Annotated in this window: 166 protein-coding genes and 3 pseudogenes (1 of these 169 cut by a window edge); 94 read left to right on the top strand and 75 right to left on the bottom strand. The window is 72.4% G+C overall.

What is annotated here, in order from left to right:
• Positions 1 to 125 precede the first annotated feature (125 nt).
• Entirely contained in the window at positions 126 to 6,440 is a 6,315-nt protein-coding gene (locus tag WME76_RS22330; RefSeq protein WP_437954312.1) for a pentapeptide repeat-containing protein, read from the top strand.
• Between the two features lie 34 nt (positions 6,441 to 6,474).
• Here WME76_RS22330 and WME76_RS22325 read toward each other — a convergent pair whose 3' ends face one another.
• Positions 6,475 to 7,470, bottom strand: a complete 996-nt coding sequence (locus WME76_RS22325) for a saccharopine dehydrogenase NADP-binding domain-containing protein (RefSeq protein WP_437954311.1) — start codon at positions 7,468 to 7,470, stop codon at positions 6,475 to 6,477.
• A gap of 175 nt (positions 7,471 to 7,645) precedes the next feature.
• Here WME76_RS22325 and WME76_RS22320 point away from each other — a divergent pair, with 175 nt between their 5' ends.
• Both WME76_RS22320 and asnB read left to right on the top strand, forming a co-directional pair.
• A complete protein-coding gene (locus WME76_RS22320; RefSeq protein ID WP_437954310.1) occupies positions 7,646 to 8,236 on the top strand; it encodes a TetR/AcrR family transcriptional regulator in 591 nt (196 codons plus the stop codon).
• Between the two features lie 198 nt (positions 8,237 to 8,434).
• Complete coding sequence (asnB, locus tag WME76_RS22315; RefSeq protein WP_437954309.1) at positions 8,435 to 10,279, top strand: asparagine synthase (glutamine-hydrolyzing); 1,845 nt, start codon at positions 8,435 to 8,437, stop codon at positions 10,277 to 10,279.
• 14 nt (positions 10,280 to 10,293) lie between these two features.
• Here asnB and WME76_RS22310 read toward each other — a convergent pair whose 3' ends face one another.
• Positions 10,294 to 11,322, bottom strand: a complete 1,029-nt coding sequence (locus tag WME76_RS22310) for a sigma-70 family RNA polymerase sigma factor (RefSeq protein ID WP_437954308.1) — start codon at positions 11,320 to 11,322, stop codon at positions 10,294 to 10,296.
• 465 nt (positions 11,323 to 11,787) lie between these two features.
• Here WME76_RS22310 and WME76_RS22305 point away from each other — a divergent pair.
• A pseudogene (locus tag WME76_RS22305) lies at positions 11,788 to 12,288 on the top strand (pectate lyase); the annotation flags it as partial.
• Positions 12,268 to 12,948, top strand: coding sequence for a pectate lyase (locus tag WME76_RS22300; protein ID WP_437962140.1), 681 nt, complete (start codon positions 12,268 to 12,270; stop codon positions 12,946 to 12,948). The pseudogene WME76_RS22305 and the gene WME76_RS22300, both read left to right, overlap by 21 nt.
• Positions 12,949 to 12,997: 49 nt before the next feature.
• Here the strand turns inward: WME76_RS22300 and WME76_RS22295 are convergent, their stop codons facing one another.
• Positions 12,998 to 14,434, bottom strand: a complete 1,437-nt coding sequence (locus WME76_RS22295) for an amidase (protein ID WP_437954307.1) — start codon at positions 14,432 to 14,434, stop codon at positions 12,998 to 13,000.
• A gap of 204 nt (positions 14,435 to 14,638) precedes the next feature.
• Here WME76_RS22295 and WME76_RS22290 point away from each other — a divergent pair, with 204 nt between their 5' ends.
• The 4 genes from WME76_RS22290 to WME76_RS22275 all read left to right on the top strand — a co-directional run bounded on the left by WME76_RS22290 (position 14,639) and on the right by WME76_RS22275 (position 21,255).
• A complete protein-coding gene (locus WME76_RS22290; RefSeq protein ID WP_437954306.1) occupies positions 14,639 to 15,715 on the top strand; it encodes a hypothetical protein in 1,077 nt (358 codons plus the stop codon).
• Positions 15,716 to 15,722: 7 nt separating this feature from the next.
• Positions 15,723 to 17,096 (top strand): hypothetical protein, encoded by a 1,374-nt coding sequence (locus WME76_RS22285; RefSeq protein WP_437954305.1) that lies wholly within the window; start codon positions 15,723 to 15,725, stop codon positions 17,094 to 17,096.
• Entirely contained in the window at positions 17,093 to 17,695 is a 603-nt protein-coding gene (locus WME76_RS22280) for a glutathione S-transferase N-terminal domain-containing protein (protein WP_437954304.1), read from the top strand. The genes WME76_RS22285 and WME76_RS22280 overlap by 4 nt, the downstream gene beginning before the upstream one ends.
• Positions 17,696 to 18,054: 359 nt before the next feature.
• Positions 18,055 to 21,255 carry a hypothetical protein gene (locus tag WME76_RS22275; protein ID WP_437954303.1) on the top strand — a complete coding sequence of 1,067 codons (3,201 nt, stop codon included), beginning with the start codon at positions 18,055 to 18,057 and terminating at the stop codon, positions 21,253 to 21,255.
• Here WME76_RS22275 and WME76_RS22270 read toward each other — a convergent pair.
• The 4 genes from WME76_RS22270 to WME76_RS22255 all read right to left on the bottom strand — a co-directional run bounded on the left by WME76_RS22270 (position 21,212) and on the right by WME76_RS22255 (position 29,439).
• Positions 21,212 to 22,942 carry a CotH kinase family protein gene (locus tag WME76_RS22270; protein WP_437954302.1) on the bottom strand — a complete coding sequence of 577 codons (1,731 nt, stop codon included), beginning with the start codon at positions 22,940 to 22,942 and terminating at the stop codon, positions 21,212 to 21,214. The two genes, WME76_RS22275 and WME76_RS22270, sit on opposite strands and share 44 nt — an antisense overlap.
• Before the next feature lie 738 nt (positions 22,943 to 23,680).
• The gene (locus WME76_RS22265) at positions 23,681 to 24,466 is read right to left on the bottom strand and encodes a hypothetical protein (protein WP_437954301.1); all 786 of its coding nucleotides are present in this window, start codon (positions 24,464 to 24,466) and stop codon (positions 23,681 to 23,683) included.
• 173 nt (positions 24,467 to 24,639) lie between these two features.
• Positions 24,640 to 25,074, bottom strand: a complete 435-nt coding sequence (locus WME76_RS22260; protein ID WP_437954300.1) for a hypothetical protein — start codon at positions 25,072 to 25,074, stop codon at positions 24,640 to 24,642.
• A gap of 222 nt (positions 25,075 to 25,296) precedes the next feature.
• Positions 25,297 to 29,439, bottom strand: a complete 4,143-nt coding sequence (locus tag WME76_RS22255; RefSeq protein ID WP_437954299.1) for a hypothetical protein — start codon at positions 29,437 to 29,439, stop codon at positions 25,297 to 25,299.
• A 1,558-nt stretch (positions 29,440 to 30,997) separates the two neighbouring features.
• On the opposite strand from WME76_RS22255, the gene WME76_RS22250 reads away from it, so the two are divergent.
• Genes WME76_RS22250 through WME76_RS22240 form a run of 3 tightly spaced genes read left to right on the top strand, consistent with a single transcriptional unit; the run spans position 30,998 to position 36,389 of the window.
• The gene (locus WME76_RS22250; RefSeq protein ID WP_437954298.1) at positions 30,998 to 31,834 is read left to right on the top strand and encodes a hypothetical protein; all 837 of its coding nucleotides are present in this window, start codon (positions 30,998 to 31,000) and stop codon (positions 31,832 to 31,834) included.
• 8 nt (positions 31,835 to 31,842) lie between these two features.
• Positions 31,843 to 35,856: a serine/threonine-protein kinase gene (locus WME76_RS22245; RefSeq protein ID WP_437954297.1), complete on the top strand. Its 4,014-nt coding sequence runs from the start codon at positions 31,843 to 31,845 to the stop codon at positions 35,854 to 35,856.
• Between the two features lie 29 nt (positions 35,857 to 35,885).
• Positions 35,886 to 36,389, top strand: coding sequence for a DUF1801 domain-containing protein (locus tag WME76_RS22240; RefSeq protein ID WP_437954296.1), 504 nt, complete (start codon positions 35,886 to 35,888; stop codon positions 36,387 to 36,389).
• A 166-nt stretch (positions 36,390 to 36,555) separates the two neighbouring features.
• Here WME76_RS22240 and WME76_RS22235 read toward each other — a convergent pair whose 3' ends face one another.
• The 4 genes from WME76_RS22235 to WME76_RS22220 form a co-directional block, all read right to left on the bottom strand.
• Positions 36,556 to 36,924, bottom strand: a complete 369-nt coding sequence (locus tag WME76_RS22235; RefSeq protein WP_437954295.1) for a YciI family protein — start codon at positions 36,922 to 36,924, stop codon at positions 36,556 to 36,558.
• A 172-nt stretch (positions 36,925 to 37,096) separates the two neighbouring features.
• Entirely contained in the window at positions 37,097 to 41,056 is a 3,960-nt protein-coding gene (locus tag WME76_RS22230; RefSeq protein WP_437954294.1) for a protein kinase domain-containing protein, read from the bottom strand.
• A 181-nt stretch (positions 41,057 to 41,237) separates the two neighbouring features.
• On the bottom strand, positions 41,238 to 42,440 hold the full coding sequence (locus tag WME76_RS22225; protein WP_437954293.1) for a cytochrome P450 family protein: 1,203 nt from the start codon (positions 42,438 to 42,440) through the stop codon (positions 41,238 to 41,240).
• Positions 42,441 to 42,701: 261 nt separating this feature from the next.
• Positions 42,702 to 43,232, bottom strand: coding sequence for a hypothetical protein (locus WME76_RS22220; protein WP_437954292.1), 531 nt, complete (start codon positions 43,230 to 43,232; stop codon positions 42,702 to 42,704).
• A 177-nt stretch (positions 43,233 to 43,409) separates the two neighbouring features.
• Here WME76_RS22220 and WME76_RS22215 point away from each other — a divergent pair, with 177 nt between their 5' ends.
• The gene (locus WME76_RS22215; RefSeq protein ID WP_437954291.1) at positions 43,410 to 43,592 is read left to right on the top strand and encodes a hypothetical protein; all 183 of its coding nucleotides are present in this window, start codon (positions 43,410 to 43,412) and stop codon (positions 43,590 to 43,592) included.
• Positions 43,593 to 44,941: 1,349 nt separating this feature from the next.
• Here WME76_RS22215 and WME76_RS22210 read toward each other — a convergent pair.
• The 5 genes and pseudogenes from WME76_RS22210 to WME76_RS22190 form a co-directional block, all read right to left on the bottom strand.
• Positions 44,942 to 45,592, bottom strand: a complete 651-nt coding sequence (locus WME76_RS22210; RefSeq protein ID WP_437954290.1) for a response regulator transcription factor — start codon at positions 45,590 to 45,592, stop codon at positions 44,942 to 44,944.
• A gap of 174 nt (positions 45,593 to 45,766) precedes the next feature.
• Positions 45,767 to 46,936, bottom strand: a complete 1,170-nt coding sequence (locus WME76_RS22205) for an APC family permease (RefSeq protein WP_437954289.1) — start codon at positions 46,934 to 46,936, stop codon at positions 45,767 to 45,769.
• Positions 46,937 to 46,952: 16 nt separating this feature from the next.
• A pseudogene (locus tag WME76_RS22200) lies at positions 46,953 to 47,555 on the bottom strand (biotin carboxylase N-terminal domain-containing protein); the annotation flags it as partial.
• Positions 47,552 to 48,235 (bottom strand): urea amidolyase associated protein UAAP2, encoded by a 684-nt coding sequence (locus tag WME76_RS22195; protein ID WP_437954288.1) that lies wholly within the window; start codon positions 48,233 to 48,235, stop codon positions 47,552 to 47,554. The gene WME76_RS22195 and the pseudogene WME76_RS22200, both read right to left, overlap by 4 nt.
• Complete coding sequence (locus WME76_RS22190) at positions 48,232 to 48,609, bottom strand: DUF1989 domain-containing protein (protein ID WP_437954287.1); 378 nt, start codon at positions 48,607 to 48,609, stop codon at positions 48,232 to 48,234. The genes WME76_RS22195 and WME76_RS22190 overlap by 4 nt, the downstream gene beginning before the upstream one ends.
• A 364-nt stretch (positions 48,610 to 48,973) precedes the next feature.
• Between WME76_RS22190 and WME76_RS22185 the strand changes: the two genes are divergently transcribed.
• Entirely contained in the window at positions 48,974 to 49,777 is an 804-nt protein-coding gene (locus tag WME76_RS22185; RefSeq protein WP_437954286.1) for a TetR/AcrR family transcriptional regulator, read from the top strand.
• Positions 49,778 to 50,050: 273 nt separating this feature from the next.
• On the opposite strand, the gene WME76_RS22180 is transcribed toward WME76_RS22185, so the two are convergent.
• Positions 50,051 to 50,227, bottom strand: coding sequence for a hypothetical protein (locus WME76_RS22180; protein ID WP_437954285.1), 177 nt, complete (start codon positions 50,225 to 50,227; stop codon positions 50,051 to 50,053).
• Between WME76_RS22180 and WME76_RS22175 the strand changes: the two genes are divergently transcribed.
• Both WME76_RS22175 and WME76_RS22170 read left to right on the top strand, forming a co-directional pair.
• A complete protein-coding gene (locus WME76_RS22175; protein ID WP_437954284.1) occupies positions 50,202 to 51,248 on the top strand; it encodes a glycosyl hydrolase 53 family protein in 1,047 nt (348 codons plus the stop codon). The genes WME76_RS22180 and WME76_RS22175 overlap by 26 nt on opposite strands.
• Before the next feature lie 329 nt (positions 51,249 to 51,577).
• Positions 51,578 to 54,736: a hybrid sensor histidine kinase/response regulator gene (locus tag WME76_RS22170; protein ID WP_437954283.1), complete on the top strand. Its 3,159-nt coding sequence runs from the start codon at positions 51,578 to 51,580 to the stop codon at positions 54,734 to 54,736.
• A gap of 118 nt (positions 54,737 to 54,854) precedes the next feature.
• Here the strand turns inward: WME76_RS22170 and WME76_RS22165 are convergent, their stop codons facing one another.
• Entirely contained in the window at positions 54,855 to 55,466 is a 612-nt protein-coding gene (locus WME76_RS22165; RefSeq protein ID WP_437954282.1) for a peroxiredoxin-like family protein, read from the bottom strand.
• Positions 55,467 to 55,540: 74 nt separating this feature from the next.
• Here WME76_RS22165 and WME76_RS22160 point away from each other — a divergent pair, with 74 nt between their 5' ends.
• A complete protein-coding gene (locus WME76_RS22160; protein ID WP_437954281.1) occupies positions 55,541 to 56,173 on the top strand; it encodes a TetR/AcrR family transcriptional regulator in 633 nt (210 codons plus the stop codon).
• Positions 56,174 to 56,212: 39 nt separating this feature from the next.
• Here the strand turns inward: WME76_RS22160 and WME76_RS22155 are convergent, their stop codons facing one another.
• The gene (locus tag WME76_RS22155; protein WP_437954280.1) at positions 56,213 to 57,031 is read right to left on the bottom strand and encodes an aminoglycoside N(3)-acetyltransferase; all 819 of its coding nucleotides are present in this window, start codon (positions 57,029 to 57,031) and stop codon (positions 56,213 to 56,215) included.
• Between the two features lie 166 nt (positions 57,032 to 57,197).
• The gene (locus WME76_RS22150) at positions 57,198 to 58,499 is read right to left on the bottom strand and encodes a cation:proton antiporter (RefSeq protein ID WP_437954279.1); all 1,302 of its coding nucleotides are present in this window, start codon (positions 58,497 to 58,499) and stop codon (positions 57,198 to 57,200) included.
• 349 nt (positions 58,500 to 58,848) lie between these two features.
• Here WME76_RS22150 and WME76_RS22145 point away from each other — a divergent pair, with 349 nt between their 5' ends.
• The gene (locus WME76_RS22145; RefSeq protein WP_437954278.1) at positions 58,849 to 59,283 is read left to right on the top strand and encodes a YciI family protein; all 435 of its coding nucleotides are present in this window, start codon (positions 58,849 to 58,851) and stop codon (positions 59,281 to 59,283) included.
• Positions 59,284 to 59,329: 46 nt separating this feature from the next.
• Here the strand turns inward: WME76_RS22145 and WME76_RS22140 are convergent, their stop codons facing one another.
• The 3 genes from WME76_RS22140 to WME76_RS22130 form a co-directional block, all read right to left on the bottom strand.
• Positions 59,330 to 61,897, bottom strand: a complete 2,568-nt coding sequence (locus tag WME76_RS22140; protein ID WP_437954277.1) for an ADYC domain-containing protein — start codon at positions 61,895 to 61,897, stop codon at positions 59,330 to 59,332.
• 404 nt (positions 61,898 to 62,301) lie between these two features.
• On the bottom strand, positions 62,302 to 66,549 hold the full coding sequence (locus WME76_RS22135) for an nSTAND1 domain-containing NTPase (protein WP_437962064.1): 4,248 nt from the start codon (positions 66,547 to 66,549) through the stop codon (positions 62,302 to 62,304).
• Complete coding sequence (locus WME76_RS22130; RefSeq protein ID WP_437962063.1) at positions 66,546 to 68,384, bottom strand: sigma 54-interacting transcriptional regulator; 1,839 nt, start codon at positions 68,382 to 68,384, stop codon at positions 66,546 to 66,548. Before WME76_RS22130 ends, WME76_RS22135 begins: the two co-directional genes overlap by 4 nt.
• Positions 68,385 to 68,719: 335 nt before the next feature.
• Between WME76_RS22130 and WME76_RS22125 the strand changes: the two genes are divergently transcribed.
• Positions 68,720 to 70,450: a hypothetical protein gene (locus WME76_RS22125; RefSeq protein ID WP_437962062.1), complete on the top strand. Its 1,731-nt coding sequence runs from the start codon at positions 68,720 to 68,722 to the stop codon at positions 70,448 to 70,450.
• Between the two features lie 6 nt (positions 70,451 to 70,456).
• On the top strand, positions 70,457 to 71,533 hold the full coding sequence (locus WME76_RS22120; protein ID WP_437962061.1) for a hypothetical protein: 1,077 nt from the start codon (positions 70,457 to 70,459) through the stop codon (positions 71,531 to 71,533).
• Positions 71,534 to 71,544: 11 nt separating this feature from the next.
• Here WME76_RS22120 and WME76_RS22115 read toward each other — a convergent pair whose 3' ends face one another.
• The 5 genes from WME76_RS22115 to WME76_RS22095 all read right to left on the bottom strand — a co-directional run bounded on the left by WME76_RS22115 (position 71,545) and on the right by WME76_RS22095 (position 75,468).
• Positions 71,545 to 72,408 (bottom strand): DUF6209 family protein, encoded by an 864-nt coding sequence (locus WME76_RS22115; protein WP_437962060.1) that lies wholly within the window; start codon positions 72,406 to 72,408, stop codon positions 71,545 to 71,547.
• Positions 72,409 to 72,574: 166 nt separating this feature from the next.
• On the bottom strand, positions 72,575 to 72,775 hold the full coding sequence (locus WME76_RS22110) for a hypothetical protein (RefSeq protein ID WP_433926458.1): 201 nt from the start codon (positions 72,773 to 72,775) through the stop codon (positions 72,575 to 72,577).
• The gene (locus WME76_RS22105; protein ID WP_437962059.1) at positions 72,772 to 73,746 is read right to left on the bottom strand and encodes a GAF domain-containing protein; all 975 of its coding nucleotides are present in this window, start codon (positions 73,744 to 73,746) and stop codon (positions 72,772 to 72,774) included. The genes WME76_RS22110 and WME76_RS22105 overlap by 4 nt, the downstream gene beginning before the upstream one ends.
• Before the next feature lie 247 nt (positions 73,747 to 73,993).
• Positions 73,994 to 74,929 (bottom strand): phosphotransferase, encoded by a 936-nt coding sequence (locus tag WME76_RS22100; protein ID WP_437962058.1) that lies wholly within the window; start codon positions 74,927 to 74,929, stop codon positions 73,994 to 73,996.
• Positions 74,926 to 75,468, bottom strand: a complete 543-nt coding sequence (locus WME76_RS22095) for a hypothetical protein (protein ID WP_437962057.1) — start codon at positions 75,466 to 75,468, stop codon at positions 74,926 to 74,928. Before WME76_RS22095 ends, WME76_RS22100 begins: the two co-directional genes overlap by 4 nt.
• A gap of 447 nt (positions 75,469 to 75,915) precedes the next feature.
• Here WME76_RS22095 and WME76_RS22090 point away from each other — a divergent pair, with 447 nt between their 5' ends.
• The 6 genes from WME76_RS22090 to WME76_RS22065 all read left to right on the top strand — a co-directional run bounded on the left by WME76_RS22090 (position 75,916) and on the right by WME76_RS22065 (position 82,336).
• Positions 75,916 to 76,986 carry a hypothetical protein gene (locus WME76_RS22090; protein WP_437962056.1) on the top strand — a complete coding sequence of 357 codons (1,071 nt, stop codon included), beginning with the start codon at positions 75,916 to 75,918 and terminating at the stop codon, positions 76,984 to 76,986.
• A 341-nt stretch (positions 76,987 to 77,327) separates the two neighbouring features.
• The gene (locus WME76_RS22085; protein ID WP_437962055.1) at positions 77,328 to 78,725 is read left to right on the top strand and encodes an LLM class flavin-dependent oxidoreductase; all 1,398 of its coding nucleotides are present in this window, start codon (positions 77,328 to 77,330) and stop codon (positions 78,723 to 78,725) included.
• A 93-nt stretch (positions 78,726 to 78,818) separates the two neighbouring features.
• The gene (locus WME76_RS22080; RefSeq protein WP_437962054.1) at positions 78,819 to 80,078 is read left to right on the top strand and encodes a DUF2169 family type VI secretion system accessory protein; all 1,260 of its coding nucleotides are present in this window, start codon (positions 78,819 to 78,821) and stop codon (positions 80,076 to 80,078) included.
• Between the two features lie 20 nt (positions 80,079 to 80,098).
• Positions 80,099 to 80,452, top strand: coding sequence for a PAAR-like domain-containing protein (locus WME76_RS22075; RefSeq protein WP_437962053.1), 354 nt, complete (start codon positions 80,099 to 80,101; stop codon positions 80,450 to 80,452).
• Between the two features lie 4 nt (positions 80,453 to 80,456).
• The gene (locus WME76_RS22070; protein WP_437962052.1) at positions 80,457 to 81,314 is read left to right on the top strand and encodes a hypothetical protein; all 858 of its coding nucleotides are present in this window, start codon (positions 80,457 to 80,459) and stop codon (positions 81,312 to 81,314) included.
• A gap of 26 nt (positions 81,315 to 81,340) precedes the next feature.
• Complete coding sequence (locus WME76_RS22065; protein WP_437962051.1) at positions 81,341 to 82,336, top strand: hypothetical protein; 996 nt, start codon at positions 81,341 to 81,343, stop codon at positions 82,334 to 82,336.
• A gap of 91 nt (positions 82,337 to 82,427) precedes the next feature.
• Here the strand turns inward: WME76_RS22065 and WME76_RS22060 are convergent, their stop codons facing one another.
• From WME76_RS22060 to WME76_RS22050, 3 genes are all read right to left on the bottom strand, one after another.
• Positions 82,428 to 83,309 (bottom strand): RNA repair domain-containing protein, encoded by an 882-nt coding sequence (locus tag WME76_RS22060; protein WP_437962050.1) that lies wholly within the window; start codon positions 83,307 to 83,309, stop codon positions 82,428 to 82,430.
• Positions 83,310 to 83,441: 132 nt separating this feature from the next.
• The gene (locus tag WME76_RS22055) at positions 83,442 to 84,008 is read right to left on the bottom strand and encodes a hypothetical protein (protein ID WP_437962139.1); all 567 of its coding nucleotides are present in this window, start codon (positions 84,006 to 84,008) and stop codon (positions 83,442 to 83,444) included.
• 208 nt (positions 84,009 to 84,216) lie between these two features.
• On the bottom strand, positions 84,217 to 84,990 hold the full coding sequence (locus WME76_RS22050; protein WP_437962049.1) for a glutathione S-transferase family protein: 774 nt from the start codon (positions 84,988 to 84,990) through the stop codon (positions 84,217 to 84,219).
• A gap of 213 nt (positions 84,991 to 85,203) precedes the next feature.
• Between WME76_RS22050 and WME76_RS22045 the strand changes: the two genes are divergently transcribed.
• Together WME76_RS22045 and WME76_RS22040 are read left to right on the top strand one after the other, a co-directional pair.
• Positions 85,204 to 85,374 (top strand): hypothetical protein, encoded by a 171-nt coding sequence (locus tag WME76_RS22045; protein WP_437962048.1) that lies wholly within the window; start codon positions 85,204 to 85,206, stop codon positions 85,372 to 85,374.
• Positions 85,375 to 86,027: 653 nt separating this feature from the next.
• The gene (locus WME76_RS22040; protein ID WP_437962047.1) at positions 86,028 to 87,203 is read left to right on the top strand and encodes a glycoside hydrolase family 11 protein; all 1,176 of its coding nucleotides are present in this window, start codon (positions 86,028 to 86,030) and stop codon (positions 87,201 to 87,203) included.
• A 543-nt stretch (positions 87,204 to 87,746) separates the two neighbouring features.
• On the opposite strand, the gene WME76_RS22035 is transcribed toward WME76_RS22040, so the two are convergent.
• Both WME76_RS22035 and WME76_RS22030 read right to left on the bottom strand, forming a co-directional pair.
• The gene (locus WME76_RS22035; RefSeq protein WP_437962046.1) at positions 87,747 to 88,973 is read right to left on the bottom strand and encodes a hypothetical protein; all 1,227 of its coding nucleotides are present in this window, start codon (positions 88,971 to 88,973) and stop codon (positions 87,747 to 87,749) included.
• 714 nt (positions 88,974 to 89,687) lie between these two features.
• Positions 89,688 to 90,587, bottom strand: coding sequence for a glycoside hydrolase family 11 protein (locus WME76_RS22030; RefSeq protein ID WP_437962045.1), 900 nt, complete (start codon positions 90,585 to 90,587; stop codon positions 89,688 to 89,690).
• Positions 90,588 to 91,030: 443 nt separating this feature from the next.
• Here WME76_RS22030 and WME76_RS22025 point away from each other — a divergent pair, with 443 nt between their 5' ends.
• The 3 genes from WME76_RS22025 (at position 91,031) to smpB (ending at position 93,729) form a co-directional block, all read left to right on the top strand.
• On the top strand, positions 91,031 to 91,501 hold the full coding sequence (locus tag WME76_RS22025) for a glucuronyl esterase domain-containing protein (RefSeq protein ID WP_437962044.1): 471 nt from the start codon (positions 91,031 to 91,033) through the stop codon (positions 91,499 to 91,501).
• 807 nt (positions 91,502 to 92,308) lie between these two features.
• The gene (locus WME76_RS22020) at positions 92,309 to 93,082 is read left to right on the top strand and encodes a hypothetical protein (RefSeq protein WP_437962043.1); all 774 of its coding nucleotides are present in this window, start codon (positions 92,309 to 92,311) and stop codon (positions 93,080 to 93,082) included.
• A 158-nt stretch (positions 93,083 to 93,240) separates the two neighbouring features.
• Positions 93,241 to 93,729 carry an SsrA-binding protein SmpB gene (gene smpB, locus WME76_RS22015; protein WP_437962042.1) on the top strand — a complete coding sequence of 163 codons (489 nt, stop codon included), beginning with the start codon at positions 93,241 to 93,243 and terminating at the stop codon, positions 93,727 to 93,729.
• Between the two features lie 90 nt (positions 93,730 to 93,819).
• Here the strand turns inward: smpB and WME76_RS22010 are convergent, their stop codons facing one another.
• Positions 93,820 to 94,818, bottom strand: a complete 999-nt coding sequence (locus WME76_RS22010) for an SGNH/GDSL hydrolase family protein (protein WP_437962041.1) — start codon at positions 94,816 to 94,818, stop codon at positions 93,820 to 93,822.
• Positions 94,819 to 95,142: 324 nt separating this feature from the next.
• Here WME76_RS22010 and WME76_RS22005 point away from each other — a divergent pair, with 324 nt between their 5' ends.
• From WME76_RS22005 to WME76_RS21985, 5 genes are all read left to right on the top strand, one after another.
• Positions 95,143 to 96,018 carry a helix-turn-helix domain-containing protein gene (locus tag WME76_RS22005; RefSeq protein WP_437962040.1) on the top strand — a complete coding sequence of 292 codons (876 nt, stop codon included), beginning with the start codon at positions 95,143 to 95,145 and terminating at the stop codon, positions 96,016 to 96,018.
• Positions 96,019 to 96,344: 326 nt separating this feature from the next.
• Positions 96,345 to 98,168, top strand: coding sequence for a hypothetical protein (locus WME76_RS22000; protein WP_437962039.1), 1,824 nt, complete (start codon positions 96,345 to 96,347; stop codon positions 98,166 to 98,168).
• 26 nt (positions 98,169 to 98,194) lie between these two features.
• Positions 98,195 to 99,319: a hypothetical protein gene (locus WME76_RS21995; RefSeq protein WP_437962038.1), complete on the top strand. Its 1,125-nt coding sequence runs from the start codon at positions 98,195 to 98,197 to the stop codon at positions 99,317 to 99,319.
• Between the two features lie 29 nt (positions 99,320 to 99,348).
• On the top strand, positions 99,349 to 100,434 hold the full coding sequence (locus tag WME76_RS21990; protein ID WP_437962037.1) for a catalase family protein: 1,086 nt from the start codon (positions 99,349 to 99,351) through the stop codon (positions 100,432 to 100,434).
• A gap of 241 nt (positions 100,435 to 100,675) precedes the next feature.
• On the top strand, positions 100,676 to 102,196 hold the full coding sequence (locus WME76_RS21985; protein ID WP_437962036.1) for a sigma 54-interacting transcriptional regulator: 1,521 nt from the start codon (positions 100,676 to 100,678) through the stop codon (positions 102,194 to 102,196).
• Positions 102,197 to 102,230: 34 nt separating this feature from the next.
• On the opposite strand, the gene WME76_RS21980 is transcribed toward WME76_RS21985, so the two are convergent.
• On the bottom strand, positions 102,231 to 102,665 hold the full coding sequence (locus WME76_RS21980; RefSeq protein ID WP_437962035.1) for a globin domain-containing protein: 435 nt from the start codon (positions 102,663 to 102,665) through the stop codon (positions 102,231 to 102,233).
• A 424-nt stretch (positions 102,666 to 103,089) separates the two neighbouring features.
• Between WME76_RS21980 and WME76_RS21975 the strand changes: the two genes are divergently transcribed.
• The 3 genes from WME76_RS21975 to WME76_RS21965 are packed head-to-tail and all read left to right on the top strand — an operon-like array spanning position 103,090 to position 109,143.
• Positions 103,090 to 107,013, top strand: coding sequence for a serine/threonine-protein kinase (locus tag WME76_RS21975; RefSeq protein ID WP_437962034.1), 3,924 nt, complete (start codon positions 103,090 to 103,092; stop codon positions 107,011 to 107,013).
• Positions 107,014 to 107,067: 54 nt separating this feature from the next.
• The gene (locus WME76_RS21970; protein ID WP_437962033.1) at positions 107,068 to 107,787 is read left to right on the top strand and encodes a response regulator transcription factor; all 720 of its coding nucleotides are present in this window, start codon (positions 107,068 to 107,070) and stop codon (positions 107,785 to 107,787) included.
• A gap of 3 nt (positions 107,788 to 107,790) precedes the next feature.
• On the top strand, positions 107,791 to 109,143 hold the full coding sequence (locus WME76_RS21965; RefSeq protein ID WP_437962032.1) for a HAMP domain-containing sensor histidine kinase: 1,353 nt from the start codon (positions 107,791 to 107,793) through the stop codon (positions 109,141 to 109,143).
• A gap of 39 nt (positions 109,144 to 109,182) precedes the next feature.
• On the opposite strand, the gene WME76_RS21960 is transcribed toward WME76_RS21965, so the two are convergent.
• The 5 genes from WME76_RS21960 to WME76_RS21940 all read right to left on the bottom strand — a co-directional run bounded on the left by WME76_RS21960 (position 109,183) and on the right by WME76_RS21940 (position 115,990).
• Positions 109,183 to 110,190 carry an anion permease gene (locus WME76_RS21960; protein ID WP_437962031.1) on the bottom strand — a complete coding sequence of 336 codons (1,008 nt, stop codon included), beginning with the start codon at positions 110,188 to 110,190 and terminating at the stop codon, positions 109,183 to 109,185.
• The gene (locus WME76_RS21955) at positions 110,187 to 110,804 is read right to left on the bottom strand and encodes a DUF47 domain-containing protein (RefSeq protein ID WP_437962030.1); all 618 of its coding nucleotides are present in this window, start codon (positions 110,802 to 110,804) and stop codon (positions 110,187 to 110,189) included. The genes WME76_RS21960 and WME76_RS21955 overlap by 4 nt, the downstream gene beginning before the upstream one ends.
• A 347-nt stretch (positions 110,805 to 111,151) precedes the next feature.
• Positions 111,152 to 113,290: an HlyD family secretion protein gene (locus WME76_RS21950; RefSeq protein WP_437962029.1), complete on the bottom strand. Its 2,139-nt coding sequence runs from the start codon at positions 113,288 to 113,290 to the stop codon at positions 111,152 to 111,154.
• A gap of 332 nt (positions 113,291 to 113,622) precedes the next feature.
• A complete protein-coding gene (locus WME76_RS21945; protein WP_437962028.1) occupies positions 113,623 to 114,036 on the bottom strand; it encodes a hypothetical protein in 414 nt (137 codons plus the stop codon).
• Between the two features lie 313 nt (positions 114,037 to 114,349).
• Positions 114,350 to 115,990, bottom strand: coding sequence for a CotH kinase family protein (locus tag WME76_RS21940; RefSeq protein WP_437962027.1), 1,641 nt, complete (start codon positions 115,988 to 115,990; stop codon positions 114,350 to 114,352).
• A gap of 438 nt (positions 115,991 to 116,428) precedes the next feature.
• Between WME76_RS21940 and WME76_RS21935 the strand changes: the two genes are divergently transcribed.
• Together WME76_RS21935 and WME76_RS21930 are read left to right on the top strand one after the other, a co-directional pair.
• Positions 116,429 to 117,892, top strand: a complete 1,464-nt coding sequence (locus WME76_RS21935) for a glucose/sorbosone family PQQ-dependent dehydrogenase (RefSeq protein ID WP_437962026.1) — start codon at positions 116,429 to 116,431, stop codon at positions 117,890 to 117,892.
• A 381-nt stretch (positions 117,893 to 118,273) separates the two neighbouring features.
• Positions 118,274 to 119,296 carry a HEAT repeat domain-containing protein gene (locus WME76_RS21930; RefSeq protein ID WP_437962025.1) on the top strand — a complete coding sequence of 341 codons (1,023 nt, stop codon included), beginning with the start codon at positions 118,274 to 118,276 and terminating at the stop codon, positions 119,294 to 119,296.
• Between the two features lie 335 nt (positions 119,297 to 119,631).
• Here the strand turns inward: WME76_RS21930 and WME76_RS21925 are convergent, their stop codons facing one another.
• Complete coding sequence (locus WME76_RS21925) at positions 119,632 to 120,783, bottom strand: hypothetical protein (protein ID WP_437962024.1); 1,152 nt, start codon at positions 120,781 to 120,783, stop codon at positions 119,632 to 119,634.
• 187 nt (positions 120,784 to 120,970) lie between these two features.
• Here WME76_RS21925 and WME76_RS21920 point away from each other — a divergent pair, with 187 nt between their 5' ends.
• The 7 genes from WME76_RS21920 to WME76_RS21890 all read left to right on the top strand — a co-directional run bounded on the left by WME76_RS21920 (position 120,971) and on the right by WME76_RS21890 (position 130,461).
• On the top strand, positions 120,971 to 121,768 hold the full coding sequence (locus WME76_RS21920; RefSeq protein WP_437962023.1) for an N-formylglutamate amidohydrolase: 798 nt from the start codon (positions 120,971 to 120,973) through the stop codon (positions 121,766 to 121,768).
• A 207-nt stretch (positions 121,769 to 121,975) separates the two neighbouring features.
• Complete coding sequence (locus WME76_RS21915; RefSeq protein WP_437962022.1) at positions 121,976 to 124,414, top strand: type VI secretion system Vgr family protein; 2,439 nt, start codon at positions 121,976 to 121,978, stop codon at positions 124,412 to 124,414.
• Between the two features lie 6 nt (positions 124,415 to 124,420).
• Positions 124,421 to 127,090, top strand: coding sequence for a DUF2169 family type VI secretion system accessory protein (locus tag WME76_RS21910; protein ID WP_437962021.1), 2,670 nt, complete (start codon positions 124,421 to 124,423; stop codon positions 127,088 to 127,090).
• Positions 127,087 to 128,160, top strand: coding sequence for a pentapeptide repeat-containing protein (locus WME76_RS21905; RefSeq protein WP_437962020.1), 1,074 nt, complete (start codon positions 127,087 to 127,089; stop codon positions 128,158 to 128,160). Before WME76_RS21910 ends, WME76_RS21905 begins: the two co-directional genes overlap by 4 nt.
• 87 nt (positions 128,161 to 128,247) lie before the next feature.
• Complete coding sequence (locus WME76_RS21900) at positions 128,248 to 128,967, top strand: DUF3540 domain-containing protein (protein WP_437962019.1); 720 nt, start codon at positions 128,248 to 128,250, stop codon at positions 128,965 to 128,967.
• Between the two features lie 52 nt (positions 128,968 to 129,019).
• Complete coding sequence (locus WME76_RS21895) at positions 129,020 to 129,412, top strand: DUF4150 domain-containing protein (protein ID WP_437962018.1); 393 nt, start codon at positions 129,020 to 129,022, stop codon at positions 129,410 to 129,412.
• Positions 129,409 to 130,461, top strand: coding sequence for a hypothetical protein (locus tag WME76_RS21890; RefSeq protein WP_437962017.1), 1,053 nt, complete (start codon positions 129,409 to 129,411; stop codon positions 130,459 to 130,461). Before WME76_RS21895 ends, WME76_RS21890 begins: the two co-directional genes overlap by 4 nt.
• Before the next feature lie 79 nt (positions 130,462 to 130,540).
• Here WME76_RS21890 and WME76_RS21885 read toward each other — a convergent pair whose 3' ends face one another.
• The gene (locus tag WME76_RS21885) at positions 130,541 to 131,128 is read right to left on the bottom strand and encodes a superoxide dismutase (protein ID WP_437962016.1); all 588 of its coding nucleotides are present in this window, start codon (positions 131,126 to 131,128) and stop codon (positions 130,541 to 130,543) included.
• Between the two features lie 199 nt (positions 131,129 to 131,327).
• A complete protein-coding gene (locus WME76_RS21880) occupies positions 131,328 to 131,897 on the bottom strand; it encodes a MarR family winged helix-turn-helix transcriptional regulator (RefSeq protein ID WP_437962015.1) in 570 nt (189 codons plus the stop codon).
• A gap of 423 nt (positions 131,898 to 132,320) precedes the next feature.
• Between WME76_RS21880 and WME76_RS21875 the strand changes: the two genes are divergently transcribed.
• The 4 genes from WME76_RS21875 (at position 132,321) to WME76_RS21860 (ending at position 142,799) form a co-directional block, all read left to right on the top strand.
• Positions 132,321 to 139,181: an SDR family NAD(P)-dependent oxidoreductase gene (locus tag WME76_RS21875; protein WP_437962014.1), complete on the top strand. Its 6,861-nt coding sequence runs from the start codon at positions 132,321 to 132,323 to the stop codon at positions 139,179 to 139,181.
• On the top strand, positions 139,178 to 139,912 hold the full coding sequence (locus WME76_RS21870) for a 4'-phosphopantetheinyl transferase superfamily protein (protein WP_437962013.1): 735 nt from the start codon (positions 139,178 to 139,180) through the stop codon (positions 139,910 to 139,912). The genes WME76_RS21875 and WME76_RS21870 overlap by 4 nt, the downstream gene beginning before the upstream one ends.
• Positions 139,913 to 139,942: 30 nt before the next feature.
• Positions 139,943 to 141,238, top strand: coding sequence for an SDR family oxidoreductase (locus tag WME76_RS21865; protein ID WP_437962012.1), 1,296 nt, complete (start codon positions 139,943 to 139,945; stop codon positions 141,236 to 141,238).
• A 94-nt stretch (positions 141,239 to 141,332) separates the two neighbouring features.
• Positions 141,333 to 142,799, top strand: coding sequence for a cytochrome P450 (locus tag WME76_RS21860; RefSeq protein WP_437962011.1), 1,467 nt, complete (start codon positions 141,333 to 141,335; stop codon positions 142,797 to 142,799).
• 88 nt (positions 142,800 to 142,887) lie between these two features.
• On the opposite strand, the gene ggt is transcribed toward WME76_RS21860, so the two are convergent.
• The 4 genes from ggt to WME76_RS21840 form a co-directional block, all read right to left on the bottom strand.
• Positions 142,888 to 144,804: a gamma-glutamyltransferase gene (ggt, locus tag WME76_RS21855; protein WP_437962010.1), complete on the bottom strand. Its 1,917-nt coding sequence runs from the start codon at positions 144,802 to 144,804 to the stop codon at positions 142,888 to 142,890.
• Positions 144,805 to 145,011: 207 nt separating this feature from the next.
• Positions 145,012 to 145,455, bottom strand: coding sequence for a hypothetical protein (locus tag WME76_RS21850; RefSeq protein ID WP_437962009.1), 444 nt, complete (start codon positions 145,453 to 145,455; stop codon positions 145,012 to 145,014).
• A gap of 248 nt (positions 145,456 to 145,703) precedes the next feature.
• A complete protein-coding gene (locus tag WME76_RS21845) occupies positions 145,704 to 146,432 on the bottom strand; it encodes a 2OG-Fe dioxygenase family protein (RefSeq protein WP_437962008.1) in 729 nt (242 codons plus the stop codon).
• A 69-nt stretch (positions 146,433 to 146,501) separates the two neighbouring features.
• Complete coding sequence (locus tag WME76_RS21840; RefSeq protein WP_437962007.1) at positions 146,502 to 146,783, bottom strand: DUF427 domain-containing protein; 282 nt, start codon at positions 146,781 to 146,783, stop codon at positions 146,502 to 146,504.
• Between the two features lie 226 nt (positions 146,784 to 147,009).
• Here WME76_RS21840 and WME76_RS21835 point away from each other — a divergent pair, with 226 nt between their 5' ends.
• From WME76_RS21835 to WME76_RS21820, 4 genes are all read left to right on the top strand, one after another.
• Positions 147,010 to 147,849, top strand: a complete 840-nt coding sequence (locus WME76_RS21835) for a hypothetical protein (protein WP_437962006.1) — start codon at positions 147,010 to 147,012, stop codon at positions 147,847 to 147,849.
• A 12-nt stretch (positions 147,850 to 147,861) separates the two neighbouring features.
• On the top strand, positions 147,862 to 148,209 hold the full coding sequence (locus tag WME76_RS21830) for a hypothetical protein (protein WP_437962005.1): 348 nt from the start codon (positions 147,862 to 147,864) through the stop codon (positions 148,207 to 148,209).
• 96 nt (positions 148,210 to 148,305) lie between these two features.
• Positions 148,306 to 150,150: an ATP-binding protein gene (locus tag WME76_RS21825; RefSeq protein WP_437962004.1), complete on the top strand. Its 1,845-nt coding sequence runs from the start codon at positions 148,306 to 148,308 to the stop codon at positions 150,148 to 150,150.
• 39 nt (positions 150,151 to 150,189) lie between these two features.
• Positions 150,190 to 151,245: a LamG-like jellyroll fold domain-containing protein gene (locus tag WME76_RS21820; RefSeq protein ID WP_437962003.1), complete on the top strand. Its 1,056-nt coding sequence runs from the start codon at positions 150,190 to 150,192 to the stop codon at positions 151,243 to 151,245.
• Positions 151,246 to 151,295: 50 nt separating this feature from the next.
• On the opposite strand, the gene leuA is transcribed toward WME76_RS21820, so the two are convergent.
• Positions 151,296 to 152,987: a 2-isopropylmalate synthase gene (gene leuA / locus WME76_RS21815; RefSeq protein ID WP_437962002.1), complete on the bottom strand. Its 1,692-nt coding sequence runs from the start codon at positions 152,985 to 152,987 to the stop codon at positions 151,296 to 151,298.
• Between the two features lie 594 nt (positions 152,988 to 153,581).
• On the opposite strand from leuA, the gene WME76_RS21810 reads away from it, so the two are divergent.
• Positions 153,582 to 154,196 carry a hypothetical protein gene (locus tag WME76_RS21810; protein ID WP_437962001.1) on the top strand — a complete coding sequence of 205 codons (615 nt, stop codon included), beginning with the start codon at positions 153,582 to 153,584 and terminating at the stop codon, positions 154,194 to 154,196.
• Between the two features lie 286 nt (positions 154,197 to 154,482).
• Here the strand turns inward: WME76_RS21810 and WME76_RS21805 are convergent, their stop codons facing one another.
• Positions 154,483 to 156,423, bottom strand: coding sequence for an RICIN domain-containing protein (locus WME76_RS21805; RefSeq protein WP_437962000.1), 1,941 nt, complete (start codon positions 156,421 to 156,423; stop codon positions 154,483 to 154,485).
• 894 nt (positions 156,424 to 157,317) lie between these two features.
• On the opposite strand from WME76_RS21805, the gene WME76_RS21800 reads away from it, so the two are divergent.
• The 6 genes from WME76_RS21800 to WME76_RS21775 all read left to right on the top strand — a co-directional run bounded on the left by WME76_RS21800 (position 157,318) and on the right by WME76_RS21775 (position 165,442).
• Positions 157,318 to 157,833: a hypothetical protein gene (locus tag WME76_RS21800; protein ID WP_437961999.1), complete on the top strand. Its 516-nt coding sequence runs from the start codon at positions 157,318 to 157,320 to the stop codon at positions 157,831 to 157,833.
• 252 nt (positions 157,834 to 158,085) lie between these two features.
• Positions 158,086 to 159,960 carry an IgGFc-binding protein gene (locus WME76_RS21795; protein WP_437961998.1) on the top strand — a complete coding sequence of 625 codons (1,875 nt, stop codon included), beginning with the start codon at positions 158,086 to 158,088 and terminating at the stop codon, positions 159,958 to 159,960.
• Between the two features lie 679 nt (positions 159,961 to 160,639).
• Complete coding sequence (locus tag WME76_RS21790) at positions 160,640 to 161,812, top strand: sugar ABC transporter substrate-binding protein (protein WP_437961997.1); 1,173 nt, start codon at positions 160,640 to 160,642, stop codon at positions 161,810 to 161,812.
• Between the two features lie 35 nt (positions 161,813 to 161,847).
• Positions 161,848 to 163,416, top strand: coding sequence for a sugar ABC transporter ATP-binding protein (locus WME76_RS21785; RefSeq protein WP_437961996.1), 1,569 nt, complete (start codon positions 161,848 to 161,850; stop codon positions 163,414 to 163,416).
• Complete coding sequence (locus tag WME76_RS21780; protein ID WP_437961995.1) at positions 163,413 to 164,468, top strand: ABC transporter permease; 1,056 nt, start codon at positions 163,413 to 163,415, stop codon at positions 164,466 to 164,468. Before WME76_RS21785 ends, WME76_RS21780 begins: the two co-directional genes overlap by 4 nt.
• Positions 164,469 to 164,473: 5 nt before the next feature.
• A complete protein-coding gene (locus WME76_RS21775) occupies positions 164,474 to 165,442 on the top strand; it encodes an ABC transporter permease (RefSeq protein ID WP_437961994.1) in 969 nt (322 codons plus the stop codon).
• Positions 165,443 to 165,627: 185 nt separating this feature from the next.
• Here the strand turns inward: WME76_RS21775 and WME76_RS21770 are convergent, their stop codons facing one another.
• From WME76_RS21770 to WME76_RS21755, 4 genes are all read right to left on the bottom strand, one after another.
• Positions 165,628 to 167,061 carry a DUF1552 domain-containing protein gene (locus WME76_RS21770; RefSeq protein WP_437961993.1) on the bottom strand — a complete coding sequence of 478 codons (1,434 nt, stop codon included), beginning with the start codon at positions 167,059 to 167,061 and terminating at the stop codon, positions 165,628 to 165,630.
• Positions 167,058 to 168,689, bottom strand: a complete 1,632-nt coding sequence (locus WME76_RS21765) for a DUF1592 domain-containing protein (protein ID WP_437961992.1) — start codon at positions 168,687 to 168,689, stop codon at positions 167,058 to 167,060. Before WME76_RS21765 ends, WME76_RS21770 begins: the two co-directional genes overlap by 4 nt.
• A gap of 730 nt (positions 168,690 to 169,419) precedes the next feature.
• The gene (locus WME76_RS21760) at positions 169,420 to 172,728 is read right to left on the bottom strand and encodes a protein kinase domain-containing protein (protein WP_437961991.1); all 3,309 of its coding nucleotides are present in this window, start codon (positions 172,726 to 172,728) and stop codon (positions 169,420 to 169,422) included.
• Positions 172,729 to 172,880: 152 nt separating this feature from the next.
• Positions 172,881 to 173,468: a Uma2 family endonuclease gene (locus WME76_RS21755; RefSeq protein WP_437961990.1), complete on the bottom strand. Its 588-nt coding sequence runs from the start codon at positions 173,466 to 173,468 to the stop codon at positions 172,881 to 172,883.
• 80 nt (positions 173,469 to 173,548) lie between these two features.
• Between WME76_RS21755 and WME76_RS21750 the strand changes: the two genes are divergently transcribed.
• The 5 genes from WME76_RS21750 to WME76_RS21730 are packed head-to-tail and all read left to right on the top strand — an operon-like array spanning position 173,549 to position 178,193.
• Positions 173,549 to 174,448: a hypothetical protein gene (locus WME76_RS21750; RefSeq protein ID WP_437961989.1), complete on the top strand. Its 900-nt coding sequence runs from the start codon at positions 173,549 to 173,551 to the stop codon at positions 174,446 to 174,448.
• A complete protein-coding gene (locus WME76_RS21745) occupies positions 174,445 to 175,209 on the top strand; it encodes a hypothetical protein (protein WP_437961988.1) in 765 nt (254 codons plus the stop codon). The genes WME76_RS21750 and WME76_RS21745 overlap by 4 nt, the downstream gene beginning before the upstream one ends.
• Positions 175,206 to 175,892, top strand: a complete 687-nt coding sequence (locus WME76_RS21740; protein ID WP_437961987.1) for a hypothetical protein — start codon at positions 175,206 to 175,208, stop codon at positions 175,890 to 175,892. Before WME76_RS21745 ends, WME76_RS21740 begins: the two co-directional genes overlap by 4 nt.
• Positions 175,889 to 176,587, top strand: a complete 699-nt coding sequence (locus WME76_RS21735; RefSeq protein WP_437961986.1) for a response regulator — start codon at positions 175,889 to 175,891, stop codon at positions 176,585 to 176,587. The genes WME76_RS21740 and WME76_RS21735 overlap by 4 nt, the downstream gene beginning before the upstream one ends.
• 52 nt (positions 176,588 to 176,639) lie before the next feature.
• Positions 176,640 to 178,193 (top strand): sensor histidine kinase, encoded by a 1,554-nt coding sequence (locus tag WME76_RS21730; protein ID WP_437961985.1) that lies wholly within the window; start codon positions 176,640 to 176,642, stop codon positions 178,191 to 178,193.
• Positions 178,194 to 178,245: 52 nt separating this feature from the next.
• Here the strand turns inward: WME76_RS21730 and WME76_RS21725 are convergent, their stop codons facing one another.
• Positions 178,246 to 178,452: a hypothetical protein gene (locus tag WME76_RS21725; RefSeq protein WP_437961984.1), complete on the bottom strand. Its 207-nt coding sequence runs from the start codon at positions 178,450 to 178,452 to the stop codon at positions 178,246 to 178,248.
• On the opposite strand from WME76_RS21725, the gene WME76_RS21720 reads away from it, so the two are divergent.
• The gene (locus WME76_RS21720; protein WP_437961983.1) at positions 178,418 to 178,594 is read left to right on the top strand and encodes an ATP-binding protein; all 177 of its coding nucleotides are present in this window, start codon (positions 178,418 to 178,420) and stop codon (positions 178,592 to 178,594) included. The genes WME76_RS21725 and WME76_RS21720 overlap by 35 nt on opposite strands.
• A 52-nt stretch (positions 178,595 to 178,646) precedes the next feature.
• Here the strand turns inward: WME76_RS21720 and WME76_RS21715 are convergent, their stop codons facing one another.
• The 4 genes and pseudogenes from WME76_RS21715 to WME76_RS21700 form a co-directional block, all read right to left on the bottom strand.
• Positions 178,647 to 179,231, bottom strand: coding sequence for a hypothetical protein (locus tag WME76_RS21715; RefSeq protein ID WP_437961982.1), 585 nt, complete (start codon positions 179,229 to 179,231; stop codon positions 178,647 to 178,649).
• A complete protein-coding gene (locus tag WME76_RS21710) occupies positions 179,228 to 179,848 on the bottom strand; it encodes a PD-(D/E)XK nuclease family protein (protein WP_437961981.1) in 621 nt (206 codons plus the stop codon). The genes WME76_RS21715 and WME76_RS21710 overlap by 4 nt, the downstream gene beginning before the upstream one ends.
• A gap of 191 nt (positions 179,849 to 180,039) precedes the next feature.
• On the bottom strand, positions 180,040 to 180,171 hold the full coding sequence (locus WME76_RS21705; RefSeq protein WP_437961980.1) for a type I restriction enzyme endonuclease domain-containing protein: 132 nt from the start codon (positions 180,169 to 180,171) through the stop codon (positions 180,040 to 180,042).
• Positions 180,172 to 180,689: 518 nt separating this feature from the next.
• Positions 180,690 to 181,075: pseudogene (locus WME76_RS21700) on the bottom strand (GxxExxY protein).
• Between the two features lie 238 nt (positions 181,076 to 181,313).
• Here WME76_RS21700 and WME76_RS21695 point away from each other — a divergent pair.
• The 3 genes from WME76_RS21695 (at position 181,314) to WME76_RS21685 (ending at position 183,678) form a co-directional block, all read left to right on the top strand.
• Positions 181,314 to 181,484, top strand: coding sequence for a hypothetical protein (locus WME76_RS21695; RefSeq protein ID WP_437960447.1), 171 nt, complete (start codon positions 181,314 to 181,316; stop codon positions 181,482 to 181,484).
• A gap of 134 nt (positions 181,485 to 181,618) precedes the next feature.
• The gene (gene ltrA, locus WME76_RS21690; protein WP_437961979.1) at positions 181,619 to 182,974 is read left to right on the top strand and encodes a group II intron reverse transcriptase/maturase; all 1,356 of its coding nucleotides are present in this window, start codon (positions 181,619 to 181,621) and stop codon (positions 182,972 to 182,974) included.
• Positions 182,975 to 183,453: 479 nt separating this feature from the next.
• Positions 183,454 to 183,678, top strand: coding sequence for a transposase (locus tag WME76_RS21685; protein ID WP_437961978.1), 225 nt, complete (start codon positions 183,454 to 183,456; stop codon positions 183,676 to 183,678).
• 61 nt (positions 183,679 to 183,739) lie between these two features.
• On the opposite strand, the gene WME76_RS21680 is transcribed toward WME76_RS21685, so the two are convergent.
• The 3 genes from WME76_RS21680 to WME76_RS21670 are packed head-to-tail and all read right to left on the bottom strand — an operon-like array spanning position 183,740 to position 185,095.
• Complete coding sequence (locus WME76_RS21680) at positions 183,740 to 184,348, bottom strand: DUF2267 domain-containing protein (protein ID WP_437961977.1); 609 nt, start codon at positions 184,346 to 184,348, stop codon at positions 183,740 to 183,742.
• Positions 184,299 to 184,715, bottom strand: a complete 417-nt coding sequence (locus WME76_RS21675) for a hypothetical protein (RefSeq protein WP_437961976.1) — start codon at positions 184,713 to 184,715, stop codon at positions 184,299 to 184,301. The genes WME76_RS21680 and WME76_RS21675 overlap by 50 nt, the downstream gene beginning before the upstream one ends.
• A complete protein-coding gene (locus WME76_RS21670; protein WP_437961975.1) occupies positions 184,706 to 185,095 on the bottom strand; it encodes an AAA family ATPase in 390 nt (129 codons plus the stop codon). The genes WME76_RS21675 and WME76_RS21670 overlap by 10 nt, the downstream gene beginning before the upstream one ends.
• A 331-nt stretch (positions 185,096 to 185,426) precedes the next feature.
• Between WME76_RS21670 and WME76_RS21665 the strand changes: the two genes are divergently transcribed.
• Positions 185,427 to 186,260 carry a hypothetical protein gene (locus tag WME76_RS21665; protein WP_437961974.1) on the top strand — a complete coding sequence of 278 codons (834 nt, stop codon included), beginning with the start codon at positions 185,427 to 185,429 and terminating at the stop codon, positions 186,258 to 186,260.
• A gap of 568 nt (positions 186,261 to 186,828) precedes the next feature.
• Here WME76_RS21665 and WME76_RS21660 read toward each other — a convergent pair.
• Positions 186,829 to 189,258: a hypothetical protein gene (locus WME76_RS21660; RefSeq protein ID WP_437961973.1), complete on the bottom strand. Its 2,430-nt coding sequence runs from the start codon at positions 189,256 to 189,258 to the stop codon at positions 186,829 to 186,831.
• A 166-nt stretch (positions 189,259 to 189,424) separates the two neighbouring features.
• Between WME76_RS21660 and WME76_RS21655 the strand changes: the two genes are divergently transcribed.
• A complete protein-coding gene (locus WME76_RS21655; RefSeq protein ID WP_437961972.1) occupies positions 189,425 to 190,462 on the top strand; it encodes a hypothetical protein in 1,038 nt (345 codons plus the stop codon).
• Positions 190,463 to 190,671: 209 nt separating this feature from the next.
• Complete coding sequence (locus WME76_RS21650; protein WP_437961971.1) at positions 190,672 to 192,195, top strand: dockerin; 1,524 nt, start codon at positions 190,672 to 190,674, stop codon at positions 192,193 to 192,195.
• 43 nt (positions 192,196 to 192,238) lie between these two features.
• On the opposite strand, the gene WME76_RS21645 is transcribed toward WME76_RS21650, so the two are convergent.
• Both WME76_RS21645 and WME76_RS21640 read right to left on the bottom strand, forming a co-directional pair.
• Positions 192,239 to 193,174 (bottom strand): DUF2935 domain-containing protein, encoded by a 936-nt coding sequence (locus WME76_RS21645; protein ID WP_437961970.1) that lies wholly within the window; start codon positions 193,172 to 193,174, stop codon positions 192,239 to 192,241.
• Positions 193,175 to 193,671: 497 nt separating this feature from the next.
• Positions 193,672 to 195,033: a serine/threonine-protein kinase gene (locus WME76_RS21640; protein ID WP_437961969.1), complete on the bottom strand. Its 1,362-nt coding sequence runs from the start codon at positions 195,031 to 195,033 to the stop codon at positions 193,672 to 193,674.
• A gap of 449 nt (positions 195,034 to 195,482) precedes the next feature.
• Here WME76_RS21640 and WME76_RS21635 point away from each other — a divergent pair, with 449 nt between their 5' ends.
• The 9 genes from WME76_RS21635 to WME76_RS21595 all read left to right on the top strand — a co-directional run bounded on the left by WME76_RS21635 (position 195,483) and on the right by WME76_RS21595 (position 204,235).
• Positions 195,483 to 196,979: a serine hydrolase domain-containing protein gene (locus WME76_RS21635; protein WP_437961968.1), complete on the top strand. Its 1,497-nt coding sequence runs from the start codon at positions 195,483 to 195,485 to the stop codon at positions 196,977 to 196,979.
• 308 nt (positions 196,980 to 197,287) lie between these two features.
• Entirely contained in the window at positions 197,288 to 197,863 is a 576-nt protein-coding gene (locus WME76_RS21630) for a TetR/AcrR family transcriptional regulator (protein ID WP_437961967.1), read from the top strand.
• A 26-nt stretch (positions 197,864 to 197,889) separates the two neighbouring features.
• Positions 197,890 to 198,912 carry an MBL fold metallo-hydrolase gene (locus tag WME76_RS21625; RefSeq protein ID WP_437961966.1) on the top strand — a complete coding sequence of 341 codons (1,023 nt, stop codon included), beginning with the start codon at positions 197,890 to 197,892 and terminating at the stop codon, positions 198,910 to 198,912.
• A 106-nt stretch (positions 198,913 to 199,018) separates the two neighbouring features.
• Entirely contained in the window at positions 199,019 to 200,503 is a 1,485-nt protein-coding gene (locus tag WME76_RS21620) for a dipeptidase (protein WP_437961965.1), read from the top strand.
• Positions 200,504 to 200,770: 267 nt separating this feature from the next.
• Positions 200,771 to 201,253: a DUF1348 family protein gene (locus tag WME76_RS21615; RefSeq protein WP_437961964.1), complete on the top strand. Its 483-nt coding sequence runs from the start codon at positions 200,771 to 200,773 to the stop codon at positions 201,251 to 201,253.
• Between the two features lie 84 nt (positions 201,254 to 201,337).
• Positions 201,338 to 201,991, top strand: a complete 654-nt coding sequence (locus WME76_RS21610) for a class I SAM-dependent methyltransferase (protein WP_437961963.1) — start codon at positions 201,338 to 201,340, stop codon at positions 201,989 to 201,991.
• A 50-nt stretch (positions 201,992 to 202,041) separates the two neighbouring features.
• Positions 202,042 to 202,617: a glutathione S-transferase family protein gene (locus WME76_RS21605; RefSeq protein ID WP_437962138.1), complete on the top strand. Its 576-nt coding sequence runs from the start codon at positions 202,042 to 202,044 to the stop codon at positions 202,615 to 202,617.
• A gap of 108 nt (positions 202,618 to 202,725) precedes the next feature.
• A complete protein-coding gene (locus tag WME76_RS21600) occupies positions 202,726 to 203,238 on the top strand; it encodes a hypothetical protein (RefSeq protein ID WP_437961962.1) in 513 nt (170 codons plus the stop codon).
• A 25-nt stretch (positions 203,239 to 203,263) separates the two neighbouring features.
• Positions 203,264 to 204,235, top strand: coding sequence for a phosphotransferase enzyme family protein (locus WME76_RS21595; protein ID WP_437961961.1), 972 nt, complete (start codon positions 203,264 to 203,266; stop codon positions 204,233 to 204,235).
• Positions 204,236 to 204,285: 50 nt separating this feature from the next.
• On the opposite strand, the gene WME76_RS21590 is transcribed toward WME76_RS21595, so the two are convergent.
• On the bottom strand, positions 204,286 to 205,491 hold the full coding sequence (locus tag WME76_RS21590) for an acyl-CoA dehydrogenase family protein (RefSeq protein ID WP_437961960.1): 1,206 nt from the start codon (positions 205,489 to 205,491) through the stop codon (positions 204,286 to 204,288).
• Positions 205,492 to 205,697: 206 nt separating this feature from the next.
• Here WME76_RS21590 and WME76_RS21585 point away from each other — a divergent pair, with 206 nt between their 5' ends.
• From WME76_RS21585 to WME76_RS21575, 3 genes are all read left to right on the top strand, one after another.
• Entirely contained in the window at positions 205,698 to 206,417 is a 720-nt protein-coding gene (locus WME76_RS21585; protein WP_437961959.1) for a TetR/AcrR family transcriptional regulator, read from the top strand.
• A 68-nt stretch (positions 206,418 to 206,485) separates the two neighbouring features.
• Positions 206,486 to 207,343: a phosphatase PAP2 family protein gene (locus tag WME76_RS21580; RefSeq protein WP_437961958.1), complete on the top strand. Its 858-nt coding sequence runs from the start codon at positions 206,486 to 206,488 to the stop codon at positions 207,341 to 207,343.
• Between the two features lie 276 nt (positions 207,344 to 207,619).
• Complete coding sequence (locus tag WME76_RS21575; RefSeq protein WP_437961957.1) at positions 207,620 to 208,120, top strand: hypothetical protein; 501 nt, start codon at positions 207,620 to 207,622, stop codon at positions 208,118 to 208,120.
• A 63-nt stretch (positions 208,121 to 208,183) separates the two neighbouring features.
• On the opposite strand, the gene ribA is transcribed toward WME76_RS21575, so the two are convergent.
• Together ribA and WME76_RS21565 are read right to left on the bottom strand one after the other, a co-directional pair.
• Entirely contained in the window at positions 208,184 to 208,927 is a 744-nt protein-coding gene (ribA, locus tag WME76_RS21570; protein WP_437961956.1) for a GTP cyclohydrolase II, read from the bottom strand.
• Between the two features lie 167 nt (positions 208,928 to 209,094).
• Positions 209,095 to 210,549, bottom strand: coding sequence for an FAD-dependent oxidoreductase (locus WME76_RS21565; RefSeq protein ID WP_437961955.1), 1,455 nt, complete (start codon positions 210,547 to 210,549; stop codon positions 209,095 to 209,097).
• A gap of 502 nt (positions 210,550 to 211,051) precedes the next feature.
• On the opposite strand from WME76_RS21565, the gene WME76_RS21560 reads away from it, so the two are divergent.
• A complete protein-coding gene (locus WME76_RS21560; RefSeq protein WP_437961954.1) occupies positions 211,052 to 212,299 on the top strand; it encodes a hypothetical protein in 1,248 nt (415 codons plus the stop codon).
• A gap of 220 nt (positions 212,300 to 212,519) precedes the next feature.
• On the opposite strand, the gene WME76_RS21555 is transcribed toward WME76_RS21560, so the two are convergent.
• Positions 212,520 to 214,454, bottom strand: a complete 1,935-nt coding sequence (locus WME76_RS21555; RefSeq protein ID WP_437961953.1) for a type VI secretion system contractile sheath domain-containing protein — start codon at positions 214,452 to 214,454, stop codon at positions 212,520 to 212,522.
• A gap of 80 nt (positions 214,455 to 214,534) precedes the next feature.
• Between WME76_RS21555 and WME76_RS21550 the strand changes: the two genes are divergently transcribed.
• The 5 genes from WME76_RS21550 to WME76_RS21530 all read left to right on the top strand — a co-directional run bounded on the left by WME76_RS21550 (position 214,535) and on the right by WME76_RS21530 (position 220,498).
• Entirely contained in the window at positions 214,535 to 215,926 is a 1,392-nt protein-coding gene (locus tag WME76_RS21550) for a homoserine dehydrogenase (RefSeq protein WP_437961952.1), read from the top strand.
• The gene (murI, locus tag WME76_RS21545) at positions 215,923 to 216,882 is read left to right on the top strand and encodes a glutamate racemase (protein ID WP_437961951.1); all 960 of its coding nucleotides are present in this window, start codon (positions 215,923 to 215,925) and stop codon (positions 216,880 to 216,882) included. Before WME76_RS21550 ends, murI begins: the two co-directional genes overlap by 4 nt.
• A 52-nt stretch (positions 216,883 to 216,934) precedes the next feature.
• Complete coding sequence (aroC, locus tag WME76_RS21540) at positions 216,935 to 218,119, top strand: chorismate synthase (RefSeq protein ID WP_437961950.1); 1,185 nt, start codon at positions 216,935 to 216,937, stop codon at positions 218,117 to 218,119.
• A 5-nt stretch (positions 218,120 to 218,124) separates the two neighbouring features.
• A complete protein-coding gene (aroB, locus tag WME76_RS21535) occupies positions 218,125 to 219,735 on the top strand; it encodes a 3-dehydroquinate synthase (protein WP_437961949.1) in 1,611 nt (536 codons plus the stop codon).
• A gap of 409 nt (positions 219,736 to 220,144) precedes the next feature.
• Complete coding sequence (locus WME76_RS21530) at positions 220,145 to 220,498, top strand: response regulator transcription factor (RefSeq protein ID WP_061607907.1); 354 nt, start codon at positions 220,145 to 220,147, stop codon at positions 220,496 to 220,498.
• A gap of 124 nt (positions 220,499 to 220,622) precedes the next feature.
• Here the strand turns inward: WME76_RS21530 and WME76_RS21525 are convergent, their stop codons facing one another.
• Together WME76_RS21525 and WME76_RS21520 are read right to left on the bottom strand one after the other, a co-directional pair.
• On the bottom strand, positions 220,623 to 221,369 hold the full coding sequence (locus WME76_RS21525) for a TenA family transcriptional regulator (protein WP_437961948.1): 747 nt from the start codon (positions 221,367 to 221,369) through the stop codon (positions 220,623 to 220,625).
• Positions 221,370 to 221,636: 267 nt separating this feature from the next.
• Positions 221,637 to 222,242, bottom strand: coding sequence for a hypothetical protein (locus WME76_RS21520; RefSeq protein ID WP_061607905.1), 606 nt, complete (start codon positions 222,240 to 222,242; stop codon positions 221,637 to 221,639).
• Positions 222,243 to 222,739: 497 nt separating this feature from the next.
• Here WME76_RS21520 and WME76_RS21515 point away from each other — a divergent pair, with 497 nt between their 5' ends.
• Positions 222,740 to 223,516: a chlorite dismutase family protein gene (locus WME76_RS21515; protein ID WP_437961947.1), complete on the top strand. Its 777-nt coding sequence runs from the start codon at positions 222,740 to 222,742 to the stop codon at positions 223,514 to 223,516.
• Between the two features lie 8 nt (positions 223,517 to 223,524).
• Here the strand turns inward: WME76_RS21515 and WME76_RS21510 are convergent, their stop codons facing one another.
• From WME76_RS21510 to WME76_RS21490, 5 genes are all read right to left on the bottom strand, one after another.
• Positions 223,525 to 225,309: a phospho-sugar mutase gene (locus WME76_RS21510; RefSeq protein WP_437961946.1), complete on the bottom strand. Its 1,785-nt coding sequence runs from the start codon at positions 225,307 to 225,309 to the stop codon at positions 223,525 to 223,527.
• 71 nt (positions 225,310 to 225,380) lie between these two features.
• Positions 225,381 to 226,781 carry an acetyl-CoA carboxylase biotin carboxylase subunit gene (locus WME76_RS21505; RefSeq protein ID WP_437961945.1) on the bottom strand — a complete coding sequence of 467 codons (1,401 nt, stop codon included), beginning with the start codon at positions 226,779 to 226,781 and terminating at the stop codon, positions 225,381 to 225,383.
• Positions 226,782 to 226,918: 137 nt separating this feature from the next.
• Positions 226,919 to 228,052: a 23S rRNA (adenine(2503)-C(2))-methyltransferase RlmN gene (rlmN, locus tag WME76_RS21500; protein WP_437961944.1), complete on the bottom strand. Its 1,134-nt coding sequence runs from the start codon at positions 228,050 to 228,052 to the stop codon at positions 226,919 to 226,921.
• A 137-nt stretch (positions 228,053 to 228,189) separates the two neighbouring features.
• A complete protein-coding gene (locus WME76_RS21495; RefSeq protein WP_437961943.1) occupies positions 228,190 to 229,341 on the bottom strand; it encodes a CgeB family protein in 1,152 nt (383 codons plus the stop codon).
• A gap of 877 nt (positions 229,342 to 230,218) precedes the next feature.
• Positions 230,219 to 230,686, bottom strand: the 3' portion of a protein-coding gene (locus WME76_RS21490; RefSeq protein ID WP_437962137.1) for a serine/threonine-protein kinase. It continues 423 nt past the right edge of the window; the window shows 468 of its 891 coding nt (coding positions 424–891); the start codon falls outside the window, past its right edge; its stop codon occupies positions 230,219 to 230,221.

Genomic DNA, 230,686 nt, shown 5'->3' with positions numbered 1-230,686 from the left:
ACGAAGAGGATCGCTTCGAGGAGCTCCGCGATCACGTCGCGCCTCGACGCCGCCGCGGCGCGTCGCGCCGTGCGCGCGCTCTCTCCCCGCGCGCCCGAGCTGGCCGAGCCCCTCGCGGCCGCATCATGACCGCCTCCACCCCCCCGCTCCCCGCGTCGATGTCGCCGTTCCTCGGGAGCTTCCGCGAGGTGCTCCGGGTCCTCGAGCGCATCCCCGGCTTCGCCCTGCTCCCCGTCGAGATCCCCGGCCCCGACGTCGCCCGCGCGCTCGGCGACTTCCTGACCCGCGAGGGGCGCCGGGCGCTCGTGATCGCGCCGCGAGACCGCGACGCCGCCTGGGAGGACCTCATCGCCGCCCTCTACCGCGCCGAGCCCGAGCCGCGGGGCGTCGTCCTCCTCGTCGGCTCCGACCCCCCGCCCGCGGCCGCGCGCGAGGGCCTCCGGCGCCTCAACCAGCACCAGCGGCGCGACACGCTGTCGAGCCGCCTCGGCTGCCCGCTGCTCTGGTGCGGACCGCCGGGCTTCCTCGGCCTCTGCCGGGAAGAGGCGCCCGACCTCTGGGCCATCCGCGTCGCCGAGCTCCGCCTCGTCGAGGAGCCCGCCCCGGACGCGCTCCGCGCCGTCGCCGAGGCGCTCGACCCCGCCCACGGCGGCGCCGCGGCGGAGCCCCCGGCGGATCTGCTCCTGCGCCAGGCCGTGGCCGAGCGGCGCCGGGGCCACGCCGTCGCCGCGGCGGCGACCCTGGGCGCCCTGCTCGCGCGGCCAGCGGCCCCGCCCGCTGTGCGCGTGCGCGCCGAGCTCGAGATGGCCGGCCTGCTCGAGGACGGCGGCGACCTCGCGCGCGCCGAGGCGAGCTACCGCGAGGCGCTCGCGCTCGCGCGGCAGATCGTCGACCCGGAGCCCGAGGCGCGGGCGATCATCGGCGCCTTCGCGATCGCGGCGCGCACGGGCCGGGCCGCCGAGGCCGAGGGGCCGCTCGCCGAGGCGCGCGCCATCGCCGAGCGGCTCGGCGACCGCGCCCTCGAGGCCTCCGCCGCGGCGGCCCAGGCGCTCGCCGCGATCGGGCGGCACGACGCCCAGAAGGGCCGCGAGCGGATCTCCGAGGCCAAGGCGCTCCACGCCGCGAACGCGCGGCGAGACGCGGCCGCGGGCGTGGACGCGGGCCCTGAGCGCGAGGTCGGGCCCGTGGACGTGCTCGTCGTGACGGCGCACAAGGACGAGCTCGACGCCGTGCTCGCGCAGGGCGAGGGCGGCGAGAAGGGGTGGCGCGAGCTCCGCGACCTCGGCGGCCTGCGCTACCACCGGCGCACGCTCCCGAGCGCGCGCGGCGGCTCGCTCGTCGTCACCGCCGCGTGGATCGGCGAGGCGGGGCTGCGCACCGCCGCGATCCGGGGGCAGCACCTCGTCGCCGAGCTCGACCCGGCGTGCCTCGCGATGTGCGGCGTCTGCGCCGGCGATCCGAGGAAGGTCGCGCCGGGCGACGTGATCGTCGCCGACCAGCTCTACAGCTTCGAGCCGCGCAGGCGCGCCGCGCAGCCGGCGCCGGCGCCCGCGGGCATCGCGCCAGCGGGCGCCGCGCAGCCGGGCGACGAGGCCGAGCTCTTCCACGACCTCCGCACCTTCAACCTGCAGGCCGCGTGGAAGATGGACGCCGGCTACCTCGCGCGCGAGCTCGACCTCTCCGCGCTCTCCCGCGCGCGCCCTCCCTCCCGGGCGGCCGAGCGGCGGTGGCTCCTGCACGCGCTCCACGCGCACGAGGTCGACGGGGCGCCGAGCCCCGTGGCGCACCCGGAGCGGCGGCGCGCCTGCCCGGGGTGGACCGCGCGGGTCCAGGCGGCGCTCCACGAGGGCCTCGTCTCGATGAAGGGCGGCGCGCTCTGCCTCACCGAGGCGGGGCGCGAGAAGGTCCTGGAAGAGCGGCTCCTCTACCCGGACGCGCTGCCGGCCGATCCGCCGCTGCGCGTGCACGTCGGGGCGATCGCCAGCTTCACGGCGGCCGCGCGCGACCCGGGCGTCTGGGACCGGCTGCAGCGGGTCGTGCCGGGCACCCTCGGCCTCGAGGCAGAGGGCGCCGCGATCGGCGACCTCGCGGCGCGCTTCCAGAGGCGCTCGATCCTGATGCGCGCCGTCGGCGACCCCGCCGACCGCGGCGGCGACGACGGCCTGCGCGCGTTCGCCTGCCGCGCCTCGGCGGCGGCGCTGCTCGCGTTCCTGCAGCAGCACCTCGCGCCCGAGCCGCGGATCGAGCGCCCCTCGGTGCCCGATCTGCGCGAGCCGGCGCCGGCCGACGACGGCGAGCGCCACCCGAGCGGGCGGGACCTCGTCGCCGACGACCGGCACGACCGGCGCGACGCCTTCCTCGACCGCGTCGAGCGCGTGGCGCTCCTCCGCGACCCCGGGGCGACCGTGACGAAGCACCGCGCGCCCCCGCCGTTCGCGGGCGCGCTCGAGGTCGCCGTGCAGGACGGCCGGCGCGTCGACGTCCGCGTGATCGGCGTGCTCGACAGGTCGATCTCCGAGGAGCTCGTCACGCGGTACGTGACCGAGGTCGAGCACCGCTTCCGGCAGCAGGACCCGTACCTGCGCTCCACCCTGATCCACACCGACCCGCCCGCGCCGCCCGAGCTCGTCCGGAGCGCGGCGCGCCGCGGCGTCGTGCTGAAGAGCTTCTCCGAGGCGCAGGGGCTCATCGATTTCGGCCGGTACCTCGCGTGGCAGACCGATCGCATCGAGTCCGACCCGTCGTACCCGCCGTGGCTCTACGTCGAGCAGCCGGCCGTCGTGAGCCTCGGCGACCGCGAGAAGAGCGCGACCGAGAGCGCGCTCGACGCCCTCTTCCGGCTGCTCGACGCGCCCCACCGGCGCTTCGCGCTGGTGCTCGGCGACTTCGGCGCCGGCAAGACGTTCCTGCTGCGCGAGCTCGCCCGGCGGATGGCGCGGGAGCGGCACCCGCTCGTGCCGGTGCTCATCGAGCTCGGCCGCATCGAGAAGCAGCGCTCGCTCGACTCGCTCCTCGCGCAGCACTTCGCGCTCGCGAACGAGCCCGTCGACCTGCGGGCCTTCCGCTACATGCTCGCCGAGGGGCGCGTCGCGCTGCTCTTCGACGGCTTCGACGAGCTCGCCCTGCGGCTGACGTACGATCGCGCGCTCGAGCACTTCGACACGGTGGTCCAGGCGGCGGAGGGGATCGCGAAGGTCGTGGTGACCAGCCGCGCGCAGCACTTCCTCACCGATCCGCCGATCAAGCGCGAGCTCGCCCGGCGGGCCGAGCTGCTGCGGGGCTACCGGCTGGTGCAGCTCCAGGGGTTCGGGGAGAAGCAGATCCGGCGCTTCCTGGGCAACCTGAGCCCCGAGCCCGCGGAGGCCGAGGCGCGCTACCGGCTGCTCCACGAGGTCAAGGACCTGCTCGGGCTCTCGGAGAACCCGCGGATGCTCGGGTTCATCGCCAAGATCGAGCCGGACAAGCTCCGGCAGGCCAAGGCGCGGACCGGGACGATCACCGCGGCGAAGCTGTACGAGGTGCTCGTCGAGCAGTGGCTCGACCACGAGCACGCGCGCGCGAACCCGCGGGGCGCGCCGCGCGGGATCCCCCGCGAGGCGCTGCGGGCCGCGATGACCGGGCTGGCGCGGCTGCTCTGGGACCGGAGCGCGCGCGCGGTCGGCCTCGGCGAGCTGCCGGAGGGCCTGATCCGGGGCGCGCAGCCGCCCGACGCGCCGCCGATCGACCGCGCGATCATCGAGCACCTGATCGGCTCGGGCTCGCTGCTCGTGCGCGACGCGGAGGGGGCGTTCTCGTTCGTCCACCGGTCGGCGCTGGAGTGGCTCGTCGCCGACGCGGCCGCGCGCGAGGTGAAGGAGACGGGCGACAGCGCGGCGCTCGGCGCCGACGAGATGAGCGAGCTCATGGTCGACTTCTTCGTGTCGCTCGCGGGGCGCGGGGCGGCGGCGGCGTGGGCGCAGCGGGTGCTCCGCGGGGCGGCCGAGGGGAACGCGAAGGACAACGCCCTGCGCGTCGTGCGCTGGCTGGCCAGGGACGAGGAGGACACGGACACGGAGGAGGGGCGGGTCGCCTTCCTGGAAGAGCTCGACGCGCCCGGCGTCAACCTGGCCGGGCAGGACCTGAGCGGGTGCAACCTCGCGTGCGCCGACCTGCGGCGGGCCGATCTCACGCAGGCCAACCTCTGGGGCGCCACGCTCGTCGAGGCGCGGCTGGCCGGCGCGTCGCTGGGCGCGGCGCAGCTCGCGCGGGCGGACCTCACCGGCGCCGACCTCGAGGGCGCGGATCTCCGGGGCGCGGATCTCTCGTTCGCCCGCCTGGTAGGCGCGGATCTGACCGGCGCCAACCTCGCGGGCGCGCAGCTCCGCGGCGCCAAGCTCGTCGGCGCCCGGGGGGCGCCTGTCGCGTCGCTGGCCGCGGACGGCGCGGCGCCGCCCCGGCCGCGCGACGCCGCGCCGATGTGGGCGCCGGTCTCGCCGTGCAACGCGGTGGCGTGGAGCCCGCTGGGCGATCTCCTGGCGGCGAGCCACGAGGACGGCTCGGTCCGGATCTGGGACGCTGTCACCGGGCAGGCGATCCGGGCGATGCACGGGCACCTCGGCGCGGCGATGAGCGTGGCGTTCAGCCCGGATGGCCTCCTGCTCGCCTCGGGGTCGTCGGACCGGACGGTGCGCCTCTGGGAGGTCAGGACGGGCCGCGCGCTGCGCGCGTTCGAGGGGCACACCCACGCGGTCCGCAGCGTGGCGTGGAGCCCGGACGGGCAGGCGCTCGCCTCGGGGTCGTCGGACAAGACGGTGCGCGTCTGGGAGGTCGGCACGGGGCGCGCGCTGCGCACGTTCAAGGGCCACACGCTCGGGGTCCGCAGCGTGGCGTGGAGCCCGGACGGGCAGGCGCTCGCCTCGGGGTCGTCGGACAAGACGGTGCGCCTCTGGAGGGTCCGGAGCGGCCACGCCCTGCGCTGCCTCGAGGGGCACACCGACTGGGTCCTCGGCGTGGCGTGGAGCCCGGACGGGCAGGCGCTCGCGTCGGCGTCGTCGGACCGGACGGTGCGCCTGTGGGACGCCGGGAGCGGCCGCGCGCTGCGCGCGTTCGAGGGCCACACCGACTGGGTCTTCGGGGTCGCCTGGAGCGCCGACGGCCTCACGCTCGCGTCGGGGTCGCTGGACCGGTCGGCGCGCCTCTGGGAGGTCAGGACGGGCCGCGCGCTGCGCACGTTCGAGGGGCACACGCACGGGGTGTGCAGCGTGGCGTTCAGCCCGGGCGGGCAGACGCTCGCGTCGGGGTCGCGCGACAAGACGATCCGCCTCTGGGAGGTCGCGCGCGGGCACGCGCTGCGCAGCTTCGAGGGGCACACCGACTGGGTGCTCGGCGCGGCGTTCAGCCCGGATGGCCACGCGCTCGCGTCGGGCTCGGACGACCGGTCCGTGCGCCTCTGGGACGTGGGGAGCGGCCGCGCGATCCGGGCGTTCAAGGGCCACACGCTCGGGATCCGCAGCGTGGCGTTCAGCCCGGGGGGCGAGGTGCTCGCGTCGGGCTCGGACGACAAGACCATCCGGCTCTGGGAGGTCGCGCGCGGGCGGCTCCTGCGCTCGATCGAGGGCCACGCGCACGCGATCCGCGGCGTGGCGTTCAGCCCCGAGGGCGAGACGCTCGCGTCGGCCTCGGACGACAGGACGGTGCGCCTCTGGGAGGTGGAGAGCGGCCGCGCGCTGCGCACGTTCGAGGGGCACACGCACCGGGTGTGCACCGTCGCGTGGAGCCCGGTCGGGCTGACGCTCGCGTCGGGGTCGGACGACAGGACCATGCGCCTGTGGGAGGTCGCCCGGGGCCGCGTGATCCGCGCGTTCGAGGGGCACACCGACGGGATCCGCGGCGTCGCGTTCAGCCCCGACGGCCTGCTGCTCGCGTCGGGGTCGGACGACAGGGCGGTGCGCGTCTGGGAGGTCGGGAGCGGTCGCCTCCTGTTCTGCCTCGAGGGGCACACGCGCGGGGTCCGCGGCGTGGCGTTCAGCCCGGGAAGCCAGGTGCTCGCGTCGGGCTCGTCGGACAAGACGGTGCGCCTCTGGGACGTGGCCCGGGGCCGCGCCGTCCGCACCCTGGAGGGCCACAACGCCTCCGTGCAGGGCGTCGCCTTCAGCCCCGACGGCCTCCTCCTCGCCTCGGCCTCCGCGGACGGCACCCTCCGCCTCTGGGACGTGGCCCAGGGGAGCTGCCTTGCCATCCTCCTGCCCTGCCCCGAGGGGTGGGCCGCCTTCAGCCCCGACGGCCGGTACAAGCTCGGCGGCGACATCGGCGGCTCGTTCTGGCACGTTGTCGGCCTCTGCCGCTTCGAGCCCGGCGAGCTCGATCCCTACCTGCCGAACCCCCTGCGCATCCCCGGCGACGAGCCCCTTGTCGTGCGCCATCGCGGCGGGGAGCTGCCCGCGAGCGGCGCGATCCGGTAGGGCAGGGGGCGGGCGACCGGCGGGCGCGCCGGCGTCACGCGCTGCGGATCCGCGTGCCGAACGCGGCGAGGCGGTCGAGCATGTGCTCGGGGTCGATCAGCGTGTCCGGATGGTAGAGGCCGGGGGCCACGCGCTCGCCGCCGGTGAGCCCGAGCAGCCGCTCCACGGCCACGGCGACGCCGACGGCGGTCATCGGCGCCTGGCCCTCCGGGTGCACGAGCTCGTGGCGCGAGCGCCCTCGCGCGCCGTCCTTCTTCACCCCCTCGAGCTCGATCACGATCTCCGTCGAGAACGGCTCGCCCCGCCGGCGCGTCGCCGTCTCCCCGAGGACGAGATCGAACCGGATCGAATGCGCGTCGGTCGCCGCGGCGATGCTCATGGGATCGAGCACCGCGTAGGCCTGGCCCTTCACCTCGGTGCCGTCGACGGTCACGAACGACCGTGAGCCCTCCTCTCCGCCCACCCAGATCCACCGGCCGTCCTTCAGGAGCTGCGCCTTCAGCCCGGCCCTGGTCTGGCGCTCGAAGTCGGCGTACGCGGCGGGGCCGCCCACGTCCTGCTCGTCGAGGACCGCGCCGATCGCGACGCTCTCGAGGCGCGCGTAGGCCTTCGCGAAGTGGAGCGCCGGCAGCGTGGCCGAGCCGACGAGCCAGTGGCACGCGAGCAGGACGGGCGCGCTCCTCGGGCGCCGCGCGTGGAGCGCGACCTCGGGCGCGATCTCGAACGCCGCCGTCGAGATGTCGACGTAGGCGGCGCCGGTCTCCTGCGCGAAGCGGAGCGCGTTCAGCCGTTCGTCCTTCACGAACATGACCACCGCGCCGTACGCCTCGCCCGCCGGCTGCCCGAGATCGGGCCGCTCGAGATCGACGCGGACGGGGCGCGCGCGGCCGACCTGCTCCGCGACCGCCGCGGCCTTCGCGAGGTCTCTCCCGCCGATCGCGATCGGCAGGTCGGGGTACAGCGCGCGCAGCGTCTTCGCTGTCAGAGAGCCGACGACGCCGGACCCTCCGACGATGAGAACAGAGTGCATCGTGCCCTTCGTCATGATGGATGAGCTCCTCTCCGCCCGGCCTCGCCAGGCGTCACAACTTACCCTTGGTAAGTTACCAAAGGTAATGTCCACGAGGGCCGGCCCTGTCAAGCGTGGCCGCGGATCTTCGTCGGCATGGGCGCGCCGGGGGCGCTGGTCCTAAGATGAGGGCTGCATGAGCGAGGTACCCAGAGGGCGGCTCTCCAAGGCCGAGCGGCGCGAGCAGCTCCTCGAGACGGCGCTCGAGATCGTCCGGGAGGAGGGGACCGACGCCCTGACGCTCGGGCGCGTGGCGGAGCGCGCCGGCGTCACGAAGCCGATCGCCTACGAGCACTTCGGGACCCGCTCGGGGCTCCTCATCGCGCTGTGCGAGCGCATCGACGTGCGGCAGCGCGCGCTGCTGTTCGAGGCGCTCGAGCGCGCGCCCGCGCGGCTCGCGGACCTCGCGCGCGTCGCGAGCCGCGCGTACATGCACTGTTACACGACGGTCGGCCCCGAGTGGTACGCGATCACGGCGGCGCTGAAGGGCGACGAGGAGATGGAGGCGTTCCGGCAGCGCCTGCTCGACGAGTACGTCGCGATCTACCGGGACACCTTCGCCCCGCACGCGAAGCTGCCGAGGCGCGAGCTCCACCTCCGCTGCGTCGGGATCGTCGGCGCCGCCGAGTCGATCGCGGGCGAGATGCTCCGCGAGCGGACGAGCGAGTCCGCCGCTGCGGAGGCGCTCGCGGCCCTCATCGTCGCGTGGCTCCCGGCGAAGACGTGAGCGCGGCACCGCGGAAGGCGCGGTGATCTCCGCGAGATCCGGCGGATTTGCCGAATGCCGCGCCGGCCAGGCTGGTTGCGCGACGCCGCTTTGCTTCCTACGCTCGCGCACAACCACGAGCGGCTGCGAGCGCCGCGGCGAGGCGATCGCGCCCGCCGCCGGGTGACGGCAGCGCTGTTGCCAGGAGGCGATCGTCCCATGTGCGGCATTGCTGGATGGGTGGACTACGCGCGCGATCTGACGCGGGAGCGTCACGTGGCGCAGCAGATGACGGACACGATGAAGTACCGTGGGCCCGACGACGAGGGAATATGGCTCTCCCCGCGCGCGGCCCTCGGGCACCGCCGACTGGCCATCATCGATATCGAGGGGGGCCGACAGCCGATGATCGCCGACGAGAACGGCGATCCGCTGGTCGTCCTCATCTACACCGGCGAGGCCTACAATTTTCGTGAGCTACGCCGAGATCTGGGGTCCCGCGGCCACCAGTTCACGACGCACAGCGACACCGAGGTCGTCCTCCGCGCCTACCTGGAGTGGGGCGCGGGCTTCCCCGCGCGCCTCAACGGCATGTATGCCTTCGCCCTCTGGGACGTCCGCGCCGAGGAGCTCCTGCTCGTCCGGGACCGGATGGGCATCAAGCCGCTGTATTACCAGCCGACCGGATCGGGCGCGCTCTTCGGCTCGGAGCCCAAGGCCATCCTCGCGAACCCGCTCGCCCGGCCGGTCGTCGACGACGGCGGCCTGCGCGAGCTCCTCGCCTTCACGAAGACGCCGGGGCTCGCCGTGTTCCGCGACATGCGCGAGGTCCGCCCCGGCCACGTCGTCCACGTGCGCAGGGATGGTATCACCGAGCGCCGCTACTGGGCCCTCGAGTCGAGGCCTCACACCGACGATCTCCAGACGACGATCGGCGCCGTCCGCGGGCTGCTCGAGGACATCGTCGCTCGCCAGCTCATCTCCGACGTGCCGCTCTGCACGCTCCTGTCCGGAGGGCTGGACTCCAGCCTCGTGACATCGCTCGCGCAGCGGGCGCTCGCGGGCGCGGGGCCGGTGCGCTCGTTCTCCGTCGATTTCGACGGTCAGGCCGAGAACTTCAAGGCGGACGAGCTGCGGAGCACGCCGGACGCGCCGTACGTCGTCGACGTCCAGCAGTACGTCGGGTCCGACCACGCGAACATCGTCCTCTCCGCGGCCCAGCTCGCCGATCCCGCCGTCCGCGCGGTCGTGCTGCGCGCCCGGGATCTCCCCCTCAGCTTCGGGGACATGGATGCTTCGCTGCACCTGCTCTTCCGCGCCATCCGGGAGCGCTCCACGGTGGCGCTGTCCGGCGAGTCGGCCGACGAGGTCTTCGGCGGGTATCTCTGGTTCCACGACCCCGAGGCGGTGGCGGCCGACACGTTCCCGTGGACGGCCCTGCGCACGCGTCTGCGGGGATCGAGCTCCGTCTCGACGCTGCTCGCCCCCGCGCTCCTCGAGCGGCTCGACCTCGAGGGCTACATCGCCGAGCGCTACCGGGAGGCGATCGCCGAGGTCCCGCGCCTGCCGGGCGAGGCGGGGCAGGAGCGGCGCATGCGGGAGATCAGCTACCTGCACCTGACGCGCTTCCTGCAACTGCTGCTCGACCGCAAGGATCGCATGAGCATGGCGACCGGGCTCGAGGTCCGGGTCCCGTTCTGCGATCACCGGCTCGTGGAGTACGTGTTCAACGCGCCGTGGTCGATGAAGACCTTCGACGGGCGCGAGAAGAGCCTCTTGCGCGCCGCCGCCGGCGATCTCCTGCCGCGCTCGGTGCTCGAGCGGCGCAAGAGCCCGTATCCCGCGACGCAGGACCCCGCGTACGCGCGGGCGCTGCGCGCGCAGCTCGCGACGCTGCTCGCGTGGAAGGACGCGCCGGTGCTGCCGCTGCTCGACGTGGCCAGCGCCCGCGCCGTCGCCGCGGACACCGGAGGACCGGCCGACGAGGTGTCGCGGTCGAGCGTGGAGCAGATCCTCGTGCTCAACGACTGGCTCGCTCGCTACGAGATCGAGCTGGCGCTCTGATCCCGTCAGCCGCCCTACGGCGCCTCCGCGCCCCTCTGCGGGGCCGGCGGGAGCTCCGGGGGCAAGCCGAAGCGCGGGAAGAGCGTCTCCGTGTCGAGGAAGTAGTTCATCGCGACGATGTGCGCGTCCGAGAGCTCGAGCACGATGAGCGCCCACGGCTTGTAGCTCTCCCCGGGGCCGCCGGGCTTGTACTGCCCGAACGCGGGCGAGCCGCAGGCCGCGGTCGGCACCAGCCGGGACCCGCGGCAGGCCGCGCCAGGGCCCAGGAGCCAGGTGCAAATCGGCTCGTGACCGCGCAGCCACAGCGCGTACGGCGGCATCGACATCGTCGCGTCCTCGTGGAGGATCTTGGTGAGCGCGCTCACGTCGTACCGCTCGAACGCCTCGACGTAGCGGTCGACCAGCACGGACTGCGCGTCGGACAGCGGGGCGTGAGTGTCCGAGAGATCGCGGGTCGCGAGCGTCGCCCGGGCGCGCTGGAGGGCGCTGTTGACCGAGGCGACCGAGGTGTCGAGCGTCTCCGCCACCTCGGCGGCCCGCCAGCCGAGGACCTCCATCAGCAGCAGCACCGCGCGCTGGCGCGGCGGGAGGTGCTGGAGCGCGGTCACGAAGGCGAGCCGGATGCTCTGGCGCAGGGCCACGAGCTCGGCGGGGTCGGCGTCGGCGGGCAGCGCCAGCACGTCGGGGATCGGCTCGACCCACCGGTAGGAAGGCAGCGTGGTGAGCGGCCCGTCGATCCCGTTGGGAGGGCCGAGCTCCATCGGGCGCGCGCGGCGGGTGCGCTCGCTCAGCGCGTCGAGGCACACGTGGGTGGCGATGCGGTACAGCCAGGTGCGCAGGGCCGCGCGCCCCTCGAACTGGTCGAGGCTGCGCCAGGCGCGCAGCATCGTCTCCTGCACGGCGTCGTCGGCCTCGGCGGCCGACCCGAGCATGCGGTAGCAGTGGCCTGTCAGCGCGGCGCGGTGCTCGTCGAGGTGGCGGACGGTCGCGTGCGCGACGTCGTCGCTGGCGGCGTGCTTCCTCGGGGGCGGGAGGTCAGCCATCGCAGCCGTGTTTAACAGATCCGCTGCCCGCGAAAAAGGCAGGATCTGCGGCCGCTGGAGTGCAGCTCACCGTCACCGAGATTGCGCCGGCGGACCGCGCGCCTGACGTCGATTCACTCCGCTCGGGCTGGCAATCTGAACCTTGACTCCGGAATGCCCGCTTCGCCGCTGCGGATAGCGGCCGGGCCCGCCGGGCCCCTCGCGCCGCGGGCGGGCTCCTGGTGTCAACGCGCGGTTGACATTGTGTACACTCCCACGTGACAGCGACGCGCGCGGCGCTCGAGCTGGGACGACGGAGCGCGACGGAGCGCGGCTTCTCCACGGAATGATGCAGTGAGCTCGCGCGGTCCGCGCGTCGGCGACGGCGGCGCTCCGTGGCGCGAGCGTTGCAATGCTGCGCTTCGACCCGCGCGGCACGGCGCCGCATCGAGGTGGAGCGCGCTGTACGACGGTTGCCAACGAGGGATGGAATCAATGAGCTTGAAATGGACCTGTGCTCTGGGAACGCTGCTGTCGCTCGGCCTCGCCGGCTGCCTCGCGGCGGACGACGCCGTGGACGTGGACGCGGTGGACTCGCTGAGCGACGCGCTCAGCGCCGTCAAGATCCAGGCCGAGGACCAGTCGTGGTCGATCTCCTCGGGTGACAGGATCGAGGACAACGCGGACAACGTGAAGTTCCGCGCCAACCAGAGCGGCGATACATTCAAGTTCTCCACCTCGGTCGCGTCGGGCACGTACAAGATCGTCCTCCGGTACGCCAAGCGCAATGTGTACGGCAAGTACGAGCTGAGCGTGAAGGGCTCCTCGGTGAAGTCGTTCGACGCCTACACGTCCACCACCGGCGATAGCTGGACGACCGAGACGCTCGGGGAGAAATCGCTCTCGGGCAACGTGGAGTTCAAGTTCACGTGCAAGGGCAAGAGCTCCTCTGCGTCCGGCCACGATCTGAAGATCGACTACATCGAGCTCGTGCCGGTCGGCGGCGGCGACTCGGGCGGCGGCGACTCTGGCGGCGGCACGACGGTCGGGGACGGCGGCGTCGTGCGCTCGACCATCCTCGTGAAGGCCGGCGAGACGTTCGACGGCGGCGGCAAGCGGTTCATCGCCGACAGCGAGACGCTCGGGGACGGCAGCCAGGACGAGGGGCAGAAGCCGGTGTTCAAGCTCGAGGACGGCGCGAAGCTGAGGAACGTCGTGCTCGGCGCGCCGGCCGCCGACGGCATCCACACCTACGGCAACGTCACGCTCGAGAACATCGTCTGGGAGGACATCGGCGAGGACGCGTTGACGGTCAAGAAGTCCGGCACCGTGGTCCTGAACGGCGGCTCCGCGAAGAACGGCGCCGACAAGGTGTTCCAGATCAACGCGGCCAGCACGTTCAAGGTCTCGAACTTCAAGGCGGAGAACGCCGGCAAGTTCATCCGGCAGAACGGCGGCACCGACTTCAAGGTCGATGTCGTCATCGACCGGTGCGACATCTCGAAGATGAAGGAATCCATCTTCAGGACGGACAGCAGCTCCAGCACCGTGAAGATGACGAACACCCGCTACAGCGACATCGGCAAAGAGCTCTTCATGGGCGTGAGCTCATCGAACATCACCACCTCGGGCAACAGCGCGTACTGACCGGCCGGCGCGGCCGCGCTGCCAGGCGCGGCGCGCGCCGGGCCGCGGCTCACACGGCGCAGACGCGCGGCCGGCGCCGGTCCCACGGCGCCGCCTGCTCGAGCTGGCCCGCCAGCCGCAGCAGCGTGGCGTCGTCCGCGTAGCGGCCCGCGAACTGCACGCCCACCGGCAGGCCGTCGGCGCTCATGTGGAGCGGCACCGACATCGCCGGGCTCCCGGTCACGTTGAACAGGGGCGTGAACGCCGCGAAGGCGAAGATCTGATCGAGCCAGCCCTCGGCGCTCGTGGTGGGGTCGTCCGCGTCGAGCGTGCCCGGCGGGATCGGGAGCGTGGTCAAGGTCGGCGTCAGCAGGGCGTCGAACTGCAGGAAGAACTGCCCCACCTGCCGCGCGATCTGGTCGCGCGCCACGAGCACGTCGTGCAGGTCCACGGCGCTCATCCGCCGGCCGGCCTCGGCCATGGTCAGCGTGGTGGCCTCCAGCGTGTCGCGCCCCGGCGCGAGGCCGTACAGCGGGCAGACGCGATCGAACATGTGGGCGTGGTACGAGAGCAGCATCCGGAACGCGATGCGGACGCGCTCCCAGTCGATCTCCGGCCGCGCCGGCACGACCTCGTGCCCCAGCTCCTCGCACAGCGCCGCGGCCCGGCGCACCGCCTGCTTGCACTCGGGGTGCACCTGCACCCCGCTCCAGGCCGTGTCGGTGAACGCGATCCGGAGCCGCCCCGGCGGCGTGCGCGCCTCCTCCAGGAACGGCCGCGCGGCCGGCGGCGCGAAGTACGGCGTGCCCGGGTCGGGCCCGGCGATGGCGTCGAGCAGCGCGGCGCAGTCGCGCACCGATCGGGTGAGCGCGTGATCGGTGGCGAAGCCCATCAGGACCTCTCCCTCCACCGGCCCGGTCGGGATGCGGCCGCGGGTGGGCTTGAGCCCGAAGAGATTGCAGCACGACGACGGGATGCGGATCGACCCGGCGACGTCGTTGCCGTGGGCCATGGGCACCATCCGCGCCGCCACCGCCGCGGCGGCGCCGCCGCTCGAGCCGCCGGGGGTGCGATCGAGCCGCCACGGGTTGCGCGTCGGCCCGTGCGCGACCGGCTCCGTGACCACGTTGAGGCCGAGCTCCGGGGTGTTCGTCTTGCCGATCGCCACGAGCCCCGCGCGCCGGAAGCGCGTCATCAGCTCGTCGTCCGCGGGCGAGACGAGCCCCTGGAAGAGCCGAGAGCCCATGCCGGTGGGCGTGCCCGCGACGAGGATGCCGAGGTCCTTCACCAGGTACGGCACGCCCGTGAACGGCCCCGCCGGCAGCCCCGCGCGCAGCGCCCGCTCGGCGTCGTCGCGCAGCGAGCCGATCACCGCGTTGAGCGCAGGGTTGACCTGCTCGATGGCGGCCGAGGCCGTGTCCAGGAGCTCGGCGGGGGTGACCTCGCGTCGGCGGACCAGCTCCGCGAGGCCCATCGCATCGAACGCGGTGTACTCGGAGATCTTCATGGTGCAGGTCCCTTATACGAGCCCGCCGCGCGCCGCGGGGCGAAGAAAGGACCCACGCCTCGAACACGGACTCTGAGCTCCCCGCGGCGATGGACGGGTTGACTCGACCGGAGACCCCGGCGCCGGCAGGGGGCCTTGCTGGCCTGATCCCCGGTGTGTACCCTGGTTCAGGATCCGTCGCGCTCGCGCGCGCCGGCCAGGGGCATGACCACGCTGCCACACACCATCTCCGCGGGGCGCGGCTGGATCCACGGCGCCGCGCTGGACCTCGGGATCCTCCTTGGGCCGTGGCTCCTCGTGGCCGCGCTCTGGGCGGCGCGAGGCGGCGACGACGCGTCCACCGCGCTCTGGTGGTCGCAGTTCGTGCTCGGGAACACGACGCACGTCGTCCTCACGTTCCTGCTGCTGGCGGCCCGCGCGGACGTGCTGCGCGCGACCCCCTCGCAGGCGAGGATCGTGGTCGCCGGCTCGCTGCTCACGTTCGCGCTCTCGTGGGCGCTCTTCCGCGGCGTCAAGGCGGCGATCCCCGACTGGAGCGACTTCGCGCTCGCCGTGGCCGCGATCTTCGGGACGCACCACCGGCTGTCGCAGGCGAAGGGGATCTGGTCGCTCTACAACCTGCGCGGCGCGCAGCTCTCGCGCCCGGCGCCGTCGGGGCGGGAGCGCGCGCTCCAGCAGCACTGGGTCTCCGTCGGCCTGGTCGTCGTGATGGTGGCCTGGCTGTTCGTGCCCTCCGGGCCGGGCCGCATGTTTCCGCTCCTCCAGGCGATCCCGCGCGAGCCGGCGATGCTGCCGCACGCGGCCGCGTACCTGCTCGCCGCGGCGTGGCTCGCGTTCGTGGCCGCGCTGCTCGTCGAGCTCGGCCGGGCGAGCCCGCGCAGCGCGCCGAAGATGCTGCACGTCGGCGCGCACGGCGCCGCGGTGACGCTCGCCGTCGTCGCGCCGCTGTGGGGGAGCATCGTGTGGGGCGCGATCCACGGGCTCGAGTACTATTTCCTCTGCGCGAGGATGATGCGCCCCCGGGAGGGCGACGCCGCGCCGGGCCCGTCCGCGCGCTGGGTGTGGCCGCTCATGCTGCTGTCGATGACGCCGCTGTTCCTCGTCGGGCTCGCGCTCTCGCCGTTCGCGGCGCGCTCGCTGTTCCCGTCGCGCTGGACCGAGGAGGCGCTGATCGTCGTCAACGCGCTGGTCATGGCGCATTACTTCGCCGACGCGTTCATCTACCGCTTCCGCATCCCCGAGGTGCGCCGGGTGGCGCTCCGCCGCCTCGGCTTCGCCTGACGGCGCGATGCGGCGCCTGATCGCGTGGCTCGACGGCGCCCGGGCGCGCGCCGCCCCGGCGCTGCGCTCGCCCCGCGCGTTGCCCGTGCTCGCCGCGCTGGTCGGGCTCGTGGCGCTCGTGCCCCGCTGGGGCTTCGCGGTCGAGGAGCACCCGCCGCGGCTCTATGTCTTCGGCGACATGGCGCTCTACCTGGAGCGGGGCGTCGCGCTCGCCGAGCGCGCGCGGACGGCGTGGGACACGTTCACGCCCCCCGGCTATCCCGCGCTCCTCGCCCTGCTGCACGCCGCGGCGCCCGGGGATCTCGCGCTCGTTGGCGCTTGCCAGGCGGCGCTGGGCGCGCTCACGGCGGCGCTCACCGCGCTGTTCGCGTACCGCCTCGATCGCTCGCTCGCCGTCGCGGCGCTCGCGGGGCTCGCGACGGCGCTGTACTTCCCGCTCGTCTTCTACGCGGGCTTCGTCCTCACCGAGACGACCTTCGCCTTCCTGCTGCTGCTGTTCGCGTGGCTCGAGCTCCGCGCGCTCGAGCGCGGGCGCGGCCGCGGCCGCGCGGCGCTCGGGCTCGCCGCGGGCGGGGTCCTCGGGCTCGCCGTGCTCGTCCGCCCGAGCCTGCTCGCGTTCCTGCCGTGGGTGGCGTTCCGCGCGGCGACGGGCGCGGGCCCCGATCGCCGCGTCGCGGGCGCCACGTTGCTCGCGTGCGCGCTCGTGATCGCGCCCGTGTCGGCCCACACGAGCTGGCTCCTCGGGCGCCCGGCGCTGGTGGCGACGAACGGCGGCGTGAACTTCTACCTCGCGCACTCGGCGTGCCGCTCCGTGCGATCGGCCGCCGGCGGCGAGGTCGTCGAGGTGAGCACCCATTACAACCGGACGCATTTCGAGCGCCGGTGCGAGCTCCCGCGGCCGTTCCTCGACGAGGGCGCGTACTACCGGGCGGGGTTCGCGGAGATCGCCGAGCACCCGGGGCGGCTGCTGCGCGCGTGGACGGGCGTGGCCGAGGGCCTCGGCCTGGCGCCGCGCCGCGCGTGGCCGAACCAGCCGTTCTGGCCGGGCTCGGTGGAGCACGAGGCGGTGCTCGACGCGTCGTCGCGGCTCTTCGTGCCGGCGGTGCTGCTCCCGGCGGTCGCCCATGCGATCGCGCGGGCGGCGCGGCGCGGGCGTCGCGGCGCGGGCGCAGATCCGGAGGCTCGCGCGCGCGGGCTCGCGTGGGCGATCCTCGCGAGCGTGGGTGTCGTGCTCTATGTATATAACGGTAACCCGCGCGTCCGCGTCTCGAGCGATCCCCTCGCCCTCGCCCTCGCGGCGAGCGCCTGGGCGGCGGCGGCGCGGCGGCTCCTCCGGTCGTTTGCTCTTGCTCTCGCCTCCCGGCGCGCGGGACCTCCATGAAGCTCTACTACGCTCCCACTTCCCCCTTTGCCCGCAAGGTGCGCGTCACCGCCCACGAGCTGCAGCTCGGAGACCGGATCGACCTCGTGCTGGTCAATCCCTGGTCGGACGCGGAGCTGCGTTCGCTGAACCCGCTGGCCAAGGTCCCGACGCTGGTCCGGGACGATGGACAGGTGCTCTTCGAGTCCGCGCTCCTCTGCGAGTACCTGGACCACCTCGCGGCCGGGGGGCTCTATCCGGCGCCGGGAGAGGCGCGGTGGAGCGCGTTGCTCCAGCAGGGCATCGCGGACGGCATCAATGCTGCTGCCGGACGGCTCTTTGCCGATGAACATCGCCCGTCCAACGAACGATCGAGCAGCGTGATGCAGCGCCAGGCGGATGCCATCGAGGCCGGCCTCGACAGGCTGGAGCGCGACGCCGGAACGCTGTCGAGCGGACTCGCGGACATCGGCGCGATCTCGGCCGCCTGCGCGCTCGGCTACCTCGACTTCCGCTGGCCCGACCGAGGCTGGCGAGACGGCCGGAGCGGCCTCGCGCGCTGGTTCGACGTCGTCGGCCAACGGCCATCGATGATCGCCACGCAGCATCGCTTGCCGTGATGGGCCGCATCGCCCTCCCGGCCATGCGCGGCCGGATGTCGTCTGATGCTGCCCCTGTCAAGCGCGCAGCACCCTTCGGCTCTCGCTGACCCCACGATCTGCTCCGGTCACGACGCCGGGGACATCGCATGTTTTCATCGTGTCTCGCGGTCGACATGAGTGGACGCGCGCTGTTACCGTCCCGGCAACTCAGCCAACAGAGCGCGGCGCGCGGCGCGTCCGCTGCCATGGCTGTCGGGAGGTGCTTCGTGACGTCGTCGTCGAGTCGAGCGTTATTGTTGTTGCTGTTGGCTGGGGGCGCCTTGGCGTGCAGCGCCCCCGGATCGCAGGCGGTCGGGAGAGGTCCCGCCGAGCGTCCTGTGGAGAGCGCGCTCCGGCCGAGCGGCGCGGCGCCGATCGAGCTCGATCGGCTCGTGAGCCGGGCGCGGGCGCGCTTTCGATCCACGCCGCAGGGGCTCTCCGCCGAGGGCGTCGCCCATCGGATCGACCTCGAGGGCGTCGCGGCGCGGATCCGCGCGAGGCCCTCGGCGGCGGCCGCGCGCAAGGAGCGCGAGACGCAGCTCCAGGCGCTCCGCGAAGCGCGCTCCGCCGCCGAGGTCGAGGCGCGCCGCCGCGCGCTCCGCGGGTCCCTCCTCGAGGGCGCGTCCGGCGAGCCCCCGCCGGGGAGCGCGCTCACGCTGACGACGCTGTCGATCGCCCGCGCCGGCTACGAGTGCGTGAACGGCGAGGGCCGCGTGCGCATCGCCGAGGACGGCGGCGCGGTGCGCGCGTTCGAGACGTGCAGCGAGCTGTGGAAGAACCACGAGGCGAACGCCGAGCAGGCGTTCCGGTTCGCCGAGCGACCGGGCGGGCGCGGCGACCTCGTCGTGCGCGTGAGCGCCCGGCTCGGCGCCGCGGACGCCGCGCTCTCGATCCCGAGCGTCGCGAGCGACGCGCGCGGCCTCGTCCTCGGCGCGGCGCCCGGGCAGCGGTTCGTGTACGGCCACGGCACGTGGATCGACGCTTCGGGCCGCCGCGTGCCGGTGCCGGCCCGGTGGGCGGACGGCCACATCGAGCTGCGCGTGCCCGCCTCCGTCGTCGAGGAGAGCGGCTATCCGGCGCTGCTCGATCCGGAGGTCGGCCCCGAGATCGGGACGGAGCCGCCGGTGCCCGTCCAGCAGGACGTCGGGTTCGATCCGGAGATCGCGACCGACGGGACGGGCTACGTCGTCGCCTTCGAGGCCTTCGCGCGGATCCGCGCGGTCCGCGTCGACGCGAGCGGGAACGTGCTCGACCTCGACTGGCTGGATCTCGGCGAGGAGGGCGCCGGGCAGTTCGTGCCCAGCGTGGCGTACGGCGGCGGCCGTTACTTCTTCGCGTGGAGCCAGTACGGCGGCGAGGACGGGCGCACCATCGTCCACGGCCGCGTGATGCGGCCCGACGGCACGCTCGAAGGGTCGGCGAGCTTCCAGATCTCGTCGTCCGGCGACGGACTGGAGCCCTCGGTCGAGTGGAACGGGGAGCGCTTCGTGGCCGCCTGGCTCGCCATCGCCGACGACGGCGTGCGCGACGTCCACGCGACCCTCATCGATCCCGGCGGCAGCGTCGTTCCCGGCGCCGAGCGCGCCATCTCGACGAGCGGGGACGCGGGGCGCCCGGTGGTCACCTCCGGAGCGGGTGTCTCCCTCGTGGCCTGGGACGAAGGCGAGGTCCCCATGCGCGCCGTCCGCGCCGCGCGGGTGGCCGGCGACGGGGCGGTGCTCGACGTCGGCGGCCTCCCGATCTCGGAGGGCCCGGTCAACGCGCGGCTGCCCGCGCTCGCGTCCGGCGGGGCGAGCTTCCTGGTGACGTGGGTCCGGGACGATTGGCCGAGCGCGATCCGTGGCGCGGTGCTGGGCGCGGACGGCGCGATCACCGCGCGGGACTTCCCCGTCTCCCGGTCGAGCCCGGGCACCCAGGCCCCCGCCGCGGCGTTCGACGGAACGAGCTACCTCGTGGCCTGGGCCGACGAGCGGGACCGTCGCTCGATGGTCGGGGCCCGCGTCTCGGTCGAGGGCGTCGTGGAGGGGACCGATGACGTCCGGCTCGCGGACGGGTCGCCGCGCTCCGTCGTGGACTCCGATCGGAACTCGCTCGTGTGGAACGGCTCGCGCTTCCTGCTCGCGTTCCACGGTGAGGGCATCGAGGGTAGCCTGATCCGCCCGGATCTCGCGCTGGACCCGGGCCAGATCGTGCTCGGCCCCATGCCGAACAGGCAACGGAGCCCGCGCGTGGTCTGGACCGGCGAGAGCTACCTCGTGGCCTGGAGCGACGAGCGGGATCCGGACTGGGAGCGGGCCGAGGTGAGCGTGCGCGCGGTGCGCGTGAGCGCCGCGGGTGAGGTCATCGACCCGGTCGGGCTCGATCTCATGAGCCGCTCGTTCGGGCTCGATCTCGCCTCGAACGGCGAGGGCACCTCGGTGCTCACCTGGAGCGATCCGCGCGACAGGGAGTATCTGCGGCCGATCGCGAGCGACGGCACGCCCGGGGAGAGGATGGCTGTCTCGTCGCTCACCCTGGTTTCAGGGCCCTGGGTCGAGAGCAACGGCGATGGTTATCTGGTGACCTTCGTGGAGAGGAGCACGGAGGCACCCTACGTGTACACCGCGTCGGGCCGCCTGCTCGACGCGTCAGGCAACGCTGGCCCGGCGTTCCCGATCGTGCCCGCTACCGAGTCGGAGTCGTCCGCGTACCCGCTCCCTGCCGGGCAGGACTACCTGGTCGTCTATCGGAACCGGGACGTGGGCGTGCGTCTCGTGCCCGTGAGCCGCACGGGAGATGTCGGGGAGAGCTTCTTCCTGTCGGACCCACCTGTCTCCGTCTCCGCGGCGACGGACGGCACGGACACGCTCGTGGTCTGGGCGAAGGGCGAGGAGTGGCCGAAGCCCACCGACGGGCTGATCCGCGGCCGAATCTACGCGGCTGGCGGCTGGCGGGGCGAGGAGTTCGTCATCTCGCCGACGAGCGCGGGGTATTCGGCGGCCGTGGCCTGGGACGGCGCGAATTACCAGGTGGTGTGGGAAGAGGCGGGGACCCACAGGCTCCAGAGCCGCGCCGTGGCGCCGGGCGGGACGCTGGGCCCCGAGGCGTTGCTCGTGGAGGGCGAATGCGCTTCGCCGACGCTGGCCAGCGGCGAGGACGGCCGGCTCCTCCTGACCTATGAAAAGCCCCGCCTCGCCGGGTACATGCGGCGTGTTGTTTCGCGTCTGCTCACCCCGGAGCCGTCGTCCGGGACCGGTGCAGGCGGCGGCGGTGGCACGGAGGCGGGCGCCGGCGGCGCGGCGCCGGGCACGGGCGGCAGCGGCAGCGGCGGCGGCGGCGCGGCGCCGGGCGCGGGCGGCAGCTCCTCCAGCGTCTCTGCCAGCAGCGGCGGCCATGACGGGACCGACGGCGCCGGCGACGACGCGCAATGCAGCTTCCGCGGCGGTGCCAGCCGGTCCGGGCATCTCGGGCTCGCCGTCTCCCTGTTCGGCCTCGCCCTCGTCGCGCGGCGCCGCGTCAGGGCAAGTTGGCGTCCATCCAGGCGAGTCGGGCGCGAATGAAGTCGCGCATGACCTGGAGCTGGCCCTCCCACGTGGGCACGGTGGGGCCGCCGACGAAGCCGGTGCTCGACTCGATGACGCTCGGCACGGGCCACCTGGCGTAGTCGCGGACCACGGCCTGCGCCAGCGGCGCGCTCAGGCTGTTCATGCGCTGCTCGATCGCGGCCTCGGACAGGAGCGTCTGGCGCAGCGCCGTGTAGCGCGTCCTCACCTGCGCCATGAACGCCGGGTCTCCGGTGAGCTTCTGGTACCAGTTGTTGACGTTCCTCTGGCCGCTGAAGCGCCAGCCGGTGTCGCTCTCCGACTGGGGCGTCGCGTTCTGGGCGCCCACGCCGCCGAGCGCGAAGTTGTAGTCCCACAGCGGGCCGGCCTTGAGCTTCTGATCGCGATCCTTGTGGTAATAGGCGCTCCGCACGTACGCGTCCACGTTGAGCGTCAGCTCGCTGATGATCAGGTAATCGATGAACGACGGCAGATCGATGTACGCCGCGTAATCGCCGATGGGCGTCTGATGCACGCTGTCGTGGAACTGCTGGATATACTGCGTCAGCCAGGTCGCCTGCTCGTCGTTCAGCGGATCGGGATCCACCACCTCGAGATCGATCCAGCACGTGCCGCTCTCGTCGTTCCCGCCGGGCCCGCCGGGCCCGCCGCCGGGCCACCCGCCGCCGCCGAAGCCTCCGAACCCCGGGAGGGGCTCCGAGCCCGTGCACGTGAGCTGCGGCTCCTCGGCTGCCGCCTGGTCGAACTTGAAGATGTAGCCGCCGCTGATGTCGGGCAGCGCCCGGTCCTCCTCCTCGAGCTGCGCGAGATCGGTGCGAACCTTGTTGTTCTTGATCGTCTCCGAGACCCAGTAGATGCCCTGATAATCCGCTTCACCGATGGCGTGCGGCTCGTAGTTCAGGTAGACCTCGGCGAACTCGGTGCGCGGCGCCTGGAGGCCCATTTCCCGGCCGAGCGCGTAGGTGAACGGATTGCGGATCAACGTCCGGTCGTAGTAGGGCGGGATCAGCGCCCAGTCCGAGTCGGCGGGCATGCCGAGCACGCTGTAGTCGAGGTCCTTGCCCTCGTTGTCCCACAGCTCGAGCTTGTACGGCGTCTGCGGGAAGTTCGCCGACGACTGGCCGCGCACGTGATAGCCCGCGCGCATCGCCATCGTGGGCAGCGAGGCGATCGAGGCCACGCCGTTGACCGGCTCCCAGATCATCACCGCCGCGTCGAAGTAGACTTCCTTGTCGCCCGGCTTGCCCTTGCCGTAGCCGTCCACGATCATGATGGGAATGTCGGACGTCGCGTCGATGGTGCGCGCGATGTAGAGGCCCGTGCTCACCGAGCCGGCCGCCGCGCCCCCCGCGAACGCCTGCGCGCGGACCTGCGTCGTGGCCGTGAGGGTCAGGGGCTCGCCCGTGTACAGCGTGGAGGCCGCGGTCGGGGGCTGCCCATCCACCGTGTAGCGGATCTCGGCCCCATCGACGGTCGTTGTCATCCCGACCTGGATCTGATCCCTGAATGTCTGGCTCGGTGTGGAGAACGCCACGTCCCCGAGCAAGGATGGATTCACCGGCGCGGTGTCACCGCCTGACGCGCTCTGGCCGTCCGGTGCCTGACCACAGGCAACGCACAGGGCGACGAGGGCGAGCGAGATGGATCCTTGAAGCAGCCCGGTAAAGCGCGTGCGTTTGCCCATGATGGTATTTTTCACTGTCAACCTCGTTGAAAGTGCAAGAAATGGTCATTGTACGGACACACGGGGCTGCCGCGCTACCCGTTTCTCGCGAGGCAGAGGCGCGCCTTCGACGCGCCCTGGCCAGCCGGTGATGCGCTCGGGCCATCAGGCGACGCGCCCAGGCCATCCGGCGACGCGCCCAGGTCATCTAGCTCGGGCTGCTGGGTATGCGGGAGCGGGCGGCCTGGTCGGCGGCGAGCTGGACGCCGCGCCAGCCCCGGCGGGGGCACGACGGTCGTCGACCGCTCCCGGTCCGGGGCGGGGACGTCCTGGTGCGGCGCGAAGCGCCTCGTCTCCCGCTCGCCCTGGGAGCAGCCCAGGGACAGGCGAAGGCGCTCTGGGACGTCCCTGACGCCTTGCGTCTTGTCCCTGGCGGCTGGGTCGGTGTCCCTGGCGCCTTACCTCTCGTCCCTGATGGTAGTTTCCGTGTCCCGGGCGCCGAACCGCCAGTCGCCCGCGGGCCTGTTCCCGTGTCCCTGGCGGCGGTTTTCGTGTCCCTGGCGACGGTTTCCGTGTTCCTGGCGGCGGTTTGCCTGACCGAGGCGACGGTTTGCCTGACCGAGGCGGCGGTTTGCGTGTCCCCGGCGACGGTTTCCGTGTCCCTGGCGTCAGGTTGCGTGTCCCTGGCGGGATTCCCGTGCGCCGGTCACCGCGGGGGTGGAGCCTCTGTCGTGAACCCGGCGAGCCGCCGGCGGGCGCTCAGCGGTACCAGTTGCCGGCCGGCGTCTTGTTGTCGAGCATCCGGCCGTCGGCGGGACATCCGTTGTCGTCGAGCGACGGCCCGCACAGCCCCGTCTCGTCCACGCAGTTGTAGGTCTCGCAGTCGGGCCCCAGGACGCACTCGCTTCCCTCCGGGAGCCGCGGCCCGCACGTGTCGGTCCCGAAGATGTCGCACCGGCCGCTGTCGCACTCGACAAACGTCTCACACGTCGCGCCGTCGGGCGCCCACGGCGCGCAGGTGCCCACGTCGGCGTCGGGGTCTGGCTTGACGCAGTGCCAGTTCTCGCAGTCGTGCTCGATGGTGCACTCTCCTCCGATCGGCACCTGCCCCTCGAACGCATCGAGGAGGCAGGGCCAGTCGGTGTCCGTCGCGGCGCACCCGGCGGTGTTCAGCCGATCGATGCAGGCGCGCATCCGGTCGGGGTGATAGACGAGGCGCCCCGCCTTGACGGACGCGCGCAGGACCGGCAGCACGGTCGCGTTCTGCAGGACGGACCTGTACTCCGCGCAGGTCTCCTCCGTGGTCGCCAGGAAAGGGTTGTCGAGGGCAGTGGGAGAGCAGCAATCATAGGTGAGGCGGCAGTAGGTCTCGCCCTCCGCGCTGAAGAAATCGTCGAGCGCGATCGGGCCGGTGCCACCGATGTAGATGGGATCCTTCTTATCAACCTCATCGCCGCCGCACCCGAGGAGCACGCCGCCGAGCAAGGCGGCGGCGCCGCAGGCCATCTGCAAAGAGCTGCGCCGGAACATCGTGATTGCCATCATGGAACGTAGCCTCGCCGTCTGGCGCCGCCGAGGCGACCCTGCCTCGCAGCCCGCGTATCGTTCGCGGGCGCCCCGGCGGCGGTGGAATCTAGGTGCGTGGAGCTGCTTGTCGCGTGAAGCAGAAGAAACAGAGCTGTCGAAGAGCCGAACGGTGATGTCGATGCCGCGGCGGATTACTGGGCTTGCAGATGCGCCGTGCAGTCGAACTCCCCGCCGTCGCAACGGGCCTCCAGCCCGCCGTTGGACTCGGAGAACTCGCAGAGCATGCCTTGCTCGCTGCTGTTGCCCTCCAGCCGCCATCCCCCCTTCGTCAGATCGTCGATGTCGACGGCATCGCTGCGGTTCCCCTTCATGGGGAGACCCACGTCGTCGCCCGTGACATCCAGCGTGCACGAGCCTGCCCACGCGCTGATGGTGAGGCGACCGGACGGCCCGCAGGTGCCCGTCACGTCGAAGACCACCTCGGTTGCCCCCGCCTCCTCGCATACGCCATCATGGCTCTCGTAGCAGCCGTGCCCCATCATGAACGGGCTCAAGAGCAGGAGCCCTGCGAGCGACACGCCGCCAAGGAGCCCAGTCGCCTGTCCACGGTTCGTTCTCGGGTTCATCGTTCAGACCATCCGTCTTCAAGAGGTCCGCCCAGCAGGCACCAGCACCACTTGTACTGGCAAGCGCCGGAGCGCGGCGGGCATCGTGCCAGAAGCTACCGGGCCAGTTTGCTAGCACCCCATGTCGTTCGCCGCAATGCCTGTTTTCTCGGCACGGCGACGAGATGAGGCTGAGCGTCGAAGGCCCCGGTCGCCCGGGGACCTTCGACGCTCAGCCGGGCATCAATGAAAACCCATGTTGTCGAGGCGAACCTGCCCCGCCGGGTTCACGTTGAGCGCCAGGCTCACGCGGCAATTCTGGAAGTTACCTCCCAACGTGCTCGCCACCTGCGTGGGCAGCAAGAACTCGACGGTGTTGAACTCTCCGTCGAACCGGTTCGTGAAGCTCTTCAAGCCGAGCGGGAGGTTGTTGTGAGGGCCGCACGTCAAGAACACCTGGACGTCGCCGTTCCACCACTGGTTCGGCTGCCGCTCGGGGATGAAGACGTCGACGCTCAGGTTCCGGGTGACGCCGCTCAGCTCCGAGGTGTTGAACGGACGGCTCGTCACCACGATGTGTCCGCCCGCGGTGAACGCCACCGAGCCCGTCCCCTCGACGCGCTCGCTCGACGTGGACAGCGGGACGGGCGCGCTCCAGTCGCCGGCGTTGTCGAAGCTGAACAGCGGGTTGGTCATCACCTGATAGATCTGGCTTCCCCTGAGGTGGTACGTCTCCCGCTCCGTGACGTCGCCGCCGAAGCGCAGGTTGTCGAGGAGGAGCGGATCCTGGCAAGAGGCCGTGGTCACCTCGATCCGGAGCCGAGCGTCCGCGAAGTCGCCGAGCAGCGCCGCCTTGACGTTCGGCGGGACGACGAACTCGATGGTGCTCCAGGCGCCCCGGGGCAGGGTCGTGAGGTTCGTCCATGCCGGGAGCGGCAGCGTGAAGATGTTGGCGCCCGGGATCGTGATCATCATCTGGATGCCGCCGACCCAGAACGGATTCGGCTGCGACGCCGGCACGAAGAGATCGAACTTCAGGCGATCCCCCACCGCCTGCCAGTCCGCCGTCAGGAAGTGCGGGCTCTCCACGGCCATGGAGTTGCAGCCGTTGAGCTGGAGCGAGCTCGACCCCTCGGTGAACTGCGTGAAGTCGGAGCCGAGCCCGGCCTGATCGCTCGTCCAGGGCGCCGCCGGGTCGTCGAAGCCGGCGAACCCGGGGACGCCGACGGGCACCTGGAACACACGCGTGTACAGGCTGTCGTACGCCGGATCGCTGCTCGACAGCGGGAAGCTGGTGATGACGTGCCGCTCCGGGGCGGCCGCGTCGTACTCGTTCCACGCGACGAGGCCGCGGCCCCTGATCCAGTTGAATCGCGTGGGGTCCGGCGCCAGCTCGGCCTGGATGCAGTTCAGGCAGTTCGGGTCGTCGAAGCTCTTCAGCGCGTCGCAATACAGGCTCGTCGTGTCCGCCGCGCACGCGTCCGAGTAGACGGCGAGGGGGGCGTTCCAGGGCAGCCGAGCGGCGCTGACGTTCTCCCGGGTGAACAGGCCCTCGATGTCGTCCTGGCTGGTCATGGGCGCGAGCTTCATGCCCTGCACCGAGTTGAAGAACGGCAAGAACGTGTCCGTGAACGACGGCCCGACGTCGCTCAGGATCTGCTGCGCCGTGGGCCCGAGCACGGCCGGGATGAGGCCGAGCGCGACCGAGTCGGCGATGAGGTTGCCGGCGTCCTCCGCGGCATTGCCGACATCCGCGAGCGGCGCCGGAGATGCGACCGCGTCCTCGATGTCGTCGAGGAGCGCATCCCAGCGATCGAGCACGGCCGTCTTGCGGTTGTACCTGGCCACCTCGTCGGGCGTCGCGCCAGGGCCGGGCGGGTTGTTCGAGAGGTCGTCGCGCGCCGCGTCGATGGCGTCCCTGATGTCCGCGAGGTAGTCGGGGTCCCGCAGGTCCTCCTCGAGGAACGCGAGGTTCACCATCTCGTGCGCCGGCCTCTCGCGCAGCGCATCGGCGGCCTGGCTGAGGGCGTCCTTGATGCGCTCGGCCTGCGCATAGGCGTCCGCGAGATCGTCGTACATCGCCGCGCATTCCGCGTTCGTCATGTCGGAGAGCTGGTCGCAACGGTCGACGACGCACGTCCTGCGGTCTGCCTCCTGCTGGGCCGGGGTCTTGCTCGGGTCCCCCTCGAGGCACTCGATGAACGCGATCGTGTCGTCGATCGTGTCGCAGGCCTGCCGCGCCGGAGTGAGCAGCTCCTCGGCGTAGTTGTCGAGCTCGATAGTCTCCTTCATCGCATCGAAGTTGCACGCGACGGACTCGAGGTCGCACCTGACCTGGTCGACGGCGGCCTCGGCGCAGTTGCTCTTCTCGTCATCGAAGGCGGAGCAGGGCAACTTGCACAGCGCGGCGCCGATGGTGTCGCACCCGGGGGTCGGGATGCCGAGCACATCGAGGCCGCTCGGGCACCAGAAATCGTCGCACGACTCCTCGCACCCGTTCCTCGATTCGCTCTGGCAGGCACCCCCGCACTGGCCGGGCGTCGTGCTGCACACGAAGGTGCACGCGTCCTGGAGGCACGTCGTGATGTTGTCCTCGACGCACCGCACGTGCTCTTCCACGCAGGCCGCGTGCCGCGCTGTGGCGGCGATCGGGGCGAACGCGAGGTCGAGGCAGTTCTCGAACGCCGGATCCCGGACCGCGCCGCAGAACTCGTTGTAGGAGTCCCTGATGCCGGCCATCTCCTTCTCCGGCAAGATGACCTCCTTGAGGTCGTCGGCGCGGAAGCCGAAGCCGATCAGATAGTCGATCTCGCGGGTCAGGTTCCCGCGCATCGAGCGGTGGCCGTTCGCCGACTCGAGCGTGAACTCGTCGTGCCAGGGCGCGTCGCCGCGGGTGGGGTCGACGATGCCGGCGAAGAGCGTGTCCGCGTCGCCGCCGAGGAAGGCGGCCTTGAGGCGCAGGAGGAAGTCGTCGTCGACCGGCGACCCCGGGCGCACGGACCCGCGGTAGAGGCCTCCCGCGTTCCCCTCGTCCTGCCAGCCGGCGCGCACCACGTCCGCGCAGGCGTCCGTGTTGAGCGTCGGCTGGTCCGGATCGAAGTCGGCGGCGGTGGTCTTCCCGAGGTTCTGCGACGAGCACTGGCTCAGGAGGATCCAGTTCCGGCGCACGATCTCGGCGTGGCGGGTGTGCCGGTCGAGCCGGTCGTTGATGCCGCCGACGTACTCGATGGCCGTGCGCAGCTCCTCCACGACGTTGCTGCCGCCCTGATCTGCGTGGCAGTCGGCGAACCCGAACGTCAGCTCGTCGACCCACGACGCGGCGTGCACGCCGAGATCATCCATGAGGTCGGCCGGCAGTTCGGCCGCGTCGAGCCCGAAGTTCACGAAGGCGTTGTTCCTGACGTCCTCGGCGAGGTCGAAGAAGCCCCCGAGCCGGGACCAGCCCTTGACCGACGGCGCCAGCGCGACCTGGGCGTTGAAGTAGCTGTAGAACGGCCCGCCGTGGAACTGGTTGACGTTGCCGAAGAACTGCGCGAAGCCGTCGAAGGTGCTGCCCTGATCCTGGGGCGGAGCGGGGGCGTGCGCCGGGCGGCTGGAGTAGAACGCGTCCAGGAACGCGACCGGCGCGGACATCGTGACGAGCCCGCGTCCGCCGCCGTCGCCGTTGACGCTCAGCAGATGGTCGGGGACCAGCGAGTCGATGTACCCCTCGACCGCGACGTGCTTCACCTCCTCGCTGAGGTTACCCCAGATCCCGCTGCCGTCCGTCATCGACCACGCGCCTCCGGCGAGCTCGTTCACCCACGTGTGAGCGAAGCTGTCGGCGACGCCGTGGGAGATGTAACCCATCATGAAGGCGAGGACCTCCTTTCGCTCCTCGGTGGATGCCGGGTAGGTCGCGAAGAACTCGAGCATCGCGGTCGCGAAGTCGATCGAGCGGAACTCGACGGGCCCCGTGCGGTTCTCGTACCTCTCATGGTGCGCGTGGTCGGCAGGCGCCGTGCCGGTGATTCGCTCCACCAGGTCCTTGAGCATCGGCGTCTCGTTGCCGTGCATCATCATCTGGCCGGTGAACGGATCGGGGAAGCCGTCCGGGCCGGTCACGCCGGCGCGGAAGAAGTCGGGCTTGGCGATCACCGCCTGGTACGCCTCCTTCGCGCTGATCACGACGTTGAGCGGGCGGCCGTTCAAGGAGAACGTGATCGTGTCCGGCTGCAGCCCACCCGTGATCTGCAGCTCGAGCTGCGCCACCGTCTCGTTCGCCGTGGCGACGTGCGTGCCCACCTTGAACGCCGACGCCGGCGCGGAGAGCGCGGTCGCCGCGACGGCGCTCGTCAGTGCGATGAGCAGTCGATGGTATCGGAATATACCTATCTTGCGAGTCATGTGTTCATCCCAAGATGCAAGTTGTTATGGTGATCGGCGTCCTGTTCGCTGTGAGGATTCGTACTGATCGCAACCTGTCCTCAGCCCGCGTCGTCCGACGGAAACGTGTGGTGCTCGCCGTCCGCGACGCTCAATGAGCGCCCATGGCAATCACCGGGCCAGCGTCAGCGCTCACCGGGCCAGCGTCCGCGCGCATTGCCGGCCAGCGCGGGACTGCGCGTCTCGCGCACCGCGCCGGCGTCGCTCACCGTCGTAAACCTGCCGCCCCGAGGCTCGTGCCAGCGTGCCAGCGTGCCAGCGTGCCAGCGCGGCGAGCGCCCGTGTGCCAGCGCGCCGGGAGCCAGGGTCTCCGTGCCGCGCGGCCCGGCGCCGCCTCGCGCGCCAGGACCGTGCGCCACGTTCCGGGCCGCCCTCTCTCGACCGCTACGCTCGCCGACGCTCGGCGCGTTCCTGGGCGGGTACGAGGCGTTCGGCGCCCTCGTCGTCTACGAGCTCGGCGCCGCCCTCCGAACGGTGGGCGACGGCGATCTCGGCGGGGCGGCCCAGGGGGCGCGCGGCGCCGCGCCGGGCGCGCTGGCACCCGCCTGCTCCGCGACCTCGTCGCCCGCGTGCAAGCGATGTACGGCCGGGCGACGGCCGCGGAGGACAACGGCCGCCTCGTCCTGATGTCCCCGGCGGGGTCGCGCTCGCGGGGCGGCCGCCGGCCGCGGCGGCGGCGGCGGCGCCGGGAAGGGGCCGCGCGCTCACCTGCCAGGTCCGCTCCCCGCCGAGGTGTTCGTCGAGCTCGCCGAGCGCAGGATCTCCCGCGTGGGGAAGCGCCGGCAGTGACGGAGCGGAGAGGCGTCGGTCCAGGGGACGAGGGCGCCACCCTCGTTGTCACCTGCACCGACGGCACGACGTGGTCTCGTCGGGCCAGGCGGGTTGTCGCCCTGCGGGCCGCCGGCACCCGGCTGCCAGAGGCGCGCCGCGAATGGCATCGTCCAGGGCATACGCTCCACAGGAACACCCGCGCTGAAGCTTTCTCGGAGGCGCCGGCTTCGCTGCGTCGAGCGCGTGCAGCTCCCCGGCGCGCGGCTGACCCGAGCCGATGGAAACGGCGCTCGCCTAGGTATCTTCGCGGCCGATCCCGGCTGTATGCGCCGAGGCGAGCGCCGCGCACACGGGACCCCTCCGCTCCAGCGTCTCGCCGGGTGTGAGACCGTTTTCACCTCATGCTCGCGCCGAGTGTCTAGCCATCCGGGCGCACCTTCGTGTAAGAAGGCATGATGGTGCTCATCTCACTTACTTCGCAGATTTCTAAGATCCCGGGGTGCGATACCAGGAACCCGCGGCATCAGGAGCAAGACGCCGGGCGAGGCCGCGCCGCGGGCGCTCTCCCAATGCCACGATAGTTTTGCAGGCGAGCAGTAGTCTTCATAAAGCCGTATACAAGAGCGTTTCGAGATGTTATCTTAAACTTTGCCACTACTCGACCTTGAGGCTGGGACCCAGCACCGAAAGGGGGACCATCATGGTGTTTTCCTGTGCACGAATCCTTGCGCTTCTCGCATTTCCTCTGATGGCCGTTGCCTGCGTTGGCGCAGAGATCGACGAAGAATCGGAAGAGCTGGTCGGGGAGGACCAGAGCGCGGTCACGAGCGAGAACGGCAACCTGCCGAACGCGCTGGCTCCGAACGCGCTGGCTCCGAACGCGCTGGCTCCGAACGCGCTGGCTCCGAACGCGCTGGCTCCGAACGCGCTGGCTCCGAACGCGCTCGCGGCCATCAAGAGTCCGGGGCCGAGCGGCGTCCAGTCGAGAGAGTTCATGCGCTACCTCGTGAGCTGTGCGCTGCGCCCGGACCAGACGTTCTCGTTCTCCTGGACCGACAGCAGCGGGGTCGTCCGCCCGGAGGTGTACCGGGGCGAGCTCGGGATGGCGCACTGGTGGGCGACCGGTGGCATCGCGAACGATACCTATGTACAGCGTCAGATCACGTCCTGCATCGCCGCGCGGACGAACTGGTACGGCACTCATGTGATGATCTCCCTGCGCAACACGGAGTCATCGATGTCCTCGTCGCCTGCGGAGCGCGCGACCTATACGGTGAGAGAGGGGGCGTTCTGGGGAAACCTGTTCGTTTCGACGCCCTACGTGCGGGCCTGCTACTCGCCATCAGGCGTGGCGCGCGCGCGCCAGCTGCAGCGCGACTGTGCGGCAGGCCACCTCAGCGTCGACCCCGCGACCGGGGCCACGACCGTTCAGCAGTGCGGTCCCATGACGATCGTGGGCTCATGCGATGCGGTGTGCAACAGGGTGGACCCTGTTGCCGGCTTCTATGCCGGCTGTCTCGAGAACCCCGCCACCTCGCCGTGGGTACGCACGGACGTGGTGGTCACGTCGTTCTTGACCCCGTAGGGTAGTGAATGCGTTCGGAAGCCCTGCCAGGCGAAGAGACGGAACGCGCGGCCTTGAAGGTCGGGCGCTGCCCGGCCTGCGGACGGCGGAACCATGGATCGTGCCCCGAGTGCGCGCCGTCTGAGCGGCGGCTGCCCGGCGAGTCGAGCCCCCCGGACATCACCGCGGTCGTCCCGGTGTCGCTGCCGCGGTTCGCCGGCTACTGGACCCGCAGGGTGCTGGGGCAGGGCGGCTTCGGGTTCGTCTTCGAGGCCGAGCCCGAGGACGGCGGGCCGCCAGTCGCCATCAAGCTCGCGCGCGCCGACCGCCGCGGCGCGGGCGCGCAGCTCCGGCGCGAGATCGAGGCGCTCTCGGCCGTGGGCGCCCCCCACGCCCCGGCCGTGCACGCCTCGGGCACGCTGGACGACGGCTCTCCGTACGCGGTCCTCGAGCGCATCGCGGCGCCCACGCTCGCCGCGCGCCTCTCGTCGCGCCCTGCTCCGCGGGTGGAGGAGGCCGCGCGGCTCGGGCTCGCGACGCTCGCGGCCCTGGAGGCGGTGCACGCGCGGGGCTACGTGCACTGCGACCTGAAGCCCGAGAACCTCTTCGTCGATGGCGCGGGGCAGGCGACGATCATCGACTTCGGCATCGCCCGGGTGGTGGGCCGCCTCGGCGACGCGCCGGACGACGACCTGGGGATCGGGACGGCGGAGTACATGGCGCCCGAGCAGTCGGCGGGACGGGCAGACCTGGACGCGCGCGCGGACATCTACGCGATGGGCGTGATCCTGTACGAGCTGTTCGCGGGGCGGCCGCCGTTCTGGGGGCCCCGCGCGGCGGTGCTCGAGGATCACAGGAGCAGGCGTCCCCCGCGCCTCTCGGCGCGCGTGGCCGTGCCCACGGCGGTCGAGGGGGTGGTGCACCGCTGTCTGGCGAAGGACCGGAGCGAGCGGTTCGCGAGCGCCGCCGAGCTCCGCGAGGCGCTGGAGCGCGCGCTCGGGGACGAGCTCGCGCCGAGCCAGCGCGAGGGGCCGCGCTCGGTGGCGGGCACCGAGCGCCGCGCCGTGGGGCTCCTGTTCTTCGAGGGCGCGGCCGATCGGATGGCCGTGCAGCGCCGGATTCGGGCGCTCGGCGGCGAGCTCGCGCACGCCTCCGGCTCGCGCTACGCGGCCGTCTTCGGTCACGGCGGCGCGACGAACCCCGCGCGGCACGCGCAGCGCGCGGCCGACGAGCTGCTGCGAGGAGGGCTGTGCACGCGGGTGATGATCGACCTGTCGCCCGTGTCGGTGCAGGTCCGGCCGGACGGCGTGCGGCGCTTCTTGAGCCCGCTCTTCTCGCGCCCGGATCGGTGGCCGTCGGCCGCCGGCCCGCTGGGGCCGTTCCTCTCGCCCGCGGCCGCGGCCGCGCTCCCTGAAGCGCTCGCCGCCGCGCCGGCGGACGATGCGGACCGCGGGGCGGGGCAAAAGCCCGACGACGAGGCGGGGGAGACGACGAGCCCCGGCGCGTTCGTCGGCCGCCGCGACACGCTCACTCAGCTCGTGCGCAGCGCCGAGGACGCGCTGCGCCTGCGGCAGCCCACGGTCGTGTCCGTGATCGGCGAGCCGGGGTATGGCAAGACCCGCCTCTTCGCCGAGCTCAGCAAGGCGCTCCAGGCGCGCCTGCCGCACGCCCGCCTGATCGATCTGCGCGGGCAGGAGCCCACGGCCCGCATCGAGGACGCGACGCTGCACGAGCTGGTACGTGGGGCGCTCGGCGCGCCCGACGCGCCCCCGGAGAGCGGCCCGCGCGCCGCGCTCGTGGGGTGGCTCGGCCCTGATTCCGGCGAGGAACTGGGGCTGGCCATGGCGCTCGGCTGGGTGGACGAGCGGGTGGATGACGGCACGACCTTCCCCGAGCTCAAGGCGCTCAAGGCCGCGCCGGGCGCGCTGCGCTCGGCGCGCGTGCGGGCAGCGGGCGAGTGCCTGCGCCGGCGCGCGGCCTCCGAGCCCCTCGTCATCATCCTCGACGACGCGCAGTTCGCGCACGACGCGACGCTCGCCGCGCTCGAGTACGCGGCGCTCGCGGACGCGGCCGCGCCGCTGTGGGTCTGCGCGATGGGGCGCCCCGCCTTCGAGGCGGCGCACCCCGCCTGGGGCGAGCGGGCGGCGCGCCGCGAGACCGTGCGGCTCGGGCCGCTCGATCCGGAGAGCGCGCGGGCGCTGTGCCGGCGCCTGCTGCTGCCGGCGCGCGACGTGCCAGAGTCGGCGATCGAGCGGCTGCTGGAGCGCTCGCAGGGGGTGCCCCTGCTGCTCGTGGAGCTCGTGCACGGGCTGAAGCGCGAGGGGATCCTGCGACGGCACCCGCGGGGCGACGCGTGGTACCTGGCGACCGATGAGCTCGAGCGGATGCCCGCGCTGCCGCTCATCGATCCGCTGGCGCAGGGCGAGATCGCGGCGCTCGGGGCGGCGCTCGGAGCGCACGCGCGGCTCATCGCGCTGCTCGGCTCCGAGGTGTCGCACGACGAGATCGCGGGCGTGCTGCGCCACCTGGACCAGCGCGGCGAGGGCGACGCCTTCCCGCTCGACGCGCGCGTCGGGACCGAGCGGCTGCTCCAGGCGGGCGTGCTGGTCGCCGACCGAAAGCGGCTCGGCTTCCGGCACGCGCTCGTGCGGGAGGCGATCGTGCGGGGGGTCGACGAGGACGAGCGGCGGCGGATCCATCTGGCCGCGTACGAGCACCACCGCGAGGCGGCCCACGAGAGCCCGGAGCAGAGGCGGTTCAAGATCGCGTTTCACGCGGCCGAGGCGGGGCTCGCGGGCATCGCGGAGGAGACCTACCTGGAGCTGGCCGAGCGGGCGCGGGCGCGGCACGCCTACGTCGAGGCGGAGCTCTACTACAGCCGCGCGCTCGCGCAGCCGGTCGAGGAGCGCAGCGCGCGGCGGAGGGCGGCGTGCCGGGGCCGGGGTTTGATGCGCTACCGGCTCGGGCGCTATCACGACGCGCTCGTCGACCTCGGGGGCGCGCGCGCGATGGCGGTCGAGGCGCGCGACGTGACCGAGCAGATCGAGATCCTGCTCGACGAGGCGACGGCGCTCGACTGGATGGATGAGTACGGGCGATCGAAGGAGCGGGTAGAGGAGGCAAAGGCGCTCGTGACGAGCGAGCTGCCGCCGGCGCTCGCGGCGCGCCTCTCGATGGCGGTGGCGCGCTCGCTGCTCCGCGAGAGCCGCGCGGAGGAGTCGGCGCTGCAGTTCGAGACGGCCGTGGCGCAGGCCGAGGCCGTGGGCGACGAGTGCTACGAGACGCTGGTCGTGTCCCTGCTCCTCCTGGGCTTCATCTATCCGGGGCTGGGGAGGCTGGACGACGCAGGGGCGGTGCTGGATCGGACCATCCGGATGTGCGAGTCGCGCGGCGATCTCCTGCACCTCGGGCCGGCCATCAACAGCCGGGCGCTCCTGCGCGCGTGCCTCGGGGACCCCGAGGGGATGATCCTGGACCTGTGCCGCCTGCTCACCATCTCGCGCGAGCTGGGGCTGGGCATGCTGGAGCTCGTCGGGGAGTTCAACCTCGGCGAGTATCTCTACCTGATGGGCAACCTGGAGACGGCGATGCTGCACGTCGAGCGGGCCGTGGCGCTGGAGCGCCATCAGCGGGGCGAGGAGTCGCGGCCGGTCGTGGAGCTCCTCCTCTCGCGGCTGCTGCTCTACAAGGGCGACGAGCGCGGGGCACGGGGGATCATCGAAGCGATCCGGAGCCGGCAGGCGAAGGCCGCCGCGGAGGGGCGAGCGGGCATGGAGATGGCCCCCCTGGAAGAGGTGCAGTGGTCGATGATCGACCTGGCGACGCGGGAGGCGAGCGAGGAGGCGTGGGACGAGCTCGAGGAGCGGTCGGCGCGCTTCTCCGTGGGGCAGGAGCAGATCGAGGTGATCGAGGCGCGGGCGCGCGCCCTCTCCCGGCGCGGTCGCCACGTCGAGGCGCGGGCGGCGCTCGAGCGGGCGATCGAGGTGGCCGGGAGGATCCCCAACGTGATGCGGGAGCGGCTCGAGCGGCAGCGGGGCGCCTAGCGCGCCGGTCAGGCAAACAGGACTCGTTCATGAAGAGCACCGACGAGAAGGCGCGCAAGCCGCGCGCGAACGCGAAGAAGGGGCCGTCCGCCGGGGCGGCACGCCACGAGGGAGCCGGAGACGCCGTCGCGGTCGTCGCGCGGGGCAGCTCGCAGACGGACCCGGCCGTCATCGCGTTCCTGCGCGAGCTGGAGCATCCGCTGAAGGAGGAGATCGAGGCCCTCCGTCAGATCATCCTCGGCGTGAGCCCCGAGATCCGTGAGGAGATCAAATGGAACGCGCCGAGCTTCCGCACGACGGAGCACTTCGCGACGTTCAACTTGCGCACGAAGGACCGCGTCCGGATCATTCTCCACACCGGAGCCAAGGTGAAGGGCACCGCGACGAAGGGCGTCGAGATCGCGGACCCAGCGGGCTTGCTGGAGTGGCTCGCCAAGGACCGATGTCTCGTGACGTTCAGCGATGCAAACGAGATCCGAGAAAAGCGGGCGGCGCTGGAGACGGTCTTGCGCGCGTGGATCCGCTTGATGTAACTCCGGCGCGGAAGCTATTGGCGTGCCCGCGCAGGTCGTGCGGCGACGCTCGGCGCAGGCGCTGACGGGCGGAGTCCTCGCTCGACGGCAAGGATGACGGGGCTCGTTTTCGATAACGGATCTCGAGTTCGCGTCATGCTCCCCTGGCGGGGGGATGCGCTCGCCGCTAGGTGGCGCGGGCGACGTCGTGCGGGGCATCGAACACCTCGCGGACCTCCGCCGCCGTGCCGTCGCCCGCCACGCGGAGGAAGCGTTCGCCCAGCTCGACCGCCGCCTGCCTGGACGCCACGTCGACCAGCACGAACCCGGCGACGAGCTCCTTGGCCTCGGCAAAGGGGCCATCGGTCACGCTGACCTTGCCCCCGGAACACCGAAGGCGCGCGCCGGACGAGCTCGGCTTTAGACCTTCGGTCGCGATCAGCACGCCGTCGTTCTTGAGCTCTTCGATGAACTGCCCCATCTCCGGTAGCGCCATGCACGCAGGGGCGGCAGCCTCGGTGTCCGCATCGGCCTTGAACATGATCATGAAGCGCATGGTCCGTGTCTCCTCAGTGAGGTGCGCCGGGGACGAGCGACCGGCAGCCTACAACGGGCTCGACCACGGATTCAATGCCATGAATCAGGGGACCCGACCCGGGTTGGCGACCTGACCTGCGTTGGGCCTGGGGGACCCGACCTGGACCAGAGCGCCGCCACGAACCGGGGAATCACCTGTCCGCCACGCCCCACGCCTCCGCGAGCGCGCGGATACGCGCATGCTCCGGCACGCCTTCGAGGAAGCTGCGGCGCAGAGAGGCTGACTCGATGGCATCCGCCTCGGCGCGCAGCTCATTGAAGGCGTTGGCGAGCGCTGCCCTGGCCGCGACCTCGTCACCGCAGGCGTCGAGCGCCTCGGCCCAGGCGAGGTGCACGAGCGCTTCATCCTCCTCGAGGCCTCCGACGCGCGTCACGATCTCGAGCGCTGCACGCGCCGCTGCGAGCGCCTCGAGGGCGAGCCCCTCTCGGAGCAGGGCGTGGGCGAGGATGGCTTGCGCGATGGACTCTGTTGCGGGGTACGCCCGCGTTTCATCGATCGCAGTGGTCGCCTGCGCGCACGCCTGTGCGAGATCCCCGAGCTCGAGCAGCGCTTGCGCGAGCAGCACTCGGGCTTGGCCCATTTGCCTGCCATTGCCGAACGATCGCGCGTCCTCGATGACCCGGGCTGCCGTCGTCCTGGCCGCGGCGCACTGCCCCCGCGCCACGTCGATATGCCCTAGATAGATGCTGGCCGCATTGATCACATAGGGAAGGTCGAGCTGGATCGCGGCGCGCTTCGCCTCCTTGAGCGTCGACTCTGCCGCTTCGTAAGCACCGAGCCGCCTCTGCGCCACGCCGAGAGCCATGCGCGTCAGGCATGCGTCTCGCAGCGCGCCATCGCGCTCGTAGGCCTCCCATGCAGCCTCCATGAAGCGAAGGGCGAGCTCGGGTCGGCGGGGCGGAAAGCACGCTGCAGCGCTCTTCGTCAGGTAAATGTGCCCAGCCAGGCCGGGCTCCAGATGCTCGGGCTGCACTCCAGCCATGACGCGCTCGAGGGCTACCGCCGTGGCGTGGCGCCCGAGGTCCCGCAGCGACACGATGGTGCTGTACCACGCGAGGAGGAAATCCCGGTCGAGCGCCGCGTCCTTCCGGTCGAGCGGCAGCGACGACGCCACCGCCTCGAGCTGCTCCACCTTCCCGAGCGCCCCGCTCGCCCAGGCGAGCATCGCCAGCGCGGCGTAGGGAGCCTTGCCCTCGGCGGGCGCCAGGGCCACCGCCGCCTTCGCCGCGCGCTCCGCCTCGGCGAACGCACCCCGCCAGTTGTGCACGGTCGCCGCGAGCGCGTGGAGTCGCCCGGCGGCCTCCTCTTCCGGCGCGCAGGCGAACGCCCGTTCCACCCGCGCGAGCGCACCGTCGAGATCGCTCGCCTCCAGCGCCTGTTCTGCCGCGCGCTCGTAGTACCGAGCTGCCGCCGCGAGCGCTTCGCCGCGCTCGAAGTGCTCCGCCAGCACCAGCGCGTCGCGCTCGCCGGCCTCCTCCAGCCATGCGCCGGCGAGCCGGTGGCCGAGCCGTCGATCGACTTCGGTTAACATGCTGTAGGCCGCCTCGCGCACGAGCCCGTGCCGGAAGGCGAACTCCTCGTCGCTGGCGAACCGTGGTTCGGGGCGCCGCACGATCCATTCGCGTCGCTCCAGACTCGCGAGCCGCGCGCCGAGCGCAGCGCCTTCCGCCTGTCCGAGCCCTAGCAGGTGCGCCGCGGCGCCCTGCCAGAACACCTCGCCGAGCACGCTTCCAGCGCGCAGCAGCCGCCGCTCCTCGGCGTCGAGATCCTTGAACCGCGCCTGCACCATGGCCAGCACCGTCTCCGGCGCTTCGCGCGCGTCTCGGCCCTCGACGGTTGCGCGCACGAGCTCCTCCACGAAGAACGGATTGCCCGCGGCGCGCCGGACGATCTCCGCCACGTGTTCGTCGTCCGGACGATCGCCCAGTGCCACCCTCACCATCCGCTCGCAGGCCCGGCGGGGCAGCTCGCCAAGCCCGATCTCCATCGTGCTCCGTTCGGCCCAGAGGGAGGGGAAGGTCGCCCGGATCTCCGGCCGCGCGAGGGCCAGCACCATCAGCGCCCGCTCCCCGAGCAGGCGCAGCGCCGCGTCGACGCACTGCACGGTCGGGAGGTCCCCCCAGTGCAGGTCCTCCAGCACGAGCACCACCGGGCCTGCTCGGCACTCGGCGTCGACGAAGTCCACCCACGCCCGGCGGACCTGGTCGCCCATGAGCAGCGGATCGCGCCGCGCCGCGCGGAGCTGTACGCGCGCCTCATCCGGGAAGGGTGTGCCGGCCATCTCGCCCAGGAACTCGGTCACCCGCTCCCGGAGGGGCGGCTGCACGTGCCGGGCCACGCGCGCGGCGAGCTGCTCGCGGCGGCGATCGAGGGGCTCGCCGTCGACGAGGTGCGCTGCGCGGCGCACCACCTGTCCGAGCAGGTCGAGGGGGGCCCCCACGCGCGCCGGATCCGCCTGCGCGACCCAGATCGTGACCGGCTCGGCGCGGGCCCTGAGGCGCCGCACGAACTCCAGGCGCAGGCGCGACTTGCCCATCCCCGCTGCCCCCGTGACGAGCGCCGCCCGCGCGCAGGGCTCGCCGGCGCACTCGTCGAACAGGTCCTCCAGGGCGCGCAGCTCCCGGTCGCGCCCCACGAACGGGGTGGGCTTGCCGAGCAGCGTGCGCGCCACGTCGAACGGGTCACGCTCCCCGAGGACCGCGTGCGCCCGAGGCCCCCGCGCGATCTCGAATCCCGGCCCGAGGAGGCTGGCCGTGACAGCATCGACGAGCACCGGGGCCTGCGCTCCCGTCGCGGTGTTGCCATCGCCGGGCGGACCAGCGTCGAAATCGACGAGCTGCGCGGACGCGCGGTCGATGATCGGGCCAACAGGCTGCCCACCTTCCAGCGAATCCCAGCCGGTCGCGACAGCCAGGCGGGCACCAGGCAACAGCTTCCGCAGCGCGAGACCACAGCGTACGGCACGCGCGGCGAGATCGGTCGGCGGCGCTGCGTCGATGAGGATCGCGGCGAACCCGCCGTCCTGCAGCGGCTCGAGGCGACCGCCGTGCTCTGCCGCCGCGCGGCGCAGGTCGGGCACGAGCGGCGTCGGCCCTGTCGGCATCACAGCCTTCCGGCGCGCGTCGAGCGTGGCGATCTCGGCGCACCCCGCGGAGGTCGTGGCGGGCAGGGTCGGGGCCTCCCCCCTCGCCAGGACCACGCTGACGAGCCCTCGTTCGCGGCGCGTCAGCGCGGGTGCAGGCAGCACGGCGACAGCCGGATCGGGCGAGCGCACGGCGAGCGCGCTCGCCGCCACGGCCGCGTTCTCCGGCCGGCCTTCGCGATCCTTGGTCATCAGCCACGCCGTGAGCAGGTCGACGGTCTCGGGCACCTCGGCGCGCAGCGTGCTCGGCCGGGGCGCGTCCTCGAAGAGCACCTTCACGAGCACTGCGAACGTGTGCTCGGCCCAGAAGGGTTGCTGGCCGGTGAGGCATTCGAACAGGAGGCACCCGAGCGCGTACACATCCGCGCGCGCGTCGATGTCCAGCTCGCCGCGAGCCTGCTCGGGTGCCATGTAGGCCGGCGTGCCGAGGGCCACGCCGGGCTCGGTGAGCCCGCCGGTCACCGCCGCGTCGCGCGCGATCCCGAAATCGAGGATCTTCACCTGGTCGAGCCGGCCGCCCTGCAGGAACAGGTTTGCCGGCTTGAGATCTCGGTGGATCACGCCATGCGCATGGACCAGCGCCAGGGCCTCGGCCACGCGGTGGACGAGGGCGAGCCCCTCGTCGACGTCGAGCGGCCCGCGGGCGAGCCTCGCGGCGAGGTCCTCGCCCTCGAGCCACTCCATGGCGAGGTAGTGCTGCCCCTGGTCAGAGACGCCGTGGGCGACGTGGCGGGGGATCGCCCGGTGCCGCAGCTCGGCCAGGAGCCGCGCCTCCCGCTGGAAGCGCGCGACGAGCTGCGCGTCCGAGCTCCTCAGGACCTTGAGCGCGACCAGCGCTCCGTCCTGGCGATCCCGCGCTCGGTAGACGTCGCCCATGCCACCGCTGCCGGCGATTCGCTCGGGCTCGAACCGGCCGCCGACGAGTTTCTGCGGACCCGCGCTGTGCACACCTGGATAGTAACGCTGCCGCCGTCCGGCACACATGGTGAGATTTGAGGCACGTGATGACGACGCGGCGCCTCATCTTCTTGAACGAGCCGAGCGAGCTCATCGTACAAATGCGCTATGACCACCGCGCTATCGCTCAAGGGTCTCGACTGCGGACTGCCGGACTCTCGCGAAGTAAACTTCAGAACGATACCGGCAGCGCGGCAGGCCCGCGCACGATGAGGCTCGGCCTTATCTGGATCGCCTCCGGCGCCACCTCGAGCGCCAGGTTCGGCATCCGGCGGAGTATCGTGCCGATGGCGATCTGCCCCTCGAGCCGCGCGAGCGGCGCGCCCAGGCAGTAATGGACACCCAGGCCGAACGCGATATGCCGGTTCGGCTCGCGCGCGAGGTCGAGCGTCTCCGGCGACGGCGTGAGCTCCGGGTCGCGGTTCGCCGACCCGAGCACGACGACGACCACGTCCCCCTTCGGGATCACCGCGCCCCCGAGCTCCACGTCCTCCCTCGCGAACCGGAACGTCGCCGTCTCGACCGGGCTGTCGTAGCGCAGCAGCTCCTCGATCGCCGACCTCATGAGCGACGGGTCCGCCCGCAGCTTCTCTTTCTCGGCAGGGTGCGTGAGCAGCGCGAGGATGCCGTTCGCGATGAGGTTCACCGTCGTCTCGTGCCCCGCGACGAGCAGCAGGAACACCATCGAGAGCAGCTCCCTCTCGTCGAGCTTGCCGGCGCCCTCCTCCTCCACATGAACGAGCGCGCTCAGCAGATCCTCCCTCGGAGCCCTGCGCCGCTCTTCCACCATGGCGAGGAGGTAGTCCTTGAACTCCTTGATCATCCCCCCCATGCGCTCGACCCTCTCCCGGGTTGGCACCCCGCCGACGATCGCGTCCGACCAGGCCCGGATCCGGTGCCTGTCCTCGACGGGGACGCCCAGCATCTCGGCGATGACGATGATGGGCAGCGGGAACGCGTAGTCGGCGACGACGTCCATCTCCCCTCGCTCCTGCACGTCGTCCAGGAGGCTGTCGGCGATGGCCTGGATACGGCCCCGCAGCCCCTCGACCAGACGCGGCGTGAACGCCTTGTTCACGATCGCCCGGAGCCGCGTGTGGTCCGGCGGATCCATGTTGAGCATGTGCCGCTCGAGCAGCATGCGCTCCTTGTCCATGCCGAACAGGTCCACCCCGATGGCTCTCCAGTCCTTCACGAGGCGCTCGTCCTTCAGCGCGGCCACGCAGTCCTCGTAGCGGGTGACGAGCCAGAGGACCCGCCCGTCCGGCAGCGTCGTCCGGTGCACGGGCTCCTCCGCTCGGAGGCGGGCATAGATGGAGTACGCGTTCGACTTGAACTCAGGGCTCGCGAGGTTCACCGGATCGATCGTGGGCATGGCACCTTTCCTTTCTGGCGTTCTCGGCGGTCTACGGGAACAAAGGATATATCGCCGGCGGGGGGGCGTCGGCCAGGCGATCGGAGATCTCCCCGGCGCACGCGGCCCGGCGCACGCGACCGGGCGCACGCGACCGCGCCGACGAGCACGGCTTCGCGCTCGCGCGCCTCGGAGAGCGCCTTGGGGGACCTCGCATCGCACCTGCGTCGCGATCAGCCTGAGCGAGCGCAACAAGGCGAGCGGCGCCCCTGGCGCGGCCGATCAGAGCTGCCCGTACTCACGGATCCGGTCGCGCTCTTCTCCATCGTCTTCCTTGTCGGGCTCCAGATCGACCACGATTCCAATGCGCGATTCGACGTAGGCCGTCCAGATGGTTCCATGCGTTGGAACGCTGGTCCGAGCGTTCATCTCCGTGAGAGACAGGAGCCCATTCATGTTTTGTTCGAATATTCTTATGTCCCTGAACCGTAATCCGCACGTGAAGCCGAGCTGGACGTTGAGATTGAGGGAATACACGTCCCCGCCGAGGAAGAGATCGACGTGCGTGGTCCGGACAAGGGTCCCCTGCGGCCTCAAGGTCGTGGTGAACATGGGAAGAACGGCCCCGATCAGTTTGTAGAGTTGAAGGCTCGTGGATGCGCTAGCCCGGAACGCTCCGACTTCAAACGTGGAATGGATGCCCAATTTCTTGTCTTCGATCGTCGACACGCTCTCCTTGCCTACCCCAACGCCTATGAAATACCCGATGTTGAGCTCTTGGGTGGGGCTCGCGGTCTGTCCAAAGCTCGCCATGACTGTATGGACGGCTCCCGGAGCAGTTCCGCCGTCATAAGCGACTCCGAGCCTTGCAAGATGAGGGAGCTTTGTCTGAACAATGCCGTCGAGGTAGATTCCATCCCAGTGGAATTTCTCTGGGGTCCGTCGCTCTTGCGCTGATGCCAGAGCGGCAAGGGAGAATCGCAGTCGATCGTGCTGCTGCCGAGTATCGCCTTGTACGCGTTGAAATGTCTTCTGAAGTTCGTGCAGTTGCTGGTGGCCAGCGTGTGCACATGCGTCGCCGCCGTTGCGATGGTGCATTGCCTCGAAAGCTCTGGCTCGGGTGAAGGTGTGGGCTTGTCTTCGTTGGTGTGGGGCTTTGCCTCTCTCTTCTGAAGATGCTGATCGCGACGCTGGAGGGTCTGTTCACAGCTGGCCAACCGTTCTTGGGTGGCGCTCAGAGTCGACCGAAGAACGGGATCGTCCTTGCTGCCGACGTCGTGGTGCGATCGAGGTCGGTCGTCGCTCTCTGTCGAGATTCTTCCCAGAATGTATGCCGCCGCGAGCGCGGCGACGGCGATGGCCCCAGATCCAAGCCATGTTGTCGGTGTCGGTGAGGTTCCCATTCGTCGAATGTTGCAAGGTGGGGATGGTCGTCGTCTGAGGTGCAATTGGTGTGATGAAGATGGATCTCCAGGGCTCTGCAAGTTAGTAGTAGCAGGGATCCTTCTTGGTTGGCGTTATTCCAACCATTCGGGGTTCGATGGTTAGGCTGGCGCCGCTGCTGGGGGGTAGTGACGCGCGCCATTCATTGCAGTTCTTTGTGCCTGGGATATCCAGGAAGCGTTGTTGTAGCGGCGTCGTTCTCCCGCAGCCGATTGGCTGAGGGTATCCGGGTCCCTGTACACACAGCGCCTGGCACGTGGGGGATGGATCCATGCACGTCGGTGCTGGTGGTTCGTCGAAGATCGTGCATCCGGTTTGGGATAGCACCGCCACGGAAATGATATGAGCGAGGCCGGGACAGCTTGTCCTTGAACGACGAAGTGTTGCGGTCATCGGCTCTTGCTCTCATGGGTATCTGGTAGGGTCTCGCGTTTCCCCAAGAAGGAGCCGGGAGGATACAGGAAAGGCTGTCGTTCTTCGATGAATCCGTGCACACGGTCGCGGCCGGGCGTCGCGAGCGAGCGCGTCGAGCCCGCCGAGGCACACGCGCGATGTCCAGGACGTCGCGAGCAAGCGATGACTCGCGCGGCCGGTCGCGGACGAACTCGCTTCGCTTCCAGAGGATCGACGGGGGGCCGAATGATGCGTGCGGTTCACGTCGCGAATGCTCGTTGGCAGCGCACCCGGACACTGGCGCGTAGCCACCCCTCGGACGTCTGGTGTCGGTGATCCTCGCGTCCCGCGCTCGATCGGTGAAGACCGCGGCCACGTGATCGCCGGCGTTCACCGCTCACCGCTGGCACCTACCCCGATCTGGCCCGCGCTCGCCTCCTCGGCGTCCATTGCCGCCCAGCCTCGTTGATGCTCCAGCCCCTCGCGTCGAGCATGCTGCGTGATGGTGAGGAGCTGGACGCCGCCGAGGGGGTGCCAAGCCGAGGCTCACCATCCGGCGGACGATGGACAGCGATCTTCAGGTGATCACGATCCCGGAGGGGACGATCATAGGCGCGCTGCCGCGCGGCCCGATGGCCGGTCCAGCCGCCGGGGCGCCGGTACGCGCGCCGGCGCGCGCGCGAGCGCTATCCGCTCCTGAGCCAGCCCTGCTGCAGAGCGTAGCGGACGGTGTCCGCGCGGCTCTTCAGGCCGAGCTTTTCCATCGCCCGCACCTTGTAGGTCTCGACCGTGCGCGCGCTCAGGTCGAGCCGGGCGGCGATCTCCTTGATGGCGTGTCCCTCGGCGACCAGCCGGATCACCTCGGTCTCGCGCTCGCTCAGATCGGCGCCCGCGCCGGCCTCCCCGGTCGTCCGGCCGGCGACCGTCGACAGGACGTGCGCCGCCATGGCCGGGTCGAGGTACACGCCCCCCTCGGCCACGGCGTGGATGGCGCGGACCAGGTCCGCGGCCCTCGCCATCTTGATCACGTACCCCGAGGCCCCGGCCTGCAGGACCGGTTGCACGTTCGTCTTGTCCTCGTAGCCCGTCAGGGCCACCACCTGGACCGCCGGGCGCGCCTTCTTGATGCGCGCCGTCGCCTCCGCTCCGCCGAGCTTCGGCATGGAGATGTCCATCAGCACGACGTCCGGCTCTAGCTGCGTGACGGCCTCGACCGCCGAGAGCCCGTCCGCCGCCTCGCCGACGACGGTCATGTCAGGTTGCGCGTCGATCAACGCCTTCAGCCCGTCGCGCACGATCGGGTGATCGTCGACCACGAAGATGCGGAGCTTGGTCATGCGCTTTCTCCATCCGGGCCGGCCGCTCGCCAGCACGCGAGCCCCTGGAGCGGAGTGTGGAATGCGTGTGTCGGGCCAGCCTCCGAGATCACGGGCGCCACCCTAGCACAGTCTCGCCGCTGCCCGCGCAGGGCGGAGCCCTGGGCACGGGCCCCCCTGCCCGTGGACCACGCATTACGTCAGGAGGTCAATCCGTGCCGGTCCCGTCTCCTGCTCCGCGACGGCGCCCTGCTCTCCCCGCGGCGCCTTCGCCTCCTCGCGCGGCCTCTGCATTGCGGCGAACAGCCCGAGCCCGGCGACCGTCGCGCCGGCGACCCCGATCAGCGGGAAATACTCCAGCCAGGCCGGCCCGCCGCCGTCGTGCCGCGGCCACGCGATGTTGGCGATGAGCGCGGCCCCCCACGCCACGGCCGCCACGTTCAGCGCGAGCCCGGCGCGCCCGAGCGAGAACACCCCGGCCGCGGCCCCGGAGCGGCCCGGCCACCCGCGCAGCCGGCGGGCGAGCATGCCCGCCGTCACGAGCAGGTACGACAGGTTCACGAGGAGCACGGCCGTCTCGGTGATGAGCACGAAGAGCTGCGCCTCGCCGTAGTTCACGACGAGCATGCCGCACGCGAGCGCGCCCACCACGATGGCCGGGGCGACGGGCGTCTTCGTGCGCGCCGACACGCGCGACAGGGCGGGCGCGCACGGGAGCGCGCCGTCCCGCGCCATCGAGAAGGCCAGGCGCGAGGCGCCGGTCTGGATCGCCAGCGTGCAGACGCACACGGCCAGCGCCACGTCGACCAGGAACACCTTGCCCAGCGTCGGGCCGAGCGCGCTGACGACCACGTGGGCCAGGCCCTCCGTGGCGAGGCGCCCGTCCGTGAGGCTCGGCGCCGCCATGAGCGCCGCCAGGATGAGCAGCGCGCCGCCGATCCCGGACGCCACGATCGCCTTCAGGATCGCCCGCGGGATGATCCGCCGCGGGTTCTGGGTCTCCTCGGCCAGCGCCCCCGCCGAGTCGAAGCCGTACAGCACGTACGCCGGCATGAGCGCGGCCGCGAGCAGCCCGGCCGCCCCCGTGCCCAGCGACGACGGCGGGCCGTAGACGGGCTCGAGCACCACGCCCGGACCCCGCACCGCGTGAAGGAACAGCGCCGCGATCAGCAGGACGACGCCGCCGAGCTCCGCCATCACACCGATGTCGTTGACGCAGGCCATGGCCTTCACCCCGGCCATGTTGATCGCCGTGGTCAGCACGATGAGCCCCGCGCCGAGCAGCACCGCGTTCGCGGCGCCGTCGCGCGACGTGAGCGACGGGTCGCCTCCAAGGAACTGGAACCCGCTCCAGACGCTCGGCAAGATCGCCTGGAGCCTCGCCCGATCCGAAGTTCGCGCGGGCGAGGCGCTGGACGCGCTCGAACGCCGCCGGGAGCTCCGCCGGCCCGTCGCAGCGGGCCATGCCGATGCCGCCGCCGCCCGCGCTCGCCTTGAGCAGCACGGGGTAGCCGATCGCCTGGGCCTCGGCCGCGGCGTGGTCCGCGTCGCGCAGCACGCCGGTGCCCGGCAGGAGCGGCGCGCCCGCCTCGACGGCGAGCTGCCGCGCCCGGTGCTTGCTCCCGAACGCCTCCATCTGGGCCGGCGTCGGCCCGATGAACACGACGCCCGCGCCCTCCACCGCGCGGGCGAAGTCATCGGATTCGCTCATGAATCCGTAGCCCGGGTGCACGGCGTCGGCGCCGGCGCGGCGGGCGGCGTCGACCACGGCGTCGATGCGCAGGTAGCTCTCGGCGGGCGTCTGTCCGCCGAGGCGGACGGCGTGGTCGGCGAGGCGCACGTGGAGCGCGGCGCGGTCGGCGTCGGAGAACACGGCGGCCGACGCGACGCCGAGGCGCCGGAGGGTGCGGAGGATCCGGCACGCGATCTCGCCGCGGTTGGCGACGAGGACGCGCCGGAACGGCGGGGCGGCGGCCGCGCTCATGGCCGCACCACCACCGCGCGGATCGGCGTCGGGTTGAAGGCGCTGCAGGGGTTGTTGATCTGCGGGCAGTTCGAGACGAGCAGCAGCAGATCGAGCTCGGCCCTGAGGTCGACGTGCTTCCCGGGCGCGGACAGGCCGTCGACGATGCCGAGGGTGCCGTCGGCCTCGACGGGCACGTTCATGAACCAGTTGATGTTGCCGACGAGGTCGCGCTTGCCGAGGCCGTACGGCGCCGCGGCCATGAGGAAGTTCTCGACGCAGGCGTGCTGGTGCCTGGTGTGGTGGCCGTAGCGGACGGTGTTCGACTCGCACGAGCAGGCGCCGCCCGAGGTGTCGTGGCGGCCGCAGGTGTCGCCGGTGATCGTCATCATCACGCGGCCGCGGTTCGAGCGGAGCTGCGCGCCGGTGGTGAGGAAGATGTTGCGCTGGGCGACGATCGTGTCCGCGGCGCTGTAGCGCTCGGCGGTGTCGGCGAGCACGTAGGCGAGGAAGTCGACGGCCTGGTTGCCCTCGAGGTCGATGACGCGCAGGACCTCGCCGGCGCGGACGACCTTGGCCCACGGCGCGCGCGCCGGGACGACCTCGTCGGAGACGACGGAGCCGGCCAGGCCGGCGAGGGCGGGGTCGCGCAGGGCGGCGACCGGCTTGTTGTAGCTGGCGGTGGGGACGGCGGGGATCATCGGGCACCTCCGTTGCGGAGGCCGAGGGCGAGCTCCTCGGCGGTGTTCTCGAAGGCGCGGCGCGCCTCTGGCGTGGCGTTGCGCACGGGGTCGTCGACGGCGGCGGGGCGGCCGCGCCAGGCGGTGAGGCGGACCTTGCCGGCGCGGTAGTCGGGGCGCGGGTCGAGCCGGTGCGGCGCGACGGCGACGCTGACGAGGACGTCCTGCTCGGCGCGGAGGAGCACGTGGGCGCCGGGCCGGGACGCGTCGGGGAGGAAGGTGATGGCGCCGTCGGCCTCGATGCGGACGCCCTTGAAGAGGTTGATGTCGACGACGCTGCCTTCCTGAGCGCGCGCGTGCTCGCGCGCGGCGTACGTTGTGGCCGTTTCAGACATCGCCCGCCTCACTTTCGATATAGAATCGAAATTGATGGGCGAACTATCCGGGGGCCGGGTTTCCGGTCGGTTTCCCGGGGGTAAAATGCAAGGTGCGCGCGTTTTTCCCCGGCCGCGCGGGCGCGGTGATGGGCCGCGTCGGGGGCGGCGGGCTGATCGAGACAGCCGCCGAGACACCAGAAATGCCAAGGACGCCAGGACAGGAAATTTCTTGTCTTCAGCGCTCGCTGGCGTCCTTGGCGTCGTGGCGGTTTGTATTATTCCCGTCCGAGCGCCGCGCCGGCGCGGATGGCGTAAGGTCGCGAGCGCGCGATGGATGAACGCGACGGCGCGACTGCCAGCCTGGAAGATGATGAAGACAGAGATGTCCCCTCGGAAGATCGATGGACGGCGGAGCGCCGAAGAGGGGCAGAGCGCCGAGGAGGGGCAGAGCGCCGAGGAGGGGCAGAGCGGCGGGGGCAGGCCGCGCCGCATGGGCCGGCCGCGCAAGAAGCCGCAGCGGAGCGCGCTCGCGCCGCGCGAGCAGATCCTGGAGGTGGCGGGCCGGCTGTTCGCGCAGCGCGGTGTCGTCGACGTATCGATGCTCGAGATCGCCGAGACCGCCGGGCTGCGGCAGTCGTCGCTGTACTACTGGTTCCGGCGCAAGGAGCTGATCGTCGCGGAGATCTTGCAGCAGGTGAACCGGCTGCCGCTCTCGTACGCGCAGCGGCTCGCGGCGGGCGGCGAGGCGGCGGACGTGCAGCTCTGGCGGTTCGTGCGCTTCGACGTGCAGACGGTGTGCGGCTTCCCGCTGGAGATCACGGAGGTCCACCGCTTCAGCGAGCGGGATCCGGCGGCGTTCGCGACGTACTGGGCCGAGCGGCGCGCGCTGACCGAGGCCGTGGCGGCGATGGTGGGGCGCGGGGTGGGGGAGGGGACGTTCCGCGAGGTGGACGCCTACCTGTGCGCGCTGACGGTGCTGGCCCAGGACGAGAGCGTGCAGAACTGGTATCGACCCGAGGGGGCAGGGCGCGTCCACCCGCTCGCCGCCAGCGATGGCGCCGCGCTCGGGTACCGGCCGGAGCAGATCGCGGAGCTCGTCGCGGACCAGACGGTCGGCGGCCTGCTGGCGCGGCCGTCGAGGCTCGCGGCGCTGCGGCAGATGGCGTCTGGAGAAGAGGGCTGTTGACCCTGAGGCACCCCCTCAAATTCATCGGAAAAATTCACAGGGAGACGGGGAGGGAAATCTTATACTCCCTGTCTCCCCGCCTTCCTGTTCAATCAACGATCGGCGCGACTGCCGCATGACGCTGGCGGTCGGGCTCGGGTATGATGGTGGCATGATGGCCTCGATTCGCTCCACCGTACCCTCCTGCGCCGCGATCGGCGCGCTATGCATCCCACTTTTTCTCTGTCACTGCACCGGACCAAGCTCGGAGGCATGGGATGCCACCAGCGCTGGTCAGGGGGGAGCCACCTCGGGGGGAGGCGGCGGCAGCGCGACGGCCGGGAGCTCGAGCGGGGGAAGCGTATCCGTCGCGACGAGCTCGTCCTCTTCGACGTCTTCCACGTCGGCGGGTATGGGCGGCTCCGGGACGGGCGGGATGGGCGGCATGCCGGTGTTCGAGCCCAGCTTCATCCTGGGCGCTGATATCTCCAGCGTCCAGGAGGCGGTCGATGACGGCGCGACGTACACGGACACGGACGGAAACGAAAAAGGGATGCTCGAGCTGCTGAAGAATCATGGATTCAACTACATCCGGCTCCGGACGTTCGTGGACCCAGGCGCTACCTACGGATACGCCTTCGGCACCGGCGGCGATTGCGCGAAGGATGAGACCTATTGCGACAAGGACCACACGATCGAGTTCGGCAAGCAGATCAAGGCCGCCGGCATGGGGTTCCTGCTCGACTTCCATTACAGCGACACCTGGGCCGATCCTGGCAAACAGATCATCCCCGAGGCCTGGCGGGACGCCCGATCGATCGACGAGCTGACGGGCCTCCTGAAGGCCTACACCAAGGACGTCGTAGGCGCGCTCGTCAGCGCGGGCGCGCGCCCGGACATGGTGCAGATCGGCAACGAGATCACGCCGGGCATGCTCATCCATGTGCCGTCCGCGAGCACCGACTGCTGGGGCAACGATTCGGTCGTCAATCCGGGAGGCCTCACCGGGCGAGCGACGAACCAGAACTGGGACAACCTGGCCGCGCTGCTCAAGGCAGGCATCGACGGGGTCAAGGAGGTCGATGACACCATCAAGATCATGCTGCACGTCGAGAACACCGAGGACGTCAACGGCGTCACGTGGTGGGTCGACAGCGCAAAGACGCGAGGCGTCTCGTTCGATGTCCTCGGGCTCTCCTGTTATACGGCATTTCAGGGTGAGCCTGGAGTATGGGAGAACACGTTCAATACCCTGGCCGAGACCTTCCCGGATCTGTCGTTCGCGATCGCGGAGTACAACCCGGAACGCACGAAGGCCAATCAGATCATGCGCGACCTGCCGGACGGCCGAGGGCTCGGGACGTTCTTCTGGGAGCCGACGCAGAGCGGCTCATGGGGCTCGTCCCTCTTCACGTCGCAGGGCGGCACGTACAGGGCCAACAGCGACGACTTCGCGGAGTTCGACGCGATCAAGGCGAGCTTCGGCCTGTAGCAGGGTGGTGACGCTCCGTCTGGCCACGGACAGCCAGACGTCTGGCCACGGACAGCCAGACGTCTGGCCACGGACAGCCAGACGTCTGGCCGTACCAGGCGGGCGGAGACATGGCCGCGGTGCACAGCGCGCCTGTCAGCTCGGCTTGCTTCAGGCTGCCTGATCTCCGTTTCACCAGGGCCGCTCAGGTTGCCTGTCATTCCGTGGACCTCATCCTGAGGAACACACGCCGCGGCGCTTGCAGCATGCGCTGAAGACCGACAGAAGATCGCGATGCCCATCGGCGATCCCTGGCCTGTCGGTCGAACCCGACGGCCCGAAGGAGAGACGTGCTGAAGGCGACGCCGGAGCGTCCTGGCAGCGGGCTCGACCGCGGGGCGGCGAGCCCTCTCCTGCCCGAGACCTTTCCGGCGGACGACTGCCGCGAGGGCGGGCAGGTCGCGGGCGAGCTTCGGTTGAAGGCGGCCCTCCTGGATCAGGTCAGCGAGGCGGCCTTCGCCTGGGAGCTCGGCGGCACGGGCGGGATCGTGTACTTCGGCCCTGGAGCCGAGCGGCTCTACGGCTTCTCGGCGCGCGACGCCATCGGGCGGTCGAGCCACGAGCTCCTGTCCGCCGTGTTCCCGGTGCCGCGCGCGCACATCATGGGGGCGCTCGAGCGCGAAGGCCGCTGGGCGGGCGAGCTCCAGCACACGGCCCGCGACGGCCGGAAGATCCTGCTCGAGAGCCGGATGCGGCTCGTCGAGGGGATCGACCGTCGGCCGCTCGTCCTGGAGACGGGTCGCGACATCACCGTCCGCCGGCGCGCCCAGGAGGGGCTGCGCAAGGGCGAGGAGCGGCTGCGGCTGGCCCTCGCGGGCGGCCAGCTCGGCATCTGGGAGTGGGACGTGCCGAGCGGACACGTCTTCTGGTCGCGTGAGGCGTTCGAGCTCGTCGGCGTCAGCGAGGCGCAGCTCGGCAGCAGCGTGGACGGCTTCATGCGGCTGCTGCACCCCGACGACAGGGACGCTGTCTGGGCGCAGGTCGAGAGCACGCTGCGCGGCGAGACGGACTACTCCTGCGAGTTCCGCATCCTCGACGCCAGCGGGCGCGAGCGCTGGGTCTATAGCCGCGGGCTGGTGCAGCGGGATCGCGACGGGCGGCCGCTCCGGATGACTGGCGTGCTCGGGGACATCACCTCCCGGAAGCGCGCGGAGCTGGCCTTGCGCGAGAGCGAGGCGCGCTTCCGCAACATGGCGGATCACTCTCCCGTCATGATCTGGGTCACGGGCTCCGACGGGGCCTGCACGTACACCAACCGGGCCTGGCTGGACTTCACGGGGCAGCCCGAGCCGGCCGCCCTCGGCCTTGGCTGGCTCGATGCGGTCCACCCCGAGGATCGGCCGGCGGCGGCGGAGGCCTTCGTGGAGGCCAGCGCGCGGGGCGAGGCCTACAGGAGGGATTTCCGCGTGCGGCGCGCCGACGGCGCCTACCGCTGGTGCGTCGACTCGGCCTCTCCGCGGCTCGGCCCGCGGGGCGAGTACCTCGGCTACATCGGCTCGATCATCGACTTCACCGAGCGAAAGAACGCGGAGCTCCTGCTGCAAGAGAGCGAGGAGCGGCTCCGCCGCGCCGTGATGGCGGCCCCGTTCCCCATGATGATTCACGCCGAGGACGGGCAGATCATCATCGTGAACCGCGCGTGGCTCGACCTCAGCGGGTACACCCGCGAGCAGCTCCCCACCATCGACGCGTGGACCGCGAGGGCCCACGGCTCGCGGCTGCGGGCCGCCCGCACCGCGATCGCGGCCGTCTATGGGCTGGAGGGCAGGCCGATCGAGAACGAGTTCAACGTCACCACGGCGAGCGGCGCCCAGCGCACGTGGGTGTTCAGCGGCGCGCCGCTGGGGAGGGACGCGGCGGGCAGGCGGCTCGTGATCAGCGCCGCCCACGACATCACGGAGAGGAAGCGGAGCGACGACGCGCTCCGCGAGAGCGAGGCGCGGTTCCGGGAGCTGGCCGACGCGATGCCGCAGGTCGTGTGGACGGCCGGCCCCGACGGCAGCATCGACTACGGCAACCGCCAGTGGCGCGAGCGCACCGGCACGAAGGAGGGCGCGACCCTCGGTGAGGGCTGGGTCTCCTTCCTGCACGACGACGATCGCGAGAGGTGCCTGGCCGCGTGGCACCGAGCGGTCGTGACCGGCGAGCCCTACGAGATCGAATACCGATTCGGGGGCGCCGCCGGGAGCGAGCACCGCTGGTACCTGTGCCGCGCCGTGCCCGTCCGCGGGCCGGAGGGCGACATCGTGCGGTGGTATGGCACCTGCACGGATATCCACGATCAGAAATGCGCGGAGGCGTCGCTGAAGGAGGCAGACCAGCGCAAGGACGAGTTCCTGGCGATGCTCGCGCACGAGCTGCGCAATCCGCTCGGGCCCATCCGCAACGCGGTCGAGATCCTGCGGCGCGTCGCCGGGCAGCTACCGGCGCTCACGCGGGCGTGCGGCGTGATCGATCGGCAGGTGTCGCACATGGCGCGGCTCGTGGACGACCTGCTCGACGTCTCGCGCGTGGCGCGCGGGAGGATCCCGCTGCGCAAGGAGCGCTGCGACCTGGCGAGGCTGCTCCGGCAGACCGCCGAGGACTACCGCAGCACGCTCGAGGCGAGCGGCCTGTCGCTCGATCTGGAGCTGCCGGACGGGCCGGTCTGGGTCTCTGGCGATCCCACCCGACTCTCGCAGGCGGTCAGCAACGTGCTGCACAACGCCAACAAGTTCACCGACGCCGGCGGCCGGGTGACGGTCATGCTCTCGACCACGTCGGAGGGCGCCGCGGCCATCCGTATCCGCGACACCGGCATCGGCATGGATCCGGCGATGCTGGCGCGCATGTTCGAGCCGTTCAGCCAGGCCGACCGGAGCCTGGACCGCGGCCAGGGCGGGCTCGGTCTGGGGCTGGCGCTCGTGCAGGGCCTGGTCGAGCTCCACGGCGGCGCGGTCTCGGCCGAGAGCGCCGGCGTCGGTCGAGGGACGGAGGTCGTCCTCCGCCTTCCGCTCTCGGGTGGGCCGGAATCGTCCCCGGAGCGCGCCGCGCCGCCGCACGGCGTCGACCCGAGGTCGCTGCGCATCCTGATCATCGAGGACAACGAGGACGCGGCCGAGACGTTGCAGGCGCTCCTCTCCATGGACGGCTATCGGGTGGAGGTCGCCCTGTCCGGCCGCGCCGGTGTGGAAGCGGCCCGCGCGTTCCGGCCGGAGGTCGTCCTGTGCGATATCGGTCTGCCCGGCGGCATGGATGGATACGGGGTGGCGCGGGCCTTGAAAGAGCTGAAAGAGAGCGCGAAGGAGAGCGCGGGCGTCTCGCCCTCGCTGATGATCGCGCTGACGGGCTATGGCCAGGAGGCGGATCGGCGGCGGGTGCGGGAGGCTGGCTTCGACATGCACCTGATCAAGCCGATCGAGCCGAGCTCTCTGCAGGAGATCCTGGCCACGTTCACGATGCAGGCGTGAGCGCGGTCGTCGCGCAGCCAGCCGCTTGCGACGTGCATGCGCCAGCGCGCGAGGTAGCGCGCCGGCGGCACCCCGACCACGGAGGCGAAGCGCTCCGAGAAATCGGCGCTGTCCGCGCTCACGCAGCGATCGAGGGCGCGCTCCTCGCCGTCGTCGAGCTCGCCGTCGCTGTCGCGTGTCGCGCCAGGGTCACCAGATCGTCCACCGACCACTGGTCGTCGACGTGCTCGCCATACTTCACGGCCAGCACCCCCCCGTCGCTCGCGATCAGCAGATCGGCCGGCAGCCCGAGCCGGCCGCCGTGCGGATCGCGCGAGGGGAGTCGCTGCCGCCGCGCGATGACCGCCGGCAGGCTGAGCGCGATCGCCCTGACGATCGGCCACCACGCCCGCGGGTCGAGCAGCGCGCGGGGCGCGGACTCGACACCGAACTCGCTGTAAAGCTGCCTGTCCGGGTCCGCGACGACGGCGAACGGCAGGCCGGCCACGTGCTGGCGGAGCTCGTCGGCGGGCGAATGGAACAGCACCACCTCGCGAACGCCAGCGGCGCTGATCTCGTCGTGTCGGTGGACGAAGGAGCGCAGGTGCACGTTGCAGACCGGGCAGCCGGCGAAGCGCCGGAACTGCAGATGCGTCAGGAACGCCGGGTCCGGGACGCGCAGCGGAACGCCGGTGACGCTCACGAGCTCGCGTCCGGTCACGACGGCCCCGGGCCTCACCTGTCTGGACATCAGCTCTCCTCCTTTTTTAGGCGTACGTCGTACACTTACCAAAGTATGAGCGTGCGATGTACGCTGTCAAGGCCATGCCGCGCCCGCGCTCGCTTTCCCATCCAGGCATCGCTGCCGCAGCGCTCGCCGTCATCGACCGTGAGGGGCTCGCGGCGCTCTCGATGCGCGCGGTCGCCGGCGAGCTGGGGATGAGCACGATGGCGCTCTACCGGTACGTGAACGACCGCGAGCAGCTCGAGCGGCTGGTGGTCGACCTGGTGCTCGGCGCGGTCGACCTGGAGGTGCCGTCGCGCGGCGCATGGAGCGAGCGGGTGACGATCCTCGTCGGACGGGTGCGTGACGCCATCCGCGCGCACCCGTCCGTGGTGCCGCTGACGCTGGCCCATCGGCACAGCTCCGAGGGGGTACGCCGGTTCGGAGAGGCGCTGCTCGCGGTGCTCACCGAGGCCGGGTTCGCCGGAGCGCGGCGGGTCATCGCGTTTCGCTGCCTGAACAGCTATGTGATCGGCGCGCTGCAGGCCGAACACCTCGGACCGCTGTCAGGTCCCGGGACCACGCAGCTCGCCGCGCTGTCCGAGGCGGCGTACCCGTTTCTCTCTTCGACGGCTCGTGACGCGCGGCGCGTGCCGCCGGACCAGGAGTTCTTCGGCGGGCTGGCGATCGTGCTGCGCGGCCTCCATGCGGACGAGCAACGCTCCGGTCGTTGATGACCGGCAAGCATCGTTGGCCCGATCCAGGTCGCGACCCTACCTCCGGTGTCGCTCCATCCACCCCACCCCGTAGTCGACCAGCGCCCGCTGCGGCATCAGCAGGGCCGTGGCGGCCCCGGCGCGGCCGCGGCGCTCCAGGCCGGTATCGCGCGCGAAATCTGCGCCGATCCTCTCGAAATCTCCGCTGTCGGTCGCGATGTCGTCGAACGCGACCCACTGGCGCGACCCATCGACCAGGATGGGCGCGTGGCGCACCTCGCGCCGCTTGCCCTGGTAGTCGGCCCGGTGCTCGGCCAGGTGGAGCGACGTGTTGTTGCCGTGGCCGACGCCGAGCAACAACACCCATCCATCGAGCTCGTGGATGCGCGCGAGCGGCGAGCCTTCGCCGAGGTCGTACGCGAGGCTGTGGTCCGCCGTCACCGCCTCGGCGTGCCGGCCCCAGGCGGCGAAGGACGTGAGCGGGTGCGCGCTGCGGCGCACGCCGCGCTGCTTGCGGAACGTCTCGGGGATGGCGCCCATCTGCCGCGTCGGCGTCAGATCCGGGTCGTAGGCCGGCATGGTCTGGCGGATCGGCTCCCACCACGCCTCGGGCACCGGCGGATCCTGCCAGAGCGCCGGATCGGACAGGCCCGTCGACTGCGTCGGCATCACCAGCGTGCCGTCGGGGGTCAGCACCTCCTCGAGCGCCAGGATCACCGCGACGGGCCCGCCGCAGACCCAGCCGAGCTTGCTCAGCGACGAGTGGACCAGCAACGTCATGCCAGGCCGCACGCCCAGCGCCTCGAGCTCCTCGACCAGCGACGGGAGGGTGACGAGGGTGCCCGGGCGCCTCTGGATGACCTGATCTTCGCTCATGGGTCGATGTCGCTTCCACCGCCGCCCGGCCCACGTTGCCAGCGCCGTGAGGCGGGAGGGGACGGCGTCCGTGTCCGCCGCGACGGTGCTATCACGTGCGCGCCGCGCAGATCCAGCCGCCGTGCGGCCGCCGCCCCCCGCGGCCGACGCGTCGTCATCGCGCCCGTCAGGCGGCCGCCACGGGGAGCCGGTCCTCCGGCTCAGGGGCGGCAGCCGAGGCGATCGTCCGGCGCAGCAAGGGGCCGATCGTCAGGCCCTGCACCACGATGGAGGTGACCACCACGACATAGGTGATCGACAGCACGATCTCGCGCTCGTGGACGTGCGAGCCGTCCGCGAGCTTCGCCGGGATGGAGAGCGCGAGGGCCACCGAGACGCCGCCGCGCAGACCGCCCCAGGTCAGGATGCGGATCGCGCCCGGGGTGAAGGGTCGACGCCTCCTCATGAGGCTCACCGGGAGCGCGACCGCGATGAACCGCGCCAGCAGCACGACCGGAAACGCGAGCAGCCCCGCGAGCACGGACTGACCGTTGAAGGCGATGATCAAGAGCTCGAGGCCGATCAGGACGAACAGCACCGCGTTCAGGATCTCGTCCATCAACTCCCAGAAGTCGTCCAGGTGTTCGCGGGTCTTCTCGCTCATCGCGCCGGCGCGCGCTTCGTTCCCGATGAAGAGCCCGGCCACCACCATGGCGATCGGACCGGAGACGTGGAGCGCGTACGCCAGGGCGTACCCGCCCGCCGCGGTCGCCAGCGAGATCAGGACCTCGACCTTGTAGTCGTCGACCTGTCGCAGCATGGCGAGCGCCGCGAAGCCGAGCGCGAGACCGTAGAGCACGCCGCCGATCGCCTCCTGGGCGAACAGGAGCGAGAGCCTCTGCAGGTCGAAGCCCGACGTCCCCGACGCGATCTCCAGGAGCCCGATGAACGCCACCACGGCCACGCCGTCGTTGAAGAGCGACTCCCCGGCGATCTTCATCTCGAGCTCCTTGGGCGCCCCCACGTGCTTGAGGACGCCGAGCACCGCGATGGGATCGGTGGGGGAGATCAGCGCGCCGAAGAGCAGGCAGTAGAGCGGCTGGATCTCCACGCCCATCAGCGTCATGAGGCCGTAGGTCATGCCGCCCACCAGCGCCGTGGACATGAGCACACCCCCGGTCGCCAGGACGCCGATGACGAGCCGCTGCTTCTTCAGATCCGCGAGGTTGACGTGCAATGCCGCGGCGAAGAGCAGGAAGCCGAGCATGCCTTGCATCAACGTCTTGTTGAAGTCGATGCCCGAGAGGTGCTCCCGCGCCGACGCCTCCACGGCCGGGAACATCACGCCGATGGCCACCATGGCGATGGACGTGGTCATCGCGATCAGCATCAAGCCGATCGTGGTCGGCAACCTGAGGAACCGATGGTTGAGATAGCTGAAGATCGCAGCGAGCGAGAGCAGGGCCGCTGAGACTTGGAAGAGATCCATGCTCCCACACCCATGGAGCGGCGCGCATCGGCTCGAGCGCGATGCGGCGTCGTCCTGATCGAAGGTTGGACGTCAAAGTTTATCGTAAGAAGATTCAACCCGTGTCAAAATGTCAAGCGCCAACTGCCTGCGCCGCGACCTGACCCGGGGTGCGGTGGCGGCGGCGCGGTCCAGCCCAGGTGGGTCGGGGTCGCTTCCTCCGCCGCCCCGCCCACGTTGCCCGCTCCCAAAAAAACTCCCCGGGCGTGTCGATCGCGCGCCCACTCGTTCGTCGTGACGGTGGAGCCAGGGCCCAGCCGGCCGGGACCACCGCCCGGCGCCCCTCACGACACCAGAAGGAGACACGACGATGCGTTTCATCATCACCGCAGCACCCGGGACCGACCAGGCGAAGACAGAGGCGGGGGGGGCCCCGGACGAGGAGCTCTTCGCGGCCTACATGAAATTCAACGAGGAGATGGCGAAGGCCGGCGTGCTGATCGCGTCCGAGGGGCTCAACCCGGCCGGGGCCCGCGCGCGCGTCGGGATCTCCGGGGGAAAGCGCGCCGTGCTCGACGGGCCCTTCGTCGAGACGAAGGAGCTGGTCGGCGGCTTCTACCTGATCGAGGTGAGCTCGAAGGAGGAGGCGATCGCGTGGGCGCTGCGCTGCCCCGTCGGGTTCGGCGCCGCCGAGGTGCTCACGATCCAGCAGATGACGGATCTCTCGGACATCCCGCCGCGCTTCAGGGACATCCTCCTGGACGTGGCGCCGACGTGGGGCGCGTCGTTCTCGAAGGGGCGGTAGTCGACCAGGGCGGTCGTCGACCAGCGGCTGACGCGGAGCGTCGCGCTCAGTTGCGCGCGCGGACGAACGGCGTCGCGTCGTAGAGCACGATCGGCGCGTCGGGCGTGGTCCCCTTGCGCAAGGTGAGGCGGTTCGTGGCGACCAGCGGCGTCGAGGGGATGAGCGTCATCCATCCGAGCGAGCGGAGATTGGCCCCATCGGTGTGCGGTCGCGCGTGCCAGTCCAGATCGCTCGCGGCGTCCCACGAGCCCTTCGCGGGGATCGTCCGCGTGAGCTCGCCGAGAGGGTTCCCGTCGGTCGTCCAGACTTGCACCCTCATCGTCACGGACTGCTCGCCCGGGTTGTTGACGACGGGCGCGCTCCACTGCGTCAGCCCCTCGCCGCCGGGCCAGTTCTTGATGTAAGGCGAGCTGACCAGGGTGTCGGAGGAGGGAGCGACGAGCGGCTCGTCGTTGAACAGGACGACCGGCGAGCTCAGGGTGGCTCCGTCGCGCAGGATCACCCGGTTGATACCGAAGACAGGCAGGTCGGCGCTGAGCTCGACCCAGCCCTCGGAGCGCCCGCCGCTGCCGGTGGCCGGGACGCTCGTCCAGTCCGGGTCGCCGTGGGCGTCCCAGGCGCCGAACGACGGGATGACCTTCGTGAAGCTCCTGAGCGCCCCGCCTCCGTCGTTGCGGTGCACCGTGACCGTGATGGTCACCTGCTCCGGATGGGGGTTGTTGACGACCAGGCTCGACCACTGGGTCATCGTGCCCGTCACGGGGACGTTCCGCAGGAAGGAGCTCGCGGCGAGCTCCTTCGCCGCCGACGTCGCCGCCGCGAAGCCCACGTCGTCGAGGAGCGCGACGGGCGCGTCGTACGTCGAGCCGTCGCGGTGAACGATGCGGTTCGTCGCGACGACAGGCTCGTCCGACCTGATCTCGACCCACCCGAGCGCGCCGGTCCTCGTGGGGGGGTTGGGCACAGCCAGCCAGTCGCTGTCGCCATACGAGTTCCACACCCCCCTGGCGGGGAGGGCGCGGTCGAACTCGTGGAGGCTGCCGTCGACTCCATGGATCCGCACTGTGATGGATACCTGCTTCGTCGCCGGGTTGTTCACCACGACGTTCGACCACTGGGTCCGGCCGCCGGCTTCGGGCCAGCCCTTCAGGTAGTAGCTCGAGAAGAGCCGCCTGGAGGGCGACGTCAGGAAAGGCTCGTCCTCGACGAGCCGGGCGGGCGCGTTCCACGTGCTCCCGGCGCGGAGCGAGGTGCGGTGGGTCGCCACGACGGGCTTGTCGGACGCCAGCGCGATCCACCCTGCCGCGCGATCGCTCAGGAGATCGCCGTCGTCGATCGCGTCCCAGCGCGGATCGCCGTACGAGCTGTAGGCTTCAGATGGCTCGAGCGTGATCTGCACGGCGCCGAGCGGCGCCCCCCCGCCGGTCGGGAAGACGGTCAGCTTCACGGTGGCCGCCGTGGAGTTCGGGTTGACCACCGTGACGTTCGACCACTGCGTGAGGCCCCCCGGCGCGGGCCAGTTCCTGACGAACACCGAGGAGTACTGGCGCTCGCACAGCGAGCCTGGATCGCAAGACCAGCTCCGGATCAGGTGGGGACGAGAGGGATCCAGCGCCGTGTCCTCGGCCGAGCACGTCGTCGGCGGGCCCCCGTGATTGTCGGGATGGCCGGCGACGCGCCAGTGATCCCGGCAAATCGCGCCGTCGGGGCTCCAGACGGCCTCCAGGGGGAGCTCGGGGACGTGGTCCCCCTGCTCACGGATCTGGATCCCCCTATTGTCCTCGACGTCGATCAGGGTCCCTTCCGCCGTGGCGGATCGGTCTTTGCCGGAGAAGTCGGCCCGCACCATGCGGGTGCACGTCTGCCGGAGGCGCTGCGCGTCGTTATTGTTCGGTACGTCGTTGTAACCCATCCTGTCGCACTTGATGATGGCCGACGTCGCGCAGGCGAACGTGAAGTAACCCGTCGAGGCGGTCCGGGTCCCGCGCTCGTCCCAGACCTCGGCGAAAGGAGTCGCCCAGCTCGCCTCGGGCATCTCCAGCGTCGCGCGACACGCCGGTCTCCACGAGGCTTCGCCCAGCTCCGCCCTGTCCGGGTCCTGGATCTCGACGTCGTAGCCATTGCCGGTCGCGCTCACGCCGCGGATGCGCGCGGGGAACGTCTGCCAATCGCCGTCGACGCAGAGAAGCTCGACCTTCAGCTCAGCGCCGGCCCAGTCCGCGTCGACGAGACGAGCGCCGTTGTCGAAGCTGCCTGTCAGCTTGCCTTGCTCGACGCGGGCGCCGACGCGTCTGCCGTCCTTCGTGAGCTCCGCCAGGCGGAAGCGCCTGGGCACCTCGAACGGATCGAGCTCGTCATACGACGCGCCGGGATCCCAGCGCCCGTGCAGCTCGATCCCGTTACGGGACCGGTGGAGGGGTGACTGGATGAGCGGGTCGGCGGTGGGCGAGTCGGGTGAAGGATCGCCCGGCTTCGAGGGCGGCCGCGTGCACCTCGCGAGCGATGTTCCGAGCAGCGTATCGCGGGGTATCGCGATCGGCGGAGACACCACGATCGCCTCGGTCGGCGCGCTCTTCGCGCCGAGCTCGCTCTCGCCCGCGAGCGTCTCCTCCACGTCCACGTCCACCGCGGTGCACGCGGCGCCCGAGGCGATGACGGCGCAAAAGCTCAGTCCGACAGCGGTGCGGGGGGCGCCGCCGCGCCGCCGGGTCGAACCGCCAAGCCAAGGAGTCCCACGCCTCTCGGAACCGTGCATATCGAGGTCTCTTCACCTTTCCGTGCTCTGCGCGCGCACGAGCGTGCGACCGCGCGAGCGACTCGCCTGCGCGCGCGATGCCACGCCTGCGCGCGCCCGTGCCCGCAAGTCCTCGCAAGCGACGTACCACCTGGTCATCCCGCACGGCGTGTGCTGCTGCACAGATCCAGCGCCCGCCGGTCGCGCTCGCCCTGCGCCGGCGGCGTGCATGCGCGGCGGAAAATTCTCTCCGCGCTGTTCGCTGTCGCGATTCCGAGCGCGGCTCACTCGCGGTGGGGCCGGGGCGTCGCGCAGATCCGCGCCCCGACGAGCGCGTCGCGCAGGGTCGGCTCCGAGGGCTCGCGGTTGCTGCTCACGCTGGTGAGCGCGTTCTCGTACCAGCTCCCGCCGCGCAGCACGGGCTCGGCGGGGCCGTCGGCCGAGACGGTCCACTCGAAGACGTTGCCGGCCAGGTCGTGGACCCCGAACGGGCTCGCGGAGGCGGGGTGCGCGCCGACCTCGTCCGGGCCGAAGCCGAGCGGGTCGCGGCCGTACGTGGCGTCGTGGTTGGCGTCGTCGGGCTCGAGCCGGTCGCCGCCCGGGAAGACGCGATCGTCGGCGCCCCGCGCGGCGCGCTCCCACTCCGGCTCGGTGCAGAGCCGCGCGCCGGGCACGCGCCCGGTCCGGTCGAGCCAGGCCGCGTAGGCGGTCGCGTCGTCGAACGAGATCGCCGAGACAGGGAAGCGGCGCCAGTCCTGCGCCGCGCGCCGGGCGCGCCCGGGGTAGCGGAGCAGCTCGCCCTCGCGCGCGCGGTACGCCTCGACCGTGGGCTTCAGCAGGAGCTCGAACGCGCCGCCCGAGGGCTGCGCGAGCTCCAGCACGTGCCAGTCCTTGTGGGCCGCCGGCGTCCGGCGCGCGCGCTCGTCCGGGGGCAGGGCGCGCAGGTACTCCGTCCAGTCGGCGAACGTGACCTCGTGCCGCGCGATGAGGTAGGCGCCCGTCTCGGCGGCGTGGAGCGGCTGCGCCTTGAGCATCCCCCGGAGCTGGCCCTCCTCGCCCATGCCGTACAGGAAGCGCCCCGGCGGCACGTACACGAACCCCTCGGGCACGTCGCCCGCCGGCGGGAGCGCGAGGTCGAGGCGCACGCGCTCGCCCCGCGCGATCACCACCGGGAGCCGCACCTCCGCGCGCCCCTCGGCCGCCAGCGTGAGCAGGTGCGAGCCCTGCTCGACGTCGCGCTCGTCGAGCGGCGTCCGGCCGAGCGCGCGCGGCGCCGAGAGGACGCGGCGGCCGCCCTCGGGCACGAACCGCTGGAGCGACACCTCGGCGCCCGGCGGGGAGGTGACCACGGCGACGCGGCCCGGCGCGTCCCAGAGGCGGCGGCGCTCGCCGCCGTCGTCGTGCGCGGCGAGCCGCGCGATCAGCTCGTCGCGCTGGACGAACCGCCGCTCGCGCTCGGCCAGCGCGGCGCGCTCGACCAGCGCGTCGCCGAGCAGGGCGCGCGCTTCCGCCCTGTCGCCGCCGAGGCGCAGCGCGGCCTCGAGCTCCTGGGACGCGCGCGCGTAGGCGCGATCCGCGCCGGCCGAGATCGAGAGCGCGCGCTGCCACGCGGCCTCGCCGGCGTCGGCGTCGCCGGCCCCGAAGCGGCCGGAGGCGCCCTGCTTCAGCGCCTCGGCCTCCGCGCCGGCCGCCCGCGCCTCCGCGAGCGCGGCCTGCGCGGAGGCCGCGTGCGCGGCGACGCTCCGGTCGACCGCGCGCGCGGCGGCAGCGCGCGTCAGCGCGACGCCGAGGCCGGCGACCAGCGGGATCGCCAGCGCCGCCGCCCACCGGCCGATCCGCCGCCGGAGCGCGGCGCGGCGCGACGCCGAGAGGAAGGCGGCGTCCCGGGGGCCGAGCGCCGCCGGGTCGACGGCGCGCGCCTCGACGAGCTGCCGCTCGGTCCAGAGCGCCTCGGGGGCGCGGCCGAGGCGGTCCCACTCGGCGGCCGCGCGCTCCAGCCGGTGCGCCACGGCGCGGCGCTCGGCGTCGCCGCTGAGCCAGCCGCGCAGCGTGTCCCAGCCGTGGAGGAGCGCCTCGTGCGCGAGCTCGTAGGCGCTCTCCTCGCCCGCCTCCGCCTCGAGGGCGACGAGCAGCCGGCCGCGCACGAGGGCGTCGAGCGCGGCGCGGCGCGCGGCGCGCGCGCCTGGCGGACCGACGCCGCCCCGCGCATCCGAGAGCGGCCCGCCGGCGAGGAGCTCGCCGTCGGTCCGGCGCGCGCGCGTGCCGTCGGGGCTCACGAGCGCGGCGAGCAGCCGCCGCGCCTCGTCGCGCTGCGCGGGCGAGAGGGCGGCGAGCACGGCGTCGGCGTGGCGCGCGAGCGCGCCGGAGACGCCGCCGATCGCGTCGAGCGCCGAGGCGGGGATCTCGCGGCGCGCCTCGTCGCGGGCGTCCCAGAGCTCGGCGAGCGTGAACTGCAGCAGCGCGAGGCCGCCCTGGGGCCGCGCCGCCTCGTGGACCAGCGCCTCGACGGTCGCCTCGGAGGCGAACCGGAAGCCCTTGGCGGCGGCGGGGCCGGTGACGACGTCGCGCAGCCGCTCCGGGGAGAGCGGGCGCAGGAGGTAGAGGGCGAGCGGGACCTCGTCGCCGAGGCCGGGCAGCGCGCCGAGCCGGGCGAGGAAGTCGCTGCGCGCGGTCGCGAGCAGGCGCACGCCGCCGCCCGGGCCGATGAGGGCCGCGAGGGCGTCGGCCGCGAGGGCGGCCTCGGCGGGGTCGGCGAGGGTGCAGAGCTCCTCGAGCTGGTCGACGAAGAGGAGCACGCGCCGGCCGTGCCTCGAGAGCTCGCGCCCGAGGGCGGCCGGCTCGACGCGGAGCCGCTCGACAAGGGCGGGCTCGCCACCGTCAGCGAGGCCGGCGAGGTCGCCCGGGAGGCCCGAGAGGGCGGCGAGCGCCGACGCGAGGGCGGCGAGGGGGCGCCGCCCGAGCCGGGCCGAGACGACGGTCCACGCGCCGCCGTCCGGGCGCTCGGCGGTCCACGCGCCGCCGTCCGGGCGCTCGACGGTCCACGCGCCGCCCGGGCGCAGGGCGATCGACCCGACGCCGCTCGGGCGCCCGGGGGCGCCCGCGCCGGCGCCCGCGTCGAGCGCGCCCTCGGCCACGGCGGGGAGCACGCCGGCGCGGCAGAGCGAGGACTTGCCGGCCCCGGAGTCGCCCGCCACGAGCACGAACGGCTGCGCCCGGAGCCGGTCGAGGACGGCGCGGGCGTCGGCGTCGCGGCCGAAGAAGAGCCCGCGGTGCTCCGCGTCGAACGGCAGGAGCCCGCGGTACGGGTTGCCCTCGGGGACCGCGGCGTCGGCGCGGCGGGCGAGGAGCCGCTCGAGCGCCTCGCGGAGCTCGTCGCCGGACGCGAAGCGCCGCGCGGGGTCGCGGTCCACGCAGCGGTCGATCGCCGCCGCGAAGCGCGGATCGATGCCGGGCGCGAGGGCCGCGACGGGCGCCGGATCGGTCTCCTGGACGACGCGCGGGAGCTCGGCGAACGGCACCCCGTGGTGCGGCGCTCGCCCGGCGCAGAGCTCGTAGAGGAGCACGCCGAGCGCGTAGACGTCCGCGCGCGGGCTCGACGGCTCGCCGCGCCAGACCTCGGGCGCCATGTAGAGCGGCGTCCCGACGACGCTCTCGGGCTGGCGAGGCGCGCCGTCCGGGCGAGGGGCGCCGCGGGCGAGGGTGGCGTCGCCGGTGGGGAGCACGTCGGCCGTGCGGGGGGCGCCGGCGGGCGGCGCGCCGCCGGTGCGGGTGGCGTCGCCGCTGGAGCGCGCGCCGCCGTCGCGCGGCGCCGCCGGCGGCGCGAGCGTCGCGCTGGCAGGGCCCGACGCGAACGACGCCGTCGCGCCGCCGTCCTCTGGAGGGGCGCCCCTGGCCGGCGGCGTCGGGGGCTCGCCCGGCTTCACGGACATCGTCGTGGCCTCGTCGGGCGCGCCCGCCGCGCCGCCCTCCGCGGTGGCGGGCGGTCGGTGCGCCGCGCCGCTCTCCGGCCGGTGGCCCGCGCCGCCCTCCGGCCCGGGCAGGAGCTTCGCCAGGCCGAAATCGAGCAGCTTGACCTCGCCCTCGTGGGAGAGGACCGCGTTCGCGGGCTTGATGTCGCGGTGGAGCACGCCGCGCCGGTGCGCCGCCGCGAGCCCGCGCGCGAGGCCGACGCCGATGGAGAGCGCCTCGGCCCAGGGGAGGGGCCGGTCGAGCCGGTCGAGGCCCGTGCCGCGCACGTACTCGGAGACAAGGAACGGCCGCCGCCGCACCTCGCCGAAGCGGTGGACCGCGACCACGTTGGGGTGCGAGAGCCGCGCCACCGCCCGCGCCTCGGCGAAGAAGCGCTGGCGCGCCGCCTCCGACGGCGACTCCGCGGCGATGAACTTCACCGCGACCAGCCGGTCGAGCAGCCGGTCCTCGGCCAGGTACACCTGCCCCATGGCGCCCCGCCCGAGGGGGCGCAGGACGCGGTACTCCTCGAACTCGTCCGGGGGGCTCCACGCCGGATCCGCGCGCTCCGCCGCGATGCTCACGGCCGGCGCTTCGTCTCCCGCTGCGACAGGCCGTACTGCTTGATCTTCAGCACGAACGTGCGGACCGGCATGCCGATGAGCTCCGCGGCGCGCGTCTGCACGCCGCCCGTCACCGCCAGCGCCTCCTCCATCCGACGGCGCTCGAGCTGCCGCACCTCCTCCGCGATCGGCGTGAAGCGGCGCGGCGCGCCCGGCGCCGCCGCGAGGGCCTCAGGAGCCGCCGAGAGGGCCTCAGGAGCCGCCGCGAGGGCCCCAGGTGCCGCCGCCGGCTCCTCGGCTGCGCGGCCGGCCACGCGCGGCGGGAGATCCCACACCTCGACCGCGTCGCCCTGGAGCGTCGCGGCGGCGAACTCCATCGCGTGCTTCAGCTCGCGCACGTTGCCGGGCCACGGGTGCGCCGCGAGCGCCCGCAGGGCGGCGTCGGACAGCTCGACCTCGGGCAAGCCGAGCCGCGCGCGCGCCCGGGAGAGGAACGCGCTCGCCAGGATCGGGATCTCGCGCGGCCGCTGGCGCAGCGGCGGCAGGTCGACCGCGGCGGCGCCGAGCCGGAACAGCAGGTCCTGCCGGAAGCGCCCGGCCTTGCACTCGGCCTCGAGATCCCGGTTCGTGGCGGCCACGATGCGCACGTCGACCTCGCGGTCGCGCACGTCGCCGAGGCGCTGGATCCGCTTCACCTCGAGCGCGCGCAGCAGCTTCGCCTGGGCGCCGAGCGGCAGCTCGCCCACCTCGTCGAGGAAGATCGTGCCGCCGCTGGCGCGCTCGAGCAGCCCGGGCTTCGCGGCCACGGCGCCGGAGAAGGCGCCCCGCTCGTGGCCGAACAGCTCGCTCTCGACGAGCGTCTCGGGCAGCGTCGCGCAGTTGAGCGCCACGAACGGCCCGTCCGCGCGCCGCGACCAGCGGTGCACGGCCGCCGCCGCGTTCTCCTTGCCGGCGCCTGTCTCGCCGAGCACGAGCACCGGCAGGTCGCTCTGCGAGAGCCGCCGGATGAGGTCGAAGAGCCGGATCATGGCCGGGTCGGCGAGGAGCACCGCCTCGTCGCCGAGGACGTGGCGCACGGTGGCCTCGGCGGCCGCGGCGACGCCGCCCGGGGCCGCGACCTCGGCGGCGGCGCGCGCCGCGCAGAGGAGCGTGTCGGCGTCGCAGCCGTCCGCCGGCAGGCACGCGAAGCCGCCGCGCGCGGCGGGCGCGACCGGGGCGAGCGCCTCCACGAGCTCCGCCGCGGCCGACCGCGCGGCCTCGCCGGCGAGCTCGGGGAAGACGACGACGAGCTGCGCGTCCCCGCCCCAGGCGACGACGTCCATGCGCCGCACCGCGGCCGCCGCGCTCTGGCCCGCGGCGCGGAGCGTCGCTCCGTCGCCGAGCAGGAGCGCGAGCACCGCGAGGGGGCGGCCGTAATCGGCGGCGCGCTCGACCTCCTCCTCGAGCCGCTGGCGGAGCTGCCCCGCGTCGACGGCGCTCCGGCTGCGCGCCGGCGGCTCGCACCGGAGGATGAGCGCGACGTCGCCGAGGGCGATCACGTCGCCGGGGCGGAGCGTCCGCGCCCCCGTGATCCGCTCGCCGTTGACGCAGACGCCGTTGTGGCTGTCGAGATCGGCCACGCTGACCTCGCCGTCGGCGACGACGAACCGCGCGTGGCGCCGCGAGATGGCGCTGCTGTCGATGCGGAGATCGGCCTCCGCCGCGCGCCCCACGAGCAGCGCCCCGCCGGACGGCAGCCAGACGCGCGACGACGAGCCCCCCTGGATCACGAGCAGGTGGGGTCGCACGCCGGTCGGCGCGGCGGACGTGCTGGCGAGCGTCTGCGTCTCGAGGTTCGGATCCGGCCGCGGACACATTGGCCCGGAGTATCGCTCAGGGGGGCGACCCTCACAACCGGCGGCCAGCCCGCGGCCAGCCCGGCCAGCCCGGCCAGCGCGCCGGCGACGCTCGGCAACGTTTGCCGACTCAGCAAGCGTTGCGCGCGGCGGGCTCCCGTCGTCGCGCAGCCGTTGCTGACCGCCCCCTCCGCGCGGCGCGGCGGAGGGCGGTACATGGGTTGCTATCCGGAACCTCAGGAACAGCGGCAGGGCAGGAGAGGGCGCCCGAGGTCCGCCGCGCCGCGGCGCGGAGCGCCGGCGCCGTTCCTCCCTGGAGAGGTCATTGAGGGGCAAAGCCCCCAAGGAGCATGCTCGTGCACACGAAACGGATGATGCTGTCGCTCGCGGTCCCGATGATCCTCGGCGGATGCGGCGTGAGCGCGGCGGACAGCGACGCAGACGCGATCGAAGGCGAAGAGGCGAGTCAGGAGCAGGTGGCGAGCGCCGCCGACGCCCTCGCCAGGGCCGCGACAGGCACCGTGACGCGCCAGTACGCGTCCCTTTACGTGAAGAACTGGCCCGACTCGGGCAGCCGGACGCAGTGGACCGACATCACGGTGAACAACCCGAACCCGGTCCCCGCGCAGGTCACGATCACGATCCACCGGACCGGCGGGGGATACCCGCTCGAGGTCATCACGAAGACCATCCCGGCGCGCGGCGCGTACAGCTCGTTCGGCGACGCGGCCTGGCTGGCGATCGACGACAGCGACCCGGCGAACCAGCGCTCGATCGGGTGGATCGAGCTCGCCTCCGACGTCCCTGTCGCGGCCACGAGCCGGGTGACGCTGCGGGACGGGAGCACGTTCGACGCGCCCGTCGCCCTCCTCGACGACGAGGCGTTCGTGAAAGCGCCCTCCACCCGGCTCTTCTGGAGCCTGTTCCTGAAGAACTGGCCGGCCGGCGGCGGCGCCACCACGCAATGGACGAACCTGATCGTCAACAACCCCGGTGACCAGGCCGCGACCATCACGGTGCGCGTGCACCGGACCGACGGCGGCGGCGTCCTGTCGTCGTTCAGCCGCACCATCCCGGCGAAGGGCGTGTGGAACTCCTACGGAGACGCGGGCTGGCTCGGCGTCGCGAACTCCGACGCGCCGAACGGGCGCTCGATCGGGTGGGTCGAGGTGGTCTCGACCGCCCCCGTCGTCGCGATGAACCGGCTCACCCTCCGGAGCGGCACCACGTACAACGCGGCGGCCGTCCACGTCGAGGACGACGCGCTCACGTCGGAGACGTCGCAGACCCTCCGCGCCAACCTGTTCCTCAAGAACTGGCCCACGAACAGCGGGCTCTCGCAGTGGTCCAGCGTCGTCGTCAACAACCCGGGCGCGACGGCCGCGTCCATCCGGGTCGTCGTGCGGGGCAAGGACGGCGCGACCCTCGGTGATTTCACGAGGACCGTCCCCGCCATGGGTTACTGGAACTCGAGCGTCGACGCGAGCTGGGCCGGCGTCCAGAACAGCGATGTCCCGAACAACCGCTCCGTCGGCTGGGTCGAGATCACGTCGAGCCAGCCTGTCTTCGGGATGAACCGGGTGACGTTCCGCGACGGCAATGCGGCGTCCGCGCCCCTCAGGGACCTCGACGACGGCGCGCTCCAGACGGCCACGTCGCGGAAGCTCTTCGCCCCGTATTACCTCAACAACTGGCCCACGACGAGCGGGCACACGCAGTGGAGCAACGTCATCGTCAACAACCCGAACGACTACCCCACCACCATCACCGTCCGGATCCAGCGGAAGGACGGCACGGGCGACGTGACGTTCTTCACGCGGCAGATCCCCGCGCGCGGCCTCTACAACGCGTACGGCGATCCGAGCTGGGTCAACGCGCCGTTCACGGACGCCGCCAACAGGCGCTCTGCTGGGTGGGTCGAGATCACCGCGTCGGCGCCGGTCATCGCCATGGACCGCGTGGTGCACCGGAACGGGAGCGCGTTCGACTCGCCCGACGTGCTCTTCGACGACAACGCGCTCGACGGCGGCGTCCTGTCGGCGTGCGACCCGCTCGGGCCGGGGGAGTTCTGCCCGCGGAGCGCCTAGGAGGAGGTGGACCCGTTCAAGGAGCTCATCATCGTCGACCCCGAGATCGTCGGCCGCGAGCAGGCCTCGAGCGCGGCGGGCGGGCACTTCAGCTTCCGCTGGCTGATGGAGCAGCTCGCGTCGCCCGGCGCCGATCCCTCGGCGCTGGTCGAGCGGTGGCTGTCGACGGGGTTCTCGGCCGGCTCGGTCAACGGCTTCCCCGTCGAGGACCGCCCAGCCGTGCGCGCCCTGCTCGCGTCGTGGCCGAAGATCCCCGGCACGAGCCGGCTGGACCTCTCGCGGGCGCCCTTCGAGCTGCTCGCCATCGTGAACCGGGTCGATCTCTCGTCGGGCGGCGGCGCCGGCGAAGGCCGCTTCGTCTTCGGGCTGAAGCAGGGGACATCCGGCGCGCCCATGACCGTCATCTTCGAGTACAAGCTCCCCGCCAGCGCGTCGCGCGAGGTGTGGGCGCAGCGCTTCCACGCGCTCCGCGCCGTCGACATGGGCCCCGAGCTCGGCGCGCGACTCCAGATGATCACCGACGAGTTCACGGCGCGCGGCGCGAGCCCGTCCGGCGTGAACGGGAGTGCGCTCGGGCAGCTCCGCACGAACGAGAAGCTCGACTTCAGGCCGTGGCAGCTCCGGGAGTTCAACCTGGTGGCCGGCAGCCCCGCGCGGCTGCAGATCACGACAACGAAGCAGAACCCCGATGAGAGCCTCGACGGCTCGCGCGCGCTGGCCGACTTCATCAACGCGAACGCGAGCGGCATCCTCGCCGGGACCGCGCTCTTTCCGCCGGCGATGCTGGGCGGCGAGTCCAACGCCGAGGTCTTCCGCTGGACGGTGCCCGGCGTCAGCGAGGCGCTGCGCCACGCGTTCGCGACGCAGACCTGCAACGGCTGCCATGAGTCCGAGCAGCCGAGCCTCGATGGCTTCTATCACGTGTCGCCCGTGACGTCTGGCGGCGCGGACGGCACCGGACGGCTCTCCACGTTCCTCCGCGCGGACCTTACCGTCCGCGAGCGCTTCCTGCAACAGACGCTCTGCAACGGCAGGTGCCCCGGCGTGGCGCCCGTCCCGGTGGCGCCGGCGCGCGTCCACTGACGACATGCAGCTCAGATCATCGCGTCTTCCGGGAGCTCCGCCTGGTGCAGGATCCCATCCGTGAACACCTGGCCGTCGATCTCGTAATATAACCGATATTGCACCTTGCGCGCGTCCGGCCGTGGCGACACCGAGCCAGGCGTCGCCGTGGGGCCCTGGAAGATCTTGCCGTCGAAGCCGTACTGCTGGACCGGGCCCCACCCGGTATACGCCAGCGTGAGCGTCTCGGCGTGCACGAGCGAGTCGCTGCCGTCGAACACATGGACGTCGATCCAGGCGTTCGCGCCCCACGCCGAGTGGCTGACCCACGCCGAGAGGTCGAGGTGGACCTGGATGTCCTTGCCGATGCTCGGCCCATTCGCGGGCCTCGGGAACGCGTTCTCCTTCGAGATCCGGGCGGAGCGCACGTTGACGATGTCGGGCCGCCGCTGCGCCCCGGCGCGGTACACGACCGGCTGCGCCGGGACCCGCGGCGGCGGGCCGCCCACGTCGAACCCGTAGTTGTCGCCGAAGCGGCTGTCCCACGCGTCGCACCGCGCGCTGGTCTGAGAGAAGCCGTGAAACCACATCTCCACGTGCGTGGCGTCGTCCGGCACGGCGATCTCCAGCGGCGCGGGCGTGTGCGCGACGACGGCCCCGGGCGGGTCCCCCGGAGTCCGCTGCTCCTCGACGACGCTCCCCTGCACGATCTCGCCGCGGGGATGGAAGCGGACAACCGCGGTGATGTCGCCGATCTCGGCGCCGCGCCACGTCGTGAAGCACCGCGACAGGCGGGGAATGGCGTATTCGATCCTGAGCGTCCCCCCGCGCTCGATCTCGCCCTGCTGCGCGTGCAGCCACTCGGGGAAGAACTGCAGAACAGCGACCGTCGCCATGGGACCCTCCTCTGAGCAGGTGCCGAGGAGCGGGCCGGAGATCGCGCTGCTCGGCGCCGCGGCCACGGTCGCACGTGGCGCGCGCGCGTTCAAGCCCGCGCCGGCGGCGCGCCGCGCGCCGGCCCGCGCTCGTCCCTCCCGAGGCGCCGCGGGCGCGGCGCGGCGCCTACCCGCGGCGCGAAACGATCTCCTGCAGCGCGCTCTCCAGGCGCCGCTCGACCTCGGGGTCGTCGAGCGTGGGCGTGATCTCGCCGGGCACGACGCGCGCGCGCATGATGACCCGCGCGTAGATGAAGGCGCTGCGCGCGCTCGGCGGGTCCTGGTTGCCGAGGCAGGAGCGGAGGAGCTCGTACGCCCGGCCCTTCATGACGCCTCCGCGGCCCGCAGGCGCGCGACGGTGGTGATGATCCGGCGCACGGCGGCGGAGGCCGTCTCGTGCGCGGCGAACGCGTCCCGCACGACGTGGGCCGCCCTCGCGGCGGCGCCCTGGTCGAGCGTGCCTTGCAGCACGCCCTCGGCCAGGCGGACGAGGGGGCTTATCTCGACCATGTCCGTCGCGAGCGAGCGCGTCGCCTGGGCGATCTCGGTCGCCGCCTCGGCCGGGGCGGAGCGCGCGAGGGCCATGGCGTCGTCGGCCAGCTCCTCCGCGATCGCGAACATGTCGCGGTAGCAGTCGACCGCCGCGCTCAGGTCGTCCGGGCTCAGCGCGGCCGGGGGCGCGTCCCCCAGCGCCGCCGCCGCGCTGTGCGCCGCGGCGATCGCGGGCGCGATGGCCGCGAGCGCGTGGTCCAGCGTGCGCGCGGTCAGCTCGAGCCGGGCGAGGCGCTCGATCGTGGCGCTGCTCCGCGGCGGCGCGTCGTCCACCAGCGCCTCGAGCCGCGCCCCCACCTCGCCGCCGAGCTGCGCGAGCTCCTCGACCACGCGCGGCCCGAAGCTGCGGGGCACGCCGTCGAGCACGCACAGCGAGCCGACCACGTGACCGCGCACCCGCAGGGGCACCCCGGCGTAGGCGCGGATGCCGTAGCGCTCGACGAGCTCCCTCGGCACCCGCGGGTCGGTCTCCGCGTCCTCGACGACGAGCGGCGCCTCGTGGCGCACCACGAGCTGGCAGAAGGAGTTGCTCCGCGAGGTCGCGCAGCTCACGCACAGCTCCGGCGGCAGCCCGTGGTGCGCGCGAAAGAGCTGGATGTGCCGGACCACCAGGCTCACGAGCGCCATGGGCGCCCCGGCGAGCTGCGCCGCGCGCGCGACGCAGGTGTCGAGGAGCGCGTCGGCGTCGGCGTGCATCAGCACGTGATGCAGCTCGGCGAGGCGCGCAGGGTCGTTCAGATCGGCCATGAGGGGTGCTCTTGCGGGCGAGGATGCGCGTCCGGTCCAGGCGCGGGCAGGACGCGACCGCGCCCGGGGCGGAATATTACCGCAACCGCGTGGCGTCGGCACCGGCAGCGCCCGCGGCGCGGGGTTCCATCACCACCTGCTGGAGCCGGCGGCGCTCATGAAGCTGCTCGCGCGGATGACGTCGTCCGGCGGCGCGCCGCGGTGGAGCGCCCGGAGGCGCCGCGCGGAACGCCTCGCGCGTGGGGTCTCAGGGGCGCATCTCGTGACGCATCTCGTGGAGAAGCGCGGCGGCGACGGTGCCGGGGTGGACGCGCTCCGGCGCGGCGCGGAGCGCGGCGAGGACCTCCAGGAGCGGCGTGGGCTCGCCCTCGGCGGGGGGTGGCCCGCCGAGGCGCGCTCCCGCGAAGAAGAAGCTCGCGGCGTAGAAGGCGAGGGCGATGCGGCGCGCGAGGTGCGCCCGCGAGCGCTCGTCGTCGCTCGCCGGCCGCCCGAGGTACGCCTGGAGCAGGGCCTCGCGCTGCTCGGGCCGCGGGAACGCGAAGACGCCGAGCTGCGCGAGGTCGACGAACGGGTCGCCCGCGCCCGCGGTGGTCCAGTCGACGAAGACCACGCGGTCGGCCGTCACGAGCACGTTGTTCGGGTTGAGGTCGCGGTGGCACGGGGCCTCGTGCGCGTGGGGCGCACTCGCGCGCTCGAGCTCCTCGACGGCGCGGACGAGCTCCGCGGGGAGGCGCGCGCCCGCGAGCGCGGCGCACTGCGCGTCGAGGAAGCGCAGGAAGTCGATGCGCGCCGGGCCGCGCGGGAACGGCGGGCCGTCGTGGAGCCGCCGCAGCGTCGTCGCGACCCGCTCGAGCAGCGTCGGGTCCCCGGTCGGGCGGAGCGGCGTCCCGGCGATGCGGTCCATGATCGTCACGCCCGTCCGGCCGTCCGCGTGGCGCAGGCGCGGGGCGACGCCGCGCTCGGACGCGGCGCGCATGCACGCGATCTCGCGCGCGGCGCGCTCCGGGTCGGCCGGATCGGGCGCGCAGCGCTTCGCGACGTACGGCGCGCCGTCGACGGCGAACGCGATCAGCGTGGCGCCGGAGAGCCCGCCGGCGAGCGGCGCCGCGTCGTGGACCGGGCGCCCGGGGAACGCGGCCGCGATCGCGGCGGCGAGCTCGGGGTGCATCTCCGCGGCGCTCATGCCTTCCCCCGCATCGCGGCGAGCCGCTTCGCGTAGAGGCGGCCCCGCGCGGCGGGGTCGGCGGGCCGCGCCCAGTCCCACCCGATCGCCTGCCAGTCCGGGTCGTCGGGGTCGAGCCCGAGCGACGCGACGAACGCCCGGTCGGCGACGAAGACGTGGTGCTTGTACGCGAGGAGGTAGCTGCGCGGCGCCTCCGGCAGCGCCTCGATGTGGGCGCGCGCCTCGTCGTGGGTCGCGAACCAGTGGTGCAGCGCGCTGGCGTCCCGGCCGTAGAGCAGCGTCCCGAGCTCGGGCGCGCCGGGCTCTCCCTCGAGGGCGCGCCGCGCGCGCTCCCAGCTCGTGAAGCCGCACTCGCGCGCGACCACCGCGAGGCAGTGCTTGCGGCGGACGCCGGGCGCGGCCGCGGCGAGCGCGGCCTCGTCGGCGCGCCGCAGCTCGGGGAGCGCGCGCAGGCGCGAGAGCGCCTCGGCGTCTCTCGACTCAACGCGGGTCTGCAAGAGCTCGGCGCGGATCTTCAGCTCGCGAACGGGATCCATCATGAACGTCTCCTCTCGAAGTCGGCCGTTACCCGCTCCCTCGGCCCGAGGAACTCGACGTGGCATGACGCTGCGAGGTGACCCGCGATCGTCGCGTGCAGGGTGAAAGGCTTCTTTCCGGCGGGAAGGGCGCCCCTGCGCACCCGTGCGAGCCAACCTACCGCTCCGCGGCCGGGCGCGCCAGGGCCAAGGTGGCGCGGCCAGCGCGGTGGGGTTCGACCACCGCCTCCGAGGGGTTGGACCGCCCCTCGGCGACCGCGATCGATGCGCCGCAGATCCCCTCGACGCCTGACCATCCGCCCGTGACCGGAGGGCATCCGCCCAGCCGTGCGCACGCCGGGCAACTCATGATCTGCAGTGCCCGTGACCCATCGTGTCGGATGCCGCCGCATGCGCCTCGACAGGCGCGATCGCCGGACGCCTTCGCCCTGGATCGTGTACGATGCAAGCGTGGCGGATCTCGACGCGATCTCGGATCGAACCCATGTGGCCGCGGGGGCAGACTTCGCGTTCGTGATCACCCGGCGAGGGCGGCTCGTCACCCGCCGAGCGCCGGGCGACATGCCCGAGGAGGGCCGCAGCCGGATCGTCGAGGCCGCGCTGAGCCTCGGGGATCGCGGCCGGCTCGGGCATGTGGAGCTGCCGCGCGAGGAGCTGGTCCCGTACGGGGGCGCGGCGCCCATCGACGTGTACTTCGGCGTGGCCGCCGAGGCGATCCTCTGCGTGGTCATGCCCACGTGGGCGGACCGGCAGGGCGTGCTGCCCGCGCTCGAGCGCGGCCTGCGCTCCATCGACGAGGGCGCCCCGGCGGAGCCGCGGCCGGCCCGCGCGGGGCACCGGCGCACCCGCTCGCGCCCGCGCGGGGAGGCGGCGGCTTCCCAGGCGCGCCGCCCGGGCGCCGAGGTCCGCGAGCCGCCGCCGTCGACCTGCGCGGTCGCGGCCGGCTGCGAGCCGCCTCCCTCCAGGCGCGCCGCGCCGCCGTCGCCGCCGGCCCACAGGCGCAGCGCCGTCGCGGGCCTGATCCTCCTCGCCAACGGCGGCCCGCCCCGCTCGCTGGCCCGCCCGGTGCTGCTCCGCGACGCGCCCCCGCCGCCCGCGGGCGCGCCACGGGAGCTCGGCGACGCGCCGCCGTCGCTGCCCGAGATCCGGCTCGGCGCGGCCCCCGTGGGCCACGAGAGCCTGGCCGCGATCGAGGCCGAGCTGCCGCAGCCCGCGCGCCCCGGATCGATGCCCGAGGCGCTGCGCTTCGAGCTGGCGAGCATCAGCCGCGAGAGCCTGCTGGAGATCGCGGCCGAGGAGGCGCGCCAGGCGACCGCGGGGCCGCGGCCGTCCATGCCGCTGGTGCGCCCCGAGCGCTTCACCCGCCCCTGGGTGGAGGCGCCCGAGGACGCGAGGCGCATGGCCGACGCCGAGAAGGGCGCCCGCAAGACCGCGCCCCCGGCGCTGGACGTCGAGGTCGTCGAGCCCGAACACGAGCTCACCGACGCGGCGCCAGCGGATCGGCGCACCTGCTCGGGGTGAGCCTCGCGCTCGTCGCAGGTCCGCATCGGGAGACCACGCTCTCCGCGGGAGGGGTGACGGATCCACCGTCTCGGCCGGCCCGCGCGACGGACGCGCCTCGTGCGCGCGCCGGAGCAGCGGATCCCCACGGCGTGCTGCTGGAGCAGCAGCGCGACAGCAGCGCTCCTGTCCCGCCTCGGCCCGGCACCGCCTGAGAGCCGCCGCGCGAACGCCGGCGAGCCTCCACACACGCTCCGGACCGGGCTGCGGTACGGGAGTTGCTCCTCGCCCCGCGCTCGCAATCCGCCGTTCATGGCGTCGCGCCTGCCGCGGCGCCCACCCCGCACGTACCCGCGAGCTCGATGGACAAGGAGTCTCCCGTGACCGCCTCACGCCGACCCGGCAAGCTGCACCTCAATGCGTTCCTGATGACGATAGGACACCACGAGTCGGCGTGGCGGTTCCCGGAGAGCAACCTGACCGGCACGTGGGACGTGGCGCACTACAGGCACCTCGCCCGCGTGGCCGAGCGAGGCACCTTCGACTCGATCTTCTTCGGCGACGGACCCGCGCTGCAGGGCGACATCCGCTATCGGCCCGTCGGGCGGCTCGACCCGACCGCGCTGCTGCCGGCGCTGGCCGCGGTGACCGAGCGGATCGGGCTCGTGGCCACGGCGTCGACCACGTACAACGAGCCGTACAACCTGGCCCGCCGCTTCGCCACGATAGACCACATCAGCGGGGGCCGGGCGGGGTGGAACATCGTCACCACCGCGGGGAGCGACGCGGCCCAGAACTTCGGCCTGGACGAGGTGCCGGAGCACCGGCACCGCTACGAGCGCGCGGCCGAGTTCGTCGATGTGTGCCTGAAGCTGTGGGATAGCTGGGAAGACGACTTCCTGATCGGCGACAAGGCGACAGGGCGCTTCGCGGACGGCGACAGGATCCACCGCATCGACCACGAGGGCCGGTTCTTCCGCGTGCGCGGCCCGCTCAACGTGCCGCGCACGCCGCAGGGCCACCCGCTCCTCGTGCAGGCCGGCTCCTCGGAGGATGGCAGGGAGTTCGCCGCCCAGTACGCCGAGGCGGTGTTCACCGCGCAGCAGACGCTGGCCGAGGGGCAGGCGTTCTACGCGGACCTCAAGCGGCGGGCCGCCGCGTTCGGCCGGAACCCGGCGCTCGTGAAGATCCTGCCGGGGATCGTGCCCGTCCTTGGGGGCACCGAGGAGGAGGCCCGGCGGCGCGAGGACGAGCTGGCCGAGCTCCAGGTGCCCGCCTACGGCCTGAAGCAGCTCTCCGGGCTGATCGGCGTCGAGCTGACCGAAGCGGACCTGGACAGGCCGCTGCCCCCCGTGGCCGACGTGAAGGCGGTGCGGGGAATGCAGAGCCGCTTCGCCCTCGTCACCGACCTCGCGCGGCGGGAGAACCTCACCGTGCGGCAGCTCCTTGCGCGGCTCGGGGGCGGCCGCGGACACCGCACGTTCACCGGCACGCCGGAGCAGGTGGCGGACACGATCGAGGAGTGGTTCACGCACGGGGCGGCGGACGGCTTCAACGTGATGCCGCCGCTGCTGCCCTCCGGCCTGGAGGCGTTCGTCGACCACGTGGTGCCGATCCTGCGGCGGCGCGGCCTGTTCCGCGCCGAATACGAGGGCACGACGCTGCGGGACCACTACGGGCTCCCCCGGCCCGAGAACCGGTTCGCGCTGCGCCGGGCGGCCGGCGGCCAGGCCGCTGGCGCGCTGAGCGCAGGAAGGTAGAGAGACCGCAGCGGCGGGGCCGCCGCCGGAGGGGAAAGCGGGCGAGCGGCCTTGCTCCGCTCCGAAGCCGCCGGGTATCCTGCCGCGGCCGCGATGGAACTCGAGAACCGCACTCCGTTTCCTGCGCTGGAGTACGCCATCGTCGACTCCCGGGGCGACGAGTCGCACGTCGTCGTCGCCCGGGGCAGCTACGAGCTGCGCGCCGCGCCGGAGGCGGGCGAGAGCGACGGCGCGAGGATCACCCACGTCGCCGCCATCGCCGAGGGCGAGCTCGTGTTCTCGGATGTGTATCACGGCGAGATCAACCGCAGCAGCGTCAAGTTCGAGAGCGATCTTGCGCAGAGCAAGCCGAGGTGCGACGTCATCGTGATCGGCTCGGCGCACGCTCCGGCCGGCGAGGCCGTGGCGCGCGTGGACGTGCGCGTCCGCGTCCGGCGCCTGGCCGCGTTACCCAACCTGGCGGGAGCCGGCACGCTGCTGGATCACCACCTGGCCGTCCGCGGGGCGCGGGCGTTCGAGCGCAAGGACGACGGATGGGCGCTGACGGATCCGGAGCCCTTCGACGCCCTGCCGCTGCGCTACGAGCACGCCTTCGGCGGCCAGCTCAAGGTGTACGCCGACGACGACGCCGCGGAGCGGGTCGGCGACGCGCACCGGCTGAGCGAGGAGGCGCGCCGGGCGCACCCGGAGGTGGGCGCTGCCCCGGTGGCGCACGCGACCTGCGCGCACAACCCGTTCGGCGTCGGCTTCCTCGAGGGCTGGTACGCCGACGCGGCCGAGGTGAAGCGCTGGCCCGCCCCGCAGATCGAGGCGCCCGGCGCCGGGATCACGGCGGAGATCTTCGCGCGGATGGTGGCGGGCGAGGTGCGCGCCGGCGAGGTGCCGGAGCTGTCGCCGCGCGGGGTAGGCGTCATCGCCAGGCCGTGGCAGCCGCGGTTGAAGCTGGCCGGCACCTTCGATGATCGCTGGCTCGCCGAGCGCTGGCCGTACATGCCGCCCGACTTCGACATGGCCTACTGGAACGGCGCGCACCCCGACATGCAGTGCGACTACCTGTTTGGCGGCGAGCTCGCGGAGCTGTGGAATCTGCTGCCGCGGAGCGCGCCGGGCGTGGCGCCCGAGACCGCGGGCACGGCCTGCCGCTTTCACGTGCCCGAGGCCGCCGTGGTCGTCCGGCTCACCGGCAAGGACGACGCGGTGAGCTTCGCCGCCGTGCCCATCGACACGGTCATCGTCGACCTCGAGCAGATGCGCCTGTCGCTCGTGTGGCGCGCGCGCATCCCGGCGTCGCTCGAGGTCGAGGGCACGAGCCTCCTCGCGCTCGGATACATGAGACAGACGGGCGCGGCCTAGCCGAGGCGCGGAGGAAGAACATGCCGATCGGAGCTCGAAAGGACAGCAGCTTCTACGCGGTCACCCTGTCCCCGGACGTGTGCTTGACGCCGGTGGGCGGCGCGATGGTGCCGGTCCCGTACATGCTTTACGCCAGCTTCGACGGCAGCATGAAGTGCATCGAGAGCGTGAACCTCAACGGCAAGCCCAGCTACGTCTACGATCACAGCCTGGCGCCCACCGTCCAGGGGGACGAGCCCGGCACCGGCGGCGGCGTCAAGTCGGGCGTGAACAAGGGCAAGGTGTGGGCGCACGAGGCGTCGACGAACGTCCGCGCCGACGGCCGGCGCGTCGTGCGCAGGGGCGATCGCTGCTGGATGAACGTGAAGGCCTGACGCAGTGGCCCTCCCTCCCAGCGCGCAGATCGACGCCGCCGTTCGCGGCGAGACCCCCGGGGACGGCAACCCACCCGCCAACGCGCTCGGGCGCGTCTACACGACACAGAGAGAGGCCACGCAGGTGGCGCTGCTCGACGAGCAGCTCGCCCGGCAGCTCGCGGCGGAGGCCGCCAGGAAGGCGGCGGAGGACGCCGCCAAGAGGGCAGCGCCGGGCGCCCTGTCCGCCCTCGGCCCGGCGGCCGGCGGAGCGGCCGCCGGCGCGGGGGTGTGGGGCTTGCTCGCCGGCGCGATCGGCCTGGTCGGCATCTCGCGGACCCAGGCCCTCACCGAGGACGCGCTCACCGATCCGTACCAGCGGCCGATGCGCACGCCCTTCCTGGGCCTGGACATGGGCCTCAACGTCCGCGCGACCCCGCGGCTCGACAGCAACGTCCAGGTCAGGCGCCCCCCGTGCCTCGTGGGGCGGCACGGCGATCTCAAGAGGATCTGCAAGCTGCTGCCGGGCGAGGGCTCCCAGTCGCACCATATCGTCCCCGATGAGTTCGTGCGATCGGGCACGCGCAACGGCTCCGCGTACCGGATCATCTCCGAGGACGACGGCGCCGCCATCTGCATCCCCGGCAACGCCTTCATCAAGGGCACGCTGCACAACGCCATCCACGCGGACCTGAACAACATCCTCAACACCAAGGTCGCCGCCGGCGAGTCGACCGACGGCACCCTCCCGCTCTCCGAGGTGATCGGATCGTCGCTCCGCGTGACCGTCGCGTACAAGCCGGAGTGTACTGCCCAGATCATCCGCGAGGTGGGCAGGGCGTTCCAGGGGATCGACACCACCCAGCGAGTCAAGATCCGATGAACCCGAGCGGCGCGGATCCCCGAGCCATGCCGGACGAGCCCGGCGACGCCCCGATGACGATCACGGGCGCGCTCGCCCTGGGCGCCTCCAGCCTCTATCTCTCGGCGACCTTCGCCACGCCGGGGGATTATACCCCGCATACAAGGCTCTTCCTGTACGACGAGGGCGGCGCCCCGCCGTGGACGGCGCACGACGCCGGCTTCTTCACGGTCGGGCTGGAGAAGCACGCGGCGCCCGGGGAAGAGCGCCCGCTGCTCGCGCTCTCCCTGGACGGAGAGGTCGAGCTCTGGTCTGCGCGGGGCGTGGTGATCGAGCAGATCCCGGAGGCTGGGCTCTACCGGCCCACGTCGAAGGGATACGGCTTCCTCACCGCCCTGCGCCGCGTCGGCGACCGCCTGTTCGCCTGCGGGAGCGCGGGGCAGGTGTACCGGAGGCTCGGTCCCGGCCGCTGGGCGCACGCGGATGCGGGCCTCCTCCAGGCCCCCGGTGTGGACTTCGAGGACCTCGTGCGGCCCATCGACCTCCAGGGGCCGGCGGAGGACGACATCTACCTGGCTGCCCAGCAGCTCGGCCCGCTCGGGCTCGAAGGGAGCCTGTATCACCTGGGCGGCCCGCGGTGGCGCCGCCTCGAGGTGCCGCCGATCGGCGGGCTCAATGCGGTTCACGTCGAGAGCGCGCAGCGCGTCTGGGTGTGTGGGCACGAGGGAGCGCTGCTCGTCGGCAATCACCGCGACGGCTTCCGGAGCGTGTCGAAGGAGCGGAGCCCGCACCTCTTCCACGCCGTCGCCATGTACCAGGAGACCCTCTATCTCGGGTCGAACTTCGGCCTCTTCCGCTATGACCTCGAGCGCCGGCGCGCCGCCCGGGTGCGCACCGGCCTCGAGCAGGAGCTGCGCTACATTCACACGATCGAACAGGCCGGCGGCGTCCTCTGGTGCGTCGGCCCCACCGACATCGCGCGCTTCGACGGCGAGACGTGGACCCGCGTCCAGGCCCCGGAGGCGCCGAAGAGCGCGGGCTGACGGGGCCGCACGAAGCCCAGGTCGTCTCGTTCACCACGCCGCCGGGAGCACAGGTCGGCGCCCAGGATGGGACTCCCGACGGGCGGCGGCCTCACCGATCGCCTCCTTCGGGGGACGGCTCGCCGAGCGGGACGGCGTGGCGGATCGCGAACGCCTCGTCGCCACGGCGGCTGAGGAGGTGGATCGCGCGGGCCTGGAAGGTGATCGGCAGCATGCGCCGCCACTCGGCCACGAGCGCCTCGCCGTCCTCGCCGTCCTCGCCGCGGAGCTGCGCGATGGACAGGTGGGGGGTGAAGCCGCCGGCGGAGACGGTGCTCTGCTCGCTGCACCGGGGGAACAGGGCCTCCAGCCTGGCCTGCAGCGCCTCCAGCGCGCCGGGCGGCTCGGAGCGCGGGTGGAGCCACACCGTGGCGCCGGCGCGGTGCTGGAAGCGCCGCACGTCGTCGAGGGTCACCTCGAACGGCGCGACGTCGCGCAGCGCCGCTGCGATGGCGCCCCTCGCCTCGGCGAAGGCGGCCTCCGGCAAGAACCCGTAGAGCAGGTTGATGTGCGGCATCCACCGCTCCACGTGCCTGTCGTGCGCCTGGCGAATGGCCTCGATCGGCGCCCACGCTTCCCGGGGCGGGATCAGCGCGAGGGCGCTGCGGTGAACGGGCCGGGCGTCGAGCCCGCATTGCGCCGACGGCGCGGGCGCGCTGCGCTTGCCTTCGAGCAGGTCCACGCGGGAGCGGCGGTCCCAGACGGTGGTTGTGCCCTGACGGATATACCGGATTCGATGCCAGGGGATGTCGCCCTCCGGGTCGAAGCGCGGGAGGCCGATCTCCTCGGCTCCCGACTCCCGGGTCTCGTAGCCGATGACGAACGCGGCCGGGTCGAGCCGCGGGTCCCAGCGGATCTGGTCGTACACCTGCCGGCTGGTCCGGAGCTTCTGCGGCGCCTCGCCTTCGTGCCCCGAGGTCGGTTGCCGAGCCATGCCATGAAGGTAGCAGCCAGGGGCGACCGCGACAGGAGGTCACGTCATCGCGGCAGGGCTCCGGGTCCGTGTTCTGACGGGTGGCAGCCGGGGTGAGCCGTGCGCCGGCGAGCGCCGACGGCGCGGGTCAACCTACGGCGCTGCGCCCGCGTGGGTTTGCTCCCGCGCCGCTTGCCGGAAGAGTCGGGCCGACGTGATCCACAGCGCGACGAAGAACCCTGTCAGTATCAAGGCGTTGCCCGATCCGGCGATCAGGGCGATCGCGGCGACGAGCGCCTGAGCGAGCGCCGTCACGACCAGCGCGCGTTCCATCCCTTGCGGCTGGAAGCGCGCGATGAAGGCCCCGATGATCCCGACGGCGAGCACTCCGCCAAACATCAAGTTGACGGGGTTCTCCTCACTCCCGATGATGCCGACGGCGAGGTTCATCCAGACGAGGAGGAACGCTGTCGCGAGCGCAACGCCGACGGCGGCCCTGTACGCCTTGTTGCCCGTCGCCCTCGCCGCCAGCTCGTAAGTGCCGCAAGCGCCGACCAGCATCGCGCCGAAGATGGCGAAATCCGCCAGGTCCCAGGCCACCTCTTCGGTGAGCTGCATCGCGACCAGGGGCAGCAGCAGGACGAGCGCTGCAGCGCCCCAGACCGCCATCCGCCGAGGGCTTCCGCGCCGTCCGCCACCGTTGTCCGTCGTTCCCGCCATGGCCTTGCCTCCGTGCATGGGTGAGGCCTTCAACCTAGCTCACACGACGGGTGACCGGCATGAGCCGCTCGTGGAGCTTGGTGGCGCCGCGCGTGGAGTTCTCGTGCAGGATGGCGGCGCGGCAGCGGGAGCACGAGCGGCAGCGCTGGCCGCTGGATCGCGGCCCCCGGGGCCGTTCAAGCGCGATCTTCGACGCTGGCGCTCGCCATCAGATCTCGATCGGCCAGCCGAGGTGGCGCTCGTACATCCGGCTCCGGTGCTCGAGGAGCGCGCGCGGCACCGCGTCGCCGATCGCCTCGCGCGCGGTCCCGAAGGCCTGGCGGAGCAAAGGCTGGAGGCGGGGGCAGTCGCTCTCCGGGATCGGGCAGAGCGGGGTCAGGAAGGTGGCGGCGTAGACGTCGAGCGCGTTCGGACGGTCGCCGTCGAGGTAGTCGCGGCCTCCGTCGAGGCGGGCGGCCAGGGTGGAGAGCGTGGTCACGACGCGGGCGCGCACGCGGTCGAGGTCGATCGCGGGGGAGTAGCCGTAGCGCGCCGCGAGGTAGCGCGCGACGGGCAGCGGAAAGCCGCGCTCGCCCCCGCTGGTCATCGAGGCGTGCACCATGAAGACGCGCGCGTTCCAGCCGAGGCCCTCCTCGCCCGCGATCTCGTGGAGCAGGCCGACGGTGCGGACGCGGTGATCGAGGTCGTCGGGCAGCAGGGCGCCCGGCGGGCCAAGGCGGGCGGCGAGGGTCGTGATCGCGGCCCAGTGGGCGCGCGGGGGCTCGTCGTCGTGGAAGACGACGGGCACGTTGTCGGCGCGCGTCCACGCCGCGAGCTCCGCGTCGTCCCGCGAGAACCGCACCACACGCACCGGCACGCCCTGAAGCCGGAACATCCCCTTCGCGGCCTCCGACCACGGGCTCGGAACCACCCCCGACGCGACCATGCGGACGCCGCGGGCCGCCTTCGCGGTCGCGACGTCGACGAACTCGATGGGAACCATGCGTCCGATGCTGCCCCCAGGCGGCCTCGCCTTTCAAGCCACACCGGCCGATTCCACGCCGATCGCGGCCGCGAGCCCCGCCGCGCGTCCTCCCACCAGCGCACCCACCCGGCGCCCGACGGGCCGTTCGCGTGAAGCGAAAGGCAGAGTTCGTCAAGGGATCGATCCCGAGCGCCTGCGAAGAGCGACGCCATCAACCCCGGTGTGTGGGGCGTGAACCACATTGTCTCCAGGCGACTCCGCCATCGCATCGACGGGCTCGGCGGTCGAGAGATGCCGCTCGATCCGGAGCGCCCTGGAAGCGTCGCATCAGCGGCGTTGCATCAGGTCGAACCCGACGGTCTGGTGCGGTTCTTCATGGACTTTCACCGCAAGACCGGATGACCTCGATCGCCAAACGGCCGGGCGGTGCGCGGAAGGCGGGCCAGCACCGGGGCGCGACGCCGAGTCGAACGGGGCGAGCGCTCGCGGGGGTGGCCTGAAGAGCGCCCTGTCGATGCCCGGACGGATTATCGAGACATCGTCGCTTTTCCAGGAGAGTGAACGAAACTCACACGGTTCCATGTCCGAGCCAACGCGCGCAACGTGACTGCACGGCAAAACCACGCAGAGTTAGAAAAGAGTCTTGACTTTCATCTGGTATTTGTATGAATACTCTATCCCCCTCGGCGGTCCGGAGCATCTTCGGCCGGTCGCCGGAGTCGATCGACGGACGCACAACGACCGACTCTGTGGGAGGCACCTTCCTGATAACTTGCTTCTTGCGGCTGCGCGTCCAGGTTGCGTTTACTTTCTCTGATGTAGGCCCCCGTCGTACGGGGTGTCCGCGTGTGAGATGATCGTCTTCGACGATCATGGTGTACGCCAGGCAGTTGGTCGGCAAGCGCGCGCGGATGCAGCCGTGAACAAGAGCACGGTTGACGGAAATCTTGAACTCTAACCTATGGGTCGATGGAGCTCGCAGGCGTCGCGCTTTTTTTCAGATATGCCTCGTGAATCAGCCTGCGATTCGATCGACCCTGTCATGGAGAATCTTAATGAGCTTCACTCGCCTGCTTGGCTACATGTCAGCTTCGGTCGCGTTCGGCGTGCTCGCGTGCAACGTCATGCCCGTCGAGGATGCGCCCATCGAGGATGAGGAATCCGGTGATCTCGGCTCCGCCGTGGCTAGCGCGGACGGCTCGGTGGATGCGGTGCTCGCGATTCAGTCGGATTGGGGGAGCGGCTACTGCGCGAGCGTGAAGGTCAAGGGCCTCAGGGCCGTCACCGGCTGGAGCGTGACCGTGGCGCTCAACGGCTCGACCAACAGCACGCCGTGGAACGTGAACGTCACGCCGGGGAGCGGACAGTTCACTGCCAGAAACGTGGCCCACAACGGAACGCTGGCTGCGGGCCAGACGGCGGAGTGGGGGTTCTGCGGCAGCGGCTCCGGGCGGCCTTCGATCGCGTCGGTCAGCGGCACCGGCGGCTCGGGCTCGTCTTCCTCGTCGAGCAGCAGCTCGAGCGTGTCGTCGAGCAGCAGCTCGAGCGTGTCGTCGAGCAGCAGCTCGGGGACGGGCGGCGGCGCGGGCGGCGGCGGCGGGGCTGGCGGCGGCGGCGGGGCCGGCGGCGGCGGCAGCACGTGCACGGCCGCGGATCAGAGGGTCTGCGCCAATCAGACGGGCACCCACTGCGGCCTCACCTTCGAGTACTGGAAGGACTCCGGGACCGGCTGCCAGACCAACACGGCCGACGGCTTCAACGTCGAGTGGAACAACATCAACAACCTGCTGGGTCGCAAGGGCGTGAGGCCCGGGTCGAAGAACTCGATCGTGACCTACGATGCCGACTACCGGCCGAACGGCAATTCGTACCTGGGTGTCTACGGGTGGACGAAGGGCCCGCTCGTGGAGTACTACATCATCGACAGCTGGGGCAACTGGCGGCCGCCGGGCGGTGAGGGCCGTATGGGCTCCGTCACCAGCGATGGAGGCACCTACGACATCTACCGGACCCAGCGCGTCAACCAGCCTTCCATCGAAGGCAACACGACGTTCTATCAGTACTGGAGCGTCCGTACGTCGAAGCGCACGAGCGGAACCATCACTGTCGGCAACCACTTCGACGCGTGGGCGCGCGCCGGCATGAACATGGGGAGCCTGTACGAGGTCTCGATGGTCGTGGAAGGGTACCAGAGCAGCGGGTCTGCTGATGTGAACGTCTCCATCAGGTGAGTACTGGGTCTTGAGCCTCGTCGGTGGGCAGGGGATCCTGCCCACCGACGGACGGCCTCCTTCCCCCTTTCCCCCCGCCGATCCTGGCGATCACGATCAGGAGCGCCTCCTGACGCAGATCGTCCACGTCGGCCGAGCTTCCCCAACACACGAGCCTGATCACGGCGCCCATCCCCTCGACCCGGAGGGTCCTGGGAGCGGACGCGCCGGGATTGTCCAGCGACCGAGCTCCCGCCGGTTCAGCGCAACGCCTCACTCGATCCGTGCCAGCATCCTGCCCGGCTCCGGGCCATGGATGGGACGGATCGAACACCCACGTCACTGCAGACGAACCTCCCATGGACGCTCGAGCAAGCGGGCGCCGCGCTGCAGAGCTGGTCGCGCGAACCCGTGAATCGCATCGCGATCCAGAGATCCCGCGACACGACGGCCGAGGTCGTCGAGCGCATGGCGGCGTGCTGGAGCTGAGTGGCGAGAGCCGCCCCCCACGGGCCGCTCACGAGCAGGGCGAGCGGGCCGTGGGCAAGGCGGATAAGGGCGGGTCTACGGCGTCGGCGCGGGCGCGCCGTCCTGGATCCACTGGCGGAGGGCCGCGAGCTCAGCGTTCGTCAGGGTCGGCTTGCCGTCCGCGGACTGCGGCATGACGCCCGTGTTGCAGCTGGCGCTGGCGGAGGGCCTGCATCCTGCGGCCGCAGCCGTGCCTGCGGCCTTGCGGTAGAGCCAGCTCTGCTCCGGATCTCCCGGCACCACGAGCTTGAACTGCCCACCGCCCCTGGCCGGCTTGTTGACGAGGCCCGCGACGATGTCCGCCGAGCTGATCTCGCCGCCCAGCGACAGACCTGCCTGCGGGCCGGTCGACGGCGCAGCGTGGCAACCGCTGCACTTGTGGACCGCGCTCTCGAAGATCGGACGGACCGTGGTGTGGAACACGCCGGACTCGGTGGGTAGCGGATCTACCGGATCCGGAGTCAACTCAGGATTGATGACCCGAGCGATCGCGTCCATCTCGTAGCACTGGGCCGCCACGGCGTCCTTCAGCTCCTGGTCGGTGGGCGACAAGCCCTTGGCGACGCGGTACTTCTCCCAGACGTTGTCGATCCAGCCGTGCAGCTTCCAGAACATGTAGTTGTCGATGTTCGTGAACTGGTTGCCGAGGCCGTGGTCGGTGTTGTTGGAGCGCACCCATTTGAAATGGAGATCCCCGTGCAGGCCGCTGGCCGTCAACGATGAACCGGGGATGGCCTGGCCGGCGAAGCACTGGAGCCACATGCCGAGCGCGCCTTCGTCCGGGAAGCGGCTCAGGTTCTCCGGCTTGTCGATCTCGTCGGCGATCTTGGCGTTGGCGAGCGTCGTTGCGCTCCAGGGCCTGAAGTCCGCTCTCCACTGCTGGGGCAGCTCCTCCGCCGTCGTGGGGAACTTCGTGAAACCCTCGAACTGCTCGGCGTGGTTCGGCCAGAGCTGCTTCAGCGACTGGATCATGTGCCGGTGCATGGCGAGGAACTGGAAGCCATCGCCCGTGGTCTTACACTCCTGGTCCGACGGGACCGGGACGGACGAGTTGCAGATGTTGACCCTGCTCATCCCGCCGAACCCGCCGGCACCGCAGCGCCGGATGCTGTGCCACTCGAAGTGGGCGGCTTGCCATTCGTTCTGCTCCATCCAGGCGATGACCTCCGGCTGCACGGTGAGATCGATCTGGCCGTTCTTGGCGAACTCCGCCGGACCGTCCTTCATCATCGCGTCGCTGGGGTGAGGATCGAAGCCGTCCACGCAATGATCTTTCGGGTGTACGTCGCCCGTTCCGCTCGAGCTGCCGGTGCCACCTGCGGCATTTCCGGTGGACGAGGAGGCCGTGGTCGCGGCGGAGGTGGACGGGGCGCCGCCGCTGGTGACGGAGGCGGTGGGGCCGGCTCCCCCTGATCCCGGGGTGCCCATGTCCGGAGCTCCGCCGGTGCCCCCGGCGTCAGGATCGCCGCTGCTGCAGGCTCCCAGCAGGAGGGCCGTGGCGCACGAGAGGAAACCGAACGTGCGTTGAGAGATCTTGCCGAATGACATGATGGACAGGCCTGCCTGATCGTTGGTTCGCATGGTGCTCCTGGTGACCGCTGGATGCCGGGCGCGTGCTCCCGCGCACCCGTTGGACGAGGCCCGGATGGGGCGTCGGCCAACGGCTGGTCGCGTTGCATGACACGTGGCTTCCGAGCAGATAAGCGGGTCAATAATTGTTGCGAGAAGATCGTCGCCGACTTTGGATGAGCCGAGGGGAGAGGAGACTCGTCCACTCCACGATCATCAGGTCGCCGGTGCCGCCGGTCGTGCGGCTGCTCGCTGCACGCCGACGGACACCGTGACCTGCCACCTGAGCTTGCGGGAAGGCGCCGCTCGTGACCCCTGGGCGCCGGCGATTCAGAGCCCCTCCCAGCCCGCGAACGCTTACGTCTTGTCTTCTAGTCGCTGGACCGATCGATGCTCAAGGCCCAGCGCTCACTCGATCGAGACCTTCACGTCAGCGCTACCGCTGCTCTGGTATCCTTCCACGACCAGCGAGACCTCATAGAAGGTCCCGAGGGTCAGCCCCTGGCGCCCCCAGGCGTCGAAGTGGTTGGCGACCGTGATGGTTCCGCTCGTGCGCTTCTCCTTGCGGACGCTCCAGAACTGATAGAAGGTCGCGGTGCCATCGATGGACGGCTGGTTGACGCGCTGGGTCTTGTAGATATCGTAGGTGCCTCCATCGCTGTCGACGGTGCCCACGAAGCCCTCTCCACCCGGCGGACGCCAGTTGCCCCAGCTATCGATGATGTAGTACTCGATGAGCGGGCTCCTTGTCCACCCGTAGACACCCAGGTACGAATTGCCGTTCGGGCGGTAGTCGGCCTCGTAGGTGACGACATGGTCCTTCCCGCCCGGCCTCACGCCTTTGCGGCCCAGCAGGTTGTTGATGTTGTTCCAGTTCACCCTGAAGCCGTCAGCCGTGTTGGTCAGGCATCCCTCCCCTCGGTCCTTCCAGTACTCGTAGGTGAGGCCGCAGTGCGTGCCAATGTCATCGCTGCACACCTCCTTGTCGGGCTCCGTGCACCGGGTCGGCGTGCCGCCGGTCGAGGCCGAGGTCGTGGTCGTGGTCGTGGTCGAGGTCGAGGTCGCGGGTCCCTCCGAGCCTCCGGTTCCTCCCGAGCCCACGGTCGCGTCCGAGCCCCCGGTCCCGGTCGTCGCCGGTCCGCCCGAGCTCGTGCTGCCCGTTGTCACGCCGGTCGACCCGCTCGCGCCCCCGGCAGTGCCGGTGCTGCCACCCGTTGTCACGCCGCTCGTGGTCGTGCCGCCCGGCCCAGCCGAGCCGCCACCCGACCCGGCTTCCCCGGATGAATCATCCGACCCCGAGCAGCCCACGGCAACGAATCCTACGATGAGAGCGAAAGTTTGAAGTGAAGCTGAACGCACATCTCCTCCTTGGCTATCCGTTTTTATTCCCGGATGTCGCCATAGTGATCACGGCTGGCAAAGACTTTCGATAGGCAAAGCGGCCCTGGGGTTTTCCTGGTGCCGATCCAGGGCCAGCCCTCAGGCTCGCTCCGGCCAGACCGCAGACGCGTTCGCGCAACCGCCGCCGGTACGGTGAGCCTGCGAAAGGCTGCCAACACAAGATCGAGGGGCGCTTCGACGAGGCGGCGGCGCTGCACGCCGGGGCGGGCGGCTCGGACTTGCCTCCGTGGCAGACGAGCCCGACCGCGGCACCACTGAGCTCGGCGTCGGCTTGGCTGGAGGCGCTCCGGCACCGCAAGGCGACCGAGCGGGCGGAGGCGGCGGCGGCGCGGGCGAGACTCCGGGGGGCAGTGGCGGCGAGGGGGAGCCCCGCCGCGGGTGGGCAGACGGGGAGTGGTGGCAGCGATGCCACCGGTGGCAGATGGTTCGGGACCGTTCTGGGTAGCTATCGAGATAAGGTGAATGTCGTCCCGGCAGACACGCACTCGCTGGTCGCCCTGTACGCGCCGCGCGGGTTGCTCGTCCTGGACAATTCGCGTATCGGCGAGCTGGGGTCGGTCGCCCAACACGCGGCTACCGCGGCTGGTGGAGAGGTGTACAAGGCGCCCGGCGCGGAGGAGAATGTCGATTATCACCACGGCAGGCCCTCGGACCCGCACAATCATCGCGGTTTCTATCCGGAGCAGGCGGAGCCGCTCAGAAGGGCCATTCGGGCCCACCTGACTCGGACGGCTGACCCGGATGGAAGAATGGATCCGCAGCCGGTCGCCACGGCCGATCTGGCGGAATGGATCGACTGGGACACTCTCACGTTGGAGTGATGGCCGTCGTCCGCCGCCTATCGCGGCTGGTCATTCACGGGGGAAACGGCACCCTGCGGGGAACGTGGCGTCGGCGATGCCGACCCTGCTGGTTCCCGAACCTGCCGACCGTGGCCGCGCAATCGCGCATGTCGGAGGAGCTCCGCCGTCGCCTGGCGGCGGTGGCACCGTGCTCGCGCGCCTGCAGAGGCTCCGCCCCGCTGCGCAGGCGCCTCCGGGCCTGGACGCGCGCTGCGCGCGGTGATGAAACAGAGCGCGGACAAGGTGGCGTGCTCGGTAGCCTCTCTCACCGCTCTCCGAACCGAAGCTCGAAGAGACGGCAGCGGGAACGCAGCGCTTCTCTCGGGGAGAGGAGCGACCGCTCTCTCACCTCGGTCGCCCGAGGATCGATACCTTAGGACCGTTCTAGTTACGAAAACCGAGCACTGTCGGCCCGCGGCGTCAGGTATGAACGCGCGTCGCGGGGTTGTCAAGCGCGTGGCGCGCGACGTCGCCGACGCGCCATGTGCCCGAGGGCCAGGGTCTGACCTCGGCCAGCGCGGCGCGGGCAGCGCGGGTTCTCGGATCAGGTTCCTTCCGGCCACCCTCACAGGTATGGTCAACCACCGACCGCACCGAGACCTCGATCCCCGAAGCGGAGACCTCATGCCGCCGAGCCGACCCACCATGATTGAATCCACCCCGCGCTTCCGACGCTCGGCCTCTTGCGGGGGCGCCGCCGCAGCGCTGCGGCACCTGGAAATGGGCCGCGCCAGCCCTCCAGGCGAGCTTTGGGCCCGGCCAGATCATCTGCCACGGAAGCTTCTGATGAGAGAGCACGCAGCAGTCCGGACGACAGAGACTCTCGCCACGGTGATGGCCGCGGCGCTCGCCCTCGTGTGCGGGAGCGCGGCATGCAACGCGATCTCCGGGGTCGACGAGCTCGACTTCTCCGGCACCGCCGGCACGACGGGCGGCGGCGCAGCGGGCAGCAGCGGTGGTACCGCCGGCGGCGACGCGGGGAGCGGCGGCACGGGCGGTGCTGGCGGCACGGGAGGCGCTGACGGTACGGGCGGTGCTGCCGGCACGGGCGGCGCTGGGGGCACGGGGGGCGCCGGCGGTACGGGCGGCGCTGGGGGCATGGGCGGCGCCGGCGGCGCGGCCGGCGATATCTCTTACGAGGTCTCCTGTGGGGGCGGCAACGTGGCCGTCGGCGTCCACGGCCGGAGCGGCGGCTCGATCGACAGCATTGGCCTGATCTGCGCGCCGCTCGCCGGCGACGGCACCCTGGGCACCGCCTTCCAGACGGTGACCGCCGGCGGCAACGGCGGCTCGCCAGGCAGCGTGATCTGCCCTGCGAGCCAGGTCCTGGTCGGGATCAACATCTGGGTCGACTCCCTGGTGTACCGGATCGAGCTGCTGTGCCAGACGATCGAAGCGTGGAAGATGAGTGATGGCACCACCAATACCGTCCCTGGCTTCGGCAACGCCCATAGCACGGCGTATACGGTCAAGTGCCCCGTGGGCTCCGCCGTCCTTCAGATCAACGGCGACGCCGACCAGCTCGTGCGCTCCGTGAATCCACGGTGTCGTATGCTCTGACGGCGGATGGCTACACGGAGGAGCTCAGCACCCTCGCGCCCAGCAGCACCCTCGAGCTCACGTGGGACAGGCGGGTGTGCGAGCGACGCGATCTGCCCGCCGAGCGCGCTCGATGCGGCCATGGCGCGCGCCCCCTCCGAGGTTGTAAGATCCCCCTCGTGCCGAAGGAGAAGGCCAGGCCGGGCGAGACGCTCATCGCGCGCAACAAGCGCGCGAGCTTCAATTACGATCTCGGCGACCGGTTCGAGGCGGGGATCGTCCTCAAGGGCAGCGAGGTGAAGATGCTCCGCGCCGGCAAGGCCGACCTGACCGACTCGTTCTGCACGGTCTCTCGGGGCGAGGTGTTCTTGCAAGGCGTGAGCATCGCCGAGATGGCCGGTGCGGCCTTCGGCCACCTGCCGAAGGGCGCGCGCAAGCTCCTCCTTCACCGGCGCGAGATCCAGCGCATCGAGCTGTCGATCGCCCGCGAGGGGATGACCGCCGTCGCCACCCGGCTCTACTTCAAGAGCGGTCTGGCCAAGGTCGAGATCGCGCTGGCGAGGGGGAAGAAGATCTACGACAAGCGCGAGGCCATCAGGGCGCAAGACGCCGAGCGCGAGGCGCGCGCCGTGGTGGTGCACGGACAGCGACGGTACGGACGCGCGTGACGCGCCGGGCGGGCTCGCAGATACCCAGCTCGGGCGTGGAGCGCAGGCCGGACCCCACCCCTGACCGTGGAGCTCCGGCCCCGGGCCGGCTCACCTCAGGTAGTCGGCGATCGCGTCGTACCAGACGCCCGCCATCCGGGCGTAACCCGCCTGATTGGGGTGGACCTGGTCGCCGAGCTCGGACGTGGGGAACCCCGTGAACTGATCGGCGAAGATGATGTGCGCGCCCGCGCTGGCGCGCTCCTCGACCAGCCCGGGGATGGTGGCGTTGTACGCGTCGACCGAGGCTGTGGCGAACGGCAGAGGGATGATGTTGCTCACCACGATCAGCGCGTCGGGCGCCTCGGCGATCAGCTCGTCCAGGAGAGCGCCGAGGCGGGTGTTGGCGCCGTTGGCCTCCCGCACCATGTCATTGGTGCCCGCATGGAGCAGCACGATGTGCGGCATGTCTCGGAGCGCCGGGGTCGGCACCCGATTGGCGATCTGCTGGATGGTCTCTCCGCTGATCCCCTCGTGATTGCGGGGGAACGGCGCGCCATCGACCATCGCGGGGCCGTTCATCGCCTGCGTGCCCGTGAAGGTGATCTCGTGGCCGTCTGCCCGGGCCAGGCGGAAGAGCTCGACCCGATAGCCGCCATCGAAGCCGAGACCGAAGGTGATCGAGTCCCCGAGGGGCAGGACCTTGCAGGGGCCCGTCTCCGGGCACGGCTGGAACCCTGTCGCGGGAGAACCCCCACTCCCGCCGGAGCTGCTGGACGTCGTGCCCCCGGAGGGGTCTCCACCGGCGCCCTCCCCGCCGGTGCCCGTTGCCCCGCTCCCCGTGGTGGCTCCCGTGGGCGCCTGCCCACCCGAGCCGACGGTTCCCGTCGTGCTGCCCGGTCCACCCGTGGTCGAGGCGCCTTCCGAGGCCCCACTGCCGCTCGTCGGAGCGCCGCCGGAAGACGCCCCCCCGGACCCACCGGAGCCATCGGTCGAGCCATCAGGAGCGCTGGAGCAGGCCAGGGCACCTACCAGGAGAACGCTCGCGAAAGGAATCCCGCGGGCGAAGGTGCCAGATGCAACACGGCGGACGAGGCGCGAAGAGGTCAAGGGCAACATGGGTGCAGAGCTCCCGGTCATGGCTGGCCGATAGGGTGAAATTTTGTGTCTCGAACAGACGTCCGGCGGGCGCTCGGCTCCATGTCACGCAGCCCGCACGACCTCTGCGAGGAAGTGGGGAAACGGTACGCGGCGCCCGCGGATCCGTCGTTCAAGTTCCCGGCGTAGGTTTTCAGGATCCCGACGCGCGGAGTGGATCCGCTCGATGCAATCGAGCAGAGGTGCGGCCCGGGGCAGGCTCAGTGCAAGATTCGTGCAAGAAAGGCTTGACCCCTTGTTCCTCGACGTCGACGATGGTGTGGGGCGACCCCGAGCATGACCGCGGAGTTTTCTTCGAAGTACGGGCTGGCTCTCACCGGATCGGACTGGGTGGGGCTGCCTCTCCGGATCGGGCACGTGCCCGAGAGCGGCCGGCTCGAGAGCCTCTCCAACGAGTCGGATGCGGTCCTGGTCTGGGCGGGAGGCCCCGCGCAGATCGACATTCGCTTCGTGGAGCCGACTTCAGGAGAGGTTCGTGAGCACTCGTTCGAGCGGCTCTCGGGCATGATGGACCTCTTGCCGCGGAAGACCAGGCTTCAGCGCATCGATTGGCGAGGGCGGCCGTCGGTGTGTACGTCGGTGAACTTTCCCGAAGCATCCATGTTGGCCCTCTGTTCGTCCCCGTCCGCCGTTCTGGTCCCGGAGCGTGGCCCGCAGTTTGGTCTGGTCGACGCCCACGTGGTCGACCTGGTCCATCGCCTGCAGGCGCAGGCCGTGGGGCAGGAGTACCTTGGTGCCGTCTACGTGCAGTCGCTCTCCCTGGCGCTGGCCTCCTACGTCACGGCTCGTTACGGAGCGGGGGCCAAGGCGGAGATCTCGCTGCGCACCGCGAGCCTCTCGGCCAGCCAGCGCACCCAGATCGAGAGGTTCGTGGACTGCGAGCTCTCCTCGAACTTCGGGCTCGTCGACCTGGCGGCGCTGGTCGGCTACTCGCCGGACCATTTCTCGCGCCTGTTCAAGCACGCCTTCCACCAGAGTCCCTATCAGTACGTACTCTCACGCCGCATCGAGAGGGCGATGACCATGCTCCGGGACGAGCGGCTGTCCATCGCCGAGATCGCCCTGGCCTGTGGCTTCTCCAACCAGGGGCATCTCACGACGGTGTTCAAGCGACGTACGGGGACGACGCCCGGCGCGTATCGAAAGAAGTGAACGCCGGCCGGCCTGCGCTGGCGCAGGCCGTGAGCGCGGGCCGACGGAGGAGGGCGGCGCCGTCCGGCCGTGGACTGGGCCTCCACGGAGCGTGCGGGCGCGTGCGTGCGTGCACGCACGCACGCGCCCGCACCGCCAGTTTCCTCAGAAAACTCGGGTATTTCGCCCCGGCACACCGTGGCCCACCCCGTGCTTGGGGCGAGGTTGACCCGCGGCGTGGTGCAACCCGCTGCCCCCACGCCCCCTGCTGGCCGAGGCGTACCGGCCCGGCGCGGTCCCGCAGGACTGACGCCAGGCTCGCCCGCGCCGCCAAGGAGAGCTCCGCGATGCCCAACGACGATGATCGCATGGTTCCGAGCAGCATGTCTCCGCGGACCCTCCGGCATTACGACCGGGTGTCCCGCACCGTGATCGATACCGCGCCCCCGCAGCCGGGAGAGCTCGAGGTCGCCCCCCGGAGCTCCGGCAAGGGCGGCGCCTGGCTCCGGCGAATCACCCTCGGCGCCGCCGGCTGGCTCGGCACGAGCCACGCCGCCTTCTGCATCCCCCTCATCACCTTTGTTGCGCTGCTCACCGTTCTTGTCTTCCGACCTCGCCATCTCGCATCGACCGTCACGGTCGATCTCCATCTCCCCTCGGAAGGAGCCATCCCCGCGGAGCGGCCCGTGCCCGGCAGGAAGCGCGACTGCAAGGAGGACCTCGCGTGGTGCTTCCGGTACGGCGCCACGGGCACCGAGTTCGGCGGGGGAGTCCCTTACTGGATCTTCCGCGTCATGCCGAAGATCTTCGAGGAGGAGTTCAAGGGGGGAGGCTACGAGCGCTTCGGCTTCGGCGACGACGACAGCACCTATTACACGTCGCGCCCGGTGGGCCGCGGGCTCTTCCTCGCCGACTCGACCCTGCACGTCCCGCTGCTGCGCACCAGCTTCGCGCTGAAGCGCGTCGCCATCAACTGCTCGGGGTGCCACCGCGGCGAGTACCTGAGAGCGGACGGCGAGGTCGCCTACGTCGACGGGATGCCGAACCACACCGCCGACCTCCAGGGATTCAAGCGCTTCTTCTCGCGCGCCTTCCTGGACGAGCGCATGACCGGCGAGCGGCTCATCGACGAGATCAACGCCGCGCTCGACGAGGAAGAGGCCCCTCCGCTCACCGTCCGCGAGCAGCTCGTCTACCGGGTCATCCTCGCCGAGCTGAAGCAGCGGGGTCGCGCGGCGGTCAGCGCCTGGATGGACCTCCGGGCCGACAACGGCCCGGGGCGAATCGACCCCTTCAACGCGGTCAAGTTCGAGGTCCTCGGCGCGCCCGACGACGGGACCGCAGCCCAGATCGACTTCCCCTCGCTGTGGAACCAGCGCGCGGAGGTTCGCCCCTGGCACCACGTCGACGGCAACACCATGAGCTCCATGGCCCGCAACCGCGGCTCGGCCATCGGCGTCGGCGCCGTCGCGCTGTCGCTCCACAAGGAGAACGTCGACGCGATCGGGCGCTGGCTCGAGCGGGACCTCCCGGCGCCGGAATACCCGTTCACGGCGCCCCCGCCCGAGCGGGTCGCGCGCGGCCGCGCGCTCTTCGTCGCGCACTGCGCCTCGTGCCACGGGCTCTACGACCGGCAGACGCGGACGGTCGCGCAGGTCACGGGCAGCCGTTACATGGCGCGCGTCGACGTCGGGACCGATCCGGAGCGCTCCAAGGCGTTCATGAAGCCGGCCGCCGACGCGCTCAACGCGTTCGGCGAGCGGCGGCACCTCTGGGAGAAGGACGCGTTCCGCCCGGTCAAGGCGGCGGGCGAGTACCTCGCCGGCCCGCTCGACGGGATCTGGGCGCGCGCTCCCTACCTCCACAACGGATCGGTGCCCACGCTGGGCGACCTGCTCAAGCCGCCCGCGCCGCCCGGCGAGCTCGATGCGGAGGAGGCGCAGGCGTTCCGGCCGAGGCAGTTCTACCGGGGCAGCCGGCGCTTCGACGAGCAGAACGTCGGCTGGCTGTCGACCGAGCCGATGGAGGGAGAGCGCGCGCTCTTCCTCTACCGCACCGTCGACGCCAACGAAGACCCGATCCCGGGCAACAGCAACGCGGGGCACACGTACGGCACCGGCCTCCCGCCGGGAGACCGTGAGGCCCTCGTCGACTACCTCAAGACCCTTTGAACGAACCGGACCAAAGGAGCACAGCCATGATCCCCCTCCTGGAAACCGCGCTCGCGTTCGCGCTGATCATGCTCACCGCGAGCCTGTTCGTGAGCGCGGTCGTGCAGGTGATCATCAACGTCGGGCGTTACCGGTCCTGCGTCCTCATTCACATGCTGCGATCGCTGATCCACGGGTTCCGCACGTTCCACAGGGACCCCGAGGTCGTCGACCCCGTGACCGGGCGCCCGGCGCCGGACGCGCTCTCCGGGGACGAGTCCTGCGAGATGCGCTTCGTGCACGAGGTGCTCGCAGATCCGGTCCTGCACGCGCGCAGCGCGAAGCTCGTGGCCGGATCGGACCCCGCGCGGCTCGCGCTCCTCGTCGAGTACATCGACGCCGACGATCTGATCTCCATCGCCGCCGGCGCGTCGGTGGCGGTCGACGCGGAGGGGCGTGAACGCCTGCTGCCCGGCCGCTGGGTGAGCTGCGGCCAGGGCGGCGCCGTCGAGACGAAGCGCTACGCGACGCTCGATCAGTTCTCCGCCTACGTGCGCCGCTGGTTTCCCACCCTCGAAGGGACGGCGTCCCAGACGTTCAAGCAGCGCGCGCGGCAGCTCACCCTCCTCGTCTCGATGATGGTTGTCCTCCTCTTCAACTTCGACGGCTTCCGGGTGCTCGCCCGGCTCCACGAGAACGGCGCCTCGCGCGCGCAGATCATCGCGCAGGAGGACACCGTGACGACCACCGCCGCCCGCCTGGGCGAGCGCCCGCAGCGCGCGCCGGACGAGCTCCGCGACGCGACGCTCGAGGATTTCCGGCTCGAGATGCAGAAGGCGGCGACCGTCCTCGACGAGGCGAACCTCGGCATCGGCTGGCAGGAGAGCTGGATCGTGGCGCGGTTCTGCGCGTACCGCGGCGACAGCGCCGCGGCCTCGCCGACGGCGCTCCAGCTCGCGCGCGACACGCTGTTCTGGCTGGCCGGGCTCGCGTTCTCGTGCGGGATGCTCTCGCTGGGCGCGCCCTTCTGGGTCACCACCTTCTCGCGGCTCATCCAGATGCGCAATGAGGTGCAGCACCGCAAGCGGCAGGAGAGCGCGTCCGGCGCGAGGCCCGCGAGCGGCGCCCTGGCGCTCCCCGCGCGCGAGCGCGCCGTCGCGAGGCCGTCCTGAGACTCCCAACGACAGAGAGGATCCTGGTCATGAACACGACGCTCGATCTCCACGAGGAGTGCCCGCCGCCCGGCGAGGAAGACTGCATTCGACGGCTCACCGAGGACATGAAGCGCAGCTACGAGCGAGCGTATCCGGCGGGCGCGTCGCCGGCGCTCCGCGGCGTGCACCCGAAGTCGAACGGCTGCGTGAGGGCCCATTTCATCATCGATGACGACCTGCCCGACGAGCTCCGGCGAGGCGTCTTCCGGGAGCCGCGCGTCTACCCGGCGTGGGTCCGCTTCTCGTCGACCTCCTCGCGCGTCCAGTCGGACATGCAGCGCGACTCCCGCTGCATGGCGATCAAGCTGCTCGACGTCCCGGGGGAGAAGATCCTCGACGGCGAGAAGGACGCGACGACGCAGGATTTCCTGATGGCGAACACGGACGTGTTCTTCGCGCGGAACGTGGCGGACTACGCCGAGCTCATGACCGCCACGCGCGCGCGCAAGCCCCTCTCGTTCTTCTTCTCGTGCAGCCCGCCCCGCCTCCGGCTGCGCGAGCTGATGAATTACCTCTGCGTCATGCGCAAGCCGGTGAAGAACCCCTTGCACGCCCGCTACTGGAGCCAGACGCCGTTCCGGCTGGGGGAGCGGGCGATGAAGTTCTCCGTGGTCCCGCGGCCCTGCGGCGCGCCCCGGGTCGAGGTCGAGCCGGGCGACGACGCGCTCAAGCAGGCCGTGGCGCGGCAGCTCGAGCGGGGGGACTGGATGTTCGACTTCCTCGTGCAGCTCCAGACGCACCCGACGCGGACGCCCATCGAGGACCCGACGATCCGCTGGAGCGAGGACGTGGCGCCGTTCCGCAAGGTCGCGACGATGGTGATCCCGGCGCAGCGGCTCGACCAGCCGGGACGGGCCGAGTTCGAGGAGAACCTCTCGTTCACGCCCTGGCACGCCCTGCCGGCGCACCGGCCGCTCGGCGGACTGAACCGCGCCCGGCGCGCGGTCTACGAGGCGATATCGAAGCTCCGCCACGAGAGGAACGGCGTTCGCCGCGAGGAGCCGAGGGCGCTCCGCCCGTGGCGCGGGCGCTCGCCGTCGAGCGAGCACCCGGCGCGGCCCGGGGGCGCGTGAGGAGCGCGCGTCCGGCGCGGCCTCGACGCGCGTGAGGAGCGCGCGTCCGGCGCGGCCTCGACGCGCGTGAGATCGTCATCCAGCATCCCAGCCCGCGCTCGAGGGCCGCTCAGGACCGGCGCGCAGCGGCTGCCCGCGTCACACGCCGCGTCGTACGGCGCGCGCTGACGCGACGCCCCGGAACGTTACCGATGTCGGTGCCACCGCACCGTGATAAACTCACGTTCCGGAATTTTCATCCGTGACGTCCTCCACGACCTTGACCGAGCCCAGCGCCCTGTGGGGCCGGAACGACCTGGAGCCGCCCCCGGAGCTCTTTCATCTGGTCGTCGCCTGGTCGCGCGAGGAGCCGAGCCGCCTCGGGGAGGCGGCGCTCGTCGAGGGGCGGTGCGTCCTCGGCCGCGGCGGGCCGCAATCGCAGGACGGCGCGCCGCGCCTCACGTTCCACCGGCAGCGCCCGATGGGGTGGGCCGCGATGCCGCCGCTCGAGGGGCCGCGGATCTCGCGCCTCCAGCTCGAGCTCGAGCCCACCCAGGACGGGCTGCTCGCGGTCCGATCGGTCGGGCGCTGCCCGCTCCTCATCAACGGCCTGCCCGCGACGCAGGGCCTCCTCAAGCCCGGCGACACGCTCACGCTGCAGAACGCCCTGGTGCTGCTCGTCGTGCGGCGGCGGTGGAGCCTCGAGGTGATCCAGTCGCTCCGCGAGGCGCCGCGGTTCTCGTTCGGCGACGCCGACGCCCACGGGATCGTCGGAGAGAGCCCGACCGTGTGGGCGCTGCGCGGCAGCCTCGCGTTCGCGGCGCAGTCCGGCAACCACGTGCTCGTGCGCGGCGAGAGCGGCGCCGGGAAGGAGCTCGCCGCCCGCGCCATCCACGCGCTCTCCCGCCGGCGCGCGGGCGTGTTCGTCGCGCGCAACGCCGCGACCTTCCCGGAGGGCCTGGTCGACGCCGAGCTGTTCGGGACGGCCAGGGGCTACCCCAACGCCGGCAGCCCCGAGCGCCCCGGGCTCATCGGCGAGGCGGACGGCGGCACCCTCTTCCTCGACGAGATCGGCGAGCTGCCGGCGCACCTGCAGGCCCACCTGCTGCGGGTGCTCGACCGGGACGGCGAGTACCAGCGGCTCGGCGAGCCGCGCGTGCGCCGCTCGGATCTGCGCGTCATCGCGGCGACGAACCGCCCGGCCGAGGCGCTGAAGCACGACTTCTCCGCCCGCTTCCTGATCAGCGTGAGCGTCCCCGGGCTCCCCGATCGCCGCGAGGACATCCCGCTGCTGCTGCGGCACCTGCTCGCCGCCGCCGCGCGCGAGAGCCCGGAGCTGACCGATCGCTTCTTCGAGCGCCGTGGCGACCGGCTCGCCGAGCCGCGGATCGCGCCGGCGCTCGTCGAGGCGCTCCTCCGCCACGCCTACACGCACCACCTGCGCGAGCTGCAGCGGCTCATGTGGATCGCCCTCAAGTCGAGCCCGGACAGCTTCCTCGCCCTCACGCCCGAGGTCCGCGCGGCGCTCCGCCCGGAGGTGACCGACCCCAAAACGGATCCCCGGGCCGGCGCCAGGTCGGAGCCCGGCAAGTCCAACCCGCCTCAGGTGTCCGACTCTGGCCCCCCGCTCGGGCGCGCCGAGATCGAGGCCGCGCTCGTGGAGTCCCAGGGCAGCGTGACAAGCGCGGCGCGCTCGCTGGGGCTGAAGAACCGCTTCGCCCTCTACCGGCTCATGAAGCGCCACGGCATCGCCGGGCCGGACGAAGAGGTGAGCGAGGGCTGAGCCGGCGCGCGCCGCCGAGCTCGCCGCGCGCGGCTCACGCGCCGCGCGCGGCCTGCGCCGGAGCGCGCTCGCCCGCGCGCATCCGGGCGACGATGACGCCGTACGCCCTGGTCCACGCGGCGCGGTGCGCCTCGGTCCAGTCCGCGGCGCTCACCTCGCGGAGCGCCGCGACGAGCGCCTCGCCGACCCAGTCGTACATCTCCGGGGTCACGCCGTAGGCCACGTGCTGCGCGCCGAGCGGCGCGAGCTTCTCCGAGAGCCAGGCGTCGTCCTCGTAATGGTCGAGCACCGCCATGAGCGTCCGCTCGAACATCGTGCCCTGGGCCCCGGGGCTGTTGCGCCTGAAGAGCGGCCTCGCCTGCGGGTGCCGCTCGAACAGGACCCGATAGAAGAGGCGAGGGAACTCGTGATCACGCTGCACGACGAGCTCGAAGCTGTCGCGCAGCAACTCGGCATCCTGGGATGACATGAGAGACCGCTCCTCCGTCACGGTGTGAGCATCGCGCCCGCGGCCAGGCATCGTTCATGCCGCGCGCCGCGCCCGTCTCCGGGGCGCGCGCCGCGCCCATCCCGGCGGAGCGCGCCGCGCCCGTCCCCGCGGCGCACGCCGCGCCGTGCGCGCACGCCGGAGGCCTGTGCGCGCACGCCTCCAGCAGCACACCTGAACGCAGCGTTGTCCACCCACGCGCCCATCGCCGCAGCGCGGCGCCGCTCGAGCAACAAAGCAAAAAGCGATCCGCTCGGCTGGCCAGTTGGTATCCTCGCTCGCGCACGGGGCGCTCATGCCGCACGCCCGGTGTGGCCGCTGGTGGAGGGCTCGATTCGTGTCGTTCCTCGAAGGTTCTCTGGTTGCGGGTCGGTTCCTGATCGAAGCGCTGGCCAGGAAGGGCGGCATGGGCGAGGTGTTTCGCGCCCGGGACATGACCACCGGCGCGCCGGTGGCCCTCAAGCTGCTGCACGCCGACGCCGAGCGCGCGGAGGAGACCGAGCGTTTCCTGCGGGAGGCGCGGTTCCTCTCCGACCTCAAGCACCCCGGCATCGTCGAGTACCTGGCGCACGGGAAGGCCCAGGACGGCCGGCCTTTCCTCGCGATGGAGTGGCTGTCGGGCAAGGACCTCGGCGAGCGCCTCGACCGCGGGCCGCTGCGCCTCTCCGAGTGCGTGACGCTGCTGACGAAGGTCGCGGACGCGCTCGCCGTCGCCCACGCGCGGGGCCTGGTTCACCGCGACATCAAGCCGGGCAACCTGTTCCTGCGCGACGAGCGCGTCGACGGCGTCGCGCTGCTCGATTTCGGCATCGCGCGCTACGCGGTCGCCGGCATGACGCTCACGCGGACCGGGCGCTTCGTCGGGACCCCGGGCTACATGGCGCCGGAGCAGGCGCGCGGCGACCGCGACCTCGCGCCCAGCACCGACATCTTCGCCCTCGGGTGCGTCGTCTACGAATGCCTGACCGGCAAGCACCTGTTCGGCGGCCGGGATCTGGTGGGCGTGCTCGCGAAGATCCTGTTCGACGACGTCCCCTCGGTCGCCCTGCTCCGCCCCGACACGCCGCCCGCGCTGGCCGACCTGCTCGCGCGGATGCTGGACAAGGACCCGCTCCGGCGCCCGCCCGACGCCGCGGCGCTCCGCGAGCAGCTCGCCGCCCTGACGCTGCCGGCCTGGGACGACGAGGCGCCGGCGCCCTCGCTCGCGTCGCCGCCCACCCCCCGGGCGATCACCGGCGAGGCGATGCAGCTCCTCAGCGTCGTCCTCGCGATGCGGTCCGCCGGCGACCCCCGGGAGACGCTGCCGCCCGCCTCGGCGCAGACGTGGGCCCGCCCGACGCGCGACGCCTTGCGATTCCGGCTCGCGCGCATCGGCGGCCGCGCCGAGTGGCTGGCCGACGGCTCGCTGGTCGTGGCCGTGCCGCCGTCGAGCAGCGCGCTCGATCAGGTGTCGGCGGCCGCCCGCTGCGCCCTGGAGGTGCAGCAGATCTGGCCCGAGGCCCGCATCGCGCTGACCACCGGCCGCGGGCTGCTCCAGGGCGGGGTCCCCGCCGGTGAGGCCATCGATCGCGCGGTGGCGCTCCTGCGCGTCGGGGCGGAGCCGACGCTGACGGCCGACGCCGAGCCCTCCTACGCGGCGATCGCGCCGGGGATCTGGCTGGACGAGCTGAGCTCGAGGCTGCTCGAGTCGCGCTTCCTCGTCACGACGATGGGCGGGCAGCTCGTGCTGCGGAGCGAGCGCGCGAGCGTCGACGAGTCGCGCCCGCTGCTCGGCCGGCCGACGCCCTGCGTCGGCCGCGAGCAGGAGCTCTCGATGCTGATCGGCGCGATCGAGGGGTGCATCGAGGAGGCGATGCCGGCCGGCGCGATCGTGATCGCGGCGCCCGGCATGGGCAAATCGCGCCTGCGGCACGAGCTGCTCCGGCGCCTCGGCGCCCGGGCGCCCGGCGTCGGGCTGCTGTTCGGCAGCGGCGCGCCGATGACCGCCGGCTCGCCCTACGGTCTGCTCGGCGAGGCGCTGCGCCGCCTCTGCGACGTCGAGGTCGGGGACCCTCCCGCGGCGCAGGAGGCCAAGCTCCGCCTGCGCGTCGGCCGGCACGTCGCGCCGGCCGACGCCGAGCGGGTGAGCGAGTTCATCGCGGCGCTGTGCGGCGTCGCGGTCGAGCAGCCGAGCGCCTCGCTGCGCGCCGCGCGCGGCGACCCCAGGATCATGAGCGAGCAGATCCGCCGCGCCTTCCTGGATCTGCTGCGCGCGGAGACCGCGGCGCGGCCCTGCCTGCTGGTGCTGGAGGACCTGCACTGGGGCGACGCGGCCACGGTCAACCTCGTGGACGCCGCCCTGCTCGAGCTGCGCGAGCGGCCCTTCTTCGTGCTGGCGTTCGCGCGCCGCGAGGTGCACGACGTCTTCCCGAAGCTGTGGGAGGGGCGGGTCGTGCAGCGGATCCCGCTCGCCGGGCTGACCCGGAAGGCGGCCGAGCGGCTGGTCACCGCGGTGCTCGGCGCCGAGGTCCCGGCCAGCCTGGTGGCGCGCATCGTCGAGCAGGCGGCCGGCAACGCGCTGTTCCTCGAGGAGCTGATCCGCGCGGTCGTCGAGGGCAAGACCGAGGGGCAGCCCGCGACGGTGCTGGCGATGCTCCAGGCGAGGCTGTCGTGCCTCGAGCCGCGGGCGCGCAAGGTGCTCTGCAGCGCGAGCGTGTTCGGGCAGACCTTCTGGCGCAGCGGCGTGCTCGCCCTGCTCGGCCAGGAGCGCGCGTCGACCGGCGGGGACGGCGCGGACCGCTGGATGGACGGCCTGGTCCGCTCCGAGATGGTCGAGGTGCAGTGGAGCAGCCGGTTCCCCGGGGACACCGAGTACCGGTTTCGCCACGCCCTCGTGCGCGACGCCGCGTACGGCCTGCTGGCGGTGGACGACCGCGTCGTCGGCCACCGCATCGCCGGGGCGCACCTCGAGCAGGCGGGGGAGGCGGATCCCATGGTGCTGGCCGAGCACGCGCACCTCGGCGGGGAGCTCGAGCGCGCCGCCCTCCACTACCTGCGCGCGGCCGAGCAGTCGTACCGGAGCAACGATTACGGCGGGATGCTCGCGCGCGTCGAGCGCGGCATGAGCTGCGGGCCGCGCGGCGACGTGCTGGGCCGGTTCCTCGGGATGAAGCTCGACGTCTGCTTCCTGCGCGAGGACTGGCAGGTCGGCCTGGAGATCGGCAAGGAGGCCCTGTCGCTGCTGCCGCGGGGCAGCGTGGCCTGGAGCAGGGCGGTGGGCCGGCTCGTCGTGATGACGGGCCACCTCGGCCTCGCGGGCGAGCTGGAGTCGCTCGTGAACGCGATCATGAGCAGCGAGCCCGAGCCCGGGGGCGAGGCGGCGTGCTGCATGCCCGTCTCGACGGCGATCACGGCGCTCAGCCACTGGGGCATGCGCGATCTCTCGCTGCGCCTCCTGGCGCGCCTGGAGCAGCTCGCGACGCGCGTCCCCGAGGGCGAGCAGCTCGCGCACGCGCAGCTCCGCTTCAGCCGCTCCACGTTCCTGCGGCTGCTCGGGGACGACCCCTGGCAGGCGTACGAGGACGCGCGGCGCGCGGAGGAGGTGTTCACCCAGGTGAGCCCCTGGCGCTGGCGCGAGTTCGCGGCGAGCGCGACCGCGCTGGCCATGGCCGAGCTCGGGGAGTGCGCCGAGGCGGAGCGCAAGCTGCGCGAGTCGCTGGAGCGCACGCTGCGCATCAACGACGCCTTCGCGCTCTCCAGCGCCCGCGTCTGGCTGACGATCTTCCTCGCGGAGTGCTGCGCGCCGGAGCAGCTGGACGAGATCGTGGAGCTGGCGAACCAGCTCATCAAGATCGGCGCCATGGAAGCGACGATGGGGTCGGCGCACGGCGCGCTGGCGCGGGTCCTGATGGCGCGGGGCCGCCTCCCCGAGGCGCGTGAAGAAGCCGAGCGGGCGCTCGCGATCCTGCAGCGAGACCGGTTTTACCGGCCGCTCGTCCACCGGACGCTCATCGAGGTGCTGCTCCGGGAAGGGCGCGTGGAGGCCGCCCGGCGGGCCTCGGACGAGGGGCTCCGCTGCCTCGAGGCGCTCGGCGGCTCGCTCGGGTACAGCGAGATCCCGCTGCGCCTCGCGGTCAGCGAGGCGCACATCGCCGCCGGGGACGCGGCGCGCGCGCGGGCCGCGATCGAGCAGGCGCTGCGCGCGGTCGAGGCGCGCGCCCGCAAGATCCCCGACGCGGCCGCGAGGCTCCGCTACGTCGAGCAGGTGCACGGGAGCGCGCGGGTGAGAGAGCTGGCGCGCGCGTGGCTCGGGCGCGACGTCGAGCGGCCGCCGGGCGGCGAGGGATGTTAAGCAACGGTTAGCGGGCGCTTCGGCGCGGCGCGCCGCTGCTACGCTGCCGCGACGATGGCAGCGGAGCGGAGCGCGGCGTCGATCGTGTACATCGAGGACGACGAGAAGCTCGCGCGGCTCACGGCGCGGTACCTCGAGTCGCACAACGTGCGCGTCACCGTCGCGACCGACGCCCGCGAGGGCATCGCGTGCGTCCTGCGCGAGCGGCCCGACGTCGTCCTCCTCGATCTCATGCTCCCCGAGATCGACGGCTACGAGGTCTGCCAGAAGCTCCGCGCCCGCGTCGACACGCCGATCATCATGGTCACGGCGCGCGGCGAGGAGGCCGACCGCGTGATGGGCCTCGAGGGGGGCGCGGACGACTACATCGCCAAGCCGTTCTCGGCGCGGGAGCTCCTCGCGCGCATCCGGGCGCAGGCGCGGCGCGCCCGCGGCCTCTCGGGCCCGGCGGCCGAGCGGCTCCTCGTCGTCGGCGCGCTCACCATCGCCCCGGCCGCGCGGCGGGCGACCCTCGACGGCGTCGAGCTGTCGCTCACGACCTACGAGTTCGACCTGCTCCACGCGCTGGCCGGGCGCGCGGGGCGCGTGCTCACGCGCGAGCAGCTCGTCGATCTCGTGCGGGGCAGCGCCGACGAGGCCTTCGATCGGTCGATCGACGTCCACATCTCCCACCTCCGCAAGAAGCTCGGCGACGATCCGAGGAGCCCCCGGATCATCAAGACCGTCCGCGGCATCGGGTACGTCTTCGCGATCGACGCGACGGATCTGGCGTGACGCATGGCGATCCGGGACCTCTTGCGCGGGCGGCTGGCGCTCCGCATCTACCTCGTGGGGCTCGCGCAGATCGCGGTCATCGTGGCCGGCTTCATCGCCGTCATGGAGATGAACCGCCGGACGGGCGTGAACCCGGGCAAGCAGCAGCTCCGCTTCATCACCAGCGTGATCGCCCGCTCGCTCGACGATCCGCGCGCGCTCGATGGCGCCCTCGCGATCGTGCGCGAGGACCTGAACGCCACGATCTCCGTGATCGATCCGGACGGCGCGTTCCTCGCCACCAACGCCCCCGGGGGGCGTCCGCGCTGCGACACGACGGCCCCGGCCTTCCCGCCGGACCCCGAGGCCCCGCGCTGCTACACGGCGCCGCTGCGCTTCCCTGACGGCCGGCAGGGGCGCGTCGAGGCGATCCCCCCGCCGATGCCGCCGCCGTTCAGCGGGCTGCGCGTGATCGCCTTCGTCCTCGTCGTGGTCGGCGTCTCGTCGTGGCTCCTCGGGCGCACGCTCACGCGCCCGCTGCGCCAGCTCTCGTCGGCCGCGCGCGCCTTCGGCGGCGGCGACCTGAAGGCCCGCGCCGCCCTGCGGAACCGGGACGAGCTCGGCGACGTCTCCCGCGCCTTCGACGAGATGGCCGAGCGCGTGGCCGAGCTGCTCAGGGCCGAGCGGGAGCTGCTCGCCAACGTCTCGCACGAGCTGCGCACGCCCCTGTCGCGCATCCGCGTGGCGCTCGCGCTGATCTCGGAGGCGGAGGGGGACGTGGCCGTCGCCCGGGAGCTGCTCGCCGACATCGGCGGCGACCTCGACGAGCTCGAGCGGCTCATCAGCGACGTCCTCACCGCCGCCCGGCTCGACCTCGAGGACGCCGCCTCGCCGGGCGGCATCCCCCCGCTCCGGCGCGAGCGCGTGGACGTCCTCGATCTGCTCGCGCGCGCGGCGTCGCGCTTCCGCGCGGCGCACCCGAGGCGGGCGCTGCGGGTCGACGTGCCCGAGGAGCTGCCTCCGGTCGACGCCGACCCGGTGCTCTTGCGGCGCGTCGTCGACAACCTGCTCGAGAACGCCCACAAGTACACGGAGCGGAGCGCGGAGGCGATCGAGCTCGTCGCGCGCGGCGGCGAGGAGGTCGCGATCGACGTGATCGACCGGGGCGTCGGCATCGCCGCCGCCGATCTGCCGCGCGTGTTCCGGCCGTTCTTCCGCGCCGACAGGAGCCGCACCCGCGCGACAGGGGGCCTGGGGCTCGGCCTGGCGCTGGCGAAGCGCATCGTCGACGCCCACGGCGGCCGGATCGAGCTCGCGAGCGCCCCGAACGAGGGGACGCGCGCGCGCGTGCGGCTCCCGATCGCGCGCGATCCGTGAGGGGCAGGGCGCGATCGGGAGCCGTACGCGCGCGCGGCGTCAGGGCGCGCCGGTCAGCGCGCGGGCGGCGGCGTAGATGAGGGCGGCGAGCAGCGCCGAGGCCGGGATGGTGAAGATCCAGGCCCAGACGATGCGGCCGGCCACCCCCCAGCGCACGGCCGACAGACGGCCGTCCACGGCGCCCACGCCGACGATCGCGCCGGTGATCGTGTGCGTTGTGCTCACCGGGACGCCGAGCGCGGTCGCGCCGAAGAGCGTGGCCGCGCCCGCGGTCTCTGCGGCGAAGCCGCCCACGGGCTTCAGCTTGGTGATCTTCATCCCCATCGTCTTCACGATCCGCCACCCGCCCGACAGCGTGCCCAGGGCCATGGCGGCCTGGCAGACCAGCACCACCCAGACCATCGGCTGCACGCTCGCGCCGCCCTCCTGGACGCCGGCCGAGACGAGCAGCGCCGTGATGATGCCCATGGTCTTCTGCGCGTCGTTGCCGCCGTGCCCGAGCGAGTAAGCCGCCGCCGAGAGGAGCTGCAGCCGCCGGAACCGGGTGTCCACCATCCCGGGCGTCCAGGACCGCCCGAGCCGCCGGATCGCCCGCATCAGCGCGAACCCGACCACGGAGCCGAGGAGCGGCGCGACCACGATGAACGCCGCGGTCATGCCGAAGATCCTCGTGTCGAGCACCGAGATGCGGCCGGCGCTGAGCACGGCCGCGCCCGCGAAGCCGCCCATGAGCGCGTGCGAGGACGACGAGGGCAGGCCCCACCACCAGGTGAGCAGGTTCCAGACGATCGCGCCGGAGAGGCCCCCGAGGATCACGTTGGGCGTGATGAACGCCGGCTCGACGCCCTTCGCGATGTTGCGGGCGACCGTCGGCTCGAACAGGGCGAACGCGATGAAGTTGAAGAGCGCTGCCCAGACCACCGCGGTGCGCGGGGAGAGCACCCGCGTCGAGACCACGGTGGCGATGGAGTTGGCGGCGTCGTGGAAGCCGTTGATGAAATCGAAGACCAGCGCCACGACGATGATGGCGATGACGTAGCTGGTCATGCGTGCTCGAGCACCACGCCCTCGATGATGTTGGCGACGTCCTCGCAGCGGTCGGTGGCGTTCTCGAGCTGATCGTAGATGTCGCGCCACTTCATGACGAGCAGCGGGTCGCTGCCCTGCTTGAAGAGCGCCGCCAGCGCCACGCGGTAGTGCGCGTCGGCGGCGTTCTCGTGGCGGTTGATCTCGACGCAGAGCTGGAGCAGCCGGTCGCGGTCCTTCATGTCGCGGAGCGAGCTGGTCGCAGCGCTCATGGTGACGCACGCGGTCACCACCGACTCCGCGAGATGGCGCGCCTCCGGCAGCGCTGTCTGGATCTCGAAGAGGACGATGCGCTCGCTGGCGGCCTCGATGCAATCGAGCACGTCGTCGAGCTTGGTGATCAGCGCGTGGATCTCCTCCCGGTCGAGCGGGGTGATCCATGTCTTGTGCAGCGCGGCCAGGCACCGGTGGGTGATCCGGTCCCCCTCGTGCTCGATCTCCTTGATCTTCTTGGCAATTTCCGGGGCGTCCTGGAGCCGTTCGAGCATGTCCAGGAGGAGCTCGCTCGCGGCGACGCTCTTCTGCGCGTGCTCGGCGAGGGCGTCAAAGAAGACAGCGTCGCGGGTCAATCCCATGGCCACGGCTTAACCCGCCGCCGCCGCGCGCGTCAACGCGCGCAAACATTCACAAACAACCCGTTGTGCGACGCAAACAATCGACGTCGGCTCAGCCGCCTGGGAGGCCCACTGCCGGTCCAGCCGATCAAGTACGTTGAAGAGTTGCAACTCCGGTGTTCTTCGAGGACGGGCGGGGGGCGCACCTCCGCGCGCTCGAGTCGTGCGGGCTGCTGACGTGCGACCTGGGCACCGGGCCGCGCGATGGCGTGACCGCAGCGCTGACGCTGCAGGGAGAGCGATCGCCGCGGATCGGCGGGCGGGGCGGGGGAGGCGAGGCCGGGCGAGGCGAGGAGGGCGCTGGGCGGTCACCACGAGAGCTCCTGGAACGACGGGACGCTGCTGCCGGCGTCGAAGACGACCATCAGCTTGCCCGGGGACAGCGAGGGGGCGATCCCCTCGGGTTTCAGCCCCGGGAAGCGTTGCACGAGGCGCGGGGCGAGCGTGCCGGCCTGCGGGCCGTCGACGCGCCACAGCGCGCCCGCGTCGCCGTCCGCCGTGGAGGGCGTGGACGCGATCGCGAGCGAGCCGTCGGGCAGGAACAGCAGATCGGAGATGCCGCCCGGCGCGGCGCGGCCCGCGAGATCCACGTCGAGGCGCGCGCGCGCCCACGGCGAGAAGCCGGCGTCCTCGAGGGGCCTCGGGTCCACCGGGAGCTTGCTTTGCTTGCCCTTGCCGGCGTTGACCGCCGCGGGTCGCCCCGCCGGGAAGAGCGCGCCCGGCGAGGCGATCCGCCAGATCATCGCGTTGCCCTGCGCGTCGAGCGGGGCCTTCAGCCCGAGGTAGAGCGCGCCCTTGTGGAAGGCCAGGCCCTCGATGTCGAGGTCGCGCGTCCCGTGGGGGAGGCCGAGCGCCGCGGCGCGCTCGGGGCTCGCGTCGAGCATCTCGGCGAGGTGGATCTCGCCGTCGACGCGGAAGCCCGGGCCGTCGCTGCGCAGGCGGAGGAGCGCCGTGCGGCCCGGCTTGCGCCGCCCCTTCCTGTTGTGGCTCTGCGACGAGAGCAGGTAGATCTCGCCCCCGTCGCCGGCGGCGATCCCCTCCACGTCGACGAACTCGTCGACGCCCTCCACGGCGACCGGCTCCGGGTGGACGTCGCCGGTCGCGGACATCGTGAAGAGCCACGGCGCGCCCTCGCCGTCCTCGCCGTCGTGGCCGGTGTCGTCGCTGACGATCAGGTAACGCGCCTCGCCCGGGCGGGCGAGGATCCCCGAAGGCTCGAGCCGCGATCGCCGCGAGAGCGCCGGCGGCACCCTCATGGCGAGCGCGCGCGCTGTCGCGGCGGGCGGGGGCGCTGTCGCGGCGGGCGGGGGCGCTGTCGCGGCGGGCGGGGGGGTGGCCGCGGCCGATGAGGCGGCGGGTGGCGGCGGCGCGGGGGCCTGCGCGCCGCGGGCCGGCGTGAACACCACGTCGAACGCCTGGCCGGCGAGGAGGTTCATGGGGTGGTCCAGCGCGACGGTGACCTCGCGCCCCCACATGGGCTGCCGCGGCGACGTCCAGCAGCGCAGGGGCAGCTCGGCGACGAGCGGGCCCAGCGCGACGATCTTGCCGGGGAGCGCCTCGCTGCGCTGGCCGCGGATCCAGAGCCGGGCGGCGTCTCCTTCGGCGAGGCCGAGCGCGAAGCGCTCCGGGACGCAGGCGACGACGTTGCCGCGCGGGCTGACCACGCGCACCACCGGCTCGCCGGGCGCGGCCACGTCGCCGACCTGCTTGTCGACGCCGGCGACGCGCCCGCCGTGGGTGGCGCGGAGCGCGTAGCCGGCCCGGCGCTGCTCGAGCAGCTCGACGTTGCGCCGGGCCACGAGCAGGTCGGCCTCCAGCTTGGCCGCGGTCGCGGACGGCTGCCCCTTCAGCGCTTGCAGGCGCCGCTCCGCGGCCTGGATCTGCCGCGACAGGAGGCCGATCGTGCGGGGCTTCTCCGCGGCGACGGCCGCGGCGGCGGCCTGCTGCACGCTGAGCTTGGACAGGTCGTCGAGGACGGCCATCCGGTCCTCGACGAGCCGCTTGACCCTGGAGACCTCGCCGTCGAGCACCCTGGCCTCGGCGCTCACCTGGCGCTGCTCCTCGCGCTGCCGGGCCAGCTCGCGCTGCAGCTCCTCGACGCTCATGTCGAGCTCCTGCGCGAGGAGGCTCTGCTCGGCCCGCCCCTCGGCCTCGAGCTGCGCCGCCTCCGCCTGGGCGACGGCGATCTCGGCGTCGATCGCCGAGGTGTCCAGCAGGGCCACGATCTGCCCCGGGGCCACCTCGTCGTCGAGGCTGACGTGGATCGCCGCCACCCGCGCGATCTCGGTCGGCGCGAGCGCCTGGATCACCGGTTGCTCGAACCCGACGATGGGCCCGCGCTCGCCGTCGCCGAAGTGGAGGTACGCGGTGACGCCGAAGGTGGCGACCAGGCAGATCCAGGGGGCGGCGTCCTGGAGCGCCGCGCGGAGTCGGTGGGGGAACATCATCGGAGGATCCTCGCGAACGGCGCAATGAATCATCGGTGCGAGCCATCATGGCGTCGCCACGCTCGTTCCTGGTGTCGTGAGAGAATGAACCACAGAGGCACAGAGGGCACAGAGGGCACAGAGGAAAGAGAAGAAACAAATGATTCTCTCTCTCTCTCTCTCTCTCTCTCCTCTGTGCCCTCTGTGCCTCTGTGGTTCATATTCTTCTCATCACGAAACCAGGAGCGAGCGTGAGAGACACGGTGATGGTCCGCTGCACACCAGGGCTGCTGTGGCCCCTGGGTCCAGGCGATGTGCGATATGCCGGGCGAGCGCAGGGCCCGGTCCCTGATTCAGAGATCCAGCGTTGGCTCCTGCAGCATCAGGGAAACGTCGTGCACCCCCGGGAGGGCCTGGAGGCTGGTGACGAGCGGCGTGCGGAGGTCGACGGCGAGGACGCTGATCTGGTAGGCGTGCTCCATCACCGTCCCCTGCGCCGCCTCGCGCAGCGTCACCAGCGAGAAGGTGCGGCAGTGCGCGCGGAGGATCCTCGTGATGGCGTCCTCCAGCCCCGGTCCCGAGGGCGCGACGAAGCGCAGGAGTCCATCCGGCTGCCGGCGCGCGCCGTAGCCCGTGACGTGGAGGAGCACGGCCCCGCCCCCGAAGATCGACGTCCCCGCGATGGCGGTGCCGTAGGACTGGAGGCCGCACGCCATCCCCACGCCGAGCGCCGCGAACACGAAGATGATGTCGCGCGGGTCGCGCATCGTCGTGCGGAAGCGGCCACGCTCAGGCCGCCCGCGACGCCGATGCCCGCGGCGATGTTGGTGCCGACGGCGAGCATCAGCATGCACGTGATCACGCTGCCCATGGCCATCCCGTGCACGACCGTCCGCGCGTACGACAGGCCGCGGAAGGTGACCATGTACACGCCGGCGATCGTCTGGCCCAGCCCGAAGGCGAGCAGGAGGGCCACCACGGCCTTGCGCCACTCGAAGGCGCTCCCGGTGATGACAGGCTCGAACAGCTCGAACATGGTGGCTCTCCGCGCGGCGCCCGCCGGTCAGCGATCCCTGTGCGTCACTGCCCGAGGAACGTGGTCACGTCCTGCTGGCGCGCGCTGGCGTGCGCGATCAGCGCGTCGAGGGCCTCGTTGAACGAGGCCTCCGATTCCACGAAGGTGTGCCCCTCGATCTCGCCCTCCGGGCCGACGACGTACGGCGCGATCAGCGCGTGCGCCTCGCGGAAGCGCTGCTCGGCGACGGCCGGCTCGTACTCGACCTGCACGGTCCGGGCGAGATAGCCCCGGTACGTCTCGGCGTAGACCGGATCGTCGAGGAGGAGGCGAATCAGCGGCCATTCCTCGGTGATCTCGTCCAGCGCGAGGGACATCCCCGGTCCGCCGAACCCGCCCGTCGAGAACGCGAAGCTGTGATCCCAGGGGATCCACCGGAGCTGGCCGTTGCTCTCGGCGTCCGCGTAAAGGTAGTAGTTGTGCGGCATCCGGCCGTACTGGTCCCAGTCCTGGATCACGGTGTTGACGGCGAGCCAGCGCAGGAAGCCGTCGACGTCGAAGCGGGCCTCCAGCCCGGCGCGCCACGCCGCGGCGTCGGTGCGGTCCGCGTGGAGCGCGTCGAAGAGCGCCTGGGCGTCCGAGAAGTCGGCCTCGTCCTCGTTGTTCTCCTTGCCGAGGGTGTCCGGCGCCCAGGTGGCCCAGGTGGCGCCGGCGCCGTCGGGCTTGTAGAGGTTGCCCTCGTCGTCGCCGAACTGGGTCCTCAGGAACACCTTGTCCGAGGGGAGCTCGACCCCGGTGTACAGCCCGAAGTAGGTGGGCCCGTCCCCGTGATCGACGAAGACGCGGTAGAAGGCGGTCGCGGGCACGGGGACGCCCGCCTTGCCGAAGATCTCGGTGGCGATCTTCTCGCGAAGGAGCGACTGGTCCGCCGTGCCGTTGGACAGGCTCAGGTTCTTGAAGCCGTGGAACCGCTGGTCCTTGATCTCCGGATACTCGTCCTCGAACCTGTCGAACGAGAGGCGGAGCGGGAGCTTCGAGATGCCCTGCGACCAGGACATGGCAAGGCTCGAGTTGCCCTTGAAGCGGATGCCGACGTGACGCCACGCTCCGCCCTCGGTCGCGACGTCGCACTCGACGTAAACGGGCGTTCCGTCGATCAGATCGACGTTGCCGCCGCCTGGCCCGCCCGGCCCGCCGGGGCCGCCGCTCGGTAAACAAAACAGGCGGCCGTCGCTGAACTCGGCGCACGTCCCCGCGAACTCGTCGCCGAAGAGCTGCGCGGTGCAGGCGTCGTCGACAGCGAGGCCCTCGCACGCGGCGAAGAGCTCCTCCGGCGGGCCGGCGTCGGGGTCTCCAGGACCGCCCTCGCCGCCGGGGCCGCCGGGGCCGCCCTCGCCGAACGGGCCCACCAGCTCGGTCATGTCGTCGAGCAAGGCCTGCCAGTTCTCCGGCGTGATGGTGATGTCGAGGCGCGGCACGCGGTCCTGCGGGAACGCAGCGCCGTAGTCGGGCTCCTCCTTGGCGTCGTCGCCGCCGGTGCCGTCTCCCCCCGTGCCCTGTCCTCCCGTGCCTCCCCCGGGCGTGCCCGTGCCGGCGGTCGCGCCCGCGCTCGCGTCGTTGTCGGGGGCCGATTCACCGCAGCCCTGAAGCGCCGCGGTGGCCAGCACAAGGGCCGCTGCCGCGGTTGTAAGGAATCTAGTCTCCATGAAGTCACTCCCGTGGACGCGTGGTCCGCGGAGATGCTGTGACGGAATCGTGTGACGCGGATGAAGGAATTGTTTCCATATGTGAAGGCCCCTCGACGGACCCGCCCGCGCCGACGGAGCGCGTGCAGGCGCTCGTCGCACACATCCGCCAGTGTGCTCTGCGCGCGTTCACGCAACGTGTCGATCGTACTGCGACACAGAATCGGCTTGACATTGGCAAGCACATCTGTGCTCCTTATTGTAAGGACCGATCACTTTGATCGGTACACAGCTTGTCGGACGCCGTACGCGCCCGCGACGCTGGAAGCTCTCTCAGCACATCCACCGCGCCCTGGCGCGTGGACCCCGTTCCGCGTCCTCCATCGAAAGAAACGGCAAGGTAGCTCTATGTCCCTCTTCGTCTCACGCAGCCCAGCTGTTTTCCTGGCCCAGGTTGGTTTGCTCGCCACGGCTTCCTGGGGCTTCGCCGGGTGCGGCCCGGCGGATCGCCCGGACGGTCCTGTCGGAGCTCACGGGGATGCCGTCGTCGACGGCGAGCCTGGCGACGAGGGCGATGAGGGCAGCGCCGGCGAGGCAGCCTCCTTCGCTTCGCGCGAGATCACCCGAGGCCTGCAGTATCCGATGCGGATCGTCCTGGGTCCGGACGGCTTCCTGTGGCTGACCGAGCGCGTGTCGAAGCGGGTCCTGCGCGTGCGGCCGGAGGACGGGCAGCAGACGACCGCGGTCACCATCGAGGAAGCGTTCCAATCGGGGGGACAGGACGGGGTGCTGGGCCTGGCCCTGCACCCGGATCTGCTCCAGGGCAAGGGCAGAGACTACGTGTACGTCTCCTTCACCTACGACGTCGATGCCGGCCCGACCGTGGACCGCAGGACGAAGATCCGCCGCTACACGTACGATCCGGGGACCGAGACCCTGGGGAGCCCGTTCGACGTCATCACCGGCCTGCCCGGGAGCGACGATCACAACTCCGCGCGGCTCGTCTTCGGCCCGGATCGGAAGCTCTACTACACGGTCGGGGATCAGGGGAACAACCAGTTTGGCAGGAAGTGCCTCCCCATCCGCGCGCAGGAGCTGCCCACCGCGGCGGACGTCGCGGCGCACGACTGGTCGAGGTACGTCGGCAAGGTCCTGCGCTTGAACCCCGACGGCTCGATCCCGCACGACAACCCGCGGATCGACGGCACCCGCAGCCATGTCTATTCGTACGGCCACCGCAACGCGCAGGGCCTCACGTTCGGCCGGGGCGGCAAGCTCTACGCGAACGAGCATGGGCCGAAGAGCGATGACGAGCTGAACCTCATCCTGCCCGGCAAGAACTACGGCTGGCCGCACGTCGCCGGCTATCAGGACGACCAGGCGTACACGTACGACAACTGGTCGGCCTCGAGCCCGACGCCCTGCGAGGCGCTCGAGTGGAACGACCTCGAGGCGCCTCCCTCCGTCCCACAGCAGGAGGAGAGCGCCTGGAGCCACCCCGACTTCCGGGAGCCGCTCCTCACCTTCTACACCGTAGAGGACGACTACGACTTCAGCACCTCGGTGTGCGGAGAGCAATTCAACTGGATCTGCTGGCCCACGATCGCGCCCTCCTCGCTCCACTACTACCGCGCAGGGCGCGGCGTCCCGGGGTGGGGGAACTCTCTCCTGATCACCAGCCTCAAGAGGGGCTCGGTGTTCCGGGTGAAGCTGAGCGCGAACGGGAAATCCGTGGTCGGCGAGCCTGTTCGCGAGTTTCATACCAGCAATCGCTACCGCGACCTCGCGATCGGCCCGGACCGCCGGACATTCTACGTGATCACGGACCCGGCGGGGGGCACGAGCGGACTGACCGATCTGGGTACGACGGTCCTGGACAACCCGGGAGCGATCCTCGAGTTCAAGTACACGGGAGCGCACTGAGCCAGCGCCCGAGGAGCCGGGCCTGCGTCGTACCGGCGCAGGCCTTGCCCGGCTCCTTCAGGACCTGATGGCGAGCCGCGCGTGCGCTCGTCACGCCGCCCCACGCCTCCTGGCTCAGCCAGGCGGATCGCTCAGGGCGAGCAATCGATCTGAGGGGGCAAGCTCTTGAGCAGCGAGCACCCCGGACGTCCGCATTCGATGGCGCAAGCGGCCTCCACCGTGGTGCACACCGTGCCCCCGCAGCGCTTGAGGTCGAAGCATCCGCTCCCTACGGGGCAGATGCCGTGTTCGCCACAGCGCGCGAGCGCATCACAACGCGGCGCGGCCGCCTGCTGGACGCCGGCAGCCGACGCGGCTGGGCTCTCCGCGGGCTGACGTTCGGTGCTCGGCGGCTGTGGGTGGGGCTCTTGCGCCGGAGCGACGGCGGCTTCAGCCGGAGCGCCGGCGCCCGAGGCAGGCGGTGAGCTGCGCGGTTCCTCGCGTTCGGTCCCCGCGCCCCCGGCGCGGCTCGAGCTGACGCACGCCGAGCCGCAGGCGGCGCTCGTCGCCCTGGCGAACGACAAGGAGCTGAGCGAACGCCAGCGTTCGGCGGCTGCATACAGCCTGATCGCCACGCAATGGCCGGACGCGAGGTCGATCGACGCGCTGATCGGCTGGCTCGAGCATGACACCCTGAGCGAGTACGCGCTCTACGGACTTGGCACGTTCTCGCGGCACCTGCGCGCGGCAGGGCAGATCGAGGCGTCGAAGCGCGCGGCCGAAGCGCTGCTCGCGGAGCTGCCGAGATCGCAGCACACCAGGCGCGTCCACGTGCTCCGCGGGATCGCCAACTCGGGTTACCCCGGAGCATTCGAGGCCGTGCGACCGCTGCTGAACGACAAGGACGAGTCGATCCGAGCGGCTGCCATCGAGTCGATCCGGCTGATGGACCGTCCCGAGGTGGACGGCATCCTGGTGGAGCAGCTCAAGGTCGAGCTCGCGCTCAACCTGCGGCTCGCCGCGCTGAACGCCGCCTCGGTGCGCAGCCCGTCGGACGCCCTGGTCCGGGGCGTGTCGGAGCTCGCGACGGGCGCTCCCGAAGCGCAGAGCCGACTCAAGGCCGTCCAGCTCCTGGAGCGCTGGCTCCGCGCGCGTCCCGACGTGCGCCCCACGCTGCAACAGGTGGCGGACAACGAGGACGAACGCGAGGGCGTCCGGCGCGCGGCGCAGGCCGCGCTCGCGGGGCTGACGGGAGGTCGACCATGCAAGCTCAACTTCGACTGCGCTACGCCCTGTTGCTCGCGGCCGTGGGATGCCAGCCCGAGGCACGCGCGGAGGTCGCGGCAGCCGACGCGCCCGCGCGCGCGGAGCTCACCGCAGCCAGCCCAGGTCCCCGGCCGGCGGCCGCGCCCGGGCCGCCGGTGAGCCCAGCGACCGCGGCGCCCGGCCCTGCCCGGCGCGCGAGCGCGACGGGCGCTGCCGGCGTCTGCGAGGGCCAGTGCGCCACATCGCAAGCGCTCGGGTGTTTGCACGCGGATCAGTGTCTTGCCGCCTGCGCGGCCATGCAGGCCCAGGCGCCTTGCAGCGCCGAGATGCAGGTCGCTCTGGCCTGCTTCGCGCGGCAGCCGGCGAGCGCCTGGGCGTGCGGTGAAGAAGGGGTGCCCTCCGTGAAGGAGGGCACCTGCGACGCCGAACAGGAAGCTTACGTTCGGTGCGTGGAGCGCTCCTAGCGGCGCTCCCTCGACGCCTCGGGTCGGCGGTCATCCAGAAGCGGGCTTCTGACGGCGACCCTCCGGGCGCTTCGCGGCCCTGCGCGGGGCAGACGTGCTGCCCGGCAGCCTGCCGCTGCCCCGCTCGGACAGCTTCTTCTCGTACCAGGGTATCGTGGAGCGCGCGCGGACGGCGTAGGCGAGCGCGATGGCGCCGAGGAGCGGCAACGCGACGTAAGCGGCGGAGTGGGCGGTCACGTCGGGGCCGACCGCGCTGGCGGCGGTCCACGATGGGACATAACGTGCCTTCAGCCGCTCGACCCCGCGGAGCCGGCCAAAGGTGGCATGGGGCACCTCGTCCGAGAAGAGGACGCCGTCGGCGGCCTGCATCGTGACGACGAAGCGGGTGTTGTCGCCGTCGCGGTCTTCCTGCTCTCGCAGCTGCGTCACGCGGACATCCACCGTCTCACCGAGCCAGCGGCGCGCGTGGAAGCCCGCGAACGCGGCGTTGAACGCCAGCGACGCGACCACGGCGGCGACGGCCCACCGCCGGTGGAACGCCGCCCTGCGCGCGAACCGCTGGTCGAGCGGCTCGGACGAGACGAGCATCGGCTGCCCGCGCCGGGGCACGAGCACGTCCCCCAGCGCCTTCTCGCGGTATCCCTGGGCCGGCGCCTCGGGATCCGGCGCGCGCCGGAGCTCGCCGAGCGCGAAGACCTTCTCGCCGGGCATGATCTCGGCGACCCGGATGCGCCGGGTGAGATCGACCCGGATCATGCCGTCGAGCGCGTCGACGAGCATCACGTCCTCGCCCGGCTCCACACGTACGAGCGCGCCGGAGGCGTGGCGAAGATAGAAGGGGTGGACACGGACCTTGCGGCCCGTCTCGACCCACTGGTGGCTCCAGACGCCGGAGCTCTCGGACTCGGTCCCTTCCTGCTCGACCTCGACGCGCACGGCGACGTCCGCCCCTGGCGCCCGCTCGACCGTGCCCACCACGATGGCCTCGCCGGGCGCGAGCGCGGCGTCGCCCTTGAGCGAGGCGTCGGCCCGCGCGGCGGCCCGGCGCTGCCGGCGCGACAGCCGGAGCGCGATCGCGGCGAGGACGAGCAGGCCGGCCGTCGCGACGGCATCCACCAGGACCGACGACATCCCGGGGTCCAGGTGATAGCGGCTCACGAGCAGCCACAACCGGTGTCCCATGGCGCGCCATGAGAGCGCAATCCGCGGCGCCCGTGCGAAAAACCCGGCGCCGGCGCCGTCTCCTCGCCGGACACCGGGGCCTCGCCGGAGGGCGCCGCTGTCCGGCGATCCCGGCGAGGGCGCCGGACCCTTGCCGTCCCGCGCGCCCCGCGCCTACACCCGGCCGCGCCCACCTCCCGGAGGAACGATGTCCGCGCCGCCGCCTCCCTTCCACGTCCACGAGCCCGGAGCGCCCGGACCGGTCGTCGTCGAGGTCCCGCACGCGGGGCTGCTCGTGGACGAGGCCGCGGCGCGCTTCACCCGCGTGCCGGAGCGCGCCCTCGCGGCGGACGCGGACGTCGCGGCGGACGCCCTCTTCGGCGACGCCCCGCTCGAGGGCGCCGCGCTCATCGTCGCGACGCTGAGCCGCTACGTCATCGACCTCAACACCGCCCCGCGCGTCCCCACGCCGTACGAGGACAAGCTCCCCTACGGGCTGCGGGAGGTGCGACGGCGCTCCGCCAGCGGCGAGCAGTGGCTCGAGAGCCCGCCGCCGCGCGCCGAGGTCGAGCGCCGCGTGCGCGACGTGTTCGAGCCGTACCACGCCGAGGTCGCCGCGCGCCTCGCCGCCGCGCGCGCGCGCGGCGGCGTCGCGATCCTCGTCTCGGCGCACGCGTACCCCGACGTCCTGTTCCCTGGCGCGGCCGACGTCGTGCTCGGCACGCGGGGCGGCGCGTGCGCGGCCGGCTGGGCGCGCGACGCGGTCGTCGAGGTCGCGCGCGCGCACGGCCTGTCGCTCGCGCTGGACGACCCGTTCCCCGGCGGCCACGCCCTCGAGCGGCACGCGCGCCCGGGCGACGGGGTGCACGCGCTCCAGATCGAGATCTCCCGCCGGCTCTACTGCGACGCGCGCGACCTCGCCCCGCGCCCCGAGGACGTCGCGCGCCTCCGGCGCTTCACGCGCGGCGTCCTGGCCGCGCTCACGGCCGCGTCCGCCGCGCGGTGACCCCCCCGCGCGCCCGCCGCGCGCCCCTCGGCCGCGCGTGTCGTCGAACCGTCACCATCCTGAGGTCTGCGGCGCATGTGTGTGCACATCTCATGCTGGATCCACGTCATCCACCGCGCTGTCGGCGGACGTGCGCATGTTGACGCCGTGACGCGAAGCACGGACATTCCGCGCTCGGCACCAAGGTCAGGGACGGGGAGGCTCTCCATGCGCCACGACGGATTTTCGTTCACGTGTTCGGCGCTCGCCGGCGTCACGTTCATCGGTTTCCGGGGCACCGAGCACGTCTCCCAGCCGTACGAGTTCGAGCTCTTCTTCTCGGTCCCCGCGAACACCGACGTGCGCAAGGCGGTGGGCGAGCGGGCGACCGTGCGCGCGACCCGCGGCGACGGGAACGAGCCGTTCGTCCTGCATGGGGTCCTCGCGAGCGTGCGCCTGCTGCACCAGAACGCCGAGCGCGCGCTGTACCAGGCGCTGCTCGTGCCGAAGCTCTGGCTCCTGCGCCACTTCTGGCGCAGCCACGTCTTCACGAACCAGCCGGTGAAGGAGTTCCTCGCGGCGACGCTCCAGAGCGGCGGGCTCGCGGCCAGCGACTTCCGCTTCTTGATCGACGAGGGGGACTACCCGGTCGAGGAGTTCGTCGCGCAGTACCGGGAGACGCACCTCGCGTTCTTCCACCGGTGGCTCGAGCGCGAGGGCCTCTACTACTTCTTCGAGCACCCCGACGACGGATCGAGCGAGGTGCTCGTCGTCGTCGACGACCGCGGGCTGCACGACGATTTCCCGGGCGGCGGCGCGGTGCGCTACATCCCCCTCTTCGGCGACGACGTGACCGCGCCGCCGGGCCTGAACCACCTCGAGCAGGACGTCCAGTGGCTCCCGAAGACGGTCACCATCGCCGACTACAACTACGCGAACCCGTCCGCGTCGGTGAAGGGCGAGAGCAGCATCACCGCGAACGGGCTGGGCGCGATCCGCGAGCACGGCTACCGCGTCTTCGTGCAGAGCGACGCCGAGCGCCTCGCACAGGTGCGCGCGCAGTCGATCGGCTGCCGCGAGGTGACCCTGCGCGGGAGCGGCGACGTGCTCGGCCCGCGCGCCGGGTACCGGTTCTCGCTGGAGGACCAGCCGGGCGACGTCGGCGAAGAGTGGCTCGCGCTGGAGGTGCACCACGCCGCGTCGATCGCCGCGATCACGCCGGAGATCGCGCGGCTGACGCGGCTCTCGGACAGGCACACCTACGGCGTCAAGCTGCTCGCGATCCCGGCCGACGCGCAGTTCCGCGCGCCGCAGACGACGCCCTGGCCGCGCATCTACGGGTTCGAGAACGCCGTCGTCTGCGGCCCCGCCGACAGCCAGTACGCCCAGATCGACGCCGACGGCCGCTACCTCGTCCGCTTCGAGTTCGACACGAGCGGGCTGCCCGACGCGCGCGTCTCGACGCGCGTGCGCATGATGCAGCCCCACGGCGGGACCACGGAGGGCTTCCACTTCCCGCTGCGCAAGGGGACCGAGGTGATGATCGCCTTCCTCGGCGGCGACCCGGACCGGCCCTTCATCGCCGGCGTGGTGCCCAACGCGCACCGGCCGAGCGTGGTCGGGGAGCGCAACCACAGCCAGAACATCATCCGGACCGGGAGCGGCAACCAGCTCGTGCTCGAGGATGAGCAGGGCAAGGAGTTCATCTTCCTCCACACGCCGAACAACCGCACCGGCATCTACATGGGGACCCCGAGCGCCGGCCACGGCTCGGTCTACACGGGCGACGGCGAGACCCAGATCGGCTCGTTCCTGTCCCCCGAGAACGCCGACCCGGCCATCGCGGGCAGCAGCCTCGTCAGCGTCGCGTTCAGCTACCTCGAGACGACGGCGGCGAACGGCGGATCCTGGATCGGCGGCGACTGCTGGGAGAACGTCGGCGGGAACAAGTCCAGCATGGTCGTGGGCAACCTCTGGGCGGGCGTCGGGGCGACGTACACGCTCCAGGTCACCGGCGCGGCGACGGAGACGTACTACGCGACGCGCACGACCACGATCAAGACGGGCCGCGTGGACACCGTGGAAGCCGGGGGCATGAAGCAGACGATCACCGGCGGGATGGAGCTGACCATCACGAGCGGCGGGATGAAGCACGACGTCCACGGCACGTACACGCAGACGATCGAGCCCGAGGGCTCGTCGACGGTGACCGGGCCGTGGAAGCACAAGGTCACGGCCGAGAATTTCGACGACTACAAGAGCTGGAAGACGGAGGTCGCCACCACCTGGGGCGGCCACTTCGGCGGGAACGTCGACCTGTCGAGCGACACGAGCTTCGTGATCAAGGCGCCCGACGCGAAGATCTCGGCCACCAACCTGAAGTGGGAGGTGCTCGGGTTCACGTTCGACCTCACGCCGAACAAGCACGAGCTCTACGTATACAAGGGCGCGAGCGGCGTCCTCAAGACCGACCACGCCGCGCTGTACCAGACGCTGTACGGGGTGAAGCTCGAGCTCGTGGGGATCAAGCTCGACTACATCGGGATGGACAAGAAGGCCGCCGCCATGAAGCTGGTGGAGGCCGGGTTGATCCTCGCGCTGAGCGGCTCGGCGAACATCAGCACCGCCCCGATCAAGGTCAGCTCCGCCTTCGTCACGAAGATCTGAGCGCCGATGCGAGTCGTCAAACCCCTCAAGGTGCCGGTGCTCACGCGGGTCGTCGAGATCGCGCGGCGGCTCAGGTTCCACGTGGGCGCCATGGTCGCGTTCCCCCTCGACGCGCCGCGCGCCCTCATCGACGAGATGACCTTCTGGCAAGCGGCGACCGCGGCGCTCGGCGGCCTCCCGCTCGACGACGGCATCGCGAAGGCGCGCGGCGAGCTGCTCGTCGCGGGCCGGTGCCACGCCCCGGAGGGCGGGCGCGTCGCCGCGTCGTTCGTCCGCGCGCGGCTCGGCTCCATCGACAAGCGCCTGGCCGTGCTGGGCGACCGGCACTGGACCGGCCACGGCTTCACCGAGCCGGAGCCGTTCTCGGAGATGCCCATCGACTGGGCGCGCGCGCTCGGCGGGCCGAAGGATCCGGCGAACCCTTACGGCAAGGGGATCGAGGAGGTCGAGCGGGGCGGGCAGCGCGTCCGCCCGCTCCCGAACGTCGAGCACTACGGCGCGCTGATCCGCTCGCCGTCGGACCGCCCGGGGCCGGCGTGCTTCCTCCCGATGGACGTGACGTTCGCCCAGCGCCGCGCCCGCGCAGGCACGTACGCCGCGGACTACGCCGAGAGGTGGGCGCCCGGCCTGCCGCCGGACGTCGATCCCTCGTTCTTCAACGTCGCCTCGAGCGACCAGTGGAGCGCCGAGCCCTTCCGGGGCGACGAGGCGTTCCTCGTCGAGAACATGCACCCGGCGCGGCCGCGCATCGAGGGCGCGCTCCCCGGCCTCTCCGCGCGCGTGTTCGTCACCCGCCGCGACGCGGGCGGCGACGTGTTCCAGGAGCTCCCTGTCCGCTGCGACACGGTGTGGCTCTTCCCCTCGGACAACCTCGGCGTCGTGATCTTCCACGGCGCGACGCCCGTGGCCGAGGACGACGCCGCGGAGATCGTCGACCTCGTGGTCGCGTGCGAGGAGATCGGCGGCCCCCGGCCGATCGAGCACTACCGCGCGGCGCTCGCCCGGCGGCTCGACAAGGACCGGGGCGCGATCGCGGGCCTCAGCGACAGCGATCTCATGCCGCCGCGCGAGTCCGGCGTGGCGGCGAACATCGCCGGGTTCGACATGATGCAGTGGATGAAGAGCGAGAACCTGGCCGCGCGGAACCAGCGCCGCGGCGCGGAGCGGGCGCGGGAGCGCCGCCGCCAGGAGCTCCTCTCGGACGGCATCGACCCGGCGCGCTTCGGCCTCGACGCGCCGCTGCCGGAGGAGGAGCCGCCCCCGCCCGTCGACGACCTCGACGCGCTCGTCGTGTACCTGGACGCCGCGTCCCGCAAGCTGGAGGAAGAGGAGGCCAGGGCCGCCCGCGCGAAGGAGGAAGCCGAGGCGCGCGCGAAGGCGCAGGCGGCCGCGATGGGGATCTCCGAGGCGGAGCTCCGGCGCGGCGAGGGCGAGGAGGCCCCCGGCGGCCCGCCGGCGTTCTCGGCCCGGGCGCAGCTCGCGCAGTACGCCGAGCTGGCCGAGGCGGGGCGCCGCGGCGGCGTGCCCAACGTGGAGCTCGAGGCGATGCTCGCCGATCCGGCCTTCCACGAGCAGCTGCTCCGCCTGGAGCGGGCCGCGCGCGACGGCTACCGCGGCGGGGCGCATCTCCTGCCCGCGGCCCAGCCGATGACCGCGGAGGCCGCCCAGATGGCGCGCGTCGTCGTCGAGGCGGCGCGCGAGGCGGGCGAGCCCCTCGACGAGCGCGATCTCACCGGCGCGGATTTCCGCGGGCTCGACCTGCGGGGGGTGAGCTTCCAGCGCGCGTTCCTCGAGGGGGCCGACCTCAGGGGCTGCGACCTCTCCGGCGCGGCGCTCGAGGGCGCGGTGCTCGCCAAGGCCGACCTCACGGGCGCGAACCTGACGGGCGCGCGCCTCCGGGGCGCGAACCTCGGCAAGGCGAACCTCTCCGGCGCCGCGCTCGAGGGCGCCGATCTGACCGAGGCGATCCTGATGGGCGCGAAGCTCGCGGGGGCGCGGCTCGCGCGCGCGAGGCTCGAGCGCGCCGACGTCCTGCAGGTGGCGTGGGACGGCGTGGATCTGTCCGGCGCCGAGCTCGTCGCCTGCACGTTCCTCCAGGCGAGCTTCGCCGGGGCGAACCTCGCCGGGGCGAACCTCGAGCGGGCGATGCTGCTCGAGTGCGCGCTCGACGGCGCGGATCTCTCGGGCGCGCGGCTGCACAAGGCGACGCTGATGAGCTGCACGGGGGCGCGCGCGCGCTTCGCGGGGGCGCGCTTCTCCGAGGGGGTCGCCATCCACAAGAGCGGCCTGCCGGAGGCCGACTTCCGCGACGCCGTGCTCGAGAAGACCTGCTTCCGGACGACGGACCTGCGCGGCGCGCGCTTCGACCGGGCCCAGATGACGATGACCGACCTCTCGGAGGCGGACGCGACGGGCGCGATCTTCGATCAGGCCGTCCTGAAGGGCGCGCTCCTCATCCGGACGAACCTCGAGCGCGCCTCGCTCCGCGGGTGCAACTTGACCGAGGCGATCCTCTCGAAATCGCGCGTGGCCGGCGCCGATTTCACGGGCGCCCAGCTCTGCCGCGCCGATCTCAGCCGCGCGCGCGGCGACGACCGGACGACGTTCGCCGAGGCGGCCGTCGAGTTCACCCGGTTCGACCGGCACGGGGCGCAGGCCGCGGGGGGCGCGACATGAACCGCGACGAGCTGCTCGACAAGATCCGCCACGGCGAGCCGATCCAGGCCGTGGACCTCTCCGGGCTCGATCTGGCGGGCGCGGATCTCTCGGGCGCGGTGTTCGACCGCGTCCGCCTGCCGCGCGCGCTGCGGGGCGCGCTCATCAAGGAGTCGACGTTCACGGAGTGCGACCTGTCGGGCGTGGACGCCGCGGGGGTCGATCTGCACCTGACGACGTTCTTCCAGAGCCGCCTCGACGGGGCGACGCTGACGGGGGCGAAGGTCATCGGCGCGAGCTTCGTCGAGTCGACGCTCGAGGGCGCGGGCCTCGCGGGCGCGGAGGCGCAGGTCGCGACGTGGACGAAGTGCTCGCTCGCGCGCGCCTCGTTCGAAGGGGCGAACCTCGACCGGGCGAACCTCATCGAGGTCGCGGCCGGCGGGGCGGATCTCTCCCGCGCGAACCTCGAGAAGGCGACGATGTACAAGCTCGACCTGCGCACGGCGCGGCTCGACGGCGCGAACCTGACGCTCACGACGCTGCTCGAGTCCGAGCTCGGCGCGCGGGCGTTCCAGGGGGTGAAGCTCTTCCGAACGCAGTTCATGCGCGGCAGCGTCGCGGGCTCGAGCTTCGCGGGCTGCGACGCGACGCAGTGCAACTTCACCGGGGCCGACGTCTCGGGCTGCGACTTCTCCGACGCGATCCTGACGCAGGCGCTCTTCGGCGAGGCGAACGCGGCGAGGGCGCGGTTCCCGCGGGCGATGCTCCGGAACGCGATCCTCGAGCGGGCCGCGCTCGCGGAGGCCGACCTCTCCGGCGCGGAGCTCGTCGAGGCGTACGCCGCCTTCGCCTCGTGCCCCGGCGCGCGCTTCGTCGGCGCGAAGCTCACGTATGCGGATCTCTCGCACTGCGATCTCTCCGGCGCGGATTTCTCGCAGGCATCGATGTTCCGCACGAAGCTGCACCGCGCCCGCCGCGACGGCGCGCGGGTGCCGGGCGGGGCCGGCTGGCTCGGCGACGACGACAAGCTCGCCGCGATCGAGGACTGGAAGCCGCGGCGCGGCGGTGAGCGCGATGCGCAGCGCCAGTGAGCCGTTGATGTTCCCCGTGAACGCCGCGAAACTGGCCAGGCGGCGCGCTTGCCCTGGACGGGCGGAGCCAGGCCGAGGAGATCCGAGATGCAGAGCACGGCGTCCCGCGAGCCCGTGACGGTGGCACACGACGACAGCGCCGAGGAGGACCTCCTCGCCGCGGTGGATCTGCCGGCTCCCGGCGCCTCGCCGCCGCGCGCGCCGTCGCTCGAGACGGGCGTCGTCCGGGGCACGGCGTCGGGGCTCCTGGTCGAGCTCGGCGGCGGGCCGGTCCTCGCGCGGCGCGCGAAGAGCTGCCTCACGGCGCCCGACGCTGGCGATCGCGTGCTCTGCGCGCTGGACGGCGATCAGGTCTTCGTGCTGGCGGTGCTCGAGGGCGAGGCGGGCGCGACGACGCGGATCGTCGTCGAGGGCGACCTGAAGGTGCAGGCGACGGGGCGGATCGGGCTCGGCGCGGGCGACCAGATCGAGATCGCGGCCGCGAAGGAGGTGGGGCTGTTCGCGGGCAAGCTCCAGGTCCGCGCGCAGGCGGCGGTGGCCGCGATCGAGGAGATCGGGCTCGTCGGCCGGTCGCTCGACGCGCACCTCCAGAAGGCGGTCGTCGTCGCCGAGCGCCTCGAGGCGCGCGCCGACCGCCTGGTCCAGCGCGCGAAGCAGGCGTTTCGCTTCATCGAGGCGCTCGAGCAGGTGCGCGCGGGCGTCTTCGACGTCCGCGCGGAGGGCCTCGCGGCCGTCCGTGGGGAGAACACGATCGTCGCGGCGCGGACGCTCGCGAAGCTCGACGGCGAGCAGGTCAAGATCGGCTGAGGCGGCGCGCCGCGCGGCGCCGCGGACGCCAGGGAGGACGAGGGGAGAAGCGATGCTCGCGAAGACGACCGCAGGGGGGATGTGCCTGGCGTTCCCCGACGTGTGCATGACGCCGACGCCGGCCCCGGTGCCGATCCCGTACCCGAACATCTCGCTCCATCCGATGAGCGTGGCCTTCGTGCCGAACGTGCTCGTCACGTGCGCGCCGGCGCACAACATGCTGACGGTCGCGCCGCTCACGATGGGGGACAACCCGGGCGTCGCGCTCGGCGTCGCGTCCGGGATGGTGATGGGCCCGTCGCGCAACGTGACGGCGGCCTTCACGGTGATCGTCGGCTGCGCGCCGATGACGCGCCTGACGAGCCTCTCGCTGCAGAACAGCACGAACGCGCTGGGCATGGCCATCGTGCCGAGCGTCACCACCGTCCTCGTGCTCTCTCCGTGAGCGTCGCGCGCTCGACGCCCGAGGTGGACGTGGCCCCGCGCCATGGGGGGCCGCTCGCCGAGGCGCTCGCGAAGCTCGACGAGGCGATGCGCCCGCCGCGGGCCAGCAGCGTCGATCCGGAGCGGCGCCGCGTGGCGGCCCGGCTCGCGGACCTCGTGCGCTGCGAGGACGACGAGCTTCCGGCCTTCGCCCGGCGGCACCTGCCCGGCCGCACCGTGGAGGAGCCGGCGCTGCGCGACGCGCGCGAGCTGCTCCTGGCGATCGGGCGCGTCCTCGGTCCGGAGGCCGAGAGCGCCGAGGCGCTGGGGGTGCTCCAGGACGTGCACCGCGCGCTGGAGGAGCGGCTGGAGCACGCGAGGCAAGCCGCGGCGCGGCGCGAGGCGGAGGCTGCCTCCGCGGAGGAAGCAGCCGCGGAGGAAGCTGCCGCGGAGGAAGCTGCCGCGGCGGAGGCGAGCGCGCCGGCGCTGTTGGGGTCGCTCGCGGAGACAAGCGTGCCGGCGCTGTTGGGGTCGCTCGCGGAGGCGAGCGCGCCGGCGCTGTTGGGGTCGCTCGCGGAGGCGAGCGCGCCGGCGCTGTTGGGGTCGCTCGCGGAGACGAGCGCGCCGGCGCTGTTGGGGTCGCTCGCGGAGACGAGCGCGCCGGCGCTGGCGGGGTCGCTCGTGGAGACGAGCGTGCCGGCGCTGGTGGGGTCGCTCGCGCCGCTTTCTCGGCCGGGCGGGGTGCTGCCGTTCGTGTCCGCGCCGGCGCTGGCGCCCACGCCCGTGACCACAGCTGCCCCAGGTGTGGCCGCGCCCGCCTGCGGGGAGCCCGTCAGCATGCGCTCGCCGCCTCCGCTCACGCTCAACCAGTACGCCGGCCTCGTCGTCGCGTGCGAGCTGTACCCCGCCTACGTGGAGAGCACGCACGCGCGTTACGGAGTCCCGACCCCCGCCGCGCGCGCCGCCCTCGACGCCTTCTGGGCCGCCCGCCTCGCCACCGACCCGGCCCTGGCCCAGCGCTGGCCGGAGCTCTGCGAGGCCGCGCGCAGGTACTTCCTGGAATCGCGCTGAACGCGACCCGGGCTGCCCTGCCGGGGCTCGGCCCGTCACGAGCTCGTGGTACGGGATCCCTCCCGTCCTCCGGCGCGGGCTACTGCGCCGCGCGGAGGTTCCTGGCGACGGCGTCCCAGCTCACGAGCCTGTCGAGGAACACCTCGAGGAAGCGCTGACGGTTGTTGCGATGATCGAGGTAATAGGCGTGCTCCCACACATCGCATGTGAGGAGCGGGACCGCGCCCGTCGTCAGCGGGGTCTCTGCGTTCGGCGTGTCGACGATCTTGCCCTTGCGGCCGTCGAGCACGAGCCACGCGTACCCTGAGCCGAAGCGCGCGACGCCGGCCGCGATGAAATCGCCGCGGAACTTCTCCCAGCCGCCGAGCCCCGCGATGAGGTCGCCCACGTCGCCGGAGGGCGGAGCGCCGCCGCCGCTCGGCCTCATGCCCTCCCAGAAGAAGGTGTGATTCCAGACCTGAGCTGCGTTGTTGAACACCGCGCCAGAGCTCGCGCGGATGACGTCGACGAGGCTCCCGCTCGCCTCGGGCTTGCCCTCGATCAGGCTCTTGAGCTTGGCCATGTAGCCCTTGTGGTGCTTCTCGTAATGAAACTCGAGCGTCTCCCGGCTCATGGCCGGCTCCAGCGCTTCCTTGGGGTAGGGGAGCGGTGCCACCTCGAAATTCATCCTGTCCTCCTTGTCTCGTTGCTGCGCGCCGCGAGGAGGCCCGCGCCCGGCGACTCTCGAACCCGCGGCGCTGCCCGTCAATCCGCGCAGCCCTCCCCCACGGGTGTGCGCCGCGGCGCCGGAGGTGCCCGCGCGCTCCGGCGCGGCCCGCGTCAGCCCGTGCGGCCGATCGACAGCGCCGCGGCGGCGCCGGCGCGCGTCACGTCGCCTTGCGCTTGCCCGGCCGCGCAGGCTTCGCCGCCGGCGTAGGCTTCGCCGCCGGCGCAGGCTTCGCCGGCCGCGCAGGTTGCTCCGGGCGCTCCGCCGCCCTCTCGGTCCGCGTGGCCATCTCGACGACGCGGCCGAGCTCCTCGCGGAGCGCGTCGGCCTGGACGGCGCCGAGCTGCTCGCGGACGTGCTTCTGGGTGCGCTCCCAGGCCGGGAACGCCGCCTCGATCGCGCGCTCTCCCTGGCGCGTCAGGAGGATGATGCGGACGCGCGCGTCGTCCGGCGCGCGCGCCACCCGGAGCAGGCCGGCCTTCTCCAGCGGCACGAGGTTCCTCGTGAGCGTCGTGCGATCCATGACCAGCCCGTCCGCGAGCGCGGTGAGCCTCACGCCCTGCTCGCCGCACGTCGCCACCGCGACGAGCATCGTGAGCTGCGTCGCCTGGAGCCCCAGGGGCCGCAGGCTGTCGTCGTAGAGCCGCGTCAGCGCGCGCGACGCGCGGCGCACGCGCACGAGCGCGCACTGGCTCGCGATGGTCCTGGCTGCGGACGCGAAATCAACCACAAAAGTGTATATACACTGTCGACCGCAATTCCGTCAAATCGACCCGTTCCGGACTGCTTGACATCTGTACAGGTGCAGGTACACCTATCTCGTCAACGCGGCGCGGCTTCATCGGCCCGGCGCGCTGGCTGCGCGTCGGGCCCCGGAGGCCGCGGCGCGCGCTGACGACGCGCTCTGACGACGATCGAACGGTCTGCCGGCCTTCCCGGCCGCGGTGGCGCCTCTGCGCGCGCCCGCGGCGCCGGGGCGCGGCCGGCGGCCGTGCGCTCGTCGTCAGCGCGCGGCCGTTCACGTGGTTACGTGTAGATACACCTATTTGATGGTCCGACCGGCGCAGCGGTGAGCGTCGCACGAGACGTCGCGCCCGCGCGCGGCGCCGGGCGTGCGCGACGCCGCGCGCGGCGGACCTCCAGGAGACGGTCCATGGAGGCGTTCTTCGTCGTTCCTTACTGCGTGAAGTTCGAGGACAGCATGGCGTACGGCAGCCATCACTACCTCACCAACTTCCGTTTCCAGTGCATCGCGCGCGAGACGCTCTACTTCGCCGAGGCGGCTGACGGCTCGCTCCCCCACGAGGACGATCGCGCCGCGATCCGGCTGCTCACCGCCGAGGGATACAGCCGGAACCTCGCGCCGGTCCGCGTGGGCGAGCGCGTCGCGATCTTCATGACCCTCGGCGCCGTCACGCGCTCGAGCGCGTACGGCTACTTCCGCACGGTCCGCTTCGACGGCGAGCCCGTGGCGTGCGGCTACCAGCGCATCGTCGCCGTCGCCGCGGCGAGCGACGAGCTCGCGCCGCTGCCCCGATCGGTGACGATGCACGCGGGGTCTCTCGACGAGCGCCTGCAGCACCCGCGCTTCGTCGAGCTCGCCCTGCGCGGCGGCTCCGCGCTCCGCGAGCTCTTCCCCGAGCGCCTCCTGCGGCACGCCGTCGAGGTCGCGCGCGGCCCGCTGCACGCGTCGCGCCCGCACCACAAGGCGTGGGGGGCGGCGGGCGAGGCGGCGCCGGCGGGGGCGCGCGCGGGGGGAGGGGAGGCGGCCCAGGACGGCGAAGCGGCCCGGGACGGCGAGGCGGCGCGGGGCGGCCGCGCGAAGGTCGCGCTGCTCCTGCCCGGCCAGGGCTCGTTCGATCTGCGGCTCCTGCGCGCGCTCCACGCGCGCTTCGCGGCCGCCCGCGAGGCCGTCGCCGCGGCGGAGCCGGCGGCGCGCGCGCTGCTCGGCGCGTCGCTCGCGGCGCTCGTGGCCGGCGATGAGGCGGAGGCGCGGGCCGCGCTCGAGGCGTGCCCAGACCTCGATCAGCTCGGCATCCTCGTCCAGGACCACGTCGCCGTCGCGCTGCTCCGGTCCGCCGGGCTCGCCGCGGACGTCGTGGCGGGGCACAGCTTCGGCGAGATCGCCGCGCTCGCCGCGGCTGGCGCCTTCTCCCTCGCGACCGCCGCCGAGGTCGTGGGCCAGCGGGTGCTCGCCCTCCGGGGCGCGCCGCCCGGCCGGATGCTCGCGGCCCACACCGGCGCCGATCGCCTGCGCGACGAGGTGAAGGCGCTGGGCCGGGACGACGTGTTCGTCGCCGTGGTCAACGCGGCCGACCAGGCGGTCGCCTCGGGGACGGTGGACGGCATCGCGGCGCTCGAGCAGCGGCTCGCGGCCGCCGGCGTCCGCGCGACCGTGCTCGCGAGCCGCCGCGCCTTCCACTCGCCCCTGCTCGCGCCGGCGGTCGGCCCGTTCGCGGGCGCCGTGGCGCGCGCCGGCGCGGCGCGGCCGGCGCTGGCCACGTACTCGCCGATCGATCGCGTGTACCACGGCGAGGGGCCGCTCGCGCCCGCGCGCCTGCTCCCCATGCACCTCGTGACGCCGCTCGACTTCGGCGCGGCGGTGCGCGACCTCCACGCGGCGGGCTGCCGCACGTTCGTCGAGTGCGGCGGCGGCAGCGCCCTGACCGCGCTCGTCCGGCGGAACGCGCCCGCGGAGCCCGGCCTGCGCGTGATCTCGACGTTCCGCGCCGGCGAGGACGTCGTGGCCGAGCACCGGCGCGTCGTCGAGGCGCTGCGGGCCGCGGGGCACGCGCTGACGGAGGTCGCGCCGCTCCCGGTCGACGCCCCCCGCGCGGGCGCTGGCGCGGTGGCGCCGAGCGCCGCCATGCCGGCGAGCGCCGCGGCACCATCGGCCGTCGCCGCGCCCGCGACCCCCGCGGCCCCCGCCGCGAGCCCGCCGGGCGACGGCGCCGCCCCGGCGGCCGCCGCCCCCATCGCGATCGTCGGCATGGGCGCGGTGCTCCCGGGCGCCGGCGGCGTCGAGGCCTACCTCGCGCAGCTCCGCGCCGGCACGTGCGGGATCGTCGACAGCGGCGAGCGACACCCGGAGCTCGCGACCGACTTCCTGAGCCCCGGCGGCCGCGTCGCCGACAAGACCTACAGCCTGCTGACCGGCACCGTCGACGCGCTCGGGCCGTACGCCGCCGAGACCGGGTACGACGCCCGCGCCCTCGAGCGGCTCCCGAAGACGGCCCGCATGCTGGCCTGCGCGCTCGCCGAGGCCAGGTCGCGCGCGGCCGTGCTCCGCGACGGCGCGCCGCTGCGGATCGCGTGCCTGCTCGGGTCCACGGCCGACGGCTCGATCGAGCACGACGAGGCGACGCTGCTGCTCGGCGTCGAGCAGGCGCTCGCCGGCCTCGATGCGGACGGCGCGGACCGCGCGGCCGTGGTCGACGCGCTCGCGGGCGAGCTCGGCCTCGACGCGGAGCGGCGCGCGGCGTGCCGCGGCCACCTCGAGCCGCTCGCGCGCGTCGTGCGCGACGTCGTGGGCGAGGGCGCGCGCACCGTGGTCGTCGACGCGGCCTGCGCGTCGTCGATGCACGCGGTGCACCTCGGGGCCGCGATGCTGCGCCGCGGCCTCGCGGACGTCGTGATCGCCGGCGGCGCCTACCAGCCCGGGCCGACGAACGCGTGCCAGTTCTCGCAGTTCGGCGGCCTCTCCGCGACCGGCAGCCGCCCGTTCGACGCCTCCGCCGACGGTGTGGTGTTCGGCGAGGGCGCCGCCGTCGTCGTCCTCGAGCGGCTCGACGACGCCGCGGCGCGCGGCGACCGGATCGACGCCGTGCTCCTCGGCAGCGGCCTGTCGAGCGACGGCCCGAGCCCGTCGGTCACGGTGCCGCAGAGCCGCGGGCAGAGCCTCGCGATGCGCCGCGCCTACGCCCGGGCGGGCGTCGCGCCGCGCTCCGTGCAGTACGTCGAGGCGCACGCCACGGCGACGCCGGTCGGCGACGCCACCGAGTTCAAGGCGCTCGCCGAGGTGTTCGCCGGCGACGCGGGCGCGCCGCGCGTCGCCCTCGGCAGCGTCAAGTCGCTGCTCGGCCACACCGGCTGGACCGCCGGCGTCGCGTCGCTCATCAAGGTCGCGCTCGCGATGCGGGAGCGCACGCTCTTCCCGCAGCACGGGTTCCAGGCGCCGAGCGCGCGCATCGACCTCGAGGGCTCGCCGTTCGCCATCTCCACGGCGGCCGCGCCGTGGACGGCGGAGGGGACCGCCGGGGACGGCGCCCCCCTGCGCGCCGCGCTCGACAGCTTCGGCTTCGGCGGCACCAACGCCCACCTCGTCGTCGAGGAGCACCGGCCCGGGCGCCCCGCCCAGCGGTCGCCGGCGCGCTCCGCCGCGCGCCGCGCGCTGTGCGTCGTCGGGCTCGGGGCCGTGTTCCCCGGCGCGGGCGGCGCGCCCGCGGACGCGCCCTCGGAGGTCCTCGCGTTCGACGAGCGCGCGCTGCGGCTCCCGGCCGGCGCGCGGGTGCTGCCGGACGCCCTCGAGGCCATGGACCCGGCGCAGCTCCTCGCGGTGATGGCCGCCGAGGAGGCGCTCGCGGCGCTGCCCGCGCGCGACCTGGCCGAGCGCGTCGGCGTCGTCGTCGGCCACGAGGGAAAGACCCGCCGCGGCGCCCGCGCGAACGAGCGGATCTTCGGCGACCGCGTGGCCCGGGCGCTCCGCGCGCGCGGCGTGAGCCCGGCGCTCGCGGCCCGCGTGGTGGACGCGCTCCGCGCGGGCTCGCCCGCGACCGGGCCGTACACGCAGCCGGGCAACATGCCCAACATCATCTCCGGGCGCGTCGCCAACGTCTTCGGCCTGCGCGGGCCGAACTTCGTGGTCGACACCTCCGCGACCTCGCTGCTCGACGCGCTCGCGGCCGCGGATCTCGTGCTCGACGACGACTGCGAGGTCGTGCTCGCGGGGGCGGTCAACGCGTTCAGCGACGACGTCGCGCGCGGCGCGTCCGCGACCGACGACCCGCGGCCGGTGGGCGAGGCGGCGCTGCTCGTCGCGCTCTGCACCGAGGACACCGCCGCGCGCCATGCCTGGCCGGTCCTCGCGCGCCTCCACGTCGCCGCCGACGCGGCCGAGGGCGGCCTCCCGGGCCGCGCGCTCGCGGCGGGCGGCGCGCTGCGCCCGGGCGCGCGGCTGCGCGGGGCCGAGGGCGTCATCGAGCTGCACGCGGCGATCCGCGGCGCGCGCGCGCACGGCGCCGCGGTCGTGCGCTGGCCGTCGGACGGCCGCGCGGTCGAGGTCGCGCCTCCGGGCGACGTCCGGGTCGCGCCTTCGAGCGACGTCCAGGCGGCGCCGCCCCGCGAGATCCCCGCCGCGCCTCCCGCGGCCGCGCCGATCGCGCCGGCGGCCGCGCCCGCGGGCTTCACGACGGGCACGCCGATCCAGGTCTTCGTCCCCCGGATCGCGCCCGCGCCGGCGGCCGGGCCCGCGGCGCGCGTCCCGTCGCGCGTCGTCCACGTCTGCACCGACGCGGCCCTCGCGGCGGACGTGCGGCGCGCCGCGCCCGCCGGATCGCGCGTCCTCGCGCTCGCCGTCGAGGGGGCCCCGGAGGCCGGGCCCGACGGCGCCGGGATCCCGTCGCTCGACGGCCGCGACGAGGCGCGGCTCGGCGCGTCGTTCGCGGCCCTCTCCCCGGACGACGTCGACGCGGTCGTCGTGCTCACCCGCGCCGCGGACGCGCGCGCGTTCGTCGACGGCGCGCCCGGCGCGTACCGGCCTGCCCTGCGCGCGCTGTTCGGCGCGGCGCGCCGCTACCACGACGCCATCGCGCGCGGCGAGGTGTCCTTCGCCGCCGTCGTCGTCGGGGCCGTGGACGCGGCCGTGCGGCTCGCGCCGCTCACCGGCGCGGTCGGCGGCTTCGTGAAGTCGCTGGCGCGCGAGCTGCCGGGCGGCGACGTGCGGGTCGTCCACACCGACGCGCGGGACGCCGCCGCGGCGCTCCGCGCGCTCTCCGACGAGTGGCGGCGCGCCCGGTCGGCCGTGCCCGAGGAGGTGGTCGATCTCGGCGGCGCGCGGCACTCGGTCCAGCTCGCCCGCGCCTCGTCGTCGTCTCCCTCCTCGGCGCCCCCCGCGCGCGCGCTCCCGCCCCTCGGCGCCGATTCGGTCGCGCTCGTGACGGGCGGCGCGCGCGGGATCACGGCGCAGTTCGTCGAGGGCCTGCTCGAGCGCTTCGGCTGCCGTGCCGTGCTCCTCGGCCGCTCCCGGCTCGAGGACGCCCCGCCGCGCACGCTCGCGATGACCGACGCCGAGTTCGACGCGTACGAGCGGGACTTTTACGCCGAGTCGCTGCGCGCCGAGCGGGGCGTGAAGATGGCCGCGCTGCGCGAGCGCTACGGGCGCATCCGGGCGGCGCGCGAGGCGCACCGCGTCCTCTCGCACCTGCGCGGGCGGGGCGGGAGCGTGGACTACCACGCCGTCGACGTGACGCGCGGCGACGACGTGGACCGCGCCGTCGCCGCCGTCGCGGCGGCGTACGGCCGGGTCGACCTTGTCGTGCATGGCGCCGGCATCCAGGTGTCGAGCCGGCTCACGTCGAAGTCGCTCGAGCTGTTCGAGCGGATCGTCGACACGAAGCTCGCCGGCCTCTCCCACCTCCGCCGGGCCCTCGCGCGCCACCTGCCCGACGCCCGCCCGCACGTCCACCTCGTCACGTCGGCGTTCAGCGCGCTCGGCAACGACGGGCAGCCCGACTATGGCGCGGCCAACGAGGCGATGAACCGCGCCGCCGCGTGCCTCGCGGCCGAGCCGGACGCCGGCCCGTGGTCCACCATCGCGTGGCTCGGCTGGAACGGCGTCGGCATGACCGCCGGATCCGAGTACAGCGCGCTCGGCGCGGCGCGCGGGCTCCGGGGCATCGAGGCGGAGGAGGGCCGGCGCCTCTTCCTCGAGCTCGCGGCCGAACGCCCCGTGGGCGCGGCCCAGGTCCTGCTCACCGACAGCGAGATCGAGCGCTTCGCCCCGCGCATCGCGGCGGCGGGCGCGGCGGCCACCGCCCCGGCGGGCGCGCCCCCGCGCACCGCGGCGGCGGGCGCCGCGGCGGGCTCGCCCGAGGTCGCGCCGAGCCGCACGTGGACGCTCGACCCGCGCGTCGACCCGTGGCTCTCCGACCACCGGGCGCGCTCGAGCGCGGTCGCGGCCGGCGCCTTCCTTGTCGAGCTGGCCGTCCGGCACGCGCTCGCGACGGCGGCGGAGGGCGCCGCGGTCGTCCGCGAGGTCCGCGACGTGCGCTTCCGCGAGTTCCTGCGCCTGCCCGACGCCAACGCGCGCGCGGTGCGCACGGTGACCGCGCGCCGCGAGCGGCTCCCGGGCGGCCGCGTCGCGTGCGCCGTCGAGGTGCGCGGCGACTTCGTCCACCGGTCGGGCGTCGTCCTGCGCCCCGACATCGTCTTCGCGACCTGCGTCGTCGAGCTCGGCGCGATCCACGTCCGCCGCGACGGCCTCGCGCCGCGGCACGCCGGGCGCGTCGAGGGGCCCTCGGTCCGCGACCCGTACGCGAGCCCCGGCGCGCCGGTCCGGCACGCGGGCTGGTTCGACCACGTCGGCTCCTTCGTGCTCGGGACGGCGCTCAAGTCCGGCTGGCTCCGCCTCCCGGCCGACCGCGCCCTCGAGCGGCAGCGCGCGGCCGCGACGCCGTTCCTCCTGCTCGACGCGCTCCTGACGCTGGGCACCCTGCGCCGCGACGAGGCGGGCGCGTTCCCTGTGTGCGCCGCGGCCGGCGTCGACCGGATCCGCTTCGGATCGGCCGCGAACGACCTCGCGCTCCGCGACGCGGGCGGCCCGATCCGGCTCCTCGCCGCGGCCCCGGCCGCGGTGGACGACCGCGTCCTCGGCGCGTGGGCGCAGGCGATCGACCCGGCGGGCGGCGTGCTGCTCGACGTGGAGGGGCTCGAGGGGCGCGTCATCGGGCGCGTGGCCGCGGACGCGCGCGCGTTCGTCGACGGCGCGCCGGCCTCGCTGTCGCTGGGGGCGCCGTGACGCCGCCGCTCGCGATCGCCGTGGTGCGGGCGGACGCCGGCGCGGCGGAGCGCCTCGAGCCCTACCTGACGGCCGGCGAGCGCCGCGCGTGCGCCGCCCTGCGCGTCGCCGCCCGGCGAGCGCAGTCCGCGTGCGCGCGGGTCGCCGCGAAGTGGCTCCGCCTGGAGCTCGCCGCCGGCAGGAGCGCGCCGCTCGTGGCGCTGGACGCGGCCTCGCTGGAGGCGCACCCGCGCGCCGACTACCTGGCCTGCGCGATCTCCGGCCCCGGCGGCGGTCCGCCGCGCTTCGAGGACGGGGCGCTCGCGCTGTCGCTCTCCCACGCGGGCGACCTCGCGGCGGCCGCGGTCACCGCGGCGGGCGCCGTCGGCGTGGACGTCGAGCGGGTCGAGGCGCGCGCGGCGGCGTTCGCCGACGAGCACTTCACGCCGCGCGAGCGCGAGGCCCTCGCGCGCGGCGCCGCGGCGGGCCTGGATCGCGCCGCCCTCGAGACGCTGCTCTGGAGCGCGAAGGAGGCGCTCTACAAGACGGGGGCGCTCGCGCTGCCGGCGCGGTTCTCGTTCCGGGACATCGACGTCCCGTTCCCGCCGGGGGGCGCGCGCCTCGCGCAGCCCTCGGTCCGCTCGTTCTCGCTGCGCGCGCGCGGCGGGCAGTTCTTCGGCCGTGCCGTGCTGACCGGTGCGTTCGCGCTCGTCGCGACCGTCCCGGTCCCGCCGGTCGCCGCTCTTGGATGAATGGCACTCAACGAACACGAGGTATCGACGATGCAAGCTCATGATCTTCTCGAACAGGTCCGCTCCGTCTTCGTGCGCATGACGCGCTATCCCGACGAGGTCGTCGTCGCCGACGCCGACCTTGAGCAGGACCTCGGCATCGACTCGGTGAAGCGCGGCGAGATCCTCGCGACGCTGCGCGCGGATTTCGGCCTCCCGGACGCGCTCAAGGCGACGCCCGACGAGCTGCGCACGGTGGCCAGCGTCAGCGCCTTCCTGGCGCGAACCATCGCGGCCCGCGCGGACGGCGGCAGGCACGCGAACGGCCATGCGGAGCCCGCCGGGTACGCCAATGGCCATGCGCAGCCCGCCGGGTACGCCAACGGCCACGCGCAGCCCGCCGGGTACGCCAACGGCCACGCGGAGCCCGCCGGGTACGCCAATGGCCACGCGGAGCCCGCCGGGTACGCCAACGGTCACGCGCAGCCCGCCGGGTACGCCAACGGCCACGCGGAGCCCGCGAGGTACACCAACGGCCACGCGGCCGCCCCGGCGGCGCTCGCCGTGCAGCGCCCGACGCCGGCCCCCGCGGCCGCGCTCGCGGGCAAGACGGTCCTCGTCACCGGATCGAGCCGCGGGCTGGGCCGCGCCATCGCGACGAAGCTCGGGCAGGCAGGCGCGCGGGTCGTGGTCAACAGCTTCCACTCGCGGGACGACGGCGAGGCCGTCGCCGACGAGATCCGCGGCGCTGGCGGCGACGCGGTGCACGTCTGGGGCTCGGTCGCCAACCCCGCGCACATCGACCGGCTCTTCGAGGAGATCGCGCGCGACGTGGGCGAGCTGCACCATTTCGTCAGCAACGCGTCGAACGGCCGGTTCGGCCCGCTCGAGCAGACGACCCCGGAGCACTGGGAGCTGGCGTTCCGCACGAACGTCATCGGCTACCACCTGTGCGCCCTCCGCGCGGCGCGCCTGATGGAGCGGCAAGGCGGCGGGCGGATCGTCGCGCTGTCGTCGAACGGCTCGTCGCGGTACCTCGAGCACTTCGGCGCCATGGGCGCCGTCAAGGCCGCTGTCGAGTCGCTCACGCGCGCGCTCGCCGTCGAGCTCGCGCCGCGCAACGTGCAGGTCAACTGCGTCTCCGCCGGGCCGATCTACGGCCACGTGACGAGCAACTACCCGGATCACGAGCGGATCCTCCCGTACTGGGAGTCGCGCACGCCGGGCGGCCGGCTCTGCACCGAGGAGGACGTCGCCGACGCCGTCCTGCTGCTCCTGTCGGACGGGGCGCGCAGGATCACCGGCGCGACCCTCACGGTCGACGGCGGGGGCTCGCTGTGCATCTGACGGCGGCGACGGTCGGCGCCGGCGTGCGTTCGCCCTGCGTCAACGTGGCTTCAGCTCGCGTGTGCCTGGGTCAGCTTGCGGAGAAGGAGGAATCATGAGTGCCAATGATCATCGGCAGCCCCCGGGCCCCGGCCCGCTCGCCAGCCTGCGGTACCTGGCGAATTTCAGGACCGGCGACATGCGCCATTACGAGGACCTGTACGCGCGGTACGGCGACGTCGTGCGCCTGCGGGCGCCTGGCGCCGAGGACTTCGTCATGGCGTTTCACCCGAACGACATCGCGCACGTGCTCCGCACGAATGTCCGGAACTACCCCAAGGGCAAGCGGTATCACGAGCTCGCCCACGTGCTCGGCTGGGGCCTCGTGAACAGCGAGGGCGAGCTCTGGCGGCGCCAGCGCCGGCACGTGCAACCGCAGTTCAACCACGCCAACACGCTCAAGTTCGTCCCCATCATCGTGGACCACATGGAGGCTGTGCTGCGGCGCTGGGACGCCCAGCCGGCCGAGTTCGAGCGCGACATCAACGACGACATGATGGACGTGACGTTCGGCATCGCGGGCGAGGCCTTCTTCGGCGCTGCGCTGCAAGAGCACACGGACACCGTCCGTGAGGCGTTCAAGTATGCGCTCTCGATCGCGCTCAAGCGCATGTACTCCCTGGTCAACCCGCCCCTGTCCTGGCCGCTGCCCAGCCACGTGCGCTTTCGCCGGGCCATGGAGCGCGTGCACACCGTGATCGACGGCATCATCGACGGATACCAGCGCGGCGCGGGCGACGCGGACAACGTGCTCGTGCGCCTCATGGGCTCGGTCGACCCCGAGACCGGCGCCAGGATGGACCGCGCGCAGCTCCGGGACGAGATCAAGACCATCCTGATGGTCGGGCACGAGACGTCGAGCGTCACCGCCTCCTGGGCGCTGTACCTGATCGCGCAGCACCCGGAGGTCCATGCCCGGCTCACCGACGAGATCGACCGTGTGCTCGGCGGCCGGGCCCCGACGGCGAAGGACTTCGAGTCGATGCCTTACCTCGCCATGGTCTTCAACGAGTGCCTCCGCCTCCTGCCGTCGGTGCCGTTCATCCTCCGCAGCCCGCTGGAGGACGACGTCCTCGGCGAATACCACGTCGCCGCGGGGTCGACGGTGGCCATCGTCCCGTGGGTCACGCACCGGCACCCGGAGTTCTGGCGCGATCCGCTGCGGTTCGATCCCGAGCGCTTCGCGAACTATCGGCGGAGCGCGGACGACAAGCTCGCCTTCATCCCCTTCGGCGCCGGACAGCGCATCTGCCTTGGCGAGTTCATGGGGCAGCTCGAGGGCAAGATCATGGTGGCGATGGCGCTCCAGCGGTATCAGCTCCGGCTGGTGCCCGGCTTCGACCCGCGCTGCCGCGGCTTCATCTCGCTGCAGCCGGTGAACGGGATGCGCATGATCCTGAAGCGGCGCGAGCCGGTGAGGGCGGTGCGCGCGGCGCCGGCGACGCGGGGTGAGACCGCGGCCGCGGAGCCCGCGGCGGCCGCCATGAGGTCCGGCGGCTGCCCGTTCAGCGCCCGGGCCTGACGGGCGCGCCTCGGCCGCAGGGCCGGAGTCCCGGTCAGGCCCTCTCTATTCTCCAGGAGGCTTCAGGGGCGCTTGCGCCCCCGGGGCTTCACTTCGCCCGCTCGACCATCGCGCTCCCGCCCTGGCGGCGGACCGGCTCGGCGACCGCCGTCACGGTGCCATCGTCGTGGAAGCGCAGCGCGGTGGCCGCGCCGATCTCGCCTCCTGACGTGTTCTCATCGGAGAAGACGTGTCCCACGGCGGCGAGCCCCTCGGCCTCCGGCGTGCCGAGGAACGCCGTCTCTGCGTCGCTCGCTCCGCTGCCGGCGTTGCGCTGCGAGATGCGCGGCGCCGCGAGCGCCTTGTCGATCGGCAGGCCCAGGTCGATGTGACCGACGAGGATCTGCAGCACCGTCGTGATGATGGTGGACCCGCCCGGCGAGGCGAGCGCGAGCTCGGGCTTGCCGTCCTTCATGACGAGCGTCGGGCTCATGCTGCTGCGCGGCCGCTTGCCCGGCTCGGCCACGTTCGGGTGCGGCGCGGTCGGGTCGTCCGGGATGTTGAAGTCGGTGAGCTGGTTGTTCAGCAGGAAGCCGTGACCGGGGACGACGATGCCATTGCCGCCCTCGGCCTCGATGGTGCACGTATACGACACGATATTTCCGGCCGCGTCGCTGATCGTGATGTGCGTCGTCTCGTTGTCGTCCGCGTCGTTCGGGCCGGCGCTCCCGCCCCGCGCCCCCTGGCCACGGCCAGGCGAGGGGCTCGGGTCGGTCTGGAACGCGAACGGATCGCCGGGCGCGGCCGCCTCGGTGGGGGCCTTGATCAGGTCGATCAGGTCCCGCCGCGCATCGGCGTAGTCCTTCGAGAGCAGCCCTGCGACGGGGGCCTCCACGAACTCGGGATCTCCGAGGAAGGCGCCCCTGTCGGCGAACGCCAGGCGCGAGGCGCCGAGGTACCGGTGCAGCACCTCGACGGGCGTGAGGAGCTCGGGATCGAACCCCTCGAGCAGGTTGAGCGCCAGCGCGACCGTGATCCCGCCGCTGCTCGGCAGGCCCATGCCGTGGATCGTGTAGTCCCTGTACGTCGTCGAGACCGCCGGGCGGATGCGGACCTCGTAGTCCTGCAGATCGGAAGCCGCGATCACCCCGGGTCGGATGCTGAGCGTGCTCCCGGGCTCGATCGGGGGATTGCGGACCACCGCGACGATGGCCTCGGCGACATCGCCCTCGTAGAAGGCCTTCTCTCCTCCCCTGGCGATGAGTCGATATGTCCTCGCGAGGTCCGGGTTCTTGAAGGTGGTGCCGACCGGCCACGGCTCGCCGTCGGGCCCGAGGAAGAGCGCCTTGCTGCTCGTGATCTCCTGGAAGCGCGCCAGGTTCCGGCCGGTCTGCTCGAAGAAGGTCCGGTCGACCTCGAACCCCGTCTCGGCGACCCGGATGGCGCGCTGGAGCACGTCGTCGAGCCCGAGGGTTCCGTACCGGCGGAGCGCCTCGCTCCATCCCCGCACCGTGCCGGGCACGCCGACCGACAGGCCGCTCGTCACGAGCTCATCGAAGTCGATCGGCGCGCCGTTCTCGTAGAAGGCGCTCGCCGCGAGTCCTGCCGGCGCCGTCTCGCGGTGATCGATCGCGACCACCTTGTTGTCGGCGGCGAGGTAGACGAGCATGAAGCCTCCGCCGCCGACGCCGCAGGAGAACGGGTCGGTCGCGCCGAGCACGCTCGCCGCGGCGACCGCGGCGTCCACGGCGTTACCGCCCTTCTTCAGGATCTCGATCGCCGCCAGGGTGCCGCGGAGGTCGACGGTCGCCGCCGTGCCGCCGCGCCCGGAGGCGGTCGGCGCGATCTCCGGGAGCGTGGCGAAGAGGTCGTCGTCGTTGCCCGTCCCGCCGCTGTCCGGCTCCGCGCCCGCGTCGCCCGGAGCGGGCTCGACCTGGCTCACCGGATCGAGCTTCTCGTTCGGGCTGCACGAGGCGCAGAGGACGAGCAGGCCGAGCAGGGGGAGGTGACGGTTGCGCTGGGCCATGGGCATGGAGGGTAGCAGCGCAACCATGAGCCGGCAGGGAAGCACCCTCTGGCAGCGCATGATTGCTGCCCAGCGCGCAGTCGCTGCGCGCTGGGCAGCGCTGCCCGCGCGAGACGACTCCGTCCGGCAGCGCCTTGCAGACCTGCGCGCCACGCGCTCACCGCTGAGCCTGCATGCGCTCTGCAGCTCCAGGAGAGCCCGATGCTCTCAGGGGATCTCGGCATCCGCGGAGCCGATCTTCACCGGATCGTTCGGCTCATTCAGGTTGTCCCAGCGGCGGTACAGATCGACGGCGACAGTTCCCTTGCTGAGGCCCTTGATCATCATGCCGATGTCGTAGCGGCAGTCGCATCCGGCGACGGCGCTCGGGTCCATGTCCACCGGCTGCACGAGCACGTCCACCTTGCCTCCGGACCGCCGCACGAACCCTTCCACCGCCTGCTCGCAGCGGAAATGCGCTGCGCCGTAGTCGAGGTGAACGGCCCCGCGCTCCGGCGTCGCCGCGAGCGTCTCCTTCACCGTCGCGTCGTACGCGCTCGCCGTGCACTCGCTCTGGGTGAGGCCCTCGATCGCCTCCGCGTCCTCCCAGCCCTCGGGCAGGTCCGCCCCGCCGCACCCGACCGCGAGGAGCATGCCGAATCCCACCATCATGTTCCGCATCTCGTCCCTCCGGCCAGGGCTCAACGCAACGTATGTACCAGCGTGTGCAGAGGAGATCTCGCGCTGCGACGGCCGGCGTGGCGCGACACCGACGTCGCGGGTGTGCCACGCGGGGCGCCCGCGATGGCCGAAGGATCAGCGGCGCTGACCTCGACGCTCTCCCTTCGCGGCTTCGTCAGCGATGCGGTCTCTTGATCCGTTCTCCCGCGACGCCGCCGCCCCGGAGAGAGCCCGCCGCTTCAGCCGCCCTGGAAGCCGCCCGCGCGGTACGTCAGCACCAGCGTGTCGCGATGGCCGCGCTCGCCGGCGGGCTGGATCGGCGTCGTCTCGTGGATCACGCGCTCGTCGTCCAGCAGCAGCAGGCTCCACGGCTCGGTGAGCGTGAATCGCTGGCCCGCGGGCCCGTCGGCCTGGAACACGCGCGTCTCGCCGCCCTTGATGCCTTCACGCCCGACGAGGAACACCGCCACGAGATCCACGCCGTCGCGGTGCGCGCCTTCCGGCGTGGGGCGGCCGATGCCCCCTTGCGTGTCGATGCGGAACTGGTGCGCCTCGACGAACCAGGGCTGCTCGCCCTTGATGCCGGAAGCGACCTGCCCGAGCGCACGCAGCAGACACGCCCAGGCGGGCTGGTCCGCCACCTCTGGCGCCATCGGCTCGAACCACCGGTGCATGCCGCCGTGCAGCGCGTTGTACTCGACGGGCTGCCAGTGCGCGCGGCGCGGCGCCGTTCGCACGGCGCCGCCCTCGACCACGAAGCACGCATGCCGCCGGCTGCGGTAGCGCCCGCCGTCCTTGAGGTAGCGGTCCGGCGGCAGGTCGTTCCAGGAGGGCCGCAGCGCTCGCAGCTCGCGCAGGTCGCAGCCCGTGAGCTCGGCGACGCCCTGAGGGCTGAGCACCGCATAGCCCTGCTGGCGCATCAGCACGGGCACCTGCGCGGGGTAGGTGAAGGCGGGCGTGAGTTCCATCGCCTGCGAGCTTAACCCGCGGCTGGCGGCGCCGCCGTCCTGACCGCGACCAGCGCGCGCGCTGCCGCGTCAGTCGACGACCTTCACGCCCTTCCAGAACGCGACGCGGTCGCGCACCATCGCGGCTTCGGGCCTGGGGTCGGGGTAGTACCAGACCGCGTCGGGGTTGAGCTCACCGTCCACGAGCAGCGAATAGTAGCTGGCCGTGCCCTTCCACGAGCAGACGGTGTGATGATCGCTGGGGACCACGTGGTCGCGCGCGAGCGAGCTCGCGGGGAAGTAGTGGTTGCCCTCCACCAGCACGGTGTCGTCGCTCTCGGCGATGACCTTGTCCTTCCAGACGGCTTTCATCGGTTCCTCCTCCGGGTCCCTGCAGCCAGGCACGTCGAGCCTCGCCGCCACGTCGGGCCATGCAGGCCGCGCCCGGAAGCTGGCGCGCTGCGCGGGGCCCCGCAACCCTCGACCGCGCAAGCGGACGAGGGGGCGTGGCGTGGCGTCCAGCGCCGCGCCGGGATCGAGCTCGACGCGCAACAGGCGTGCGCGTTGGTGTATCCACGCCGCAGGTTGGAGGATGCTCATGCGGATTTTCTTCGTTGCGCTTCTCGTGCTCGTCACCGGCTGTGCGGGACAGGGCAAGACGGCGCAACAGCGGCTCGCCGAGATCAAGACCTACCGCCGTCACCAGGAGATCGAACAGCAGAAGAAGGCGGCTGGGCCTCCGGCGAAGGCTGCGGTCGCGCCGGCGCCGGTCGCCCCGCCCGCGGGCCCGGGGGCGCCGCCGGCCGTGGTGCCCTCGACCCCCGGCGCGCCCGCCGCCCAGCCGAGCGCCTCCGCTGCCGCGACGGCCGCCACGGCAGGCCGCCCTGGCGCCCCCACCGCCCCGACGACCGCGGCGGCCGCGCAGGAGAGGCGTGGACCTCGCGCGGGCCTCACCGGCTTCGGCGTCACGCTGGGCGGCGCGACCGCCCCGGCGGGCCGGGGCATCCCGGTGACCTCGACGCTCTCCCTCCGCGGCTTCGTCAGCGACGCGGTGTCTCTGGCCGGCGTGGCCGGCGCCGGCATCGGCGTGGCTGGCGACGACACGGAGCTGCGCCTGACCCTGGGCGGCGAGGTGGTCGCCTTCTTCGGCGATCTGGGCGAGAACATGCACGCCTTCTTCGTGGGCGAGGTCGCGTACAACCGCCTCTCCCTCTCCACGTCGCGCGACGAAGAGGATCCGTCGACCGGCGGGACCGCCGCGAGCGACGTCTCCGCGGTGTCGCTCGGCGCCGGCGGCGGGCTGGAGTACTGGCTCGCGCCGCGGCTCTCCGTGAACGCGCGCATGATGGTGGGCGGCGTCCTCGGCGTGGAAGGGGGCCAGGGCACCTTCTTCGGGACGTTCAGGCCCGGCCTCGGCGTGACGCTGTTCGCCAACTGAGCGAGGCTCGCCGTGCGCGCGCGGGGCGGCGCCGCGCGCAGGGCGCAGGGCGCCGCGCGCAGGTCGGCCTCGCTGCTGGTACAAGCGCTGCTCCAGGAGGCGCTCCGGGGTCACCCCGAGCGCGCGGAGGGCGACGCGGGCCCCTCGCTGCTGCGCGCCTGGCTGCCCGACCTCGCGCGGCGGCTGGACGGCCCGGCGGACCGCGTCGCGCTGGAGCTCGCGATCCGCCGGCTCGCCGACGTGGGCACGTACGCCGCGCGCTTCGGCGTGGGGCCCGAGGCCCGCGCCCTCGCGGAGCGGGTCCTGCCGAAATGGACACGAGACGACCAGGCCACGATCCGCCTGCGCCGCGAAAAATAACCGGGCGCGTATCGATAATTTTCCTGCGTGATCTCCACGCGATCGGCATGCTCGCGCGCCGGGCTGCGCTACGCTCGTCGGCGGCCCGGAGCCTCTATGCGATCACTCGATGGGCAGCCCACCTTTGCACGGTCCTTCTTCGAAGGGGCCGCACCCCGGCTCGAGCGGGTGGTCGAGCGGCTCCAGCGCCTGCAGGCGATCACCGCGGCGCTCGCGGGGGCCCGCACCCTGGCCGAGATCGCGGGCACCGTCATCGATCAGGGGATGCCTGCGCTCGACGCCGAGGTGGGCGTCGTCGCGCTGCTGTCGACCGACGGCGCCACGCTCCGCAACCTCGGCTTCAAGGGGGTCCCCGTCGAGACCGAGCAGGACTGGGTCGAGTATCCGGTCGACTCGCCCGTGCCCGTCGCCGAGGCGGCGCGGCTCGGCGCGCCCGTCATCGTGCCGACGCGCGAGGAGCGCAACGCGCGCTATCCGGTCCTCGCCAGCGTCCACGGCGTGGAGCACGGGGGCGCCGTCGTCGCGTTCCCGCTCATCGTCGAGTCCCGGATCGTCGGCTCGCTCGGCTTCTGCTTCCCCGCTTCGCGCCCGTTCGACGCGGACGACCACGCGTTCGTCCTCTCCATCGCCCAGCAATGCGCGCTCGCGATCGAGCGGGTGCGCTGGCACGAGGTCGCCGAGCAGGAGATCGCGCACCGCCGGGCGTCCGAGGAGGCGCTGCGCGCCCGCGAGCGGGAGCTCACCGCGCTCGTCACCGAGCTCCATCAGACCCAGGACGCCCTGCGGGAGGCCGATCGGCGCAAGGACGAGTTCCTGGCGATGCTCGCCCACGAGCTGCGCAACCCGCTCGCGCCCCTGCTCAACGCCGTGGAGCTGCTCAGGATCGCGGGCCCGGCCACGCCGGTGGTCGAGCGCGCGCGCGCCATCATGGATCGCCAGATCGGGCACATGACCCGGCTCGTCGACGATCTGCTCGACATCTCGCGCATCTCCCGGGGCAAGATCGCGCTCTCCGCCGAGCGCCTCGACCTCGTCGAGCTCGCCCGCGCCGCGGCGCTCGATTATCGACCGCTGCTCGACGCGCGCGGCGTGCGCTTCGAGCTCGCGCTGCCGGCCGAGCCGGCGTGGCTCCGCGCGGACGCGACGCGGCTCACCCAGGCGATCGGGAACCTGCTCCAGAACGCCAGCAAGTTCACCGACGGCGGCGGCTCGGTCCGCCTCTCGGTGGTGCCCGATCGCGGCCGCGGCGTCGTCTCCGTCGAGGTCGCGGACACAGGCATCGGCATCGATCCGGTCCTCCTGGAGCGCATCTTCGAGCCGTTCACGCAGGCCGACCGGAGCCTCGCCCGCAGCCGCGGCGGCCTGGGCCTCGGGCTCGCGCTGGTCAAGGGGGTGGTCGAGCTCCACGGCGGCGCCGTGCGCGCGGCGAGCGCCGGCGTCGGCCGCGGCGCGCAGATCGCGATCACGCTGCCGCTCGCCGACGTCGCCGCGCCGCGCGCCGCGGAGGCGCGGCGCCCCGGGGTCGCGGCGGCGAGCGCGGGCCGCGCGCGGCGCATCCTGATCATCGAGGACAACCACGACGCGGCCGACAGCCTGCGCATGGTGCTCGAGCGCCGCGGCCACGCCGTGTCCGTGGCGCACAGCGGCGCGGACGGCGTGGCCGCCGCGCGCGACGCGCCGCCCGACGTGATCCTCTGCGACATCGGCCTTCCGGGGGACATGAACGGCTATGGTGTGGCCCGGGCGCTGCGCGGCGAGAGCGCCACGAGGGCGACGCTGATGGTCGCGCTCACCGGCTATGGCCAGGACGACGACCGGCGGCTCGCCCACGCCGCCGGGTTCGACGCCCACCTCACCAAGCCGGTGACGCAGGCGATGCTGGAGCGGCTCCTCGCCGACATCGCCTCGCTCCCCGGGGAGGCGCGGAGCGCGCGCGAGTGAACCGCGCCGCGGTGAGCGCGCGACGGTAGGATGCGGCGGATGACGGTGCGCCTGCTGCTGATCTCGCTCCAGCTCCTCGTGGCGTGCGCCCCCGAGCTGCGGCTCGGCGAGCTCCCCGGCACCGGCTCTGGCGGAAGCAGCAGCGCGGAGGGCGGCGGCGCCGGTCCGGACACCGGCGGCGCGTCGAGCAGCGGCGCAGGCGGCGGGACCTCCGGCTCCGGCGCGGGAGCCGGCGGGGAGGGCGGCTCGGGTGCAGGCGGGGGCGGGGAGGCCGGCTCAGGGCCTGGCGGCTCCGGCGGCGGTGGTGCCGGAGGGACCGACTGCGCGCGCGATTCGTCCTGCCTCACCGACGACGGCCTCGTCGCGCGGTATTTCCTCGACGAGGCGAGGGCCGGGAGCGCGCCCACGCAGGTCGAGGACGCCGCGGCGGCGCCGATGCCGCTCGCGCTGACGTACGGGCCGGAGATGAGCTTCGCGGCCGACGGCCCTGCGCACAGCGGGCTCTCCTGGACGGCGGTCGCGGCCGACAGCCGGGCCTCCGCCGCGATCGACGGCACGAAGATCCATACCGCGCTGCACGGGTCCAGGACGGGCACGATCGAGGCCGTGCTCCGCGTCGCCGAGGTGGTCATCGACGGCTCGCGCATCATCCATATCGGCAGCGGCACGGAGTCCGGTCGCTTCACGCTCCGCTCGGAGCAGCCCGGCCAGATCGAGCTCTGGTGGAACGGCACGAACTGCGGCGGCGCGTGGGACGCGGCGCTCCCGGCGCGCGCGGTGGTGCACGGCGTGTTCGATACGACCGTCCAGGAGCCCGCGGCGGATCGGGTCCGGCTCTACATCAACGGTGTCCTGGCCCCGCGGAGCAACCCGATCGTCGGCTATTGCACGATGCACAAGCGCGTGCCCCCGCTGGACGCGACGCTCGATCTCGCCGAGGGGCGGCACCTCGTCCTCGGCAACCGCGAGCTCGGCGGCCGGACCTTCTCGGGCGCGATGTACTACGCGGCGCTCTATGCCAGGGCGCTCACGGCCGCGGAGATCGAGCGACACACGGCCGCGCTGCTCGCCCGCGACGACCGCCCGGGGCCGTGAGCGGCGATCCAGCGCGGCCTCGCTTGATGGCCAGGCGAGGCCGCGCCCGATCACTCGGGCGAGAGCGCCATCCGCGCCGGCTCGGCCGGCCGCGCGCGGTTCCACGCGGACGCGACCGCGGCGAGCGACGCCATGACGGCGCTCGGGTGCGTCCCCGCCCCGAAGCAGCGCTTGCGCCCGATCGAGAGGCCCACGTACGCCACGGACTCGGCGCCTGCGCTCCGCCCTATCGCGTGCTCCGCGTGCTCCTCCACCGCGATCGCGATCCCCGCGTGACGCGCGAGCGCGCTCGCGAACGCCTCGACGGGGCTCTGGCCGGCGGCGCTCAGCACGTGGGATACGCCGCGTATCTGCACGTGGAACTCGTGTCGTTCCCCCGCGCCCTGGCCGCTCCTCCGGTGCTCGGTGACGCGCAGCGGCCCGCCGCGGTTCACGTACTCGCGCTCGAAGATCGCGAGGATCTCGGCCTTCTGCACCTCGCCCTCGGTCCGCTCCGCCCGGCGCTGCACGGCCTGGCTCAGCTCGATCGCGAGCCCCTTCGGCACCGCGTAGCCGTGATCGTGCTCGAGCACATAGGCCACGCCGCTCTTGCCCGACTGGCTGTTCACGCGGATCACCGCCTCGTAGCTGCGCCCGACGTCCTGCGGATCGATGGGCAGGTACGGCACCTCCCACAGCGCGCTCCCGCCCTCGCGCAGCGCCTTGAAGCCCTTCTTGATCGCGTCCTGGTGCGAGCCCGAGAAGGCGGTGTACACGAGCTCGCCGACATAGGGGTGGCGCGGGTGGACCGGCAGGCGATTGCAGTGCTCGGCCGTCTCCTTGATCGCCTGGACGTCATGGATCTCGAGCTCCGGATCCACGCCCTGGGAGAACAGGTTGAGCGCCAGCGTGACGACATCGACGTTCCCCGTGCGCTCGCCGTTCCCGAACAGCGTGCCCTCGACGCGGTCGGCGCCGGCCATCAGGGCGAGCTCGGCCGCCGCGACCGCCGTGCCGCGGTCGTTGTGCGGGTGGACGCTCAGCACGATGCTGTCGCGCTGCTTGAGGTTCCTGTCCATCCACTCGATCTGATCCGCGTAGATATTGGGCGTCGACATCTCGACGGTGGCCGGCAGGTTCAGGATGATCTTCCGTGACGGGCTGGGCTGCCACACGTCCATCACCGCCTCGCAGATCTCCTTCGCGAAATCGAGCTCTGTTCCCGTGAAGCTCTCGGGCGAGTACTCGAGCACGACCTCGGTCTCCGGCATGCGCGCCGCGAGCTCCTTCACGAGCTTCGCCCCGCGCACGGCGAACTCGACGATGCCCGCGCGATCCAGGCCGAACACCACGCGTCGCTGGAGCGTCGAGGTGGAGTTGTAGAGGTGCACGACCGCGCGGCGCGCCCCGCGGATCGCCTCGAACGTGCGCTCGATCAGCTCGGCGCGCGCCTGGGTGAGCACCTGGATGGTCACGTCGTCCGGGATGAGCCCCTCGTCGATGATCCGTCGCACGAAGTCGAAGTCGGGCTGCGACGCGCTGGGGAAGCCCACCTCGATCTCCTTGAACCCCATGCGCAGGAGCTCGTTCCACATGCGGAGCTTGCGCTCGGGCCCCATGGGCTCGACGAGGGCCTGGTTGCCGTCGCGCAGGTCCACGCTGCACCAGCGCGGCGCCCTCTCGATCACGCGGCCGGGCCAGCGCCGGTCGGACAGGTGGATGGGCTGATAAGGCTTGTATTTGTGGACAGGCATCGTGGACATGACAGGACTCCCAGAAAGCTGAGGATGGGAGCCGTCGCGACGACGACGCGAGAACCCCCACCGGGCCAAGGAACGGGCGGGGGCCGAGCTGCGAAGATGGACGTCGTCAGCAGCGCGCGGACAGCCCCCGAGGCCGTAGGCCTAGGCAGGGGCGAAGCGAGGGCGCGCAGTGGATCGACATCGGGGGTGCAATCTAGCGAACGTCCTCTGGCTTGTCCAGCGGCGCGTCGCGGGCGACGGCGGCCGGCCACGTTGCCCCCTTGCCGGCGCGGTGCTCGTGGGGGCTGCAGCCCGTCGTCAGGGCGCGGCGGCGACGCTTGCGGCGCCCGCGGCGCGGTCGAGCCGGGCGATGTACCGCCGGCGCCGGCGAGCAGCCTGCTGTCAGATATCGCCTTCGCGTCTCACGGCGGTCCGCAGGCCGGAACACGACGCCTGACATGGGGCCTTCCGCGTGCGGCGATGTCGGGGAAAAACGCGCCGGCGCTCTGCGCATCGCGCCGCGAGATGACGGCGATCGATCTACGATCGCTCGCTGGGCACGCCCGGCGCGAGGTGACGAACATGCGAGGACGCGAGCGCGAACGAGCTGACGTGGTGAATCGACGATCGCAGCGACGCGGGTCGCTCGCTGTCGCGATCGGACTCCTCGTCTCCATCTTCCTCTCCGGGCAGGCGCGCGCCGACGACGCCCCTCCGCCTGCTCCGCCGCCCATGCAGGTGCAGCCCCTGCCTGCGCCGCCGGCTCCTCCGCCTCCGGGTTACTACGCCGCCCCCGGCGTCCCGCCCGCGGGCCCGAAGGTGCTCCCGTGGAGGGAGGGGGAGCCGGTGCCTCCCGGCTATCATCCGGAGGAGCGCGTCCGGAAGGGCCTCGTGATCAGCGGCGCGATCGTCTTCGGGACGGTCTACCTGTTCACGGCGATCGGCGGCGCTGACGCCGTGTACCGCGGCTCGTCGGGCTATGCGGCGCTGTTCGTGCCGGTCGCGGGCCCGTTCCTCACCCTGGCCACGACCCGGCAGGACGACCTCGAGACCATGGCGCTCGTCCTCGACGGGCTCGTCCAGGTCACGGGCGCCGCGTTGCTCCTGCCCGGCCTCCTCGTGCCGAAGACGGTGCTGGTCCGCGACGACGTCAGCAAGGCCTTCGTGGTCCCGGCGCCGATGTCCTTCGGTCCGAGCAGCGCCGGCCTCGGCCTCGTCGGCCGCTTCTGACCGTCGACCGACCCGTCCAGCAGGCCGGGAGGTATCCCCGACGGGTCGTCGACCCGTCCAGCAGGCCGGGAGGTATCCCCGACAGGTCGCCGACCCGCCGGGGGAGGCTCCGGGGGTCGCTCGAGGGGTCGCCGACCCGCCCCCGGCATGCCCCAGGGCTTCCGGAAGCGGGTCGGCGTGGCGCTGCGCAGGCCGATCGGTCTCTTTCCAGGGGTCGCTCACCTGCCGGACGGGCCGGGAGGCCTCCAGAATCGAGGCGTCGACCTGTCCTGCGACCCTCCGGGCGTCACCCGCCGCTCGGACGCTCGTAGGCGCCGATGTCCGTCGCCGAGCCCTGGGGCCGCGCGACCGGGCGGAAGCAGCCCTCGATGCCGCTCACGCTGGCGATGTACGTGTAGTCGGGCGCGTACTGCCACCACGAGACCGGCTGCCCCGACTGCTGCTTCAGGCACCTCGGATCGAACCCGATGTCGTCCGTGGGGGCCGAGGCGCTCGTGCCGGCGTCGATGAGCTGCGTCGCGCCCTCGGCCACGTGGAAGTCGAGCAGGCCCGACGCGCTCGTGAAGAAGGGCGCCGCGGCCCCGTCGTTCAGGAGCAGGTTGTTCGACTGCGTGACGCCCGTCGCGCCGAAGAGGGCCTGGTTGCCGCTCGACGCGACCGCGACGTTGTTGCGCACCACGGCGCCCGTGCGCGAGCCCGCGTCCGAGAAGAAGATCTCGTGGTGATACTGGACGTTCGGGTCGATGCCGTTGCCGAAGCAGGTGTTGTTCGCGATCACGGCGTTCGGGCTCCTCGTCAGGCGAATGCACGACCCGCCGTTGCGGAAGCCGATGTTGTTCTCGAACGTGGCGCCCGTGCTGTTCTCGTCCAGGATGAACCCGCTGCCGTCCGACCGGTGGCTGGAGATGTCGATGTTCTCGAACGACACGTTGCCCCGCACCACGTTGTCGAGGGCCGTCCCGCCGACCTGGAACAGGTTGACCCCGCTCGACCACGACGGGAGCTTGTTGCCGTTGTGCGCGATGATGCTGTTCTCGATGCGCACGCCGGTCGCCTTGTAGAAGGCGATGCCGTTGATGCCGTTGTTCTCCGCGATCGTGTACCTGAGCTCGATGTTGCTGGAGGGGTGGTTCCAGCCGTTCGAGAAGCCGCTCGACGTGTAGTTGCGCGCGGCGATGCCCATCACCCGGATGTACCGCACCGCCGTGCTGACCGGCTCGAACGCCGAGCTGTCGCTGCCGCCGCCGTCGAGGATCGGGAGCTCGCCCGGATAGGCGCGGAACGTGATCCAGGCGGTCGGCGTCCCGGACTTCGTGGGGTGGATGCCGTTGTTCCACCCGGTGTAGGTGCCGCCGCGGATGTAGACGGTATCGCCCGGGTTGGCGGCGTTCACCCCCTTGCTCACGGTCTTGAACGGCCGATCCAGGGTGCCGGGGTTGCTGTCGCTCCCGTTCGTCGCGACGTAGTACTGCGCGCCGCTCGTGCTGCCCCCACCGCCCGCGCCCCCGGCACCGCCGGCACCGCCCGCGCCGCCGGCCCCGCCCGAGCCCGAGCTGCTGCTGGAGCTGCTGGAGCTGCTCGCGGACGTGGTGCTGGAGCTGCTGGAGCTGCTCGCGGAGCTGCTGCTGGAGCTGCTCGCGGACGTGGTGCTGGAGCTGCTGCTGGAGCTGCCCTCCACAGCCCTGAGCGAGAACTTCTGGTTCTCGCCGTTCGCCCAGCTCCACACCTGGAGGCCGGCGCCGTCCGCCGTCGAACGCCCCATGACGTCCAGCGCCTGACCGCTGTTGTGGACGGTGATCCGCTGGACGCCGGCGGTGATGTCGGTGATCGAGAACTGCTGGCTCGCGGCGTCGCCGCAGGCAGACTGGACGATGGTGGCGCCGTTCGCCGTCGAGCCGCCGTTCGTCCCGAGGCAGAGGCCGCTGTTCACGTTCTTGAGCCGGTAGTATCCGCCGTCCGCAGGCTCGGCGCGGAACTGCTGTCGCGTCTCGCCGTTGCACGCGGCGATCTGCGCGGCCGCCGAGCTCGCGGTGCTCCCGCCCCGGATCTCCACGCACTTGCTGCTCTGCGCGCCGACGATCGTATAGACCGCGCCCGGGTCGATCGCGACGGCGCCCTCGAGCCAGCCGCCCTCCTCGCCGTCGATCGCCTCCGGGCCGACGACGCACGACACGGCGATGACGCCCGTCGCGGCGGCAAGCAGCGCGTGCTTGGATGCGAATCTCATATCGTTCTCCTCAGATAAGTAAGTGAAACGTGAATCTGTCGACGGCTCGACGGGCGCTGGCGTCGGCCATGGTCGCTCGCTGCGCGGTGACCGCTCCCGAAGGGCGGCCGCGTCGGGCCACCTTCGTGCTGAGCCCCCTCGAGCCCGATGTCCGCGGAGCGGATAAGTTCGTGTTGCGTGCGCCAGAATCTATGTGCGCCAGAAGACGCAGGGGGACTTCTTAGTTCCTGACCGGCACAGGTCAAGCAGATTGCTTGTCACCCGGGCTGGATCTGTCGCGTGAGGTGGGATATTCGCGCCGTCGGAGCGACAGGCGAAGAGGGCGCAGAGGTATCCGTCGTGGATGCGCTCTGCGCCCTCTTGCTCATCCCTTCATGACGTGATCGCTGCGTGACGTCATCGCTGCCCCGGCGCTCGGCGCGCCGCCGGCCCCGGGCAGCGGTCGCCCCCGCGGGGCCGTCAGCGGAGGCTCCCGGAGGGGCGGCCGCGGTGGCCATTGCCGCTGCTGATGAATTTTGAACGAGATGCGCGCGGAGCGGATAAGCTCGTTCTGTGTGTGCAAGGTAATGCGGCAAGGATGCTTATTGTTCAGAGATGGCATGTCCGTCAAGGCGATTGTTCGTCGCGCGCTGACCTGACCCTCAGTACGGGATCCATTCCCTCAAATTCCCTGAAAATTCACAGGGAGGCGGGGAGGCGGGGAGAGAGAGCTAGAAAATACTCCCCGCCTCCCCGCCTCCCTGTTCAATTCTTCTGCTGAAGAACGCTGCGAATGAGGGGAATCCTCGGGACCTACCCAGCTCCGGGAGCGGTCCTGGTCAAACCAGGATCCATCCATGTCCGGGAAGGTGGCTGGGTCATGCAGGATCCACCTCCGTCATTGACGAGGGCAACGTGCAGACGATCGAGCAGGCCTACGAGCAGGGCCAGATCCGGTTCCCCTTCTGGGCGCACCCGATCCCGAAGTTCATCGCCGGGACCGGCGGCGGCGTCACGGCGGCCAGCCTCAGCTTCGTCGCGACCCTGGCCCAGCCGTTCAACTCGGAGCCGGCGGGGTGCGACGGGCAGCCGAACTACGGCGGCTGCCACACGGACGGCATGAACCGCGGGGACAACGACCTGCGCGGCTGGCTCGAGGAGGGCGGCGCGCGCCTCCCGAAGGGCGAGCACGGCGTCGACAGCTGGATCGACGACGAGGCGACCGTCGCCCAGGTCAAGGAGCTGTACCCGCCCTCGACCGTGATGTGCGAGCGCATGGAGAGCGACCGCAAGGTCTTCCTGGCGGCGATGGCGAAGATCAAGCGGGAGGTGATCCTCGGCACGGACAAGAACGTATACGTGGAGCCGACGATCTGGACGATCGAGTGGGCGCAGAAGTTCTACAAGTACGCGCCGACACGGTCGAACTGAGGCGAGCCTCACGCGCCTGCGCCGCCTGCGCCGCCTGCGCCGCCTGCGCCGCCTGCGCCGCCTGCGCCGCCTGCGCCGCCTGTACCCGGCGCCGCGAAGGCAGGCGCGGCGCGTCGCTCCGTCGGGGACACCGGCTCCGTCGAGGACACGAGAAGATGAAATTGAAGGAGCCTGACGAGGCCATCGAACACGTCACCCGACAAGAATTGCGCGGCGCTTGACAGGTCCCCCGCGACACGATGACTTCAGAGGATGAGGTCGCCCCACATCCACCCGTTTGTTGCGCTGCTGCCCTCAGCCCTCCTCGCCGCCGGCTGCTCCGCCACGTCGGACCTGAACAACGGCCCTCAAGGGAAGCCGTCCACGTCCTCGGACGCGGGCGGCGTGGGGGGCTCGCCGGGGCCGGGCAGCTCGGGGATCGGAGGCCCGGAGCTCGGCAGCGACAGCAGCGGCAGCGGCGGCGCGACGCCCAGCGGCTGCTCCGCGGACATGAGAGACATCGTGGACGCCGAGGGGAACGTCCTCGACGCGTGCCCGCCCGAGCTGGGGTGTTACCAGGGGAGGTGCATCCCCGCGTGCGAGGCCGCGGAGAAGGCGGGCGGATCCATCGGCTGCGATTACCTCGCGCCGTCGCCGCCGTTCTTCGAGAACGAGCGCACCCGCTCCCGTTACAGCGGCGCGTGCCACGCGGTCTTCCTCTCGAACACCTGGGCCCGCCACGCCAAGATCCGCGTCGAGCGCGGCGGCGAGGCGCTCGACCCGGCCAGGTTCGCGTACCTCCCGAGCGGCATCGGCCCGAGCACGACGTACACGCCGCTGCCCGCGGAGGGGATCCCGCCCGGGGAGGTGGCGGTGCTGTTCCTCTCTCACCTGCCGGGGACGTCGACGTCTTACGGCACCCTCGAGTGCCCGCGGCGCCCCGCCGTGCTCGATGACGTGGCGGTCCACAAGAGCGGCGTGGGCACCGCGTTCCAGGTCGCGTCGGATACGCCCGTGTCCGCGTACGACATCATGCCGTACGGCGGGGCGATCAGCTTCCTCCCGAGCGCGTCGCTGCTCTTGCCGCGCAGCACGTGGGGCACCAACTACTACGCCCTGGCGCCGCACGCGCTGGGCACCGGCGTGCTGTGGATGATGCTGGTCGCCGCCGAGGACGACACCACCGTGGAGCTCGTGCCCCGCGCGTCCCTGCCCGAGGGCGGCGGGGTGCCGGCCGCGCCGGCCAACGTCGCCACGCAGGTCACGCTCGGCGCCGGCGAGGTCGTGCAGTGGGTGGGCGCGGACCCGAGCGGCGCGGTGCTGCAGTCGAGCAAGCCGATCGGGGTGTGGACCGGCAACACGTACCTGCAGGTGCCGTCCGACACGTCGCCGAGCGGGGGCGGGCAGGACGCCGCCCACCAGCAGATCGCGCCGATCCGGGCCCTCGGCAGCGAGTACGTCGGCGCCGGGGTGGTGTCGCGCCTGTACGATCAGCAGCCCGAGAGCGTCGTGTACCGCCTGCTCGGCGTGGCCGACGGCACGACGCTCGCCTGGGATCCGGCGCCGCCCGCGGACGCGCCGACGACCCTGGACGCGGGCGAGGTCAGCGAGTTCGAGACGACATCGCTGTTCTCGGTGCGCTCGCAGGACGACGAACACCCGTTCATGCTCACGCACTACATGCCGGGCGCTCCGTCCTCCACGCGGCCGGGCTGCGTGGATGAGATCCCGCTCCCCGGGCAGTCGTGCGCGCTCGGGGACGAGGAGTGGGTCATCCAGCTCCCGCCCAAGCAGTTCCTGAAGCGCTATGCGTTCTTCACCGATCCGACCTACGGCACGACCAACCTGGTGATCACCCGGGTCAAGGGGCCGAACGGCTTCTCGGAGGTGGACCTGAGCTGCCTCGGCGAGGTGACCGGGTGGCAGCCGGTCGGGACCGGGGGGCGGTTCGAGGTGGCGCACGTCGATCTGAGCCGCGGCTTCGTGGGAACGAAGGCGGCGTGCGAGACGAGCCAGCACGAGGCGAGCAGCGCGGGGGCGTTCGGGGTCACCGTCTGGGGGACGGACTTCTTCGCTTCGTACGGGTATCCGGCGGGCGGGAACGTGGAGAGCATCAACGACGTGGTGGCGCCGCCGATACCGCAGTAGGCCGTGGCCCTGAGTTGCTACCTCGTGCAGCCGCTCGAGGCGGAGGAGCTCCGCCTCGTCCTCCCGCGGCTCGAGGGGGCCCGCGGTCCCGCCGACGAGCGTTGACATCGAGCATGTGAGCGTTCACAGTCGCGCCTGGTGGCGCGTGACTTCTCTACCGATCCGAACCACTGCCAGGCGACCACGACGCCGGTCGAAGGCGACACGGACGACCTCTCGAATGGCGTCATGTACCAGGGCTGTGACGTGACGTTTCCTGGATCAACCAGCGCGTGCAGCGTGGCTGTATGATGGGACGGCCACGTCGAGGATCTTGACTTTCGGATCGCGTTTGGATTTCCTAGCGGCCAGAAGCTCTCAAGTGGTAGGCGCCACGCGCCTCGCCGATCACGTCATTCGAATTCGATAGTGTTCGCGGAACCCGCGTGGCGCCCCGGGAATTGACGCGCGATGCCGTCGCATCGGCAGATGCTGATGGTTCGCGCCCCAGCGCTTCGACCAGGAGCAACGCGGCGGCACGCGGACATAGCCCTCGTGGCTCGTGAGGGCGAGGACGTGACGACGCGCGGCGGGCAGTAGAGATCTCCATCCGACCATGTCTCTTTTCTCGAAAGGTAGCGGCACGATGTCGATTGGCCAGCTGAAGTCTCGTGGACCGGCGCGGCGCGCAGCGGCGGTGTTGAGCTGTGCGCTCGGGCTCTGGGGCCTCCCTGCCTGCAAAGGGAATCCCGACAGCACGCAGGCCGCAGTGGGCTCCGCCAGCCCCGCGGCCGAGCAGGCGCCGCCGAGCGGGCAGGGGCCCAAGGTCGTGGCAGGGCCCGGCCATAGCCCCGAGTGCTTCGCGCCGTGGAAGAAGGACACCAAATATTTGCAGTGGACGGCGCGAAAGCCGCCGTTCCGCCTCGCGCTCGTCAACGGCTACGTCGGTAACGCCTGGCGCATCCAGATGGTCAAGACGGCCAAGGCCTTCGCCAAGGACCCGGCCATCGCGCCGCTGATCAAGGAGTTCAAGGTGGTGTCGACCGGCACCGACGTCGCGGCCCAGCTCGGTGCGATCGAGGACTTCATCAACCAGGGCTTCGACGGCATCGTCACGCTCGCCGTCAGCCCCGACGGCTTCGATCGCGTGATCCGCCTCGCTGACAAGAAGGACGTCATCCTGGTCCCGTTCGACAACGTGCTCGACACGGACAAGGTGATGCAGGTCAACGAGGACCAGCTCGCGATGGGGCGCCAGTGGGGCGAGTTCCTCGACAAGCAGCTCGGCGGGAAGGGCAAGGTGCTCGAGGTCCGCGGCCTGCAGGGCAACTCCGTCGATCGCGACCGCCACGTCGGCTTCCGCGAGGTCATGGAAGCGCCGGGGAAGAGCTACACCATCGTGGAGGTGGTCGGCAGCTGGGACGACGGCAAGGCTCAGAAGGCGGTGGCCGACGCGCTGGCCGTGCACCGCCAGTTCGACGCGCTCTTCGCGCAGGGCGGCTCGACGGGCGCCGTCCGCGCGCTGCTCGACGCCGGCCACAAGCCGATCCCGGTCGCCACGGAGGCCGAGAACGGCGTGCGCAAGCTGATCGCGAAGCACCACGAGCAGGGCATGAAGGGCCTGTCGCTCGGCCAGTCGCCGGGGCTCGCGGCCATCGCGATGAAGGCGGCGCTCGAGGGCCTGCAAGGCAAGGTCATGCCGCAGATGATCTCCGTGCCGATCCCCGCCGCCGATCACGGCACGCTGAAGGACGGCGAGAACTTCTTCTCCCAGCTCTCCGACAACTTCTTCACGCCCAACGAGTTCCCGCCCTGCGGGGTCAACATCTCGGGCGTGAAGATCATGAACGAGTCGGAATCCGACGTAAAGTAGACCTGAAGGAGCGCCCCCGCGGGCGCCCCAGCACCATGACCGAACCGGTGAGCCCTCCGCTTCTCGAGCTCCGGGCCGTCTCCAAGCACTACGGCGGAGTCACCGCCCTGAGCGGCGTCGACTTCGCCTGCGAGGCGGGGAAGGTGCACGCGATCCTCGGCGAGAACGGCGCTGGCAAGAGCACCCTGATCAAGATCATCGGCGGCGTGGTCAAGCCGAGCGCCGGGGAGCTCCTGGTCCGCGGCGAGCCAGTCCGGTTCGACCACCCGCTCGACGCGAACGCCGCCGGCATCGCCTGCGTCTTTCAGGAGCTGTCCCTGATGCCGACGCTGACCGTGGCCGAGAACATCGGCATCACCATGCCGACCAGCCGCCTCGGGCTCTTCGATCGCAGGGCGCAGGTCCGCAGGGCCGAGGAGCTCCTGGCGCGCGTCGGCTGCGAGGGCGTGAACCCGAACGCCTGGGTGAGCGACCTGCCGCTCTCGCGCCGCCAGATGGTCGAGATCGCGAAGGCGCTCGGCAAGCACCCGCGGCTGCTGATCCTGGACGAGGCCACCTCCGCGCTGACGAGCAGCGACGTCAAGAAGGTCTATCAGCTCCTGGCCGATCTCAAGGCTCAGGGCGTCGGCATGCTCTACATCTCGCACCGCATGCACGAGATCAAGGAGCTCGCGGACGTGATGTCGGTCTTCCGCAACGGTCGGCACATCGAGACCTTCGCCAGGGGCCAGCACAGCGACGATCAGATCGTGGAGCTCATGATCGGCCGTGACATGGGTCACGTCTTCCCGCCGAAGCCGGCGGCGCGCAGCTCCCCGGCGACGCTGCTCGAGGTGCGCGACCTGAGCTGGGAGCGGCAGCTCGAGGACGTGTCGTTCAAGCTCGGCAAGGGGGAGATCCTCGGCATCGGCGGGCTCGACGGCCAGGGCCAGCGCGAGCTGCTGCTCGCCCTGTTCGGTGTGCTCAAGGATGTGCGCGGCGAGATCGAGATCGACGGCAAGCCCATCAAGCTCACGAGCCCGCGCCAGGCCAAGGACCGCGCGCACGGCATCGCCCTCGTGCCCGAGGACAGAAAGACCGAAGGCCTGATGCTGCCGATGGCCATCGGCGCGAACATGTCGCTGGCCTCGCTCGACAGGTTCACGAGCGGCGTGGTGCTCGACCGCCAGCGCGAGGCCGCGCGCGTCGATGAGATGGTGCGCCGCATCCAGATCAAGGTCGGCTCGCTCGACCACCCGGTGTCGTCGCTGTCCGGGGGCAACCAGCAGAAGGTCGTGCTGGCCAAGTGGCTGATGACGGAGCCGCGGCTGCTGATGCTCAATGACCCCACCCGCGGCATCGACGTCGGTACGAAGCAGGAGATTTACCAGCTGCTCCGCGAGCTCGCGGACGCCGGCACATCCATCCTCTTCTACAGCACGGACTACGACGAGCTGATCGGCTGCTGCGACCGCGTGCTCGTCTTCTACCAGAACCGCGTGCAGGGCGAGCTCGTGGGACCCGACATCACCGAGAAGAACATCCTGGACCTGGCCCTCGGTCTGCGCGGCGGGCCCGAGCGCGCGAAGCCCGAAGCCGAGCGCGCGCCATCAGAGGCACGATGAAGGACTGGAGGCTCCGCCTACGCCAGAACCAGGGCCTGCTCGTGGCCGTCGGTCTGTGCATCTTCTTCTACGGGCTCTACTCGCTGTCCCATCCCAAGGGGTTCAGCGCGTCGCTTGTCGGGCAGAACGCCAACGAGTCGTTCGTGCTGGTGGCGGCGGCCATGGCCCAGACGATCCCCGTGCTGACCGGCGGCCTGGATCTGTCGGTGGGCGCGGTGATCACGCTCGTCAACTGCGTGGCCTCGCACGTCCTCGCCGGCAGCGCGCTCGAGAAATTCCTGGGGATCCTGCTGTGCCTGGCCGTGGGCATGTCGGCGGGCCTGCTCAACGGCTGCCTCGTCGTGTACGGCCGCCTGCAACCGATCATCGCCACCCTGGCCTCGGGCACGATCTTCATCGGCATCGCGCTGTTCCTGAGACCGACGCCCGGCGGCCAGGTCGATGGCGATCTGGCGTTCGCGGCAACCTTCGATCTCAACGAGCTGCTGCAGGCCGCGGGCGCCGCGCCCCTCGACGGCGCGCTGGGCTTCATCGGCGAGATCCCGACGCCCGCGATCTGGATGGCGCTGCTCGCGCTGCTCTGGACCTACTACCGCCGCACCCGCTACGGCCTCGGCGCTTACGCCGTCGGCGCGTCGCAGGAGGCGGCGTACATGTCCGGCGTCCGCATCAAGCGCGTCAAGCTGGCCGCGTACACGCTGTCGGGGTTCTTCGCCAGCGTCGGCGGACTCTACCTCGCGCTGCAGACGACGTCCGGAAACGCCGACATCCCACAGGCCGGCTCTTACACGCTGAACTCCATCGCCAGCGTCGTGATCGGGGGCACGTCGCTGTACGGGGGGATCGGCGGCGCCGTGGGATCGCTCTTCGGCGCGCTGGTGCTCCGCTCCGTCGCCTTCAACTTCCGCGTCTTCAACGAGGGCTCGGCGCTGGGCTTCCTCGCCAACCCGCTCTACCAGCCGCTGTTCGAGGGGCTCATCCTGCTGGCGGCCGTCTGCCTCGGCGCGCTCTGGGTCGTCCGCGTCAAGAACCGGCTGCACGTCTTCAGGTGAGCTCGATGCAACAGCTCCCCTCCCTCAAGCGCCGTCTCGGCGAGATCGACAGGCCCACCTGGTACGCGCTGCTGTCGATCGGCGTCGTCCTCGTGATCGGCTCGATCGGCACGCTGATCACCCAGGGCACGCTGAGCTTCCTGAGCCCGTACTACATCCTGCAACAGCTGCAGATCGCCGCCTTCCTGGGCGTGGCCGCCACGGGCATGATGATCGTGATCCTGCTCGGTCACATCGATCTCTCGCTGCCGTGGGTGCTCACCTCGAGCGCCATGCTGGCCGCAGGGCTCGGCGGCTGGGCCGCGCTGCCCTACGGCCTGGCCGTCGGCGCCGCCGCGGGTCTGGTCAACGGGCTCGGCGTCGCCTACCTGCGCGTGCCCTCGATGATCTTCACGCTGGGCACGAACACCGTGCTTCAGGGGCTGATGGTGCTCTACACCGGCGGCTTCGCGCCGCGCAGCGAGGCACCGGAGTGGATGGAGGTCCTGGCCGTGGGCAAGACGCTCTCCATCCCGAACTCGCTGTTCGTCTGGATCCTGGTCGGCGGCGTCGCCACCTTCGTGCTGAAGAAGACCGCGCTCGGCCGCTACATCTATGCCGTGGGCAACCAGGAGCAGGCCGTTTATTTATCGGGCGTCAGGACTCACCTGGTGCTGATCGGCGCCTTCGTGATGTGCGGCGTGTGCTCCGCCATCACCGGCATGCTGCTGGCGGGTTTTTCGCACAAGGCCTACCAGGCCATGGGCAACGACTACCTCATGCCGGCCATCGCCGCCGTGGTGATCGGCGGAACCAACATCATGGGCGGCCGCGGGACGTACCTCGGCACCGTCCTCGGCACGATCCTGATCGTGCTGCTCCAGAGCATGCTCAGCGTGCTGCAGATGCCCGAGGCCGGCCGCCAGATCATCTACGGCGCCGTGATCATCGCCATGCTGCTGGTCTACGGCCGACAGCACCAGGAGGGACGATGATCCCTGCCGAGCGCCGTGCCCCGCGCCGACGCCGCCGGCAGCGAGGCTCACCGTCCGGCGATGGCGCTCAGGCGCCGAGGAATCGAGAAAATTGAACAGGGAGGCGAGGAGACAGGGAGTATTTCTTCCTCCCCGTCTCCCCGCCTCCCTGTGAATTCCTGAAGAATTTGAGGGATGCCTCAGGCTCAGGCGAGCATGTCGTCGATGGGCCCGGAGCCGTCGCCCTCACCGAAGTTCTCCGTCCACTCGGTCTTGTCCCGAACGGCGGCGGCGATGAGGCCGTTGAAGAGGCGGTTGTTCGTGACGCCTCCGGCGTCGATGTACTCCCCCTGTTTCAGGTAGCCGCCGCCGTTCCCGGCGATGATCGTCGGCACGTTGCGGAAGCTGTGCGACGGGCCGTCCGCGACGTGGTTCGTCCACATGATGATGGACTTGTCGAACAGGTCGCGCGCCTTGAACTGATCGAGGCCGTGGAGCAGCGTCTGCATGCGGAGCACGTCGATCTCGGCGTGCGCTTGCTCGGCCGTCGGGTTGCTGCCCGAGGACGCGTCCGACTGCACGCGGTGGCTGAGGTGGTGGAAGGGCCAGCCGAGCTTCTCGTTTGCCGGCACCGCATACTTCGTCTGATCCGTGCCGTCGCCGTGCTGCAGCGTCGCCACGCGGTTGAAGTTGCAGGCGAACGCCAGCGCCACGAGCTCGAGGTGGAGCTTCGCGACGTCCTCGATCATGCCGTCCGTCTTGAACGCGAGGCCGCCCTCGAGCGCCTCGAGCTCCGACGTCGCGAGGCCCGCCTTGGTGCAGGTCCCGCCCATCTCGCCCATCGTGACCTCGGCGTCGCGGATGGAGTCGAAATGCTGCTGGAGGCGCTGCTTGTCCGCGGAGCTCAGCGCCGACATGCGCATCAGGCTGCTCAGCTCCTCCCTCACGAAGTCGTTCGCGCTCTTGCGGCTGCGGATGAGCTCCTCCGCGACCTGCGAGCCGTTACCACCACCGCTGTTGCCCGTCAGGCCGACGAGCTTGGCGTAGAGCGTGTACGGGTTGTCGTCCGCCGAGCGCACCTGCCCGGAGCCACCGCCCTTGAAGGAGATGCGCTCGGCGATGTACCCGTTCCTTCGGTTGCCGGCGTAGAGCGTGAGCGGCTCGGCGCCGCCCTCGTTCACCAGCTCGGCGATCACCACATCCGCGGACACCCCGGTCGAGGATGCGGTCCTGCCGCCGCCTGACGCCGGGCGCGCGGTGAGCGCCTGACACAGCCCCTGCGCGTGGCCGCAGTTGGTGGGGCCCCCCATGGGGAAGTTGATCCCGCGGATGAACAGCAGGTTCGAGGCGTGAGGCGCGAGCACGTGCGTCGCCTTCTCCGTCATGGCGGCGAGCCCGTCTGTCGTGAGCGCGCCAGTCTTCTCCGGGAAGAACTTGCTACCCACCACGCCGCACGCCGCGACGATGTAGAGGCTGAACACGGGCGCGTTGTCCGCGGCCCAGGCGGAGCGCGACGGCAGGCCCTCGAGGAACGGAAGGGCGATGGCAACGCCGCCGGCGCGCAGGAACGCGCGCCGATTGATGCCGCGCCGGGGCGCCACGTTCGGATGATTGAGGTTCGTCACGATCTTGGAGTTCACAGCGGGCCTCCCACGCGAGTGCGGAATGCTTCGTTCTTCACGAGCTCGAGCATCATCTCCTTCACCGAGCCGCTGGCGCCGCGGCTCACCTCGGCGAGCGTCTCGACGAGCGGCAAGTCCGACGGGACGACGTCGCGCTGCAGCGCGAAGCTCGCCAGCTTCTTGGCGTAGCAGAGGTGAGCCTGCTCGCCCTCCGCCATGTGGTGCATCAGCTCGCCGGCGTCCGCGAACGGCTTCGCTCCCTCGGAGAAGGAGTAGACTCCGCTGCTGTCGATCGGCAAGCCTCCGTTCTCCTCGTCCCTGTATTGCCCCATGCCGTCGAAGTGCTCGAAGGCGAAGCCGACGGGGTTGATGAGCTCGTTGTGGCACGAGCCGCCGCATGCGGAGGTGAGCCGCGTGATGCGTTGACGGTTCGTCTGCCCGGGCTCGAGCGGCGGGACCGGCGGAATGTTGGGGGCCGGCGCGCCGAGCGGCGTGCACAGCACGTCGAGGTTGATGCTGACGCCGCGGTGGATCGAGTCCGACTCGTCGTTCAGGGCGTTCAGCGTCAGGTAAGGGAGCTGCGAGAAGAAGCCGACGCGATCGGGGCCGAGGTCTCGCTCCACGATGTCGCGGCCGCTCGGCTGAAGGCCGTAGAGGCTCGCCATCCCCGGCCCAACGAAGCCGTTGGTCGACGTGAGGATCTCTTTGACACCGAGGCGCTCGGTGAAGATCTTCTCGAAGAACAGGTACGCGCTCTCCTCGTACTCCGCGTTCAACGATTCGTTGTAGCTCGGCACGCCGAGCTTGCTGATCGTGGCGTAGCGGTCGAAGTGGAGCAGCTCGCGATGGAAGTACCGCATGGCCTTGGCCGCAGCGGGCTCCTCCAGCATGGACTCGGCGACCTTGGCGATCGCCTCCGGCGTCGTGAGCGTGGACGCCTTGTCGAGCAGGTCGTCGTCCGGCGCGGCGTTGCGCAGCCAGAGCGAGAGCTTCGCCGCGATCTCGTAGCCGTCGAGCGGCTTGCGAGCCTCGCCGAGCTCCGTGCGGTAGAGGAAGTGCGGCGACTGGAGCATCGTCCGGATCACGAGCTGCGCGCCCTTGGCGAAGGTGCTCTTCGTGCCGGACATCGCCGCGCCGGTCTCGAAGAGCGCCGTGTACCCGGCGACCTCGGCGTCCGTCAGCGGGCGGCGGTACGCGCGGCGCCCCACGGTCTCGATGAAGCCGGCCGCGTCCGTGCCCGGGTAGACGTCGGCGAGCGCCTCATCCGAATCCGTCACCTCCTCGGCGAGCTCCTCCGCGGCCGACTGGTAGTCGCTCCACGAGCGCTGGTTCACGCTCAGCAGGTGCTCGTTGTTCGTGAAGTCCGTCGTGCCGGCGACGGGCTTCTCGAACCCGTCCGACAGCGACGAGGGAGCGGCGAGGTTCAGCACCACCTGCACGCTGCTCGCCCACTGCGAGTTCGTGAGGCGCACGAGCCGGTGGTATTGCGGCGCGCCCGGCATGTCGATGCCGCGCGCCACGCCGCCGCTCGGCGCAGGGCCGCCGCTGCTCTCCTCCTCGTCGTGGCCCAGGGAGCCCGTACACCCCGCGAGCAGGAGCGCCGTGACGCAGAGCCCCGCGCCGAGCGCCCGCTTGCGGCGCGTCATGCTGGTTATCGAAAAAGACGGTGGGGTCATCATTGTCTCCTGACTGACCTCTGGTGACTGGGCAGTTCCGTTCGGGTGACCTGCGCTGCAACGACCATCGTGCTCGCCGGAGCGGGGCGCGTGGTCCCCCTTCGATGGCACGACGCCTTCACTCCACAACCTGCGGTTGCCATCCGGACGCTTCTCCGGAGCATGAAGCGATCGTCCTCGGTGATTCGATGACCGATGTCCGGAGCTCACGACAGACGCCGAACAGGCGAGGCCGGTCGTGTTCTCCTGCGGAAGACCCCTCTCGAGACGCCGAGTTCCATCGATCGGCGATCGCTTCCGCGACGACAGAGCGAACGCAATTGCTGCGGAAATCGTTCAGATGACGAAGGTCTCGGTGGACACGACGAGACCCCGAAAGCGAAGCAGAAGGATAGCCTACGGTCCAAATGTGAGCGATCACATTTGAGGTGTCAATTCCAATCGGCCGGTCCGCGGATCTCGTCGAGCCCGCGGGAGGACTGACTGGCGGTGCGCCGCGTCAAGAGAGGCAGACGCTGCGCCCAGTCGTGTGAACGCCCACATGCTTGTCATCAGGATTGGATTTTTGAACGAGATGAGGCCGGGCGGCGGAGGAGAGGAGAAGAGTCAAGCCCGTTTGGGCAGCGCGGGGAGGCGGCGAGTCCTGTCCTCCCCTGTATGTCCCTGTCCCGCTGGCCCTCTGTCCCGCTGGCCGGACCGCTCAGGGCAGGCGCTGGTCCCAGCCGAGCATCACGCGCATGTGGGTCACCTGCGTCCTCGGCGGCGAGGGCGCGACGAGCAAGATCCTCCCGTCGGGCGCCACGGTGTAGCTCTGGAGATCCGGATCGGCCTGCCCGAACGGCCTGTCGTGGATCACGACAGGCGGCCCGACCGGGCGGGCGTCGACGGGGGAGACGGGCGCAGCGTACAGCTTTCCCTCCGCACGGTAATAGATCCGCGTGCCGTCCGGGGCCCAGGCGGGCTCGGTGCCCTCGCGGGGCGAGATCTGCCGCTTCACCTTGCCGTCAGGGAACGAGACCACGTAGACCTGACGCACGCCGGCCTCGTCGGACGTGTACGCGAGCCAGCGGCCGTCGCGAGAGAAGCGGGGATAACGATCGTCGGACGGGCCGACGATGAGCTCACGCGGCCGCGCGGGGTCGTCGAGGGAGAAGACACGGATGTCGCGGGGGGAGCGGCCGTCGGGCGACATCGACAGGGCGACGTGCCGGCCGTCGGGGGACCAGTCGACCGCGAGGGCGAAGTTGGCCAGGCCGTCGGCGAGGCGGCGCTCCTCGCCCGTGGCGAGCGACTTCACCCACGCGCCGAAGCGCCCGTCGCGCATGCCGCTGAACGCAAGCCAGGCGCCGTCGGGCGAGATCGCGGCCGACTCGACCTCGTTGTCGAACACGATACGATCGAAGATGCCACGGCCCTCCTCGCGCACGTAGGCCGTGTACGTGTCCTCCTTGAGGATCACCGAGAGCTTCTTGCCGTCCGCGGAGAAGCGCGGCTCGGCGAAGGGCAGGGGATCGTCGATGAACGGCGCCGCCTTCCCATCGTCGCCCAGCCACGCGAGCTGGCTCTCCTCGTGGAAGACCGCGCCGGGCACCCAGACGAGCGTGCCCTCGTCGGAGACATCGAAGAACGAGGCGTAATCGGTGCCGTCGGTGAGCACGCCGTCCACGATGGCGTGCTCGGGGCCGGCGAGCCGCGAGGCGCCCACGTCGAACCGGGCCGCGTAGATCGTCCCCTTGCGCTCCCAGAGGAGGTGATCGCCGCGCGAGGTGCGGGCGAATCGGGGGGTGGAGCCGCTCTGGACCACGGTGGCGCGGGCGCCTGTCGAGAGGTCGATCGCCTCGATCCGGGTGTCCTTCTTGCCGCCCCAGGAGGTGAACAGGACAGCCCGGTTGCCGGGGAGCACGCACGGGAGCACCTGCGCGAAGTCGCCGAGGTCCGGGCGAACCTCGGTGACGAACCGGACGTCGCCGCCCTGCGCGGGGATGCGCGCCAGCCCGCGGCCCCACTCCGGGAAGAACGACACGAGCCCGTCCGTCCCCCAGGCGGCGCCCGCCGACCACGCGGCGCTGGAGAGCCGCTCGCTGTTGCCGCCGAGGAGCCGGCGCTTCCAGAGCTCGCCGCCGCGGTAGAAGGCGACCCACTCGCCGTCGGGAGAGAGGGTCGGATCCCAGCCCTCCTCGGTGCCGCGGAGCAGCGACGCGCTCCCTTCCTCGAGGTTCCGGTACCAGAGGCCGAAGACGCCGTCCGCGCCCGCCGCGCCGAAGACGACGCGGCCGCCGCCGTCGGAGACGGCGAGACGCAGCTTGGTCAGGGGCGCCTGAGGGGCCGGGTACAGGAGATCGAACTGGCGCGCGGGCGCGGCGGGCGCGGGGGTGTCGAGGGCGCGCAGGAGCCCGGCGGAGGCCGCGGCGCCGGCGCCGACGAGCGCGGCGCCGGCCGCGGCGCGCGCGAGCCGCCTGCGGCCGGCAGAGGGCGCGGCGCGCGCGGGGGCGGGCTGGGGTGGAACGGCCGAGGGACGGCCGGCGGGCGCGGGGGCGGCGGAGGGGCGGCCGGCGGCGCGGCTGGCCGGCGGGGGCGGGACGGAGGAGGGGCGGCCGGCGGCGAGGGCGGCGGCGGCGCGGCTGGCCGGCGGGGGCGGGACGGAGGAGGGGCGGCCGGCGGGCGGGGGGGCCGCGGCTGAAGGACGGCCGGCAGGGGCGGCCGGCGCGGGGGCGGCGGCGCGGGCGGCAGGGGCGCGGGCCGAGGCGGCGGGAGCGGCGGCGGCGGAGGGCGCGGGAGCCTTCGCGGCGGCGCTGGCGGGCGACGGGAGGCGCGGCGCGGCGGCGCCGGGAGGCGCGGGGGCCACCGCAGCGGCGCCGCCGGCGCGCGCGGGGTGCGCCGGCGACGACGGCAGCGTGGCGCGGGTCTGACGCAGCTCGAGCAGCGCCTCCTCGAGCTCCAGGCAGGCGTGGCCGATGTCCGGCAGCCGCCGGGCCGGATCCTTCGCGAGGCAGCGCCGCAGCAGGTCGAGGACGCGCGGGGGGACCTCGGGCGGCACGAGGGCCATGTCGGGCTCGCGCTCGAGCGTTGTCGCGAGCCGATCCGCCACGGTCTCGCCCGGGAAGGCGACCTCGCCGGTCAGGCACTCGTACAGGAGCACCCCGAACGCGAAGATGTCCGCGCGCCGATCGACGCTGCGGCCCCGGATCTGCTCGGGGCTCATGTACCCCGGCGTGCCGAGGATGATGAACGGGAGCGTGAGCGTCGTGGACGACATCGGGGGCGCGCCGTCGTCGGCGTCCGGCTTCACCGCGCGCGCGATGCCGAAGTCGACCAGCTTGGCCTTGCCGTCGCGCGTGAGCAGGACGTTGCTGGGCTTGAGATCCCGGTGGATGAGCGCCGCCTCGTGCGCCGCCTCCACGCCCCGGCCGATCTGGAGCGCGAGCGGCAGCGCCTCCAGCACCGGGAGCGGGCCGCGGGAGAGCCGCTCCGAGAGCGTGGAGCCGACGACGAGCTCCATGACGAGGTAGTCGGCGTCGTCCTGCTCCAGGCCGTAGACGGTCGCGATGTTGGGGTGGGAGATGGAGGCGAGCAGCTTGGCCTCGCGCCGCAGCCGCGCGCGCTGCCCGGGATCGTCCGTGACCGCCCGCGGGAGCGCCTTGATCGCGACAGGCCGCTGGAGGCGCGTGTCGCGCCCGGAGAAGACGATCCCCATGCCGCCCCGCGCGAGCAGCCCGGTGATCTCGTACGCGCCGATCCGCCGCCCCACCATGGCCGCGAGATCGGCGTCCTCCCGCGTCGGCTGGTCGAACGCGCGCCGGTGGCCCTCGGTCGCGTCGCCCTCCGCGCCGTCCAGCGGGTCCGGCGCGACGGATGTCGTTGTGCGAGGCGGCTCCGCGGCGCCCGGCGCCCCGGCGCTGACCGCCCCCGACGCATGCAGCTCGGAGCTGCCAGCGCGCTCCAGCGTTCGGCCTTGCTCTCCGCCCGGTACGCCGGCATCACCGACGTGCGCGTCGCTGTTGGCCTTCACACCACGTCTCCTGGAGGTGGCCCAGGATAGCTCGGCGCACGCGCGACGCGCCTTCAGAAGATCGCGCCGAGGTCGGCAGGTGGCGTGGTCCAGCTCACGCGTGCTGGGCGCGTGGAGGTGTGCTGGGCAGTCGGCGGGGAGCTCGCGCGGCGCTACGCGGCCTCGTCCCCGAAGAGCGCGTCCATGTCCAGCTCCACCTCCACGAACGGCTCTGCCCTGACGCGCTCGCCACGCTCGGCGGTGAGGATCAGCAGATAGCCTTCGGACGTCCACCGGTAGACCAACAACGTCTGGTCGTCGGGATCGACCATCCAGTAGTGCGGTACGCCGCATCGCTGGTAGACGCGCATCTTCTTCACCCGATCGTTGCGCGCGGTGGTGGGCGAAAGGACCTCGCACACCCAGTCGGGCCGCACCGGGATCGGGGTCGTCTCCGGCAGCTCGGGCAGCCGCTCGCGCCGCCATCCGAGCACGTCGGGTCGATAGACCTGCTCCTCCTCGAGCCGCACCTCGGTCTCGGTCACGATCCACCACCCGCCCGGGAGCCGCCCGCCCGGCCGCCGGTCGTAAGGATCGCCGATGCGACCGCCGAGGACGCGCTGCGCTCTCCCGTGGGGGCCGCTGGGCATCGCCTTGCGAACGAGCTCTCCGTCGACGATCTCGTGAAAGCGCTGCTCCTCCGGGATGGCGAGCAGATCCGCGAGGCTGGCCCGGGGCCCGAGCGTGACGGCGACCGACATCCGGCGAGCATACCGCGCGCGCCGCTGGCCCGCAGGCCGACACCGCGGCCGGCCTCTGTCCGAGGCGCCGCGCGGCGTGCGTGCTCCCGGTGCGCGGGGCGCTCCGGCCGCTGCGGGCGACCCGCCACAACTTCGCCACAACCTCTCCGCGCCTGTTCCTCGTCGAGGGCGCGGGCGCGCCTCGCGCGGGGGGTACTCCCATCGATGCCTGCGGCGGCACGCGAGCGTGCCGCGCAGCGCTCACCCCCACGGAGGTCCTCGTGCAGGCGCAAGCCCCCTGTCTCCCCATCGCATCCTCGCCGGAGTCCGGCGCGGAAGTCGGCATTCCCGAGCCCGAGGAGCGTCGTGACGGCGCTCCGGCCGTTTCCTCGACCGGCGCCGCCGCCGAGCCATTGGCGCACGGCGAAGTTGCCGGCTGGACAGCCGCGCTCCTCGCCGAGCGATCGCCCTCGCTGCTCCGCGACGACATGACCCGGTTCGGGATCGGCGTCGGCCTCGCGTCGCTCTATGGCCTGGCGCTCGGCGCGCGGCAGGGCGGCGTGTCGCTCGTCCAGCACGCCGCCGGCGTGCCCGCCGCCGTTGTCGCCGTCGCGGGCCTCGGCGTGCCGGCGCTCCTCATCGTCCTCACGCTCTTCAACGCGCCGCTCGACCCGCCGCGCGCCCTCTCCGCCACGGCGCGCGCCGCGGCGGCGACGGGCCTCGTGCTCGGCGGCCTCGCGCCGGCTGCCGCGCTGTTCGTCGTCACGAGCGGGTCGGATCTGACCGCCGCGCTCATGGGGCTGCTCGGCCTCGCGGTGGGCGGCGTCCTCGGCGTCCATGTCCTGCTGCGCGACCTCCGGGCCGCCCTCCGGGGCAACGGCAGCCTCGCCCTCCTGGCCGGGCACGGCGCCGCGCTCCTCGGGTTCGCGGGGTTCGCTGTCGCGCTCGCCCTGCGCGTCTGGTGGGCGACGCTCCCGATCCTGAAGGCAGGTGTCCTGTGAGCGCCGCCGTCATCAGCCGCCTCCTCCGGGCGCCCTCCGACATCGCTGCGAGCTGCCGCGAGGACCGGGACACCCGCGCCATCGCCCTCGCGTCGCTCGGCGCCATCGCCCTCGGCTCCGCCGTGTTCGGCGGCGTGATCGGCAGCTTCCGCGGCGGGGAGCAGATCCTCTACGCGGCCATCAAGGTGCCGCTCGCGATGCTGATCACCCTCGCGCTCTGCGCCCCCGCGCTCCACGCGCTCGCGGCCGTCCTCGGCCGCCCCCGGCCGATGCGGTCGGTCATCGCCCTCGCCCTCGCGTCGGCGGGCCGCTCCTCGCTCGTGCTGCTCGCGTTCGCGCCCGTGCTCTGGCTGCTCATCGACCTGGGGCTCGGCTACCACGCCTCCTCGGTCGTCGCCTGGCTCGCCTACGCCGTCGCGGGCCTCGCCGCGCTCGGCGTGCTCGTGCGCGGGATCGGCGCGGGCCCGGGCCGCGTGCTCACCGCGGTCGCCTTCATGGCCGTGTTCTTCGCGGTCGGCGGTCAGGCCGCGTGGATCCTCCGGCCCTACCTCGGGCGGCCGAGCGAGAAGACGGTCCCCTTCCTGCGCGCCCGCGAGGGGAGCTTCTCCGACGCGCTCGTCCGGAGCTGCCGCTCCGCGCTCGGGATCTATGACGACCACGGGCGCCCGCCCGATCCGGACGACTACCCGTGCGGCTACCCGTACCCGTATGAGAGCCAGGAGTGCCCCGCGGGCGGCGGCATGACGGAGGGCTCGCGATGAGCCTGCGCGACCTCTCGGTCCTGTACCTCATCGCGGGGCTCGCGTGCGCCGTGGCGGTCTACCGCGCGTCGCCCGGGGATCGCCGCCGCGCCGCCCTGTCCGCGGCGCTCTGCGTGCCGCTCTGGCCCATCTGGGCGCCCGTCGCGCTCACCGCGCGCCGCGCGGAGCCCGGCGGCAGCCCGGGCACCGCCGCGGCCGCCGCGCGCGTGCAGGGCGCGCTGCGCGAGGGGGTCAGCGCGTGCGCCGGCACCTCGTTCGAGGCGCTCCTGTCGCGCGAGGCCGCCTCGCGGATCGAGGCCGAGGTGACGCGCGCCGCCGCCCGCCACGCCGAGCTCGACGCGCTGCTCCGCCAGAGCGGCTTCGACGAGGCCGCCGCGGCGGCGCGCGTCGCCGAGATCGAGCGCGGCGGCGCGGGCTCCGGGCGCGCGCTGGCGACGGCGCACCTGCACCTCGAGAACATCCGGCGCCTGCGGGCGATGCGCGACCGCGACGCCCGCGCCCTCGAGGAGCTCGCGGACCTGGTCCAGGCGCTCCGCACGCAGCTCGTCCTGGCGCGCTTCGCCGGATCCACGGTCGAGGGCGTCGGTGGTATCGTGTCCGAGGTCTGGGCGCGCGTGGAGGGCCTCGGCGTCGCCATGGACGCGCACGGCGGCGCCGGGTACGAGGAGCCGATCGAGACGTGAGCAAGCACATCCTGGTCGTCGACGACGAGGCGCGCATCCGTGAGGTCCTGCTCTACGCCCTGCAGAAGGAGGGCTACACCGTGACGGCGGTGGCGGACGGGCGCGCCGCGATCGAGGCGGCGGCGCCCGGGAAGGTCGACCTCGTGGTGCTGGACGTGATGCTGCCCGAGCTCGACGGCCTCGAGGTGTGCCGGCGCCTGCGCGCCGGGAGCCGGACGCCGATCCTGTTCCTGTCGGCGCGCGCCGACGAGGTCGATCGCATCGTCGGCCTGGAGCTCGGCGGCGACGACTACCTCACGAAGCCGTTCTCGCCGCGCGAGCTCGTGGCGCGCGTGCGCGCGCTGCTGCGGCGGGCCGAGGCGCCGCCGCCCGCGCCCACGCCGGCGGAGGCGCGCGCGGCGGTGCTGCGCCACGGGCCGATCGAGGTGGACACGGACCGCCACGAGGCGCGCTACCTCGGGCAGCCCGTGTCGCTCACCGCGACGGAGCTCGGCGTGCTCGGCGCGCTGCTCGAGCGGCCCGGGGTGGTGCTGTCGCGCGGTCAGCTCATGCAGCGCGCGTACCGGTACGACAACCTGATCACGGAGCGCACCATCGACACCCACGTCCGCCGGATTCGCGCCAAGTTCCGGGCAGTTGGCGGTGATCCGATCGCGACGGTCCACGGCGTCGGCTACAAGGTGAATGGGGCGTAGGCCGGGCCGCGGGGCGCCGGGCGGTGCGGCGCCGGGGCGTACGAAGCGTACGGTGAGCGAGCGCCTGCGCCGGGAGCTCGGCCGGATCCGCGTCCGGCTGCTCGTCGTCAACCTGGTGGTGCTGCTCGTGCCGGTGGCGGGGCTCGAGTTCGCGCGCCTCTACGAGCGGCAGCTCCTCGGCTCGCTGGAGCGCGACATGGCGAACCAGGCGGCGCTGGTGGCGGCGATGCTCGCGTCGGGCCTCGACAGGGGCTTCGAGCTCGACGCGCCGGAGCACGGCGACGTGCTGACCCAGGCCGCGCGGCTCACGCGCACGCGCGTGCGGATCCTCGACGGGGCGGGCGCGGTCGTGGCCGACTCGCACGCGAACGGCCCGCCCGAGGGGCCCGAGCCGGCGCGCCCCGTGCTCATCCCGACGCGCGGCTACAGCGGCCATGGTCCGAGCTCGGCCGACCTCATCGAGCTGGCCGAGCGGGTGCAGCCGATCGGCAAGGGCGCGCGCGAGGGCTGGTCCGAGATCCCGGATCGCCCGGAGGTCCACGAGGCGCTCGCCGGGCGGCGCGGCGCGCGGACGCGCGTCCGGGAGCGGCCGCCGGCGGTCTTCCTGTTCCTGGCGGAGCCGATCCGGCGCGGCGGCGAGGTGCTCGGCGCCGTCTACGTGGTCCGCTCGACGCAGCCGGTGCTCGTGGAGCTGCACCGGATCCGGTCGGGCCTCATCCGGGTGCTCGTCGTCGCGAGCCTCTTCACCGGCCTCGTGACGCTGGCGCTCGCGTGGACGATCTCGCGGCCGCTCGGGAGGCTCTCGCGCGCGGCCAAGCGCATCGCCGCCGGCGAGCGCGACATCGAGGTGCCCGTCTCGGGGAGCGGCGAGATCCGGGAGCTCGGCGCGTCGTTCGCGGCGATGAACGAGCGGCTGGGGGCGCGGCTGCGGTACATCTCGGACTTCGCGGCGGACGTGGCGCACGAGTTCAAGTCGCCGCTGACGTCGATCCGCGGGGCCGCCGAGCTGCTCGACGAGGGCGCGGCGGATGATCCCGAGGCGCGGCGGCGGTTCTTGCGGAACATCGAGCTCGACGTGGAGCGGCTCGACCGGCTCGTGTCGAGGCTCCTGGAGCTCAGCCGGATCGAGGCCTCGAGTGAGGCGATGACGGTGCTCGATCTGGAGGCGCTCGTGGGGCGCGTGGTGGAGCGGTGCGCGAGCCGCGAGAGGCCGGTGGTGCTGCGGTACGAGATGCCGAGGCGGCTGATGCGGGCGCGGCAGACGGACCTGGAGACGGCGCTGCTCAACCTGGTGGACAACGCGGTGAAGTTCTCGCCGGCCGGGGAGGCGGTGGTGGTGACCGTGGAGGGCGGGGAGGGCGGGGAAGCCGGGGAGGGGAGGAAGACGGCGAGGATCTCGGTGCGCGATAGAGGCCCGGGGATACCGGCGCAGCATCTGGCGCGCGTCTTCGACAGGTTCTTCACGACCGACGAGAGCCGCAACGGGACGGGGCTGGGGCTAGCGATCGTGAAGAGCGTGGTGGAGGCGCACGGCGGGGCGGTGACCGTGGAGAGCGCGCCGGGGGAGGGGGCGAGGTTCGTGGTGGAGCTGCCGGTGAGGCAGTAGGGGAGGGGGAGGGCGGGCTGCGGGCAGCGCGGGCCGCGGCGGTCCTGTGCGCTCAGCCAGCCAGCACCTTCCGGATCTGCGGCTCGAACACCGTCCAGAAGAACCGCACCGATTCGACTATCTGCGCGCGGTAGGGCGCGAGGTCGTTCCAGTATTCCCCTGTCGCGTGCTCGTGGCGGTATGCGGGCCACCAGGCGGCGGTGGTGGCGAGCTTGTGCGGCTTGATGAGTCTGGCGCGCGTCTTCGACAGGTTCTTCACGACCGACGAGAGCCGCAACGGGACGGGGCTGGGGCTAGCGATCGTGAAGAGCGTGGTGGAGGCGCACGGCGGGGCGGTGACCGTGGAGAGCGCGCCGGGGGAGGGGGCGAGGTTCGTGGTGGAGCTGCCGGTGAGGCAGTAGGGGAGGGGGAGGGCGGGCTGCGGGCAGCGCGGGCCGCGGCGGTCCTGTGCGCTCAGCCAGCCAGCACCTTCCGGATCTGCGGCTCGAACACCGTCCAGAAGAACCGCACCGATTCGACTATCTGCGCGCGGTAGGGCGCGAGGTCGTTCCAGTATTCCCCTGTCGCGTGCTCGTGGCGGTATGCGGGCCACCAGGCGGCGGTGGTGGCGAGCTTGTGCGGCTTGATGAGGTTGGCCTCTCCGAACGCCGCACGAAGCCTCCTCGACAGCTCCCTGCCGTCGTCGAGATCGTAATGTGTCCACACCCCTGTGTAGGGGCAGCTAGGAGGCGTCGTGAAATTGAGATGTCTCGATTTGTGCCACTCCAGGCCGATCCCGACCTTCGGCTCGAGCTCGCCTTCGCTCGATTCGAGCCATTCTGGCAAGATCAAGAAGATCTTCGGCCAGTCATCTTCCAGATCTTTGTAAACTTGTATGTCCGGAGAAAGCTCGGCGGCGAGCCCGGCGATGTCATCTGCGCAAGAGCACAGAAAGGCGTGCGCGAGCTCGGCGACGGGCTCGCCGAGGGCGGCCCACTCCTCGATGAGCGCCTGATGCCGGAGATAGAATACGGCGCGCGGATCGTCGATGCGGTTCATTGGAACTCCCTCTCCAGTGTGGCGAGATAGTTGGACGCCACCTCGCGTCCGTGCGCCGTGGCGCCCTTCGCCGGCGCGCAAGCCAGCGCGTCGCGGAGCATCACGGCGAGTTCGGCGTAGCTGATCGTCTTGAACGCCTCCCGCGCGTCCCCCGTCGCCGTCACGGGCGCTCGTCCCGATGGGGACAGGAAGACGAACAGCGCACCTGGCTCTGGACCGAAGCTCTCGTAAAGCTGGTCGCATTGCTGCGGCTGTTCACGTGCATCGACCTTGTTCTCGATGACGAGGTAGAGCCCAGGTCCAGCGACGACGACATCGGCGCGGGCCTTGCCCTTGCTCACCTCGAGGGCGGGCCGGGCGCGGTTCAGCTCGGCTGTCGGCGGATCGGACGTGCAGCGGCGGAGCAGCGCCTCGAGGAAGCCAGAACCGAAGCCGTGTCGGCCCTGAGGATCGAGCAGCCACGCCAGCAGCGCAGAATGATACGGCTCCTGTCGGCTTTGCCCGAGGATGCTCAGGAGATCGTCCGGTCCGGCTACCCAGTGGCCATCTCTCAGCAGCGCCTCTTGCTCGGCGCGGATCTCGGCGAGCTGTGTCTCCCACGCGGCGACCTGTGTCACGCGCGTCTCCTGCTCCCTCGCCACGATGGCACGCCACTCGGTTGCGAGGTCGGCGATCCGGGATTCGTCCGCTTCAGGCCCTGACGCGAAGAATGCCATGTGTCACCTCCACCCTGTCCTCTCTGCGGACCCATGTACCGCCTCGCGTACACGGGCCGTGGCCGGCCCCGGCCGCTCACCAGGCCCGTCGCTCACGCCGCCCACTCCAGCGCGAGCAGCTCCGCCTGCTTCAGCACGGTGTCGACCGCCTTCTCCGTCTTGTCGGGCGGGTAGCCGTGTTTCTTCAGCTTGCGGCGCACGAGGGTGCGGAGCCTCGCCCGCACGATGGGTCAGAAGGTCTCGCTTGGTCGGCATGCGGTGCGAGAATGTTACGCCCGCGTCGAATCGGCGATCAACCCACAACGGCGCCACGTAAGCCTGGCGTCGCGACGGGCGGACGACGGGGAAGCTGCGCCGAGCCCGGTCATGGCGCCGATGTGGGGGCACCGCGGTTCACGGTGGGGCGATGTCGTGGACCGTGTTCGCTCGTTGAGCGCCTGCCAAGCTCCGCTGGTGACAAGGACGACCGAGAAGAACACAGCAATCGTGGGCTCCTCCGCAGGATCTGTGGGCGCATGAGCCGAGCAAGGGCAGAACGACTTGCGGGCATCCGCGGGGCGCCCTGCCGCAGCGCATGGCTGGGCGATGCGTCGCGGGCATCCGTGGGATGCGTCGCCTGCTCGCAGACCGTGGTCGCAGAGGCGGTGCATGGGCGTGTCTACTCGTATCGTAGCGGGAGATCGGAGAATTCAACGCCAAGGCGCCAAGGCGCCAAGGCGCAAAAAAGCAAGAGAGGGGAAGGTCATTCTTGCAATCGATTGACGATGCGATGGATGCCCTGCCTCACCTTCACTTCGCCGAAGTTGATAACAATCGCGAGCTTGAGATCGGACAGCCGCAGGTAGGTGAGGGCCTGCGCCTCGAACACTCTGTTGTAGGCGGCCGCCGCCTTGCACTCGACGATGACTGATCGCCCACGAGCAAGTCGAGACGAAGGTCCGACGCAAGACGCTTGCCCTTGTACACGAGCGGTACGGCCTTCTGGCGCACCACGGTGAGCCCTCGCGACTCGAGCTGGAAGGCAAGCGCCTCTTCGTAGACTTTCTCGAGCAGCCCTGGGCCTCCAAGGGTACGATGCACCTCGATCGCTGCGTCGACGACGACCTTGGCTATCTCATCCTCGGTCATTCTCTCCGCCTTTTTGCGCCTTTGGTGCGCCAGGCAAAGCCTGGGTGAGGGGGAAGCTCATGTAGAAAGCTGAAACCTTGCGATGGAACCCATGGAGGTCCTGCGGACCTCCCCGGCCAAGGCTAGCCCCCAGCCGGAAGCGAGTCTTGCGTGGTCCGGAGGGTAGACCCCGGGCTGCGAAGCGTAGACAGCGAGCGTGAAAGCCTTGTATTGAGCCTCGAAATGCAATGTTAGGTGGGTGCCCAAGCTGTCAAAGGAGCGGAAGGCAACACCGGCGCGCTGGAACGCCGCGTGCGGCGAAGGGCTCGGCGCGCTGGACCCCCCGGGGTCGGAGACCAGGGCGTGCACGCAAGGGTTCCCCAGGAACCTGGGAGGCCCCGTCGCCTCCGCCAAGAAGAGCCCGCCGTAGCGGCGGGCGCGGTACCGCCGAGCGAAGGGAACGAAGCGAGGCGGGAAGGGTGACGAGGCGTCCGAGCACCTCGTAGTAGCTGAAGCGGGGGAACCGTCCCGAGGGACCCCGTGGAGCGAAGGGGGTGCCGGGACATGGAGCTGCTGGAGGGAAAGATGAAGGAGACACCGGGCTCCCCGACCATCTCCACGAAACTCGAGCGGATAGCGAAGCTGGCGAGGGAAGCGCCTGGCATGGCGTTCACGACGCTCGCGCACCACATCGACGTCGAGTGGCTGCGCGAGGCGTACCGTCGCACGCGCAAGGACGGCGCCGCAGGCGTGGACGGGCAGACCGCGGACGAGTACGCGGCGCATCTGGAGGACAACCTCCGGTCGCTGCTCGAACGCGCGAAGTCCGGCACGTACCGCGCGCCGCCCGTGAGGCGGGTCCTCATCCCGAAGGGGGACGGGTCGCAGACGCGGCCGATCGGCATCCCGACCTTCGAAGACAAGGTCCTGCAGCGCGCGGTCGTCATGGTGCTGGAGGCGATCTACGAGCAGGACTTTCTACACGGCTCGTACGGCTTCCGGCGGGAGCGCTCGGCGCATCAAGCGCTGCAAGCGCTCCGCGACCAGGTGATGCACATGGGCGGCGGCTGGGTCCTGGAGGTCGACATCCGGAAGTTCTTCGACACCCTCGACCATGGCCACCTCCAGGAGATCCTTCGTCGAAGGGTGCGCGATGGGGTGCTGCTGCGGCTCATCGGCAAGTGGTTGCATGCGGGCGTGCTGGAATCCGGGGCCGTGTCCTTCCCGGAATCTGGCTCGCCTCAGGGCGGCGTGATCTCGCCGCTGCTGTCGAACGTCTACCTGCACGAGGTGCTGGACGCGTGGTTCGAGCAGGAGGTGAAGCCGCGGCTGCGAGGCCGCGCGTTTCTCATCCGGTACGCGGACGACTTCGTCCTGGCGTTCTCGCACGAGGAAGACGCTCGTCGCGTCTTGGCCGTGCTGCCAGAGAGGTTCGGCAAGTACGGCCTTGCGCTCCACCCGGACAAGACCCGGCTCATCGACTTTCGTCGGCCCGACCAGCGGCCTCCCTCGGAGGATCGACCGGATCGTGGCTCGAAGACGTTCGATCTGCTGGGCTTCACCCACTACTGGGGCCTGTCTCGTCGAGGCCGGTGGGTGGTCAAGCAGAAGACCGCCTCCGATCGCTTCCGCCGCGCGCTGAAGCGGGTCGCGGCGTGGTGTCGGCAGCATCGGCACCAGGCGATCGGGGAGCAGCAGCGCTCGCTCGCGCAGAAGCTGCGAGGTCACTTCGGGTACTTCGGCATCACGGGGAACTCCGAGGCGATCAGCCGCTTCCGTGAGCAGGTCGTCGGCATCTGGTGCAAGTGGCTCGGTCGTCGCTCTCAGAGAGCGCGGATCGACTGGGACCGCAGGCACACGCTGCTGAAACGTTACCCCCTCCCACCTGCCCGGGTCGCGAGGCCGTACTCACCCGCGTAGCGAACCCATGTTCCGAAGAGCCGGATGCGGTAGTCCCGCACGTCCGGATCTGTGGGGGCCCTGGGGGAGTAATCCCCCAGGGCTACCCGAGCGCCTTTGCGCCTTGGCGTCAAGATCCGAGATTCGTCGACGACGTCAGCTGCGGTCACGGTGAGGCACCCAGCGATCTGACAAGCTGCGGTTTGACGCCCTCCGTCAACGTGACTTCATGGTCAGCTGGGCGGGGAGCTGCGCGACGGTGCGTTCATACGGTGACGACCTGCATTCACTGGACAGCGCGGTCGCGTGTCCGCCGTCGCGTGAGGCGGGTCGCGCCGTGCTCGCTCGCGTCCAGGTCCTCCGCTGCGCTCCGGCCCGCTGCGCGGGCGCCTCCGGCGACCTGGACCCGAGCTGCGCGCAGCGCGCTGAGCGAAGCGTGGACGACGGCGGACGGGTGCTCCGCAGGGGGCTCGTGCTCCGGGTTGTGGAGACACGAAGGGATGAGCGGTGGCGGGTTCCGCGCACGGAGCGCCTTCGCCCATGGCGCCACCGAGGGATTCAACAATAAAGCGAGGATTACGACCAGAAATGCGTATGGGTTTCGGACCTTCGAACACGCGGAGATCGCCCTCTACCACGCGCTCGGGAACCTGCCGAGCCCGAATGGCTCACCCACAAATTTTTCTGAGGAGGCGATTCTTTTATCGGCCGGCTCATCCCGCTAGTTTCCGGGCCGGCTCATCCTGCGACGCCGTCCGGCTCCCCGGGGCGCCTCCCATTCCGCCGTCAGCTCGCGCGCCTCCTGGCGGCGGCATCGTCGGACGAGGCCGCCGCCGTGCTGTCCTTGCCCACGTCGCCGCGGAGCTGGTCCGGCGCGGGCGTCGCCACGGAGGCCCGCGGGGGAGGCTCTGCCAGCGACGTGTCCGCCGGCCGCTCCGCCTGGGAGCTGCCCGCGACGCGGTGGCGCCCCCAGAGGTCCTTCAGATCGGCCGGAAGGTGGCTCCCGATGTCCGTGACCTCCTTCATGGGGATCTCGCGCTCCACGGCCGCGAAGACCGCATGGGACACCGCCCTCGCCTGGTCCGCATCGATGTGCAGCTGCTCCGCGAGCGTCTCCAGGAACTCGCGACGACCGAAGACCTCCGGATCCTCGTCGCGGTGCGTGGCGCACGGCTGGACGATCGCCTGGATCGTCGATGGCAGGGCCGCGGCGAGGTCCCGCGCCTCTCCACCGCTCAGCCGGCGCGACAGCGTGCACAGCGCCGCACCGACGGCCTCGGGCGCCCCCAGGTGCGGCGGCAGCGCGCCGCTCTGCTCGACCTGCCGGAAGATGTGCTCGGATGCATCATCGATCGACCGAGCGACCGCGGTCGTCGTGTTCGCCTTGCTGCCCATTCGACTTCTCCTCTCGTGCGGGAATCGTGCGAGACCGCGCGCACCGCCGAGACAGAAGGCAAGCGCGGTGCCGCCCACCCCGGCGCACAGCAAGGATCCAGCCGATCGATGCGAACCGTCGGCGTCGCTCCTCCGGGCTCAAGAAGCGGTCGGACTGCTCCAGCTCCTCGTCGAGCGCAGCGATGGCGCCCACGTCGTCCACGGACGGGCCTTGCTGCACGGAGACGCCGGCGTCCGACAGGTGCAAGCCGAAGAAGCGCGCGTCGATCTCCTGGCTTCGACCGGCGAGGGGCATCTCGATCTCCCGCAGCAAGAACAGGCTGTGCGTCGCGATGAACACCTGGATCCCGCCGAGGCTCAGGTCCATGATGCTGCTGGCGACCTTCTTGATGATGGGTTCTCGTACACGGGCACGAAGCCCGGGTAAATCGTGAGGAGCTCCCGTGTTGGCAGGTACACGGGCGTGGCGTCGACCCATTCCGTGGGGAGCGTGGTGATCGTCACGTCCGACGTGCTCTGCGCCGAGAAGCCGAACGAGATATCCCAGGCCTTGCCGGTGCCGTTCTCCCCCACGAGCACGTTCAGGTGCGCTCCGAAGTCGAGCTCCGCTTCGCTGAAGACCGTGAAGTTCTTGACGTGAAGGGACGTTCGCGACGGCCGGGGGAATGCCCGGTCGTCCAGGATGGTCGTCCTCGTGGACGCCCTGCGCCGCCGGAACGCCGCGCACGACCTGAGCGAGCACGACACCCGGGCTGGCTGCCCGCCGAAGCTGTCTCCTTGCCGGGGACTCGGTCCCGGTCCCGGCAGGGGGCACCTGGTCTCGTCATGGCCCACGTAGGGCTCCTGGCCAGAACAGTGCCAACCCCGCTATCCCCGCAACATCCCTTGACCTTCTCACCCTTCCTTCCCCCGGCCATTCCCCCGCACCGCAGGAATTCGACACTCCCCATCTTCTTCTCTGGCTCGCCCTCCCATCAAATAGCTCTGGACGCCCATCTTCATTTCATCAATAAGGCACGCTTGCCCGTCTGGCATTCCAGCGCAATCCCGCGCTCCTGCCACGGACGAGGGTGATCTCATGAGCAAATACACCGCTTCGGAAGTTATCCAGCTCCCCCGCTTCACCGCGGTCGGGGCGATGGCGCTCGGCGAGCAGCTCCTCAGCGCGGCGAAGCCCGTGAAGAAGCAGCTCGCGAAGGGCATCGCGCGGGTGCTCGCGGCGCTGGCTTCGCGCCATGGCGAGCTCGCGTCGGCGCTGCGCGATCAGGTGTCGCTGTCCGAGGGAGGGGAGGCGAGCGAGGATGCGGTCCAGTGCGACCGCGTCCTCGACGGGTGCTGGAGCGGTCTCAATGACTTCCTGACCGCGTTCACCAAGCTGCCGCCCGGCGCGCCCGAGGTCGCGGAGGCGGCCTCGCTGAAGGCGGCCATCTTCACGGGAGGGCTCAAGTTCCTCCAGCTCACGTACGTCCTGCAATGGTCCGAGAGCGAGCTCCGGATCCAGCGCATCCGCAAGAACGGCCTCGACGCGCGCATCGAGGCGCTCGGCGGCAAGCGCTTCCTCGTCGCCCTCGAGGCCGCGCACGCCGCGTACGGCAAGGCGCTCGGCGTCACGGCGCCTGCAGCCACGGCCGCCGGGGCGCCGCCGAGCGTGCGCGAGGCGCTCGACGCGTTCACCGAGGCGCTGCGCGCGTACGTGATCAAGGTGATGGGCGCGGTCGAGCCCGACGAGCCGGAGACCCAGGAGCTCGCCGACAAGCTGCTCGCGCCCCTCGCGAGCTGGAGCGTCGGGCCGAGCGGCCGCGGCGCGGCCCGGAAGAACGGCAAGCCCGAGGGCGAGCCCGCAGCGCCCCCTGCGCCCGCCGCGGCGCTGCCCGACGTGCAGGGCACCGAGCCGGCGCCGGCCGACCTCTGAGCCCCCTCGCGTGATGCACGCCCGCTGCTGACGCGGCGATCCCCTCCGCGCATTCCCCTCGTCAACCCCGCCTCAGGAGCACGCTTCCGTCGCCCGCCGAGCTGTCCAGGGCGCCAGCGGCGTCCGGGCGTCCCGTCCGGCCCCGTTCTGCCTGCCGCCTGCCGTGCAGCGAGCGGCGCCCGCGGACTGTGCCAGGTCACCTTGTTCTGTGCCAGATGAGGGGGGTCCAACACTGGCTCAAACGCAATGTATTGCGACACACCGGGGTCCGGACCCCTCGAGCGCGTTCCGCATCGCGTCTTCGAGAGCAAAAATGTGCCAGAACTCGCGCTTCAACGCGGAATTCTGTGCCAAAGACCTCGCGAATGCCCTCGATCTTGTGCCAGATGGGGGGTCCGGACCCCTCCGGACCGCAAAGCAGGGCGCTCGCGAGGGGTCCGGACCCCCTCTGGACCGCAATGCAGAGCGCCTGCCGAGGCTCGGGAACGCCTCTCGGCGGATCGCGGAGCACACTCGAGCGCTCGCTGCGTCCGCGTACCCGCCGGATTGCCCATGACGAGCGCGGCGCTCACGGGAACCACGCCGCGACCTGCACCACCTCGCGCGCCGCGCCGGCCAGGCCATCGTCGCCCGCGAGCGCCGCGATGAGCGGCGCGAGCCGCTCGAGGCTCACGCCGTCGCCCGCGAGCGCGACAGAGCGGAAGTCTCCGGCCAGCGCGTCGAGCAGGAGGCCGAACGCCGCGGCGGCCCCCTCGGGCGGGAAATGGCGGGCCAGCGGGACCAGGTCGAGCAGGCGATCCGGCTCGTCGGCGCCGAGGCGCAGGGCCAGCGGAAGGGCTCGGCGCGCCAGCTCGGGCGCGTGCGCGGGATCGTGGCGCGCCAGGAAGCCGAGGGCGTTCAGGTGGTGGGCGTCGCTGAGCGGCGCGATCAAGGCGAGCAACGCGTCGCTCTCGCCCGCAGCGCCGAGCCACGGGCCCACATCGAACAGCAGCCCGTAGCGATCGAGCGGCTCGGCCCGGCGCAGCGCCGCGTCGATCCGCGCCCAGAGCGGCCCCGGCTCGGCGGCGAAGGGGAGGCTCCGGGCCAGCGCCCGCACGCGCGACGCTTCCGGCAGCGCCTCGAGCAGGTCCGCGGCGGGATCGCCCAGCGCCCTGAGGCGCGGGATCAGGCCCTCGAAGAGCTCGGCGGCGCGCTCGCCGAACCGGGGAGCCAGCGCCGCGGCGCGACGGGCCTCCGGGACGGCGAGGAGCGGCACGAGCCGCGCGAGCGTCCTGTGCGCGAGCGGGTCGTAGGGGTCGGCGTGCTGCTCCACCGCGGCGAACGCGGCGCGCACGTGGTCGGGATCGCCGAGGACCTCCGCGAGCGCGGCGAGCGCTCGCGCCCGCGCGGGTCCAGGCAGCGCCTCCGCGTCGGCCCAGAGCGCCTCGGCGACCGCGCGCGGGAAATGTTTGGAGAAGAGCGCGACATCGCCAGGATCTCCGCCGCCGTCGCGGAGGCTGGCGAGCGCCTCGCGCGCGACCGTGACCCCTTCCTCCGGAGGCAACCCCCTCGTCGCGACGAGCAGCAGCTGTGCTCGATCCTCCGCATCCTCCGCGGTCCGCAACGCGGCGAGCGCTTCGCGCGCGACCGCGTACCCCGCCTCGCCCTCGACGACTCTGGCGAGGTCGAGGAGGACGTCTCCGCGGAGCTCGGCCTCCGGTATGCGCCGTGCGGCGTCCTCGGCCCACGCGAGCACCTCGGCGCGCGCCGGCCCGGCCGCCATCGCCGCGCCGAGCGCGATGAGCGCCTTCGCCTGCTTTCGCTCGTCCGCGATCAGCTTCTCCCGATCGAGGGGCTCGACGCCGACGGGAGCATCGTGATCCTCGCGGCGGGCGTACCAGTTCATGCTCGCCTCGACCAGGGCTGCGCGCACCGCGAGCGCCGCGGCCTCGTGGCCCGACGCGAGCGCCTCGACGGCGCGACGGCGCACGCGCTCGAGGTCGGCGACGAAGCCGAGATAGCCCTCGGGCCGAGCCATCCAGCGGGCGAGGTGCTCCTCGGTAACCAGCGCGGCGAATGCCTGGAGCGGCGCGGTGGTCTGCTCGAGGTGCGCGCGCGTGTAGGCGCAGGGATAGCCGTCCGGCGCGAGCGACAGGAGGCGGCGGAGCGACGTTTCTCGCGCGCTGCGGTCGAGGCGCTCCTCCACCTCGCGGCGGGCCGCGTTCCAGCGGAGCGCGTAGGTGCCATCGATGGCCGTGACGAGCGGCTCGATCCCGGCGAGGGCGCCCTCGATCGGGGCCCCGAGGGCGGTCGTGATCTCGTCCTCGCGAAGCCGGCCGTAGGCGACCGAGAGCAGACCGAGGAGCCGTGCTGGCACCGGGCCGGTTGCCGCGAGGAGCTCCGCGGGATCGCCCGGCGCGGGCCAGGGCCGCGCCGGCAGCGGATGGATCCGCGTGCGCGCCGGATCGAAGCCGAGGCGCGGGATCCACGCGCGGGCCGCGGCTTCGTCGCCCTCGACGGTGGCGAGCACCTTGACGCGTGGTCCAACGGCGGAGAACAGCCCCGGCCAGCCAACGAGCGGTTCAGCCTCCTCCACGTCGGTGATCGTGAGCAGCAGCGAAGGGTCGTCCTGCGTCGGCCCTTCGCGCAGCTGCTCCTCCGCGATCTGCGCGCGCAGGCGCCGAGGAGGACCGCCCCCGTAATCGGCCAGCAGCCGAGAAACCAGCAGCGCGATGAGGTCGCGCTCGAGCCTGAGATCAGGCCCGAGCGGCACGAGCTGCGCAGCGTAGGCGGTACCTTCGTGCTGTGCACGGACCAGGTGGGCGGCCACGACCGAGCGCCGGCTCGGGCGCGGGCCATGCAAGATCGCATAGGGCAGCTCTGGTTCGTCGAGCCATTGGCTGAGCGCGGCCAGCGCGGCTTGCTCCGCGGGGTCGAGCGTGGCGCTCGACGCTTCATCCCAGGCGCAGCGGCAGGCGCGCTCGACGGGCGCGGGGGCGAGGAGTTGGGGCGGGGGCATCGTCATTGCGCAGGTCATGTGTCAGTGAACGGCGGCGTCGGGCCGGGCGGCGCTCCAGGGACGCCGTCGGATGACGTGGCCCGCGTCCTGTAATATGCACGATGCTGGGCGTCGTGATTTCGGGCCGTGTCGGCCCTTCACCCGGCCCCCTTGACACCGAGGTTTCATGCCGCCCGTCAGCGCGACCTTGTCGACGCCGCTCTCGTCCGCCGGGGAAGATCTCGTGTTCTGCGCCGCGTTCGCGCTCGCCTGGGAGAAGCTGCGCGAGAGGTTCGGCCCGATCCGCATGGACCCCCAGCCGGCCCTGGCCGACGCGCTGAACGCGGCGGCGCTCGGGGCCGAGGTGGTGGATCCGGCGTGGAGCGTGTCGGGCGCCGGGCTCGGCGGGGAGGGCGTCGTGGAGGCGCTGCGGGCCGAGCTCTTCTCGAAGTTCCCTGACGCGAAGCCGGAGTACCTGCCGCTGGCGGTGCCGGCCGACGCCCTGCTCGCGTATGGGTACCTGAGCAAGACCCTGAAGTTCGAGACGACGTTCGCGGTGCGGGAAGGGACGTTCAAGGACTCGCGGGTCCGCGCCTTCGGGCTGGACGGCAACCCGTTCGGCGCGGACCCGGCGCGCCGATCGCAGGTCGTCGTGCACGACTGGGCTGCGCCGAAGGACTTCGTGATCGAGCTCGTCGGCGACGATCCGGACAGCCGCGTCCTCGTCGCGCAGATCGCGCCCGCGGAGACGCTGGCTGCCACGGTGGCCAGCGCGCTCGGCCGGATCGATCGGCTCGGCGGGGAGGCGCGGCGGATCGCGCCGGACGAGGCGCTCGCGATCCCGCGGCTGAGACTCGACCTGGAGGGGATGTTCGGCGAGCTCATGGGTCGACCTCTGCTCGGCGACGCATTGCGAGGGAAGCGCCTCGACGAGGCCAAGCAGCGGGTGCAGCTCCACCTGAACGAGGGCGGCGCGGGCGCGACGGCGGAGGCCGTCGTGGGCTCGTACGGTCTGCCGCCGCCCCGGTCCTTCCTGGTGACGGCGCCGTTCCTGGTGCTGCTCCAGCGGCGCGGGGCGCGCGCGCCCTACCTGGCGGCGTGGGTGGAGAGCACGGCCTGGATGGAGGTGCTCGGCCCGGTGGCGCCGCCGACGGCGCCTCCGGCAGGTTGGGGACCGCCGGCAGGTTGGGGGCCGCCGGCAGGGTGGGGACCGCCGCCTGGGTGAGGATCGCCGCGCTCCGTCCGGCACGGCACGACACGAGGGTGCCGGCCGCCCGGGCGACGCGCGGTGGTCGCACGAAGCGCACCCGCGTGCCATGCGCTGCCCCGGATGGAAGAACTGAACCGGTTCATCTTCCCCCGCGAGGGCTGATGATCCAAGCTTCGCGCCGCGGGGATCCCCGGGGTCCCCTCGTGCTTCAGCAAGGAGCCATCATGCGAAGATCATCGTTCTTGAGCTTGAGCTCATCAGGTTCTCTCGTCCTCCTCCTCATGGCGATCGGGTGCAGCTCGTCGAACGAGTCGTCCTCCGGCGCCGGCGGCGAAGGAGGCGCTGGCGGCCAGAGCGCGACCAGCAGCGCGAGCGGCACCGACCCGGCCGGCGGCACCGGCGGCACCGGCGGCACCGGCGGCGACGCGGCGGGGTCCGGCGGCGCCGGCGGCGAGGCTGCGGGTACCGGCGGCACCGGCGGCACCGGCGGCGGGGCGCCTGCGGGGCCGGGCTGGGACTGGACCGGGATCGTCGGCACGGGACAGAGCCTCTCGGTCGGCGCCGAGGGCACGCCGCCGCGCGGGACGGAGCAGCGCTTCAGCAACCTCAAGCTGTCCCTCGGGGGCGCCTCCGTGCCCCCGTTCGATCCGGCGAACAGCGCCCTCTCCCTCGTGCCGCTCACCGAGCCCATCCGCGGGTTCGCGACGACCTACCCCAGCGCCTACCCGAAGAACATCTACGGCGAGACGCCGCACACGGCCATGGCCGACCAGATCTCCACGCTGGCGCAGGCGGCGGGCGGCGATCACGTCACCGTGCACACCGTCGTCGGCGAGAGCGGTCAGCCCATGAGCGTCCTCCGGAAAGGCGCCAACGCGACGAACGACGGCGACAAGTCCACGGGCCGCGCCTACGCGGCGACGCTGTTCGAGGCGGAGGCGATCGCGCGCCTCGCGAGGGACGCGGGCAAGACCTACGGTATCGGCGCCATCATCATCACGCACGGCGAGTCCGACGCCGGCAGCGCGACGTACGAGGACGATCTGGTCAAGCTCTGGTCCGACTACAACGCGGATCTCCTGCCCATCACCGGGCAGTCGCGGAGCATTCCCCTGCTGGTGTCCCAGCAGCACTCGGTGCACACCGAGGTGGGCTCGCGCTCGACGTCGACCCAGGCGCAGTGGCACGTGGGCGTGGGCCACCCGGGCGACATCGTCTGCTCGGGCCCGAAGTACCAGTATCCGTACGCGGAGGATCACATCCACCTCACCGCGCACGGATACCAGCTCCTCGGCGAGAAGTCCGGCCAGGTCTACTTCGAGAAGGTCGTCCTCGGAAAGGACTGGCAGCCTCTCCAGCCGACGGGCGTCGAGCGCGCCGGCAAGGTGATCACCGTGCAGTTCCACGTCCCGGTGCCGCCGCTCGTCTGGGACAGCGCGCTGCCGTCTCCCCACCAGACGGCCTTCACGGAGTGGTCGAAGGGCCGCGGCTTCCAGGTCTGGAGCGGCAACACCCGGATCGAGATCAGCGGCGTCGAGATCTCCGGCGACGCGGTGACGATCACGACCGCGGCGGATCTCCCCGCGTCCGGCGTGGTGGTCGGCTACGCGGCGACGACCGACGGGACCACGATGCCCGGCGGCACGACGCGGTGGGGACAGCTCCGCGACTCCGATCCGTTCGTCGGGTCGATCACGGGCAAGGCCCAGCCGAACTACAGCGTCGCGTTCGAGATGAGCGTCCCCTGAGCCCCCGCGCGCGCGGCGTCCCCGCGCGCGGCCTCGCCCCTGCTCACTGCGCGCGCCGGACCTCGTCGGAGAACCTCACCGCCTCGCGGAGCACGTGATCGGCGAGCGAGGGATCGATGATGCTCTTGATCTGCCCCGTCTCGATGCCCTGCTCCGCGGCCGTCTTGAAGTCGATGACATCGTCGGCCATCATCGCGAGCTGACCGCTGCCGACGAGCTGGATGTTCGCCTGGTACATCGCGTCGGCGCGCGCGTTGGCCTGCCCGACGAGCGCGCGCTCCTGCGGGTCGAGCAGGTGCGCGATGAACTCGAGGTGCTCGGCCATGATCCGCGTCCAGAACGCCCCGACCTCGTCGCGCTGGAACCCGGCGCCGCCGCTCGCGAACAGATCGAGCCGGCCGGCGAACCGCTCGGCCTCGCGCGCGATGTGGTCGAAGAAGAGCGGCCAGACGAGGCTCTTCAGCGTGCCGGCCTCCTGCTGGCGCTGCATGCGGCGCTTGTACTCGATGAACTGCAGGACGCTCGACCGCGTGTCGGAGAGGAGCGGATAGAGCTCGTCGTCGCGGTAGGGGCGGTCGCGGGCCGAGACGAAGTGCTGGGCGAAGAGGATCTGGAACTGCCGCGCCTCGCTCCGGGGCGCACGGAGGCCGTCGCCCGGCATCAGCAGCGCCATGAACATCGCATGTTCCATCATGATGTCCGTCCAGAAGAGGACCTCGGAGAGGGCCTGCGCCGCGTGCCCGGCGTGCATTCCGGGCAGGTAGATCGGCTTCGTCGCGCGCTGATCGACGAGGATACCGGGCGTCTGGGGGAGCCCTTCCGGGAGGGAAAGGGGCCCGACCGACTCGCAGCTCCCGGCGCCCTTCTCGACCGCCAGCGCGAGGCCCGTCGGGGCGAGCAGCGAGACACCGACGGTGGCCGCCGCTCTGCCGGCGAATCGCCTGCGTCCAAACTTGCCTTGTGAAACACGCTTCTCCATCGACGCTCCTCCAGGTTTCGTACAGCCGTGAGAGCCCGAGCGAAGGTGCATGTCCCGCGCCCGGTCTCACGAGAGGACTCGAGGGGCGGCCCGCCGCTCCGCGCCTCGCCGGATCCGGCGACCGGCGGCGTCGAGGATCGCCGCGCGCAGCGCTTCGCTCGCTGCGGCGTCGCGAGGGGCGCGCCGCGCGTCGAGCGGCCGCGGAATCCGCCCGTGATGGGGATCCGGCGACCGACGGCTGCGAAGGCCGAGCACAGGGGCGCCCATCGGCCGGTACCCTGCGACTGCCGAGCACATGGTCCCCCGGCGGACCACAGGAGCTCGGCCCGAGGTGGACGGTGTCGGTGCAGGCTGGGCAGAGTAGAGCGCGTTGGTGTGCGGGGCGGGCTCACCCGTCCGGGCGGGGCTCGCTCTCGCAGCGGCGCTCGTCGACGTCTCGCCTGCTCGAGATCGCCCCGGGCGACGCCGTCGACGCGCGCTCGACGGCGACGACCTGCTCAGAAGCCGATCCGGTCCGTGCGGGCGCGCGCGTTCGTCCTTGCGGTGGGCGTGGGCCTCGGCTGCGGGCGCGCGTTCGAGGCGGCGCGCGTCGCCCTGGGAGCCGCCGGCAGGGCGGGGGACGGCGAGGCCGCGGGCTGCGGGGGCGGCGTCGTCGTGGACGCCGCCGGGAGCGCGGCCGCCCGGGTCTCCTCTGCGGGCGGCGCGGGCGGCGGCTCCGGCGGCAATTCCTGGTCGGGCGCGCCGCGCGCGGCCGGGCTGTCCGCGGCGGGCGCGCCGTGCTCCGGCGGATCGCTGTGCATCCAGGGGATGCCCAGGCCGAGCGCCGCCGCCCCTGCGAGCGCGACCCCTGCGATCAGGACGCCGGCGCTGCCCCGACGGGCGCCCGCGCCGGGCATGACGAGCCCGTTGAACGTGCGCGCCTGGCCGCCGCTGTGGGGCGACCCCACGCCTCCGGGCCCGTGCGCCGGTGCTCCCGCTCCGCCCGTCGAGCACGGCGGCGGCGGTCCTGGCCGGGGGTCGCGCGCGCTGGCCGGAAGCGTCGGCGCGTGCTCGAGGCCGAGCACCGCCTCGTCGAGCGCGCTGGCCATCTCCTTGACCGATCCGAACCGCGCCGCGGGATCGCGCTGGAGGGCCCTCGCCACCCAGGCGTCCACGCCGCGCGGCACGCCTGGCCTCACGGCGCTCGGGAGCGTGAACACGCCGGCGTTGACGGCCACGGAGAGCGCGCCCAGGGTCTCTCCGGTGAACGGCGCCCGGCCCGTCATCGCGTAATACCCGACGACGCCGAGCGCCCACAGATCCGCGCGGAAGTCGACGTGCTTGGCGCTGAGGAGCTGCTCGGGGCTCATGTACATCGGAGTCCCGAACGAGCTGCCCGTCGACGTCATGGCCTGATCGCGGCTCACGGGCTGCTTGGCCACGCCGAAATCCAGCACCTTGACGAAGAAGGCCTGGCCCTCGGCGTCGGCGAGGAAGATGTTGTCCGGCTTGATGTCGCGGTGGACGATGCCGAGCTGGTGCGCGCGCCCGAGCGCCCTCGCGACCTGCCGCACGACGCGCGCGAGCTCGTGCAGTGACATGGGGCCAAGGCGGGTGATCCTGCGCTTCAGATCTTCCCCCTCGAGCAGCTCCATGAGGATGTACGGGACCCCCGCGTCCGTGATCCCGTGATCGAACACCTGGGCGACATGGGGGCTCTTGATCTGCGCCGCGGCCATCGCCTCACGCCGGAACCGCTCGATGAACCCGGGGCACCGCGCGATCTCCGGGGCCATGAGCTTCACGGCGACCTGCGACCCGAGCGAGAGGTGGTCGGCTACCCAGACGGTCCCCATGCCTCCTTGTCCGAGCGGCCTCACCAGCCGAAGCTTGGGCGTAACCAGATGTCCGGAGTTCACGAGCCACCTCTTGGTCGCGCCACGCTCCGCGCTCGATGGTCGTCGACGGGTGGCGCAGATTACGGCGGAGCGACCGATAGTCAAGTTGTTCAGCCTGTCTGCGAATGCAGGGCAGCGCAGCGCTGCCCGCGGCAGAGCGGGCGTGATCTATGTCTTTGTTGGATCGTCGGTGTCGATTCTCGAGCTGTCGTGTCCTGCGCCGACGACCGCCGCCCGTCGCGGCCTGTCTGCGCCTGAGACGTACCGGGTGTAGCGCTCGGCGATCTCGCGCGGGCGGCTGAGGCGGCTCAACGCGACTGTTGTGTCTGCCATCGACAGGTAGGAATCGACGCGGCTCGACGCTGCGCCCTTGTGCTCGCGCGCCGGTTCAGTACTGTCGCGCCAACCCGGATTCTTGCCCTGGAGATCGCATGCGAACCTCGAACCAAGTCTCTCGACATCATGGCTTCCTTCTCGCCCTGCTGGCCTCGAGCGCGCTCACCCTCGGCGCTGGCTGCAACGGCGACGAGACCGTGGACTCGTCGAGCGCGTCACCGACGACCAGCTCCGGTGGCGCGGGCGGCGAAGGCGGCGCGAACGAGGGCGGTGGCGCGAACGAGGGCGGTGGCGCGAACGAGGGCGGCGGTGGCGCGGGCGGCGCGAACGAGGGCGGGGGCGGCGGCGCGGGCGGCGCGAACGAGGGCGGGGGCGGCGGCGCAGGTGGCGCAGGTGGCGCGAACGAGGGCGGCGCGAACGAGGGCGGGGGCGGCGGCGCAGGTGGCGCGAACGAGGGCGGGGGCGGCGGCGCAGGTGGCGCGAACGAGGGCGGGGGCGGCGGCGCGGGCGGCGCGAACGAGGGCGGGGGCGGCGCAGGCGGCGGCGCGGGAGGCGAGGGGGGCGGCAGCGTGGACGCCTGCGCCGAGCTCGCGGGGGCCCTTCAGGCGCGCCTCGACGGGGCGCGGGAGGCCCTCGGCACCTCGGGCGCCGTCCTCGCGGTCAGCACGCCGGACTGCGGCATCCAGGACTTCGCGAGCGGCGAGTCCGCGCCGGGCGACCCGATGCGCGCGGACCACGTGCTCCGCATCGGCAGCGTGACCAAGACCTACGTCGCGGCCGCGGTGCTCCGGCTCGCGCACGAGGGCGCGCTCGACCTGGATGATCCGCTCTCGACGTGGATCGCGACGTTCCCCGGCGCGGACGGCATCACCGTGCGACAGCTCCTGAACCACTCGAGCGGCATCTTCGACTACACGGAGGACGCGGAGCTCGCGCCTACCGTCCTCGCCGATCCGGGCCATGTCTGGAGCCCCGGGGAGATCGTCGCCATCGCCGCCGAGCACGATCCCTATTTCGCGCCCGGCGAGGGGTGGCATTACTCGAACACGAACTACATCCTCCTCGGGATGATCATCGAGGCCGCGACAGGCGAGGGCGTCGCCGAGGTGATCCGCGATCGGCTGCTCGATCCAAACGCGCTCTCGAGCACCTCGTTCGACGGAGAGGAGCCGATCGCAGGTGAGCTCGCCCGCGGCTACACCGCCGAGGGGGTCGACATCACGTCGCTCATCCATCCCTCGTTGCCGTGGTCCGCCGGCGCCCTGGTGGCGAGCGCGGGGGACCTCGCCCGCTGGGCGGTGGCGCTCTACGACGGCGCGGCGCTCGATCCGGCGTCGCGGGCAGAGATGCTCGCGGATCCCGTGCCCACCGGCGTCGCGGGCCAGGGCTACGGGCTCGGGACGCTCGTCATCGGGCGCGAGATCCTGGGAGTCCCCGCGCTCGGCCACGACGGCGGCATTCCGGGCTTCGCCACGATCGTGCTGTATTACCCCGAGCAGCAGGCCGCCGTGGCCGCCATCGTGAACACCGATGCCGCGGATCCCTCCCTCATCGCGCTCTCGGCGAGCGGGCTCCTGCTCGCATCGGATTGAGCTCTGTCGACCCATGAAGGCGCCCCCCACCGGCGCCGCGGGCCCGCCGGGGCGCCGCCGCGTCGCGCGGCGCAGGCCGCGCCCGCCGCCTCGCGGCGCCGGCGCGCTGCCCTCGCAGCAGGGCGCTGTGACGACCTCCGCTGCGCTGTGACGTTGCGCTGCGACGCCCTCCTGCGCGCTGCGGCGCATTTGTGCGCCATCATGGGAATTTTACGTTGTGGGGAGACAATGGCGTGGCCCTTGCGGGCGCGTGCTCCGGCTCGTCGTGTCCTTGACAAGACAGACCTGTCTGTCTTATTCACGAGGTCGTGAGCGACATCCGGCGCCACATCCTCGAGGTCGCGGAGCGCCTCTTCTACGCCGAGGGGTATCGCGCCGTCGGCGTTGATCGTCTGATCGCCGAGGCGGACGTCGCGAAGGCCACCTTCTACCGTCACTTCCGGACCAAGGACGACCTGCTCGTGGCGGTGCTCGACGCGCGCGACGCGCGCTTTCGCGAGTGGCTGGCCGGGCGCGTCGAGGCCCTCGCGAGCGACCCGCGGGACCGGCCGCTCGCGGTCTTCGGCGCGCTCGCCGAGCGGTTCGCCGACAACGACTTTCGCGGCTGCGCGTTTCTCAACACGATGGTCGAGGTGGCGAGCCGGAGCCACCCCGCGCACGAGGCCTCGCAGCGCCACAAGCAGCGGCTCATCGACTATCTGGCGAGGCTCTTGCGCGAGGCCGGCGCGCCGGACGCCGGAGCGCTGGCGCCGCAGCTCATGCTGCTGATCGACGGCGCGACGGTGACCGCCGTCCGCGAAGGGGGACCGGGCGCCGCCGCGCGCGCGCGTTCTCTCGCCGAGCTGCTCCTCACCCCAGCGCGGCCAGGGAGGCGACGACGATGAACGAGAGCACGAGTGTCCCAGGCGGCTTGAGTGGACGAGTCGAGGCGCGCCCGCCGCGCACCACGGCGGAGATCGTCCGTGCCGAGCGCGCGACGCGCCTTCCGCGGCGGTGGTCGGCGCGAGGGCGATCGATCGCCGCTCCGCTGGTCGCGCTCCTCCTGACCAGCTGCGCGCCGGCGACGCGCGTCGAGCCCAGCGCGCCGCCGGCGGCCGCGCCTTCGACCGCGCCGGCCGAGGCCTCGGGCGGGCGCCTCCAGTGGCGCGGCGGTCCGACGGCGATCCTCGAGCGGGACGGCCTCCGGCTGCTCACCGATCCCGTCCTCGGTCCGCGCGGCCCTGCGGCGTTCGTCCTCCCCCGGCACCCGTCGACCGGCGTCGAGAACGCGCCGGTGGCCCGCTACACCGATCCTCCCGCGGAGCCCATCGGGCGCCTCGACCTCATCCTCCTCAGCCACAACCACGCTGACCATTTCGATGCGGTCGCGAGACAGGTGCTCCCGAAGGACATCGTCTTCGTCCTCCCTCCCGACGCGGTCGAGGCGGCGCGCGCTGCGGGGTTCACCAGGCTGACCCCGCTCGACTGGGACGGCGAGACGGTGATACCGACCCGCTCCGGCCGCCTCCGGATCCTCGCAGTGCCGGCGAACCACACCCACGACGCGGCGCTCGACGCGACGCTCGGAAAGGGCAACGGCTATGTGCTTCGCTGGGAGGGCGCGGCGCCCTATTCGGTCTACTGGACCGGCGATTCGGTCTTCACCGATCGCATGCGCGCGGTGGCGGCCCGCTTCGCGCCCATCGACCTCTGGCTGCCGCACCTCGGCGCCGTCGGCGTCGACGGCGCGCGCGGCCTCCGCACCATGGACGCCGAGGAAGCGGTCGCCGCCGCGGCGCTCCTCCGCGCCCGCCACGTGATCCCGATCCACCACACCACGTTCGGCCATTACCGCGAGCCGGTCACCGCCTTCGTCCAGCGCGCCGCCGCGCAGCGCCTGCCCGCGCGCATCGACGTCCCGACGGACGGCGCTTGGGTTCCCCTGCCGCGCTGAGCCAGGCTGCTCGCGGCGCCCGCGACGCCGCGCCGCTCCGCGCGATCGCCGGGCTCTACCATTCTGGCGGTCCGCGCGCGGCGATCGCGCGTGATACGATGGGCCCGTGCGCACGTTGTACCCCCTCGCGCTCCTCACCGCGGTGGCGCTCGCGGCCTGCGCTCCTGTCCCGGCGCCTCCAGCGATGTACCCGTTCTCCGAGCCGGCCGACGCCGCGCCCGCGCCCGCGGCGGCGCCAGACGGCGCCGCCGGGAGCTCTGGAGCGCTCGAGACCCCGGAGCAGCGGGCCGCGCGGCTGCGCGCTGCCGCCGTCCTCGTGGACGGCCACGACCGGATTCCACCGCTCATCCTTGGCGGCCCGCGCGATCTGGTGAGCCCGGGCCGCGAGGCCACGCCCGCCGATCTCGCCAGGATGAAGGCGGCTGGCATCACAGGAGAGCTCTTCCCGATCCACGTCGGCGCGCTTCCCGTGCAGCGACAGGCGCTGCACGGCGGCGCCGCGCGCCGCGCGCTCGACCTCATCGACGCGACCTACCGGCAGGTCGAGCGCCACGGCGAGGAGCTGGTGCTGGCCACGAGCGCGCGCGACCTGCGCCGCGCGAAGCGCCAGGGCAGGGTCGCCGCGCTCATGGGCATCGAGGGCGGGCACGCCCTCGAGAACTCCCTGCCTGCGCTGCGCTCGTTTTACCGCCTCGGCGTCCGCTACATGACGCTCACGCACACGAGCACGAACGACTGGGCGGACTCCGCCGGGGGAGCCCTCGATCCTCCGGCCGCCCGCCACCGCGGCCTCTCGCCCTTCGGGGAGGAGGTGGTCCGCGAGATGCAGCGGATTGGCATGCTCGTCGACGTCTCGCACGCGTCGGCGGCCACGTTCCGGTCGGTCCTCGAGGTGGCGAGCGCGCCGATCATCGCCTCTTCCTCGGTGCGCGGCGCGGCGCACCACCGCCGCCAGCTCGATGACGACGCGCTGCGCGCGCTCGCGCGGAACGGCGGTATCGCCGTGGTCAACGCCTGGGCGCTCTTCCTCGACGAGGCCTACGCGGAGCAGGCGGCGCGGCTCCAGCAGAAGCACGGGGCGCGCGCCGGACCCTGGCGGTCTGGATCTCCTCATGTCGCGATGAGCAGGGTCGTTCACGGGATCGCGCGCCGCCCTCGCCCGGTGCTGCCGCCGGCGGGCGCTTCCGGGGTGTTCGCTGTGGCAATACCGAGGCTCTCGGCGAGTCGACGCCGCCGTTACGAGGAGCGCGCGCTCCGGCCCGCGCTGCGCGCCTGCTCCCGGGAGGTCGCCTCTGTCTCGAGGCGATGGAGGTGCTGCTCCCCGTCGCGGAGATCCGCGCGCATGGCCGCCACGTTCCTGGGGAGCTGGTCCAGCGGGGCCGGGACCTGGTCGGCGGGGCCGAGCCGGCGCAGCCGCTCCTCGGTCTCGTCGAGGAAGGCGCCGGCGCGCCGGTGCGCCGCGCGCGCGGCGCCGAGGAACTGGAAGCGCCAGGGCGACGAGGCGGCGCGCTCGGCGCTGCCGAGCCACGTCTTCATCGCCGCGAGCTGGCTGGCGCCCCCGCGGATCGCCGCGAAGATCGCGTCCAGGTAGCCGGCGCCCCCCGGGTCGGCGCTCACGGCGCCGGCCCCCGCGCGCGGGGACCGCTGCGTGGGCCCGTCGCGGGCGCGGCGCGGTTCGGACCAGCCATGGGAGCGCGCGATTCTAACGAGTTCTTCCGGGTGGCGCGAGGGCCAAGGCTCGCCGCCGCTCCCGCGGCGTCCGCGCCGCGCGTCGCCGGGAGCTCGTGCCCCGGGGAGCTGCGCTCGAAAAGGGGTTGCCTGGGATGGGCGATTCGAGGAAGGTTCGCGCAGGTGCACCGTGAGCCAGGAACCCGCCGAGTCGCGCCCTCCGCTTCCGCCCTTCACCGCCGAGACCGCCGCCCGGAAAGCGCGGCTGGCGGAGGACGCCTGGAACAGCCGTGATCCCGCGCGCGTGGCCCAGGCGTACACCGTCGACAGCCGCTGGCGGAACCGGGCCGAGTTCTTTCAGGGCCGGGAGGCGATCGAGGCGTTCCTGCAGCGCAAGTGGCAGCGGGAGCTGGACTACCGCCTGATCAAGGAGGTGTGGGCGTTCACCGGCGATCGCATCGCGGTGCGCTTCGCCTACGAGTGGCGCGACGACAGCGGGAGCTGGTACCGGTCCCACGGCAACGAGCAGTGGGAGTTCGACGCTCATGGATTGATGCGGCGGCGCGAGGCGAGCATCAATGACGTGCGGATCGCGGCGTCGGACCGGAAGTTCCACTGGCCGCTCGGGCGGCGGCCGGACGATCATCCCGGGCTGAGCGAGCTCGGGTTGTAGAGGCGGGCCCCGCGCCGGGCGCGATGCCGCGCCGGCCATGGGGCCTTCAGGTTGGCGACTGACAACACCCTTCCGGTTCGACCCATGTCCACCCCTTCGAGCAAGCCTGAGATCGCCACGGCCTACGATCGCTGGGCCGAGACGTACGATGAAGACGACAACCGGACCCGCGAGCTGGCGGCCGCGGTCCTCCGGCAGCGCGACCTGGATCTGACCGGCCGCGACGTGATCGAGATCGGGTGCGGCACCGGGCGCAACACGCCGTGGCTCGCCGAGCGCGCCGCCAGCGTGCTCGCGCTCGATTTCTCCGAGGGGATGTTGCGGCATGCGCGGGCCCGCGTGCAGTCTCCCCGCGTCCGGTTCGTGCAGCACGACATCCGCTCTTCCTGGCCGGCCGCGGACGGCTCGGCCGACGTCGTGATTGCCCTGCTCGTCCTGGAGCACATCGAGCACCTCGAGGCGCTCTTCGCCGAGGCTGCCCGGGCCTCGCGCGCGGGAGGCGAGCTCTTCCTGTGCGAGCTGCACCCGACGCGGCAGATGCGCGGCGGCCAGGCCAACTTCGTCGACCGGGCGACCGGCGAGCCCGAGCGGGTGCCCGCGTTCCTGCACGACGTCTCCGAGTACGTGAATGCGGGGCTTTCGTCCGGATACGAGCTCGTTCACCTGGGCGAGTGGCGCGACGCCGGGGCCCTCCGGAACGACCCTCCGCGGCTCCTGTCCGTGCATCTCCGGCGGTGATCTGGCATGCTCCCGGCCGTTCCGTGGGAAACCTCAAACGGGAGATTGCGATGAAGCTCTACTTCAACCAGCAGAGTCGCGCGGTGATCACCAAGTGGATGCTGGACGAGTGCGGCGCCACGTACGAGCTCGTGCCCATCAGCTTCGAGAAGCGGGAGCACAAGTCTCCGGAGTTCCTGAAGATCAACCCGGCTGGCAAGCTGCCCGCGCTGGTGGACGGCGATGTCCGGCTCTTCGAGAACGCGGCGATCTGTCTGTACCTGGCGGACAAGTTCCCCGAGGCCAGGCTGGCGCCCCCGGTCGGCGCGCCGCAGCGGGGCCGCTATCTGTCGCTGATGGTCTATTCGACGTCGCAGCTCGAGCCGGCGATGGGCGACCGCCTGCTGAAGATCGAGACGCAACCGCAGCGGGGATGGACGGATTTCGACACGGTCATGGACGTCGTCGAAGGCGAGCTCGGGGAGGGGCCTTATCTGTTCGGCGACTGGTTCACCGCGGCCGACGTGATGGTCGGCTCGATGTTCATCTGGATGCGCCTTTGGGCTGGCCCGACGGGCCGCCCCAGGCTGGATGCCTATGTGGACCGCCTGCTGGCGCGCCCGCACGGGGTGAAGATGCAAAAGTGAGCCGCTCGACCTCGTGGCGTGCCCGCCGGAGCGCCGCGAGCCCTGACGCGCGCCGTCGCCGGTCGGAGCCTCGCGACGATGTGACCGAGCTCGCGTAGGATGGTCGCGATGAAGCCTTCGTCGCGCCATCGCCGCCGCGCGCTCGCGTCCTCGTTCCTCGTCACGGTGGCCGGCGGCGCGGCCGCCTGCGGCTCGACCCAGCCGCCGCCTGATCCGCCGGACGCGACGTCCAACCCGCCGCCCCCGGAGCTCCCGCCGACCGGCGCGCCCGGCGTGGGAGATGCGGCGGCGTCCGAGGCGCTCCCGGACGGCGGCGCGACGGCGGCGCAGGACGCGGCGGCGTCGGGGCCGCCGCGGGACGGCGGAGCGACGGCGCAGGGCGCAGCCACCATCGAGGCGCACCAGGTGGCCGGCGTGACGGCAGCGCAGGACGGGCCGCTGCCGCAGCCCGTGCCCGGGGGGAGGGTGGTCCGGGACGCGGACGGCACGTGCAGGCAGTTCTTGCCCAGCCCGTGCCCGCGGGCTCTTCCGTCGCAGGACGGAGGCCCTCCCGTGGTCATCATGTGCAACCCCCCGCCGCCCCGGCAGGTCGCGTGCCCGCCGGACGGCGGCCAGCGCTGACCGCGGCGCCGCCCCGGTTGCGGGCGTGACGGCTCCCGTCGACCCCGCCGTCCTCGCGGCCGCGCTCGCGCTGTACGGGCTCGATCCGGCGACGTGCCGGTTCCTCGGCGGCTTCGAGAGCCAGGTCTTCGAGGCGCGGGGCCGCGACGGCGTGGCCGTCCTGAAGCTCGGGGATCCCGCGCACAGGTCCCGGGACGCTGTCGAGGCGGAGTGCGAGTGGCTGGAGTACCTGACCGCGCGGGGCGTCCGCGCCGCGCCGGCGATCCGGGCCGCCGACGGCCGCTACGCGGCGCTGCTCGGCGAGCCCGGCCAGGCCGTCTGCGCGCGCGCGTACGCGAAGGCGCCCGGGGCGCCGCTCTCCGCAGACGACCTGACGCCGGAGGTGGCGGCCGCCTGGGGGCGACTCCTCGGCCGGCTGCACGCCGCGACCAGGGCGTATGTCCCGCCGTCGTCGAGGCGGCGCCACGCCTGGCATGAGGACGGCGACTTCGCCAGGGCCCGGGAGCTGCTGCCGGAGGACGAGCGCGAGCCGATCGGCGGCCGGATCGAGCGGCTCGTGGCGGAGCTCCGGGGCTTGCCGACGGACCGAGACGCCTTCGGTCTGGTGCACACGGACGCCCATTTCGGCAACGTGCTCTGGGACGGCGATGCGCTGACGCTGATCGATTTCGACGATTGCGCGTACGAGTGGTTCGCGAGCGATCTCGGAATCGTCCTCTTCTACGTCGCGATCGACCCGCTCGGCCCCGGTAGGCCGCCCGGGCTACTCCGGATGTTCCGCGATCGGTTCCTCGACGGGTACGCCCAGGAGAACGCGCTCTCCGCGCGGTGGCTGGCGGAGATCGACCGGCTCATGAAGCTGCGCGAGCTGGTGCTCTACACGGCAATCCGCCGGGTCGGCCGGCGCGAGGCGCTGGACGCCTGGTGTCGCGCCTACCTGGAGCGCCACAGGCCGCGCATCCTCGACGACCGGCCGGTGTGGCCGGAGGCTCCCTGACGCCAGCCCGCGACCCGCTGCTGTCGAGTTGCCGCCCTCGAGACATCCGCTCAGCGCGCGTCGCCCGCGGCCGGCCGCGGGGCGAGCATCGGGTGCAGCTCGGCGATCCCGAGCCGCGCGCGCCCCGCGAACTCGTACGCGTCGTCGGTCGCGGCGATGTGCTGCGTCGCCGCGTGGATGTCCCGGAAGCACCGCTGCAGCGGGCTCTCCGCGAACAGGGCGCCCCCGCCGCCGGCGCGGTACGCGAAGCCCGCGACCTCCGCGGCCACGTCGGTCACGTACGTCTGGACGAGCCGGATCGCGCTCCAGTCCTCGATCGAGAGCGCCTCCCCGGCGCGCGCCCGGTCCCACATCCGCCCGAGCGCGTCGAACGCGTAGGCGCGCGCCGCCGCGAGCTTCGCCTCCGTGCGCCCGAGATCCATGTGGAACGCCGCGTGGCTGCCCAGCGCGAGCTGCGGCCAGGCCTTGATGCGGCGTGGAGCGACAGCCGCGATCTCGTCGAGCGCGCGCCGCCCGACGCCGAGCGCGAAGCCGACGTGCCCCGCCGCGACCAGGGCGATGAAGGGCAGCGAATAGAGGGCGCCGCCGCGCCGCTGCGGGGCCGCCGGGAACGGGCACGTCAGCGCCTCGGGCACGAACGCGCCCTCGATCCGGTAGTGCTCGCTCCCGGTGCCGCGCAGCCCGGCGACGTCCCACGTGTCCTCGATCACGACCCGCTCGCGCGGGACGGCGAGGCTGATCATCTCGGGCGGCCCCGCCGGCGGCGCCCCGCCCTCCGGCGCCACGACGGCGCAGGTGAACACCCAGTCCGCGTGCCGCACGCCGCTGCCGAACGCCCAGCGCCCCTCGACCGCGAAGCCGCCCGCGACCCGCCGCGCGAGGCCGGTCGGCACCTGGAGCCCCGCGAACGTGGGGAAGGGCCCCGCGAACACCTCCCGCGCCCCCGCGTCGGGCAGCGTGCCCCCGGCGACCGCGGCGAGCAGCGCGCTGATCATCATCGACCACCCTGCCGAGGCGTCCGCGCGCGCCATCGCCTCGAAGACCTCCACCTGCGTCAGCGGATCGCACTCGGCGCCGCCCAGCGCGCGCGGCGCGGCCAGCGCGAAGAGGCCGCTCGATCGCAGCGCGTCGACGACCGCCGGCGCGAGCGTGCGCAGCCGCTCGGACGCCTCGGCGTGGGCAGCAGCGACGCCGCGCACGCGCTCCACGGCGGCGAGGAGGCGTTCGCGATCGGGAGATCGACGGGGCTCGGACATACGGGGCTCCTTTCGTGATCCAGGGTGGGTGCGGCGCGCCGGCCCCCTGCGGGCCGTCCGCGCGCCCGATGATGACAGTGGCAACATGCCAAAGTTTCCGCCGTCTACATTTTCTTCGACGCCGCCCTCCCGCCCTGCGGGGCGGGGCCTTCGTGGTATCGTGCGCCTGCGCTGTGGCTTCCTCCCCGAGACGCCGCCGTGCGCGCGTGCGCACCCCGCCTGCCCCCGCGTCGCGCCCGCCCGCGTCGCCGCCCGCGTCGCCTCCCACGTCGCCTCCCACGTCGCCTCCCACGTCGCCTCCCACGTCGATCAACCGGCCCTACCACCACGGCGACCTCCGGCGCGCCGTGCTGGAGGAGGCGCTCGCCCTCATCGAGGAGCAGGGCAACGCGGGCTTCACGCTGCGCGAGGTGGCGCGGCGCATCGGCGTCTCCCACGCCGCGCCCTACCGCCACTTCCCGGGCAAGCGCGCGCTGATGACGGAGCTCGCCGTCCAGGCGAGCACGGCGCTCGCCGCGCAGATCGCGGCCGCGCTCGAGGCGGCCGGGGGCGACCTCCGGGCGCGCTTCCTGGCCGCCGGCTTCGCCTACGTCCGCTTCGCGCTGGAGCACCCGGCGCCGTTCCACGTGATGTACTCCAGCGAGGTCGACCCCGGCGACCCGCGGGTCGCGGCGGCCACGTCGAGGAGCCTGGGGCTGCTCCTCGGCTTCATCGAGGAGGCGCAGCGCGCCGGGGCGTTCCCGCCCGGCGATCCGATGGCGCTCGCGGTCCCGATCTGGGCGATGCACCACGGGATCGCGACCCTCGCGGCGTCGGGCGCGCTGTCCAAGGCCGGCCCCGCGGAGCTCCGGCGCATGAGCGACGACGCCCACGCGCGCCTGCTCGACGGGCTGCTCCTCACCGCGCCGGGGCCGCCGCGCGCCTGATCTTCGTCCGATCGCCTCCGCACCGCGGGTTCCCGTGCTCCGGCGCCCGGGCTACGCTCGCCCGCCTCGTGCGCGCCGCCCTCGTTGCGACAACGGTCTCCGCCCTCCTCTTCGCCCTCTCACCGGCCGCCGCCGCGGGGCCTTCCCCCGAGCTCACGTACGTGCCGGAGGTCGATCTGCCCGTCACCGTGGTCGGCGGGGCCGCGTGGATCGCCTCCGAGCTCGCCAAGAAGGGCCTCGCGCCCGACGCGTGCCGCTGGTGCGCGGTCGGCCCGCTCGACACCTCGGTCCGCGACGCGCTGCTCTGGAGCGGCAACCCCGGCGCCGCCCACCAGGTCAGCAACGTGACGGTCCTCGCCGTCGCGCCCGCCTCCGCGCTGGGCCTCACCGCGCTCGCCGCGTGGCAGGACGGCCGGACCGAGAACATCGCCGCCGACCTCGTGATCGTCACCCAGGCGATGGTGCTGGCGATGAACCTGAACCAGCTCACCAAGTACATCGTCGGTCGCCAGCGGCCCTATGCCCATTTCGAGAACGCCGACGTGCTGTATTGCGAGGGCGCGGGCTGCTCGCGCCCGCTCGAGCACGACGACGATCTCTCCTTTTTCTCGGGCCACTCCACCGCGGCCTTCTCCCTCGCCGCGGCGAGCGGCACCGTGGCGTCGATGCGCGGCTATCGCGCGGCGCCGTGGGTCTGGGCCCAGGGAATGGCGATCGCCGCGCTCTCCGGATACCTGCGCATTGCCTCCGACCGCCATTACTTCTCCGACGTGCTCACGGGCGCCGCCATCGGCTCCGCGGCCGGCGTGCTGATTCCAACTCTGTTTCACGGCCCCCGCGCGCGTGTTGCGGGCCCGGACACGCGGAGTTTCCGCCTCTCGCTCGCGCCGGCAGGCGTGGGTGTAGGCGTCGCCGGCGCGTTCTGAGTGGGGCAGTCGCGGCGATAGACAAGGGGCCGCAATGCGCCGGTCGGCGTATGTAAATAGTCTTGACAAAGCGGATTCCAATTTTAGACTACGCCTGTCAGCCAGAGATGCTGGCGCCCGGGCGACCATTGCTGGTGCCCGAGTTGACGATGTCGAACACGCCGCGCCGCCTGAGCGGCGACGGCGGCGAGCTGCGGTCCGCGAAAGGGCGTGCGCGCTGAGCGAGCCCGTTTCAGCGAGGTTCCGGCGGCTCGACCATGTAAGGAGTCCGGCGACATGAACGTCGTTGTTGATCATTCGTCACACAATCGATGGATCGCGGGCGGCCTCGCCGCCGCGTTCCTCGTCCACCTCGCGGGCTGCAGCGATCAAGCGCTCGGGGCGCCGCTTCCGGGCGCCGAGCCGCAGCGCCAGGCCTCGACCGCCGCGCGCGGAGAGCGGCCCCCGGCGAGCGCCGCCCCGGGCGCGCCCGCGCCCCCTCCTGCGCAGGCCGCGGCGCTCGCGCGCGACGAGCTGCTCCGGGAGGCCGGGCGGCTCGCGGAGATCCGGGCGGCGCTCGCGCGATCGCCGGAGGCGTCGCTCTCGCTGCTCGACGAGCACCGGGCCGAGTTCCCGGAGGGCCGGCTCGCGCCGGAGCGGGAGATCATCGCGATCGACGCGCTGGTGCGCCGCGGGCGCGCCGACCAGGCGCGCGCCCGCGCCGAGGCGTTCCTCGCGCAGTTCCCGGCGAGCCCCCACGCCGAGCGGGTACGCCGCCTGACCGGCGCCGCGCCGTGAGGCGAGCGCGGCGCCGCGGCCCGAGGCGAGCGCAACGCCGCCGCGCGGCGCCGCGCGGTCGCCTCAGCTCGCGGGCGTCCGATCGGACTCGGGGGGCGCCATCCCGTCGACCACGACCGGATCGCTCTGCTCGACGAGGTGCGGCTTGCCCCACGTGTCGATGAAATGGCCCGATCGCTTCGCCTTGGTCTCCAGGTAAAAGCGGTTGTGCTCGTTCGGCGGGATCACGTGCGGAATGCGCCCTGCCACGGACACCCCATATTGCGTGAGCTGCTGGACCTTGTTCGGATTGTTGGTGATGAGCTTCACCGACTTCACGTCGAGGCTATGCAGCATGTGCGCCGCGACGGCGTAGTCGCGCTCGTCGTCCCGGAAGCCGAGCGCCAGGTTCGCCTCGACCGTGTCGAGCCCCTGATCTTGCAGCGCGTACGCCCGGATCTTGTTGATGAGCCCGATCCCGCGGCCCTCCTGGCGCAGATAGAGCAGGATGCCGCGCTCCATGCTCTTGATCTTCTTCAGCCCTTCGAGGAGCTGATCGCGGCAGTCGCAGCGCAGCGAGCCCATGACATCGCCGGTCAGGCACTCGGAGTGCAGCCTCGTCGGCACGTTGGAGGCGCCGACGACATCGCCGTGCACCATCGCGATGTGCTCCTTGGCGTCGCGGTTGTTCCAGAACGCGACGATGCGGAAGTGGCCGGCGCGCGTCGGCAGCTCGGCGACGCCGACCACCCGCACACACACGTTCTGCCCATACCCCTCGCAGTCGTGCTCTTGATCGCGTGCGACGAGCTCCAGCAGCGGATTCATCGGGTCGGTCATCGTCCTGTCTCCGCGAGGAGCCGCCTCGCGCGCCCTTCTTACCAGAACATGACCGGCAGGCAACAACGTGGCAGTCGTCGCGTCGGTGAACAACGTGGCAATCGCGGCCGTGGGCGGCGCGGCCCTGCGCCGATCGCCGGCCCGCCCGGGGCCGCTCAGGTGTCGGCGGGCTGGCGCGCGTAGGCCGGGGCGGCCGCGTTCATCCGGGGGAGCGACGCCGAGAGCCCGGCGCGCAGCGCGCGCAGCAGCAGGCGCGGGCTCACGAGCGCCTCGCGCCCATCGAGCATGTGCAGCGCGCGCACGAAGCGCACGTAGACCTCGCGGTCGACCTGCGCGGCGCGGTGCAGCACGCCGGTGTACCAGCGCAGCACCGGCTGGAGGAGCGGCCGCTTCCCCTCGGTCTCGGGGTAGGCGAGGTCTTCCCCCGTCGACATCTGCCACGGCAGGTCGACCGCCCTCGCCGCGGCCGCGTGGTAGCGGCGGGTGAGCCCCGCGATCGCGCCCTGGCCCGCGCGGCGGCGCTGCTCGGCGAGCGCGGCGTCGAGCGCGAGCGCCTGGAGGCAGGCCGACGTCATCCCCTGCCCGTAGACCGGGTTGAAGCTCGCGAGCGCGTCGCCCAGCACCGCGAGCCCCTCGGGCATGCGCGCCATGCGCTCGTAGTGCCGCCGGAGGTGCGCCGGGAACTTGTAGACGGCGATCTCCGTCTCGGGCTCGGCCCCGAGCAGCGCCCGGTACAGCGCGTCGTGCGGCAGGCCCCGCGCGAACTCGAGGAAGCCCTCGGGGTCGGCGGGCGGGTGCTCGCCGAACAGGCCCGCGAGCACGACCATCCAGCGCCCGCCCTCGACGGGCACGATACAGCCGAACCGCCGGCTGTCGGACGGCGAGCCGAGGATGTACAGCGAGGTCCACGGCACCTGCGCCGGATCGCGCGGCCGGTACTGCCGGCTCGCGTACCCGACGCGCACCTTGATCGTCGACTCGAGGGGGCGCGGGTACCCGAGCGCCTCGAGCCACGCCGGCGCGCGCGAGCCGCGCCCGCTGGCGTCCACCACGAGCTCCGCCGGCAGCGCCTCGACCTGGCCCGGCGCGTCGCGCCGCCGGACCACGACGCCCGTGAGCCGGGAGCGGTCGCGCGACGCCGAGAGCTCGACCACCTCGCGCCCGTCGTCCAGGCGTCGCACCCCGGGCAGCGCGAAGGTCCGGCGGCGCACGTGCGCCTCGAGCAGCGGCCGGGTCATGGACAGGGTCTGCACCCCCGTCGCGCAGCGCGGCTTCCACGCGCCGAGGTGGTGCCAGGCGAGGCCGAGCCCGAAGTCGTACGCGACCGCCCCGTCCTGGATCAGGTCCTCGGTGAAGCCGGGGAAGAGATCGTTCAGGATGCGCTCTCCCCGGGCGAGCAGGCCGTGGACCTGGCGCGCCTGCGGCACGCCCCTGCGGGGCTCGCGGAGATCGTCGGGGATGCCGTCGCGCTCGATGACGGCCACCTCGTCGAAGTGATCGGCGAGCACCCGGGCCGCGACGAGGCCCGCGATGCTCCCGCCGATCACCACGGCCCTGCGGCCGCCGAACCGGTGATCGGGGCGGAGGTTCTGCTGGGTGGAGCGGTTCATGGAGCCTCGGAGACTGCAAACCACGGGCCGATCCTGATGGAGGCAAGGCGGACGCATCAGGCGCCGTCCCGATGCGACGGTATTCCCGCGCCGCGCCGGGCGCGCGCGCCGCGTGAAGCCGCTCACCCGCGCGATTGCGTAGCTACGCAATCGGCTGCTCTCCGTCGCCATGAAACAGGCCATCAGGCGCGCGCTTTTCGTCGTCACCGAAGAGCGGCCCTGGCCGAGGCCGGCGCGGAGCGGGCGTGTCGGGAATTTGACGCCTGACGGCGGGCGGCGGCGGCGCGGTGCATGGGAGAGCGCGGAGTACGCCGCCTTCATCCGAGCTCCTGCCAGATGGATTGAACGATCCCGGACCGTCCGGGAACCCATGACAGGAAACCAGGTCTGCTCGGGCAGCGTGGAGCGCGGGGACGTGCTTCGCGCACGCCTGTGCGCGACTCGTGCGCGCTCTTGCGCTTCCTGCGCCGAGCGCGACCAGAAAGGCTGCAGGTCCCACGTCATGCGTAGCTTCGTCCTCACCGCTCTGCTCTGCGCCCCGTTGCTCGCCGGGTGCTCCTCCGAAGAGTCCGGCGCTCCGGGGTCGGACAGCGCCTCTCTCGAGCCCCCTGCGGCCGGGGACGGCCTCCAGTACCGCATGGTCTCCACGGTGGCGCCAGGGCAGGAGATCGAGCGATGCAAGCTCTTCGTCGCGCCCGCCGAGGGGCTCGCCATCCGCGGCGACGAGGTCCGGTTCTCGCGCGGGAGCCACCATGTCGGGCTCTACAAGACGGCCTACAAGGAGATCCCGGCGGAGACGCGCGACGGCGTCCGCGTGGACGCGGCCGAGGTCCACGACTGCAACAGCGGCGCGACCGCCGCGTGGGAGATCACCGGCGTGGTCGCCGGCTCGCAGTCCTTCGGCGGCGACTCGTTCCTCGGCGACCTGCCGGACGGGGTCGCCCTCAAGGTCGAGCCGGGCACCGTGCTCGTGATGAACACCCATTACGTGAACGCCACACCGGAGCCGATCGTCGCGGACGCGCGCGTGAACCTCTACACGATGCCGCCGGAGCAGGTGGAGCAGGAGGCGGGCATGCTGTTCCACTACAACCCTTTCATCCGGGTGCCCGCGAGCGGGGAGGCCTCGGCGCGCATGCGGTGCCGGATCGACGAGGACATCTCGCTGGTGCGGGTCCAGTCGCACATGCACCAGCGCGGCGTGGGCTTCGCCGCCCACCGCGTCCGCGGCGACGGCGCGATGGAGGAGATCTACAGCAACGAGACCTGGGAGGAGGTGCCCGTGAAGGTCTTCGCGTCGCCGCTCGAGGTCAAGGCGGGCGAGGCGCTCGACTTCCGCTGCGATTACGTGAACCCGGAGCCGCGCGACGTGGCGCAGGGCCTGACCACGCGCGACGAGATGTGCATGCTCATCGGCCCCTACTTCCCGCGCCGCCCCGAGATCGACACCTGCAGCGACGCAGAGGGGCGCCCCGCCGAGACGTGGATCGGCTCCGGCGCGGCGACGTGCGCGGAGACGCTCGCGTGCGTCTCCGCGGCGGCGAGCGACGCCGAGCTCTACGGCTGCGTCGTGGAGAGCTGCCCGGGCGCGGCGGCCGAGGTCTCCGAGGCGCTGCGCTGCCAGTTCACCGCGGGCCGCGGCGCCTGCGAGGGAGCGTGCGCCGCGGACGGCGACGGCTGCGCCGCGTGCATGGCCGAGGCGTGTGCGGCGGACGTCACGGCCTGCGAGGCCGCCGCCTGCGGCGAGTAGCGCCCGCGAAGCGCCGCCTCAGCGGCGCGGCCCGGACGCGCGGCGCGGCGGCCGCGGCTACTTCTTGCGGCAGCCGCACGAGGCCGCCGGCGCTTGCGGGGCCGGCCGCTGGCACGTGGTCACCAGGGTGCTCAGGACACAGAGGAGGATCGCGACGCGGAGCCGCATGGCGGCCATTGTTCCCCCGCGCGGCGGGCGGCGTCAATCGTGCCGAGCGGGCTCAGCCGAGCGGCACCTCGAGCGACACCTCGTCGAGCCCGACGCCGAGGAAGCGGCGCGGGCGCACCGCGACGGCGACCAGGGCCCCGCCCTCGGCGCGGGCCGCCTTCACCGAGAGCTCGATGGTGGCGGGCGGCGCGTTCTCGAACAGCGTCCACAGCGCCCCCTCGACGACGGGCTGGACCTCCGCCGGGTCGCTGTCCGGGGGCAGCTTCGCGCAGAGGGCGCGCAGGAACTGGACGACGCGCGCCACGAAGAGCTGATCGACCAGCGAGACCCGATCGAGGTGCGCGTCCGGCTCGGCGGTGGCGCTGTCGTACGTGAGCTTCTCGGGCGGGACGTAGGCCGTCGGCGCGGTGAGGACGTACACCGCGTCGCTGTTCGGGGCCGACGCGAGCAGGAGCACGCCGCTCTTCGCCAGATCGCGCTGGGTGTCCGTCGACACGAACGCCTCGGTCGGGATCGCGACGCCCTCGTCCCCCTCGTACGCGCCCTTCACCTCGTGCACCGGCAGGTCCCCGATCACGCCGCCGCCCTTCGCGCCCGCGATGCGGCACGGCCACGCCGTCTCGCGGAAGCTCGCCGCGATCAGCGCGCCGACCAGGTACGCCGGCGGGATCCAGACGCGGCCGCCCGCGTCGCCCGGCTGCTCGACGATCGCCGCCTCCCGGACGCGCGAGGTCGACCTGTCGTAGGGCATCCGGCCGAGCACGCGGTTCATGGCGATCGCGACCCAGCGCATGCAGTGGCGCGCCGCGGCGGAGCGCCACGGCGCCCGGTGCGGCGCCTGGAACAGCGCGGCCTTGTTGTCGAGGCGCTCGACGCCGCCGAGGTCGTCGACCCCGAGCAGCCCCGCGGCGCCGTTCACCACGGCGGGCAGCGCGTGCGCCTCGGCGACGCGCGCGATCTCCTCGAGCCGCGCGAGCGAGGCGGCGGTGCCGTCGATCGCGACGTCCACGATCGCGACCGACGCCGGCGGCTCGGTGCTCGCCGTCTGCGCGAGCACCCGCGCGAGCGCGCCGGCGGCCTCGTCCGGCCGCGCGCTGACGACCTCGATCCGGACGCCCTCCGCCGCCTTCACGCGATCGACGAGCAGGCTCAGCCCCCGCCACGCCTCCTCGAGGCGCCGCACCTCCGGGTGCTGCAGGATCGCGCCGAGCTGCGCGCCGATCGCGCGCTCGAGCTGCGCGATCGCCTCGGCCGGGCGGGCGGGCTGCCCCGCGCGCGGGCGCGCGCTCGCCGCCACGGTCGCGATGAGCTCCGAGAACCGCCCCCCGTCCGAGGGCTCCGGGCCGGCGTTGTCGGGCGTCGCCGGCGCCGGGGCGGCCTCCCCGCCGCCGCCCCCGCCGAGATCGACCATCGAGAGCAGCGCGTCGATGTCGCCGCCCGCCGCGGGCGCGGGCGCGGCGGGCCGCTCTGCCGCGGGCGCCGCCGGCCGGGCGGCAGAGGCGCCTCCGCGCTCCGGGAGCAGCCCGAGGATGTCGCGCCCGAGCGGGGCGCCGCCCCAGAGCCGATCGAGCTCGGCGCGCGCCTGATCGAGCGTGGTCGAGCCGTCGCGCAGCCGCTCGAGGACGCGCCGGGCGTCGAGCAGCGACCGCAGGAGCGGCACCTCGGCGCAGAGGGCGTCGGGCCGGAAGCTCTTCAGGCCGGTGGGCGACAGGTCGACGCGCGCCGGCCGGCCCCCCGCGAGCACGCTCGGCACCTCGATCGCGATCCGCGGCCGGAGCATCGCGAAGAGGTTATCGAACCGGCCCGCGTCGACCCGGATCGCGCCCGCGGGCGGGCTCGCCCCGGCGTTGTGCGGATCGCGGGGGACGAGATCGGCGACGACGAGCACGCGCAGCGGGAGCAGCGGCCCCCGCGCCGCGGCGCCCCCGTCCTCGCCCACGTGGAACCTGAACTCCTCGCCCAGAACGCCCTTGATCGTTTCCGCCATGGCCCGCGCAGCATAGGCGTCACCTCTCGGCGCGAGAAGCGCTAAGCTCCGCGCGCATGAAGACGGAAGGCGGTTCGCCCTTGAACTTGAACCCTGAACCCCACGCCGCCAGCGATCGCAGGCGCCTGCGCGGCGGCGCCCCGATCCAGATCGGGCTCCTCGGCTGCGGGACGGTCGGCGGCGGCGTCCTCCGCCTGCTCGCCGAGAACTCCGGCTACCTCGCGGAGCGCGCCGGCGTGCCCCTCGTGGTCAAGCGCGTGGTCGTGCGCGACCTCGAGAAGGAGCGCGTCACAGCCCTGGATCGCGGCCTGCTCACCACGAGCGCGGAGGAGGTGGTCGACGACCCCACGATCGACCTGGTCGTCGAGGTGATGGGCGGCGAGACGCCCGCCCGCGCGCTGATCGAGCGCGCCATCGACCGCGGCAAGGGCGTGGTCACCGCGAACAAGCTGCTGCTCGCCGCCCACGGCCCCGCGCTCCTCGCGCGGGCCGCGGCGCGCCAGGTCGACCTCGCGTTCGAGGGGGCGGTCGGCGGCGGCATCCCGATCATCCGCACGCTCCGGGACGCGTTCGCGAGCGACTGGGTCGAGCGCGTCACCGCGATCGTGAACGGCACCTGCAACTACATCCTCACGCGCATGCGCGACACGGGCGCGTCGTTCGAGGCCGCGCTGAGCGAGGCGCAGGATCTCGGCTACGCCGAGAAGCCCGATCCGTCTCTCGACGTCGACGGCCACGACGCAGCGCACAAGCTGATCGTGCTCGCGATGCTCGCCTTCGGGGCGCAGGTCGACAGCAACGACGTCCACACCTCCGGCATCCGCACCATCGAGGAGGCCGACCACCGCTACGCCGACCGCTTCGGCTACACGATCAAGCACCTCGCGATCGGCCGCGATCTCGGCGATTCCATCGAGCTGCGCGTCCACCCCACGCTGATCCCGAAGCAGAGCGTGCTCGCCAACGTCTCCGGCGTGCTCAACGCCGTGCTCCTCGAGGGGCGCGCCGTCGGGCCGTCGCTGGTCTACGGCCGCGGCGCGGGCGACCTGCCGACCGCGGTCAGCGTCGTCTCCGACATCCTCGACGTCGCGCGCTCGATCGCCTCGGGCGTCGCGGGCATGCAGGGCCGCGGCATGTCGATCAAGCCTCGCCGGGTCCGCCCGCTCAGCGACATCGTCTCGCGGTACTACCTGCGCTTCGCTGTCGAGGACCGCCCGGGCGTCATGGGGCGCCTCGCCGGGGCGCTCGGCGACGCGGGCGTGAGCATCGAGCAGATCGTGCAGCAGGGGCCGACGAAGGCGAGCCCGGGCTCGACGCCCGCGGGCGCCGCGGCGGCCCGCGAGCCCGGCGTGGACGTGGTGCTCATCACGCACGACGCGCGCGAGGGGCTCGTGCGGAGCGCGCTCGACGCGATCGCGCGCGAGCAGTTCCTGCGCGAGCCGCCGCACCTGTTCCGCATCGAGGAGCCGTGACGTCGCACGGGGACGCGCCGCTCGGGGTGTTCGACTCGGGCCTCGGCGGCCTCACGGTCGTGCGCGCGCTGCGCAGGCGCTGCCCGGCCGAGGACATCGTCTACCTGGGCGACACGGCGCGCGTCCCGTACGGCACGCGGTCTCCGGAGACGGTGGTCCGCTACGCGCTCGGCTGCGCGCGCGTGCTGATCGAGCGCGGGGTCAAGGCGATCGTCGTCGCGTGCAACACGGTGAGCGCCGTCGCGCTCGACATGCTCCGCGTCGAGCTCGACCTGCCCGTCCTCGGGGTCATTCTTCCCGGCGCGCGAGCCGCCGTGGCCGCGTCGCGCGGCGCGACGATCGGCGTGCTCGGGACGGCGGGGACGATCGCGTCCGGCGCCTACCCCCGCGCCGTGGCGTCGCTCAGCACCCGCACCGAGGTCGCCGGCCAGGCGGCCCCGCTGCTCGTCTCGCTGGCGGAGGAGGGGTGGGTCGAGGGCGAGGTCCCGCGCCTCGTCGCGCGGCGCTACCTGGAGCCGCTCATCGGCGCGGGCGCCCGCTCGATCGTGCTCGGTTGCACGCATTTCCCGCTGCTCCGCGCCGCGATCGAGGCCGAGACGGCGGCGCTCGCCGGCGGCCCCCTCCCGATCGTGGACAGCGCGTCCGCGACCGCGGAGGAGGTGGCGTCGTTCCTCGCCGAGCGGGGGCTCGCGACGTCCCGGAGCGCGCCGGGCAGCCTCGCGCTGCTCGTCACCGATCTCCCGAAGAGCTTCGCCTCCGTGGCGGCCCGGTTCCTCGGGGAGCCGGTCGTCGGAGGGGACGGCGCCAGCCGATCCCCGACCCACGTTGACGCGGACGGGGCGAGCCGATCCCCGACCCACGTTGCGGACGGCGGCCGCTCCCCGATCCGCCCCGAGACGGACGGCGCCGGCCGATCCGGGGCCCAGGGCGTCGACGTCGAGCAGATCGACCTGTAATAGGCAGCAAGCTTGGCCCGGAGCCCCGGGCGCAGAGGAGGTTTTCCAGACGATGACGCAGCTCAGGTGGCTTTCGGCCGGCGAGTCGCACGGGCCGGAGCTCGTGGCGACCGTCGAGGGTATTCCGGCGGGCATGCCGCTCCTCGCGGAGGACATCGACGAGGATCTGGCGCGGCGCCAGCGCGGCTACGGGCGCGGCGGGCGGATGAAGATCGAGACCGATCGCGTCCGCCTCGTCGCCGGCGTGCGCGGCGGCGAGACGCTCGGCGGCCCCATCGCCATGGTGATCGAGAACCGCGATCACGCGAGCTGGGCCGGGCGCATGGGCCCGGAGCCGTTCCCCGAGCCGCCCGAGGCGCTCACCCGCCCGCGCCCCGGCCACGCGGATCTCGCCGGCGGCCTGAAGTACGCCCGGCGAGACCTGCGCGACGTGCTCGAGCGGGCGAGCGCGCGCGAGACCGCGGCGCGCGTCGCGGTGGGCGGCGTCTGCCGCAAGCTCCTCCGGTCGGTCGGCGTCGAGGTCTTCGCCCACGTCCTCTCGATCGGCCCGGTGCAGTCGCAGATCTCCGCGGCCTCGGGCCTCGGCGACCTCCCGCTCACCGAGCTCCGCGAGCGCGCCCGCGCCTCCGACCTCGCGTGCGTCGACGCCGCCGCCGCGCAGGCGATGCGCGACGCCATCCGCGAGGCCGCGCACCGGGGCGACACGCTCGGCGGCGTCTTCGAGGTGATCGCCACCGGCCTGCCGCCCGGGCTCGGCAGCCACGTGCAGTGGGACCGCAAGCTCGACGGCCGGCTCGCGCAGGCGCTGATGAGCATCCAGGCGATCAAGGGCGTCGAGATCGGCATCGGCTTCGAGGCCGCGCGCATCTCGGGCTCCGAGGTGCACGACCCGATCGGGTACGACCCGGCGTCGAGCGCCTTCACCCGCCCGTCGAACCGCGCCGGCGGCCTCGAGGGCGGAATCACCAACGGCATGCCGCTCATCTGCCGCGCCGCCATGAAGCCGATCGCCACGCTGAAGCGCGCGCTCCCCTCGGTCGACGTGCGCACCAAGGAGCAGTTCGACGCCGCCTTCGAGCGGAGCGACGTCTGCGCGGTCGCGGCCGCCTCGGTCGTCGGCGAGGCGATGGTGGCGATCACGCTCGCCGCCGCCCTGCTCGAGAAGTTCGGCGGCGACAGCCTCACCGAGCTCTCGCGCAACGTCGACACCTACCTCCAGCAGGTCCGCTCTTACTGAACGCCATGCAACTCCTCCCCGACGCACCTCCGCTCCTGCTCACCGGCTTCATGGGGGCCGGAAAGACGACCGTGGGCCGCATCGCCGCCGCGCGCGCCGGCCTCCCGTTCATCGACCTCGACGACGCCATCACGTCGGAGGCCGGCGAGAGCGTCCCGTCGCTCTTCGCCTCGCGCGGCGAGGCCGGCTTTCGCGCGCTGGAGGCGGCGACCCTGCGCCGGCTCCTCGCGACGCGCGGCCCGCGCGTCATCGCCCTCGGCGGCGGCGCCCTGGTCGACCCCGCGCTCCGCGCCGAGGCGCTCGAGCGCGGCTGCGTCGTCGCGCTCAGCGCGACCCCGCGCACGATCGCCGCGCGCACGCCGAGCGGCGCGCGCCCGCTCCTCGACGGCGCGCCGGACCGGGAGGCGCGCATCCGTGAGCTCCTGGCCGCGCGCGCGGCCGTGTACGCCGACGCCCACGCGCGCGTCGTGACCGACGGCGTCGCGCCCGAGGAGGTCGCCGCGCGGGTCCTCCGCGCCTACGCGGATCGCCCGCTCTTCGTGCCGATCGGCGACAAGAGCTACGCTGTGCGCATCGCCTCCGACGCGGCGGCGTCCGCGGCCGACGCCGTCGTCGCGCTCGCGCCGTCGTCGGTCTTCGTGGTCACGGACGAGAACGTGAGCCGCCTCTGGGGCGCGCCGCTGCTCGACGCGCTCGCGGCGCGGGGCAAGCCGGCCGCCGCGGTCACGGTGCTCCGGCCCGGCGAGGAGCACAAGCGGCTCTCGGCCGTCGAGGCGGCGCTCTCCGCGATGATCGAGGCGGGCGCCGATCGCGACGCGGTGGTGCTGGCGCACGGCGGGGGCGTGGTGACCGACATCGGCGGCTTCGCCGCCTCGACGCTCCTGCGCGGCGTCCGCTGGGTCGGGGCGCCGACCACCCTCCTCTCGATGGTCGACGCGTCGGTCGGCGGCAAGACCGGGGTCGACCTCGGCCCCGCGAAGAACGCCGTCGGCACCTTCCACCAGCCGTCCGCGGTCATCGCGAGCCCGGCGGCGATCGCGACCGAGACCGACCGCGCCTACAGGAGCGGGCTCGCCGAGGTGGTGAAGACGGCCTGCATCGGCGACCCGGAGCTGCACGTGCTGCTCGAGCGCGAGGCCGATCGCGTCCTCGCGCGCGACCCCGGCCTGCTCGCCGAGATCATCCGGCGCTCGATCGCCGTGAAGGCGGCCATCGTCGCCCGCGACGAGCGCGAGTCGGGCGACCGCGCCCTGCTCAACTTCGGCCACACGCTCGGGCACGCCCTCGAGGCGGAGGGCGGGTTCGTCCGGCTGGCGCACGGCGAGGCGGTGTCGCTCGGCATGGTGGCGATGCTCCGGGTCGGGTGCTCGCTCGGCGTGACCGACCGCGCTTCGGCCGACCGGGTGATCCGCCTGCTCGCCCGGCTCGAGCTGCCCACCCGGATCGAGGACGAGCCGGTCTCCGCCGCGCTGCGCTTCCTGTCGCTCGACAAGAAGCGCCGCGGCTCGACGGTCCGCACGGTGCTGATGCGCGACATCGGCAGCACGTTCGTCGAGCCCATGCAGCTCGACCGCCTCGCGTCGCTCCTCGAGCGCGCCGCGTCCAGCGCCGCCTGAGCCGTCCGGCTCGGTCCATCTCCGAAGAGGTGTTTGCGCTCACGCCCGGGCGCTCTCGGCCCGGCGCGGCCGGCGCCTGGGCGAGCGCGCTCCGAGCGGGCAGAGCCGGTCTTTGCCCCGTTTTCCCGCGAGCGGCTCGGGAGATGGCGAATGCCGCCGGCGCGGCGGGCTCACAGGGCATCGCGCGGTGTGCCTGAGACAGCCCTGCTCCGCGCGGGGGCTCCGCGTTTCACGCGGCGCTCGCGGTCGTTATCGCTGGCCCCTGGTGAAGCGGTCGATTGCGGTGAGGGTGAATAAAATCAGCGCGGTTCCAACATCCTCGAAAAAATGCCCCGCGCGCGGCCCGCGTCGTTCGCTTCGCGCTATCCTTCGGGCGCAGATGGTGCCCGCGACAAAAAAGAGAGTTCTGGTGGTGGAGGACGAGGAGGACACGGCGGCGATGATTGCCCGGTTCCTCAGCGACGAGTTCGACACGGTGGTCGCCACGAACGGGGTCGAGGGTCTGGCGCTGGCGCAGCAGGAACCGCATCCGGATCTCGTTATCGTGGACATCATGATGCCGAAGCTCGACGGGGTGAGCATGACGAAGCGACTCCGCGAGAACGACCAGATGCGCCGGGTGCCCGTCATCTTCCTGACCGCCAAGTCGGATCCGATGGACGTCATCGCCGGCATCCAGGCCGGCGCTCGTCACTACATCACGAAGCCTTTCGTCCTCGACGACCTCAAGAAGAAGGTTCGTAAAGCCGTCTACGGCCGCTAGCGTCCTGCGCTGAAGGATGGGTGAAACGTCGAGGACGTCAGATGACGGAAGAGGGGCAATCAGAGCGCCTGGCGCGCTCGGTGTCTTCGATGTTTCGTCGCGGGAGGCGCGGCGCGAGGGGGCTTTAGCTGCGGCTGCGGGGCGCGTTGCTGCAGGCCTTGAAGGCGCGCTCGAACAGCTCGAGGGAACGCCCGATGCTCGAATGCACCCGGCGGATCTCCTCGGCGGAGGTGGTCGCGAGCTTCACGATCTCCAGCGCCTCGCGCGGGTGGGCGTCATCGTAGTTCGCGTGGGCAGCGAGCCACGTCAGCGCCTTGCTCCCCTCGCCGTACTGCTTCGTGAAGGCCGGCAGCACAACGCGGGACCACTCGCCGGTGACGCCCTCGATCGCATAGTTGACCGCGCCGACCGCCTCGGCCAGAGAGCCGCGGTACGAGACCGACCAGAGCCAGTCGAAGAGCGAGGCGACCTCCGTGGTCGGACGATGGCTCGTGATGTCCGAGGCGCTGATGCCGTGCCCCGCCGCCCAGTCGAGGTACCAGCGCACATGCAGCGCCTCGACCCGGATGTTGCCGATGAGCCAGTCGCGCACCAGGAAGTCGCGCGGCGTCTGGCCGTACGTCGTCTTCGCCAGGCTGAGCCCCATGTACTTCGGGAACGCCTCGACGACGCAGAAGAACTCCCGGATCATCAGGCCCCAGGTCTCCTGATCGATCGGCTCCGTCATCGTCCGCGCGATCGGCGGCGTGTAGACCGCGGCCTTCCACTGGTCGGCCAGGGATTCGAGCATGTCCTCGACCCAGACCGGATGCGGCGTCGCCTTGAGGCTGTCCTTGACTTCCTTGTGCCGCTGCGAGCGAGGTGACAGCATGAATTTACCTGGTGGGTTGCTGGGTCAATCTCCCTCGTGCCTGCCCGCCGGTCTCCGCTCCACCAAACCCCTCAGGCTGACCGGCCTGCGGCCGTCAGGAGACAATGCGCGGCGCGGGCACGATGCTGACCCCCAGACGCTGAGGATGAAAGGGCCAGCACGATGACCTCACCATGAGAGGCTTCGCGTACATGTGTCCCGCCTGCATCCAGTTTGGATCGGGGCGAAGGAACAAGTCAACAAGCAAATGGCCGGTCGTTCAGCCGCTCACCATACGACCTCGGAGAGGCACTCGGTCGCGCCGCGGAACCGGCACCGCTGGTGGGTCACCTTGGGGGTCGACGCGCCGCACAGGAGCAGCGCCTGCTCCACCCACCCGCATACGCCATCGCCGCAGTTCATCGCGGACGGCCCCTCGTCGTCCCCGGTCGGGCCGGTGATGGTCAGCACCCACTCCCGTGGCTTCACCATCCGCGGGAAGACCTTCCCGGAATCGAAGTAGCGCGACCAGAACATTCCAGTGCGGGCCACGATCGTGTCGGGCATCGCGATCGAGAGCGCGAACTTCATCACCGTATTGAGGTCGCGATCCGCGACGTAACGGGCAAATCGCTTGATCTCCGCGGCCTGGTCGCTCGCGGAGCGCACGTGCGTTCGCAACGCCCGGTTCCAGACGCCGATCGGATACCAGCTGCTCGGCAGCAGCGGCTGATACAGTACGTCCCGGTCTGACTTGGGGAGCGAGGTCACCAGCCGCTCCCAGGCCCCGGCGTCGCGGTTCGTCGTGACGAACGACCGGAGGTTGACCAGCAACGTTCCTTTGCATCGACCGGCGGGGATCGAGGATTTGCTCTTCGTTTCGTGCGTCTTCATCGCGGCGAACCTACGGCGGGAACGCCCTGACGACGCCGGCCCAGGCCGTGGGCGCAGCGGGGGCTGTCTCGGGCGGGAAGCCCTGCCCGAGAGCACATCGTCGGGGTGACTCCAGGAGTCGTGGTTGTACCTTGCAGGGGAGCGTGAGTTTGCCTGGATGGCAAGAGATGATTACGCCAGAGCAGGCGCGCGACATGGAATGAAGCGGCGCTGGAAGAGCCTTCGCCGGTTGTCCAGCTCTCGTTTCGACCCGATGGCGAGATCGCACGAAGGCAACATCGGCCCCGATGCGGGGTGTGGGTGTAACGGGGATTACCCGTCTCCGTGGTTCGGCAGATGACGCGGAGCGCGACGTGCTGCGGGCGGCGCACGGTCGGGCGGGCGGAGCGCGAACCAGGGGGGGGCGCCCGGCGCGGTAGGCCGGCGAACGGCGGCGGCCCGCGGCGGTGCGGCGCCTCGCTGTTGCCCTCCTGCGCGAACCTCGGTACCCCTACGCCATGAGCGAATCCACCACGGGCCGGCCGGCCGGCGGCCACGCGGAGCCCGAGCTGCCGCACATCGATGTGGCCGAGCGGGGGGCGCCGCGCGACGGGCGACCGCAGGTCATCGACCGCAGGCTGTTCATGCAGCTCCTCGTCTTCCGCTGCCCGAGCGCCGGCGATCCGGCGGAGCTGACCCGCGCAGTGGGCCAGGCCCTCGAGGCCCAGCGCGTCGGCGCGGTCGTCTACGAGGACGTCAGTGATCCGCGCGGGATCGCGGTGCTCACCTGGGCGGAAGACCCGGCCCTCTTCGTCGAGAAGGTCCGGCCCGCGCTCAACCGGGGCGACCTCCGGGGGCTGGAGCTCCGCCCCGACTTCACCATGCTGGGGCGCACCTACTCGACAGGCTACGAGCAGGACCTCGAGTACTGGATGCTCCGGCGCCCGGCCGAGACCGTGCTCAACCCCGCCTGGTCGTGGGCGGTGTGGTACCCGCTCCGCCGCAGCGGCGCGTTCTCCAAGCTCGAGCCGCGCGAGCAGGGGAGCATCCTGCGCGAGCACGGCACCATCGGACGGGCGTACGGCGCGCAGGACCTCGCGCACGACATCCGCCTCGCGAGCCACGGGCTCGACGCCCGCGACAACGAGTTCGTGATCGGGCTGGTCGGCAAGGAGCTCCACCCGCTCTCGCACATCGTCCAGTCGATGCGGAAGACCCGCCAGACGTCGGAGTTCATCAGCCAGATGGGCCCGTTCTTCGTCGGCCGCGTCGCCTTCCGCAGCGCCGGCGGCTGAAGCGCCCGTCAGCCGATGCCGGCCAGGGCCGAGAACGCCCTGGCCAGCGCGTCGAGCCGCGCCGCCGCGCGGGCCTCGGCGCCGGCCAGCGGCTCGTCCGCGGTGACCTGCTCGCGCACGTCGAAGTAGAACTTGATCTTCGGCTCGGTGCCGCTCGGGCGCGCGATGATCCGGCTGCCGCCGTCGAGCTCGTACACGAGCACGTTGCTCGAGGGCAGGACGAGCGGCTCGGTCCTGCCGTCGCTCGACGTGCGCGTGCGCGCCTCGAAGTCGCGCCACGCCACCACCGGGACGCCGCCGATCTCCGCCGGCGGGCTCTTCCGGAGCGCGGCCATGATGGCGGCGATCTTCTCGACGCCGTCCACGCCGCGCAGGGTGTAGGAGCGCTGCCCGCTCATGTAGAGGCCGTAGGTGCGGGTGAGCGCCTGGAGCTCGTCGAGCAGCGTCTTGCCCTCGGCCCTGCGCACAGCGGCGAGCTCGGCGAGCACCACCGCGGCGCCGATGCCGTCCTTGTCGCGCACGACCGGGCCGATGGTGTAGCCGAGCGCCTCCTCGAAGCCGAACACGAAGCGGGCGCCGGTCGAGCGCTCGATATCCATCGCCCGGTTGGCGATCCACTTGAACCCGGTCAGGGTCTCCTCGTAATGCACCCCGAGCGCCGCGGCGATCGCGCCGAGCATCGGGGTCGAGACGCAGGAGGCCAGCACGAGGCGGCGCTCGGTCGCGCTGCCGCCGCCCTGGGCGCCCCCCTCGGTGAGCAGGTAGTGGCCGAGGAGCACGCCGACCTGGTTGCCCGTGAGCTGCACGTACTCGCCGTCCGGGCGCCGCACCGCCACGGCGAGCCGGTCGACGTCCGGATCGTTGGCGAGGACGAGGTCGGCGCCCTCCTTCTTCGCGAGGGCGAACGCCAGGTCCATGGCGCCCTTCTCCTCGGGGTTCGGGAACGCGACCGTGGGGAACGCGCCGTCCGGCTCGGCCTGCTCGGGCACGCTCGTCACGCGCGTGAAGCCGGCCTGCGCGAGCGCCTCGCGGACGAGGCGGTTGCCCACGCCGTGCAGCGGCGTGTAGACGATGCGCAGGCCGCGATCGCCGTCGCTCCGCACGGCGAGGCCGCGGATCGCGCGGAGGTACGCCGGCTCCAGGTCCGCGGGGAAGTCCCGCACGAGGCCCCGCTGCCGCGCCTCGTCCAGGGGGACGCGGGGGACCTGATCCGCCGGCGGCGAGGCGTCGATCGCCGTCGCGATGCCGGTGTCGTGCGGTGGGACGATCTGCGCGGCGTTGTCCCAGTAGACCTTGTAGCCGTTGTACTCGGGCGGGTTGTGGCTCGCCGTGACCATCACGCCCGCGGCCGCGCCGAGGTGGCCGACCGCGAACGCGGCGATCGGGGTGGGGCAGGGGCCCGGCGAGAGGTGGCTCGGGATGCCCGCGGCGGCGAGGGCGCAGGCGGCGTCCTCCGCGAACTCGCGGCTCATCCGGCGGGCGTCGTAGCCGACGACGACCCCGGCGCTGCGCGCCTTGTCGCCGAGCGTGGCGAGGAGGTAGCGGGCGAGGCCGGCGGTGGTGCGGAGGATGACGGCGCGGTTCATCCGGCTCTCGCCGGCGCCGAGCACGCCGCGGATGCCCGCGGTGCCGAACTCGAGGGGGCCGGCGAAGCGCTCGGCGAGCTCGGCGCGGACACCCTCCTCGCCCGCCCGGGCCGCGTCGATGAGCCCGCGCAGCTCGCTCTGGGTCTCCGGATCGGGGTCGTGGGCAAGCCAGCGTTCGGCAGGCTCGAGGACGAAGTCGTGGCTCACGACTCCATCTTTAGTTCAAGCTGGCCGCCGTGTGCAGCAGGCGCACGCGCGATTCCGCGCGGACGGGCGGGCTAGCCGGCCTTCTTGCCGGCGGCGAGCGCCTCGGCGAAGCGCGTGTCGTACTGGCCGCGCCGGAAGTCGTCGTCCGCCAGGATCTGGCGCAGGAACGCGAGGTTCGTCGCGGCGGGACCGGTCGGGCCGGCGAGCTCGATCGTCGTCTCGGCGAGCGCCCGGTCGAGGCGGGCGATCGCGTCGTCGCGCGTCGGCCCGTGGGCGACGATCTTGGCGAGCAGCGGATCGTAGAACGGTGTCACCTCGAGCCCCTCGGCGACGCCTGTCTCGATCCGCAGGTCGTCGCCCGCGGCGGGCCAGCGGAGCGCGGCGATGCGGCCGGGCTGCGGGGCGAACTTCTTCGCCGGATCCTCCGCGTAGAGGCGCGCCTCGATGGAATGGCCGCGGTAGGCGTGGTCGCGGACCTCCGGCGCGAGCGGCTCGCCCGAGGCGATGCGGATCTGGTGCTCGACAAGGTCGAGCCCGGTGCACATCTCGGTGACGCAGTGCTCGACCTGGAGCCGCGCGTTGACCTCGAGGAAGAAGAGCTCACCGCTCTCCGCCGCGACGAACTCGACCGTGCCGGCCCCGACGTAGCCGGCGCCGGTCACGACCCGGAGGGCGCTCTCGTGCAGCGTCCTCCGGCGGGACTCGCCCGCGTCTCCCTGGAAGAACGCGGCGGGCGACGGGCTCTCCTCGATGATCTTCTGGTGCCTGCGCTGCGCGCTGCACTCGCGCTCGCCGAGCGCGACGGCGCCGCCCTGGCCGTCGCAGAGCACCTGCACCTCGATGTGGCGCGGGCGCTCGATGTACCGCTCCATGTAGACGCGCGGGTCGCCGAACGCGGAGCGGCCGCGGTCGGAGCACGCGGTGAGGGCGCGCGCGAGCTTGACCGGCTCGGTGACGACCTGCATGCCGATGCCGCCGCCGCCGCCCGCGGCCTTGACGAGCAGCGGGAAGCCGATGCTCTCGGCGGCGCGCTGGGCGGCCTCGAGGTCGGCGGGGTCGACCGGGCCGCCCGTGCCCGGCGGCGGGAAGACGTCGGCCGCGCGCGCGTGGTCGCGCGCGAGGATCTTGTCGCCGAAGGCGTGGAGCACCGCGGGCGGCGGGCCGATGAACGTGATGCCGGCCGCGAGGACGGCCTCGGCGAAGGCCTCGTTCTCGCTGAGCAGCCCGTACCCCGGGTGGATGCCGTCGGCGCCCGTCGCCCGGGCCGCCTCCACGATCGCGTGGATGACGAGGTAGCTGTCCCGGACCGGCGGCGGCCCGATGCGCACCGCCTCGTCGGCCATCGCGACGTGCGGCGCGCCCGCGTCGGCGTCCGAGTAGACGGCGACCGTGGCGATCCCGAGCCGTTTGCAGGTCCGGAGGACGCGGCAGGCGATCTCTCCACGGTTGGCGACGAGGATCTTTTTCAGCACGGTTGACAGCTACGCCCCCGCGCGGCGGGGCGTCAAGGCGGTCCGGCGCGCTCGGAGCGCCCGCGGACAGGCCTCATCGGGCGGCCTCCGGTGCAGCGCTCTCGCCTGCCCAGCGGGCTGAGCCGCGCCGGTCGGGCTCAGCCCACCGCGCGCCGCACCTTGGGCTTGGCCCCGAGCAGCACGAGCTGCCCGCACGCCGCCGAGACGTCGTCCCCGCGCCGGCGCCGCACGAAGCACGAATATCCAGCCTGGGTGAGCACCTCCTGGAACGCGGCCACGCGCTCCAGGCCGGGCGGACCCAGCGAGGACGCCTCGATCGGGTTCATCGGGATGAGGTTGATCTTCACCGGGAGGCCCCGCAGGAGCTTCGCCAGCCGGCGCGCCTCGGCCGGATCGTCGTTCTGCCCGGCCACGAGCGTGTACTCGATGGTGATGCGCCGGCGCCGCGGCAGCGGGTAGGCGCGCAGCGCCGCGAGCAGCTCGTCGAGCGGGTACTTGCGGTTGATCGGCATCAGCGCCGAGCGGGTCGCGTCGTCCGCGGCGTGCAGCGAGATCGCCAGCGCGATCTGCCCGCCGAAATCCGCGCCGAGCCGCGCGATCTCCGGGACGAGGCCCGACGTGGACACCGTGACCCGCCGCGTCGAGAGGTTGATCCCCTCCGGGTGCGTGAGCAGGCGCAGCGAGCGCGCGGTGGCCTCGTAGTTGTGGAGCGGCTCGCCCATGCCCATGTAAACGACGTTGCGGAGCTCCTCGCCCTCCTCGAGCATCGCCCGCCCGAGGAGCACCTGGCCCGCGATCTCCTCGGCACCGAGGTGGCGCTTGAGCCCGGCCACGCCGCTCGCGCAGAAGCCGCACCCCATGGCGCAGCCGACCTGCGTGGAGATGCACTGGGTGACGCGGAGGCGCGGCGCCGCGCCCGCGTCCGAGCCAGCGTCCTCGTCGTCCTCGTCGTCGCCCGTGGCCGCGTCGGCGTCGAGCTGCGCTTGCGAGCCGGGGCCCGACACCGACGGGAGCAGGACCGTCTCGATGGTCGCGCCGTCGCGCAGGCGGAGGAGCAGCTTGCGCGTGCCGTCCTCGGATCGATGAACCCGCTCGGGCGTCAGCACCTCGCCGAGCCCCTCCGCGGTCAGGTGCTCGCGCAGCCGCGCCGGGAGGTTCGTCATGGCCGCTGGATCCAGGACGCCGCGGCGGTGGATCCAGTGGAATACCTGCTTCGCCGTGAACGACCGCTCTCCGCGGGCGGCCAGCGAGGCCGACCACTCTTCAGGCAAGCGAGCGACAGGGTGAAGCGGGGTGGAGCGCACCTCCGTGGCGTACTGCGCGCTGACCCGAGCGGCAAGGGAGCAGGAGCGCGGCGCGGCCGCCCGCGCCCGGCCGATGCGTCGACCGCGCTGGCGCTCCCGGGTCGTCAGCCGCTCTGGCTCTCGATGTGCGCCGCGGGGATCTGCCCGTCGCGGTCGCGGCGCGCCCGCGCGCGGCTCCCGGCGTCGAGCACCTCGCGGGTGTAGCGCTCGAACGCCTCGGCGCGGTGCATCGCCGTGTGCTCGGCGAACACGCGCTGCCGCGCCCGCTGGCCCACGGTGAGGCGCTTGTCCTCCTTCATCTCCCGGAGCTTCCGGAGCACGTCCTCCGGCGTGCGGACGAGGAGGATCTCGTCGCCTGGCTGGAAGAACGTCTCGATCCCCGGCCAGGTGTCGCTCAGGACCGGGGTCCCGCACGCGGCCGCCTCGAACAGGCGCGCGCTCGGCGACCACCCGGACTCGACCATCGACCGGCGGGTCAGGTTCAGCGTGAAGCGCTGGGAATTGTAGAAGATGCGGTGCTCGTCCGGCGGGAGGTGCTCGGTCCGGGTGATGTTGTCGGGCCACGCGAGCGACGCCGGGTACTGCGCGCCCGCCACCGCGAAGCGCCCGCGGCGCATACGCCGCGCCGGCTCGAGCAGGAGCCGCTCGACCGCCGCCTGCCGGTCGTCGCTGTACGTGCCGAGGTAGCCCAGATCCCAGCGCATCGGCGCCGGCTGGGGATGGTAGACGTCGGTGTCGGCCGAGCAGTAGAGCGCCCGCGCGCGCACCGCCCCGTGGCCGCGCTCGAGCCGCTCCAGCGTCGGGCCGCCCGTCGCCGACAGGTAGAGGTCGTACCGCGGGATCAGCGCCGGCGTGAGGTACGCGTGATCCCCGTGCGCCAGCCGGCCCAGCGTCACCGGCGTGTCGAGGTCGTAGAACGCGGTCTTGCCGCGGGCCTCCTCGGTGATCCACGCCCCGACGGTGGCTCCCTCCGGGACGAAGGAGCCGACGATCACGAGATCGGCTTCGCGCACCGCGCGTGAGAATCGATCACGGAGCTCGGGAATGCTCGAGTACTGCTCGGTCGTGCCGTAAGGCGGGTTGGGCAGGTCGCGGTGCTGGTCATAGATGGAGAGGTTCCGCTCCAGAAAGAGCACGTGGTGGCCGCGCGACGCGAGCGCCCGGAGGAGCGCTCTGTACGTCGTGGCGTGGCCGTTGCCCCACGACGACGTGATGGAGAGTCCCAGGAAGACGTAACGGTAGGTAGGTGTCGTCATAACGTGGCGGCAGCAAGGGTTGAGAGATCCAAGGAGACGTGCCGGCCCGGAATGAGCCGGTCCCGAGGTGCACCTCGGCGGCGCCGGAGACGCTGAGAGCGGCCTCCGCGCGCGGCCAGGCAGGCGGACAGACAGGGGAGCTGCACGTCGCTCCGGTTGCCCTGGCGCCGCGCAAGAGGGCGCGGCGACGAGCGAACGACCCCGGATTAACATGCGTGCTCACGCTCTGCAATCCTGCGAGAGGCGGTTTCTGGACTGAAGATGCGTATTCGTCGTCAGGACCCCAGGTGATTAGGCCCGGACTGATCTCGTGATCAAGAAGGGAGCAGGATCGTAACTCGCTATGGAACAGGGCGGGCCGCTGGCGCAAAGCCCCCCACCGCGCCCGCCGCCGCGCCATCGAGCCGACCGGCCTGCGCGGCGACGAAGGATGGCAGCGTTGATGAGAAAAAAAGAGGTGATGTCGCAATGGTCGGCCGCGGGCGCCGATCGAACGGAGTCGCGGCGGCGGAGCCCGACGAGGAACGCCGGGGCAACGCTCGTCAGGCGCCGCGGACCGGGCTCGTCAGCAACGCGGGAGCGGGCGGCGGAGCGGAGCTGCGGCGCCGGCGGGGCCTCGCGCCAGGCGCCCTCGCGCGCGGCTCCCGAAGGCATTCCGGCGTCCCGTCACGATCGCCGGTGCGCCTGTGGCCTCCAGCCGGTCGCGGGCCTCTCTTGTCGACGAGAAAATGAGCAGGGAGTCAGCAAGACACGGAGAGCGGGAGAGGACGGCGCGCCGGCGCCGCCTTCCTGTCCGCGCGGGCGAGTTGCCGTGAGGCGGGGGCCCTGGGTGTCCACCCTTCAGCGGCGGGGCGCCGCGCGAGGGCGGCCGCGACGTTCAGGGGGCGGGTCGCAGCGCCCGCCAGCCGTCGATCACCTCGGCGATGTTCGCGAAGCGGCGGTCCGGGCTGTGGGCGAGACCGCGGTTGACGAACACCTCGAGTTGCCGGTCGACCGGCGGGGGCATCATGTTCCCGAGGCGCCGCGGCGCCGTCCTCGTCTTGAGATCGGCGAGCATCATCAGGTTGCGCGCGGCGTAGGGGAGCTCGCCGGTGAGCGCCTGAAAGACCACCGTCATCGCCGCATAGATGTCGGCCCGGTGATCCACCGTCTTGCCCCTCATGAGCTGCTCCGGGGGCGCGTACCTGGGATCGCCGAGGCACCGGCCCGCCACGGTCGTCTCCTCGTCGCAGAGCGCGGGCGGGAGCTTGCACGAGCCGAGATCGAGGAGCGTCAGCCGGTCGCCGTCAGGGCCGCGATCGAGGAGCACGTTCGCGGAGCTGATGTCGCGGTGGATGATGCCAAT

Source organism: Sorangium sp. So ce119 (assembly GCF_051524405.1).
GTDB lineage: Bacteria > Myxococcota_A > Polyangia > Polyangiales > Polyangiaceae > Sorangium > Sorangium cellulosum_G.
Note: the sequence above shows the minus strand (reverse complement) of the source record. Positions and strands in the feature narration are given on the sequence as shown.

Excerpts from the sequence above, each read along its gene's own strand:
- WME76_RS21765 (WP_437961992.1), bottom strand. The coding sequence starts at position 168,689 with ATGACGCGCCGCAAGCGGGCGCTCGGCGCGGGGCTCTGCGTCACGGCG.
- WME76_RS21920 (WP_437962023.1), top strand. The coding sequence starts at position 120,971 with ATGTCCGCGCCGCCGCCTCCCTTCCACGTCCACGAGCCCGGAGCGCCC.
- WME76_RS22290 (WP_437954306.1), top strand. The coding sequence starts at position 14,639 with ATGACCACGCTGCCACACACCATCTCCGCGGGGCGCGGCTGGATCCAC.
- WME76_RS21645 (WP_437961970.1), bottom strand. The coding sequence starts at position 193,174 with ATGGAGAAGCGTGTTTCACAAGGCAAGTTTGGACGCAGGCGATTCGCC.
- WME76_RS21495 (WP_437961943.1), bottom strand. The coding sequence starts at position 229,341 with ATGACGACACCTACCTACCGTTACGTCTTCCTGGGACTCTCCATCACG.
- WME76_RS21605 (WP_437962138.1), top strand. The coding sequence starts at position 202,042 with ATGAAGCTCTACTTCAACCAGCAGAGTCGCGCGGTGATCACCAAGTGG.
- WME76_RS22225 (WP_437954293.1), bottom strand. The coding sequence starts at position 42,440 with ATGCCCACGATCGATCCGGTGAACCTCGCGAGCCCTGAGTTCAAGTCG.
- WME76_RS22265 (WP_437954301.1), bottom strand. The coding sequence starts at position 24,466 with ATGATGGCAATCACGATGTTCCGGCGCAGCTCTTTGCAGATGGCCTGC.
- ltrA (WP_437961979.1), top strand. The coding sequence starts at position 181,619 with ATGGAGCTGCTGGAGGGAAAGATGAAGGAGACACCGGGCTCCCCGACC.
- WME76_RS22330 (WP_437954312.1), top strand. The coding sequence starts at position 126 with ATGACCGCCTCCACCCCCCCGCTCCCCGCGTCGATGTCGCCGTTCCTC.
- WME76_RS22080 (WP_437962054.1), top strand. The coding sequence starts at position 78,819 with ATGGAACTCGAGAACCGCACTCCGTTTCCTGCGCTGGAGTACGCCATC.
- WME76_RS22180 (WP_437954285.1), bottom strand. The coding sequence starts at position 50,227 with ATGAAGCTGGGCTCGAACACCGGCATGCCGCCCATCCCGCCCGTCCCG.
- WME76_RS22280 (WP_437954304.1), top strand. The coding sequence starts at position 17,093 with ATGAAGCTCTACTACGCTCCCACTTCCCCCTTTGCCCGCAAGGTGCGC.
- WME76_RS21860 (WP_437962011.1), top strand. The coding sequence starts at position 141,333 with ATGAGTGCCAATGATCATCGGCAGCCCCCGGGCCCCGGCCCGCTCGCC.
- WME76_RS21740 (WP_437961987.1), top strand. The coding sequence starts at position 175,206 with ATGAGCCTGCGCGACCTCTCGGTCCTGTACCTCATCGCGGGGCTCGCG.
- WME76_RS21555 (WP_437961953.1), bottom strand. The coding sequence starts at position 214,454 with ATGGCGGAAACGATCAAGGGCGTTCTGGGCGAGGAGTTCAGGTTCCAC.
- WME76_RS22285 (WP_437954305.1), top strand. The coding sequence starts at position 15,723 with ATGCGGCGCCTGATCGCGTGGCTCGACGGCGCCCGGGCGCGCGCCGCC.
- WME76_RS22245 (WP_437954297.1), top strand. The coding sequence starts at position 31,843 with ATGCGTTCGGAAGCCCTGCCAGGCGAAGAGACGGAACGCGCGGCCTTG.
- WME76_RS22325 (WP_437954311.1), bottom strand. The coding sequence starts at position 7,470 with ATGCACTCTGTTCTCATCGTCGGAGGGTCCGGCGTCGTCGGCTCTCTG.
- WME76_RS21990 (WP_437962037.1), top strand. The coding sequence starts at position 99,349 with ATGAACACGACGCTCGATCTCCACGAGGAGTGCCCGCCGCCCGGCGAG.
- WME76_RS22320 (WP_437954310.1), top strand. The coding sequence starts at position 7,646 with ATGAGCGAGGTACCCAGAGGGCGGCTCTCCAAGGCCGAGCGGCGCGAG.
- WME76_RS21755 (WP_437961990.1), bottom strand. The coding sequence starts at position 173,468 with ATGTCGGTCGCCGTCACGCTCGGGCCCCGGGCCAGCCTCGCGGATCTG.
- WME76_RS22055 (WP_437962139.1), bottom strand. The coding sequence starts at position 84,008 with ATGGCGGGAACGACGGACAACGGTGGCGGACGGCGCGGAAGCCCTCGG.
- WME76_RS22195 (WP_437954288.1), bottom strand. The coding sequence starts at position 48,235 with ATGATCCCCGCCGTCCCCACCGCCAGCTACAACAAGCCGGTCGCCGCC.
- WME76_RS22105 (WP_437962059.1), bottom strand. The coding sequence starts at position 73,746 with ATGGCCGATCTGAACGACCCTGCGCGCCTCGCCGAGCTGCATCACGTG.
- WME76_RS21910 (WP_437962021.1), top strand. The coding sequence starts at position 124,421 with ATGCGAGTCGTCAAACCCCTCAAGGTGCCGGTGCTCACGCGGGTCGTC.
- WME76_RS21515 (WP_437961947.1), top strand. The coding sequence starts at position 222,740 with ATGAGCGAATCCACCACGGGCCGGCCGGCCGGCGGCCACGCGGAGCCC.
- WME76_RS22210 (WP_437954290.1), bottom strand. The coding sequence starts at position 45,592 with ATGACCAAGCTCCGCATCTTCGTGGTCGACGATCACCCGATCGTGCGC.
- ggt (WP_437962010.1), bottom strand. The coding sequence starts at position 144,804 with ATGGCCCAGCGCAACCGTCACCTCCCCCTGCTCGGCCTGCTCGTCCTC.
- WME76_RS22160 (WP_437954281.1), top strand. The coding sequence starts at position 55,541 with ATGCCGCGCCCGCGCTCGCTTTCCCATCCAGGCATCGCTGCCGCAGCG.
- WME76_RS21915 (WP_437962022.1), top strand. The coding sequence starts at position 121,976 with ATGCGCCACGACGGATTTTCGTTCACGTGTTCGGCGCTCGCCGGCGTC.
- WME76_RS22005 (WP_437962040.1), top strand. The coding sequence starts at position 95,143 with ATGACCGCGGAGTTTTCTTCGAAGTACGGGCTGGCTCTCACCGGATCG.
- WME76_RS22100 (WP_437962058.1), bottom strand. The coding sequence starts at position 74,929 with ATGAGCGCCGCGGAGATGCACCCCGAGCTCGCCGCCGCGATCGCGGCC.
- WME76_RS21980 (WP_437962035.1), bottom strand. The coding sequence starts at position 102,665 with ATGTCATCCCAGGATGCCGAGTTGCTGCGCGACAGCTTCGAGCTCGTC.
- WME76_RS22240 (WP_437954296.1), top strand. The coding sequence starts at position 35,886 with ATGAAGAGCACCGACGAGAAGGCGCGCAAGCCGCGCGCGAACGCGAAG.
- WME76_RS21650 (WP_437961971.1), top strand. The coding sequence starts at position 190,672 with ATGCGAAGATCATCGTTCTTGAGCTTGAGCTCATCAGGTTCTCTCGTC.
- WME76_RS22250 (WP_437954298.1), top strand. The coding sequence starts at position 30,998 with ATGGCCGTTGCCTGCGTTGGCGCAGAGATCGACGAAGAATCGGAAGAG.
- WME76_RS21925 (WP_437962024.1), bottom strand. The coding sequence starts at position 120,783 with ATGGGACACCGGTTGTGGCTGCTCGTGAGCCGCTATCACCTGGACCCC.
- WME76_RS21955 (WP_437962030.1), bottom strand. The coding sequence starts at position 110,804 with ATGGGATTGACCCGCGACGCTGTCTTCTTTGACGCCCTCGCCGAGCAC.
- WME76_RS21965 (WP_437962032.1), top strand. The coding sequence starts at position 107,791 with ATGGCGATCCGGGACCTCTTGCGCGGGCGGCTGGCGCTCCGCATCTAC.
- WME76_RS21820 (WP_437962003.1), top strand. The coding sequence starts at position 150,190 with ATGACGGTGCGCCTGCTGCTGATCTCGCTCCAGCTCCTCGTGGCGTGC.
- WME76_RS21660 (WP_437961973.1), bottom strand. The coding sequence starts at position 189,258 with ATGCCCCCGCCCCAACTCCTCGCCCCCGCGCCCGTCGAGCGCGCCTGC.
- WME76_RS21950 (WP_437962029.1), bottom strand. The coding sequence starts at position 113,290 with ATGATGTTCCCCCACCGACTCCGCGCGGCGCTCCAGGACGCCGCCCCC.
- leuA (WP_437962002.1), bottom strand. The coding sequence starts at position 152,987 with ATGTCCACGATGCCTGTCCACAAATACAAGCCTTATCAGCCCATCCAC.
- WME76_RS21905 (WP_437962020.1), top strand. The coding sequence starts at position 127,087 with ATGAACCGCGACGAGCTGCTCGACAAGATCCGCCACGGCGAGCCGATC.
- WME76_RS21945 (WP_437962028.1), bottom strand. The coding sequence starts at position 114,036 with ATGCGCGACCCGCGCGACATCATCTTCGTGTTCGCGGCGCTCGGCGTG.
- WME76_RS22295 (WP_437954307.1), bottom strand. The coding sequence starts at position 14,434 with ATGAAGATCTCCGAGTACACCGCGTTCGATGCGATGGGCCTCGCGGAG.
- WME76_RS22185 (WP_437954286.1), top strand. The coding sequence starts at position 48,974 with ATGTCCCCTCGGAAGATCGATGGACGGCGGAGCGCCGAAGAGGGGCAG.
- WME76_RS22150 (WP_437954279.1), bottom strand. The coding sequence starts at position 58,499 with ATGGATCTCTTCCAAGTCTCAGCGGCCCTGCTCTCGCTCGCTGCGATC.
- ribA (WP_437961956.1), bottom strand. The coding sequence starts at position 208,927 with ATGAATCCGCTGCTGGAGCTCGTCGCACGCGATCAAGAGCACGACTGC.
- WME76_RS22130 (WP_437962063.1), bottom strand. The coding sequence starts at position 68,384 with ATGTGTCCGCGGCCGGATCCGAACCTCGAGACGCAGACGCTCGCCAGC.
- WME76_RS21715 (WP_437961982.1), bottom strand. The coding sequence starts at position 179,231 with ATGAACCGCATCGACGATCCGCGCGCCGTATTCTATCTCCGGCATCAG.
- WME76_RS22115 (WP_437962060.1), bottom strand. The coding sequence starts at position 72,408 with ATGGCGACGGTCGCTGTTCTGCAGTTCTTCCCCGAGTGGCTGCACGCG.
- aroB (WP_437961949.1), top strand. The coding sequence starts at position 218,125 with ATGCAACTCCTCCCCGACGCACCTCCGCTCCTGCTCACCGGCTTCATG.
- WME76_RS21840 (WP_437962007.1), bottom strand. The coding sequence starts at position 146,783 with ATGAAAGCCGTCTGGAAGGACAAGGTCATCGCCGAGAGCGACGACACC.
- WME76_RS22040 (WP_437962047.1), top strand. The coding sequence starts at position 86,028 with ATGAGCTTCACTCGCCTGCTTGGCTACATGTCAGCTTCGGTCGCGTTC.
- WME76_RS21775 (WP_437961994.1), top strand. The coding sequence starts at position 164,474 with ATGCAACAGCTCCCCTCCCTCAAGCGCCGTCTCGGCGAGATCGACAGG.
- WME76_RS21610 (WP_437961963.1), top strand. The coding sequence starts at position 201,338 with ATGTCCACCCCTTCGAGCAAGCCTGAGATCGCCACGGCCTACGATCGC.
- WME76_RS21795 (WP_437961998.1), top strand. The coding sequence starts at position 158,086 with ATGAGGTCGCCCCACATCCACCCGTTTGTTGCGCTGCTGCCCTCAGCC.
- WME76_RS21600 (WP_437961962.1), top strand. The coding sequence starts at position 202,726 with ATGAAGCCTTCGTCGCGCCATCGCCGCCGCGCGCTCGCGTCCTCGTTC.
- WME76_RS22190 (WP_437954287.1), bottom strand. The coding sequence starts at position 48,609 with ATGTCTGAAACGGCCACAACGTACGCCGCGCGCGAGCACGCGCGCGCT.
- WME76_RS21665 (WP_437961974.1), top strand. The coding sequence starts at position 185,427 with ATGAGCAAATACACCGCTTCGGAAGTTATCCAGCTCCCCCGCTTCACC.
- WME76_RS22165 (WP_437954282.1), bottom strand. The coding sequence starts at position 55,466 with ATGTCCAGACAGGTGAGGCCCGGGGCCGTCGTGACCGGACGCGAGCTC.
- WME76_RS22095 (WP_437962057.1), bottom strand. The coding sequence starts at position 75,468 with ATGATGGATCCCGTTCGCGAGCTGAAGATCCGCGCCGAGCTCTTGCAG.
- WME76_RS21805 (WP_437962000.1), bottom strand. The coding sequence starts at position 156,423 with ATGAGATTCGCATCCAAGCACGCGCTGCTTGCCGCCGCGACGGGCGTC.
- WME76_RS21835 (WP_437962006.1), top strand. The coding sequence starts at position 147,010 with ATGCGGATTTTCTTCGTTGCGCTTCTCGTGCTCGTCACCGGCTGTGCG.
- WME76_RS21655 (WP_437961972.1), top strand. The coding sequence starts at position 189,425 with ATGCCGCCCGTCAGCGCGACCTTGTCGACGCCGCTCTCGTCCGCCGGG.
- WME76_RS21565 (WP_437961955.1), bottom strand. The coding sequence starts at position 210,549 with ATGAACCGCTCCACCCAGCAGAACCTCCGCCCCGATCACCGGTTCGGC.
- WME76_RS21895 (WP_437962018.1), top strand. The coding sequence starts at position 129,020 with ATGCTCGCGAAGACGACCGCAGGGGGGATGTGCCTGGCGTTCCCCGAC.
- WME76_RS22310 (WP_437954308.1), bottom strand. The coding sequence starts at position 11,322 with ATGGCTGACCTCCCGCCCCCGAGGAAGCACGCCGCCAGCGACGACGTC.
- WME76_RS22145 (WP_437954278.1), top strand. The coding sequence starts at position 58,849 with ATGCGTTTCATCATCACCGCAGCACCCGGGACCGACCAGGCGAAGACA.
- WME76_RS21635 (WP_437961968.1), top strand. The coding sequence starts at position 195,483 with ATGCGAACCTCGAACCAAGTCTCTCGACATCATGGCTTCCTTCTCGCC.
- WME76_RS22110 (WP_433926458.1), bottom strand. The coding sequence starts at position 72,775 with ATGAAGGGCCGGGCGTACGAGCTCCTCCGCTCCTGCCTCGGCAACCAG.
- WME76_RS21975 (WP_437962034.1), top strand. The coding sequence starts at position 103,090 with ATGGGCGAGGTGTTTCGCGCCCGGGACATGACCACCGGCGCGCCGGTG.
- WME76_RS21850 (WP_437962009.1), bottom strand. The coding sequence starts at position 145,455 with ATGATGGTGGGATTCGGCATGCTCCTCGCGGTCGGGTGCGGCGGGGCG.
- WME76_RS21865 (WP_437962012.1), top strand. The coding sequence starts at position 139,943 with ATGCAAGCTCATGATCTTCTCGAACAGGTCCGCTCCGTCTTCGTGCGC.
- WME76_RS21720 (WP_437961983.1), top strand. The coding sequence starts at position 178,418 with ATGAGTCTGGCGCGCGTCTTCGACAGGTTCTTCACGACCGACGAGAGC.
- WME76_RS21685 (WP_437961978.1), top strand. The coding sequence starts at position 183,454 with ATGAGCGGTGGCGGGTTCCGCGCACGGAGCGCCTTCGCCCATGGCGCC.
- WME76_RS21845 (WP_437962008.1), bottom strand. The coding sequence starts at position 146,432 with ATGGAACTCACGCCCGCCTTCACCTACCCCGCGCAGGTGCCCGTGCTG.
- WME76_RS21785 (WP_437961996.1), top strand. The coding sequence starts at position 161,848 with ATGACCGAACCGGTGAGCCCTCCGCTTCTCGAGCTCCGGGCCGTCTCC.
- WME76_RS21825 (WP_437962004.1), top strand. The coding sequence starts at position 148,306 with ATGCGATCACTCGATGGGCAGCCCACCTTTGCACGGTCCTTCTTCGAA.
- WME76_RS22000 (WP_437962039.1), top strand. The coding sequence starts at position 96,345 with ATGCCCAACGACGATGATCGCATGGTTCCGAGCAGCATGTCTCCGCGG.
- WME76_RS22260 (WP_437954300.1), bottom strand. The coding sequence starts at position 25,074 with ATGAACCCGAGAACGAACCGTGGACAGGCGACTGGGCTCCTTGGCGGC.
- WME76_RS21780 (WP_437961995.1), top strand. The coding sequence starts at position 163,413 with ATGAAGGACTGGAGGCTCCGCCTACGCCAGAACCAGGGCCTGCTCGTG.
- WME76_RS22255 (WP_437954299.1), bottom strand. The coding sequence starts at position 29,439 with ATGACTCGCAAGATAGGTATATTCCGATACCATCGACTGCTCATCGCA.
- WME76_RS21970 (WP_437962033.1), top strand. The coding sequence starts at position 107,068 with ATGGCAGCGGAGCGGAGCGCGGCGTCGATCGTGTACATCGAGGACGAC.
- WME76_RS22085 (WP_437962055.1), top strand. The coding sequence starts at position 77,328 with ATGGACAAGGAGTCTCCCGTGACCGCCTCACGCCGACCCGGCAAGCTG.
- WME76_RS21885 (WP_437962016.1), bottom strand. The coding sequence starts at position 131,128 with ATGAATTTCGAGGTGGCACCGCTCCCCTACCCCAAGGAAGCGCTGGAG.
- WME76_RS21875 (WP_437962014.1), top strand. The coding sequence starts at position 132,321 with ATGGAGGCGTTCTTCGTCGTTCCTTACTGCGTGAAGTTCGAGGACAGC.
- WME76_RS21520 (WP_061607905.1), bottom strand. The coding sequence starts at position 222,242 with ATGAAGACGCACGAAACGAAGAGCAAATCCTCGATCCCCGCCGGTCGA.
- WME76_RS22220 (WP_437954292.1), bottom strand. The coding sequence starts at position 43,232 with ATGGCGAGCTTTGGACAGACCGCGAGCCCCACCCAAGAGCTCAACATC.
- WME76_RS21525 (WP_437961948.1), bottom strand. The coding sequence starts at position 221,369 with ATGCTGTCACCTCGCTCGCAGCGGCACAAGGAAGTCAAGGACAGCCTC.
- WME76_RS21940 (WP_437962027.1), bottom strand. The coding sequence starts at position 115,990 with ATGGAGACTAGATTCCTTACAACCGCGGCAGCGGCCCTTGTGCTGGCC.
- WME76_RS22235 (WP_437954295.1), bottom strand. The coding sequence starts at position 36,924 with ATGCGCTTCATGATCATGTTCAAGGCCGATGCGGACACCGAGGCTGCC.
- WME76_RS22050 (WP_437962049.1), bottom strand. The coding sequence starts at position 84,990 with ATGGTTCCCATCGAGTTCGTCGACGTCGCGACCGCGAAGGCGGCCCGC.
- aroC (WP_437961950.1), top strand. The coding sequence starts at position 216,935 with ATGACGCAGCTCAGGTGGCTTTCGGCCGGCGAGTCGCACGGGCCGGAG.
- asnB (WP_437954309.1), top strand. The coding sequence starts at position 8,435 with ATGTGCGGCATTGCTGGATGGGTGGACTACGCGCGCGATCTGACGCGG.
- WME76_RS21675 (WP_437961976.1), bottom strand. The coding sequence starts at position 184,715 with ATGGACCTGAGCCTCGGCGGGATCCAGGTGTTCATCGCGACGCACAGC.
- WME76_RS22155 (WP_437954280.1), bottom strand. The coding sequence starts at position 57,031 with ATGAGCGAAGATCAGGTCATCCAGAGGCGCCCGGGCACCCTCGTCACC.
- WME76_RS22065 (WP_437962051.1), top strand. The coding sequence starts at position 81,341 with ATGCCGGACGAGCCCGGCGACGCCCCGATGACGATCACGGGCGCGCTC.
- WME76_RS21900 (WP_437962019.1), top strand. The coding sequence starts at position 128,248 with ATGCAGAGCACGGCGTCCCGCGAGCCCGTGACGGTGGCACACGACGAC.
- WME76_RS21575 (WP_437961957.1), top strand. The coding sequence starts at position 207,620 with ATGAACGTCGTTGTTGATCATTCGTCACACAATCGATGGATCGCGGGC.
- WME76_RS21680 (WP_437961977.1), bottom strand. The coding sequence starts at position 184,348 with ATGGGCAGCAAGGCGAACACGACGACCGCGGTCGCTCGGTCGATCGAT.
- WME76_RS22075 (WP_437962053.1), top strand. The coding sequence starts at position 80,099 with ATGCCGATCGGAGCTCGAAAGGACAGCAGCTTCTACGCGGTCACCCTG.
- WME76_RS21590 (WP_437961960.1), bottom strand. The coding sequence starts at position 205,491 with ATGTCCGAGCCCCGTCGATCTCCCGATCGCGAACGCCTCCTCGCCGCC.
- WME76_RS22175 (WP_437954284.1), top strand. The coding sequence starts at position 50,202 with ATGCCGGTGTTCGAGCCCAGCTTCATCCTGGGCGCTGATATCTCCAGC.
- WME76_RS21995 (WP_437962038.1), top strand. The coding sequence starts at position 98,195 with ATGATCCCCCTCCTGGAAACCGCGCTCGCGTTCGCGCTGATCATGCTC.
- WME76_RS21960 (WP_437962031.1), bottom strand. The coding sequence starts at position 110,190 with ATGACCAGCTACGTCATCGCCATCATCGTCGTGGCGCTGGTCTTCGAT.
- WME76_RS22270 (WP_437954302.1), bottom strand. The coding sequence starts at position 22,942 with ATGGGCAAACGCACGCGCTTTACCGGGCTGCTTCAAGGATCCATCTCG.
- WME76_RS22020 (WP_437962043.1), top strand. The coding sequence starts at position 92,309 with ATGAGAGAGCACGCAGCAGTCCGGACGACAGAGACTCTCGCCACGGTG.
- WME76_RS21560 (WP_437961954.1), top strand. The coding sequence starts at position 211,052 with ATGCGTAGCTTCGTCCTCACCGCTCTGCTCTGCGCCCCGTTGCTCGCC.
- WME76_RS22060 (WP_437962050.1), bottom strand. The coding sequence starts at position 83,309 with ATGGCTCGGCAACCGACCTCGGGGCACGAAGGCGAGGCGCCGCAGAAG.